The organism is Acinetobacter tandoii (assembly GCF_008867985.1).
Taxonomy (GTDB): Bacteria; Pseudomonadota; Gammaproteobacteria; order Pseudomonadales; family Moraxellaceae; genus Acinetobacter; species Acinetobacter tandoii.
The window spans coordinates 115343-312393 of the sequence record NZ_VXLD01000004.1 but is presented as its reverse complement, the minus strand read 5'-3'; the positions used below and the strand labels follow the sequence as shown (position 1 = coordinate 312393).

The 197051-nt window shown below is 41.9% G+C and carries 185 protein-coding genes, 7 tRNA genes and 1 pseudogene; 105 read left to right on the top strand and 88 right to left on the bottom strand.

The window, feature by feature from the left end:
• The first annotated feature begins 276 nt into the window (after positions 1–276).
• The 3 genes from F4W09_RS09050 (at position 277) to htpG (ending at position 3428) form a co-directional block, all read left to right on the top strand.
• Entirely contained in the window at positions 277–882 is a 606-nt protein-coding gene (locus F4W09_RS09050) for an OmpW/AlkL family protein (protein WP_016168436.1), read from the top strand.
• Between the two features lie 170 nt (positions 883–1052).
• Entirely contained in the window at positions 1053–1397 is a 345-nt protein-coding gene (locus F4W09_RS09045) for a lysozyme inhibitor LprI family protein (RefSeq protein WP_016168435.1), read from the top strand.
• 111 nt (positions 1398–1508) lie between these two features.
• Entirely contained in the window at positions 1509–3428 is a 1920-nt protein-coding gene (gene htpG, locus F4W09_RS09040; RefSeq protein ID WP_016168434.1) for a molecular chaperone HtpG, read from the top strand.
• Positions 3429–3518: 90 nt separating this feature from the next.
• Here htpG and F4W09_RS09035 read toward each other — a convergent pair whose 3' ends face one another.
• The 6 genes from F4W09_RS09035 to F4W09_RS09010 form a co-directional block, all read right to left on the bottom strand.
• Positions 3519–4658, bottom strand: a complete 1140-nt coding sequence (locus tag F4W09_RS09035; RefSeq protein WP_016168433.1) for a hypothetical protein — start codon at positions 4656–4658, stop codon at positions 3519–3521.
• An 87-nt stretch (positions 4659–4745) separates the two neighbouring features.
• Positions 4746–6227 carry a hypothetical protein gene (locus F4W09_RS09030; RefSeq protein ID WP_151504574.1) on the bottom strand — a complete coding sequence of 494 codons (1482 nt, stop codon included), beginning with the start codon at positions 6225–6227 and terminating at the stop codon, positions 4746–4748.
• Positions 6228–6236: 9 nt separating this feature from the next.
• Positions 6237–6416, bottom strand: coding sequence for a hypothetical protein (locus F4W09_RS09025; protein ID WP_026440885.1), 180 nt, complete (start codon positions 6414–6416; stop codon positions 6237–6239).
• A 305-nt stretch (positions 6417–6721) separates the two neighbouring features.
• Positions 6722–6904 (bottom strand): hypothetical protein, encoded by a 183-nt coding sequence (locus F4W09_RS09020; protein ID WP_016168430.1) that lies wholly within the window; start codon positions 6902–6904, stop codon positions 6722–6724.
• 228 nt (positions 6905–7132) lie between these two features.
• Positions 7133–7366 carry a hypothetical protein gene (locus F4W09_RS09015; protein WP_016168429.1) on the bottom strand — a complete coding sequence of 78 codons (234 nt, stop codon included), beginning with the start codon at positions 7364–7366 and terminating at the stop codon, positions 7133–7135.
• A 269-nt stretch (positions 7367–7635) separates the two neighbouring features.
• Complete coding sequence (locus F4W09_RS09010) at positions 7636–8337, bottom strand: DsbA family oxidoreductase (protein WP_016168428.1); 702 nt, start codon at positions 8335–8337, stop codon at positions 7636–7638.
• 235 nt (positions 8338–8572) lie between these two features.
• On the opposite strand from F4W09_RS09010, the gene F4W09_RS09005 reads away from it, so the two are divergent.
• From F4W09_RS09005 to F4W09_RS08995, 3 genes are all read left to right on the top strand, one after another.
• A complete protein-coding gene (locus F4W09_RS09005) occupies positions 8573–9088 on the top strand; it encodes a hypothetical protein (protein ID WP_016168427.1) in 516 nt (171 codons plus the stop codon).
• 145 nt (positions 9089–9233) lie between these two features.
• Positions 9234–9986 carry a hypothetical protein gene (locus tag F4W09_RS09000; RefSeq protein ID WP_016168426.1) on the top strand — a complete coding sequence of 251 codons (753 nt, stop codon included), beginning with the start codon at positions 9234–9236 and terminating at the stop codon, positions 9984–9986.
• 92 nt (positions 9987–10078) lie between these two features.
• Entirely contained in the window at positions 10079–10351 is a 273-nt protein-coding gene (locus F4W09_RS08995) for a hypothetical protein (protein WP_016168425.1), read from the top strand.
• 60 nt (positions 10352–10411) lie between these two features.
• On the opposite strand, the gene F4W09_RS08990 is transcribed toward F4W09_RS08995, so the two are convergent.
• The 3 genes from F4W09_RS08990 to fadB all read right to left on the bottom strand — a co-directional run bounded on the left by F4W09_RS08990 (position 10412) and on the right by fadB (position 14568).
• Positions 10412–11110 (bottom strand): YidX family protein, encoded by a 699-nt coding sequence (locus F4W09_RS08990; RefSeq protein WP_016168424.1) that lies wholly within the window; start codon positions 11108–11110, stop codon positions 10412–10414.
• Between the two features lie 119 nt (positions 11111–11229).
• Positions 11230–12402: an acetyl-CoA C-acyltransferase FadA gene (gene fadA, locus F4W09_RS08985; RefSeq protein ID WP_016168423.1), complete on the bottom strand. Its 1173-nt coding sequence runs from the start codon at positions 12400–12402 to the stop codon at positions 11230–11232.
• A 12-nt stretch (positions 12403–12414) separates the two neighbouring features.
• Positions 12415–14568 (bottom strand): fatty acid oxidation complex subunit alpha FadB, encoded by a 2154-nt coding sequence (gene fadB / locus F4W09_RS08980; protein WP_016168422.1) that lies wholly within the window; start codon positions 14566–14568, stop codon positions 12415–12417.
• A gap of 450 nt (positions 14569–15018) precedes the next feature.
• Between fadB and F4W09_RS08975 the strand changes: the two genes are divergently transcribed.
• From F4W09_RS08975 to F4W09_RS08965, 3 genes are all read left to right on the top strand, one after another.
• The gene (locus F4W09_RS08975; protein WP_016168421.1) at positions 15019–15996 is read left to right on the top strand and encodes a hypothetical protein; all 978 of its coding nucleotides are present in this window, start codon (positions 15019–15021) and stop codon (positions 15994–15996) included.
• A gap of 147 nt (positions 15997–16143) precedes the next feature.
• Positions 16144–17058: a lipid A hydroxylase LpxO gene (gene lpxO, locus F4W09_RS08970; protein ID WP_016168420.1), complete on the top strand. Its 915-nt coding sequence runs from the start codon at positions 16144–16146 to the stop codon at positions 17056–17058.
• Between the two features lie 113 nt (positions 17059–17171).
• On the top strand, positions 17172–17594 hold the full coding sequence (locus F4W09_RS08965) for a PH domain-containing protein (RefSeq protein ID WP_016168419.1): 423 nt from the start codon (positions 17172–17174) through the stop codon (positions 17592–17594).
• A 65-nt stretch (positions 17595–17659) separates the two neighbouring features.
• Here the strand turns inward: F4W09_RS08965 and F4W09_RS08960 are convergent, their stop codons facing one another.
• Positions 17660–18661, bottom strand: coding sequence for a zinc-binding alcohol dehydrogenase family protein (locus F4W09_RS08960; protein ID WP_151504573.1), 1002 nt, complete (start codon positions 18659–18661; stop codon positions 17660–17662).
• Positions 18662–18765: 104 nt separating this feature from the next.
• Here F4W09_RS08960 and F4W09_RS08955 point away from each other — a divergent pair, with 104 nt between their 5' ends.
• The 5 genes from F4W09_RS08955 to F4W09_RS08935 all read left to right on the top strand — a co-directional run bounded on the left by F4W09_RS08955 (position 18766) and on the right by F4W09_RS08935 (position 22858).
• The gene (locus F4W09_RS08955; protein WP_016168417.1) at positions 18766–19146 is read left to right on the top strand and encodes a winged helix-turn-helix transcriptional regulator; all 381 of its coding nucleotides are present in this window, start codon (positions 18766–18768) and stop codon (positions 19144–19146) included.
• Positions 19147–19284: 138 nt separating this feature from the next.
• Complete coding sequence (gene uvrC / locus F4W09_RS08950) at positions 19285–21084, top strand: excinuclease ABC subunit UvrC (RefSeq protein WP_016168416.1); 1800 nt, start codon at positions 19285–19287, stop codon at positions 21082–21084.
• Positions 21085–21191: 107 nt separating this feature from the next.
• Positions 21192–21986, top strand: a complete 795-nt coding sequence (locus tag F4W09_RS08945; RefSeq protein ID WP_016168415.1) for a thioesterase family protein — start codon at positions 21192–21194, stop codon at positions 21984–21986.
• Positions 21987–22094: 108 nt separating this feature from the next.
• Positions 22095–22682 carry a CDP-diacylglycerol--glycerol-3-phosphate 3-phosphatidyltransferase gene (gene pgsA / locus F4W09_RS08940; RefSeq protein ID WP_016168414.1) on the top strand — a complete coding sequence of 196 codons (588 nt, stop codon included), beginning with the start codon at positions 22095–22097 and terminating at the stop codon, positions 22680–22682.
• A complete protein-coding gene (locus tag F4W09_RS08935) occupies positions 22658–22858 on the top strand; it encodes a hypothetical protein (protein WP_026440888.1) in 201 nt (66 codons plus the stop codon). The genes pgsA and F4W09_RS08935 overlap by 25 nt, the downstream gene beginning before the upstream one ends.
• Positions 22859–22937: 79 nt before the next feature.
• Here F4W09_RS08935 and F4W09_RS08930 read toward each other — a convergent pair whose 3' ends face one another.
• Entirely contained in the window at positions 22938–23717 is a 780-nt protein-coding gene (locus F4W09_RS08930; RefSeq protein WP_016168412.1) for an IclR family transcriptional regulator, read from the bottom strand.
• A gap of 436 nt (positions 23718–24153) precedes the next feature.
• Here F4W09_RS08930 and F4W09_RS08925 point away from each other — a divergent pair, with 436 nt between their 5' ends.
• The 3 genes from F4W09_RS08925 to F4W09_RS08915 are packed head-to-tail and all read left to right on the top strand — an operon-like array spanning position 24154 to position 27495.
• Entirely contained in the window at positions 24154–26241 is a 2088-nt protein-coding gene (locus F4W09_RS08925; RefSeq protein ID WP_016168411.1) for an FUSC family protein, read from the top strand.
• A 1-nt stretch (position 26242) separates the two neighbouring features.
• Positions 26243–26452: a DUF1656 domain-containing protein gene (locus F4W09_RS08920; RefSeq protein WP_016168410.1), complete on the top strand. Its 210-nt coding sequence runs from the start codon at positions 26243–26245 to the stop codon at positions 26450–26452.
• A gap of 38 nt (positions 26453–26490) precedes the next feature.
• Complete coding sequence (locus tag F4W09_RS08915) at positions 26491–27495, top strand: HlyD family secretion protein (protein ID WP_016168409.1); 1005 nt, start codon at positions 26491–26493, stop codon at positions 27493–27495.
• Between the two features lie 44 nt (positions 27496–27539).
• On the opposite strand, the gene ruvX is transcribed toward F4W09_RS08915, so the two are convergent.
• From ruvX to recN, 3 genes are all read right to left on the bottom strand, one after another.
• The gene (ruvX, locus tag F4W09_RS08910) at positions 27540–27983 is read right to left on the bottom strand and encodes a Holliday junction resolvase RuvX (RefSeq protein WP_016168408.1); all 444 of its coding nucleotides are present in this window, start codon (positions 27981–27983) and stop codon (positions 27540–27542) included.
• Complete coding sequence (locus tag F4W09_RS08905; protein WP_016168407.1) at positions 27976–28530, bottom strand: YqgE/AlgH family protein; 555 nt, start codon at positions 28528–28530, stop codon at positions 27976–27978. Before F4W09_RS08905 ends, ruvX begins: the two co-directional genes overlap by 8 nt.
• A 112-nt stretch (positions 28531–28642) precedes the next feature.
• Complete coding sequence (recN, locus tag F4W09_RS08900; RefSeq protein ID WP_016168406.1) at positions 28643–30304, bottom strand: DNA repair protein RecN; 1662 nt, start codon at positions 30302–30304, stop codon at positions 28643–28645.
• Positions 30305–30632: 328 nt separating this feature from the next.
• Here recN and ppnP point away from each other — a divergent pair, with 328 nt between their 5' ends.
• The 3 genes from ppnP (at position 30633) to F4W09_RS08885 (ending at position 32797) form a co-directional block, all read left to right on the top strand.
• Complete coding sequence (ppnP, locus tag F4W09_RS08895) at positions 30633–30956, top strand: pyrimidine/purine nucleoside phosphorylase (protein WP_016168405.1); 324 nt, start codon at positions 30633–30635, stop codon at positions 30954–30956.
• A 136-nt stretch (positions 30957–31092) separates the two neighbouring features.
• Positions 31093–31845 carry a 23S rRNA (guanosine(2251)-2'-O)-methyltransferase RlmB gene (rlmB, locus tag F4W09_RS08890; RefSeq protein ID WP_016168404.1) on the top strand — a complete coding sequence of 251 codons (753 nt, stop codon included), beginning with the start codon at positions 31093–31095 and terminating at the stop codon, positions 31843–31845.
• A gap of 34 nt (positions 31846–31879) precedes the next feature.
• Positions 31880–32797, top strand: a complete 918-nt coding sequence (locus F4W09_RS08885; protein WP_026440889.1) for a DMT family transporter — start codon at positions 31880–31882, stop codon at positions 32795–32797.
• On the opposite strand, the gene coaE is transcribed toward F4W09_RS08885, so the two are convergent.
• Genes coaE through pilB form a run of 4 tightly spaced genes read right to left on the bottom strand, consistent with a single transcriptional unit; the run spans position 32794 to position 37235 of the window.
• Positions 32794–33411 (bottom strand): dephospho-CoA kinase, encoded by a 618-nt coding sequence (gene coaE, locus F4W09_RS08880; protein ID WP_016168402.1) that lies wholly within the window; start codon positions 33409–33411, stop codon positions 32794–32796. The genes F4W09_RS08885 and coaE overlap by 4 nt on opposite strands.
• Positions 33412–33413: 2 nt before the next feature.
• The gene (locus F4W09_RS17405; RefSeq protein ID WP_016168401.1) at positions 33414–34274 is read right to left on the bottom strand and encodes a prepilin peptidase; all 861 of its coding nucleotides are present in this window, start codon (positions 34272–34274) and stop codon (positions 33414–33416) included.
• Positions 34274–35500 carry a type II secretion system F family protein gene (locus F4W09_RS08870; protein ID WP_016168400.1) on the bottom strand — a complete coding sequence of 409 codons (1227 nt, stop codon included), beginning with the start codon at positions 35498–35500 and terminating at the stop codon, positions 34274–34276. Before F4W09_RS08870 ends, F4W09_RS17405 begins: the two co-directional genes overlap by 1 nt.
• Positions 35501–35528: 28 nt before the next feature.
• Positions 35529–37235 carry a type IV-A pilus assembly ATPase PilB gene (gene pilB, locus F4W09_RS08865; RefSeq protein WP_016168399.1) on the bottom strand — a complete coding sequence of 569 codons (1707 nt, stop codon included), beginning with the start codon at positions 37233–37235 and terminating at the stop codon, positions 35529–35531.
• Positions 37236–37515: 280 nt separating this feature from the next.
• On the opposite strand from pilB, the gene tpiA reads away from it, so the two are divergent.
• The 10 genes from tpiA (at position 37516) to F4W09_RS08815 (ending at position 44584) form a co-directional block, all read left to right on the top strand.
• Complete coding sequence (gene tpiA, locus F4W09_RS08860) at positions 37516–38307, top strand: triose-phosphate isomerase (RefSeq protein WP_016168398.1); 792 nt, start codon at positions 37516–37518, stop codon at positions 38305–38307.
• Positions 38308–38320: 13 nt separating this feature from the next.
• The gene (gene secG, locus F4W09_RS08855; RefSeq protein ID WP_016168397.1) at positions 38321–38650 is read left to right on the top strand and encodes a preprotein translocase subunit SecG; all 330 of its coding nucleotides are present in this window, start codon (positions 38321–38323) and stop codon (positions 38648–38650) included.
• Between the two features lie 53 nt (positions 38651–38703).
• Positions 38704–38788, top strand: a tRNA-Leu gene (locus tag F4W09_RS08850).
• 48 nt (positions 38789–38836) lie between these two features.
• Positions 38837–38913 (top strand) — tRNA-Met (locus tag F4W09_RS08845).
• A 71-nt stretch (positions 38914–38984) separates the two neighbouring features.
• Positions 38985–39061: transfer RNA gene (locus tag F4W09_RS08840), tRNA-Met, on the top strand.
• 89 nt (positions 39062–39150) lie between these two features.
• Positions 39151–39227 (top strand) — tRNA-Met (locus F4W09_RS08835).
• A 204-nt stretch (positions 39228–39431) separates the two neighbouring features.
• A complete protein-coding gene (gene rimP / locus F4W09_RS08830) occupies positions 39432–39956 on the top strand; it encodes a ribosome maturation factor RimP (protein WP_016168396.1) in 525 nt (174 codons plus the stop codon).
• A gap of 35 nt (positions 39957–39991) precedes the next feature.
• On the top strand, positions 39992–41476 hold the full coding sequence (nusA, locus tag F4W09_RS08825) for a transcription termination factor NusA (RefSeq protein WP_016168395.1): 1485 nt from the start codon (positions 39992–39994) through the stop codon (positions 41474–41476).
• A gap of 10 nt (positions 41477–41486) precedes the next feature.
• On the top strand, positions 41487–44180 hold the full coding sequence (gene infB / locus F4W09_RS08820; protein ID WP_016168394.1) for a translation initiation factor IF-2: 2694 nt from the start codon (positions 41487–41489) through the stop codon (positions 44178–44180).
• Positions 44180–44584, top strand: a complete 405-nt coding sequence (locus tag F4W09_RS08815; protein WP_016168393.1) for a ribosome-binding factor A — start codon at positions 44180–44182, stop codon at positions 44582–44584. The genes infB and F4W09_RS08815 overlap by 1 nt, the downstream gene beginning before the upstream one ends.
• A gap of 64 nt (positions 44585–44648) precedes the next feature.
• Here the strand turns inward: F4W09_RS08815 and F4W09_RS08810 are convergent, their stop codons facing one another.
• The 14 genes from F4W09_RS08810 to F4W09_RS08745 all read right to left on the bottom strand — a co-directional run bounded on the left by F4W09_RS08810 (position 44649) and on the right by F4W09_RS08745 (position 60418).
• Positions 44649–45011, bottom strand: a complete 363-nt coding sequence (locus tag F4W09_RS08810; protein WP_016168392.1) for a Na+/H+ antiporter subunit G — start codon at positions 45009–45011, stop codon at positions 44649–44651.
• 12 nt (positions 45012–45023) lie between these two features.
• Positions 45024–45299 (bottom strand): monovalent cation/H+ antiporter subunit F, encoded by a 276-nt coding sequence (locus F4W09_RS08805; RefSeq protein WP_016168391.1) that lies wholly within the window; start codon positions 45297–45299, stop codon positions 45024–45026.
• Positions 45296–45817 carry a Na+/H+ antiporter subunit E gene (locus F4W09_RS08800; protein ID WP_026440891.1) on the bottom strand — a complete coding sequence of 174 codons (522 nt, stop codon included), beginning with the start codon at positions 45815–45817 and terminating at the stop codon, positions 45296–45298. Before F4W09_RS08800 ends, F4W09_RS08805 begins: the two co-directional genes overlap by 4 nt.
• A gap of 2 nt (positions 45818–45819) precedes the next feature.
• Complete coding sequence (locus tag F4W09_RS08795) at positions 45820–47631, bottom strand: monovalent cation/H+ antiporter subunit D (protein WP_016168389.1); 1812 nt, start codon at positions 47629–47631, stop codon at positions 45820–45822.
• Complete coding sequence (locus tag F4W09_RS08790) at positions 47631–47996, bottom strand: Na+/H+ antiporter subunit C (protein ID WP_016168388.1); 366 nt, start codon at positions 47994–47996, stop codon at positions 47631–47633. The genes F4W09_RS08795 and F4W09_RS08790 overlap by 1 nt, the downstream gene beginning before the upstream one ends.
• A gap of 1 nt (position 47997) precedes the next feature.
• Positions 47998–50838: a monovalent cation/H+ antiporter subunit A gene (locus tag F4W09_RS08785; RefSeq protein WP_016168387.1), complete on the bottom strand. Its 2841-nt coding sequence runs from the start codon at positions 50836–50838 to the stop codon at positions 47998–48000.
• 296 nt (positions 50839–51134) lie between these two features.
• On the bottom strand, positions 51135–52514 hold the full coding sequence (locus F4W09_RS08780; protein ID WP_016168386.1) for an AAA family ATPase: 1380 nt from the start codon (positions 52512–52514) through the stop codon (positions 51135–51137).
• A 24-nt stretch (positions 52515–52538) separates the two neighbouring features.
• The gene (locus F4W09_RS08775; protein ID WP_016168385.1) at positions 52539–54044 is read right to left on the bottom strand and encodes a UvrD-helicase domain-containing protein; all 1506 of its coding nucleotides are present in this window, start codon (positions 54042–54044) and stop codon (positions 52539–52541) included.
• A 14-nt stretch (positions 54045–54058) separates the two neighbouring features.
• A complete protein-coding gene (gene hisIE / locus F4W09_RS08770; RefSeq protein WP_016168384.1) occupies positions 54059–54844 on the bottom strand; it encodes a bifunctional phosphoribosyl-AMP cyclohydrolase/phosphoribosyl-ATP diphosphatase HisIE in 786 nt (261 codons plus the stop codon).
• Positions 54845–55019: 175 nt separating this feature from the next.
• The gene (locus tag F4W09_RS08765) at positions 55020–56102 is read right to left on the bottom strand and encodes a patatin-like phospholipase family protein (protein ID WP_016168383.1); all 1083 of its coding nucleotides are present in this window, start codon (positions 56100–56102) and stop codon (positions 55020–55022) included.
• Positions 56103–56272: 170 nt separating this feature from the next.
• Positions 56273–57892 (bottom strand): ABC1 kinase family protein, encoded by a 1620-nt coding sequence (locus F4W09_RS08760; protein ID WP_016168382.1) that lies wholly within the window; start codon positions 57890–57892, stop codon positions 56273–56275.
• An 18-nt stretch (positions 57893–57910) separates the two neighbouring features.
• Positions 57911–58579, bottom strand: a complete 669-nt coding sequence (locus tag F4W09_RS08755; RefSeq protein ID WP_016168381.1) for a ubiquinone biosynthesis accessory factor UbiJ — start codon at positions 58577–58579, stop codon at positions 57911–57913.
• Positions 58580–58601: 22 nt separating this feature from the next.
• On the bottom strand, positions 58602–59546 hold the full coding sequence (ubiE, locus tag F4W09_RS08750; protein WP_016168380.1) for a bifunctional demethylmenaquinone methyltransferase/2-methoxy-6-polyprenyl-1,4-benzoquinol methylase UbiE: 945 nt from the start codon (positions 59544–59546) through the stop codon (positions 58602–58604).
• A 167-nt stretch (positions 59547–59713) separates the two neighbouring features.
• Positions 59714–60418 (bottom strand): DUF8198 family protein, encoded by a 705-nt coding sequence (locus F4W09_RS08745; RefSeq protein ID WP_016168379.1) that lies wholly within the window; start codon positions 60416–60418, stop codon positions 59714–59716.
• Between the two features lie 213 nt (positions 60419–60631).
• Here F4W09_RS08745 and pap point away from each other — a divergent pair, with 213 nt between their 5' ends.
• The gene (gene pap / locus F4W09_RS08740) at positions 60632–62050 is read left to right on the top strand and encodes a polyphosphate:AMP phosphotransferase (RefSeq protein ID WP_016168378.1); all 1419 of its coding nucleotides are present in this window, start codon (positions 60632–60634) and stop codon (positions 62048–62050) included.
• A gap of 39 nt (positions 62051–62089) precedes the next feature.
• Here pap and F4W09_RS08735 read toward each other — a convergent pair whose 3' ends face one another.
• On the bottom strand, positions 62090–62596 hold the full coding sequence (locus F4W09_RS08735; protein WP_016168377.1) for a hypothetical protein: 507 nt from the start codon (positions 62594–62596) through the stop codon (positions 62090–62092).
• Between the two features lie 178 nt (positions 62597–62774).
• Here F4W09_RS08735 and F4W09_RS08730 point away from each other — a divergent pair, with 178 nt between their 5' ends.
• The 6 genes from F4W09_RS08730 (at position 62775) to F4W09_RS08705 (ending at position 77102) form a co-directional block, all read left to right on the top strand.
• Positions 62775–66452, top strand: a complete 3678-nt coding sequence (locus tag F4W09_RS08730; protein ID WP_016168376.1) for an exodeoxyribonuclease V subunit gamma — start codon at positions 62775–62777, stop codon at positions 66450–66452.
• A complete protein-coding gene (locus tag F4W09_RS08725) occupies positions 66452–70189 on the top strand; it encodes a UvrD-helicase domain-containing protein (protein ID WP_151504572.1) in 3738 nt (1245 codons plus the stop codon). The genes F4W09_RS08730 and F4W09_RS08725 overlap by 1 nt, the downstream gene beginning before the upstream one ends.
• 39 nt (positions 70190–70228) lie before the next feature.
• The gene (recD, locus tag F4W09_RS08720) at positions 70229–71977 is read left to right on the top strand and encodes an exodeoxyribonuclease V subunit alpha (RefSeq protein ID WP_016168374.1); all 1749 of its coding nucleotides are present in this window, start codon (positions 70229–70231) and stop codon (positions 71975–71977) included.
• Between the two features lie 1080 nt (positions 71978–73057).
• Positions 73058–73327 (top strand): 30S ribosomal protein S15, encoded by a 270-nt coding sequence (rpsO, locus tag F4W09_RS08715; RefSeq protein ID WP_004637724.1) that lies wholly within the window; start codon positions 73058–73060, stop codon positions 73325–73327.
• A gap of 255 nt (positions 73328–73582) precedes the next feature.
• Positions 73583–75670 (top strand): polyribonucleotide nucleotidyltransferase, encoded by a 2088-nt coding sequence (gene pnp / locus F4W09_RS08710; protein ID WP_171069608.1) that lies wholly within the window; start codon positions 73583–73585, stop codon positions 75668–75670.
• Between the two features lie 196 nt (positions 75671–75866).
• Complete coding sequence (locus F4W09_RS08705; protein WP_016168372.1) at positions 75867–77102, top strand: magnesium transporter CorA family protein; 1236 nt, start codon at positions 75867–75869, stop codon at positions 77100–77102.
• Positions 77103–77242: 140 nt separating this feature from the next.
• On the opposite strand, the gene F4W09_RS08700 is transcribed toward F4W09_RS08705, so the two are convergent.
• From F4W09_RS08700 to F4W09_RS08670, 7 genes are all read right to left on the bottom strand, one after another.
• A complete protein-coding gene (locus F4W09_RS08700; RefSeq protein ID WP_016168371.1) occupies positions 77243–77503 on the bottom strand; it encodes an HP1242/YdcH family protein in 261 nt (86 codons plus the stop codon).
• 89 nt (positions 77504–77592) lie between these two features.
• The gene (locus F4W09_RS08695; protein WP_016168370.1) at positions 77593–77931 is read right to left on the bottom strand and encodes a chaperone modulator CbpM; all 339 of its coding nucleotides are present in this window, start codon (positions 77929–77931) and stop codon (positions 77593–77595) included.
• A 10-nt stretch (positions 77932–77941) separates the two neighbouring features.
• Positions 77942–78898 carry a DnaJ C-terminal domain-containing protein gene (locus F4W09_RS08690; RefSeq protein WP_016168369.1) on the bottom strand — a complete coding sequence of 319 codons (957 nt, stop codon included), beginning with the start codon at positions 78896–78898 and terminating at the stop codon, positions 77942–77944.
• Between the two features lie 151 nt (positions 78899–79049).
• Complete coding sequence (locus F4W09_RS08685) at positions 79050–79514, bottom strand: DUF2147 domain-containing protein (RefSeq protein ID WP_016168368.1); 465 nt, start codon at positions 79512–79514, stop codon at positions 79050–79052.
• Between the two features lie 299 nt (positions 79515–79813).
• Positions 79814–80689 (bottom strand): Hsp33 family molecular chaperone HslO, encoded by an 876-nt coding sequence (hslO, locus tag F4W09_RS08680; RefSeq protein ID WP_016168367.1) that lies wholly within the window; start codon positions 80687–80689, stop codon positions 79814–79816.
• 50 nt (positions 80690–80739) lie between these two features.
• Entirely contained in the window at positions 80740–82581 is a 1842-nt protein-coding gene (locus F4W09_RS08675) for a monovalent cation:proton antiporter-2 (CPA2) family protein (RefSeq protein WP_016168366.1), read from the bottom strand.
• Positions 82582–82636: 55 nt separating this feature from the next.
• Complete coding sequence (locus F4W09_RS08670; protein WP_044740575.1) at positions 82637–84859, bottom strand: primosomal protein N'; 2223 nt, start codon at positions 84857–84859, stop codon at positions 82637–82639.
• Between the two features lie 152 nt (positions 84860–85011).
• Between F4W09_RS08670 and gspF the strand changes: the two genes are divergently transcribed.
• The 3 genes from gspF (at position 85012) to F4W09_RS08655 (ending at position 87307) form a co-directional block, all read left to right on the top strand.
• A complete protein-coding gene (gene gspF, locus F4W09_RS08665) occupies positions 85012–86217 on the top strand; it encodes a type II secretion system inner membrane protein GspF (protein ID WP_016168364.1) in 1206 nt (401 codons plus the stop codon).
• A 31-nt stretch (positions 86218–86248) separates the two neighbouring features.
• Positions 86249–86686: a type II secretion system major pseudopilin GspG gene (gene gspG / locus F4W09_RS08660; RefSeq protein ID WP_016168363.1), complete on the top strand. Its 438-nt coding sequence runs from the start codon at positions 86249–86251 to the stop codon at positions 86684–86686.
• Between the two features lie 276 nt (positions 86687–86962).
• Positions 86963–87307 carry a hypothetical protein gene (locus F4W09_RS08655; RefSeq protein WP_016168362.1) on the top strand — a complete coding sequence of 115 codons (345 nt, stop codon included), beginning with the start codon at positions 86963–86965 and terminating at the stop codon, positions 87305–87307.
• Positions 87308–87379: 72 nt separating this feature from the next.
• Here F4W09_RS08655 and lnt read toward each other — a convergent pair whose 3' ends face one another.
• The gene (gene lnt, locus F4W09_RS08650) at positions 87380–88939 is read right to left on the bottom strand and encodes an apolipoprotein N-acyltransferase (protein WP_016168361.1); all 1560 of its coding nucleotides are present in this window, start codon (positions 88937–88939) and stop codon (positions 87380–87382) included.
• On the bottom strand, positions 88936–89775 hold the full coding sequence (locus F4W09_RS08645) for a CorC family transporter (protein ID WP_016168360.1): 840 nt from the start codon (positions 89773–89775) through the stop codon (positions 88936–88938). Before F4W09_RS08645 ends, lnt begins: the two co-directional genes overlap by 4 nt.
• 239 nt (positions 89776–90014) lie before the next feature.
• Here F4W09_RS08645 and tusA point away from each other — a divergent pair, with 239 nt between their 5' ends.
• Positions 90015–90272 (top strand): sulfurtransferase TusA, encoded by a 258-nt coding sequence (gene tusA, locus F4W09_RS08640; RefSeq protein WP_016168359.1) that lies wholly within the window; start codon positions 90015–90017, stop codon positions 90270–90272.
• A gap of 83 nt (positions 90273–90355) precedes the next feature.
• The gene (locus F4W09_RS08635) at positions 90356–90883 is read left to right on the top strand and encodes a hypothetical protein (protein WP_016168358.1); all 528 of its coding nucleotides are present in this window, start codon (positions 90356–90358) and stop codon (positions 90881–90883) included.
• 94 nt (positions 90884–90977) lie between these two features.
• Here F4W09_RS08635 and F4W09_RS08630 read toward each other — a convergent pair whose 3' ends face one another.
• Positions 90978–92690, bottom strand: a complete 1713-nt coding sequence (locus F4W09_RS08630; protein WP_016168357.1) for an electron transfer flavoprotein-ubiquinone oxidoreductase — start codon at positions 92688–92690, stop codon at positions 90978–90980.
• A gap of 187 nt (positions 92691–92877) precedes the next feature.
• Here F4W09_RS08630 and F4W09_RS08625 point away from each other — a divergent pair, with 187 nt between their 5' ends.
• The 5 genes from F4W09_RS08625 to F4W09_RS08605 all read left to right on the top strand — a co-directional run bounded on the left by F4W09_RS08625 (position 92878) and on the right by F4W09_RS08605 (position 97289).
• Positions 92878–93489 carry a DUF1285 domain-containing protein gene (locus tag F4W09_RS08625; RefSeq protein WP_016168356.1) on the top strand — a complete coding sequence of 204 codons (612 nt, stop codon included), beginning with the start codon at positions 92878–92880 and terminating at the stop codon, positions 93487–93489.
• A 46-nt stretch (positions 93490–93535) separates the two neighbouring features.
• On the top strand, positions 93536–94411 hold the full coding sequence (gene murI, locus F4W09_RS08620; protein ID WP_016168355.1) for a glutamate racemase: 876 nt from the start codon (positions 93536–93538) through the stop codon (positions 94409–94411).
• A gap of 109 nt (positions 94412–94520) precedes the next feature.
• Positions 94521–95534, top strand: coding sequence for a DUF4062 domain-containing protein (locus F4W09_RS08615; RefSeq protein ID WP_016168354.1), 1014 nt, complete (start codon positions 94521–94523; stop codon positions 95532–95534).
• An 81-nt stretch (positions 95535–95615) separates the two neighbouring features.
• Positions 95616–96629, top strand: a complete 1014-nt coding sequence (hemH, locus tag F4W09_RS08610; protein ID WP_016168353.1) for a ferrochelatase — start codon at positions 95616–95618, stop codon at positions 96627–96629.
• A 15-nt stretch (positions 96630–96644) separates the two neighbouring features.
• Positions 96645–97289: an MBL fold metallo-hydrolase gene (locus F4W09_RS08605; protein WP_016168352.1), complete on the top strand. Its 645-nt coding sequence runs from the start codon at positions 96645–96647 to the stop codon at positions 97287–97289.
• Between the two features lie 147 nt (positions 97290–97436).
• On the opposite strand, the gene F4W09_RS08600 is transcribed toward F4W09_RS08605, so the two are convergent.
• From F4W09_RS08600 to F4W09_RS08590, 3 genes are all read right to left on the bottom strand, one after another.
• On the bottom strand, positions 97437–97619 hold the full coding sequence (locus tag F4W09_RS08600; RefSeq protein WP_016168351.1) for a hypothetical protein: 183 nt from the start codon (positions 97617–97619) through the stop codon (positions 97437–97439).
• Positions 97620–97956: 337 nt separating this feature from the next.
• On the bottom strand, positions 97957–98139 hold the full coding sequence (locus F4W09_RS08595; RefSeq protein ID WP_016168350.1) for a hypothetical protein: 183 nt from the start codon (positions 98137–98139) through the stop codon (positions 97957–97959).
• 160 nt (positions 98140–98299) lie between these two features.
• On the bottom strand, positions 98300–98473 hold the full coding sequence (locus tag F4W09_RS08590; protein ID WP_016168349.1) for a DNA gyrase inhibitor YacG: 174 nt from the start codon (positions 98471–98473) through the stop codon (positions 98300–98302).
• 81 nt (positions 98474–98554) lie between these two features.
• Here F4W09_RS08590 and F4W09_RS08585 point away from each other — a divergent pair, with 81 nt between their 5' ends.
• The 3 genes from F4W09_RS08585 to F4W09_RS08575 all read left to right on the top strand — a co-directional run bounded on the left by F4W09_RS08585 (position 98555) and on the right by F4W09_RS08575 (position 100881).
• The gene (locus F4W09_RS08585) at positions 98555–99217 is read left to right on the top strand and encodes a class I SAM-dependent methyltransferase (protein ID WP_171069606.1); all 663 of its coding nucleotides are present in this window, start codon (positions 98555–98557) and stop codon (positions 99215–99217) included.
• Positions 99218–99220: 3 nt separating this feature from the next.
• The gene (locus tag F4W09_RS08580) at positions 99221–100408 is read left to right on the top strand and encodes a TIGR03862 family flavoprotein (RefSeq protein ID WP_151504571.1); all 1188 of its coding nucleotides are present in this window, start codon (positions 99221–99223) and stop codon (positions 100406–100408) included.
• A 65-nt stretch (positions 100409–100473) separates the two neighbouring features.
• On the top strand, positions 100474–100881 hold the full coding sequence (locus F4W09_RS08575; protein ID WP_016168346.1) for a GFA family protein: 408 nt from the start codon (positions 100474–100476) through the stop codon (positions 100879–100881).
• 93 nt (positions 100882–100974) lie between these two features.
• Here F4W09_RS08575 and F4W09_RS08570 read toward each other — a convergent pair whose 3' ends face one another.
• Both F4W09_RS08570 and F4W09_RS08565 read right to left on the bottom strand, forming a co-directional pair.
• Positions 100975–101526: a hypothetical protein gene (locus F4W09_RS08570; RefSeq protein ID WP_016168345.1), complete on the bottom strand. Its 552-nt coding sequence runs from the start codon at positions 101524–101526 to the stop codon at positions 100975–100977.
• A 21-nt stretch (positions 101527–101547) separates the two neighbouring features.
• A complete protein-coding gene (locus F4W09_RS08565) occupies positions 101548–102324 on the bottom strand; it encodes a class I SAM-dependent methyltransferase (RefSeq protein WP_026440897.1) in 777 nt (258 codons plus the stop codon).
• A 277-nt stretch (positions 102325–102601) separates the two neighbouring features.
• Between F4W09_RS08565 and F4W09_RS08560 the strand changes: the two genes are divergently transcribed.
• The 3 genes from F4W09_RS08560 to F4W09_RS08550 all read left to right on the top strand — a co-directional run bounded on the left by F4W09_RS08560 (position 102602) and on the right by F4W09_RS08550 (position 105258).
• A complete protein-coding gene (locus F4W09_RS08560) occupies positions 102602–103885 on the top strand; it encodes a hypothetical protein (RefSeq protein WP_016168343.1) in 1284 nt (427 codons plus the stop codon).
• Between the two features lie 124 nt (positions 103886–104009).
• Positions 104010–104207 carry a hypothetical protein gene (locus F4W09_RS08555; protein WP_016168342.1) on the top strand — a complete coding sequence of 66 codons (198 nt, stop codon included), beginning with the start codon at positions 104010–104012 and terminating at the stop codon, positions 104205–104207.
• Positions 104208–104304: 97 nt separating this feature from the next.
• Positions 104305–105258 (top strand): 2-hydroxyacid dehydrogenase, encoded by a 954-nt coding sequence (locus F4W09_RS08550; protein WP_016168341.1) that lies wholly within the window; start codon positions 104305–104307, stop codon positions 105256–105258.
• A gap of 61 nt (positions 105259–105319) precedes the next feature.
• Here F4W09_RS08550 and F4W09_RS08545 read toward each other — a convergent pair whose 3' ends face one another.
• The 3 genes from F4W09_RS08545 to F4W09_RS08535 form a co-directional block, all read right to left on the bottom strand.
• On the bottom strand, positions 105320–105748 hold the full coding sequence (locus F4W09_RS08545) for a hypothetical protein (RefSeq protein WP_016168340.1): 429 nt from the start codon (positions 105746–105748) through the stop codon (positions 105320–105322).
• Positions 105749–105936: 188 nt separating this feature from the next.
• Positions 105937–106512: a hypothetical protein gene (locus F4W09_RS08540; protein ID WP_016168339.1), complete on the bottom strand. Its 576-nt coding sequence runs from the start codon at positions 106510–106512 to the stop codon at positions 105937–105939.
• A 309-nt stretch (positions 106513–106821) separates the two neighbouring features.
• Complete coding sequence (locus tag F4W09_RS08535) at positions 106822–107211, bottom strand: hypothetical protein (protein ID WP_016168338.1); 390 nt, start codon at positions 107209–107211, stop codon at positions 106822–106824.
• 210 nt (positions 107212–107421) lie between these two features.
• Between F4W09_RS08535 and F4W09_RS08530 the strand changes: the two genes are divergently transcribed.
• Positions 107422–108417, top strand: coding sequence for an ATP-binding protein (locus F4W09_RS08530; RefSeq protein ID WP_016168337.1), 996 nt, complete (start codon positions 107422–107424; stop codon positions 108415–108417).
• 47 nt (positions 108418–108464) lie between these two features.
• Here the strand turns inward: F4W09_RS08530 and F4W09_RS17455 are convergent.
• The 4 genes and pseudogenes from F4W09_RS17455 to glyQ form a co-directional block, all read right to left on the bottom strand.
• Positions 108465–108563, bottom strand: a pseudogene (locus F4W09_RS17455) (hypothetical protein); the annotation flags it as partial.
• A 60-nt stretch (positions 108564–108623) separates the two neighbouring features.
• A complete protein-coding gene (locus F4W09_RS08525) occupies positions 108624–109097 on the bottom strand; it encodes a hypothetical protein (RefSeq protein WP_016168336.1) in 474 nt (157 codons plus the stop codon).
• Positions 109098–109182: 85 nt separating this feature from the next.
• Positions 109183–111252 carry a glycine--tRNA ligase subunit beta gene (glyS, locus tag F4W09_RS08520; RefSeq protein ID WP_016168335.1) on the bottom strand — a complete coding sequence of 690 codons (2070 nt, stop codon included), beginning with the start codon at positions 111250–111252 and terminating at the stop codon, positions 109183–109185.
• A complete protein-coding gene (gene glyQ / locus F4W09_RS08515; RefSeq protein ID WP_016168334.1) occupies positions 111252–112241 on the bottom strand; it encodes a glycine--tRNA ligase subunit alpha in 990 nt (329 codons plus the stop codon). The genes glyS and glyQ overlap by 1 nt, the downstream gene beginning before the upstream one ends.
• Before the next feature lie 261 nt (positions 112242–112502).
• On the opposite strand from glyQ, the gene F4W09_RS08510 reads away from it, so the two are divergent.
• Both F4W09_RS08510 and F4W09_RS08505 read left to right on the top strand, forming a co-directional pair.
• Positions 112503–112913: a lysozyme inhibitor LprI family protein gene (locus tag F4W09_RS08510; protein ID WP_016168333.1), complete on the top strand. Its 411-nt coding sequence runs from the start codon at positions 112503–112505 to the stop codon at positions 112911–112913.
• A gap of 122 nt (positions 112914–113035) precedes the next feature.
• Positions 113036–114136: an HPP family protein gene (locus F4W09_RS08505; protein WP_016168332.1), complete on the top strand. Its 1101-nt coding sequence runs from the start codon at positions 113036–113038 to the stop codon at positions 114134–114136.
• 85 nt (positions 114137–114221) lie between these two features.
• On the opposite strand, the gene F4W09_RS08500 is transcribed toward F4W09_RS08505, so the two are convergent.
• Positions 114222–114488 (bottom strand): PspC domain-containing protein, encoded by a 267-nt coding sequence (locus F4W09_RS08500; RefSeq protein WP_016168331.1) that lies wholly within the window; start codon positions 114486–114488, stop codon positions 114222–114224.
• Between the two features lie 292 nt (positions 114489–114780).
• On the opposite strand from F4W09_RS08500, the gene F4W09_RS08495 reads away from it, so the two are divergent.
• Complete coding sequence (locus F4W09_RS08495) at positions 114781–115437, top strand: hypothetical protein (protein ID WP_151504570.1); 657 nt, start codon at positions 114781–114783, stop codon at positions 115435–115437.
• 98 nt (positions 115438–115535) lie between these two features.
• On the opposite strand, the gene F4W09_RS08490 is transcribed toward F4W09_RS08495, so the two are convergent.
• The 5 genes from F4W09_RS08490 to F4W09_RS08470 all read right to left on the bottom strand — a co-directional run bounded on the left by F4W09_RS08490 (position 115536) and on the right by F4W09_RS08470 (position 121325).
• A tRNA-Lys gene (locus F4W09_RS08490) sits at positions 115536–115611 on the bottom strand.
• A 48-nt stretch (positions 115612–115659) separates the two neighbouring features.
• Positions 115660–115735, bottom strand: a tRNA-Lys gene (locus F4W09_RS08485).
• A gap of 18 nt (positions 115736–115753) precedes the next feature.
• A tRNA-Lys gene (locus tag F4W09_RS08480) sits at positions 115754–115829 on the bottom strand.
• A 133-nt stretch (positions 115830–115962) separates the two neighbouring features.
• A complete protein-coding gene (locus tag F4W09_RS08475) occupies positions 115963–117804 on the bottom strand; it encodes a long-chain-acyl-CoA synthetase (RefSeq protein WP_016168329.1) in 1842 nt (613 codons plus the stop codon).
• 188 nt (positions 117805–117992) lie between these two features.
• Complete coding sequence (locus tag F4W09_RS08470; RefSeq protein WP_151504569.1) at positions 117993–121325, bottom strand: Rne/Rng family ribonuclease; 3333 nt, start codon at positions 121323–121325, stop codon at positions 117993–117995.
• Positions 121326–122080: 755 nt separating this feature from the next.
• Here F4W09_RS08470 and F4W09_RS08460 point away from each other — a divergent pair.
• From F4W09_RS08460 to F4W09_RS08420, 9 genes are all read left to right on the top strand, one after another.
• Positions 122081–123019, top strand: a complete 939-nt coding sequence (locus F4W09_RS08460; protein WP_016168327.1) for an RluA family pseudouridine synthase — start codon at positions 122081–122083, stop codon at positions 123017–123019.
• Positions 123020–123298: 279 nt separating this feature from the next.
• A complete protein-coding gene (locus F4W09_RS08455) occupies positions 123299–123967 on the top strand; it encodes an HAD-IA family hydrolase (protein WP_016168326.1) in 669 nt (222 codons plus the stop codon).
• Between the two features lie 74 nt (positions 123968–124041).
• A complete protein-coding gene (locus F4W09_RS08450) occupies positions 124042–124725 on the top strand; it encodes a helix-turn-helix transcriptional regulator (protein ID WP_016168325.1) in 684 nt (227 codons plus the stop codon).
• Positions 124726–124804: 79 nt separating this feature from the next.
• Positions 124805–125410, top strand: coding sequence for a glutathione S-transferase family protein (locus F4W09_RS08445; protein WP_151504568.1), 606 nt, complete (start codon positions 124805–124807; stop codon positions 125408–125410).
• A gap of 417 nt (positions 125411–125827) precedes the next feature.
• Entirely contained in the window at positions 125828–126625 is a 798-nt protein-coding gene (gene mhpD / locus F4W09_RS08440) for a 2-keto-4-pentenoate hydratase (RefSeq protein WP_016168322.1), read from the top strand.
• 25 nt (positions 126626–126650) lie between these two features.
• Positions 126651–127547, top strand: coding sequence for an acetaldehyde dehydrogenase (acetylating) (locus F4W09_RS08435; RefSeq protein ID WP_016168321.1), 897 nt, complete (start codon positions 126651–126653; stop codon positions 127545–127547).
• 10 nt (positions 127548–127557) lie between these two features.
• On the top strand, positions 127558–128577 hold the full coding sequence (dmpG, locus tag F4W09_RS08430) for a 4-hydroxy-2-oxovalerate aldolase (protein WP_016168320.1): 1020 nt from the start codon (positions 127558–127560) through the stop codon (positions 128575–128577).
• 751 nt (positions 128578–129328) lie between these two features.
• On the top strand, positions 129329–130567 hold the full coding sequence (locus F4W09_RS08425; protein ID WP_151504567.1) for an OprD family outer membrane porin: 1239 nt from the start codon (positions 129329–129331) through the stop codon (positions 130565–130567).
• A gap of 283 nt (positions 130568–130850) precedes the next feature.
• Positions 130851–131711, top strand: a complete 861-nt coding sequence (locus F4W09_RS08420) for an alpha/beta fold hydrolase (RefSeq protein ID WP_016168318.1) — start codon at positions 130851–130853, stop codon at positions 131709–131711.
• A gap of 73 nt (positions 131712–131784) precedes the next feature.
• Here the strand turns inward: F4W09_RS08420 and F4W09_RS08415 are convergent, their stop codons facing one another.
• Together F4W09_RS08415 and hcaR are read right to left on the bottom strand one after the other, a co-directional pair.
• A complete protein-coding gene (locus F4W09_RS08415) occupies positions 131785–132462 on the bottom strand; it encodes a DUF1345 domain-containing protein (protein WP_151504566.1) in 678 nt (225 codons plus the stop codon).
• Between the two features lie 304 nt (positions 132463–132766).
• Positions 132767–133666: a DNA-binding transcriptional regulator HcaR gene (gene hcaR / locus F4W09_RS08410; RefSeq protein ID WP_044740121.1), complete on the bottom strand. Its 900-nt coding sequence runs from the start codon at positions 133664–133666 to the stop codon at positions 132767–132769.
• A 282-nt stretch (positions 133667–133948) separates the two neighbouring features.
• On the opposite strand from hcaR, the gene hcaE reads away from it, so the two are divergent.
• From hcaE to F4W09_RS08375, 7 genes are all read left to right on the top strand, one after another.
• A complete protein-coding gene (hcaE, locus tag F4W09_RS08405; RefSeq protein WP_044740120.1) occupies positions 133949–135316 on the top strand; it encodes a 3-phenylpropionate/cinnamic acid dioxygenase subunit alpha in 1368 nt (455 codons plus the stop codon).
• Complete coding sequence (gene hcaF, locus F4W09_RS08400) at positions 135313–135831, top strand: 3-phenylpropionate/cinnamic acid dioxygenase subunit beta (RefSeq protein ID WP_044740119.1); 519 nt, start codon at positions 135313–135315, stop codon at positions 135829–135831. The genes hcaE and hcaF overlap by 4 nt, the downstream gene beginning before the upstream one ends.
• Positions 135831–136157 (top strand): 3-phenylpropionate/cinnamic acid dioxygenase ferredoxin subunit, encoded by a 327-nt coding sequence (gene hcaC / locus F4W09_RS08395; protein ID WP_131264023.1) that lies wholly within the window; start codon positions 135831–135833, stop codon positions 136155–136157. The genes hcaF and hcaC overlap by 1 nt, the downstream gene beginning before the upstream one ends.
• Before the next feature lie 2 nt (positions 136158–136159).
• Complete coding sequence (gene hcaB / locus F4W09_RS08390) at positions 136160–136975, top strand: 3-phenylpropionate-dihydrodiol/cinnamic acid-dihydrodiol dehydrogenase (RefSeq protein ID WP_044740118.1); 816 nt, start codon at positions 136160–136162, stop codon at positions 136973–136975.
• A gap of 324 nt (positions 136976–137299) precedes the next feature.
• Positions 137300–138265, top strand: a complete 966-nt coding sequence (locus tag F4W09_RS08385) for a 3-carboxyethylcatechol 2,3-dioxygenase (RefSeq protein WP_151504565.1) — start codon at positions 137300–137302, stop codon at positions 138263–138265.
• A gap of 5 nt (positions 138266–138270) precedes the next feature.
• Positions 138271–139497 (top strand): 3-phenylpropionate/cinnamic acid dioxygenase ferredoxin--NAD(+) reductase subunit, encoded by a 1227-nt coding sequence (gene hcaD / locus F4W09_RS08380; RefSeq protein WP_151504564.1) that lies wholly within the window; start codon positions 138271–138273, stop codon positions 139495–139497.
• A gap of 237 nt (positions 139498–139734) precedes the next feature.
• A complete protein-coding gene (locus tag F4W09_RS08375; protein ID WP_151504563.1) occupies positions 139735–140784 on the top strand; it encodes an MBL fold metallo-hydrolase in 1050 nt (349 codons plus the stop codon).
• Positions 140785–140808: 24 nt separating this feature from the next.
• On the opposite strand, the gene F4W09_RS08370 is transcribed toward F4W09_RS08375, so the two are convergent.
• Together F4W09_RS08370 and F4W09_RS08365 are read right to left on the bottom strand one after the other, a co-directional pair.
• Positions 140809–141201 (bottom strand): DoxX-like family protein, encoded by a 393-nt coding sequence (locus F4W09_RS08370; protein WP_335878887.1) that lies wholly within the window; start codon positions 141199–141201, stop codon positions 140809–140811.
• Positions 141194–141634 (bottom strand): thiol-disulfide oxidoreductase DCC family protein, encoded by a 441-nt coding sequence (locus tag F4W09_RS08365; protein WP_151504562.1) that lies wholly within the window; start codon positions 141632–141634, stop codon positions 141194–141196. Before F4W09_RS08365 ends, F4W09_RS08370 begins: the two co-directional genes overlap by 8 nt.
• A gap of 313 nt (positions 141635–141947) precedes the next feature.
• On the opposite strand from F4W09_RS08365, the gene katG reads away from it, so the two are divergent.
• Positions 141948–144137: a catalase/peroxidase HPI gene (gene katG / locus F4W09_RS08360; RefSeq protein ID WP_151504561.1), complete on the top strand. Its 2190-nt coding sequence runs from the start codon at positions 141948–141950 to the stop codon at positions 144135–144137.
• Between the two features lie 189 nt (positions 144138–144326).
• The gene (locus F4W09_RS08355) at positions 144327–145250 is read left to right on the top strand and encodes a LysR family transcriptional regulator (protein WP_151504560.1); all 924 of its coding nucleotides are present in this window, start codon (positions 144327–144329) and stop codon (positions 145248–145250) included.
• On the opposite strand, the gene F4W09_RS08350 is transcribed toward F4W09_RS08355, so the two are convergent.
• Positions 145200–145808, bottom strand: coding sequence for a LysE family translocator (locus tag F4W09_RS08350; RefSeq protein WP_151504559.1), 609 nt, complete (start codon positions 145806–145808; stop codon positions 145200–145202). The genes F4W09_RS08355 and F4W09_RS08350 overlap by 51 nt on opposite strands.
• A gap of 301 nt (positions 145809–146109) precedes the next feature.
• The gene (locus F4W09_RS08345) at positions 146110–146712 is read right to left on the bottom strand and encodes a TetR/AcrR family transcriptional regulator (protein ID WP_151504558.1); all 603 of its coding nucleotides are present in this window, start codon (positions 146710–146712) and stop codon (positions 146110–146112) included.
• A 79-nt stretch (positions 146713–146791) separates the two neighbouring features.
• Between F4W09_RS08345 and F4W09_RS08340 the strand changes: the two genes are divergently transcribed.
• Positions 146792–148444, top strand: coding sequence for an acyl-CoA dehydrogenase family protein (locus F4W09_RS08340; protein WP_151504557.1), 1653 nt, complete (start codon positions 146792–146794; stop codon positions 148442–148444).
• 327 nt (positions 148445–148771) lie between these two features.
• Here F4W09_RS08340 and F4W09_RS08335 read toward each other — a convergent pair whose 3' ends face one another.
• Positions 148772–149737, bottom strand: coding sequence for an MDR family NADP-dependent oxidoreductase (locus tag F4W09_RS08335; protein WP_272482705.1), 966 nt, complete (start codon positions 149735–149737; stop codon positions 148772–148774).
• Positions 149738–150132: 395 nt separating this feature from the next.
• The gene (locus F4W09_RS08330; protein ID WP_151504555.1) at positions 150133–150573 is read right to left on the bottom strand and encodes a MarR family winged helix-turn-helix transcriptional regulator; all 441 of its coding nucleotides are present in this window, start codon (positions 150571–150573) and stop codon (positions 150133–150135) included.
• A 252-nt stretch (positions 150574–150825) separates the two neighbouring features.
• Between F4W09_RS08330 and F4W09_RS08325 the strand changes: the two genes are divergently transcribed.
• Positions 150826–151026 carry a DUF7230 family protein gene (locus F4W09_RS08325; RefSeq protein WP_151504554.1) on the top strand — a complete coding sequence of 67 codons (201 nt, stop codon included), beginning with the start codon at positions 150826–150828 and terminating at the stop codon, positions 151024–151026.
• Here F4W09_RS08325 and ptsP read toward each other — a convergent pair.
• Together ptsP and F4W09_RS08315 are read right to left on the bottom strand one after the other, a co-directional pair.
• Positions 151023–153320, bottom strand: a complete 2298-nt coding sequence (ptsP, locus tag F4W09_RS08320) for a phosphoenolpyruvate--protein phosphotransferase (protein ID WP_151504553.1) — start codon at positions 153318–153320, stop codon at positions 151023–151025. The two genes, F4W09_RS08325 and ptsP, sit on opposite strands and share 4 nt — an antisense overlap.
• Positions 153321–153403: 83 nt before the next feature.
• The gene (locus F4W09_RS08315) at positions 153404–153886 is read right to left on the bottom strand and encodes an RNA pyrophosphohydrolase (protein ID WP_016168296.1); all 483 of its coding nucleotides are present in this window, start codon (positions 153884–153886) and stop codon (positions 153404–153406) included.
• A gap of 182 nt (positions 153887–154068) precedes the next feature.
• Between F4W09_RS08315 and F4W09_RS08310 the strand changes: the two genes are divergently transcribed.
• From F4W09_RS08310 to F4W09_RS08300, 3 genes are all read left to right on the top strand, one after another.
• A complete protein-coding gene (locus tag F4W09_RS08310) occupies positions 154069–154722 on the top strand; it encodes an HAD family hydrolase (RefSeq protein WP_044740105.1) in 654 nt (217 codons plus the stop codon).
• A gap of 151 nt (positions 154723–154873) precedes the next feature.
• Complete coding sequence (locus F4W09_RS08305) at positions 154874–155128, top strand: DUF2789 domain-containing protein (protein ID WP_016168294.1); 255 nt, start codon at positions 154874–154876, stop codon at positions 155126–155128.
• Between the two features lie 63 nt (positions 155129–155191).
• Complete coding sequence (locus F4W09_RS08300; RefSeq protein WP_151504552.1) at positions 155192–155698, top strand: DUF2628 domain-containing protein; 507 nt, start codon at positions 155192–155194, stop codon at positions 155696–155698.
• Between the two features lie 56 nt (positions 155699–155754).
• Here the strand turns inward: F4W09_RS08300 and F4W09_RS08295 are convergent, their stop codons facing one another.
• Both F4W09_RS08295 and F4W09_RS08290 read right to left on the bottom strand, forming a co-directional pair.
• On the bottom strand, positions 155755–156612 hold the full coding sequence (locus F4W09_RS08295; protein WP_151504551.1) for a LysR family transcriptional regulator: 858 nt from the start codon (positions 156610–156612) through the stop codon (positions 155755–155757).
• Positions 156613–156735: 123 nt separating this feature from the next.
• Positions 156736–156978: a DUF2061 domain-containing protein gene (locus F4W09_RS08290; RefSeq protein ID WP_016168291.1), complete on the bottom strand. Its 243-nt coding sequence runs from the start codon at positions 156976–156978 to the stop codon at positions 156736–156738.
• Positions 156979–157205: 227 nt separating this feature from the next.
• On the opposite strand from F4W09_RS08290, the gene leuC reads away from it, so the two are divergent.
• The 4 genes from leuC to leuB all read left to right on the top strand — a co-directional run bounded on the left by leuC (position 157206) and on the right by leuB (position 161083).
• Positions 157206–158624 (top strand): 3-isopropylmalate dehydratase large subunit, encoded by a 1419-nt coding sequence (gene leuC, locus F4W09_RS08285; protein WP_044740102.1) that lies wholly within the window; start codon positions 157206–157208, stop codon positions 158622–158624.
• 21 nt (positions 158625–158645) lie between these two features.
• Positions 158646–159296, top strand: coding sequence for a 3-isopropylmalate dehydratase small subunit (gene leuD, locus F4W09_RS08280; protein WP_016168289.1), 651 nt, complete (start codon positions 158646–158648; stop codon positions 159294–159296).
• A 101-nt stretch (positions 159297–159397) separates the two neighbouring features.
• On the top strand, positions 159398–159961 hold the full coding sequence (locus tag F4W09_RS08275) for a hypothetical protein (RefSeq protein WP_044740101.1): 564 nt from the start codon (positions 159398–159400) through the stop codon (positions 159959–159961).
• 42 nt (positions 159962–160003) lie between these two features.
• Positions 160004–161083, top strand: coding sequence for a 3-isopropylmalate dehydrogenase (gene leuB / locus F4W09_RS08270; RefSeq protein ID WP_151504550.1), 1080 nt, complete (start codon positions 160004–160006; stop codon positions 161081–161083).
• 64 nt (positions 161084–161147) lie between these two features.
• Here the strand turns inward: leuB and F4W09_RS08265 are convergent, their stop codons facing one another.
• Together F4W09_RS08265 and infA are read right to left on the bottom strand one after the other, a co-directional pair.
• On the bottom strand, positions 161148–161540 hold the full coding sequence (locus tag F4W09_RS08265) for a hypothetical protein (RefSeq protein ID WP_151504549.1): 393 nt from the start codon (positions 161538–161540) through the stop codon (positions 161148–161150).
• Between the two features lie 141 nt (positions 161541–161681).
• Complete coding sequence (infA, locus tag F4W09_RS08260) at positions 161682–161903, bottom strand: translation initiation factor IF-1 (RefSeq protein WP_001284370.1); 222 nt, start codon at positions 161901–161903, stop codon at positions 161682–161684.
• 229 nt (positions 161904–162132) lie between these two features.
• Between infA and F4W09_RS08255 the strand changes: the two genes are divergently transcribed.
• Positions 162133–163140, top strand: coding sequence for an AraC family transcriptional regulator (locus F4W09_RS08255; protein ID WP_044740099.1), 1008 nt, complete (start codon positions 162133–162135; stop codon positions 163138–163140).
• 53 nt (positions 163141–163193) lie between these two features.
• On the opposite strand, the gene truA is transcribed toward F4W09_RS08255, so the two are convergent.
• The 5 genes from truA to asd form a co-directional block, all read right to left on the bottom strand.
• A complete protein-coding gene (truA, locus tag F4W09_RS08250) occupies positions 163194–163991 on the bottom strand; it encodes a tRNA pseudouridine(38-40) synthase TruA (protein ID WP_104441136.1) in 798 nt (265 codons plus the stop codon).
• A gap of 18 nt (positions 163992–164009) precedes the next feature.
• Positions 164010–164981 carry an asparaginase domain-containing protein gene (locus tag F4W09_RS08245; RefSeq protein WP_151504548.1) on the bottom strand — a complete coding sequence of 324 codons (972 nt, stop codon included), beginning with the start codon at positions 164979–164981 and terminating at the stop codon, positions 164010–164012.
• A gap of 46 nt (positions 164982–165027) precedes the next feature.
• A complete protein-coding gene (locus F4W09_RS08240; RefSeq protein ID WP_151504547.1) occupies positions 165028–166341 on the bottom strand; it encodes a T4P machinery localization factor FimV in 1314 nt (437 codons plus the stop codon).
• Between the two features lie 67 nt (positions 166342–166408).
• Positions 166409–167854, bottom strand: a complete 1446-nt coding sequence (locus tag F4W09_RS08235; RefSeq protein ID WP_151504546.1) for a FimV/HubP-related protein — start codon at positions 167852–167854, stop codon at positions 166409–166411.
• A gap of 141 nt (positions 167855–167995) precedes the next feature.
• Entirely contained in the window at positions 167996–169114 is a 1119-nt protein-coding gene (gene asd / locus F4W09_RS08230; protein WP_151504545.1) for an aspartate-semialdehyde dehydrogenase, read from the bottom strand.
• Between the two features lie 188 nt (positions 169115–169302).
• Between asd and F4W09_RS08225 the strand changes: the two genes are divergently transcribed.
• A complete protein-coding gene (locus F4W09_RS08225) occupies positions 169303–170421 on the top strand; it encodes an endonuclease/exonuclease/phosphatase family protein (RefSeq protein WP_151504544.1) in 1119 nt (372 codons plus the stop codon).
• A 298-nt stretch (positions 170422–170719) separates the two neighbouring features.
• On the opposite strand, the gene F4W09_RS08215 is transcribed toward F4W09_RS08225, so the two are convergent.
• The 3 genes from F4W09_RS08215 to F4W09_RS08205 all read right to left on the bottom strand — a co-directional run bounded on the left by F4W09_RS08215 (position 170720) and on the right by F4W09_RS08205 (position 173620).
• Entirely contained in the window at positions 170720–171826 is a 1107-nt protein-coding gene (locus tag F4W09_RS08215) for a glycosyltransferase family 4 protein (RefSeq protein ID WP_151504543.1), read from the bottom strand.
• Between the two features lie 95 nt (positions 171827–171921).
• On the bottom strand, positions 171922–172857 hold the full coding sequence (gene lpxL / locus F4W09_RS08210) for an LpxL/LpxP family Kdo(2)-lipid IV(A) lauroyl/palmitoleoyl acyltransferase (protein WP_151504542.1): 936 nt from the start codon (positions 172855–172857) through the stop codon (positions 171922–171924).
• Positions 172858–172987: 130 nt separating this feature from the next.
• Positions 172988–173620 (bottom strand): LysE family translocator, encoded by a 633-nt coding sequence (locus F4W09_RS08205; RefSeq protein WP_151504541.1) that lies wholly within the window; start codon positions 173618–173620, stop codon positions 172988–172990.
• Between the two features lie 354 nt (positions 173621–173974).
• On the opposite strand from F4W09_RS08205, the gene F4W09_RS08200 reads away from it, so the two are divergent.
• Positions 173975–174946: an acyltransferase family protein gene (locus F4W09_RS08200; protein ID WP_151504540.1), complete on the top strand. Its 972-nt coding sequence runs from the start codon at positions 173975–173977 to the stop codon at positions 174944–174946.
• 113 nt (positions 174947–175059) lie between these two features.
• Here F4W09_RS08200 and F4W09_RS08195 read toward each other — a convergent pair whose 3' ends face one another.
• Positions 175060–176970, bottom strand: coding sequence for an ATP-binding cassette domain-containing protein (locus F4W09_RS08195; RefSeq protein WP_151504539.1), 1911 nt, complete (start codon positions 176968–176970; stop codon positions 175060–175062).
• A gap of 33 nt (positions 176971–177003) precedes the next feature.
• Here F4W09_RS08195 and F4W09_RS08190 point away from each other — a divergent pair, with 33 nt between their 5' ends.
• The 13 genes from F4W09_RS08190 to F4W09_RS08130 all read left to right on the top strand — a co-directional run bounded on the left by F4W09_RS08190 (position 177004) and on the right by F4W09_RS08130 (position 189290).
• The gene (locus F4W09_RS08190; protein ID WP_016168273.1) at positions 177004–177249 is read left to right on the top strand and encodes a SlyX family protein; all 246 of its coding nucleotides are present in this window, start codon (positions 177004–177006) and stop codon (positions 177247–177249) included.
• 132 nt (positions 177250–177381) lie between these two features.
• A complete protein-coding gene (locus tag F4W09_RS08185; protein WP_151504538.1) occupies positions 177382–178374 on the top strand; it encodes a hypothetical protein in 993 nt (330 codons plus the stop codon).
• Positions 178375–178444: 70 nt separating this feature from the next.
• A complete protein-coding gene (locus F4W09_RS08180; protein ID WP_044740087.1) occupies positions 178445–178894 on the top strand; it encodes an ammonium transporter in 450 nt (149 codons plus the stop codon).
• Positions 178895–178930: 36 nt separating this feature from the next.
• Positions 178931–181576 (top strand): type I DNA topoisomerase, encoded by a 2646-nt coding sequence (gene topA, locus F4W09_RS08175; protein WP_044740086.1) that lies wholly within the window; start codon positions 178931–178933, stop codon positions 181574–181576.
• A gap of 96 nt (positions 181577–181672) precedes the next feature.
• Positions 181673–182476 (top strand): NYN domain-containing protein, encoded by an 804-nt coding sequence (locus F4W09_RS08170; RefSeq protein ID WP_104441126.1) that lies wholly within the window; start codon positions 181673–181675, stop codon positions 182474–182476.
• A 5-nt stretch (positions 182477–182481) separates the two neighbouring features.
• Complete coding sequence (locus F4W09_RS08165; protein WP_104441125.1) at positions 182482–183240, top strand: hypothetical protein; 759 nt, start codon at positions 182482–182484, stop codon at positions 183238–183240.
• A gap of 134 nt (positions 183241–183374) precedes the next feature.
• Positions 183375–183947: an HdeD family acid-resistance protein gene (locus tag F4W09_RS08160; protein WP_151504537.1), complete on the top strand. Its 573-nt coding sequence runs from the start codon at positions 183375–183377 to the stop codon at positions 183945–183947.
• A 94-nt stretch (positions 183948–184041) separates the two neighbouring features.
• Positions 184042–185184, top strand: a complete 1143-nt coding sequence (locus F4W09_RS08155; RefSeq protein ID WP_151504536.1) for a glycerate kinase family protein — start codon at positions 184042–184044, stop codon at positions 185182–185184.
• A 396-nt stretch (positions 185185–185580) separates the two neighbouring features.
• Complete coding sequence (locus tag F4W09_RS08150) at positions 185581–187569, top strand: ATP-dependent helicase (protein ID WP_044740081.1); 1989 nt, start codon at positions 185581–185583, stop codon at positions 187567–187569.
• Positions 187570–187667: 98 nt separating this feature from the next.
• Positions 187668–187919 carry an RNA recognition motif domain-containing protein gene (locus tag F4W09_RS08145; protein WP_151504535.1) on the top strand — a complete coding sequence of 84 codons (252 nt, stop codon included), beginning with the start codon at positions 187668–187670 and terminating at the stop codon, positions 187917–187919.
• A gap of 41 nt (positions 187920–187960) precedes the next feature.
• Positions 187961–188323 carry an ASCH domain-containing protein gene (locus F4W09_RS08140; RefSeq protein ID WP_044740079.1) on the top strand — a complete coding sequence of 121 codons (363 nt, stop codon included), beginning with the start codon at positions 187961–187963 and terminating at the stop codon, positions 188321–188323.
• 75 nt (positions 188324–188398) lie between these two features.
• Positions 188399–188902, top strand: a complete 504-nt coding sequence (locus F4W09_RS08135) for a DUF6586 family protein (RefSeq protein ID WP_016168263.1) — start codon at positions 188399–188401, stop codon at positions 188900–188902.
• Between the two features lie 109 nt (positions 188903–189011).
• Positions 189012–189290 carry a hypothetical protein gene (locus tag F4W09_RS08130; protein ID WP_016168262.1) on the top strand — a complete coding sequence of 93 codons (279 nt, stop codon included), beginning with the start codon at positions 189012–189014 and terminating at the stop codon, positions 189288–189290.
• A gap of 63 nt (positions 189291–189353) precedes the next feature.
• On the opposite strand, the gene F4W09_RS08125 is transcribed toward F4W09_RS08130, so the two are convergent.
• From F4W09_RS08125 to F4W09_RS08110, 4 genes are all read right to left on the bottom strand, one after another.
• Positions 189354–191072 carry a cation:proton antiporter gene (locus F4W09_RS08125; RefSeq protein ID WP_151504534.1) on the bottom strand — a complete coding sequence of 573 codons (1719 nt, stop codon included), beginning with the start codon at positions 191070–191072 and terminating at the stop codon, positions 189354–189356.
• Between the two features lie 145 nt (positions 191073–191217).
• Entirely contained in the window at positions 191218–191373 is a 156-nt protein-coding gene (rpmG, locus tag F4W09_RS08120; protein ID WP_003654787.1) for a 50S ribosomal protein L33, read from the bottom strand.
• Between the two features lie 16 nt (positions 191374–191389).
• Positions 191390–191626: a 50S ribosomal protein L28 gene (gene rpmB / locus F4W09_RS08115; RefSeq protein WP_000048256.1), complete on the bottom strand. Its 237-nt coding sequence runs from the start codon at positions 191624–191626 to the stop codon at positions 191390–191392.
• 165 nt (positions 191627–191791) lie between these two features.
• Entirely contained in the window at positions 191792–193240 is a 1449-nt protein-coding gene (locus F4W09_RS08110) for a coniferyl aldehyde dehydrogenase (RefSeq protein ID WP_016168260.1), read from the bottom strand.
• Positions 193241–193356: 116 nt separating this feature from the next.
• Between F4W09_RS08110 and F4W09_RS08105 the strand changes: the two genes are divergently transcribed.
• From F4W09_RS08105 to F4W09_RS08085, 5 genes are all read left to right on the top strand, one after another.
• On the top strand, positions 193357–194049 hold the full coding sequence (locus F4W09_RS08105) for a TetR/AcrR family transcriptional regulator (RefSeq protein WP_016168259.1): 693 nt from the start codon (positions 193357–193359) through the stop codon (positions 194047–194049).
• A gap of 81 nt (positions 194050–194130) precedes the next feature.
• A complete protein-coding gene (gene purU / locus F4W09_RS08100) occupies positions 194131–194997 on the top strand; it encodes a formyltetrahydrofolate deformylase (RefSeq protein WP_026440903.1) in 867 nt (288 codons plus the stop codon).
• A 216-nt stretch (positions 194998–195213) separates the two neighbouring features.
• A complete protein-coding gene (locus tag F4W09_RS08095; RefSeq protein WP_151504533.1) occupies positions 195214–195987 on the top strand; it encodes an energy transducer TonB family protein in 774 nt (257 codons plus the stop codon).
• A gap of 19 nt (positions 195988–196006) precedes the next feature.
• Positions 196007–196630 (top strand): MotA/TolQ/ExbB proton channel family protein, encoded by a 624-nt coding sequence (locus tag F4W09_RS08090; RefSeq protein ID WP_131263976.1) that lies wholly within the window; start codon positions 196007–196009, stop codon positions 196628–196630.
• Positions 196630–197034, top strand: a complete 405-nt coding sequence (locus F4W09_RS08085; RefSeq protein ID WP_016168255.1) for an ExbD/TolR family protein — start codon at positions 196630–196632, stop codon at positions 197032–197034. Before F4W09_RS08090 ends, F4W09_RS08085 begins: the two co-directional genes overlap by 1 nt.
• Positions 197035–197051 lie beyond the last annotated feature (17 nt).

The following is a 197051-nucleotide window of genomic DNA, read 5'->3' as shown; positions in this document are numbered from 1 at the left end:
ATATATTTTATATTTCAATTTTATAATATAAAATATATTTAAAATATACTTTATATTAAACCTGAGTAATATACTCTGAATATAATAATAAATATCTGATTAATATGGTTGGTTTTAAATACCAACCGTATTGGTCAAATTAAAATAAATAACTATATTAATCATGTATTTAAAAATAAATTAAATTTATATTAATTAATGGGTATTGCATATTAATAATGGTCTTGTTTAATATTAATTAAGTGTTAAGTTTCTTATTATAAAAGGTTGTTTAATATGTTGAAACAAGCTGCTCTTATTGCATTATTAGGGGTTTCTGCATCTGCGATGGCAGGTGGCTGGCAGGTCAAAGTCGGTGGATCTACAATTGCTCCAACTCAAGACACAACAGTTGCTGGTGTTGGTGTTGTAAAAGCAGAAAGTGAATTGGCATTTACCCCTTCTGTAGAGTATTTCTTTGGTGATTCTCCTATTTCTGCTGAATTATTATTAGCTGCTCCAGTCAACCATGATGTGTCAATCAATGGTGAGAATGCAGTTAAAATTAAGCATTTGCCACCAACATTAACTGTTAAATATAATTTTAAAAATTCAACCCGTTTTACACCATACATTGGGGTAGGTGGAACAGCATTTATTGCTTGGGATGAGGAAACTAAAGGTGCTCTTTCTGGTGCATCGGTTAAAGTTAAAGAAGATTATGGTTTTGCGGGTCAAGTTGGTTTTAATTTCCAACCAGCAGATGCGAAAAACTGGGGTGTATTTGTAGATGCACGTTATGCACAACTTAGCCCAGAAGTGCGTGTAGAGAATACACCAATTAAATTTGATCTAGATATTGACCCAATGGTTTATACCATCGGCTATAGCTATAAATTCTAAGTAATAAAAATAACAATAATAATAACAGCGCTAAAACCTCATCCTTGGATGGGGTTTTTTTATGTTCTTTGTTTGAGTATCTGCAACAATCTTTCACTATGCAGACGCAAAAGATTACACTTTATCCTACTGATTTTGTTTAAATTGAACAAAAAATAGAGTGTTTAAACATGAGAATTTTAAAAATAACTTTATTAATAGTGTCTTCATTCACTGCAATGGGAAGCTATGCTGCCAGTTTTGATTGTGCGCGTGCAGTAACTGTCACTGAACATAAGATCTGTAACCAGCTTGGCTTGAATGATGCCGATGTGAAAATGGCAACAAGTTATAATATTTTAAAACGGTTGGTGCCTATGGGAACGCGTTCAGTGATTCAGGATGAGCAAGTGAAATGGCTGCGTTTACGTGATCAATGTCGGGATAATCTACGTTGTTTAAACGATGTATATGCCATGCGGCAGCAACGAATAGATTTATATTTACAGCAAATTTATCAACGTGGACCGTATTAAAAAACATAAATGATTAAAAAAAGAACAATTGCTATTGAAAAATCATCGAGTCACTCCAATTCATTAAGCATCTGATAAAAACACTGTGTGAATGAATTCGAGGAAGGTTGTATGAGCGAACACAATACACAAAAACATAGCTTTCAGGCTGAAGTGGCACAATTACTCCATTTGGTGACTCACTCACTTTATTCAAACCCAGAGATCTTTTTGCGTGAGTTAATTTCGAATGCTTCTGATGCCTGCGATAAACTGCGTTTTGAAGGTATTAATCATCCTGAATTTTATGAGAATGACCCGAATTTACATGTACGGATTATTTTAGATAAAGAACAAAAAACACTGACTATTTCTGATAATGGTATTGGTCTGACGCAACAAGAAGCAATTGATAACCTTGGAACGATTGCCAAGTCGGGTACCAAGGACTTTATGTCGAAATTGACAGGTGATCAAAAAGCCGATGCACAGTTGATTGGTCAGTTTGGTGTAGGTTTTTATTCGGGCTTTATTGTCGCGGATAAGATTACAGTAGAATCACGTCATGCAGGTGTGCCTGAGCAGGAAGCGGTACGCTGGATTAGTGGTGGTACAGGGGACTTTGAAGTTGAGCAAATTGAAAAAGTAACCCGTGGTACAGACATTATTCTGCACTTACGTGAAGATGCTTTAGATTATTTAGAAAGCTATAAAGTTAAGCAAATTGTCAATAAATATTCTGACCATATTAGCTTGCCAATTGAAATGCAAAAAGAGGTTTGGCAGGAAGAAGAAGTAGCCGAAGGTGAAACACCGAAAGGCGGTCAGATGGTCAAAACGGATGAATGGGAAGCAATTAACTCTGCCAGTGCTTTATGGACACGCAGTAAAAATGAAGTCACTGAAGAGCAATACATCGAGTTTTATAAGAACTTGAGTCATGATTTTGACGCTCCATTGGCATGGGCACATAACCGTGTCGAAGGTAGTACCGAATATACGCAATTACTGTACATCCCAAGCAAGGCACCGCACGATATTTTCACGCGTGAGGCTAAAGCAGGGATCAAGCTGTATGTGAAGCGCGTGTTTATTATGGATGATGCGGATAATTTAATTCCGAACTATCTACGCTTTGTGCAAGGTGTAGTGGATAGTGCAGATTTACCGCTGAATGTTAGCCGTGAACTGTTACAAGAAAGCCGTGATGTCCGTACCATTCGTGAAGGTAATGCACGCCGTATTTTGACCGTGTTGGATAGTTTGGCGAAATCGGAAGATGAAAAAGACCAAGAGAAATTCAAAACTTTCTATGCTGAATTTGGTTCGGTCTTGAAAGAAGGCTTGGGTGAAGACTTTGGTAATCGTGAGCGCATCTTAAAGTTACTACGTTTTGCGACATCTACTCACGATGAGATCAGTACTTCTTTAGCAGACTACAAAGCACGCATGAAAGAAGGGCAGAAAGCCATTTATTATGTGACTGCGGAAAGTTTGAATGCTGCGAAGAACTCGCCACAATTAGAGTTGTTCAAGAAAAAAGGCATTGAAGTGTTATTAATGGCTGACCGAGTAGATGAGTGGGCAATGAATTTTGTTCAGGACTTCGATGGTACGCCAATGCAAAACGTGTCTAAAGGTGCAGTGGATTTAGGCGACTTGCAAGATGCGGAAGAGAAGAAAGCCCTTGAAGCTGCTGCCGAACAATTTAAACCTGTCGTGGATAAATTGTCGGATGCCTTAAAAGCAAAAACCAAAGAAGTCCGTGTGACTACGCGTTTAGTAGACTCACCAGCGTGCTTGGTAACTAGTGAAGGTGAACTTTCACCTCAACTCGTCCGCATGTTGAAACAAGCAGGTCAGGCAGTGCCTGAAAGCAAGCCAATTCTGGAAATCAACCCTGAGCATCCATTGGTGAAAAAGTTAGATGGTAGTACCCATTTTGAAGATCTTGCTAATGTGATCTTTGATCAGGCGGTAATTGCAGAAGGTGGTTTACCTGAAAATCCAGCTGAATATGTAAAGCGTATTAATCAGTTGTTACTTAAATAAAACCTGAATTGATGTAAAAAGGCAACCTGTAAAAGGTTGCTTTTTTATTGAGCATTTTTGTGGATAACGCAAAAGTTATCCACAGAAAACTTAGAACAAGGCTTCTAAGCGTAATAAAGTACTTAGATAATGACTACGGTCTGCACGATGATCATTGTAATAATTGAGATCGGTTTGCACATAAAACCATTCACGCCATAAAGGCTGCCGCCATGAAATGAATGGTCCCCAACTATTTAGACGTAAATCTGAATTATCCAAATAGCCACCTGTGTAGATTCCGTAGTTAAACCGATTGCCTTGAAAGAATTGATGTTGACGGAAAGCGTAGTTGTCCCAATTTAAATCATCTTTTTGTGCATCGGCATAGGTTAAGCTGAATTGGTCACTCAAAAAAGCTTCGTTAGGACGTGCATGAGTCAACTCTAAGTTGGTCCGCAAGTAATTTTCACTGTCGACCCCGTAACGGTAAATTTGTTCCGCGTGAAAGAAAAAGTCATTTTCTAGCGCCCAATCTTTTTTCGCTTTTAAACGTAGATAGATATCATCGCCTGAACGAACCCCGATATCAAAGTCGGTTTCAAATGGTAAGCGCTTGGAAATATCTGACCAACGCAAAGCCAATGAACTGTTGGCATCTCGGTTTTGACGCCGATCGTAGGCTTTGTCATTGTCTGGGCTCGGTGGGTTCTCATTGGTGATGGCGACGTTATTGGCTAATTCGTTATCTAGAGAGTCATCACCAAAGACCAGACTGAGTTTTTTTTCTAAGTTGGGCAAACTGATCTTACCGCGGATACGCGGCTTAATGTCGTATTCATCGTGTTTATTCCAGCGGTTATCAATTAATACCCTTAAGGTTGCGGAAGCTGGGGTTTCGGTATTTTTTGCACCAAACCAACCATCAATGGTTTGAGAGGTATCATCAGCCCAGTTACGAATGAGCTTTTGTTGACGATCCACCCAAGTTTGATTTTCAGTGACCACTGTTGAAGGTACAATTTGCTCATCGGATTGTTCAGGCAGAACCGTTGGGGCTGAATCGATCCAACGTGGAATAGTATAGAACAAGCTATCCTCTGGTGTGGGTGCTTGCTCAATCGTATAAGGGGGTGAAGCAGGGGAGGCTTCTTGAGGTTCACTCGTATTTGCCCAGCTTGAGGTGTGGACCATCCCCAAGGCAACCATCAACACAAGTGGCTGGGTAAAAGTTTTTCTCATTGTAGGCATTATCATGATCTTTTATTCTAAATTTACATCTCAAGTTTGGTAAATTTTAGGGATGAAAATCAAGCTTTTGCTACAAAATAAAATAAATTAACTGCCAATGTATATTTGAATGGCATCATACAATTTTGATGCTGAAATGGGTTGAGGGAGAGTTTGAATAATCTTTTGAATCAACTGCCACGATACCCCTTGATGGCGGTCTAAGAGAATATAAGGATAAGCTGTTTCTTCGCGTAATAACTGTAGTCGAGATTGACCATGAATGACACGAATTTTCTGCCGTTCTTTGAGTAAGATAATTGGGGTTCTGTAGTTGGCTGAAGTTTCTTCAAATGCAATTAATTTATGCTTTTGAATGCAGTTTGCGGGAATAAATGGTTGATAACTTTCAGTGTTCCAGACTAATTCGGCTTGTTCACTATACAGTTCGAAAAATTGCTGTGCGTTTTTACATTGCTTAAGTAATTGCTCATTTGGTAGTAATTTGAGTGCCACGAGTTCGTAAGCATAATGTTGGCTGACAATATTACCAAGCCGTATGGCATGTAACTGATCTTCTGCACCTAAAATCACGATATATTTGACAAAGCGTCCTTGAGCATTAATTTGTTCAGCTAAATACACAGGCTGATTGTTATATTGTTGTAGTTGACTTGCTGAAACAATGATTTCCAATAAAGGCATTAACTCGGAAACATTGTCCAACGTTAAGTGGCAAAGCTCTAATTCTTGTGCTTGTGGAAATTGTAATGCGGCTAAACGACATTTCCACTCGCCCAGTTCAACAATTTGTGGAAGTAAAGAATTGGGTTCAAGTGCTGCAGTTGCTGTTTTGAGAAGTAATCCACTTGTTGTTTGGGGTTCAGCGGAAGCTAACGAGGGTTTTGTATCCTCTTGTTTAGGGCTTAGCGAAAGACTTTCCATTGAAAAAGCTGCTGCATCCCAATCTGTATTTTGCGTTGATGTGCCTTGTGGTATCAGCGATTCAAAAGAAAATGGACGATTTATGCTATGAGATTCTGGAATCGATTGACTTGAATTCTGCAAAGGAACCACACTGTTTCGGCTCATTTTAAAAGTTTTGCCTGTTTCTAAGGTTTCTTGGTTTAGTTCGGTATCGGTTTTTAATGCTGCATAAATTTCTTGTTGTTCTAACATCCATGCATAATTTTTTTCCAGTCCATCCCAGTCACTCAACAGTGCGGTACGATTCGGGGCTGGAATATACCAGATTTGAAAGCCTAAATTAGCACGATGTAGAATTGCCCAACCCATTTCAGGGTGTTGCTCAAGCGCCTGCTCCAAGGCTAAATCTTGCTTAAATACGCCTCGAAAAGTTTGTACATATAATGAATGTTGAGCAAATTCCTGCGCGGCAAGTTCAGGCTGCATATGCGATTTAAAATTTAAAATTTGTTTTTTAAAAATCGGTTCATCACAATGAATAAAAATTTCTTTCAGACGGCATTTGGATTTGGCAATTTCATAAAATGACAAAGACCGTTGGTCTAAGCTATGAATAAGACCTTGTAATTCCTTGGCTAAATGGGCTTTTTCTAAAACATTCATAGGCTGTCTTTAAAGATGCTGTTGTGCCTTTTCCAAATAACTGGCCAAAACAATATTGGCGGCTATTTCTAATAATTTATATTCAGTTGAAGTGTGTTGCGGATAGCGTTCAGCCATCACAATCAATTCATCCAGATTGATGGTTTGAGGTGCAACTTTTCCTTGAATGAGCGCTTGAATATCTTGCATCTGCATGAAATTTAACTCTTGATTCAATGATCTAGATGATTTGATTATATGGATTTATAAGAAAAAAACATGAAATTTTTTGTCATATTTGACGCATTTTTATATGAATATGACATTTATTTAATATTTTTCATTAAAAATATTCGTAACAATTCATTTTTTAGTGAAACTTAACGACAACCGTTATGGAAAATAGCAGATTGCTGCCACGTTGTGATTGTTGGTTTTCGTGTTGTAGCAATAACTTAATCATAAAAAAACAGCCCGATTGAGGGCTGTTTTTTTATTGCGCAAAATATTTTGTCTTAAGCAGCATCTTTTGCAGGCGCTGACACATCTTGAGCAATATGTTCAGTTGGTGTCGCAGTTGAAGTTTGTGCTTTCACCTCTTTTTCTACTGGGAAATTAGGTACAAATACTACCTGAGCAGAAACTTGAGCAGAAATCGCAAACGCAGCAATAGCCAAAATAGATTTCATGATTGACATAAAAATCACCTTGATAACAGAGAGAACATCCAAATTGGATAGGGATAAAAAATAAGCGAATTAATAATATCAAAAAATGATCAAAATGGGGCGAATTTCAGCCAAAAAAAGAATGAATGCTTGGTCAAATTATTGTTGTAAATCAATATAATAGAGTTATTGCTCTAAGATTGTCTTAACAATTAAGACAATCTTGTAGGGGTGGAAAAACATTGAAAAATAAAACATTTAACGGTGTTTAGGCTGATGCTTTTGATACATTTTTGTACTCATAATTCCGATGACTGCACCTGAAAAAGGACTAAGTTTAGGAAGGAAACGCCCTGCAATTGCACCCATCACAGCACCTGCAAAAGCAGGTGAAACACGAGATTTCTTTTTGGTTTGGGTTGATCTAGCACGGGAAAAATCTTGCGTGGTTGGCGCGTCAGTAGTTTGATCGAGAATAGTTTGATATTTCATATGGACCTCATGTCAAAGTTAGCTGAGTAACTGTACTGTTCTAGCCTATCGCAAGGTTGTGTAACGATTGTCAGGTTCCTGTGTAGCCTAGGCTGACTTTATACAAGTGAATTGTTGTGATTATTGGTTAAAATGTGGTCGCTGTATGAATTCGGTGATATCGCTTTGCAGGGTAATGTCGAAATTGTGTTGACAGAAAAAAACCTCCAAAGTTAGTACTCAGGAGGTTTAAAAATGATAGCAATTAAATCATGAGAGGCTTATTTGGATTACTCTGTAGTTGAGTCACATTGTCCATCGGCATCGCATTGATTTACGTCAGGCGCTGTATCTGTATCGTGTGCTGTTTCCATCGCTTTTTCTAAGACTTGTAAGAAGACTTCGCGAGGCTGTGCACCAGCTAAAGCAACGCGCTGATCAAACACAAAGAAAGGTACGCCAGTGACTTTGAGCTGATCGCGTGCGACTTCCTGATCAAATTTAACAAAGTCTGCGTATTCATCTGAATTCAACACATCATCGACTTCAACAGGGTTTAGTCCAATACGTGCAGCAACGTCTTCAATGGTTTCACGCTCACCAATTGGCAAACCTTGGGTCATATAGCTGTAGAAAAAGGCTTCTTTCGCTTCAGAACCCAAGCCTTTACTTTGTGCTAAGTGGATAATACGGTGTGCATTAAATGTATTGCCAGAATTGGCATTTTCCCAATTAAACTCAATACCTTCTGCTGCGGCCATTGCTGCAATATTACGTTGCATGTCTTCAACTTCTGCAAGTGTACGACCATATTTTTGTGCTAAACGTTCAGAGTTTGAAATCTCTTGGCGTAGCGGTGCTTCAGGGTCAAGCTCAAAGCTGTGCCAATGCACTTCTAGTTCTACACCCGCTTGCTCTGCCGCAGCTTCTAAACGTTTTTTTCCGATATAGCAAAATGGACAAACGACATCGGACCAGATATCAACACGCATGTGATTTCTCAAAAAGTAAAAATAGCAATAGAACGAAAGATGGGGATGATTTATAGAATTTAAAGCGAATATGATGAAAAAAGCCTGTTGTTGGATGCTGTTGACATCGTGTTAGTTGATCCATATTTGACCGCTTATCTGACAAATAAACTGGATGTAGCTGAAAAAATATACAATAAAGTTTGAGCTATATAATACATAATCTTGTTGATATCTCTACTTTTGGGATGGTTTTATGAATTTGATGAAATATTTTCTAGCACTTTCTTTTATTGGGGTTTTGATATCAACCGATGTTCAAGCCAACGGTGAAATCGTGAGTTTGCCGACATTTAAAGTCATGGCTGAGTCAGAACTTCGCGCAGAATCAGGAATCATTCCTTATCAGCAGGACGAAAATATTCGTAAGGCCTTACAGCATCGGATGATGCAATTACAGGATGATACCCAGTCTTTTGTCGTAGACCCGACTCTTGTTCACAATTTAGATGTTTTAGCGCCTGCTGCGACACCCGATCTAGGTTCATTACCTCCATTATTGCGTGAACATATATTAAATATTGCCGCGGGTTTACAGTCATCTGACCCGACTGAAGGCTTGTATATCATGTTGCAACCTTTTGGTATTGATCGGAATGCAAAAAATGTCCAGATTGTCCGTGAGCAAATTTCTATTGGACAAGTCGATTATAATTTTATCCAGGGTAACCAACCCAATACACAAGTGCCTCGCGTACCAAATACAAAATAAAACGTTTAGTATTTTAATTATAACTCATTGTTAATTTTAATAAATTTATAGTGGAGCATATTTTTTTAAATGTGAAAAATTGCTGAAATATTCAGCATATTCTGATGTTTGCTATGATAGAAACAAAGGGGACTCGGAGCGGATTATGCCACGTATCTTTCTGATTTTAGGATTAGCGACCACTGTCGTGTTTGGTGGATTATTTTATCAATACTACGAGCAACAAAAAGAAGCAACTCAACTCGAACAATATCAAAAGGTGCTCTACGAAAAAACCGATTTAATTTATGCCCAAGCCAAAGATTGGGATAACCCTATAAATGTCGATGTGACCGATGCACGCTTACAGGGTGATTATAAAGTGATGGCCAGTTTTGTTTTGAGCCAGATGATTCAAAGTGCCGAAGCACGTAATGCTTATTTGCGTGAGTTAAAAGCGATTCATTGGGATGAATTTTTAAATATTGAGCGTTTGAACAAGGATAAAAAACAGAATTATCAAGAAACGGATTTAATGTTGCAGCAAGCACATGCCTTGGCAACAGAGTATCAGGTCAAGATTGAACAAGCACAACAGAATGCCCTAGAGCAAGCGAAACAACTACCGATTCAATCGCGTTATCGCCATCAATTGGCAGAAAATTTGCGGGAAAGTGAAAAGCAAAATGAGGCTTTGGCCTTATTTGAAATAGAAAAACAAGTGCTTGAAAAAGCCGATCAGATTTTTTTGGTGTTAAAGAATAACCGTTGGCAGAGTAAAAATAATACCTTCATGTTTTATGATGATGCGGCCCTAAAACAATTTAATACGCTGTATCAGGACGTATTAAAACTGAATGCACAGATGCAACAGATTCAGCAGAAAAATCAACAAGCACTTGAACAAAAGCATGAGTAAACGCTGGATCAGTGTCATATAACTTTAAAATGACTGTGTTAAGTTAGAACTGTTGAACACCTTTACGCATCAGATTTAAAGCAGGTACAGCAATGAAAACCATTCAGGTCTTTGATGATATTCAACAGGTATATGTAGAATTTTTACAAAATAAAGCCTATCCCAAACTGGAGAGTTTGAGTAATTGGGGTAAAAACCGTTTCTTCTTTAGTCAATATTTCCGTTTAATTGAAGACTGGCACCATACTGAACAAATTGTGATTGAGTTTAATCAGCAGTATTACAGTTTGGATACAGGTAATGCCCCTGATTTTATGGATCAAGAAAAATACATGGCATGGTTGATGGCAGAGTTATTGGCTTAACAGTTTGCACGAGTTCTAGAAGTCCATCCATTCAGTTTGGACTTCTAGTTATTCATAATATTAATCAAAGATTTTTTCGGCTGCTTGGAACGGCAGGCTGACCACATCAATCGCTACAGCAAAAGGCAGTAACACCAGTTTTTCAAAAGGATTGAGTCCTGATTTTGATTTGTAGCTTTCCTCTTGATAGGTATAAATGCTGACCTGATACGGCTTACTCAAGGCTTTTAATGACGCCAAATTATTTGCAGCAGGGTAGACCACACCAGCCAAAGCAATGTCGAAACAGAAGCGTTGAGCTTTCATGCGTTCATCACTATAAGTTGAGCACTCTTTTGCGCCATTTTCGATAAAGAATTCGAGGTCTTTTTTACTGATGTCTTCTTTGAGTTTGACGTAAGATAGTGGCAGTGTACCTGTGAAATGACCATCATTTTTCTCTGAATAAAAACTGAGTTCTTTGGTCATTTGAATATTTTTCGGGTCTAGTTTGGTGATCAGCGAGACAAACTGAGTCCCGCCTTGGGTCAATATATAGCTATTTTTCTGCCCTGCAATCACTAGACTATTGGCAGGCAGGGTGTTGAGCGTTTGAGCGGGTTTACCGAATGCCACCACTTGGTCTTCGACTAAAGTGACTTTGTTGGAACGGGTATAAGTTTTATTGTCTTTGGTCATCAGGGTTTTGGTGGCACAGCCTGTGAAAAGTGTCGCTATGATGCCTGCACTGATGATGGTTTTTACTGGTGATGAAAACATCAAGTTCTCCTGCTCATTTTATTGTTAAGCTTTAATAAAGTAATATTTACAAAATCTTGAGAGAACCATAATAAAAAATCCCCGCCAAAGCGAGGATTTTTATTCATCAAATTAGTGGATTAAACACGTTCGATAATTGTCGCGATACCTTGACCCAAACCGATACACATGGTCGCAAGACCAATTTGCGTATCTTGCTGTTCCATCACGTTTAACAATGTTGTTGTAATACGCGCACCAGAACAACCCAATGGGTGACCTAACGCAATCGCACCACCATTTAAGTTAATGATGTCTTGCTTGTCATACACACCTAAGCCTTTCATGACTGATAAGCCTTGAGCCGCAAATGCTTCGTTTAACTCGATCGTTTGGATATCCGCCATCGTTAAACCAGCACGTTTAAGTGCTTTTTGCGTTGCAGGAACAGGACCGTAACCCATAATCGCAGCATCACAACCTGCAACTGCCATAGAGCGAATTACAGCACGTGGCTTAAGACCTAAAGCAAGGGCACGTTCAGCAGACATCAATAACATTGCAGATGCACCGTCAGACAAAGCTGAAGATGTTGCTGCTGTTACTGAACCACCTTTAGGATCGAAAACTGGTTTCAATGCTTTGAATGCTTCAAGGTTAGCATCTGGACGGATTACTTCGTCGATGTCGCACAGGATTTTAAAGCCATTGGCATCGTGACCTTCAACACCCACGATTTCGTTTTTGAAACGACCTTCTTGCGTTGCAGCCCAAGCGCGGCGATGAGATTCAACACCGAACGCGTCTTGTTCTTCACGCGAAATACCGTTCATACGACCTAACATTTCAGCGGTTAAGCCCATCATGTTAGATGCTTTTGCATAGTGTTTAGATGCTTCTGGGTTGAGGTCGATGCCGTGCATCATACCTACGTGACCCATGTGCTCTACACCGCCAATAATGAAGATATCACCTTGGTTGGTTGCAATCTGTGCAGCAGCAGTATGAAGTGCTTGCATAGATGAACCACAAAGACGGTTAACCGTTTGACCTGCTACAGTTTTTGGAAGGTCAGCCAATAAGCCGATGTTACGACCAATGTTCATCCCTTGTTCTAGAGTCTGGTTTACACAGCCCCAGATCAGGTCTTCAACTTCATTGGTGTCAAACTGGTTACGAGCAACGAGTGCACGAACCAATTCAGCCGATAAGCTGTCGGCACGTACATTGCGGAACATACCGTTTTTGGTTTTACCCATTGCTGAACGTACGCCATCAACGATGACAACGTCACGTGGATTTAAAGTAGCCATTCACGTTGCTCCTTAACCGTAGAATTTTTTGTTGTTAGCAGCCATGTCACGCAACATTTGTGGCGCTTCATAAGCCTTACCTAAGTGTGCATATTTGTCGCAAAGTGCAACGTATTCAGCAACACCTGTTTGGTCGATGTAACGGCATGGACCACCACGGAATGGAGGGAAACCTACACCCATAATCATCGCCATATCTGCTTCAGACGCAGTCGCTACGATGTTGTCTTCTAGGCAACGAACAGTTTCGTTACAGAATGCAAGCATCATACGGTCAATGATTTCTTGAGCATCAAATTCATGTTTTTCCGCAGTCGCAACAGAAGCAACCAGCTCGTATGCAGTTGGATCAACCACTTTGGCTTTTTTGCCTTTCTTGTCGAGTTCGTATTTATAGAAACCAACATCGTTCTTTTGACCAAGACGTTTGTTTTCGTACATGGTTAAAGTCGCGCCTTTGAAATCTGGCTTCATACGGTCTGGGAAACCTTCTGCCATGACTTCTGCACCGTGAACGCCCGTGTCGATACCGACCACGTCGATGAGGTAAGCAGGACCCATAGGCCAGCCGAATTTTTCCATCACTTTGTCGACTTGTTGGAAGTCCGCACCGTCTTTTAATAGAAGGTCAAATGCGCCGAAGTAAGGGAACAATACGCGGTTTACAAGGAAACCTGGACAGTCATTTACCACGATTGGTGTTTTACCCATTTTTTGAGCAAGTACGACAGTCGTTGCAATCGCTTCAGCAGAAGTCTTCTCACCACGAATCACTTCGACCAATGGCATCATGTGTACAGGGTTAAAGAAGTGCATCCCGACAAAGTTTTCAGGACGTTGCAGGTTTTCAGCCAAACGTGTGATTGAAATCGTAGATGTATTTGATGCGATGATCGTATTTTCACGAACATTTTTCTCGGTTTCAGCCAGTACGATACCCTTCACTTTAGGGTTTTCAGTTACCGCTTCAATCACGATATCGACTTCTTTAAACTCATCATAGCTTAAAGTAGGACGGATGCGTGCAAGAGTTTCACCCATTTGTGCAGGTTTCATCTTCTTACGTTCAACTTGTTTGGTCAGTAAGCCATTGGCTTCTTTCATACCCAAAGCAAGTTGCGGATTACCAATGTCCTTCATGATGATAGGTGTGCCTTTGCTTGCCGCTTGGTAAGCAATACCACCACCCATGATACCCGCGCCCAATACAGCCGCTTGGTTTACAGGATGTGCACCTTTTTCATATTTTTTCGAAGTTTTCTTCACCACTTGGTCATTGATGAATAGACCAATTAAAGCATTAGCTTGTGGTGTGATTGCTGCTTTGGCAAAGCCTTCAGCTTCCGCTTTCAATGCATCATTACGTGGAAGGCTTGCACCTGCTTGTAATGAGTCAAGAAGAAGTTTTGGCGCTGGGTATTGTGCTGGGTTTGCTTTTGCAAGAACCGCACCTTTCGCCGTGTTGAACGCCATCATTTGTTCAAGTTGGTTCAACTTGACTGGGTCAAGTTTTTCTTGACGTTTTGCTTTCCAGTCTAGACGGCCAGCAAGGGCTTGTTTTACCAAGTCAATTGCAGCTTCTTGAAGTTTGTCCGCAGCCACAACCGCATCTACAGCACCATCTTTTAGTGCAGCAGCAGGTTTCTTCGGCGCAGCCATCGCCATCCATTCAACCGCATTGTCGATACCAATCACGCGGCTTAAACGAACTGTACCACCGAAACCAGGGAAGATCCCAAGTTTGATTTCTGGTAAGCCAACTTGTGCTTGTTCAGACATGACACGGTAGTCACAGACTAAACACATTTCAAAACCACCGCCCAATGCCATACCATTGATTGCAGCAACTTTAGGAATATCTAAATCTTCAAAGCTGTTGAAGATGTCATGAACAGGCAGTGCCCAGTCGATAATCGCTTGTTCACCTTGCGCGAAGTTTTCACCAAATTCTGTGATGTCTGCACCAACGATGAATGTAGATTTACCCGAAGTAACGACCAAGCCTTTTACTGAGCTGTCTGCTTTTACAGCAGCAATGGCAGCTTTAAAATCTTCAATCGTTGCACGGTTAAATTTGTTGACCGACTCATCTTGTAAGTCAAAGCGGAATTCTGCAATTCCGTCCGAAAGCATTTGGACGGTAATGGCATTGCCAGCGTGGATCATGCCTGATCTCCTTTATTTTGGAGGACTTCTAAGTTGATGTTTTGAAGCGTGTTCGCTTGTTCTGCGCACGAAAATGCTTCGCTAATCTTACGATAACTATATCCAAAAAGAACATAACAAGTTGTATCAAGCCGTGACGCAATGGTCATCAATTTTAATTTCATTTACAGCAAAAATTATTGAAGTAAAAACCGTACTAAAAATTGTTCAATAAGATCCATCTGTTTTTTATAAAAAAAATGTACTGCTTATGCTTTTGTTGTACTTGATGGAGAATGAAAAATCACCATTCATCACTATGCAATTTGTGTCAAAAAAGTCAATTGAATTTTGGAAGTTTCCACTAATAATAAAGAAGACAACTTTATTTTATAGGACTTGATTATCTGTTAAGAAAAGTTAAAATTTGTGCGGGTTTTATTTTAACAACCATTCAAAAAAGAAAATATCATGACTTTAAAAAATAAACATTTGTTGCTGTTACCTTTAATCTCATTGTTGCTCAGTGCTTGTGGAGGGGGGAGCGATGGTGCTAGCAACTTCAAACCTGCACCAGAAGATACTGCTAATGGCACCAAATATTATCGCATCCAGTATTATTTTGATGATAAAGGTGATGCGTTCACTGTTTCCCATTTTGAATTGCAAAATAGAAAAATTGTCACCGCTGACAGTCGTCAGCCATTGAATCAATATATTGTGACTCAACAAGCAGTGTATGAGCCATCTCAGCGCTATCAAGCGGACATTGATGTGCATTCAATGTCACACTGGACTTTAAATTTAATAGCCGATTTGAAAACAGACTGGAAATTCGAAAAGGTCGCGTTAAGTGGAAAAAACATCTTTGATACAGTCATGCCAGGCTATCGCGACTTACGTTTTGACACTCAAAGTCCTTATGCCAATGCAAGAATCTTTTTAGCTTCACATGGTGCAGAAAAATTCCCACAAGGCAGTACCTGTTACCGTTTGATCTCCACGAAGAATAATCAAGCTTATTTTAGCTTTCAAACTGATCGTGCAGAAACACAAACTTTTGCTCAGGCGCTGGCACTAAATCAGTTGACCGCCAATTTGGCACAAAAAAATTGGCCTAAGCTGGGAATAGAACATGTTACGGGGCAATGGGCAACTCGCTTAAATTGGAGCGTTGTTATTAGCAGTGTGACGGGACAGGAAATTTCAGGTTTAAGCAAAGTGCAATTCAATGATCAGGTTTATGCTGCCAATTTGAATAGTGCCAGTGAATGGATAGCAAAGAATCAAATTCAGTTTGAACAAGACAGCATTGCCTATGGTGTTTATCAAGATAATCCTGAACAACTCAGAAGTTCTAAACTCACGATTGCCAATTTGGAACGAGGCTGTTTCATCTATAACCAAGTTGCAGCAGACAAATTGTCGACTTTAAACTTTATTCGATAATATGTTTTGCAGATTGCTTAGAGGGCAATCATCGGATATGGACATGAATTTTTGAATTAAATTTGATAGAATTTCGCCAAAATTAATGTCTAGCCCCATGGTCACGTTATAGGACGTGACCCTCAGAAGCAATGAAAAGAGTGCTGTATGATTAAGTGGATTATCTTGGCGATTTTTGTGATTTCTGCGTTATATATCCAAAATCGCGGTAAAGTGCGTCATTCTTTTTACCGTCAATTTTTTGACCATTCGACCTTATTGGCGCCCATCAACTTTTTAATGTACCTCTTTTCCAAGGTGCCTAATCAACCGTATATTGACACGCAATATTTTCATGATTTGAAAGTCTTGGATGAAAATTGGGAAATGATTCGAGATGAAGCCCAAGCATTATATGCACGTGGTGGCATTAAAGCCTCCAGCAGTTATGATGACCTTGGTTTTAACTCATTTTTCAAAACAGGTTGGAAGCGTTTTTATCTGAAATGGTATGACTCAGCGCATCCGTCCGCTGCCGAGCTATGCCCCAAAACCACTGAATTGTTAAAGACTTTACCCAGCATTAAAGCCGCAATGTTTACCGAGTTGGCACCTGACAGCCGTTTGGTAAGACACCGTGACCCTTATGCAGGTTCACTGCGTTATCATTTGGGCTTAATTACCCCGAATGATGACCGCTGTTTTATTGATGTTGATGGGCAACGTTATTCATGGCGTGACGGTGAAAGCGTTGTGTTCGATGAAACGTATATTCATTATGCCGAGAATAAAACGGAACAAAACCGCATTATTTTCTTTGCCGATGTTGAACGTCCCTTAAAGACGCGGTTGATGCAAAAGTTTAATCGCTGGTTTGGTAAAAATGTCATGACAGCTGCCAGTTCACCCAATGAAACAGGCGATCAAACAGGTGGTTTGAATAAGGTTTTTGGAACAGTTTATCAAGGGCGGTTAAAGGCCAAAGCCTTAAAGAAAACCAATCGCAAATTGTACTATTTCTTAAAATGGTTCCTAATGTTAGGTATTTTTTTCCTAATCTTTGTGCGTCCTTACGTATTCTAAGCCTTGCTAAACTAGAACGTCCTGCGGGACGTTTTTTTAGGTCTGAAAGTCGTGCGCACTTGCTCTTACAGTTTGCTATTTTTTGTGTAAGATAAGAGCAAATGGGGGAGAATATGCAAAAATTTCGTTCAAAAAAAGATTGGTGGATTCTCGGTTTCATTATTGCCATGACGGGCTTATTGCTTCAATTGTTATTGACCATGTATGCCAAAGGAAACATGGTGCAATATCCAGTGCATACTTTCATTTATGTGCTGACCATAGTGGTGTTGTGGTGGCCTGTATGGAGCACACAATATCGGATTGAAGCAGAGCAATTGGTCATTACCAGTATGTTTTTGACTTGGAAAATTCCCTTGTCTGCTATCCAGAAAATTAGTCCTAGCAGTAATTCAGTTTCTTCACCTGCACTTTCTTTGGATCGTTTGCGAATTGATTATCAAAAACAGGGTAAAGCCAAATTCATTCTAATTTCACCTAAAGATAAGCAGGCTTTTACGCTAGCTTTACAACAGGCACAGCAGTCGATCAGTTAATCGGTCTCTGATTGAATCGTATAAAAGCCCGCTCTCATCAGTTAGACAGCGGGCTTTTTTAGCATTTAAAAACCTTCAAGCACCAATTTACCTTGAGTCTGCTCTGATTCAATTGCATGGTGGGCTTGACGGATATTCTCCGCATTGATACTGCCCACGACCTGATTGAGGGTGGTTTTAATTTTCCCTGTTTCAATCAGTTGTGCGACCTGTTGCAGAAGATGGGATTGTGCTGTCATGTCAGGCGTTTGGAACATCGAGCGGGTAAACATAAACTCCCAATGTACTGAAATTGATTTACGTTTAAACAGATTAATATCTAACTGTTCAGGATCATCAATTAGACCAAACTGACCTTGTGGCGCAATCAGTTCAGCAATCTGGCCAAGATAACTGCCTGTGTGCGTGGTGGAAAATACGTAACGTGGTGCCGTTATATTTTGTACCTGTAGTTGCTCAACCAAGGATTGACGATGGTCAAGTACAATGTCCGCACCCAACTGTTTCACCCATGCCTGTGTTTCTGCGCGAGATGCCGTGGCAATCACTTGCAATTGGGTTTTGGCTTTGAGCAGTTGAATGGCCATGGAGCCGACACCTCCTGCACCACCAATAATCAAAATGGATTCATGAGGGTGATCATGCTGTTGCACTTGTAGACGGTCGAACAACATTTCCCAAGCAGTAATCGCTGTGAGTGGTAATGCCGCCGCTTCAGCAAAAGATAGATTTTGCGGTTTTAAACTGATAATCCGTTCGTCGACCACATGAAATTCCGCATTGGTGCCCGCTTTGGTTAAGTCGCCTGCATACCAGACCTGATCGCCCACTTTAAAGTGTTCTACATCTGGACCAACGTCGATCACTTCACCTACGGCATCCCAACCCAAAATTTTATATTGTCCCTGTTCGGGTGAAACGCGGGTGCGGATTTTACAATCGACGGGATTCACCGAAACAGCTTTGACTGCCACCAAGACTTCGCGGTTTTTTGGGATTGGGGTTGGAAGTTCAATATCTTGTAATTGTTCGGCCGTACCAGCTTGTAAATATCCAACAGCTTTCATATTTTTAATCTCAAATTGGGTTTATGATTAAAATCTTAGCGTAGTTTTAAATTAAGTATATACGGTTAAATTCTACATATAGTGTAGAAAAGGATACTATTGAAATGAGTAAAGCAAAGCACTCTCGCTTTAATTGCAGTCCAGGCTGTGCGGTTGAGGCTGCAATCGGTATTTTAGATGGCAAGTGGAAAAGTATCATTCTATGGCATTTGTTGACCGAGCATACCTTGCGTTTTGGTGAAATTCGTAAACGGATTCCTAATGTCACCCAACGCATGCTGACCAATCAACTGCGTGAGCTAGAAGAGGATGGAATTATTCATCGTGAGGTTTATCCGCAAGTTCCACCAAAGGTGGAATATAGTTTGACACCTTTGGGTATGAGCTTACGTGAGATTTTATTGGCGCTAAAAGCTTGGGGAGATGAGCACATGGATTTGTATGGACAAGTGATGCCACAATCTCAAGCTATAGAGCCAACTTGAGATTTTTACTTTAAGCCCACTGTATCGCTCTAAAATCATCAGAATAAGATTGTCGATCAAACGATTTGATTGACTGGCTTGAAAAAGCCCCTTTGCACATCCACATCATTGAATAACTTTCCAAGGTTTTAACGCACTGTGAACGAAAACGCCCGCGAACATATCGAAAAGATTCTGGCCAATATGACCACCTTGCCCGGTGTTTATCGGATGTTGGGTAAAGAGGGCGAGTTACTGTATGTGGGCAAAGCCAAAAATCTGAAAAATCGGGTGTCGAGTTATTTTGTGAAAACCATTGAGCATCCTAAAACTCAGGCGCTGGTGGCACGGATTTATGATATTGAAACTTTGGTGGTTCGTTCTGAAACCGAAGCATTACTGCTTGAGCAAAACCTGATTAAACTGCATCGTCCGCCGTACAATATTATGCTGCGCGATGATAAATCGTATGTCTATATCTTCATTTCGGCAGACAAACCTTATCCGCGCATTGCCAGTGGACGCGGGAAAGGGAAACATCAAATCGGCAAGTTTTTTGGACCTTATCCCAGTGCATATAATGCACGTGATACGCTGTTGGTGCTTCAGAAACTGTTCAATGTTCGGCAGTGTGAAAATAGCTATTTTTCGCAGCGTAAGCGTCCATGTTTGCAATATCAGATTAAGCGCTGTTCTGCCCCTTGTGTCGGCTTGATCAGTCCTGAGGATTATCAGGAAGATGTCAATAATTCTATCCGCTTTTTAAAGGGCGATACCAAAGAATTGAATCAGGAATTGATTCAGAAAATGGAAGCTGCGGCTGAAGCTTTGGAGTTTGAGAAAGCAGTATTCTATCGTGATCGTATGGCCTTATTACGTGACGTACAGGCGCAGCAAGCCATTTATAAAATTAAGGGCGAAGCCGATATTTTGGCAATTGCCTATCAGGCGGGCGTGACCTGCGTGCAAATTATGCATGTCCGTAATGGCAAAATGCTAGGCGGAAAAGCTTATTTCCCCGATATGTTAGGCGATGATCTGGGTGAAATGCTGTCAGACTTTATGGCCAACTTCTATTTTCAGGTGGCGGATGAAGTGCCGAATGAATTGATTGTGAATGTCGAAATTCCCAATCGAAAAGAATTGGAACAGGCTTTACAGCAGCATTTTGAACAAAAAATCCAGATTAAACATAATGTACGTGAAACGCGTGCAGAATGGTTAGAGTTGGCACAGATGAATGTGCAACACGCCATTAAAGGCAAATTGGCCAATCATTTAGAACTCAATGAGCGTTTTCATCAACTCGAGCAGGTGGTCGGGCGTCCTGTTGATCGGATTGAATGTTTTGATATTTCCCATACCATGGGTGAAGCTACGGTTGCTTCTTGCGTCGTGTTTGATGCAGGAGGCGCGCGAAAACGCGATTATCGTCAGTTCTCGATTCAGGATATTACCGAAGGCGATGATTATGCAGCGATGCGCCAAGCACTAACTCGCCGTTATAAAAAAGCCATGCTACCTGATTTATTACTCATTGATGGGGGGAAAGGGCAACTTCACATGGCGATGGATGTCATGCAAGAGCTTGGACTGGATGCTTTTATGGTGGGGGTATCGAAAGGTGAGGGGCGTAAACCTGGGCTAGAAACCTTGCATTTTACCGATGGCACTAAAATCCAATTGCCTGAAGATCACAAGGCTTTACATTTGATTCAGCAAGTACGTGATGAAGCACACCGTTTCGCTATTACCAAGCATCGTGCCAAACGTGATAAAAAACGAGGCTCTTCGATTTTAGAAGTGATTCCAGGGCTAGGACCAAAACGCCGTCGTGATTTACTCACGCATTTTGGGGGGATTCAAGGGGTACTGAAAGCTTCGGAAAATGAGCTCATGCTTGTGCCCGGTTTGGGTGAAGTCATGGCGCGCACCATTTATAAAATTCTACATGAATAACGATCCGTAAATAGCCAAAATGCTCAGTGACGCGTGAGTCATATGACATTCACAAATGCAGATACATGGTGAACAATATTTTTCAAAGGATAAAATAAGAGACAGGCATGACACTGTTAGCTGTGTATCAAGCACTTGAGCAGAATGAATGGATTGAAATACCGACAGGCTGGTTACAGGGGCGAACTATTTACGGTGGTATGGTTGCAGGTCTGATGATGCAAAAGGCGTTGCTCAGTATTGCCGATCGTTCCAAGCGATTATTGAGTACCAGTGTCACTTTTGTTGGACCAGTTCAACAGGGCTCGGCACGACTGACCGCCGAGATTTTACGTCAGGGTAAGTCTGTGACCACTATTGAGGTACGTTTATGGCAAGATGATGCCGTACAAAGTATTTTAATTGCCAGCTTTGGTGCTGCTCGATCTTCTGAAATTCAAGTGCGCCAAGAACGCACCGCACCAAATTATATCGCTCCTCAACAATTACAAAGCATGCAATTCAATACTCAATTTCCGCAATGTTATCAGCAGTTTGATGTGCGTTGGGCTGAAGGTGAAACACCATGTACTGGCAGTGCACAAAGTGACTTTGGTGGCTGGTGTCGGTTTCATCCCGAAAAGCATAGCGATCGGCCTTTTGAGGTTGCCGATTTAATGACGCTTTTTGATATTTGGCCACCGGGGGTTTTACCGCTCTTTAAGACATTTGCACCCGCCAGCTCTTTAACCTGGCATGTGACTTATGTAAATCCATTACAGCAAAATTTGCATGATTGGTTTAAATATAAAGTATTTACGGACTACGCTGCGGAAGGCTATGCCACAGAATATGCACATTTATGGGATGCAGAAAATCGCTTAATTGCGATTTCCAGACAGACAGTTACCGTGTTTGCCTAGTGACACTCTATCTCAATTCGTATAAAGTGGCGCTAAATACGATGAGTTAGATGTGGTCGTTTGAACCATAGCATCATCGCTCACAAAGGGGAAAAGTTGGCGGTGTCTATGACAGCAGGTCGAATCCTGAACATTCCAAATATCTTGACCTTGGCGCGTATCGCCTTGATTCCTGTATTTTTATTAATTGCCTATTGGCCACCTGCCATTGGCGTTGCAGGACATGATGGTGGCTTTACGCGGCATCTTATTTTGACTGCTATTTTTGTCCTTGCCGCAGTGACAGATTGGTTTGATGGCTATTTAGCGCGAACTTTAAATCAGACGTCTGCCTTTGGTCGTTTCCTTGATCCTGTTGCAGATAAATTGATGGTTGCAGCAGCATTAATTGTTTTGGTGCAATGGCAACCGTCCATTTCAATGGCTTTTGCAGCTATTGTGATTATTTCGCGTGAGATTACGGTGTCCGCATTAAGAGAGTGGATGGCGGAGCTTGGAGCGCGGACCAATGTGGCTGTTTCTACCGTGGGGAAATACAAAACCGCTTTTCAAATGATTGCAATTTCAGTATTTTTACTCAACTGGCAACCCTTAGAAACTTTGGCTTATTTGCTACTATATACAGCAGTCGTGCTGACTTTATGGTCGATGTTCATTTATTTAAAAGCAGCATGGCCGTATTTAAAGCAGCCTTAATAGGCCCTGTTCAAAAAACTCCAAATATGGAGTTTTTTTATGTCTGTAAATTGAAAACTGCAAGCCAAAATGCTCCATATATTAAAAAGCCCAAGACATTGCTTGAGCTTTTTAATACTGAGGAGAATAGCGCATGCAATACATCATGGAAATATAAAGCTGCTGAAGAACTATAATCATATTATGAGAATATATTGGCTTTATCAACCAGAAAAGCTAAATTGCTTTGTTCAATTCTTGTATACGTGACACAACTTACAATTCAGACGTGGTCTGAGTCGATAAAGCCATAAATTGTTGTTCAATCAAGGCTGCATTGCTATGTAAGACTTCAATCAGTTTGTCCAAGTTCACAAATTCAAAACGTTTTCTAGAGCCGAGTACAGTCAACGCCAATGGCGGTTCTTTACTGGAAAATTTAATCGGAACCGACAGTCCAGAGACATTGGGATCGACTTCGCCATTTGAAAAATAATAGCCTTGTTTTTTGATTTTTTTCATTTTATTCAGAAATTCTTGGTCATTCTGAGCAAATCCAACTTCCGCCAGTTGGGTCGAAAAACGTCGGTAATAATCTAAAATACCTTGCTTGGGTAAGTGTGAAATAATCGTTTTTGGAGAGGATCCGACATAGACTGGACGAGGGCAGCCTCGACCATAAGATAATAAGGTTACCCCTTTGGTGACTTCATGATGCAAGTCGATACAAGAATCATGATTTAAATGCGTTAAGAGGCAGCAAAATTCTGTCCGCTCAGCAATTTCTTTCATGAACGGAATACTGATTTGAATCAATGGATTAGATTTGTGCGAGATATAATCTAACACGGCAATTTTTGAGCCAAGCGTATAGTCGCCAGATGTACCACTTAGGCGCTGTAACAGTTCAGCAGAAACCAATTCTTTTAAATAGCGATAGCTGGTTGGTTTAGAAAGGCCAAGTTCTTCACTAATGATATCGACATTAATGATTGGGCGAGACACTGAAAACAGGTCTAAAACGGTGAGAATTTTACCAAAACTAGAAAGTGTCATAAGAAGCCACAACGTCAAAAAGAAAAAGACATTTAAAATGATGTTATAACAAATTGTTGTTGGTCATGCAGAGCTTTTGTAATAAAACAATAGCAGATTCTAAATTAAGAAACCGTCGATAATTTGATTAAATTTAACACCAATAATTTTATAAATATAAATCAAATTATCACAATAAGATATTTTGTTTGACTTTTATCGTAATTATTATGAAAATAACTCGATTGAACTTCTCACTGTAAATTTTGTTGTGCGAAATTTACGCTTGAATTGCAGCAGTGACGTTTTCCTAACGTCAAAACCTGCCCTCTTATTGCATGAATATCTTCTGTTACCGTAATTCAGCGGATAGGACAGCGTTTGCATATTAATATTGTCGACATTGGTGTGGCTTTGAAAAAGATGATCCTGTTCATTTCGTCTAAAGGATGGGGCGATGTTATTAATTAAGCCGATTTTGGCCTTTCGTCCAAGTCGCATGGATATGGTTTTTGCCGTTAAAACCTTTATTGCAATGCTATTGGCCCTTTTTATTGCATTCTCACTCGACCTGACCTATCCCATGTGGGCGGCAGGTACGGTGATTATTGTGGCTCATCCCTTTGCGGGTATGGTGTCGTCTAAGGCAGTTTACCGTATTTTGGGTACGCTGATTGGCGGGATTGTTGCGATTGTATTGACTCCCCAATTTATTGATCTTCCTATCTTTTTTACACTGGTTTTAGCAGGATGGGTGGGGCTGTGTCTGTATATCTCCTTATTGGATCGTACGCCACGTAGTTATGTCTTTATGTTGGCAGGTTATACCACGGTCATGGTGGTGTGCAGTTCAATTAATAGTATTAGTACCCATAGCGTGTTTGATATGGCTTTGGGGCGAATTTTAGAAATTTCGGTTGCTGTGTTATGTAGTGCAGTGGTGTCCAGCACTCTATTTCCCGCACATTTAGGGGCTTTGGTGCAAAAGCGGGTGCAAAAAACGTTGGATGATACCCGCCAAGTTTTCCGCAGCATTTTAACCGATCCAGAACACAGCCATCGCTATACTCAATTGTTGGCAGCCATTACCCGTGATACCTCAGATATTCATGGTTTGGCGGTACATTTAAGTTATGAACGTGGTGCCCTACAAGGGATGACCAAGTCACTACAAGAATTATTGCACCAAGTCAGCATGACTGTGGCTAATTTGGTGGCTATGTCTGAACGGGTTGCTCAGCTAGATCAAATCGATACTAATTATCGACAAGTTTTACCAGTGCTGCATGAGCATGTATTACAGTTTTTACGCACACAGCAACATGTGCAAGTTGATCAACTCAAACAACTACCAGAGAGCTTTGAGCAAGATTTTACTGCGTTATCAGAATTGGCCGTGGCTGAGCAACAGATTATTCTGCATGCTTTGAAAATGGACGTTCGCCATTTTGTAGAAAATGTAGTGACCATTAAATGTTTATGGGATTTGATTCAGCAAGGCGATAAGCGCATTCCAGAGCAGATTGTCACTTTAACTACTTCGTACCCAAGTTTGCATCGAGACCATGGTATGGCTGTTCGCAGTGCTGTCGCCGCTGTGATTGCGACGACGATTGCATTTTTGCTCTGGATTTATAGTGGTTGGCATGCGGGCTATATGATGGCGCAGTTGACCGCAGTTACGGTATGTATTTTGTCAGGCTTAGACAACCCTGTACCTGCGTTGCGCTTGTTTATTCGTGGTTCAGTCTATGCGGCAATCATTACCATGTTCTATGCCTTTGTGATTATGCCCGAAGTACATGAATTCTGGCAGTTGGCATTTGTACTGGCGCCGTTATCGTTGTACTTGCTGAGTATGTTGCCGAATCCGCCTTTAATGGGTTTGGCATTGCCAATGTTGATTAACTTCATCATGAGTTTAAATTTGCAAAATCGTTATAGCACCGATGCCGTTTTACTCATTGATACCGCTTTAGCAGGGGTCATGGGGCCAATTATCTCAATTTTTGCTATTTATTTTATTCGAGCCATGTCGCCAGAAACCAGTGCTAGTCGAATTTTGACTTTGCATTACCGAGCCATGCGTGAGGCTTTGTTTATTCCTTATGGGGTTCAGTTCCGGATCCATTTACGCAGTATGCTTGATCGTATTGGGGTGTTGAATACCAAATTGGTTCAATCTGAGCAGCTTAAGCAGGCTATGAATTTAGCATTGATTGAAACCAGTGCAGTCATCAATCTGAGTCGGTTGGCTGAATTTATCCAGAACCCGAACGTCAGTGTGAGCTTACAGCAGGCTTTTATTGCCTTACAACACAGTTTAGAACAAGCCTTTTTGGTGCAAGAAAAGCAACAGATTTTACCTGAAGGCTTAAAGCAGCAGGTTTTTGCCGAGTTGCAGCATGTAGAGCAGTGCTTAGCAGCCGAACCGAATGCGGATTTTTGTATGCGGGTAAAAATGAATATCAATAATATCCGCAGCAGTATTTTCCATGAGCCACCCTCAGCGGAAATGATACATGCGACAGAGACAGGAGCTTGAAATGGGCGAGTTAAATGCGTATGGAATTTATATTCCTGTTTTCTTGATTCAAGCAATTGTTGCATTTTTAGTCTTTAAAATGGTTTCAATCTTGACCAATCCATGGGCGGATAAAGGTTGGGTTGCATTACCGGGTATCTTCAATATCTGCCTCTATATCATTTTATTAATGGGCGTACATGAAGTGTTTTTACTGTTTTGGGGTATTTAGGCCATACAGATGAATGAATTAGAGAAGAGGAAACAGAAATGAATACCTTAGATATACGTAAAGTCATACGTCCTATTATCACTACTGTGATGTTATTGGCCGCAATCTACGTAGTGGTACATTTATGGAATTATTATAATTCAGCGCCTTGGACACGTGATGGTCGTGTTCGAGGGGATGTCATGCAAGTATCTTCGGATGTTTCTGGTTTAGTCATTCAGGTTTTGGTTCAAGATAACCAAACTGTTAAAAAAGGACAGGTACTGTTTAAAATCGATGTCGCACGTCAGGCACTGGATGTAGAGCAGGCAAAATCAGATTTAGCAAAAGCCCATGCAGGTTTGGCAGAAGCAGAAGCTGCATTAGCCCAAGCGAAAGCCAACGTGATTAAGTCTCAAGCCAATGCCAATTTGGCAGATAAAAATGCCAGTCGTTATGGCAATTTAATGGAGGGGGCAATTTCTAAACAAGAACAGGATCAAATGTTTGCAGCACGTGATCAATCACATGCCGAGCATGAACAAATGTTGGCAGCTATTGAACAGGCCAAAGCCAATATTGTGCAACAAAAAGCGTTAATTGAAGTTGCAAACAGCAATTTACATTTAGCACAACTCAATTTGACCCGTTCCGAGGTAGTTGCTCCCGCGGATGGAAGTTTATCTAACTTTAGTTTACAGGTGGGTAATTATGTTAAAACTGGCGATGCCGTTGCTGCCTTAGTCAATCGTCAGCAATTGTATGTGGTGGGCTATTTTGAAGAAACCAAATTGAACCATATTCAAATTGGAGATCCTGCAACGGTGCAGTTGATGGGTGATGATCAGAAAATTAAAGGTCATGTGCAGGGGATTGCTTCGGGAATTGAAGATCGTGAACGTTCGAGTAGCTCTACTTTGTTGGCAAATGTGAATCCAACCTTTACTTGGGTGCGTTTGGCCCAGCGCGTACCTGTGAAAATTGTGTTAGATGAAATGCCGAAAAACCAATTGGCATTTGTTGCGGGACGAACAGCCACTATTCATATCCAGACCAAGCAGTAATAAATATGGAAAAGGATTATAAAGTTCCTTTTCCAGATCAAGCTTTAAGGCTGTACACCTTCGGGGTGACGATACCAACTTTCAATCAGTAATGCGGCGGCAAGACTATCGGCAGAAAGTTTTTTTCCACGACCTTGTGCTTGATAATGATCGAGTTCATCGCGTGCTTCGCGGGTGGTTAGGCGCTCATCGACCATCAAGGTTTCGATATTAGTTTGATGGCGCAAACGACGAGCAAATTTGCGTGCACGGGTTGAAAGCTCCGATTCGCTATCATCCATATTCAAGGGTAAACCGACTAAAAATAAGTTCGGTTGATGCTGTTTGACCACTTTAAGTAAATTGTCCCAGTTGGGAATGCCATCTTTCATGGGGAACAAAGGCAATGGGTTGGCACTGGAAATGATAGATTGTCCTACTGCCATGCCCATCTTTTGTGTGCCAAAGTCAAATGCCATGATTAACTGCGACGGGGATAAATCAGGCATGACCAATCTCTGAAGATAACCAATTACGGTCGACGCCCATTTTTTTGTATGCTGCGTCCCAACGATCGCCATAAGGTAAGTTGAAGATTAGGTCCATATCGGCATCGCAAATCAGCCAATCGCCACGAGTAATTTCATCTTCCAGTTGATGTTTAGCCCAGCTGGCATAACCTAGAGCAATTTGATAACGTCCTACACCTTCGTTATGGGCAATCGCATCTAAAATATCTTTAGATGTAGTAATGCAGATATTTTCCCCGACGGCAATCGATGAATGCCAAGTCGGCTGTCCTGTATGCAACACAAAGCCTGCTTCTGGGCGTAACGGCCCCCCTTGTAAAACATCATGCGGATGTACATTATCTGCATCAATTTCTAGATCATTAAGTAATTCTTTTACAGAAATGCCAGAAGGTCGATTGATAATAATGCCTTGCGCACCTTCGTCATCATGTCGAGCCAAATAAATGACGGTATGAGCAAAAAACTCATCTTTCATTTCTGGCGGGGCAATCAGGCAACGATGCGTGAGATATTGTTTGGTCACCTAAGCATTTCTCCTTAAAAAGTCATTTATGTGAAGACAACAATCCATATGCTTTCAACTTACAAGACTTTGTGCTATTCACCAATCTTTTTTTACAGCTTTGACATTAAATTTATACGGGTTGAAATTTTAATTGTCTGAGTTGTTTTGCGTGCTGTAGCGTAGTTTCACTAATTTCTACACCACCTGTCATACGTGCCAATTCCAAAATTCGCTGCTGTTCTTCAAGTGAAATAATGGTACTGCTTGCAGGGTCGGTTTGCTGTTTTTTCACCAGTAAATGCTGATCTGACTGAGCTGCCACTTGCGCCTGATGGGTAATGCAGAGAATTTGTACATGTTGTGCTAAATCAGCCAGTAGACGACCCACAATTTCGGCAGTACCACCACTGATGCCTACGTCAATTTCGTCAAAGACCAAGACCTCGGCTTCGGTTTTTTCGGCATTCATCACTTGCATCACGAGGGCAATACGAGACAACTCACCACCCGAAGCCACACGCGCCAGAGGTTGTGCCGGAATGCCTTTATTGGCCGTAAATAAAAGCTGGATAAAGCTCAAACCATCGGCAGAAGCTTGTTCCAGCGGTTCAAACTTAAACTCAAAATGGGCTTCTGGCAGCGCCAGTTGCTTCACCTGTTCGGTCAATTGTTTGGCCAATGGCGTTGCGGCTGCACGTCGTATTTCATCTAAGTGTTGTGCTTTATTTAAAAAGTCCTGATGCGCCAGTTCGACTTGTTCGGCTAAAGTTTCAGGATCTTCTAGGGCATGCAACTGTGCTAACTCTACTTGCCAGCCTTGGTATTCCTGATTTAAAGCTTCTGGTTGGGTGCGATATTTACGGGCAAAACGATGAAAAACTTCAAGTTGAGCATTTAATTCTTCCATGCGTTCAGGGTCATAGCTCTGACGGTCAATAAACTGACGTAAATTTGCCGTTGCATCTTCCAATTCGCTTTGCGCATTCAGAATTGAGTTATGTATTTCTGCCAATTGTTCGCTGCGTCCCGCATGGGACTCTAAGCGACGAATGAGCACAGACAATTCCTGATTAATGTTTTGCTCAGCTTCATCTAAAGTATTTAAGGCATAACTACAATCTTGCATGATGTGTTCATGATGACTGAGACGATCGAACTCCTGTTCAATCTCTTTATATTGCAGTTGCACTACTTCTTCTAATTCTTCAAGCTGTAACTCAAGCGTTTCAATACGTTGCTTGCGGCTAGCTTGTGCATCGAGTGCAGCCTGATGCTGACGGATGGTTTGCTGCCAATTTGAATAGGCTTCTTTGACCTGTTGTGCAGGTTGCGCAAAATTACTGTAACGATCAAGCCAGTGCTTCGGATAAGGTGGCTCTAAAAGTTGTTGCTGACTATGCTGACTGTAGAGTTGAACTAAAAGTCGTCCTAATTCTTTAAGTTCGGACAAGCTACTTGGGCGGCCATTAATCCAAGCTTTGCTACGACCCGTTGCAAAAATGACACGTCTTAAATGAATTTCGCCTGTATCATCATCTAACTCATGTTGCTGTAACCAAGAGGCTTCAGGGCTATGCGGTTCATAGCTAAATACGGCGGTAATATCTGCTTTATCTGCACCATAGCGGACGTAATTGGTGTCTGTACGCTCGCCTAAGCTCGCCGAGAGCGCATCCAGTAATAAAGATTTTCCTGCGCCAGTTTCACCTGTAAGAACATTAAAACCTTGATCAATATCAATGGCTAAGTGATCAGCTAAGGCAAAATTGATGAGAGTTAAATGTGTCAGCATAAACGCGTCCAAGCTGCGAAAAGTTTGGTTTCTGTAAGATAGTCAAGTTTTTTAATTATCACAAGTTACAGACAATGCTGAAACTGTATTGGATGCTATATTAGCGTAAATTTTTCAATTGCATAGTAAAGATTTAAGACTAAAGCAATTTGAGTCTAAGACATCAATCAGATACACTTTTTCAGTTAAAATGGGGCTGTAAAAGTGTGACGCTAGGTTTTCTAGGAAAAATGCTGTTTACAGATAAACACCGATTGATTAGTTGCTATTGCCTATTTAAACTACATCAATCATTAAGATATTTATGCGCATCATCTGGAGAATACGCATGTCAGCTCAGTTTGATCATGTATCAGTTATCAAAAAATCGAACGTTTACTTTGGTGGGTTATGCATTAGCCATACCGTTCAATTTGAAGATGGAACAAAAAAAACCCTAGGCGTTATTCTTCCAACTGAACAAGCCTTAACGTTTGAAACACATGTGCCTGAGCGTATGGAAATTATTTCTGGTGAGTGCCGTGTAAAAATTGCGGATAGCGAAGAAAGTGAATTGTTCCGTGCAGGACAATCTTTTTATGTGCCAGGCAATAGCCGTTTTAAAATCGAAACAGATGAAGTCTTGGATTATGTTTGCCATTTAGAAGGCTAAGTCTAGGACGGATAAGCAAAGCTATTTTAACCAAAATCAGTTAAACTATGGCTTAAGTCAAAATCCTGTAAAGGCAACTTTGCAGGATTTTCTTTTTGTATTTTCTCCCTGTCTTTCTGCTTACTTGAGGTTGTTCATGGCAAAACCTGAATATTATTATGGGGTTCATTCAGTAGAGTCGCTCTTAGAATTGGAGCCTGAACGTGTTCTAACTTTGTTCACCTTAAAAGGTCGTGACGATCAGCGCCTACAGAAGATTCTGCAATTGGCTGAACCTTTTGGTATTAGCGTACAGAAAGCCAGCCGAGACAGTCTGGAAAAATTGGCAGGTCTGCCTTTCCATCAGGGAGTTGTGGCTGCCGTACGTCCGCATCCAACTTTAAATGAAAAAGATCTCGAAGCCTTACTTAAACAATCGCCAAATTGTTTATTGCTTGGTTTAGACCAAGTGACGGATCCACATAATCTGGGTGCATGTATCCGTACTGCAGCAGCAATGGGGGTGGAAGCCGTGATTGTGCCACGTGATCGTTCTGCAAGTCTGACCCCGACAGCGCGTAAAGTGGCTGCGGGTGGTGCAGAGAAGGTTAAATTTATCCAAGTGACCAATTTGGCACGAACTTTAGCGCAAATTAAAGATGAGTTTAATGTGCGTGTGGTGGGGACTATGCTTGATGAGAAAGCACTTCCATTACAACAGTTCGATTTTACTGGAACCGCGGTATGTGTGGTGATGGGTGCTGAAGATACAGGTCTACGCCCAATTACCCAGTCGCAATGTGATCAAACCGTGTATATTCCGATGGCGGGTAACTTGCAAAGTTTAAATGTGAGTGTCGCTACAGGTATGGCACTGTATGAAGCTTGTCGCCAACGTCAAAGCATTTAATTTATTTTTTATTGCTTCACATATTGTTATAAAGATGATGTCAAACCGCTCCCAAGGCTATTTGTTTGTTGCTATTACTATGTGCATTTGGGGCGGGTTTACTTTAACCTCGCGCCTAAGTGCACAATGGCATATCAGTGCGTGGGATATCACCACACTACGTTTTGCACTGGCGTTTTGCATTTTAATGCCGATTTTAATTTATAAAAAAGACACGGCATTTTTGTGGCATAAGCAACCTGTTATTTTAGCGCTCATTGGTGGTGTGGCATATTGCTTAACGTCATATAGCGCATTTCATTATGTCCCAGCGGCACATGCCGCGATTTTCTTGAATGGCTGTTTACCACTATGCACGGCGATTGCAGCCTATGTACTGTTTAAACATCCTTTTGATCGCCATACATGGTTGAGTTTAGCTATTATGCTGACCGCAATTGGCTCAATGTCTTATCTGATGTATCAGGAAACTGGGGTTGCTTTTGGTTTTGGTGACTTATTGTTTCTGTTGAGTGCGATGTGGTGGGGGATTTTTACGGTTCTATTGCGGCAATGGAAACTTTCCGCTTGGCATTCCATGGCGAGTGTCGCGATTTGGTCTGCTATCATCTATTTACCGATTTATTTATTATTTTTACCGAAACATCTGGATCAGCCTGAGCCTATGCATTTGGTATTGCAAACATTATTTCATGGCATTTTTGTGGTGATTGTTGCAACGCTGACTTATGTGGAGGCAATTAAACGCTTAGGTGCGTTCAAAGCAGGCAGTATCGTGACTTTAGCACCATTTATTGCGGCGATTTTGGCAGTTCCTTTGTTACATGAACCCTTAAGTTTGGCAATTATCTGTGGTTTGTTGGGTATGGGATTTGGAGCTTTGCAGCCGTGGCGCTGGTTGCGTAAAGACACCTTACAAGCGCAACTCGATCAACAAAAGAAGTCATCTTAAAGCGACTTCTTTTGCTCTGCTATACTTAAATATTTTTGATGTAAAGGTTCAAGATGTGCATAAAGATGGCTGAGATGACCATCATTGAGCACAATATCATGCGCTAACTGTTGTTTTTGCTTTCGAGGCATTTGTGCTTGAATAATCTGTCGGATCTGCTGAATACTTTGGCGATCTCTTTGGCTGGCGCGTTCAATCTGTAAGTCTTCTGATGCATCAATCAACAAGACACGATCAGTCAATTCATGCTGATTTGTCTCTAGCAGTAACGGAGAGACAAGAATCACATAAGGACTTGTGGCATCTTGCAGTTGCTGAATAATTGATTGTCGAATAGCTGGGTGGGTGATGCCTTCTAAAACTTTACGTGCATTGGCATGTTGAAAGATATGTTCACGTAAGGCTTTACGATTGAGTGCACCTGTTTTATCGAGTACCCAGTCACCAAAAGCGGCTTGAATGGCATGTAAGGCAGGCTGATCGGGTTCGACCACTTCACGCGCGACAATATCAGCATCGACCACTTGAATGCCTTGTGTTTCAAACCAATGGCTGGCAGCAGATTTCCCGCTACCAATTCCACCTGTAAGACCGAGAATGAATGGAGCTTGCATGCTCATTGTCCTAGATAAACTTTCATAATCTGTTCACCCCATAAAAAGGCAACCCAACCCGCAATGGCAATATAAGGGCCAAAAGCAAAAGGTTGATTCTCTTTACGGATTTTGAGAAGAATGATTCCAATGATTGCTCCAGCCAATGAAGACAGCAATATGATCAATGGCAGCATTAAAGGACCCATCCAAGCTCCTAAAGCAGCCAGTAATTTAAAGTCACCATAGCCCATGCCTTCTTTACCTGTAATAATTTTAAACAGGTAATACACAATCCAAAGACAAAGAAAACCAATGATATAGCCCCAGATGGCAACGCTTGGTGAGGTATAAATAGAATAGCTGTTAATTCCCAGTCCTAATGCTGCCAATGGCAAGGTATAACGATCAGGTAGAAGCTGTGTATCGAAATCGATAAAAGTCAGTGCAATCAGAGTATAAGTGAGAATTAAACCAAATAGCATCTGAAGGGTTGGACCATAGACTACGACGACTGTCAAAGCGCAGATGGCAGTCAGCAATTCAACCAAAGGGTAGCGGATACTGATCGGGTTACTACAGGTTCCGCATTTACCACGTAATACTAACCAGCTAATGACAGGGATATTCTGATACCAACGAATAGGTTTCTTACATTGCGGACAGGTTGAAGCTGGCTGGCTGAGACTGAGTTTTTTCTCATCCAAAATGGCTTGTTCAGGGTGAAGGAGTAATTGACAGTCTTGACGCCACTCTTGTTCCATCATTTTGGGAGTACGATAGATGACAACGTTTAAAAAACTACCAATGCATAAACTAAAAATCCCAACTGCTATATAAAGTGCAGTTGGGTTTTGAATAAAATAATCAAGTAAATCTTGCATTAAACCACAGAACCCATTTGGAAGATTGGAAGGTACATGGCAATGACCAGACCACCTACAAGGACACCAAGAATCGCCATGATTAAGGGTTCCATCATTGAGGTTAAGCCATCGACGGCGTTATCGACTTCATTTTCATAGTGTGTGGCGACTTTATCCAACATAGCATCCAATGCACCAGATTCTTCACCAATAGCAACCATTTGTACTGCCATTGCAGGGAATTTATCAGTGACCCGCATAGCAAACTGCAATTGTTGACCAGTTGCAACATCATCTCGGATTTTAAGTACTGCTTGTTCATAGACAACATTATTGGTTGCCCCAGCAGTCGATTCTAAAGCATCAATCAGTGGAACGCCGGCAGCAAAAGTCGTGGCTAAAGTACGGCTGTAACGGGCAATAATGGCTTTGTAAACCAAATCACCAAAAATAGGTGCTTTTAATGCTGCTCTATCCAAAAAGTCGCGGAATTTTTTACTCCGTTTTTTTGCTTCGAGAAAAAGTGAAATTACGATACCAACAGCAATAATGAAGATAAACCAGTATTTTTGCATCCATTCCGACATATTGACCACCATTTTAGTAAATGCTGGTAGGTCGGCACCAAATGAACTAAAGAGATCTTGGAAAACTGGGACTACCTTGACCATTAGAATTATGGTCACAATAACTGCAACGACAATAACGGCAATAGGATATTTCATTGCTTTCTTAATTTTTTGCTTTAATAATTCACTTTTTTCCTTATAAATCGCGACGCGATCTAGCATGGTTTCAAGCGCACCTGATTGTTCACCAGATTCAACCAGCGAGCAAAATAAATTGTCAAAGTACTGTGGGTATTTTTTTAGCGCGCCAGCAAAGGTGTTACCACCTTCAACTTCACCTTTTATACCTAAAACAACTTCTCGCATAGTTGGGTTTTCTAAACCCTCAGCCACAATTTCAAAGCTTTGTACCAAAGGTACACCCGCTTTCATCATGGTGGCCAATTGGCGTGTGAAAATAGTGATGTCCAGTGTGCTGACTTTCTTTTTTAGCAAACCTTCAAGAATATTCTTGCGTTTTTCTCGAATGGTTTTAATCACAACTCCTTGCTTACGTAAGGTGACTTTAGCTAAAGCCATATTCCGTGCAGGGAGTTCCCCTTTAATTTTTGCCCCTTTGCGGTCAACTCCTTCATAACTGAAGGTTGGCATCATCTGTGCTTTTTTGACAGCCATGCATTTATCCTTATTTTAAATACGTACTTTATTCGCTGGTCACGCGATTGACTTCTTGTAGTGAAGTTACCCCTTGCATGACCTTCTTTAAACCTGAAAGACGTAGATTATTAAACCCCAATTTTGCTGATGCTTCTGCAATTTGAATTGCATTGCCATCTTCCATAATAATCTTGGATATTTCAGGTGTAACTTTCATTACTTCATAAATCCCCACACGCCCTTTATAGCCGTCTCGACATTCTGAACAACCAACAGGCTGAAAAATTTTAAAGTCTGGTTGTTGTATCTCTTGCTCAGTGAAGCCCATTTCTAACAAGCTATTTTTTGGTATTTCAGCAGGTACTTTACATTGTGAACAGAGTCGACGAGCTAGTCGTTGCGCAATGACTAAGTTTACAGAGGTTGCAATGTTAAAGGAAGGGACGCCCATATTTCTTAAACGAGTCAATGTTTCTGGTGCGCTGTTGGTATGTAGGGTAGACATCACCATATGACCTGTTTGCGCGGCTTTAATCGCAATTTCAGCCGTTTCTAAATCTCGAATCTCACCGACCATAACAATGTCTGGATCTTGACGTAAGAAAGACTTTAATGCAGCAGAGAACGTCAAGCCAACTTTATTGTTAACGTTAACCTGATTAATCCCTTCTAAGTTAATTTCGACAGGATCTTCTGCGGTTGAAATATTGGTATCTTCTTTGTTCAGGATATTTAAGCCTGTATAGAGAGAAACCGTTTTACCAGAACCAGTCGGGCCTGTGATAAGTAGCATCCCTTGTGGCTTTTCCAGTGCTTCCATAAATAAGGCTTTTTGTTCAGGTTCATAACCTAGTGCATCAATCCCTAGCATTGCACTCGAAGGGTCTAAAATACGCAGTACAATTTTTTCCCCAAATAGGGTTGGTAGTGAGTTGACACGAAAATCAATCGCTTTGGATTTTGAAATTTTTAGCTTAATACGACCATCTTGTGGCACACGTTTTTCAGCGATGTCCATTTGTGACATGACTTTTAAGCGTGAAGCTAGACGGTTGGCTAACTGTAGAGGAGGAGTTGCAATCTGGCGTAAAACCCCATCGACACGATAGCGCACACGATAGACTTTTTCATAGGGTTCAAAATGTAAGTCGGATGCGCCCATACGAATCGCATCAATCAATAATTTATTGATATATTTGACAATTGGAGCTTCATCTTCTTGAGGTTGCTCATCATTGTCTTCTTGATCCGTAGGCTCTTCATGGACGTGCAATTCAAAGTCATCATCAAACTCGAAAGTGCTTTCTTCTGCATAATTTTGTTCAATAATTTTTTCTAATTTGTCATGTTCAACAATAATCGCTTCAATACTGAGTTTGCTGTTGAAGCGCATAGCATCCATGGCATCTATATGCGTTGGATTGCTGGTGGCTACAAAGAGTTGATGTCCACGTCGGAAAATCGGCAACACGCGGAATTTAGTAATCAATTTGTCTTCAACGACATCTCTTAAAATATGGGCAGAGTCATAAGTCGAAAGATCAAATAAGGGTTCACCAAATTCTTCTGAAATTTTTTCGGCAATGACAATCGGTTTGAGTTTTAGGTTTTCAATTAGATAAGGGACAATATCTTGGTTTGTTTTTCTTGCGCTGTTAACTGCAGCCTGCATGTTTTCAGTAGAAACAATCCCATCTTCGACCAAGCGGCGAATAAAACCTGTAAATCGTGGAGAACCTTGTAGTGCTGTCATTCGCTTAATGCCTACTTCAATTAAATTGTTTATAATTGGTATCGTAAAATTATACTTTTGTTGTATAAAAATACCATATCTGAAAGTGTCGTGTTTCGCCAACTATTCATGAAAAGCATGAACTAGTCTAATGAAACTGATTTTTTTTGCCATTTTAATGACTGAAAAAAATATAAAAAAGTGAAGTTAATACTAAACTGTCAAGAAAATTATCTTCTCAATCAGGAATTCCGTGTAGAATGTCGCCGTTTAAATCAATTGTTTTGTGAATGGGTTAAGTATGTCGGATTCGACGATCACGCCTTGGGTTGTGGGTAATTGGAAAATGAATCCAATGCAGGTGAATGCCAAACAACTTATAAATGAATTTAAAGAATTATTGAACAAGAATGAAATTTCTCAAGCGCAATGCCATTTAGCGGTTGCACCGATTTCAATCGCACTCCATTTAGTAAAAGACGAATTAAAACAAGCGAATCGTACTGTTCATGTGGTTGCACAAGATGTCTCTCGTATGGCAGGGACTGGTGCATATACAGGTGAGGTGAGTGCGGCTTTATTAAAAGATAGCGCGATTGAACATGTGTTGATTGGTCACTCTGAGCGACGTGAATTTTTTGGTGATCAGCCACACATCATTCGTGAAAAAGTAAAACATGCTTTGGCAGAAGGTCTAACGGTCATTTATTGTGTCGGTGAAAGCCTTGAGCAGCGCGAGAATGGTCAAGCTGATCAAGTGGTATTACAACAGATTTGTGATATTGCAAGTTGTGTAACAGCAGAGCAGTGGCACCAGATCGTGATTGCTTATGAACCAATTTGGGCGATTGGAACAGGTAAAACTGCATCACCAGAAGATGCACAAAGCATGCATGCTAAAATTCGTGAAGGTTTAAAACAGCTCACAACACTGGGCAGCACAATGCCAATTTTATATGGCGGTAGTGTTAAGCCAGAAAATGCAGTAGAGTTAGCGGCCTGTCCAGATATTAATGGCGCCTTAGTGGGTGGAGCATCTTTGAATGCTGCATCTTTTTATCAAATTGCTCAGGCCTTTGCGCATACAAAATAACGAGGAGTTCATCATGCATACTTTTGTGCTAGTGGTGCATATTATTCTTGCCGTATTAATGATTGGCTTGATTCTTGTACAGCATGGTAAGGGCGCAGATGCAGGTGCCTCTTTTGGTGGCGGTGGCGCTGCAACCGTTTTTGGTGCATCAGGTTCAGGTAACTTCTTAACCCGCTTAACCGCAATTTTGACAGCCTTATTCTTTATTACCAGTTTAACGCTAGCAGTATTTGCAAAACAGCAAACAACAGAAGCATATAGCTTAAAATCTGTACAGACAACAGCACCAGCAACAACTAATTCGGGTGAAACTTCGCCAGCTGCACCTAAAACGAGCGAATAATTAGAATTAATCCTTTCTTTTTTGTGGCGATGCTACTAGAATGCGTCACAGCTGCGGTGGTGGTGGAATTGGTAGACACGCTACCTTGAGGTGGTAGTGCTTTCGGGCGTGGGGGTTCAAGTCCCCCCTTCCGCACCAACTTATGAATCCAGAAAATTAAGTTGGTGTATGCGGCAAATCTGTTGATGCGGGATGGAGCAGTCTGGTAGCTCGTCGGGCTCATAACCCGAAGGTCGTTGGTTCAAATCCAGCTCCCGCTACCAATCAACCTTGTTTTAGAAGCAAACTAAAATAAGTAATTTAAATTGTTAAATTAAGAAATTTTGCGTTTTGTTGCGGGATGGAGCAGTCTGGTAGCTCGTCGGGCTCATAACCCGAAGGTCGTTGGTTCAAATCCAGCTCCCGCTACCAATTTGATTTAGGTGCAACTAAATCAGTGCGAATACGAAGTATTTAGATTGAAAAATATTTCATATTTGTATATAATTTTTGCACGTTGATGCGGGATGGAGCAGTCTGGTAGCTCGTCGGGCTCATAACCCGAAGGTCGTTGGTTCAAATCCAGCTCCCGCTACCAAGTTTCTAAAAGAGGCTCACAACAAGGTGGGCCTTTTTGCACAGTGGACATTAGTTTTCTGTGTAATAATTGGGGCGATTACGCCCTTTTTTATTGGCTATCGTGTAGTGTCGACATCAATTGGTCAAATAGTCATGCTTCACTATAGTAGGTCTGTTTCATCGGTCAACACGACTATTGAATCGCACAAAATGACGAGAGTAAATGAAGTTATCAAATAAAACCCAAGCACTCCAAGACTTAATCACTCCTGCAGTGCAAGCTTGTAATGTAGATTTGTGGGGGATTGAATTTATCCCTCAAGGCAAACGTTCATTATTACGTATCTATATTGACAAAGCTGTTGATGAAAATGTAGAACCAACGATCAATGAAGACGGCGAGCCTGAGCTGGGCCGTGGTGTTGGCGTACAAGATTGTGTGCGTGTCACTCAACAAGTGGGTGCTATGCTTGATGTTCATGATCCAATTTCTGGTGAGTATGCACTTGAAGTGTCTTCTCCAGGTTGGGATCGTCCATTTTTCCAATTGGAGCAGATGCCGGCATATATTGGTCAACAAGTTGCTTTACGCCTGATCAGTGCTGTTGAAAATCGTCGCAAATTTCAAGCTAAATTGGTTGCAGTAGATCTGGAAAATGAAGTGATTCAGGTTGAGGTAGAAAAGCAACAAGTGCTTGAAATTGATAGCAACAATATCGACAAAGCAAATCTGGTTTATCAAGATTAATTTAATTTATAAGAATCTGAACGAATAGGTGGCTTATGGCACGTGAAATTCTTACCGTCGTTGAAACGGTTAGTAATGAAAAAGGTGTACCTCGTGAAGCGATTTTCGAAGCCTTAGAACAAGCGCTTGTTGCTGCGACGAAAAAGAAATTTTACGAAGGAACCAACTCTGAAGAAGCGCGTCTCCGTGTAGAGATTGATCGTAAAACTGGTGATTATCGTACTTTCCGCCAATGGGAAGTGGTTGCAGATGAAGATCATGAAATGCCTGCATGTCAAGATGCTATTTCTGACGTAGATCCAGCGAAATGGTCGATTGGTGACATTCGTGAGTTGGAAGTGGAATCTATTGATTTCGGTCGTATTGCAGCGCAAATTGCCAAGCAAGTGATCGTACAGAAGATTCGTGAAGCTGAACGTGCTTTAGTTGCTGATGCATATGAATCTAAAGTTGGTGAGCTTATTTACGGTGAAGTGAAAAAGCAAACCAAAGATGGTTTCATTATTGACCTTGGTGATAATGCTGAAGCGTATCTTGCGCGTGAAGAAATGATCGCGAAAGAAATTTTACGTCCAAAACAACGCATGAATGCGATTTTGTTTAACGTAAATCGTGAAGGTCGTGGCGCACAATTATTATTGTCACGTTCACGCCCTGAAATGCTCATGGCTCTGATGAAAAAAGAAATTCCTGAAATTTCTGAAGAAATCATTGAGATTAAAGCTGCAGCGCGTCAACCAGGTGTGCGTGCTAAAATTGCAGTGAAAACCAATGACCACCGTATTGATCCTGTAGGTGCTTGTATTGGTATGCGTGGTACGCGTATTCAAGCAGTTCAACAGGAATTGAATGGTGAGCGTATTGATGTAGTGGTATGGTCTGATGATCCAGCACAATACATTGCCAGCGCTTTAGAGCCTGCTGATGTATCTGGTATTGTGATTGATGAAGAAGAGCGTACTGCGGACATTATTTTCGCAACTAGCGATCAACTTGCACGTGCGATTGGTTCTCAAGGCCAAAACGTGCGTTTAGCTTCTGAATTGACTGGCTATAAATTAAACATGATGCTTGAAGAAGAGTATCATGCACGTCAGCAAAATGAAGCACAACAATATCTAGACTTATTTGTATCACGTTTAGACATTGAAGAAGATTTAGCAATGGCGTTGGTGGAGATGGGCTTTACTTCTCTCGAAGAAATTGCTTATGTTCCAGCTGAAACATTTGATGAAATCGAGTTGGATGCTGAAACTGTTGAGTTGTTGCAAAGTCGTGCCAAAGAAGTGGCATTGGCAGATGCATTACAACAACAAGAAAATATCCAAGATCCAAGTGCTGAACTTCTTGCAATGGAAGGAATGACACAGGAAATCGCGTATGCATTGGCTGCACGCGGAGTAGTGACTGTTGATGACTTGGCAGACCAAGCGACTGACGATATCTCGGATATTGAAGGTTTAGGGGCTGAGCAAGCGGGTCAATTGATTATGAAAGCGCGTGAATCATGGTTTAACTAGGAGGTAATATATGACGGACAAGTCGATTCAAGAGTTAGCACTCAGCGTAGGACGTCCTGTAGACAAGCTCCTAGAGCAGGTTCGCGATGCAGGTTTACCGCAACGTAAAGCTGACGACATAATTTCTACTGAACAACAAGATACCCTCGTTAACCATTTGAAGAAAGTTCATGGTCAAGACGTAGGGCAAGCAGGACAAATCACGTTGAAACGTAAAACTACAGGTACTGCTAAAGTGGCAAGTACCTCAGGTAAGGCAAAAACCATTAATGTAGAAGTTCGTAAGAAGCATACATTTACTAAGCCTGATCCTGAACAAATCAAAGCAGAAGCTTTAGCGAAAGCACAAGCTGAACAACAGACTCGTGCGGCTGTTGAACCTAAAGCAACAGCTGAAAGTCCAGTGGCAAATAAAGCAGCTGCAAACTTAGAAGCAATGCGTGCAGCAGCAAAGCAAGAAACCACTAAGCAAGAAACAGCAAAAGCGGCTGTTGTGGTGAAGCGTAAATCGACCAATAAGCCAGTAGTTAAAGCACAAGTTAAAGTGATTGAAACTCCTGAGCAGAAGAGAGCGCGTGAAGCACAAGCGGCACAATTAAAAGCGACTGAAGAAGCAGCACGTCGTAAAGCAGCTGAAGAAGCGCAGCAACGTACTCTTGAACAAATGCGTAAAATGGCGTCGAAATATTCTTCTGAAGATTCGACCACCACGATTCGCGTGATTGATGATTCTCCGTTAGCGGCTGGTCTAGTTGGTCAGGCTTATGAAGATTCATTTGCGAAAGAAGACCGTGATATCAAACGTGGAACCAATACGCCTGGTGCACGTGCACCGAAGAAAGGTGGTCGTCGTGGTGAAGAGCAATCTTTCCGTGACAACACACATAAACGCGGTTTGAAAACCAGTACAGCAAATAAACATGGTTTTGAAAAACCTGTTAAAAAGCAAGTTTATGATGTTGAAATTGGTTCAACGATTGTAGTTGCTGACTTAGCCGCAAAAATGGCGGTTAAGGTGCGTGAAGTGATTAAATCGCTCATGAAAATGGGTGAATTGGTTACGCAAAACCAAGCGATTGATCAAGAAATTGCAGCACTTGTAGTTGAAGAAATGGGGCATAACCCGGTTCTGGTATCAGATACACAAGCTGAAGATAACTTGCTTGAAGCAGCTGAAGAGGCACGTGGTGCTCAAACAACACGTCCACCAGTTGTTACAATTATGGGTCACGTTGACCATGGTAAAACATCATTGCTTGACCGCATTCGTCGCTCGAAAGTGGCGGCAGGTGAAGCTGGTGGTATTACTCAGCATATCGGTGCTTACCATGTGACAACGGACAAAGGTATTATTACTTTCTTAGACACTCCTGGACATGCTGCATTTACTGCAATGCGTTCACGTGGTGCGAAAGCGACTGATATCGTAGTCTTGGTTGTGGCGGCGGATGATGGTGTAATGCCACAAACTGCTGAAGCAATTGACCATGCGCGTGCAGCAGGTACACCTATCATTGTTGCAATCAACAAGATGGATAAAGAATCAGCTGATCCAGATCGCGTCTTGAATGAATTGACCACCAAAGAAATCGTGCCTGAGCAATGGGGCGGTGATGTTCCAGTAGCAATGGTGTCAGCACATTCTGGTCAAGGTATTGATGAGCTTCTGGACTTGATTTCAATTCAAGCTGAAATGTTAGAGTTGAAAGCATCTGAAGAAGGTGCAGCACAAGGTGTAGTAATTGAAGCGCGTGTAGACAAAGGCCGTGGTGCAGTAACTTCTATCTTGGTACAAAACGGTACCCTTAAAGTGGGTGATCTTGTACTTGCAGGTTCATCTTATGGTCGCGTTCGTGCGATGGCTGATGAAAACGGTCAACGTATCAAATCGGCAGGTCCTTCGATTCCAGTTGAAATCTTGGGTCTTCCTGAAGCGCCAATGGCGGGTGATGAAGTTCTTGTTGTGAATGACGAGAAGAAAGCACGCGAAGTGGCCGATGCCCGTATGGATCGTGAACGTCAAAAACGTCTTGAGCGTCAAAGTGCAATGCGTTTAGAAAACATTATGGCATCAATGGGCAAGAAAGATGTGCCGATTGTGAATGTAGTGTTGAAAACTGACGTACGTGGTACTTTGGAAGCATTACATGTTGCGCTTGCTGAACTTGCAACAGATGAAGTGAAAGTTCGTATTATTGGTTCAGGCGTAGGTGCAATCACTGAGTCTGACGTAACATTGGCTGAATCTTCTGAAGCTGTATTGCTCGGCTTTAACGTCCGTGCAGACAACACCGCGCGTCAAAAAGCGGATGCAGATGGTATCGACATTCGTTACTACAGCGTGATCTATCAATTGATTGATGATGTGAAAGATGCCATGAGTGGTAAGCTTGCACCAGAACATCGTGAAACGATTCTGGGTGTGGCTGAAGTACGTGAAGTCTTCCATTCAAGCAAATTTGGTGCAGCAGCAGGCTGTATGGTTCTTGAAGGCATGTTACACCGTAATAAACCGATTCGCGTATTACGTGATGACGTGGTGGTATTCCAAGGTGAGCTTGAATCTCTTCGTCGCTATAAAGATGTGGTTGAAGAAGTTCGTGCTGGTATGGAATGTGGTCTTGCAGTGAAAGGTTATAAAGACATCAAAGTCCAAGATAAGATCGAAGTCTATGATGTTCAACTGATTAAACGGAGTCTTTAATGGCGGGTAGTCAGCGTCTGAAGCGAATGGCAGATACAGTTCAACGTGAGTTGTCTGAGTTAATCCGCCAAGAGCTGAAAGATCCACGCTTAGGTGGTCTTGTGACCATCTCGGCAGTGAAGGTCAGCCCAGATTTAGGCTATGCAGAAGTCTATGTCACCGTGATGGGACGTGAGCTTGGCGATGAGCAAAGTGCAGTGGCAAATAAAGAAACTTTGGATGTGCTGAATAAGGCATCAGGTTTCTTACGTCATGAACTCAGTCGTCGTATTAAGACACGTATTACGCCACGTTTACGTTTCCATTATGACAAGACCAATGCGTATGGTAACTATATGTTTGGTCTGATTGCAGAAGCAGTGAAGGATTTACCTGCTGCTGAAGCAAAACAAGATGACGAATAAGCTCAAGATTAAAATTGAGTGATATAAAAAGCCACCTTCGGGTGGCTTTTTTAATGCTTATGAGTTATTGGCGGCGACGCTGGCGTTGCCATGGTAATGGCCGATTTAATGCTTCGGGTACATCACCACTCCTCGAGCGTAAGCGCAGATGAAGTGCTGCTTGTGCCATGAGATTGGCTGATACAGGGGCTGTGATGAAGGCTAAGAGCGTGAGCAGAACTTCAGCAAAACCAATACGTCCTTGAAAAGCCGAGAAGATCATGGCAGCAATTAAAAAGCTTCCTAAACCTAAGGTGCTCGATTTGGTAGGTGCATGCAGACGCATAAATAAGTCGGGTAGACGTACCATGCCAATGCCTCCAACCAACATGAAGAATGCACCAATCAGCAAGAAAATAGAAACCAGTATTTCCATGAGTAATTGCATGTGATGGACTCCTTAATCGATAACATGACCAGAGGTGAAGTAGCGTGCCAAAGCGACAGTGGATACAAATCCAAGCATTGCCACCAGTAGTGCTCCTTCAAACAGTGATGTGGTGCTCCAGTAGATGCCTAATACCACAATGAGACAAGTCGCATTCAAGAATAAGGTATCTAAGGCCAACAACCGATCTACAATAGAGGGTCCAACAATCAGGCGACCCAAGCACATCATCATTGAAAGTGTGATTGCAACCATACAGATACCCAAAGCATAAGGTAAAATGGTCATGTGGCATCTCCTGAGTTGACGTGGAAGATCTCCATTAGTGGTTTTTCATAACGATTTTTGATGTCTTGAATATCAACTTCCGTATCATCACTACTTAAGGCATGAACCAAAATATCACCACGGTCTTGATCAATCCCAGCAGAAACCGTACCAGGAGTGGTGGTAATGATCATCGCCAGTAAGCTATTTACTTCATCGTGTTGGGTGTCTAAAGGTACGCGATACCATTTAGGATGTAATTGATCTATTGGACCTAAAACTAGCTTAGCAATCCGAATATTGGAAATGACAATATCCCAAAGTACAACAAAAAATAGCTTAATCGCTGCCTTCCAATGAATATTCGGTGTCTGCTGAATAAAGGGTTGTACTAAGCGTGGAATAATCAAGGCAAGTAAACTTGCCATGACCAATGTTGCTGCATCTAAACTATGTGCCAGCATTATCCACGTGACTGCAACCAAAACCGAAACAAAAGGATGAGGTAGCCATCGATTAAGGAAAGATTTTTTTTGCATCATTATGGCTCCACTGGTTTAAGTTGAGCATCATCAGGAATTAACATTTCATGGGTCTGTTGTTCTTGAATCTGACGTAACTTGTATGGTGAAATGTGCTCGCCAGACAAAGTATCTTCACTGATGGTATACGGAATAAGATGTGCATTAGGATCGAGTTCTTCACCACCGTATTTGGTTTCGGGTAAGTTTTCAGGATCAAAAGGCTGCACACTAATGACTTGATTTAGCTCATCCTTCTTCAATAGAGTCGCTTCATACAAGGCATTATTTTGAATTTGTAATGCAGTATTCTGAGTATATTGCTGTATAGGTCCTGCCGCGACCATATAACAAATCAGACTAGCCAATAAGACATAGATGGCTATGTCGTTGCGTGGAGGAGCTTTTTCTGGAGTTGCTTGGTAAGCTGTATATTCTGCATCAATATGTGCAATTTCTTCAGGTTTGCTGGCACGCCAGAACAGAATAAAACCCACACGAGTAAATGCGAGAATACTGAGCAAACTCACAACCAGAATCACTGTAATCACAATGCCTTGATAAGGTTCATTTGCAGTGGCTTGAAGAATGAATACTTTGCCAAGAAAGCCACTGAAAGGGGGCAATCCCGCCATCATTAATGCAATGAGAAAATAGCAAATCGAAAGCACATGATGTTGTTTCATCTGTGGTGCGATTTTTAAATGATCCTTGTAGACACCACGTTGCGAGGTAATCCAGCCACAAAGCAGATAAAAAGCGGCTGCAATCAGCGTACTATGTACCAGATAATACAGCGTTGCCGACCATGCTTGGGTGTTAAACAAGGCAATAGCAGTGAGTAAGGTTCCAATGGAAGACAACACCATAAAACCGACAAAACGGCGTAAACGTTCCGCACCAATGGCACCAATCACACCATAGAGTGAGGTGATTAAACCGATAGGCAATAAGCAGTTTTGTAGAATGGATTGACTTAAAGCATCATCAAATACGGTACCGTTAACCCGTAAAATGGCATAAATGCCGACTTTGGTCATGATGGTGAAAATGGCGGCAACAGGGGTGGTGGCTACGGCATAGGTTTTGGGTAACCAGAAGCCGACAGGTAACATTGCGGCTTTAATTCCAAATACCACAAATAATAATAGTCCACCTGCTACAGCTAATTTGTGCTCATCAGGTTGTAAGCTCGGTAGTAAGCGTGCGACATCTGCCATATTCAAACTGCCGACGCTACCATAAATCATGCCCAGACCAATCAGGAACAATGCAGAGGCCAAGAGGTTGATGGTGACGTAATGAATACCGAGCTGAAAGCGTGCTTTGCCTTGTCCATGCAAGAGCAACACATAAGATGCCATCAATAGAATTTCGAAGAACACAAACAGGTTAAACAAGTCGCCTGTGAGGAATGCTCCGCATAATCCCATTAATAAGAAATGGAACATGGTATGAAAATAACGACCACGGGTATCCCACTCACGGCTTGCAAACCACAAAACAGGCACTGCAAGTGCATAGGTTAAGACTAGCATTAAGGCAGAGAGTTGGTCTAAAACCAAAACGATCCCGAAAGGTGCCGTCCATTCACTCAGGTTATAGCTGCTGATTTGTCCATGACTGGCCACCATTAAATAGCAAATTGCAGTAGCGAGCCCTAAGAGTGCAGAAATCAGACTGATGCCACGACGCCAAGGTTGACGCCAGTCGTAGGCAAGTGAACCTGAACCTGGATTGCCCAGTAAAACCAGAATAAAGCCAGTAAATGCAGGAATGATGATGCTGAAAATTGGTGTATGCTCGGCCCAAAATTGGATGAAGTTATGCATTAAGGCTCATCCTCGCGTGGGTCAACAAGACTAATTTCTTCTTTTGAGTCAACGTGGTCGGTCCCTGATTCATAGCGGCTGCGTAAAGCCAGTTGTACAATAAAGGCTGTGGTGGCGAAACCAATCACAATGGCTGTAAGGACGAGCGCTTGTGGCAATGGGTCCGTGGACTTGGACGCTTCAGTCAATACTGCAGGCGAGTTGATTTGGACCCGCCCCATCGCAAACAGAAACACGTTTACCGCATAACCAATCATGGCTAAGCCAAGTACCACTGGAAAGGTACGCGCGCGCAGAATCAGATAGATGCCTGTTGAAACTAACAGTCCAATCGCAGAGGCAATAAGAAATTCTAGACTAATCATATTATTTCCCCTTTGGTAATGGACCAGACATGCTTGAGTGGCGCGAGTCACCCAGAACAGAAATCATGAGCATGGTTGCACCGACCACTGTGACATAGACCCCAACATCAAATGCAGCCGCAGAAGCCAAGTGCATTTCACCTAAAATTGGGGGTGAAACGTAGATGTGTGCACTGGTCAGAAACGGGCGTCCCCAGAACCATGCTGCAATAGCTGTTAGTCCTGCAATGCTTAGACCTGCACCAATCCAGATTTCGTATAGGCGTCCAGATTTGGCGCGAAGCAATTGTTCGGCTTGGTCTTGGCCTAATGCAATATATTGAATGATCAATGCCAAAGAGGTAATTAAGCCTGCAATAAAACCACCACCAGGTTCATTGTGTCCACGTAGGAAAATATACAAGCTGATGACCAAAGCCAGCGGTAAAATCCAAGAGGATGCGATACGGAGCATTAAAGGGGAGGGGTTAAAGCGATAAGTTAAACCTTGTGTGATGGTTGTACCATGTGTACGCATACCATCCATTAAACAGAGTGTGCCGATACCTGCAATACCCAATACCGTGATCTCACCGAAGGTATCGAAACCACGGAAATCGACCAGAATCACGTTAACAACGTTTGAACCACCACCCAGAGGTATCGACTGTTGTAAGAAGAACCAAGAAATTGAATTATGGTCACGCGTCAGAATCAGCCAAGTGATCCAACCAATGCCAAGTCCACCGACAATAGAAAGAATGGCATCGCGCCAACGACGTGCTTGACTGGATTCATAAGGTGTAAGCTGAGGTAAGAGTGATAAGCTCATGAGCAGCAACACCGTGGTCACAACATCCACAGTAATTTGCGTTAGGGCCAAATCTGGTGCTGACAAAGTGACAAACACCATGGTCACAACTAAACCAATGGCACCACTAATCAGGACAGCTTTAATGCGTTCATGATGGAACCAGAGCATCATCCAGCAGGCAGAGAATAACAATAGCCATAGCACAATTGCGAGCATAGGAGCATGAGTCAGTTCACGTGTACCTGTGGTCAGCCCTTGACCCATCAGAGGAACAGCGACCAAGACAATACTAAACGCTACGATCCAGAGCAGGTAAGTTTGCAAGGAGCCTGTTTCTGTTGTACGTTTAATTTTTCGTGATTTAAGGAGTAAGTGCTTGAGCAGAGACTCAAAGATAAGTTTACCTTGAAAAGGTCCCAAGGCTGGGTCTAGGTCAATACTACGAATTTTACGGTTCTTTGCTAGAACGAAGTAAAAGCTTAAACCGCCAACTAGAGCAATTAAACTCATCACTAAAGGTAAATTAAAACCATGCCAGATGGCCAAATGTGTTCCCGAGAAGTCATGTAACTGCGTACTGGCGCGCGCCGTACTATTGACAATTTGCTCAACAGTGAGCGCAGGGAAAATGCCCACCACAATACATAGAATTGCCAAGAGAATTGCAGGCGCACGCATGCCAATAGGCGGTTCATGTCCATCTTTATTAGGAACTTGCTCACCAAGTGGACCATCAAAAAACACGCCATGCACTAAACGTACAGAATAAGCAACTGCAAAAATACCTGCCAAAGTCGCAATAGTTGCGGACAGCACCAGTACTGGGCCATTTAAGTTTGCCAATAACTCGGTAAAGAACATTTCTTTAGACAAGAAACCATTGGTCAGTGGAACACCTGCCATAGCCGCTGCGGTGACCATAGTCAGGGTGGCTGAGAACGGTAATAATTGCCATACGCCACTTAATTTACGTAAGTCACGCGTTCCTGTTTCGTGATCAACAATACCTGCAATCATAAACAGCGCCGCCTTAAAGGTGGCATGGTTGATGATGTGGAAAATGGCAGCAGCGACAGCCAATGGTGAACCAATCCCCAATAGGCAGACGATTAAACCCAGATGACTGATGGTCGAGTAGGCCAGAAGCCCTTTCAGATCTTCTTTGAAAATGGCAAAGAATGCCGCCATGCATAGGGTGAATAAGCCAACAAAAGTCACAATATTGTGATAAAGCGCAGCACCCGCAAAGATTGGGAGTAAGCGTGCCAGCAAGAAAATTCCCGCCTTCACCATGGTGGCCGAATGCAGATAAGCGGACACAGGTGTTGGTGCAGCCATGGCATTCGGGAGCCAGAAGTGGAAGGGGAACTGCGCACTTTTGGTAAAGGCACCGAGTAGAATCAGCAATAAGGTTGGGGTAAATAAGGCATGATTTTGAATATGTTCTGACATGGTCAGAATCTGGTCAATTTGATAGGTGCCTGTAATTTGCCCCAGTAAAATAAAGCCCCCCAGCATGGCCAAGCCACCCATTCCTGTAATGGTGAGTGCCATACGCGAGCCACGTTGTGCAACATCATAGTTGCTCCAGTAGCCGACCAAGAGGAAAGAAGAAATACTGGTCAGTTCCCAAAAAATTAACAGCAGAATTAAATTATTGGAAAGAGAGATACCCAACATTGCTGCCATAAACAACATGAGCAATAGATAGAGTTTGCTCAATGAGTTTTTTGGGCTGAGGTAATAATAGGCATAAATAAAAATGAGCGTGCCGATACCTGTGATCAGCAAAGAGAAAAGTAGACCTAAGGCGTCCAGACGGAAACTGAGATCAATGCCCAGTTGTGGTAACCAAGACCAACTTTGAGTAATGACTTCGCCATGAAAGACCTGCTTTGCTTGAGTCAGTAACAGAATTAAACTACTTAGACTGACTCCGATAGCCCCGAAAGCCGTTACCCCGCGCGAAAAATTTTTCAGCCACGAGACAAGGGTTGTGCCCAGTACTAACGGTAACAAGATAATAATTGGTAGCACACTTGTATCCATTGTCGTGATAGGTCGAAACCTATGGGTGAATCTTATCTTTCAAGGATTACAGGACAGCAAAGAGATATCCAAAAAATTCAATCTTGAAAGCCGTAAAGAAAATAAAAAAAGCGAAAAGCAAGCTGTGTTGCGCAACTTGAAAACTATAGCAAAACAAAATTTTACTATAAAAAAGCTGAATAAATCTGATCTTATTACATGAATAAAACAACATCAAACCTTTTCGTGCACACCGATCGAATTCTCTGTTTTGAGGCCAAAATTGAACTTAAAGTAACTGTTCTCTTGCAAAAAAACTAGGACGACGGGTTCTGAAAAGAAGAATCGTGCTCTTGTTGCCACAGTTGCTGAAACTCAGCTTGTGCTTCTGGTGAGAGTTGTTGAATTTGTGCATACAATTGCTGAACCACCGAAGTGGAGGGGGTATCAGATAACTGCTCGAGTTCAGTCGTGTCAGATAATGAAATTTGACTGAGTTCTGCATAAATTTGATCAAATTGTTGTTGTAGTGGTTGCAGTACGATGTCTTGTACTCCCTGCGCAGAAAGTTGCAGGCACTGATAGGTGGCCGCATTTTCAAGGAGTTCTGTTCGGTTACCCGTTGCGATAATTTGTAACTGTGGAAAGGCTTGATGTAACTGTTGCAAAATCTGGCTGCAATGTTGTTGATCTAGTTGTTCATCAATCGCATCGATGAGTAAGATGCCATCACCTTCTAAGCAAGGATAGAGACTGAAAGGGTTGAGCAAGCACATGCGTCGAACAATATCACCAATCAATGCTATCCAATTTTTTTGACTGCTGGAAAGCTGTTGAAATTGCATCGTTTTGCCTTGATAGCTCACCATTAATTGCAGTTTGGGTTGATATTGCACAAAAATATCATTTAGTTCAGGCAAGACGATGCGCAGACTATCTTTTAGGGCTTTTAAGCATGGCGCATGGAGTTGTGCATGGGCTTGAAATAAGGTGTTCGGAATATTTTCGGGTTGTAAGTGCTGACCTAAATGTAATTGATCACGCATCAACTGTTGGAACAGTTGAGCGGTCTGAGCATTTTCCAGATCACTAATTTCACGAAACCATTCAAAGAAACGGCTAAAGGTAGTAAAAGGAATGGCTGCTACGTCATAGGCATATGCAGCTTGAAATACAATCGGATTGTTCTTGCTCAGTAAATTGATTTCATTGACAAAACGTTCAGCGGGGTAATAAGCAATCAGCGGTAAGCCCTGCATCGGGTCTTGTTGTAGGGCCCGATGATAAAGTTGAACCAGTTGTTCAAGCTGATCGGTTTCAGCTTTACTCAGCCCAATGCCTTGCTGATTGAGGGTTTTATAGAGTTGCCAACTGCAATGATTCAACACTTCAGGTTGTGCCGTTTCAGACTCTGCGAGGGTGCCAATATCGGTAGGAATTTCGACACAAATCTGAACTTTGGACTGTAGGCGGCTATGCAGAATATCTTGATCTAACATAACCACACCCGCACTACGCAGGTCTTTATAACGGGCAGCAAACCAAGTTAAGGCTTGATAGGCATGCTTGAGAATGCTGGTTTTGCCTGTAGCTTGATCGCCTAAAATCAGGGTGATGGGTTGATCATGATAATGAAATTGAAGCTGTAAATTGGCAAACAGATTGGTGTGTTTGAGCTGTAACGATTCGATTTTCATATAAGCCCCGCATTCGTGCAATGGCTAGCCTGCCGCTTGGCGTAATGAGACAGGCATCCTATTTTTCAGTTGTTGCATCAAGTCGTAAATATGATGAATATTTAGACTTACTTTAGCACGAGTACAGGCGACGTACAGCAATCTTAACTCTTCGTCACTAATTTTATGATCTTGTTCCGTCAGCTTAAACTGATAGTCATCTTCGATGTGCACACGGTCCCATTCTAGTCCTTTGGCTTTGTGTGCCGTGGAAATAATATAATCGGCTTGTTCAATCGGAGTAATTTTGGCTAAAGCACGTTTAAGCGGATCGGTACCATGATCATCTACCAATTTCACCAAAGGTTTAATGTCGCTGCCTTCATTGGTTTCGCAATATTCATGTACATCATGCCAAGAATTAAACCACGCCAGTTCAGGCACATCAGTGACACGTTTGCCCTGCTTCAACATGCTCGCGGCATCGACAAAACGATTCAGTTTGACATGGTCGGCTTGTAGACTCACTTTATCGCCATGTACCAACCCTGAAAGCAACAGTTCCATGGCGCGAGCATTGGTCCGACATAAAATCGCATCTCGCATTTTGGTGTGTGGTTTATTCACCACTTTGGAATTCAACAGTGGATTGCCCAACAGAGGCACTTTTTCATTCAGCGCGCCCAAGATGGCATTGGCATTGTGTGCAATACTTTCACCAAAGCGAAATGAGGTTGTGAGGCGAGATTCGGGTAAAGGAAGTTGCTGCATGGCATTGATGGCACCACGCCAAGCATAAATCTGTTGATGTGCATCACCGACATAAATTACTTGAGTATTTTTCTGACGCAATAAGATGCCTAACATTAAAGGATCGGCGTCTTGTGCTTCATCAAATAGCACGTAGTCGGCAGGAATATTCGGTTCAGATAGTGCCCAAAGTTTCAGATAAATATCATGCCCAATTCCTGCCTGATGATTGGGATCAATCGATTCTAGCCAACGACGTTCTACCGCAGGATAAAGATGCTTTTGTAAGGTGTCGATATCATCAGGATGAAGCCAGTTGGGCGCTTGCAGATGTCGCGGTGCAGGGTATTGCGAACTGGTTGAGCAAAAATAGCTCACCGCATTGGCGACCAGACTGGCAAGTCGACTCGGCATCAGCACATATTTTTCATAGCGTCCGCCCATCATGCGTCTTAAGGTAATCGGTTCTAACCGATACTCTTTGGCAATGAAGCTGGGGCTGAGTCGGGGTAATCGCAGTTTGTCGGTAATTCCACGTGGAACACTACGAAAGGCCAGTGAGTGAAAGGTGCGGCAATCCACATTGGAGTGAAACTTTTGCTGCGCTTCACTGGCGATGGCTTTGTTAAAGGCCAGATACATGCCACGTCGTTGTGGCATAGCATCACTGATCATTTGTAGAGTGGTGGTTTTACCTGTGCCAGCATAGGCAATCACTTTAAAGGATTGTCCTAGACGCGCGTTATCAATGGCAGTCGCCTGCTCATAGGTTGCGCTCGGTTTCTGATGTTGATTTGACACAGGCAAATAGAACTTTAGTGGCTACGGTTGGCTTTTTCGACCAAACCTGAGAGTCCTTGGCGTCGTGCCAATTCATTCAAAACCAGTTGTGGATCTAAGTCAAAATGACCCAACATCACAATGGTATGGAACCATAAATCTGCCACTTCATAAATCAAATCATTTTTATTGTCTTCATTGGCGACCAATTGCAATTCTTTTGCGGCAAGAATCGTTTCAATGCTTTCTTCACCAATTTTTTCTAAAATTTTGTTCAAACCCTTGTGGTATAGCTTTGCCACATAAGAAGAGTCAGGATCTGCACCTTTACGTTCAGTCATCATTTGACCGAGGTAAGACAGCACTTCGACTTGCTCTGATTGTGCATTAGACGCATTCATGGCAATAGTATGTGGATTGCTGGATTTTTCAGCCGCGTAAATCTGGCTCGGATCTTTCAGTTGTGCATCGACAATTTCCCAGCCTTGCGGGGTGAGTTTACGATAGAAACATGATTCACGACCCGTATGGCAGGCAATACCGCCGTGTTGTTCAATTTGTAGAACAATGACATCTGCATCGCAATCCAGACGAATTTCATGCACGGTTTGAAAGTGTCCAGACTCTTCCCCTTTGTGCCACAACTTGTTACGTGAACGGGAAAAATAAACGGCCTGATTTTTTTCAGCAGTGAGTGCCAAGGCTTCGCGGTTCATCCACGCCACCATAAGCACGCGTCCTGTTTGATGATGCTGTGCAATGGCAGGGACTAAACCTTGTTCGTTAAATTTTACTTCATCGAGCCAGCGCACGTTGTTCATAGGGACTTCACCAAAATCAGTTAATCGAAAAGAATATTCAGGTTGATGCGAAAAACATCAGGCTATAGTGTAGGGGATCGGGCTGGATTTGTGTTAATTATCTTTCAGCAATTTAGTCAACGGATATGCAGCAACATGAACTTGGAAGCTGAGTTCATGTTGCATCGTAAACTGATTAAAGCTCTTGCATCACCTCAGCAAAGCGTTGCTTTTCGACCAGTTCCAAGAACTCATCGCCCAAACGTTGGCTTTCGGCCACACATTGTTTCCAGAGTTGGATGCGACGTTGTGGCTCCATGCCTTTGAGGGTGAAATCTTTACGATCGGGTAAACGTCCTAATGGTAAACGTGCCAGATATTCCTGTGAAGGAGAAATCAGCAGGGTACGTGCTTGATTGCTTGGGTTAGATTTTCTCGATTTAAACATCTTGTCGAACCAACCCGGAGTAATGCTGTCGCTAAAATGCGGATAGAGCACAATGCCTTGGCTTTCAAAGGGTAAATCGATGTGATAGTCAATCAAGCCCCCATCGCGATAAGCCCCTTGCGGGGCATCACTGATATTTTTGACCGCAGGCGTAACACCAGGAATTGAACCTGATGCCATGAGCCAGTCGGCAACATTGTCTGAATTGAAGTTCAGATAATGGGTTTTAAAACTATCGTCTTTAATTTTAAATTGTGGGAAATTTTTCGGTTGGCAGATGACCCGTTGCATAAACAGATTTAAATGCTGCCGTGCAATTGCGTTACTGCCCACAATACCGAGCAATGAGCCATACAAGGCAAGACGCTGATCACTTTGGAATAAATGTTGGGCTTTTGCGGCAATAATGGTGAGGTGATAATCGGGATGATCAACCAATTTTTGGGTTTGCTGATTTAAAATGCCTGCCAACATGTCACGTGAAATTTTTTCAATCTCGGCAATTTTCATCTTTTTATGAAAAGGCAGATGGATATACAGCTCCGCCAATTGCTCAGGACCCAGCTTTTCACCTTGCGCCAAAATCCCTGCAAAACGCCATGCACCAACTGAAGAACCGACTAAAAATCGGCGCTGTTTGGCTTGCGGCAGAAAACTGCCAAAGATGGCTTGATCAAGCCCAGTCAAACCAATGCCTTTGGGACCACCTGCTGCACCGGGTAAAATATCGACCTGTTTGGCATGGAAGCCTTCTTGTTGGATCAGTTGCCGAGCAAGATGACCAGCACGAATATTCAAGGCGGGAGAGCGCTTTTCAAGAATTTGAATCATGGTGCAATTATAAATATACAAATGTGCACTTAGTTTAAAAGTTCTGCCTACGGGCTCAATGGCGGGGAAAAACTTTAGGTGACTTGATAGTCACTTTAGAAGTGTGAGTTAAAAATACACAAAACTGTGGATAACTTTGGGGCTATCCACAGTATGTTTTATCGACAAAATTATTTAAACAGACGCCAAATTGACAATAGGCTGGCACAGGCAATTAAGATAATCGAGATGTACCATGGGGCAATAATGGCAATTGACAGGAAAATTGCCATTAAACTACCGAAAATCCAACTGCGTTTTTGTTGATGCTCCATCTGTAGACGCAGGCTTTGCAGTTCATTTAGCTGTTTCGCATTCCAAGCTGACTGATTTTTTAAGCCATTTAAGCTATCGACCAACAGAGTTGGAAAATCTTGCGCGCCTAGTAGTAAATCAGGAATTTTCTGCCCGAGTTCTTTGAGATTTTTCTGCGGATTCATTTGGGCTTTGATCCAATCAGTGAGGATTGGTTTTGCCAAGCTCCAAATGTCTAATTCTGGATACAGGTCAGTGCCTAAGCCTTCCACGTGGACCAATGTTTTCAGCAGTAACATCAATTGCGGTGGAATTTCCAAATGGAAACGACGAGCAATATCCATAACCTGAATCAGAATACCAGCAAAGTCTAATTCATGCATTGGTTTCGAGACCATAGGTCCGACTGTTCGGCGCATTTCACGCGCCAAGGCATCTTGGTCGGTACCTGGTGGAATCCAGCCTGCTTGATGCACAATTTGAATCAGTTGCATGAAGTCACTGTTCATGACTGCCAGTAACATGCGCGCAACGGTCATTTGATCGTGTTTAGACAGTTCGCCCATAATCGCACAGTCCAGTGCAATAAAGCGTGGATTGCTTGGGTTGATGGTCTCGACAAACACGTTGCCTGGATGCATATCCGCATGGAAAAAGTTGTCGCGGAACACTTGGGTAAAGAAGATGGTCAACCCTTTCTCTGACAAATCTTTACGATCCATACCCAGACGGTCAAAAGTCGTCGTGTCGGAAATCGGCACGCCTGTAATGCGTTCCGCCACCATCACTTCTTTACTGTCCATATAGACTTCAGGCACATACATCATGCTTGAACCGGTGAAGTAATGACGCATACGACGGGTATTGTCTGCTTCTAGAGTTAAATCCAGTTCATTCAGAATAATTTGACGATAATCCTGAATAATTTCAGATAAATGTAGTGCGCGTGCAGCTTCTAGGCGTTTTTCTAAAGTCGCACCGAGCCATTCCAGAATTTCAAAATCTTGCAGAATTTGACTACGGATATCGGGGCGGGTGACTTTTACTACGACCTCGCGACCATCATGCAGGGCAGCGGTATGGACTTGCGCAATCGAAGCAGCAGCAAGCGGTTGTTCATCAAAACGGCTGAACAAAGTGGCAACATCGGCTTTCAGCGATTGCTGAATGCGTGTTTTCGCGACATCGGTGCTGAACGGTTTCACTCGATCTTGTAATAACACCAGTTGCGCCAAGACTTCAGGTGGAATCAAGTCACGACGCGTCGAGAGTAACTGTCCCAGCTTAATCGCCAGCGGGCCCATGTCTTCAAGGGCTTGCTTGAGTTTAAGCGGATTTTTACGTTCTTTACTCGACCATGCCGCAGGGTGCATACGAATGAATGCGAGAGCATGACGTGCCTTCTCAGGTAATTCTTCCGCAGGAAACAACGTGTCGAGTCTATAGTGCGCAGCAATGCGCCAAAGTTCGAGTAAACGTGAAACGTGCGGAATCATAAAGTGTATTACCTAAATTTAAATAGAGTCTGGAAGTACGTCAATTTGACGTTGCAGTTGTTGGATTTTGGCTTCTGCACGGTCAAGGTTTTGATTCAAAAGACGGGTGTCTTGTTGCAGGTCATCCATTTGCCAGCGTGCAGCAAACAAACCTGAATCTTCTTTGAGGGCATCTTCAGCAAAGAATAGATGGCTCTGTAAAGAGCGCTTGAGATGCTTGGGTGCAAGTTGAATTTTACCCAGTTCATGTGCCAAGGCAGGGCCAATCCAAGGACTGAGATGCGTAGCTAAATCAGGTTCAGCCTGCTGCATAATTCTTTGAATATCTTGCAGTAAATGGTAGTCACCTTGTACAGGAATGGTGCCTACATCTTCCGCCAAAAATAACTTCAGCAGTTCCACCACATTTTTAACCTGCAAGGTTGCTGTTGCTGCTGTCGTAGTTTGTTGCGGATCAAACGGGCGTTGTTCAAAAATGGACGGACGCTCCGCCTGACCTGTGACAGTCGGTTCAAGGCGAACTTTGTCTTGATCAAAGAATACATCGACCGAGAGTTGCGGAGAATCGAGTACCACACGCAACATTTTACCTTGCAGTTGATTGAGCTGAATGCGCGTGATGGCATCCAGATCAATCACATGGTGAATCAAGCGTTCAACTGCACCAAGTGCCAGAATTGACCACATAGCTTAACCTTCACCAGTCCGTTTAGAGTTTAAAACCACGGTGTACAGCCACGATACCGCCTGTCAGGTTATGGTAATCACAGTTCTGGAAGCCAGCCTGTTCCATCATACCTTTCAGGGTACGTTGGTCAGGATGCATACGGATCGATTCAGCTAAATATTTATAGCTTTCAGAGTCATTGGCAATAATTTTGCCCATGATTGGCAATGCAGTGAAAGAATACAAATCGTAGAGTTTTGAGAATGGCTCAAACACAGGTTTAGAGAATTCCAACACCAATAGGCGACCACCTGGCTTAAGTACACGGTACATGGCCGCCAGTGCAGCATCTTTATCAGTTACGTTTCGTAAACCAAAGCTGATGGTGAGCAGGTCAAAACTGTTATCGGCAAAAGGTTCAAGTGTTTCTGCATTTGCCAAAACAAAATCGACATTGGTACAGCCAGCATCAATCAGACGATCACGACCGACGTTTAACATCGATTCATTAATATCTGAAAGTACCACATGCCCAGTAGGGCCAACTTCACGGCTAAATACTTTAGCCAAGTCACCTGTACCACCTGCGATGTCTAATACGCGTTGACCACGACGCACACCCGACATGTTAATGGCAAAGCGTTTCCATAGACGATGAATACCAAAGGACATCAGGTCATTCATGATGTCGTATTTGCTCGCCACTGAATGGAATACTTCCGCAACTTTTTGTGCTTTATCTTCACTGTTAACGGTTTGGTAACCGAAGTGTGTAGTCGCACCGACATTGCCTGTATTGGCACCGCGAGGCAGGTTGTATTTTGGTACTGTGCCGTTTACAGGTGTATCGGTTAATTGTTGTTGTAATGACTGTTGTTGCCCTTGAGGAATACCCTCAGGAAGTGGGCTGTTTAGGAATGGGCTGACTTTGTCTGTTTGTTGAGCCGACTCAGGGGTAGGGGTAGGCGTTTGATTTTCATTAGACATTCAAGTCACTCCTAACATAAAAATAGGGTTAATGTTGCAGTGCAAGCATGATGACAGATTCTCAGCCGATGTACAGTAACCATCATGCAATTGTTATGAATAATATACAGAAAAAAATACGCGTGCTGTATCTACGCGCAAGATTTTATCTTGCTGTAGATGACCTTTTATTGGAAAGGATGCAGATCGCCGGCATGGACTTTGGCAATGATTTGACGTTCGATGGCAGTAAAGTCTTTGACAAACTGTTCAGCCGATTTTAAAGGTTTCATTGCTAAAAAACCATCCTGCATAAATTCATACATCACGTCAAAATGGTGTTTGTAAGCGACGCCTTTACACATTTTAAATGCCGTATAGACCATAAATGAACGCATATATTTGTCGAGACTGGCACCCAACTGATCAAGCAGTTCCAGTTGATGTAAACGTGATTGGCCTTGATCCAGTTTTAAATAACTCAGGCGCATCATTTCGTCTGTGAGGGGGGTATTCGGAGCATAGTCTTCGAGTAATTGCAGTGCAACGCGTTCATCTAACTGTACAGCGAGAATCGCTAACTCAACGCCTGCGGTGCCAGTTTTAATGGCATTTTCAGGAATGAGTTTCTCAGCTTTATGCACATATTTCATCAGGCGCGCAATTTGTTTGGCCAAAGCATCAAAATCGGGACCACCGTATAAACGGTTCAAAAAGTATTGTGCCATCAATTGATTATTTTTCACGGAAAAGTGCTGGTGATGCGTGCGCTGCATCCGCTGTTTTTGCCACATTTGTACATCTTGCAGACGTTGAAATAGCTCAGCATTATGATGGTATTGCAATTGATAATACTGTTCTAGTAGGTCATCTAGGACTGCAAGTTTAGACATGAGCGATCTCGATTTGAAACTTGTGCAAATCTTAGAACTTGTTGCAAGTTCCCGCTATGACAAAATGATCGAATTCGGCATAAAAAGCTGTCAATTTGTCATGAAATTATACAAAGATCTGCGAAAATGAGCTTTCAGCTTGTTTTATACTGAAGTAAAACAACGGCTTTAAAAAGATTAACTTTATTTTATTTAACTGATGGCGAGACAAAAATGGCGAAACAACAACTAGAACCAGCCTTGGTCGATGAAAGTCAATTGTCCCTTGATTTAATTGATGCGCAATACGCCCTAAAAGACACTCAAGGTCAACCCAATGCCAAAAGTGTTTTGGTCTTGGTCAGTGGTATTGAATTGGCAGGTAAAGGTGAGGCGGTTAAACAGTTGCGTGAGTGGATGGATCCACGTTATTTGCGCGTCAAGGCTGATGCCCCTGTGATGTTTAATAATGTCCAAACCTTTTGGCAACCTTATGCGCGTTTTATTCCCGCAGAAGGGCAAATTGTGGTGATGTTTGGGAACTGGTATGGAGATCTGCTCAGTACTGCTTTACATGTTTCTCAGCCTTTAGATGAAACCTTATATGATGAATATTTGGACAATATGCGGGCTTATGAACAAGACCTGAAAAATAACCATGTCGATGTCATTAAAATCTGGTTTGATTTGTCGTGGAAATCGCTGCAAAAGCGGCTGGATGAGATGGATGCCAGTGAAATGCATTGGCATAAATTACATGGTCTAAATTGGCGCAATAAAAAGCAATATGAACGATTGCAGAAATTGCGCCAGCGTTTTACCGAAGACTGGATCATTATTGATTGTGAAGATGAACAATTGCGTGATCAGCAGTTTGCACAACATGTATTAAGAGCGATGCAGCATTGTCCTGAGCATGTGAAATCGGCACAGCATAAATGGAAACAAGCTGATATTCCCGCTGTACTAGAGCAGCCACCGACGGAAAAAATTGATAAGAATGAATATAAGCTGGAACTGGATAAGCTCACCCGTAGAGTGGCAGATGCATTACGTTTTGGAGAACGCAATGTGATTATTGCCTTAGAAGGGATGGATGCAGCAGGTAAAGGTGGCGCGATTAAACGGATTGTAAAAAGTTTAGACCCACGTGAATATGAAATTTATAGCATTGCTGCGCCTGAAAAATATGAATTGCGTCATCCATATTTGTGGCGTTTCTGGAACAAAATACAACCCAATGAACGAATTAGCATTTTTGATCGGACGTGGTATGGGCGAGTTTTGGTAGAGCGGGTTGAAGGTTTTGCCAGTGATGTAGAGTGGCAACGGGCTTATGAAGAAATCAATCGCTTTGAAAAAGATTTGACGGATAGCCATACCGTAGTGGTAAAAATCTGGCTATCGATTAGTAAAGACGAGCAATATGCACGCTTTAAGGAACGTGAAGAAACGCCACACAAGCGCTTTAAAATCACGCCTGATGATTGGCGTAATCGTGAAAAATGGGATGAGTACTTACATGCTGCTGCGGATATGTTTGAACGAACCAACACGGACTATGCACCGTGGTACATCATTGCCAATGATGATAAATACAGTGCACGTTTGGAAATTTTACGCAGTATTTTGAAGCAACTCAAAGCAGATTAGCCTGTGTTGAGTTGCTAGGTCGTTCAGGGGTATTAAGTTTTAAGCCGTGGCTTGCAGGTTTTGTTTTTGCTGGATGGATTTGGCGAGTTTGTAGCAATCCTCTACATGAGCCTCAGCCACTTTTTTCATGACGAAATAGCCGAGGCTTGCCGCCACCAATTGACCGCCTAAGGGAATGTATTTGCTGACTTGTTTGGTAATCATTTTGGAGGCGAAATTGTGTATTGAGTTTTTCACAGCAGTTCGTGCCACGACTAAACCTGAAAACTCAAAGCCACGTTTCCGCAATTCTTGCCAGTGAATCTGTTTGGTTTCCAAATCAAACACGCTGATTTGATCGGGTGCAAGCCCAAAGCGGGCATTAATTTCAGGAATCAGTTGTGACAAAATGCCGACATCAACCACCACATCCAAAAAAGGCACAGGGATGACGGCTACACCCGCAGAAACATAGGCACGCTTTTGAACCAATTCGAGACATTCTGCGCGGATTTGTTCTAGATTTAATGAGGCATCAATTGAATCGGGAATATTGTCTATTTTCATTGTCTAGTTTAAACCTTGTATCCATTTTTATATTGAAGCATCTTTAAGCATCGATTTTCAAAGTCATTTTTAAATCGATATTGTGCTATACCGTGACATAGACAGTACACCAAGTATAGTCAATAATCTTTATGCTTTTGTAGATTGTTGTTCATTTATCGTTGGAGAAAAACTATTCATGGCCATTCACGTGATTCAGAGTCAACGGATTGATGTTTTGCTACAGGCCATGTTGAAAACGGTGAAATCACAAAGTCACAATGCTTTGCAGGTGTTAAAACCCCAACATTTTATTGTGCCATCACCTGCGGTTGAAGCGTGGCTGACGCAGCAACTGGCAGAACAAAAAGGCATTAGTGCCAATACCCAGTTTCATCATCGCATTCGTGGTTTTCAATGGTCTGCCTATCAATGGGTATTGGATCAAGACAAAGAGCAGGTGCGTAAAGCCAATATTCCACGCATTATTATTAAATGGCGGGTCTATCAAGCCTTACTGGCTTATATTCAGCCAGAACAATCTGCCTTGGATGCAGCACATCCGTTAACGCCGATTGTGCAACGCATTTATGCCAGTGCCGATCAACTTGAACAAGGCATCGAAAAACAACAGAAAAAGCAGCGCATGCTGTATTGGGTGGCAGAACAGGTTTCTAAATTATTCAGCCATTACATGGAATATCGTGGACATTGTCAGAAAAACTGCCCCACCTACCAATGCACTTGTCCAACCAATTGGTTGCAACGTTGGGGAAGTAATCAGGCATTACCAATTGAGCAGATGTTCTTCCAGACCAATACTGAAATTTCGGCTTTTACTCTGAATCAGGCACATGAATTGGAAGCATGGCAGCGTTGGTTGTGGCAGGTGGTGTTTCATCAGGATTTTATGGAAATGCAGCAGATTGATGCGGCATTTTGGGAGATGCTGGGCAGTGCAGAGGCACCCAATGCGGTAGCATTAAAAAAACTGCCACAGCCCTTGGTGGTGTTTACCTTGTTGGATTTACCACCGAGTCAGTTACAGTTTTTACAGCGCTTAGGGCAATATATTGATATTTATCTGTTGCACTATAACCCGTCTCAGGAGTATTGGGCAGACAGTGTCGATCCGAACTGGAAAGCACGCTATGACTTGCGAGTGAAAGAGCGTTTTATTGCCAAAAATCCGCAAGCCACAGATGAGCAAATTGAACAATTCTTTCAGGATTTCACTCTACATTTTAATGCCGAAATTCGTGAATCACGTCATCCCTTATTAACCCGTTTTGGCAAGCAAGCACGAGATCACTTTTCATTATTATCTGGGCTTTCTTCAGGGGAAGATGGGGTCTGGGCAGATGTGTTTGTGGATGAATATCAGCCGACCTTATTGGGTAAAGTCCAGTCGGATATTCTGTATTTGGTGGAGCCTGAACAACATCAATTTGCGCTGAATGTACAGGATGATTCCATTCAAATACATGTCTGCCACTCCAGTTTGCGTCAACTGGAAGTACTGAAAGAGCAATTGATTGTATGGTTGGCACAAGGTTCTAAAGAGCAGCCGCGCCGTCCGAGTGATATTCTGGTGCTCAGTCCCAATTTAAAAGACATTGAGCCATATATTCGTAGCGTTTTCGCCCCGCCTGTTCGCGAACGTGAAGATGAGCGCACCATCTCGGGACGAATTAGCCAAGACAGTATTTATCTGCCCGTGAAAATTGCAGGCGTGACGCAACTGGATGCTGCCAATGCGTGGCGTGCGGTGTTGGGCCGTATCCAACTGACACAAGGGCGTTTTCGTCTTGATGATTTTGCCGACTGGCTGAGTTTGGCGGCCACGCAACAATGTTATGGCTTAGACATGAATATGGTCGAACGCATGCTGGAACTGCTGGAACAAGCAGGCTTTAAGCGCGGCTTAGATGCGCAACATTTGGCATTGAGTCTATCTGAAGGTGATCAAGACTATCGCTTTAGCTTTAAATTTGCCTTAGACCGTTTAGCAATGGGTATCGCCATTCCTGAACATACCTTGTTTGATCAGATACTCAGTTTCGCTGAAGTCATGCCGAGTGATTTTGAACTGATTGCTAAACTCATTCAGATTTATCAAGATTTGGATGCACGCCGAGACTGGCTACTGGCACATGAACAGCAGCCTAAACAAGTCGAGCAATGGCTGAAAATCCTGATGCAGGAAGTGGCAGAATTTGAGCAAGCAGGCGTAGAGGTCTTGGCTACAGTTGCACAAATTATTAAAAAGCAAGAACGGATGCTGACGCTATCTAACTTCTATGAAGGGCAGGATCAATATGGCTTGGATCAGTTAAGTTTGCCTTTGGCATATTTACTAGATGAAATTCAAACCACCTTGGATGCACAGCTGGATCAGGCGGAACCGACAGGACAGATTACTTTTAGCCAGTTGGGGCAGATTCGTCCGATTCCGTATCGCCTGATTGTGATATTAAATTTGGACAGTGGCAAGTTCCCGAGTCGTAATCAGCATTTGCCTTTTGATTTGATGGATATCCTGAAACCGCAATTGGGTGATCGCTCTCGTTTAGAAGATGACCAAGGGGCGTTCTTGGATGCATTACTGTTGGCACAGCAGAATCTATGGCTGTTTTATAACGGTTTTGATGTCAATGATGGGGAAGTACGTGAGCCATCCACCGCCTTGCAAGAATTGATTCAGCATTTGGCTTTTATTACTCAGAAATCAGAGCGTACTGAAGAAGTTAGCCAGCAGTTACATGGTTTAGATGTGCCTGCACAATTACATGGGTTGTATCAGCTTCATCCCTTACAGCCTTTTGATGTTTCTGGCTTTACCCAGCCTAAACCAACGCGTTTTCAAGATCATTGGTATCGGGTTGCACAGCAGATTGCAGCCCCAACGGGGCAACGTCAGGCATGGCAAGATACGGTTTATATGGCCGCATCTAATGATTTTATCAGTCTTCAAAGTCGACAATGGATTCAGGATGTTTGTTTCCCTGCACGTCTATATCTAAAAACGCTTGGCGTGGAAAACTTAAAACCTGAAAATTTGCCTGATGAAGTTGAACCCTTGGTTTTAGATGGCTTAGGGCGTTATGCAGTGCGGCATTTCTTACAGCAACAAGGGCAAATGACCCAGCCTGAATTGTTATTGGATCAATTGCCTGTAGGCAAAATGCAGCAAGCCGCATGGCAAATCAGTGTAATTGAACAGCAACAATTACAAGCACGCTTGCAACGTTATGCCACAGAGGTCACGCCTGTGACACAGCAGCTCTGGAATATGAACGCAAATATCCAGTTCCAAATCACTGTTCCCTCTCAATCGACTCAGCAATGGGTGAGCTTAGAGGCATCCAGTGCGCGTGCCAAACGACGAGTGCAACTCTGGTTGGAATATTTGTTCTGGCTAACACATGAAAATCGGGGCGATGCAGGACAGGACTTGGCGCGGTTAGTGGTGTTTAGTGATCAAACAGTGCTGTGTAGTGGGGTATCTTCCAATCAGGCACGAGAGTATTTGGCGGCGTGGTTTGAACTATGGCAACACGGGCAGACGCAGCCTGTCGTTTTACCCGCAGCTTTATTATTCAAAGTGGCAGAGAAAGGCAAACAACTGGAATGGCAACCTGACGAGCAGGGTCAACTACAGATCAAAGACTGGGACGCTCTCGTCAAGGACTGGCAGGATGATGGACGTTTTGCAGGGTTTTCTGCCTTGGACAATGAAGCCAGTCAGCAGCACCGTGATTGGCAGTTTATCCTGCAACAACAAGATAGTACGGCTTTATTGGCTCAAGCCTGTCAACGGTATGCCTATGCGTTGTATGCGCCGATTTTTCAATATCAACAGTTGATTCAGGAATAATGCAGATGACGAATTTAACTCCCCCTGCTGCAATTTCTTATCAGCCGATTGTCGATATGCAGTTTAAAGGGCTGCATTGGATTGAAGCATCCGCAGGTACTGGCAAAACTTACACGTTATCGAGCTTAATGGTGCGGATCTTTTTGAGTGATTATCTACCGAATCAGGTCATTGCGACCACCTTTACTCGCGCCGCAGCGGCGGAGCTGAAAGGGCGGATTCGTAGTCGTTTGGTCGATACTTTACGTTATTTTGAGACTTGCCAAACCTTACCCCAATCTGAGCTGCAACAGAAAATTTCGGCAGAATCAGACCCCTTATATCAAAAGGTTTTGCAAGATTTTGCACCACGCGTGGATTATGCCCGTGAACGGCTCAAATTGGTGATTGATCAACTGGATGAGCTTTTTGTCGGGACGCTGGATAGCTTTAGTCAAAAGTTGCTGCGTGAATTTGCCTTTGAAAGTGGCAAAATTGAGCGTGCAGAAATTACCGATGATGCCAAACAATATACTCAGCAATTGATTCATGATGTACTGCGCGAATGGATTCAGCAGCAACCACAAAATATTTTGGACTATCTGCTGCTGAACAAGAAATTAAAGTCGCAGCAGGCGTATGTAGCCGTAGTGGAAAACAGTCTGAATTTTGCTTCTGCACATTTTCAGGCGGTGGCTGCTCCCGAAGTGGATGTAGAGGGCTTTAGCCAGCAAGTTGAACATTTATTGGGGCTGGATTGGAGCCGTATCACTGAATTGGCAGATTATTATGCTGCCGATGGTGCACATTTTAAATTGCTGGCCAAGAAATGGCGCGACGACAACAAATTACAGCAACTCTTGACGGTTAAGTTGCCTGAACTGTTGGAGGTGTTAAAGCAGCAAGGCCCTTATGCCTTATTTGCACCTTTATACGTGGAAACGCTGAAACATCTGAGTGATGCTACTCACAAAGTTTTGAATAAATGCCCAGATGAAGTCTTGCAGGGATTTCAACAGCATGTGCTGATTGGTGAGTTGACGGCATTTATGCAAAGTCTGGACAAGCTCAGCTTTGATTTAGACACGTTGGATAGTTATTTGCAGTTTTATCTGGCATCGGAAGTGAAAAAACGTTTGCCACAAGTCTTGCAGCAAAAGAGTGAAACCACCTTTGCGCAGCAAATTCGTACCTTAGCCGATGCCTTGCAAGATGCGCAAGGCGCACGCTTTGCTCGTTTTGTTCAAGCCCGTTATCCCTTAATTTTGGTGGATGAATTTCAAGACACCAATCAGGATCAGGACAATATGTTGGCTCGCATCTGGCGTGATGCAGGACATTATGCCAAAGGCTGCATGATTATGGTGGGTGATCCGAAACAGGCGATTTATGGTTTCCGTGGTGGAGACATGCTGACCTATAACAAAGCCCGTCTCGATGTGCTCAGCAAACAAGGACGCTTATATAGCCTCAAATACAATCATCGTTCTGTGGCTGAACTGGTCACGGTGGTCGATGCTTTATTTCAGCGACAAATCCAATTTGGAGAAGAAGTTGAATATACCGCTGTTGAGGCAGGACCACGACCACATCCAGTTTTAGCCGATGCGCAAGGCAACAATCATCAGCCTTTACGGTGGTTGATGCTAGAAGACAAAAAAGATGAATTTATTCAAGTGGCTTGGAAAATCCGTGATTTGCTGAATCAAGGCATTCAGCAACGGTTGTATTTGGCAGAAGTCACAGGCAACCGTGGCATAGATGAAAATGATATTGCGATTTTATCCAAAAACCATGATGGCTTAGATAAGGTGCAATATGAATTAGAACGTTTAGGGATTCGCGTCAATCGACCTTCCAAGCGGAGTGTATTTGATAGTCCAATTGCACAAGACGTGGCAGCCATTTTGACCGCAATCATGCATCCTTACGATGAGGCCAAGGTCAAGCGCGCCTTGCTGACACGCCTATTGAATTTTCAGCTCAGCCAGTTGATGCAACTGGAGCAACGCCCTGAGGGATTAAGCCAGTTTATTGAAGATTTTGATTACATTCGGGAAATGTGGTTTAACACAGGCTTTTTAAGCGCGTGGCAATATGCTTTAAACTTATTTAAGGCATGGTCAAATCTGGTGGCAAGCCAAAGCCGTGACAACGAACGCTGTGTGGTGAACTTACGTCATTTAACTGAATTGCTGAGTCAGCATAGTGAGCATTTTCAGGGGCCGCAGGCGTTATATCACTGGTATCTCAGACAAATACAAACGCCGAGTGAGCGTGAATGGGAACTGGAACGTAAGCTGTCGAATGAAGCTGGCGTACAGTTGATGACCATTCATCAATCCAAAGGTTTAGAGTTTAAAATTGTCTTTCTGTTGGGTGCAGATAAAAAGTTCACTGAAAATAACAAAACCCTGAATTTCTCTACGCAACAGTTACCTGATCCCGTTACAGGGCAGCTTGAAATGCAACGCGTGATTGCGGTGAATGATAAGCACCTTTTAGATGAAGTTGCCGTTCAACAGCACAATGCACGGGCAGAAGCAGAACAGCATCGGCTCTGGTATGTAGCACTAACCCGCGCCAGTCATCGGGTTTATGCCATATTGCAAGATCAGGCAGGAAAATCGACTACGGGCTTGGCATTTTGGCGTGGACATGCTGAACAAGTTTTTCAGCATCCACATAGCGCTGATGAAGCGGTATTAACCGAATGCCCTATTGCACTGAAGCGTACACAAGATCAGCAGCTTCCTGAGTTGTATGCGATAGAGTTTCCCACACAACGTTTTTATCCGCGTGCGAAAACCAGTTTTAGTGCATTAGCACAGCATTTGAGTCGGCAGCAAGCACAGGATGCACTTGCGGTAAAGCGTGAACAGCTACAAAGTGCAGCGGATGAAATCAACCTAGAGGTGGTGGAGCAGCCCGAAGAGCTTGCACAACCGATCAGTTGGATTCAGCGTCAATTTCCAATGGGGACATTGGCGGGTAATTTTCTACATGAAATTTTTGAACACATTGATTTTCAACAGCAACAGGACTGGAAAATCGAAGTGCGCCGTCGCTTTAAAAATGATTATCCAAGTTTATGGCAGGCATTGTGCGACAAATATCAGCAAGATTTTCAGCAGGTGGATGAAGAACAACTGTTGGCATGGATGACCGAATGGCTGACACAGGTGCTCTCGACGCCGTTACATCAACAGTTTTGTTTAAATCAGTTGAGTGCAGAATCTCATCTGGCAGAATTCCCCTTCTATTTGGCCTTGTCCAATCATGTCTTGGCGATTAAACGCATACAGGACTTATATGCCGAATATGGTATTTTCATGCCTGAACTGAATGCTGCCAATTCTGCACGCTATTTAACGGGCTCTATCGACTTGGTTTATTTCGATGGACAGCGTTACCAGATTGCCGATTATAAGAGTAACTTCTTGGGTGCGGATATCGCAGATTACACCCCATTAAAATTACAGGAAAGCATGTCACAGGCCAGTTACTGGTTGCAGGCGGGGCTGTATTTGGTGGCGTTACATCGTTATTTACAAGTGCAGTTGGAAGATTACGACATTCAAAAACATTTAGGCGGTGCAAGTTATCTGTATTTGCGTGGTATGCATGGCGATGCACAATATGGGGTCAACTATTGGTGCCCTGATGCAGAATTTATACTGCGCCTGGATGCATTATTGGGCTATTTTGCTGAAGAGCATGTTCATAAGAGTGCATCAACACCTTTAGCTGTTATGTAAAACAATAATTAGACTGTGGATAACTTTGAGGATAACTGTGTGGAAAACAAGCAGGAACTACAATTGAATGCTGAATGGATCAAGTCGTGGAGTCAATATCTTCAGCAGCCTCCTTTTTGTGCAACGCCAAACCCACAAACAGATGCAGTTATACAGTCCGTATTGGAAGCAATGTTACAGGGCAACAGTTGTGTACTGTTAGAACCTAATGCAGTAGGTAATTTAGGACATTTGGCCATCAGTGAAAATGAGGTGGCAAATCGTGTTGCGCCTTTTATTTATGACCCGCAGTATTTATATCTATATCGTTATTGGAAACAGGAAAATACTTTGGCACAGCACGTGGCGAGGTTAAAACAACAAATCGTTCCCGTCGTTGATCATCAGGGCTACTCCGGTTTGCTGAGTGATCCACATCAGCAGCAAGCATTAAGCATGGTGTGCCAGCAAGCCTTGAATATTATTACAGGTGGACCAGGGACAGGTAAAACTTATACTTTGGCACGTATTATTGCAGTATTAAACCAGTCTTTACCAAATTTACGCATTGCGATGGCAGCGCCAACAGGTAAGGCCGCGCAACGTATGAAAGAAGCCCTACAAAATGCATTAAATGATGAAATATTGCAGCCTCTGGTTACCCCCGCTTTAAAACAATTAAACCCCGTCACACTGCATCGCTTGTTGGGTTTAGGGCATTCCGCACGACCACGCTATGATGCCGAACAGCCATTACCCTATGATGTGATTGTGGTGGATGAAGCCTCGATGTTGGACTTAAATCTGGCGAGTATGTTGTTTGCTGCTGTACCCAATCAGGCTCGACTGATTTTATTGGGAGATGCCAATCAATTGGCTTCGGTAGATGTAGGGGCGGTATTGGCCGATTTACAGCAAGTGAATGCTTTGCAAGAGAATCGGGTACATTTGAAGACCAGTCGACGCTTTGATGGAGAAGCTTTAATTGGACAAATGGCTGCATTTATTCAGCAGCCACCAACAAGCATTTCACCTCAAGCATTACTAGAACAATTTCACCAACAGGTGGTTGCACCGACTGAAATTAAAGCTGTACCACTTTTAGCCAAGATGCCGAATGTATTGCAACTGGAATACTTTGCTCAAGCACATCCAACATCAGAGCAATATTATGATCAATTGATGCTGGGCTATCAGCATTATATTGAGATATTAAAAACACATTTGAGTTCGGAAGAGCCAGAGACTTCTATTCAGCATGTTATCCAGATTTTTGATGATTACCGTATTCTCACAGCCATTCGACATGGTGCGTTTGGTCTGAAACAGCTTAATCAACAAATTGAGCAACGCTTCTTGAGCAAACTCAGTCGCTATACCACAAAACAAGGTGACTGGTATGTCGGGCGTCCTGTAATGATGACTTACAATGACTATCAATTAGGGTTGTCTAATGGAGATATTGGCATTTGCTTTAAAAGGCAACGCCAAGGACAGTCTCAGTTTGAAGTGTATTTCCCAAGTTTAGAAAAATGGGTTCTGGCAACCCGTTTGCCTAAAAATATAGAAACGGCATTTGCACTGACCATTCATAAATCACAAGGTTCAGAGTTCACGCATACGGCTGTAGTTTTGGATGCGCAAGCACAAAACTTACTGAGTCAGGAATTGCTTTATACCGCAATTACCCGTGCTAAAACGGTGGTGAGTGTATTGGCAGATCCTCAGGCATTGGCACAAGCTTTGTCTAAAAAGACGACTCGGATGAGTGGGGTTTTAGAAAAAATAAAAGGTATCTTGGATTATTAATTTGTACTACATAATAAGCAGCTTTGTACGAAAAAGCTTACATTGATTCAAGATATTTGCGCATAGAGCTTTCTCATGGTTTCTGAGAAGATGAGTTCACATAAAGAGCACAACACGGAACGTTGAGCCATAATCGCAAAAGGATAATAACAAAGTCGGAATATGACAGCGAACTTACAGTGAAGTAGGTGAAAGAGGAAACTTACAGCCGCTAAGCCTTGTAGTTTTGGGAGAGACTACAGGGCTTTTTTATTGCCTAGAGTTTTGTCCTCAACCCCACATTTTTCTCTAGTACTTCATTGTTAATGATGTACACCAGTGTGCGTAAAAACGTACAGCAGGTTGGGAAAAATACCTCTAGTCTTTAAATTTTGTTGTGGCAAAATATTACACATAAGGACATAAAGTGGAAACAAGGACTGTTTGTCACAATAAGCGCATTATGCGCAATAACTAAAACAATTATAACAATAAATATAAGAACTACAGCGCAATGAAAAAAGCCTAAGCTCTGCTTGGGCTTTTTTCTTTCGAGTTGACTATTTTTTATGATTTGCAAAAAGTATCAAAATAATGAGTGTTAAAAATATGATGGAACTTCTATTAAACTGTATTTAACGAGAAGCAATGCGCATTATTTTGTGTATCTAAGCGTCATACGATACTTATTCTCTGTGGTACGGCTAAGAGTTCATTGGCATTTTATGATTTGCATAGATTTTAGCTGATGAAATGAATATTGAGCTGTGTATTTTGGCTTAAAAAATATCTTGCTGAGATTACACATTTTCCTTTGCTGATAAATGGCTATTTAATAGTCGAATTTCATTAAAAATGTGATTTAATATTCATTTTTTAACCTTTAATCTGTTAGATAATGATTTTTCATAATCAGAGAGAAGATTTAAAGACTGACATTTGGTTCTTTTTTGTTTAGTAAATTTTAATAGTGCGCATATTTTGCAATCATGACCATTTTCCCTTAAAATATCCGACTTGCTGTAGTGATGCACGGCAGTCAGTTGAGCAATCAATTGATTCGTATCAAATGTAACTTATTAAGCATCTCGGAGAAATCGAATGGCTTTAACAAACGCAGATCGCGCAGAAATCATCGCTAAATTTGCTCGTGCTGAAAACGACACTGGTTCACCAGAAGTTCAAGTAGCACTTTTAACTGCTCAAATCAATGACTTACAAGGTCACTTCAAAGAGCATAAACACGACCATCATAGCCGTCGCGGTCTTATCCGTATGGTTAACCAACGTCGTAAGTTACTTGACTACCTAAATGGTAAAGATCATGGCCGTTATGTTGCTTTGATCGGTGCTTTAGGTTTACGTCGTTAATTCGATTGAAACTTTTATTTTCGGATTATTGCATGTCAAATGCTGTATTACTGAAAACTAAAGTATATCTAGCTATGTCTAGATAATGGGGAAGGGGCGAATGTTTCGCTCCTTCTTTGTGTTTGAAAATAGTGTGTCTAGTGAGGTCGGCTTCTAAGCTTTGTCATTTGCGCAAGCTTTTGGTTGCGAATGCCAAACCTTAGGGGTCTCCACTAGAATAGCTGTTCACAAGAACTAGGAAAAAAATACATGTCTATGTTTAATATTATTCGTAAAGAATTCCAATACGGTCAGTACAATGTAGTACTTGAAACAGGTCGTGTTGCACGTCAAGCAAACACGGTTGTGATCACGATGGGCGGCGTAACTGTACTGGTTGCAGTTGTGGCTCAACCAACGGCTAAAGCGGGTCAAGATTTTTTCCCTTTAACTGTTAACTACCAAGAAAAACAATATGCTGCGGGTCGTATTCCAGGTGGTTATGGCAAACGTGAAGGTCGTGCTTCTGAAGCTGAAACTTTAATTTCACGCTTAATTGACCGTCCAATTCGTCCATTGTTCCCAGAAGGTTACTACAACGAAATCCAAGTGACGGCAACAGTTGTGTCTTCTGACAAATCAATGGAAGCTGACATCGCTGCAATGCTAGGTACTTCTGCCGCGCTTGCAATTGCAGGTACACCGTTCCGTGGTCCAATTGGTGCTGCGCGTGTTGGTTTAATCAACGGTGAATATGTTCTTAACCCGAACTTTGAACAAATGGCGCAATCTGACCTTGACCTTGTGGTTGCTGGTACAGAATCTGCAGTATTGATGGTTGAATCAGAAGCGAAAGAACTTTCTGAAGATCAAATGTTAGGTGCAGTGCTTTTCGGTCATGACGAAATGCAAATTGCTGTACAAGCAATTAAAGAATTTGCTGCTGCTGCGGGTGCAACAGAGTCTACTTGGACTGCACCAGCGAAAAATGAAGACCTTCGTACTAAATTGAAAGAAGCGTTTGAAGCGAAAATTTCTGAAGCATATACCATTGCGGTTAAGCAAGACCGTTATGCAGCATTAGACGCGATTCAAGCAGAAGCAGTAGCGCAATTCGTTCCTGAAAATGATGAAGCGGGTATTGCTGATGACTTGAACGAATTGTTCGAAGATTTGAAATACCGTACTGTACGTGACAACATCCTTTCTGGTAAGCCACGTATCGATGGTCGTGACACGAAAACTGTTCGTGCATTAGACGTACAAGTTGGCGTATTAGACCGTGCACACGGTTCTGCATTGTTCACACGTGGTGAAACGCAAGCATTAGTGACAACGACACTTGGTAACACACGTGATGCGTTAATGGTGGATACTTTAGCGGGTACTAAAACTGACAACTTCATGTTGCACTATAACTTCCCTGCATACTCTGTAGGCGAAACTGGTCGTGAATCTGGTCCTAAACGTCGTGAGATTGGTCATGGTCGTTTAGCACGTCGTGGTGTGCAAGCTGTTCTTCCAGCGGCTGATCGCTTCCCGTATGTGATTCGTATCGTATCTGACATTACTGAATCGAACGGTTCTTCTTCAATGGCTTCTGTTTGTGGTGCTTCATTATCACTTATGGATGCAGGTGTTCCATTGAAAGCACCAGTTGCAGGTATCGCAATGGGCTTAGTGAAAGAAGGTGAGCGTTTTGCTGTTCTTTCTGATATCTTGGGTGACGAAGACCACCTTGGTGACATGGACTTTAAAGTAGCAGGTTCTGCCAACGGTATTACTGCACTTCAAATGGACATCAAGATCGAAGGGATTACTGAAGAGATTATGGAAGTTGCGTTAAACCAAGCATATGCAGGTCGTATGCATATCTTGAATGCAATGAACCAAGTGATTTCACGTGCACGCCCTGAAATTTCAATGCATGCACCAACATTCCAAGTCATCAACATCAACCCAGACAAGATTCGTGATGTCATTGGTAAAGGTGGTGCAACCATCCGTGCGATTACTGAAGAAACTAAAGCAGCAATTGATATCGAAGATAACGGTACAGTTCGCGTATTTGGTGAAACTAAAGCGGCTGCACAAGCTGCAATTGCGAAAATCCAAGCACTGACTGCTGAAGTTGAACCAGGTACGATTTACACAGGTAAAGTCATTCGTATTGTTGAATTCGGTGCATTCGTAAATATCCTTCCAGGTACTGACGGTTTGCTTCATATTTCACAAATTTCAAATGAGCGTATTGCCAACGTTGCAGACGTATTATCTGAAGGTCAAGAAGTGAAAGTACAAGTTGCAGATGTCGACAACCGTGGTCGTATCAAGTTAACGATGAAAGATGTTGAACAAGCTTAATGCATTGATCATCTTTTAATAAAAAGCCTGCTCTGCTGAGTGGGCTTTTTTATGCCTCAGTATTTTATTGAATAACTGCATAAAGCGATAAAGTTTGTGGTGAAATTGCGATAAAAATGAATATGCTAAGCAGAATGCATTACACTCAACTTCACGAAATAAACAACAAGATTGACGGAATAGAGTGACTGGATAGATGCAAAGCTACTATTTTTATCAACATCCGACGGATGCTTATATTTACGTACAACAGCAGGCGTTGGACCACGTTGAGCCTGAATTCATCTGGATTGATAGTACCCGTGAAGATCTGGTCAATCATGCCGAACATTGGCAGCAGCAAATGTTTGAAATGACAGGGGTGAGCTTAAATGAATTTCATGTCAAAGATATTTTGAATTTGGAGCATCCATGTGCTTTTGATGCAATGGAAGATTACGACTTGCTCATTTTCCGTAAATTGATAACTCCAGATGACAAGATCCAGACAGGGGAGCAAGCATTAGAGCAACATGAGCGCTTCTTTGGACTCTCCACGACACCTATTAGTTTTGTTCTGACATCACAAGTCTTGATTACGGTGCGGGAGCAAGGAAATCAAATTATCGAGCAGTATATTGAACGGATAGATTCAATTGCAGCACGTACTATGGATGAGCAAAACAAGCCTCGTAAACTGTCACATAGCCCTTTAGATTTAGCATTGCGTTTATTGAATGCCATGGTCGATGGTTACTTGGATTTGCGAGTGCCACTCACCCGACGTGTGGAATATTGGCAACAAGAGTTATTACAAGGACACCGCCGTTTTGCCAAATGGAATCAGTTACTACAGGAAAACATGGCATTTCAGCAAATTGAAAATCTGTGCGAAGAACAAATCGAGGTCTTACAAGAATTACGTGATGAAATCGTAGAAAACTATTCCCATTTAAAACCGAAAAAGCGCTCTGAAAAACGCGATATAGTGTTGGTGCGTACTGATGATTTGGTCAGTCATGTCGAGCGTATTCAAAAACATACGACGCGTTTACGGAGTGCTGTACAGGCAGCAATCGAATTACATTTTTCAGCGATTGCGAACCAAACCAATGAAAACATGCGAATTTTGGCGATTATTACCGCAATTTTTGCACCGTTAACCTTATTGACAGGGATATATGGAATGAACTTTGAGTTTATTCCAGGGCTGAAATCTCCAATTGGGTTCTGGTTAATGTTGATGGTGATGTTGATCACGACGGTCTGGTTGATTCTGTATTTCTATCGTCGCCACTTGGTGGGACGTGGTGAAAAAAGCGTGATTGATATGCTGGCGCAACAACATCAAGATCAGCATGTGGGTTTACTCTGGTTCCTAGATTACGAACCCATTAAGCAAGGGGTCAAAGTCACCTTGAAAGAAGTGGAAAAACTGACAAAATTAAAATAATCACGATCAAATACAAGAAGATGTCATGAAACTGACATCTTCATTTTCTATGCTCTATATAGGCAAAATAGCATGATCTGATTTTATGCTAATGCACGTATAAATAGATGAATAAAGCGCAGTACATGTTCCGAACTCACTTAGATTTGTGAATTGGTATGATCTTGTAGTAGGCGATAAATTTCATCCTTGAGACGAAGTTTTTTACGCTTTAAAGCTTCAATGTCATCATTGATACGAGAGACAGGATTAAGTTCGCGTCGACAGATTTCCTGATCTAGTTCGGCATGTTCTTCGAAAATTTTCGCAAAGTGCGGATTATCCTGACGTAGTTGAGGAATAACTTCGCGGTGTTCAGGGAACATGAGTTTCACTTTCTTGTTACATTCTTTTGTTTTCATGATAACCGTATTTCTCTCAAGTGAATGATAAAAGAACAATAACCCGCTCAATGATGAATTAAGTTCAAGGAACGGGCTGTATATCGGATTTATGAGTCTTGTATATGCGCATGCCGAACTTGGCGACGAAGTTGTTGTACTTCATCAATCAGATCCAACATCATGGCAACTGCTGAAAAACTGGCATCAAAATCACGTTGTAAACGATAGGCTTTACGCGCACGTGTGACATCTTCACCAAAGAATTGATGAATTCGTTCTTCTGGGCGTGTCGGTAAAATATCGTATTCCAACAGTTGTAAAACCCATTCTGGGCTTTGACCACAGGCTTCGGCAAAGTGTTTTAAATCGAAACTACGATGTTCATCGACGATCTCTGCGGTGCTATAACCGTCGCAAATAATTTCTCGATAATGAATGGTTGTCATAGCGTTCTCCTTAAAGTTGTCGAGGCTTAAACTGCTTAAAGGCTTCAGCAAAAGCTCGGTAAGCTTGTTCTTGCTCAGCGTTTTGTGCAGGTGGATTCACAATGTTTAGAATTAAGAATAAATGCCCTGCTGTTTTATTGGGAATTCCTTGATTTTTTAAACGTAATTGTTGTCCTGTTTTTGCATTTTTGGGTAGGTTTACTTGAACTTTCGTGCCAGCAGGTGTAAGTAACTCAATTTGTTGTCCTAATGCGGCTTCCCATGGGGTCACAGGCAACGTGTAGTAAATGTCTGTACCTTCAACACGGTATTGATCTGTATCTTTGTAATAAATCTCGATATATAAATCGCCATTTTCACCACCACGGATACCAGTTTGTCCTTGACCTGCTAAGCGAATTTGTTGTCCTTCTTTCATCCCTTTTGGAATTTTGACTTCTAGGGTTTTGCGTTGTACTTCGGGTTCGCCATAGGCATTAATGCTTGGAATTTGCAGGGTAATTTGTTGAGAAGTGCCATGAAAGGCAACGTCTAAATCAATTTCCAGCTTGGCATGTTGGTCTTCACCTCTAAAAGATTGCTGTCTTTGTTTATATTGATAATTCCCTCCGCCAAAACCTGTTCCAAAGCGACCAAATAGGTCTTCAAAGCCTGAAAAATCGGATGTACTGCCTTGATTAAATCCTTGTCGATAAAATTGAGCATCATCAAATCCAGACGCGCCTGCTTGTCCCCCAAACCCTGAAAAACCTTCAGGATGATCTAAGATGAAGTCATATTCTTTTTTCTTCTCTTCATTGCTAAGTGTGTCATACGCAACGTTGACTTCTTGCATACGAGCTTCAGCATCACTTTCTTTACTGATATCGGGATGGTACTTTCGTGCCAGCTTTCGATAGGCTTTTTTTATTTGGTCAGGAGGAGCATCGCGTGGAACTCCCAGAATTTCATAATAGTTTTTAGACATACGTATTTAATAAAATTGATGGTATTTTAATCAATATTATGATGTCTTTGGGAAAGAGGGAAGTAGTGTAGAACTGTTCGTATTTGTTTCAAATTATAACAATAAGAAAAAGCCCACGGAGGGCTTTTTCTTAGTACGGTAGGGTTTTAATTTACTGGACTTTAATCCATGTCATCAGGCGGACATTCGAGGAGCCTGCCTCTTGAGCACGAACTTGCAGATATCTGGCTTCCTGAACTAAATGTGCTTCCGAAACATAGTACTGTCCTGAAAGTGGATCAAGAAATTTACCTTCAATATATTCGTTGTGTTTTTCAGGATTTTTCTTTAACCCTGATAAAATAGTTAAGCCGATCATCGGTTGATTTTTTAAATGGCCTGTACATTTTTGACAAGTAGTCAATTTCTCTTTGCCAGATAATGGGCGTATTTCGATCACTTGTGCGCTATAGACATTGTGCTGGTTTTTACTGATGATGACATCTGCCAGTGAGTGACCTGTACGATCATCCACGGTTTTCCATTTGCCAATCAGGGGGTCAGTGTTTGCTAAGCTGTAAGTACTGCACAGCAAAGTTGTAATGAAAACCGTACGGGAAAGAAAACGAATTCCCATGAAAAATTACCTCAGTGTATATCAGTTAAGTTTGAATGAATCACATATTAAAATGATGGATTTCTTATCATGAAGAGACGCAGTTCAACAAAAAAATTGTTATCTTCGTCACGCAATTTTAGCGTATCTTTTTATACGTTGAATATATCATATTGCTCCAAATGCACTGAAATCGGCGCTTTGGCATAGCAAGTGGACATGGAATGTTCTTAGAGCTTATCTATATTAAGTCGTAGAAAACTGCCTGTTGCATATCAATGGGCTGCATAACAACAGGCAGAGGCAAAGTTAATGAATGTTTAACTTAAATGTTCGCCGAATAAACCCAGAGCTTCTTCGGCTGTGAACTGATATTGGGTATTACAGAATTGGCAATCCATGGTAATTGGATTTTGATGTTCTAATGTTTCACGCACTGCTTCTACGCCAATTTGTTGTAAGGCATTAGCACAGCGATCTTTAGAACAGGTACAGCCAAATTTGAGTTGTTCAATTTCAGGTAGTCGCACATCTTCTTCATTGTATAGACGATACAGAATTTCATTGGCTGCTAATTCAGTGAGTTCATCAGCTTTTAAAGTTTCTGTGAGCATGGTCAGACGTGGCCATAAATCTTCATCAATCCGTTGCTGTTCTTCTTCACTAATGCGTGGTAGCAACTGAATGAGTAAACCACCTGAGCGTTGTGCTGTACTGGCCAAAACAATGCGGGTAGGAATTTGTGCAGAAAGATCATAATACTGCATCAAGCAGCCCGCTAGGGTCGTTTGATCAAGCGGTACAATCCCTTGATAACGCTCACCAAATTCAGGTTCAATGTTAATAAACAGAATAGGATTAGTCAGTGATTTTAGTACGGTGCTGCTGTCAGTTGCTGCTTGGAAACGAGGATCTTCTTCGTAGTCGGCTAAGGCACGAACTTCACCCAAATGGTTGCATTCCGCCATGGCCCATTTAAATGTTCCAGAGGCTTGAATTTGTAAGCTGATACGCCCTTTAATTTTTAGTGTACTGGCAAGCAAGGCCGTGGCACTGAGCATTTCACCCAGTAAAATTTGTACAGCTTGTGCGTAGTCACGTTGGGCAAGAATCGTTTGTAAGGTTGCTTCCAGATGAACGACTTCACCACGAACAGGGCAATCTTCAATATAAAAGCGTTGACGTATATCAGACATAATTTTCTCCAAAACCCTGCTTTAATGGTGGCGATATTGTAAAACACAAGTCATTTTGCTTCATCTCGTGTTACATCTATTCGGGTAGAATCTAAACCACGTTGTAAATTCACGCCTGTTTCGACTGCACGAATTTCTGTATCACGTTCAAACAAATGTTCCAGTTCAGCAAGGGCGTTTCGGTGCGACTCATATACCTTTTGTTCATCGGTATAGACGCATTGTTGCTGTTCCAAGAGCTGTTCATCATAATCGCGAAATAACTCAATACTTTTTTGGGCATCAGTATCACTAATACCTAAGTCACGTAAGGCCCGATACGCCATGCCGAGTGAAGATAAATAGGTTTCTCGCCAAATATGCTGCACACCCAAGTCACGTAATAAGTGTACATGATGTCGGTCTCGTGCTCTGACTAATAACTGTAACTCGGGGTAATTCAGGCGGATATGCCGTGCCACATTCATCGAGTCTTCAATATCATCAATGGCTAAAATAAACACCTTGGCCTGTTCAATACCTGCGGCTCTTAAAATATCAGGGTGGGTGGCATCGCCATAATACAAATGACCCCCATAGTTACGTACAAAATCGACTTTTTCTAAATTACTGTCGATGGCGGTAAATTTTTGATGTTGTAAATGCGCGACACGGGCAATGATTTGTCCAAACCGACCAAAGCCCGCAATAATCATGGCGGAGTGTTGTTCAGGAATATCATCATATTCAGGGACGGTAACAGGCGTAAGACGCGGCACCACACCTTGACGAATCACCCAATACAAAATCGGGGTCAACATCATGGAGATAATTACGATGAGGGTGATAGGGGCAATGCTGGCAGCAGAAATGAGTTGTTCATCTTGCGCTACGCTGAACACCACAAAGGCAAATTCTCCACCCTGTGCCAAACAACTGGCAAGCAGCAAGCTGTTGGGCCAAGAGACCTGATAATAGCGAGCAATCCCCGTAAGTGTCGTAAATTTAACCAGTAAGAGGAGTACTGCACCCGCCAGAATAAACACAGGTTGTTGCCATAAAATATGAATGGGAGTCAGCATACCTACCGTCATAAAAAATAGACCCAGTAGCAGTCCTTTAAACGGTGCAATACTGGCTTCCAGTTCATGTCGGAACTCGGAATCTGCCAATAATACTCCCGTTAAGAATGCACCTAGTGTGGTGCTGATATTGAGTAGATCCATCAACATCACCACGGCTAAAACAATAAATAAGCCCACTGCGGTGATCAGTTCATGTGCACCTGTTTTCGCTACAAAGCGGAAAAAAGGACGAATCAGATAGCGACTGAATAAAAACAGCCCGGTAAATGCTGCGATAATCGCAGCAAAATAGGCGATGCCATAATGCGTTGATTCCACACCTGCCAAAAGAGGAATCACGGCAATCAGAGGAATCGCTGCGATGTCTTGAAACAGTAAAATCGAGAAAGATTGCTGCCCATAACTGGTATTGAGTTGCTGCTTTTCTGTGAGTAGTTGTAATACGAAGGCGGTAGATGACAGCGCCAGTGCACTACCAATCACCAAACTGGCAGCAATGCCTTGTTGCAACACGAAAAACAGAATAGTGCCAATCACCACCGCAGTGATACCCACTTGCGCACTGCCCATCACAAAAATGGATTGACGCATCGTCCAAAGCCGTTGTGGTCGTAGCTCCAACCCAATTAAAAACATCAAAAGAATGACGCCAAATTCAGCAAGTTGTTGAATCGCTTCGGGATCATTGGCAATGTTCAGCACATGAGGTCCCAAAAGAATCCCTGTGATTAAATAACCCAAGACTGTAGCAATGCCGAATCGTTTCAGTAGTGGCACCACCATCAGCGCTGCACCTAAAAAAAGCGTGATTTGCAACAATAACGACATGCATCTGTCCTGAAATTAAAAAGTTGTGATGAATTGCTGAAGTACTGGTTTAGACTCAACTCAATTCCTGTGGGTCTATATCCAGACTGAGTTTCATGCTGGCAGGTTTGTGCTGCAACATGTTTTGCCACCATGCCCTCAAATAATAGTGCAAACGTGCTCGATCTTGGGAAAATAACACCATATGTGCTTGATAACGACCTGCTTTACGTTCCATCGGGGCGGGAATTGGTCCCCAGATATCGATGTTGAGTTCGGAAATCTGACGAAGTTGTTGTGCATGTTCAGTCAGATATTGCTGATTTTGTTCCTGACTTTTCGACTCACAGCGAATTAGCGCCGCATAACGATAGGGTGGGAACAATGCTTGTTGTCGTTCTTTCAACGTTTGACGGGCAAATTGTCGATAATCGCCATCCACTAAGGTGTGTAATAAAGGGTGTTCTGGGCGCAGGGTCTGTAAATAGACATCGCCTTTTTTCTCGCCACGTCCTGCACGTCCCGCCACTTGAACAATGAGTTGGGCAGTTCGTTCTGGTGCACGAAAATCGACACTAAGTAAGCCTGAATCAATATCTAAAATTGCCACCAAAGATACATAGGGAAAATGATGCCCTTTGGCGAGCATTTGTGTACCAAGTAAAATAATCGGTTCACTTTTTTGAATGCGATCATAAATTTTTTGCCAGCTACCGACACGACTGGTGGAGTCTCGATCGACCCGAATGACCTCAAATTCTGGAAAGAGTTCCTTTAAACTTTCTTCAACTTTGGCAGTCCCCATACCAATCGGTTTAAGTTCAGTATGATGACATTGCGGGCAATGATCTGGCATGCGATGAATGGTGCCACAATGATGACAATGCAAATGCTGATAAGGTTGAGTATGCAAGGTGAAATTGGCATCACAATGCGGACATTTCGCTTGCCAAGCACAACTTTCACAAATCAGTACAGGGGCATAGCCTCGTCGATTGAGAAAAATCAGTACCTGTTCTTTGCGCGCCAGACGCTTGTGCATTTCGTCCAGTAAAAACTGACTAAAACCATGCTGTTTGCGCCCGACTTTTAAATCCAAAATGTGCAACTTAGGCAACAGTGCCGTGCCTGCACGTTCATTTAATTCTAGTCGGGTCAGTTTACCTTGATCGGCCAGTGCATAACTTTCCATGCTCGGTGTTGCTGAGCCCAAAATAATGGGACAGTTTTCCAAATGCGCGCGATAGAGCGCGACATCACGCGCATGATAACGAAAACCTTCTTGCTGCTTAAAAGAGAGATCATGCTCTTCATCTAAAATGATTAAGCCTAGATTATGCAATGGGGTATAAATGGCAGAACGTGTGCCTAAAATAATCGAGGCTTTGCCCATTTGCGCACTTTGCCATGCTTGTAAACGTTTAGCATCTGTCAGCCCTGAATGCAGCAGGGCAATATGACAGTGAAAACGCGATTGAAAGCGACTAATGGTTTGGGGGGTCAAACCAATTTCAGGTACCAACACCAACACTTGTTTGCCTTGCTTCAAGACCTCGTACATGATTTGCAAGTACACTTCAGTTTTACCACTACCTGTTAAACCATCCAGTAAATAGGCATGATAAGACGAGAGTGATTTCAGTACCTGCTGAATGGCATGCTTTTGATCGGGGTTGGCGGTCAGTGGCATTTGCGCCAAACTCAGGGCTTGTGGGCTAAAATCTTTTTGTTCTAAATAAGCCTCACAGATGCCTTTCTTTTCCAAAGCTTTTAACGTAGCGGTTTCAATGCCCGCTAAATTCAAAATATTTTCTGAGGTACCCGCAGGGTGTAATTTTAAAATTTTATAGGCAAGTTGTTGTTTTTCAGAACGCTTGATTTTGTCCTCAGCATGTTGGTCTAGCAGACGCCACATATGGGCCAACAGATCATACGGTTTGCCTTGCCGTAATAAGGTCGGCAGAGCACTCTGCATCACTTCACCAATCGGGAATTGGTAATATTGTGCTGCCCATGTCAACAAAGTTAAAACTTTATTATCTAGAATGGCATCGTCATCTAGCAAAGCTTGAATGGGTTTTAGCTTAAACTTGGGATTCTCAGGAGTGTCAGGTGTGAGTTTTTGCATAACCACACCAATTAAATTTCGAGATCCGAAGGGCACAGCAACACGCGCTCCGACTTTCGCTTGCTCATAATCCTCTGCGGAAATCTGATAGTCGAAGCAGTCGTAAACATGGGCTGGAACGGCTACGCGAATCCGATAAGGCACGAAAGGGGGCGATACTGTGTTTGGCATAAAAGGGTCAAAGGTTCCAGCTGAATGTTCGTCGTGTGAAGTCTTGAGTTATGTTAGAGTGTGCAAATAAAATTTATATTGAAGAATATGAATGATTTTAGGGGTCAGACGCAACAGCGCTGAAGGAAATTTCGGAAAATTAGAGCATTACAATGCCTGCATATCAATTTACCGCCATTGATGCTTTAGGGAAGCAGCAAAAAGGCGTGCTAGAAGGTGATTCGGCACGACAAATACGTCAGCAACTACGTGAGAAATCACTCATCCCGATTAGTGTCGATCCTGTAGAACACAAAACCAAACAGCAGGGATCACGCTGGTTTCAAAAAAAGATTACCGCCTATGATTTAGCGCTGTTTACCCGTCAATTGTCGGTGTTGGTCGCTGCGGCGATTCCTCTAGAGGAAGCTTTGCGAGCGGTTGCCAAACAAAGTGAAAAAGCCCATGTGCAACAATTAATTGTGTCGGTTCGTTCCAAAGTTTTGGAAGGGCACTCTTTAGCCAATGCCTTGCAGCAATCAGGGCGTTTTCCCGAACTTTACCGCGCAACAATTGCGGCAGGTGAGCGTTCTGGACATCTGGATTTGATTTTGGAGCAATTGGCAGATTACACCGAGAATCGCTTTGCCATGCAAAAGAAAATTCAAGGTGCCATGATCTACCCAATTATTTTAATGTTGATGTCTTTTGCGATTGTGATGGGGCTAATGACCTATGTGGTTCCTGATATTGTCAAAACCTTCGATCAAAATAAAGATGCTTTGCCTTGGATTACAGTTGCTTTGATGAAAGCCAGTGCCTTTATTCGCGTGGCTTGGCCTTTTTTAGTGATTGCAACGGTAGTGGCAATCGTATTTCTGTTACGGTTTTTAAAGAGTACCGCAGGACATTATGCTTTTGATCGTTTAACACTCAAATTGCCATTATTTGGTAAGTTATCGCGTGGTATTAATTCTGCACGTCTTGCGAGTACTTTATCTATTTTGACCAAGTCAGGTGTACCGCTGGTAGATGCATTGCGTATTGGTGCTGCGGTCAGCAGTAACTGGGTGATTCGTGATTCGGTGGATTTGGCGGCTGAAAAAGTCACGGAAGGAGGCAACTTGGCCACTCAACTGGAGCGCAGTGGTTATTTCCCTCCGATGATGGTACAAATGATCAAAAGTGGTGAAGCCTCAGGTGAGTTAGATCGCATGTTGGAGCGCGCATCTACAATGCAAGATCGAGAAGTCACAACCCTAATTTCGACTTTATTGGCGTTACTTGAGCCGTTAATGTTAGTGCTCATGGCCAGTATCGTCTTGGTGATTGTGATTGCAGTGATGCTGCCGATCGTTAATATGAACAATATGATTTAAAGAATATAAAGATTGAAAAGTGAGTGGTTGAATGCAAGTGAATAAATATCAAACCAAACAATCCGGTTTTACTTTAATTGAAGTGATGGTAGTGATTGTGATTTTAGGGGTGCTGGCTGCGCTGATTGTACCGAATGTCATGGGACGTGGTGAGAAAGCCAAAGTGGACACTACGGTGATTACCTTAAAAGGGGTTGCGGGTGCACTGGATCAATATAAATTAGACAACGGTAAATACCCATCAATGCAAGATGGCGGTTTAGATGCATTAGTGAACCAACCCGCATCGGCAAAGAACTGGATGCAAGGGGGCTATGTTAAAGGCGGCTATCCAAAAGACAGTTGGGAAAATGATATTCAGTATATTATTCCTGGTGCTGAAGGTCGCGCTTTTGATTTATATTCATTTGGTGCCGATGGTAAAGAAGGTGGTGAAGGGACTGACGCTGATATTTATTATCAACCTTAATCAATATCACCTGAATTAATCGATGTAAATTATCACTTTATTTTATTGAATGACTCAATTAAAAATAAAGTGATAATCTTTCTTATTCATTTGTTTTAATATAAATATTTGAATTTTAATAATTAAATATAATAAATGGTTTTTGAGAGTTATAATAAGAATTATTCTTAACCGTAATGTTTACAAAAATTGTCAAGTATATTGATAAATAAACTTTTTATTTAAAAAAAACCTAGGATAATGATTTTAAGAACAAAAATGTGATGGGGGAATAGAATGAAAGCATTCGTTTTATCAGATGAAATCACCCAATTTCATTGGGCGATGCTGAAATCTATTCTATTGATTTTAACAGTATTGCCGATGATGCATGGGGCAGTGACTTTATGGCAAGGTGCCGAAGGCAGTAGCCAGATTATGATTGGCTTTTTTACCTTGAGTGTTATGAGTGCTTGGTTAGTGGTATGTTTTATGACTGCACTAAAAGCAACTGTCTGGCAGTCTCAAAGTCTCCATTCTGTCGTTGAGCAGAAAATCTTTCAGGCCTATCGTTATGTGCCGATGCTGTTTTTATCTAGCTTGATCGCTTATTTCGCGACTCAGTTTGCTTCAATCTTTTAATTAATTCTAGATTCCTGCGGTTTGATTCAACATCAGAATAAAAAAGGGAGATTTCAAAATCTCCCTTTTTTATTAGCGTCTGCTTTTAAATGAAACATCAACTTTTCGTGGGCGGAAGAACCAACCCATAATTAAAAGTAGTGCTGAAAATCCGAGGATTGGCCAGTCACTCAGACGAGTGTACAGTGTTTGACCCTGCATTGCAGGTAAATCACCCCGCAGTACTGCTTTTTGATCAATCGGCGCTTGGCGCACAATATGTCCTTGATGATCAATAAAGGCAGTAACACCAGTATTGGTGGCACGTATAAACCAACGACCATTCTCTTTGGCACGCATTTGTACCATTTGTAAATGTTGCCAAGGGCCTGCCGTACCTGTAAACCACGCATCATTCGAAACGGTCACAAGGAAGTCACTGTTGCTGGCATTCCGTCGCGTCAGATTCGGATAAGCCACTTCATAGCAAATTGCTGCTGCTAAATTATGCTGTTTGATATGTAGGGGTTGCTGATCGGATGCACCACGTGAAAAACCACTCATTGCAGGGTCATTTTGTAATGCAGGCAATACCCAACTCAGCATACCTGATAAGGGAATATATTCGCCAAACGGTACTAGACGTTGTTTTTTATACAATCCTTCGGATTGGCTGCCTAAAGCTATGATGCTGTTATAGAACATCGGGCTACCTTGCTGTTGAGATGCTTTTAAATCCCAATAGGGAATTCCTGTGACCCATCCCGTTCCCGTTTTTTGAGCTTGGACTTTCATGGCATCTAAAAATGGCTGAATGTCGGTTTGGAACATTGGAATGGAAGATTCAGGCCAAACGATTAAATCACGTCCCCATTCACTACGACTGAGTTCAGCATAAATCATTAAGGTTTGGGTTTGATATTCGGTCAGCCATTTCAAGTCTTGCGGAATATTGCCCTGAATCAGAGAAACCGAAAGTGGTTTTTCATTTTTAGGTTGAACAAACTGAAGTTGTGCAGCCCCCCAAGCTCCGAGCAGTAAAATCAGGGAAGGAACCAACCAGAATAGACGTTTGTTGAGGATTTCTACAATCGCGCAGGCCAAAAGGATGACGACGAAAGACACCCCGAATACACCAAATAGTGGAGCATAGCCGTCGAGGAAACGTTCGGTAAATGCGTAGCCGACAAACAACCAAGGGAAACCAGTAAATACCCATGTTTTCGCCCATTCAAAAAACACCCAAAGCGGGGCAAAAGTTAGAGGTGTTTCTGGGAAAAAACGACGGTAAATCCAAGTTTGTAGTGCAGTAAACAGCCCCATGACCAGTGCCATAATAGCAATCATGAGTACACTGAGCACGGCACTGGTATCGCCGTAGACGTGAATCGAGGTATAGAGCCAAAAAGCACCGACAAACCACAGTCCGAAGCCGTACCCCCAGCCAATCAAGAATGCTTGTTTGGCTGAACGCTGGCGTAAGCAGGCGTAGAGTAAGGCAGGGGAAAGTAGAGCAATCCACCAATAATAGTAAGGTGCCAAGGAAAAACTCAACATGGCACCCGAGCAAAGGGAAATAATAAAAGGTAAAATCATGGGTAGCTGTTTTTGTTGTTGTGAAGACTTCAACAGCGCATGAAAGTATGTTCTCATTTAAGGACAGCTCGAATCAGATGAATAGTACGTGCATCTGCTTCTACAATGGTAAATTCCCAATCTCCAATTTCAATCACTTGACCTTGTAAATCGCTCACTAAACCAATTTCTTGAAGCAACAAACCGCCCATAGTTTCTACTTCATCATCAGGAAAATCAGCATCTAAAAGATTGTTAAAGTGTTCAATTGGTGTAAGTGCTTGAACTAACCAAGTATTGGCCGTTTTTGGGTCATCATCAGGCACAATATAGGAAGCTTCTTCATCCACTTTGTCGTGTTCATCCTCAATTTCACCGACAATCTCTTCCAGAATATCTTCGAGGGTAACTAGACCAGATGTCGTGCCATATTCGTCAATCACCACAGCAATATGGGTCTGGGTGTTTTTCAACATACGTAATACTTGGTCAGAGCGAGCACTTTCTGGCACAAACAAAGGCTGACGCATGAGCATGCGAATATCGACTTTGCTGGCTTTTTCGGTCAAGAAAGGCAATAAATCTTTCGCCAATAAAATACCAACTACGTTATCGGGGTGATCTGATGAAAAAACAGGAAAGCGCGAGTGTGCTGATTCAATCAAGACATGCAAAATATCGAGTAATTCATCATCTTCTTGCAGGCTAATCATGGCTGTGCGCGGTGTCATGACTTCGCGGATTTTTGTCGCTGGAAGATCGAATACGCCTTCAAGCATCGCAACCGTATCTGGCTCTAAAAAACGACGTGAATCTTGTACGAGTTTGAGCAATTCGTCGCGAGTTTCTGGTGCAATTCCTAACCATTTTCTTAAGCCACGCATACCCCACGACGGGCTTGATTCATCGTGCATGATCTTTCCTAAAGATGCTAAATATCAAAAAATTATTTTCATCATACCTTAGAAAATGCAGATGTCTATGCAAAAAGTACAGCAAAATATGAATGTTATCGTCATCTTTTACTGAATTAAATAGACCTAAACTTTAAACGTCACACGTTTGCTTGCTCAACAGATAAGCAGGGTAAGTGCTGCTGTGTCATTTCGAGTTTATGTTAGAATAACGCTGAAAATGTATGAAGAGTTCCTTGATGTCTGAATCCTCTGTAACCCCGACCCTGCAATTAAATACCCGTGGATTACGTTGCCCTGAACCAGTAATGATGTTGCATCAAGCTATCCGTAAATCTAAATCTGGAGATGTGGTTGAGGTCTTCGCAACAGACAATTCAACTTCGTGGGATATTCCTAAATTTTGTATGCATTTAGGCCATGAGTTGTTGTTGCAAGAAGAACGCTTAGATGAAAATGGTAATAAAGAATTTCATTACTTGGTGAAAAAGGGCTAAAGCAAATGTCTTAAGCTTTAGTACATGGGTTTGAGTCGAATAACAACTAAAACAATTAATACAGCTCATTTTAGGACATAAAGATGAAAAGTATTCCTCTATGCTTAGGGTTTGCTATTTTTGCCTTATTCGGTTCAACTGCATGGGCAAAACCCTGTGAAATTCCAGTACAAACCATGAATGTTGCGGGTTTAAAGGTCGGGCAGAGTATCCGAGAGTTTCAAAAGCTTCACCCTACAGCGAAATCTGTGGTTTTAGGGGGAGATAATTACCAGTTAGAGTTTACTGATGGGACTGACGCTCAGATTAAAAAAACAGGTGTGAGTTCAGTTCAACATATTCGTTATGATCCAGATACTAAAGTCATCACTTCATTCAGTTTAAGTTTTCTGGATGGTCCTATGGCAAGTTATGAGACGGATTTGGATCTTTTTAAAAGCAGAATTCTTAAAAAATTTAAAGTTGCCCAGAAAGGTTGGGTGCAAGAGAAGAATAAATACACCTATCAATGTGATGATTATCGAATAGAGATTCATCAGGACTACGGTGCCGAGCATACAGCGATTGGACCAACAGTCATGGTGTTTGGTCAAAAATCGACGATGTTTTAATAAAAAACTCCCCTCAAATTGAAGGGAGTTTTGATGAAGAAATTATTTTGATTGAACAGCAGTGTCGAGACGAGCTCGACACTTTTTACTGATCTTACATATTAGGGTAGTTTGGACCACCGCCACCTTCTGGTGTTACCCATGTAATGTTCTGTGATGGATCTTTAATGTCACAGGTCTTACAGTGAACACAGTTCGCTGCGTTAATCTGGAAGCGTTTTGAACCATCATCATTTTCCATGATTTCATAAACACCCGCAGGGCAGTAGCGCTGTGCAGGCTCATCCCATTTTGGTAAGTTCACGTTCACTGGAATTGAAGCATCAGTGAGTTTCAAATGTGCAGGTTGGTTTTCTTCATGCACGGTGTTCGAAACAAAAACAGAAGACAAACGGTCAAAGGTCAATTTACCATCTGGTTTTGGATAGTTTGGTTTAAATGTTGCTGCATCTACTGTTTTTAATGCACTAAAGTCAGGCACAAGGTCATGTAGTGTAAACGGCACTTTAAACACGTTCTGGTCGATGAAATTGAATGCACCACCCATCCATTGACCGAATTTGTGCATCGCAGGGCCAAAGTTGCGGGCGTTATATAACTCTTCTTTTAACCAACTGTTGTTGAATTTTTCAGTATAAGCCGTGAGTTCTTTCGCGAAGAAGTCTTCACCTTCGGTTACACGGGCAATCGCCAGATCACCACCTTTTTCAACACCAGCTTGAATCGCTTCAAATACAGCTTCACCACACAACATGCCAGATTTCATGGCGGTGTGAGAGCCTTTGATTTTCGCGAAGTTCAGGAAGCCTGCATCATCACCAATTAAAGAACCACCAGGGAAAGTGAATTTAGGCAGTGAGTTGAAACCACCTTTAACCACGGCACGCGCACCATAAGAAATGCGCTTGCCACCTTCCAAATACTGTTTCACCAGCGGGTGAGTTTTCCAGCGTTGCATTTCTGCAAATGGGTACATGTGTGGGTTTTCATAAGATAAATCCACGATCATACCCAAAGTCACTTGGTTGTTTTCAGCATGGTATAACCACCAACCGCCAGAAGAACCTGTTTCGCTTAAAGGCCAACCAGCACCGTGCATCACCAAACCTGGTTTGTGTTTTGCAGGATCGATTTCCCAAAGTTCTTTAATCCCGATACCATAGTGCTGTGGGTCTGCATCTTTGTCCAAATTGAATTTGGCAATCAGACGCTTACCTAAATGACCACGACAACCTTCTGCAAAAATGGTGTATTTGGCATGCAATTCATAACCTGGGGTGAAGTTATGCGTAGGTTCGCCATCTTTACCAATCCCCATGTCACCTGTTTGAATCCCTTTTACAGTACCATCTTCATGGTAAAGTACTTCGGCTGCAGCAAAGCCTGGGAAAATCGAAACTTCAAGCTCTTCCGCTTTTTGACCTAACCAACGTACCACGTTACCTAACGAAATCACGTAGTTGCCATCATTGTGCATGGTTTTAGGCACCATCCAATGCGGTGCTTCCTGTGCTTTTTCAGGCGACATCAAGAAATAGGTTTTATCTTCCGTTACAGGAACATTTAAAGGCGCACCTTCTTCTTTCCAGTTTGGGAATAATTCGTTAATCGCACGTGGTTCTAGTACAGCGCCAGAAAGAATATGTGCACCGACTTCGGAGCCCTTTTCTACCACACAAACGGATAAATCAGATAAATTGTTTTCAATCGCAAGTTGACGAATTTTGATCGCAGCAGAAAGACCTGCAGGGCCTGCGCCTACGATAACGACGTCAAACTCCATCGATTCACGTTCGATGTGTTCCATGTAGGACTCCTCATATTACTTAAAGGTGGCAACTGTATGACTCTTTACAGTGCTGCCATGAGTGTTCTTAAATAGTCGGCACAAATGGATTATCATGCCTTTTATATTGTGGGCTAGTATAGTTTTAAACCGTGGTCTAGCCAATTGGCTGAATCATAATATTTTTACGTCATGTAGGCATTAATTCATGGTAAATCAAACTAATTCCAACAATGCGACGAATAATACAGCGAAAAATGATGATAAAAACATAATGAGTATTGCACAATACTTAAAAAGTGCACAGAGCGGTCACAAAAGGTCAATTCCCCCTATGGCGCAATGGCAGCCAAAGCATTGTGGCAAAATGGATTTGAAGGTTTTGGCTAACGGAGAATGGTGGCACGAAGGTCAATTGATTAAGCGCCAGTCCTTATTAGACCTGTTTTCAAGTGTGCTTTGGAAAGAAGAAGGACGGTTTTATTTAAGGACACCTGTAGAGCAAATTGAAATCGAGGTTGAAGATGAACCTCTGTTCGTCAATCAAGTTGACTCTACGGTCATTGCAGACAAAAAATATATTCAATTCACCACAACCAATGCTGATCTAATTATTGTGGATGCTGAACATTCAATTTTTATGCGTGAATTTGCTGGAGAGTTACGTCCTTATGTGCATGTGCGCTTTGGAATAAATGCCTTAATTCAGCGTTCCGCTTTTTTTCATCTCATTGAAATGGGCGAGTTGGTTGAAAATAAGCAAGGCGATACCATTTTAAGCCTACAAAGTGGTGATTTTCACTTGCAATTGGGCACCTGAGGTTTAAGCTTTATTCATTCTGATCTTTCATCGTCAATAGTGTGTTATGACAGCCATTCATCCGATTTACCCCTTAGTTGATCCCATGCCTAAAGCGCAATCGGATGCACCCATTGGAATTTTTGATTCAGGTATTGGCGGGTTATCAGTGGCGCAGGAAATTGCACATTATTTGCCGAATGAACGCATCGTTTATTTTGCAGATACAGCGAATGTGCCTTATGGTCCACGTGAGGATCAGGAAATTCGTGAACTGACGGCACGAGCGATAGAGTGGTTATACCGACAAGGCTGTAAAGTCGCTGTGGTTGCATGTAATACAGCCTCAGCTTTTAGTCTGGATTATTTACGTGAACATTACGGAGAAAATTTCCCGATTATTGGCTTAGTGCCTGCGTTAAAGCCAGCCGTACTGCAAAGTCAAAGCAAAACGGTTGCAGTATTAGCAACACCTGCGACATTTCGTGGCAAGTTGATTAATGAAGTGGTACAGCGTTTTGCTATTCCTTCTCAGGTGAATGTTTTAGCAGTGACGTGTTTGGACTTGGTGCCTTTTGTCGAAAGTGGTCAGCAAATGAGTACAGCCTGCCTAGATACCTTAAAACGCATTTTACAACCCGTAGTCGATCAGGGTGCGGACTATTTGGTGCTAGGATGTACGCATTATCCGTTCTTAAAACCTGCAATTGAATCAATTTTTGGGCAAAAAATGACATTAATTGACTCTGGATATGCCGTTGCTCGTCAAACTTCCCGTATTTTGTTAAAAAATGAGTTATTATTTGAACAGAGACGGAAGGATGGTTTACCACGGATAGCATGTTATGTCAGTGGAAATAATGCCAAGCATTTAGAATCGATTGTGCAACATCTCATTCCACCTGATTTGAGTTGGAGTATTGCGAATATTGTCATGAAATAAATGCAGAACAATAATCCGTCTTAAAACTTGAGTATCAATATTAAAAATTGGGGTTGTCATACTGTAAGACTTTGATTGCGGTATGCAAAAGAAAAGGTGAGGATAACCAATGATCGATAAGCGTTATCAGATATTTATTTCGACCTCTGGAGCAGATATGCAGCCAGAGCGCATGATTTTGTCTCAAACCTTAGTGGGCATGGGATTTTTTTCGTGGGGACTGGAACAAAGAACACCATTAAGCACCGCTTTTGCACGCCGCCAAATTGATGATTGTGACTATGTGATTATACTTTTGGGTAGCCAATATGGCGAACAGTCGGTTTCTGGTGTGGGTTATATGCATCTGGAATATATTTATGCTGTGACCAAGCAAAAACCCATTATCGTATTTATGCATGAAGATCCTGCCTCACGTGATCCTGCCTTACATGACCAGAAACCAGAGCTGAAAGAAAAATTTAGCGAGTTTCGGAAACTGTTACAGCAAGAAGTTGATCAGGTTTTTACCTACCGAACCTTGCGTGATTTAGAAATGGCTGTGCGTTTAAATATGACGCAAATGTTGGAGCGTTATCCAACTACAGGTTGGGTGCGACCTCAAAATGCACAAAAGTTACATGATGAAATTGACCGTTTGAAGGCTAAAATTAATCAGCTAGAACAAGATTTAGGCACACGTGAAATCGACCCATTTTTAACCTTACCGAAAGTGGCAATGAATGAAGCCTTTGGTTTTGAATATCGTGTACATGCTTATCAGGATGGTAATTTTAAAGAACTGAAGATTCAGAAGACTTTAACTTGGTCGCAGCTCTTGGCGGTATTGGGCAGTACTTTTTTAAATCCAACACCCGAAGAATATTTTTCTAAACGCATGAATGAATATTTAAATGAAATTGGATTGGCCGATGCGCGCATCGAAATGCCTCGGGCACATGCGGTTGCTCGTGCACAAATCAATATTCGCGCCTTACACAATATTAAAATGCAGATGCGTCAAAATGAATGGATTAGTCCTGCTGGGCGGGATGACCGTCAACGCATGTTATGGAAATTAACCCAGAAAGGGCATAATTTACTCGAAAGTCATTTGCTTTCGGATAATCGTGTTTCTCTATAGAGCGAATTGTATTTATTCATATTTCATTTCATTAAAAACTTGTTAAAGTGAGTGGGTTAAATTGGAAATAAAGGTCAACTCATGCCTGCGGAAAAAGCAAAAATCACCGTTATTTTAGCCAATTTAGGCACGCCCGATGCACCCACTGCACCTGCGGTCAGAAAGTTTTTAAAACAGTTTCTTTCTGATCAACGTGTCATTGAAATTCCAAAGCCATTATGGCAAATCATTTTACGTTTATTTATTTTACCGTTTCGTCCGAAACGTGTTGCGCATGCTTATGCCAGTGTATGGTCAGTAGATTCTCCCATGCGTGAAATTTTATTGGCGCAGGTGGAGCAAGTTCGAGCAGCTTTAACAAAAGCGTATCCAGAGTTTGAGTTAAACGTGGTTCCTGCCATGACCTATGGTCAACCTGGAATGAGTACAGTTCTTGAGCAAATGACTCAAAATCCGCAAGATCATATTCTTTTACTGCCACTTTTTCCGCAGTATTCAGCGACTTCGACAGCCCCTTTATATGATCTATTGGCACAGTGGATGCAAAAGCAGCGTAATTTGCCTGGACTTTCGATTGTCCGTGATTATTATCAGCATCCTTTGTATATTCAGTCTTTGGCCCAGAGTGTAAAAGAGTATTGGGCGGAACATGGTCGCGCGGAAAAGCTTTTGATGTCATTTCATGGCATTCCACAGCCTTATGCTGATAAGGGAGATCCTTATGCAGACCGTTGTCGTAAAACAGCTCAATTGTTGGCTCAAGCTCTGGATTTAAATGATGAAGAATGGGCCATTAGCTTCCAGTCACGTTTTGGTAAGCAGGAATGGGTCAAGCCTTATACGGACCAATTATTGCAAGATTGGGCAGTACAAGGGATTAAGTCGGTTCAAATCATGAGTCCTGCATTTTCTGCTGATTGTTTAGAAACTTTAGAAGAACTTGCTATTCAGAATGCCGAATTATTTTTATCATCGGGCGGTGAGCAATATGTGTATATTCCTGCCTTGAATGCACGTGAAGACCATCTGCAATTGCTCTTGTGCTTATTGCAAGCTAATCTTGATGGTTTGAAACAAACATTAGCATCTGCCTAAGAGAGACCAGCGACTATGCTTCAAGTGAAAATTGTACCTGTAACTGCATTTCAGCAGAACTGTTCTATTGTTTGGGATTCTGAAAGTAAAGAAGCAGTACTGATTGATGCAGGGGGTGAGCCTGAGAAATTACAGGCTGAAGTTGAAGCATTGGGGTTAACGGTAAAAGCACTGTGGTTAACGCATGGGCATTTAGACCATGCAGGTGCAGTAGGTACTTTAAGTCGCATTTGGAATATCCCCGTCATTGGCCCACATAAGGAAGATCAATTTTGGCTGGATATGCTGCAAGAGGTATCCGAGCGTTATGGCTTTCCAATCCCAGAAAAAGTTCAAGTGACGCAGTGGCTTGAAGGTGGTGAAACATTACACTTAGGTGAACAAAGCTTTGAAGTCCGTTTTGCACCTGGTCATACACCAGGGCATGTCATGTTCTATAACGCAGACTATGGTTTGTTATGGACTGGAGATGTGCTGTTCAAAGGTTCAATTGGGCGTACCGATTTTCCTCGCGGGAATCATCAACAATTGATCGACTCAATTCAGCGTGAATGTTTTAGCTTACCTGATGAAACGCAATTTATTTCTGGACATGGACCACTCAGCACAATCGGTTTCGAAAAACAGCACAATCCTTTTGTGGCCAGTAAAGCGGGTTAGTTCTGTGTCAGAGGACGAGTCGCAAAGTAAACAGAAAACAAGCGTAAAATGAAATGTTGTTGAATGGTCTATAAATCAAATTTTTTTTTGATAAAGAATGGGAGCGTTGGACTCCCATTTTTTATGTGTCAATCCAATTGCTGAATATTAGTTTCTGAAAGGATCTGCTCTGTGTTGTTTTTTCTCAAGCCCAAGTAAAAGTGTAGCCACCGCCAATAGAATACCTACACCCATGATCATCATGTCGTGAGTGAATAGACTCAGAGTAACAGCGCATAAGGTTAAAACAATCAGCAGATAGAAAGAGAACTTTAGAACTAATTCTTTCATAGGAGATTCCATGTATTGGCATAAAGGTACGCATTTAACAATTTGTTACTTGATGCGTAAGATTTTATGCATTATATGGAGGTTTTTATTAAAATCTACATAAATGTTGAAAAAATGATAACTGGTTTAGGTTTTTATGGAGAAGTGCTATGGAGATATAGTATTTGTCGAAAACATTTGTTGGTTAATTTCTTCAGTAAAGTCAATTTTTTCTGTTCCTACTGAGTCCTTAAAATAAAGGTCGATCAAAAAATTGAAAAACAACGGTCTAACATTTATGAGATGTAGGCAGTGACTTATGTTTAGTTTTGAATCGTCCGACCTTTACAAATGTGGATTATTTTCGGAATGGGTTTGCCAAAAATTGCTTACTTTCTAAACCTAATAATACCGCTGCAATTGCTAATAAAACTCCAATTCCGGCGAACATCAGATCCTGAGCATAAACGGCCAAAATAAAACTACAGAAAGTGAGGGCAATAGAAAGGTAGAAGAATATTTTTAAGATTAATTCTTTCATGGGAAATTCTCAAAATAGAACACAGCACAATAAAATCAAAGAATAGAATGATTCTCATTAGATATATTATGGTGCCCAAAAGTCATCTGTGCAAATAATAATCATGTATAAAATAATTAATGATTTGTATGTCGATATGATGAATTGTAAAAGTAAAGCGCTATTCTTCTGAATTTTCTGCTTGAGGCGCATCTTGCGTAGGAAGTTTGTATTCATCATTTGCCCAAGCACCTAAATCGATCAATTTACAACGCTCAGAGCAAAATGGTCGATATGGATTGCCTTCCCAAGTTGAAGGTTTGCCACAACGTGGGCAAGCAAAGGTCTTCGGCATAAGAGGCTCCTGATAGCGGGGAAGATATTTGGTCAAAGCTTGGTGCAGTGTTAGACTTGCGCAGATTTTATTTAGTTTGATCTGATTATGCCGATTCGTCAATTTCAAGCACAGCACATGCATGCTCCTCGTGATTTTATTATGATCGATTCAGCCCCGATTTGTGTGGAAATTGGTGCGGGTAAAGGCAAGCATGCTTTGTTGTTTACTCGTGAGCATCCAGAAAGCAAGTTAATTGCCATAGAACGAACCCGCGAGAAGTTTGTGGCGATGCAAAAACAGCATCAATTAGAAGGGCAAACAAATTTACAAACTGTGCATGCTGATGCTTTGCCGTGGATTGTCCATGCTTTGGCACCTCAACAAGTTCAGCAGTTTTTCATTTTATATCCGAATCCAGAGCCACATAATCCTGCGCAGCGCTGGTTGAACATGCCATTCTTCGAGTTTTTATTGTCTAGATTGCAAGTCGGTGGTCAGATTACGCTAGCCAGTAATATTCCAGAATACATCGCCGAAGCAGAACAACAACTACAAGAGATTTGGAAGCTACCTTATGTAAAAGAGGTAATTGCTTCTGATTCAGCACGTACTCATTTTGAGATTAAATATTTGGAGCGTGGAGAATTATGTCAGCAATTACTGATTCAAAAACCTGAGAATTACACCACGCGCTTTGATGATTTTCAGGCATTGGCAGGGGTAAATATACCTAAATCGGATTCTGCACAAAGCGATGCATAAGCCATGAAAAAAAGAATTGCGATTATCGGTGCAGGTCCTGCGGGTTTAATGGCTGCCGAGGTGTTAAGCCAGTGGGATTATGATGTACATGTATATGAACAGAAACCGTCTGCTGCGCGCAAGTTTTTAATGGCAGGGAAGACGGGGCTAAATATTTCACATGCTGAACCATTTGAGCAATTTATTCAGCGTTATGATCGGGCCGATTGGCTGGCAGACTGGATCCGCCGTTGGGATGCGACATGGATTCAAAATTGGATGCGGGGCTTGGGTATTGAATCTTATGTGGGATCGTCAGGGCGTATTTTCCCCGTCGAGATGAAAGCCGCACCATTACTCCGCGCGTGGCTCAAACGTTTAACTGAGCAGGGCATACAATTTCATTATCGACATGCATGCTTAGGGATTCAGGCCAATACTGTAAAAATTCAAGATTTAGTTCAGCAACGCGAATTTAGTGAAGACTTTGATGCCATTGTACTGGCGTGTGGTGCAGTTTCTTGGCCACAATTGGGCAGTGATGGTCAGTGGCAACAATGGTTAGACGCAGACCAATTAAATCCATTTCAAGCCAGTAACGCTGGGATTGAACGGGAATGGTCTACCTTTATGCAAGCAGTATTTGGGCAACCGCTAAAGCGAGTTGTGGCTTGGGTTGATGTAAAGGAAAAGAGTCAGGGCGATATTGTGATCACTCATTATGGCTTGGAAAGTGGTTTGATTTATAAATTGGGGCGAGCTTTAAGACAACAGTCAGAAATGCAGCTAATGCTCGATTTGTTGCCTGAGCTGAGCCATGCGCAATTGGTACAAAAATTACAACCGAGCAAGAAACAGTCTTTGAATAATTTATGGCGTAAAGCGGGTCTAGATGCAGCAAAAGCCAGTTTGGTTCGTGAGTTGATACCGAAAGCAGATTGGCATGACCCTGAAAAATTGGCACAGCAAATTAAACAATTGCGAATTGAATTAAAAGGTTTTCGCCCAATCGAAGAAGCGATTAGTTGTGCTGGTGGCGTGAAACGAGAGGTCTTAACGGCTCATTTGCAGTTGCAGCAACAGCCACAGATTTTTTGTTGTGGTGAGATGCTAGATTGGGATGCACCCACAGGGGGCTATCTTTTAACCGCATGTTTTGCGACGGGGCGTGCTGCGGGTGAAGGGGTGCATGAATATTTGATTTCACGCTAAAAAGCGGTGTAAAGCCAAAGTTAGACATGCTAGTTTAAAACTCTTTCATTCAGAGGGCTGAACTGATGTCACAACAATACTATGCGGGAAGCTGTTTATGTGGTGCACTTCGTTATGAAGTGCGGGGTGAAATTGGTGATGTTGTGCAGTGTCACTGCCAGCGTTGTCGTAAAGCCAATGGTACGGCTTTTGCCACCAATGCCCCGATTAAGAAAACAGATTTTCATATCGTGCAAGGTGAGCAATTCCTGAAAGCTTACCAGTCCACTGAGACCACGCAGCGTTGTTTTTGTAGTGAATGCGGTTCGCCGATTATGAGTATTAAAACGGATACACCAGAGTATTATCGGTTACGCCTTGGCACTTTAGATACCACGTTAACGCAAAAACCGACCATGCATATTTTTGTTGACTCTAAAGCAGAATGGGACAGCATACAGGATGGGTTGCCACAATACAGTGAACGTCCTTAAGTTCATTTGTAAGGCTATAAAAAACCAGATGGCAATAGGATTGCATCTGGTTTTTTAGTTTAAAGCCTTCACTTTCTGGGTGATGAGTTTGTATTAAGACTTACTTTTCTCAGCAGGTTCATATTGTGCCTCCCAATGATCCAGTTGTTCTTGCGCATGTAAGAATTCACCCAAGCCTTTAATATTGTCGGGTGTTGAGTTAGGAATATCTTGCGAAGCTTTACTGTTTTGATTTAATAACTTGGCTTGGTTTTCCCAATATTGCGCCATTAATCCCTGAATATAGCGACCTTGTTCGGTTTTTAAATCTAGTGCTTTCAACATGGTTAGAGCGGATTGGATATTGTCTTGTTTACGACTACGGGCAAATTCATCGGTGAGGCTGCCATTGTCGCGCATTTTAATCAGTTCATCTTCCATTTCATCACTCATCTCGCTAAAACGACGGTCATAGTCGACCAAAAGCGTAATGTCGTGTTGATCATTGGCAGTTTTTGGAAATTCTTTGACTGGTGAAGACTCCAGTTCCTGCATCATCCGATCTTGAGAGGGATCAGGAGCATCGACTTCGTTGTTTTTACTACAGCCAGTAAACAGCAGCGAGCTGCAGAGTAGCGGCAGTAAATAAGCTTTAAAGTTATGCATCGTGGTTATCCTAAAGAATATTTATGTTGTTTTCTTAAAATTATACGCGTAGGTCACATAAGGGAAAGCAATTTCGTCATGTGCTGCTTTACCTGTGTAATCGGCAACAATCTGTTCAAACTGCATTTTTAACTGCTGTTGTTGCTTTGCTGGCATTGCGGCAACAAAACTGGTGGAGAGTAAGCGCTTGGACACCACTTCATCGACACGCCCTATTTGCACATGTGTGAAGGTCTTGATCTGATCCAGTTCAAATAAAAATTGCTGTTCAAACACCTGTTGCCATTGTCCGCTATGAAATCGTGGGGTATCACCTTCGAGGGGTTCGAGCACATCTGCCAATGCTTTGACCCAATCCACCTGAATATCACGTTGATTCCAGACCAAACCCAGTTGCCCATGAGGTTTTAAGATTTGATGGATTTCGTTCAGGCTTTCAATATTGGCAAACCAGTGGAAAGATTGGGCACAAATCACGGCATCAATACTTTCCGAGGCTAGCGATAACCGATCACTACTGGCTTGTAGGGTAGAAATTTGTGGATAGGCTTGCTGTAATTGTGTCAGCATTTCTGTAATCGGCTCAACGGCAATGATATGAGATGTTACCTGTTGCAGATAAGGAAGAAATTTCCCTGTGCCCGAGCCTAAATCGACCACTGTCGATTGCGCATCTAAATTTAATTGTTGTTGTAACCACGTCACGATCTGCTGTGGATAATTTGGACGAACCTGTTGATAAAGTTCAGCGGCAGAACTGAAGCCTTGTTGTGCGGCAGGATGAAGTGATTGTGTCATATTTTGCGCTTTTTTATCTGCTGAGCATCTATAAAATAACATAGTCCTTGTTACGTGAAATAAGCAAGCTTCGACAGGACATGTTTTTCTTATACATACATCGGTTCAAGCTTACGTTAAAATGCTGCCACGGCGATGTAATGCTGTAGTTTTAAATTGTTGTTGATTGTGATTGAGATGACATCGACACATTCTCCTACATAGACAGCGTGATAGGCTGCTGATCTATGAATTTTATTGATACAAAAAATTAGGGCCGATTTGTTTCGGTGTGGACATGGATAAACACATTATTTTTGAAGACGAACAAATTCGCGCTATTTTTTTAAAAGGTTCGTCTGACGAGTTAGTTTTTTCTTTTGGTGACTTAATTACTCGCGCTAAAGGACTTGCAATCAACGCAGAAAAATCATTAGCCAAATTTGAGTTTAATGTGATTGGCATTATGCCCAAAGAAAAATCATGGTTTCCTGCGGAGTCCATGCACAACTTGTTCAAAGCCATTGAAGACTTGATTGCACCCTTTCAAAAACGCATTGGTTATGGCGGTTCAATGGGTGGTTATGCCGCGATTAAATACTCAAAGTTATTGGGTTTAAGCCGTGTGGTATCTTTAGTTCCGCAGTTTTCAATTGACCCAGAAGTGGTGGAAGACAGTCGATATAACATGTTTTACCATGCTGAACTCAATGCGAATATGCAGGTACAAACGCAGGATATTGCGGCGAACTGTGAATACATCGTGGTCTATGACCCTTATTGTGCTGAAGACCGCGCGCATTTTGTTAAATTGGAACAGGTTATCCCAGACATTAAAGTGTTGAACTTGCCCTTTACAGGACATGATGCGATTGCGGTATTGGCAAGCTCGGAGCTGCTTAAAGATTTTTTAACCCGCGAATTTGACAGTGTTTATTTCTATCAAAAAATTCGCCAAGTGAAAAAAGGCAGTAAGTTTTATTACCGTAAGGTAATTGAAACCCTATTGCCGCATCATCGTCGTTCACTAGGGAAAATTCTCAGAAACAATGACATGCAGTTGGATAGTCAGTTTTTTGATGCCAAATTGAAACAAAGCATTATCCGTCAGTTACTCAGTAATCGTCAGGTCAGTGAACAAGACTTGTTGAAATTGGGCATTCAGGTGAATTTGCCACAGGAAAGTAACAGTCAGTTGCTCGACAGTTTTGGGCATGGTCTGGTGTTTAACGTGATTACCCAAAAAATTGAAAGTTATGCGCAAAATGCGATTAACCTCAACCATAAATTCCTGATTCCGATTTTTGCCAAAGGCACGGGACTTGTACAGATTAGCCTGAACGATGAACGCTATGTGATTGCCATGAATGACCGTCATGTGATGAAACTGTTCAAAGAACAGGATGAATTGTCTGCGGGAATGCACCCGTTGGTGTTAAAAAAATATAGTGACTATTACTTGCTCAGCTATAAGCAGTTTAACCTGAGCAGTGATGAATACGGCGGCAATGACTTTATCGAAGATACGCCTGAAACCGCCAAGTTTATGACGCAACCAGAAGAATCTGAGGAAGCAGAATAAGCTTAAGAATTAAGTGAATCTTATTCGATGTGTATCGCTTGATTTTTAACTAAATTGGTTTAAGATCGAAAGAGTGGATAAAAAATATCCACTCTTTTAAATATCTCACTTAAGGTCAGGTTGTATGAATAGGATATTTATACCTGCTGTACTTTTGTCTATCACACTGATTCTCAGTTTGATTTATCTCATCAATCAAGGTCTTGATTTGGCAGCCATCATTTTTGCTAGTGGTGTACTGGTGGTGCTAATGTTGGCGAGTTATGTCTATCAACAAATTCGGCTTTCTGTACGTGAGTGTATAAAAGAATCCACAAAATAGTGGATTTTTCTTTTTCTATACATGTATTGAACCGAAACCCGCTTTGGCTTTTAATGAACTGCATACAGATGATGAAAAAAATCAGCAGGAGCACCGAATGAAAGCGGTATTTTTAGATGTGGAATCTTTAGATCAACATGATCTGGATTTGAGCCCCTTAACTACTGCTTTTGATGCACTGAGCTTATATTCAGCTACGAGTAGCGATCAGGTACTGCAACGCGTGCAAGATGCTGATGTCATTATCACCAATAAAGTACAAATTTCCGCGCAAGTGATGCAGCAATGCCCGCAGTTAAAGCTGATTTTAATTTCAGCCACAGGCACGAATAATGTCGACTTGGTGCAAGCTAAAGCACAAGGCATTGTGGTGAGTAATTGTCAAGGTTATGGCACTTCGGCGGTGGCACAACACACCTTGGCTTTGATGTTGGCATTGGCAACCTCATTATTAAAATACGACTATGCGGTGAAGCAGGGCGTATGGAATAACGCCAAACAGTTCTGCTTGTTGGATTTCCCTATTGTTGAGTTGGCGGGTAAAACATTGGGTATCATCGGCTATGGTGAGTTGGGGCAGGCCGTGGCCAAACTGGCACAAGCCTTTGACATGCGTGTCTTGATTGCAACGTTGCCAGACCGTCCACAGCGTGAAGGTCGTTTGCCCTTGGCAGAATTATTGCCACAGGTTGATTTTCTCACGTTACATTGTCCACTAACCGATTCTACCCGTAACTTAATCAGTACGGATGAGTTTGAACTGATGAAAGCCAGCGTCTTTCTGATTAACTGCGCACGTGGTGGGATTGTTGATGAAGCTGCTTTGGCACAGGCTTTGCGTGAAGGGTGTATTGCAGGTGCTGCGACCGATGTATTAACAGTAGAGCCACCGAAAGATGGCAATGTATTACTGGCAGCAGATATTCCAAATTTAATTATCACGCCACATAGTGCGTGGGGCAGTGTCGATGCACGACAGCGTATAGTGCAGCAGATGGTAGAAAATGTGACTGCCTTTCAGCAAGGACAGCCGATTCGCCAAGTCGCCTAACTAAAGACGAAAAAAGCGCAGTCTTTAGGCTGTGCTTTTATGGTTTTAAAAATAGTGTGATTTAGTTGAGCTGTTCATTCTGAGCAGGAGTAGTGCTAGATTGGCTCAATGGGTGCGATTCAATAGGTGCAGGTGGACTATTAGGATCACCTAAAACACTTGCTTTGGCTTGCTTCCATTTTCTATTGACCGTAGCTGCGGCTTTCTGAGAATTTTCTTTGGCAATTTCTGTCTGTTCTTCGCTATAAGTTTTGGTTTCATGCCAAGTTTCAGCCACTTTCGGTTTGACTTTGGCAATGCCTTTTTGCGTGCCACGATCTACTGCATTGGCAGCATCTTGAGCAGTATCTAAGGTTTTTTGTCCTAAAACTTCAAAAATGTTCGGGTTATCTCGGTAGCCTTTTTTCTTGCTGCTTTCTGCGGCATGGGCAGATAGAGCCATAGCCATGAACATCGTACTGGAAATTAAAACTGCTTTCATCAACTGCATGCACATCGTCCTCTATTGCTGTTCACTATTTTGTAGAAAGCACGCTGTAGGCTGACATGCTTTCTATAGTGTCACTCTCGATGGGATACTTCATCTTCTGCTGTATCCCATCGGACGTCAAGAATTTTCATTGAATGCCCAAGTACTGCTTGGTTTAAAAATGTGTCTACACCAATCGATTGGTAGCATTATTGTGCTGTGTTTACTGCTGTTTGTGATGAAACCCCAAGCTGAGTTTTGGCAACAGGGGTATGTACACCCACCTGTGCGTTCACATCTGCCTGTGCAGTTGTATGGAGTGCAGTTTTGGTTTTGTTCCAAGTTTGTTGAGTCGTTGCTTTGCCTTGACTCATTTTTTGCTCCAAATAGGCTTGGGTTCTCTCGGCTTTTTCCGCACTGGAGTCTTTAGCTTTAGTTGCAGTTTGATTTACATTTTGCGTTTGTTCTGCACTGAACTGTTTAGTGTTATTCCATACTGCTTTACTGGTAGATTTAGTTTTTTGAGCACCATTTTCAACGCCTTGACCGACACGTTCAGATGCTGTGCTGAGTCCATGTCCAACATTTTCTGTTGCTGTGTTTAAACCATTGCCGACTTTCTTGGCAGAAGTTGTTACACCTTCATGAATGCTGTGTAATACACTGTGAGTATTGCTTTGAGTTTCAACAGAGGCATTGACCTGCCCATTCACTGCGACATTCGCAAAGACTGAAGCAGAAGCAAAAAAAGCAGTACTCATGAATGCTGTTTTTATCATGTTCATGTTGGATTTTCCTCTATCATTGCACCCGTTATTGGGATGGGGATGTGTGAGGCATCATAAACAGATTCAATATGTATTTTGGCGTTTGAGATGAAACTTACACAGTTCAATACAGCAGCTTAACACTCGCTACAAGATTGTAGAGATACACGCTTGCTATAGGATGTTGATGTATCTGAATACTACCATTTGTTGATATCAGCAAAGTTATGTAAGTGCGGGGGAGTTGTAGAAAATGAATTTATGGTTTTGAATTTTAAGGATGATTAAAAAGCTTTGCGTCATATGGACGCAAAGCCGCTATGTTGCTTAATTACATTGTGCAACGGCATCTTTAGCGAAGTTTTTACGTAATTTAATAAAGTTTTGTTGTACTTGGGCATTGTTCAGGTCGAAATTGCTGGCTTGACTGGTGCCATCTTTCGCGAAGGTTGCTGTACCACCTGTAATGAGGGTATTGCCTCTAAAAGACCATTGCTCGACGACTTTGTTGCCGTCTAAATTCCCTGTAAATTCGATGATGCATTTGTCTACAAATTTGGTCAGTTTGGCTTTATTGTTTGTTGTATCTGGATATACATCTAAGTTTTGAACTTCTTGCAGTACACCTGTTTCCAGTTGTGGAATTTTAGGAGATGAAGTACATGCTGTGAGTGCTGCGCAAGTGAAGCCCGTAAGTAAAAGTGTTTTTAATTTCATATTAACGTTCTTTCTTGTTGAGTGTTGTTAGCTTGAGTATAGGGAATTGATGTTATGTTGCAAATACTCATCTCGAAGTATCGTGAAATTAATGCTACATAAGTAATAATTTGAAGAATGAGTTTTTCAGTGTTTTAACTTTTAGCAGATAGAGTTTAAGATGGATTGTAGTTTGAGTGAAAATAATACTTAATTTTATATAGGTTAATAATGAAGACAATTTACCTAGAAACGAATTACTTAACACTTTCTAAGTTAAATGAATTTAATAATATTCTTAATACAAATTTGTATGAAGAAAAAATATGTATTGATTTAAATGGTATCGGTTTTTGTGATCCACAGACAATCTTGTGCTTAGCTGTAATGCTGCGTGATTTTGATATGAAAAGAGGCCAGTTACACACAGATATTTCGATTCGACAAAATAATAATGTTATTGGCTATTTGGCGCATATCGGGTTCTTTGATTTTATTGGTGCAAATTTTGGAAATAAAATTGGAGAAGTCTCTGTGGGTGAGAGCTATATTCCGATCAGAGCAATTAATAAAATTGAATTATTACGTGAAAGTAATGAAACAGGAAAATCTTTACAAGATTTAGTTCAAGAGGAAGCTTCTTATTTAGCAAGAATTCTTGTTGGAAGCAACTGGAATGAGCAGATATATCTTACGATTGCATATTCTGTCCGAGAAGCAATTAGAAATGCTTTAGAGCATTCAGAAAAGGATATTTGCTTTGTATGTGGCCAGAGGTGGACGAACAATCGTGCTCAAATAGCTGTGATTGATGAAGGAATTGGCATTTATCAATCATTGGTAAATGCTGAAATAAACGTATCAGATGAAAATTTTTTACAAATTGCCCTTCAAGCTGGATTATCCAGAACTCTTAATATAGAAGAAAGCTTAAATATTCATGGCAATTCAGGCTTTGGATTATATGTTCTATATCATTTAGCTAAAAACTATGGAAGGATGACTATTTCGAGTTCGGGAAAAACACTAATTGCAAAAAGAGCAAAAAATGGTATTGAAGAAAGAGATTCAAGCTTCATTGGGACTTGTATTTCTATAGAGTTTTCAATGTATCCTCATGATGTGGCGGATGTAATTAGTATGATTGCCGATTCTGGAGAAGAAGAAGCAAAAGAAGCTGGTAGGCAAGTTAAAGCATCAAGTCGGAGTCGCTCAGTAAAAATATAAAAAACCGCTCTAAAGCGGGTATTTTATTTCAGCTATTAAGTTTAGTACTACAACACCGAAATATCCGCAACACTTGTAAATAAGCCACGTAACTGAGCCAATAAATGTAAACGGTTTGCTTTTAGGTCAGCATCATCCGCTATCAAAGAAGGTATTGTTAAGTACACAAAACATTACAAGCTCAGCATCTTTACTTAAACCATTTTCTAAAGCTCTGGCAAAAAGAATAACAGCACAATAGCTCCAAAAATTCCGCTTAAGATCAGCCAGTCTTTTTTACGCATATCTGCAAGGCGAATCACCGAAAGATAAATACTGCTGAAAAAAACCAAAACAAAAATTAGCAAAACGAGCGGATTATTGAAGAAGAATTTGCTGATGCCAAATAGCACGAAAATAACGGTACTAGAAACCCAATACAGCAGAGCCAAAATAAATTTGTTCACTGATAAATTACGAACAGAACGGTCTAAACGAGGCAGAGTTATAGCTAGCATAATCAGCCCTGCAAAACCGCCTAGAATAGAGATAATCATAAAGAACAGGCCGCTCATATCTGGTTTGGTCTTTATATGAGGATATAGTTTCCATAGACCATAACCGATTACCAGTAAAAGGGTGTGGCAGAGAACAAGATAAGCATCTATACGGTAAAATTTTTTAATTGAAGTGGTATTCATTATGATGACTTCTGATTTATTCTTAATATTAAAAAACCCCACTAATTTATAGAGGGGTTCTCATTAATTTACAACCAATTAAGGCTTAGCCTTGCAACACACTCACATCAGCCACAGCAGTAAACAAGTTACGCAACTGAGCCAATAAACGTAAACGGTTTGCTTTTAGGTCAGCATCATCTGCCATAACCATTACACCATCAAAGAATGCATCAATCGGCGCGCGAAGTGCTGCAAGCTTAGAGAGTGCAGCAGTGTAGTCTTTTGCTGCAAGTAATGGTTCAACCACAGGTGTCACTGCTTGAAGCTCAGCAAATAATGCTTTTTCAGCGTCTTCAACTAAGTTCGCTTCAACTACAGAACCTTCAGGTGTTTCTTCTTTTGCAAGAATGTTAGCAACACGTTTGTTTGCCGCTGCAAGTGCAGCCGCTTCAGCCAAGTTACGGAAGTGATTTACCGCATTTACACGCTTGTCAAAATCAAGTGGAGATTTTGGAGACAAAGCTTGAACCGCTTGAATCACATCAACCGCAACGCCTTGGTCTTCGTATTTCGCACGGTAACGACCTTCTAAGAATGCAACAGCATCTGCCAAAGTCTTGTCGTGATCTTTCAATACATCGCCATAAGCCGCTAAAGCCAACTTGATGAGTGCTTCAATTGAAACATCAAGGTTGTTTTCAGTCACTAAACGCAAAATACCAATCGCAGAACGACGTAAAGCAAACGGGTCTTTAGAACCAGTCGGTGCTTGACCAATACCGAAAATACCTGTGAGCGTGTCTAAACGATCTGCAAGGGCAATGGTTGTACCTGTTTTGGTTTTTGGTAAAACATCACCAGCGAATTTCGGAAGATACTGCTCACCTAAAGCTTCAGCTACTTCGTCATTTTCGCCTTCAAGACGTGCGTAGTAAGTACCTGCAATACCTTGAAGTTCTGGGAATTCACCTACAAGCTCAGAAGTTAAGTCACATTTTGCCAGAAGTGCTGCTTTTTCAGCATCAGCAACGGTTGCACCTGTAATTGGCGCAAGGGCTACCGCCAATTTGGCAATACGTTCAGATTTGTTCCAAAGCGTACCCAATTGTGCTTGGAATACCATATTTGCCAGTTTTTCTTTACGAGATGCAAGCGGTTGCTTTTGGTCTTGTAAGAAGAAGAACTCAGCATCCGACAAACGTGGACGAACCACTTTCTCATTACCTTCAATAATTTGCGTTGGGTCTTTAGACTCAATATTGGAAACAGTAATGAAGTAAGGCTGTAACTTATTGTCGCTATTTACCAAGCAGAAGTATTTTTGGTTGTCCTGCATAGTCGTGATCAATGCTTCTTGAGGCACAGCAAGGAAACGCTCTTCAAAACTTGCACGAAGCGCAACTGGCCATTCCACCAATGCGGTCACTTCGTCACGAAGATCCGCAGGCACAATCGCAATCGCATTGACTTCATCCGCCAAAGCTTTCACTTGCTGGTCGATGATTGCTTGGCGCTCTTCAAAATTCGCCACAACTTTCGCTGCACGAAGTGCATCTAAGTAAGCATCTGCATTGGCTAAAGTAATCGCTTCAGGCGCATGGAAACGGTGACCATAAGTCACGTTGCCTGCTTTGTGATCCTGAATCGTCGCTTCAACAACATTATTGTCTTTAAGCAACACAACCCATTTTACAGGACGTACAAATTCAGTACGGCTGGCCGCTGAACGCATACGTTTTGCAATTGGAAGGTTATCCAAAGCAGTCTGTAAAATTTGTGGCAAGAGTGCTTCAAGGCTTTGACCTTTCACATCTTTCAAGAAGCAGACTTTTTCAACTTTACCTGCTTGGAATGTCGAAACTTGATCTGCTGTAATGCCTTGACCACGCATAAAGCCTTCTAAAGCTTTGGTTGGTTTGCCTTCTGCATCGTAAGCTGCTTGAACCGCAGGACCATCAAAACGCTTTTGTGTATCCGCTTGTGCAGCATCTACATTGACAATTTTAAGGGCTAAACGACGTGGTGCTGCATAGGCTTCAATCGCGTCAAATGCCAAGCCCGCATCTTTTAAGCCTTTTTCAGTTTCAGCTTTTAAAGCATCACGTAAAGTTTTCAAGCTTTTTGGTGGAAGTTCTTCACAGCCAAGTTCAAATAAAACAGTATGTTTAGACATTATTTGTTCTCCGCTGCTTTTTCAGCTTGAGCAGCTTCTGCTTCAACCTGAGCTTTTAATTGCGCTAAAACTTCATCACGTAAGTGAGGCTCTGCCATTGGGAAGCCCAATTCCGCACGCGCTTGTACATAGCTTTGTGCAATTGCACGTGCCAAAGTACGCACACGTAAAATGTAACGTTGACGTTCAGTTACCGAAATCGCACCACGTGCATCAAGCAAGTTAAAGGTATGTGATGCTTTAACCACTTGCTCATAAGCAGGAAGAGATAACTTCGCTTCGATTAAATGGTTCGCTTCACCTTCGTAGAAATCGAACAATTCAAACAATTTGTCGACAGGGGCATATTCGAAGTTATAGGTCGATTGTTCGACTTCATTTTGATGGAACACATCGCCATAGGTTACAGTACCAAACTGACCTTTGGTCCAAACCAAGTCGTAAACTGAGTCTACACCTTGTAGATACATGGATAAACGCTCTAAACCATAAGTGATTTCACCTGTGACAGGGTAGCATTCAACTCCACCGACTTGTTGGAAGTAAGTGAACTGAGTCACTTCCATACCGTTAAGCCAAACTTCCCAACCTAAGCCCCAAGCACCGAGTGTTGGAGATTCCCAGTTGTCTTCTACAAAACGGATGTCATGAACCAGTGGGTCAATACCAATCGCTTTTAATGAGTCAAGATAAAGCTGTTGGATGTTATCTGGGTTAGGCTTCAACACCACTTGGAATTGGTAATAGTGCTGTAAACGGTTCGGGTTTTCGCCATAACGACCATCTTTTGGACGACGTGAAGGTTGTACATAAGCCGCGTTCCATGTTTCTGGCCCTAATGCACGAAGGAATGTAGCAGTGTGGAAAGTCCCTGCTCCCATTTCCATATCGTAAGGTTGTAAAACCACACAACCTTGTTCAGCCCAGTAGTTTTGTAAGGCAAGAATTAAGCCTTGAAATGTATCAATATGCGATATGGCGCGACTCATGGTGCATCCATTAAAAATTAGAGAAAAATTGCCCCTAAGTATAAGGATTTTGCAGGGGAGTGGCAAAGGGTTCAGCTTGAATCATCAATTTAAAATTTATACATGTATTTGCAGCAGCTTGAACACTATTGGATGAACTGAATTGCTGAATTTAGATGCTTTAAATCTGAGTTTTAAGCTTGATGATCAATTGTGTGGATTGGGGGATCGTTAAGTATTTTGTTATAGTGACGGCAATTTATAACAACAAAAGTTCAAGCTATGCTGAAATTTATTCTATCTACCAGTGTATTGGTTTTTGGTGCTATTGGATTGGCGTGTGCCCAACAACCGACAACTGAGTCGGATCCGTATAGTGAATGTGTTGAGCAAACCATTCAAGAACAGCAATTGCCAGGGATTAACAATAGCGTGGTACAAATTTGTGCGGATCAGACTAAACAATGTTACGAAAAGCAAATTGTGGCATTACTCGATCAAATTCGCGCACAAAGTGCAGAATGGAAGCAGCCCGAACGTTACCAAGCCATTTTAAAGTCACAGCGTTTGTGGAAGGCGTATGTTGATCAAGAGTGTGATAATGCTGGACAGTATATTGGTTCGCCGATGTATGCGTATTGCCCAATGCAGCATTATGCTGAGCGGGTTGCACAGTTACAGCAATATATTTAACAGGTTATTCAACAGAATTACTCATAAAAGTAAGATATAAAATAAATGCATCTTATAGGTAAGACCACGTATAATTTTGCACCAGTTAAGTGCGAAAAAGTAGAAGGGCAGCTGTGTTTCATATGCAACTTGAATGGTTAAATACCTTAAAACCAAATTTTAAAGTGTTGCCGCTAAAGGAAAGAATACTCTGTGGTTTAGGCGCATTATTGGGCTTGGCTCTTTCCTCGCTCATCAGTTGGTGGGTGTTGGGGGATATTAATGCATGGTACATTGCCCCAATGGGAGCCTCTTCGGTGCTGCTGTTTGCTGTACCCGCCAGTCCTCTGGCGCAGCCATGGAACATGATTATTGGGAATACTTTGGCTGGTTTTATCGGCGTCACATGCGCGTTATATATGCCGAATTTAACCGAAGCCTTCAGTGTTGCGGTGGCGTTTTCGATCTTTTTGATGATGAGCACCGATTCTTTACATCCACCCAGTGGTGCAGTTGCGATTACTGCGGTATTGGGTGGTAAAAGCGTACATGAGCTGGGTTATGCTTTTATAGCCTATCCTGTGTTGTTGAATTCATTATTGCTACTGGTTATTGCCATTATTTTTAACCGATTGTTGGGGCGCCAATATCCGCAAACGGCACAGCTAAACTCACGTTCCACCGATCCAACACCGACTCAAAGAGTCACCATTCAGCCGCAAGATATTCATAATGTGTTGGAGCATCAGCCACAGTTGCTCGACATCAGTGAATATGATTTACAAAAGATTATTCTCAAGGCGCAGGAAATTGCCAACGCACGTGCAGTGAACGAACTCACCTGCCAAGACCTGATGTCTAAAGATGTACTGATGCTGAATGAGCAAGATGATATTCATCTTGCCTTAGATAAATTTAAACAGATTAATTTAATGAGCTTGCCTGTGGTCAATAACGCACGGCAGTTGGTGGGAACTCTAGCACTGTATGAAGTCGTGGAATGGTTTAAACGTGCTGCCGACCCGAAAGCCAGTTGGGAGCATCAGGTGAAACAGATTATGAATCGACAAGTGGTGACGGTACAGCCGAGCCAGCCGATTCAAGATTTGGTGCCGTATTTTGTTGAGCGTTCGTTTAACTACATTCCTGTGGTTGAGCAGCAACAGTTGGTGGGAATGATCAGTCGTGCAGATATGATTGCGGCATTAAACCAGCAATTAATTCAATTGAAAAATCAAAAATAAGTGAGCTAAATAAAAAAAGCTACGACTCTTTGGGGAAAAAGCCGTAGCGACCAAAATGGTAGGTCAAAAGATGTTGTTTTAAAATCTATAATGGCGTCTTGTTGTTATTCACAGTACGTATAGGGCGGTGGTAATTTGATGCATCTGAATCCATCGCTTCTACCCGTTTTGGAATGACGAGCCATAAAATCAAATAAACTAAAATGCCTGGAAATGCGGCACTCATGACTGAAACCAAAAAGAAAATAATTCTTAATAAGTTTGCATTCCAACCAAAACGTTCAGCAATACCGCCTATAACACCTGCAATTATATTTTGGCGATTCGAACGATATAAACCAACATTGGCCATTCAGGTCTCCTTGAAAATAGAATGAGAGATATTTTGTAATCTCATAATTAAGAAATGGTGATGCAATTCAATTTTTAAAGCAAAGCCAGCACGAAAATAGTTAAGTTATGTAAATACATATAGGCGTTCAGCCGAGCTCTACATAAAATGTGATCAAATTTACAGATACCTTTGTTTTTGATAAGTAAATACAGGTACTTGCAATGCTATTGCTGAATTTAAGGATAAATGACGCAATAACATTTTTTACCCTTTGGGTGCTCGGTTAAATAAATGTGGGTTGTGTATTAACGTGATGAAATGGAAAAGTGTACGACTTCATCAGAAGTTCGGAGAGACGTTATTGGGGTGTTTATGCATCAGTCTAATTTTGACAGCATGTAGTCGTTCAACTCCTCCAGATGCTGATCAGACGGTATCTGCTTCTGAAGCACAGCCTACATCTACTGCCCATTCACAGCAGTCGGGCAAGAAACTCACAGAACTGGCAGGGCAGGCGAGTATGCCTAACGAGTCGGTATCAAAAGTGCAACAAGATTTAGTCGATGAACAAGCTCCCTATGTTGGGCGTTATCATGTCAAGATTTCCTGTAAAGATGATTTTGTTCAATGTTCCGAAGGTTCAGCAGAATATATTCTGACTTTGGCTGCCGATGGTTCTGCCTATCGGAGTATTGTTTATACGGGTAAGCTGTTTAGTGAAAAAATGGCTGAAGACAGCAATATTCGAACCTATCGACGTGATACGTGGTCAGTGAATCCAGAAGATTCTGAATTGGTGGTGCATTTGGAAGAGGGTGCGGAATTTTATTATCGAGTGGATAAACAACATAATCTTATTTTAGATTTGGATCGAACTTTAGATCTGGACAATCAAATTAATCAGCATTTATTTGCAGCGGGTTATCCGATGCCAACACAAGCCTATCGTTTAATTAAAGATCAATAATTTGCAATGAAATTAGAAGCGATAAAGATGCTATGAAAATGCAGTAACTATGCGGAGAGCGGTGCTAAAAGAGATATTTTAAGATGTTTTGCAATAAATGGTGGGTCGTCCGCGACTCGAACGCGGGACCAACGGATTAAAAGTCCGCTGCTCTACCAACTGAGCTAACGACCCATTTAGAATGTTTTCACATTATGACAGCTTTTAGATAAAGCTTAAAGATGGTGGGTCGTCCGCGACTCGAACGCGGGACCAACGGATTAAAAGTCCGCTGCTCTACCAACTGAGCTAACGACCCATCAGGAATCAAAATAAGTGGTGGGTCGTCCGCGACTCGAACGCGGGACCAACGGATTAAAAGTCCGCTGCTCTACCAACTGAGCTAACGACCCATCTCGTTTTGATGGAGCGTATTGTAGCAAGATATCGAACGAGCGCAAGAGAAAAATCGCAAAGTTGTTGATGTTTGATTATAAATACAACAACTTTGCCTGATTTTATGCAAAAAATTGCCAAAATTTCAATTTAGAAGCGATATTGATACTGCTGAATATTGCTGTAAATTTCAGTACTCATATGGCAATAGGCACTGCTATTTGGCAATAAGACTAATATTTGCTCATCGGTTTTTTCTGGATTGAAAGCTTGTTCTTTTAGCTTGTTCTTCTGATATTTAAAGGTGCCTGTGGTTTCTACTTGTTTCTGAACACGTAAAAATACAGGAATCGCATAGGCAGGTAGACTCTTTTTGAAGCAACTGAGCATGGCTTGCAGGTCTTGTTCATTCAGTTGGGCTTGCTCTGCTAAGGTGATGGCTGCCATGCCTGCGCGTCCATTGGTGTGTGGAATTTCTACACCATACACCACAGCTTCGACAATCTTTGGATATTCACACAACATATTCTCGACTTCGGTGGTGGAAACATTTTCCCCTTTCCAGCGGAAGGTGTCGCCGAGACGATCTACAAACTGTGCATGACGGAAACCAATATCACGGACTAAATCACCCGTATTAAAGTAGGCATCCCCGTTCTTAAACACGTTGGACATAATCACGGATTTGTTTTTTTCAGGGTCGGTATAACCATCAAAAGGGGAGCGACGTGTAATTTTACCGATCAACAAGCCGACTTCGCCTTTACTTACTTTTTGGCACCAACCATGTGCGTCTCGAATAGGTTCATTTTTCTCTTTGTCGAATTGAACAATGGCATACGGTGTTGGGGAGAATCCGACAGTATTGTCGAAATTAAATACATTGCTAAAGCCAACGTTACCTTCACTAGATGCGTAGAGTTCAAGCACTTCTTCTACACCAAAACGTTGTTTAAATTTATCCCAGATATTCGGGCGCATGCCATTGCCAATCATTTTTTTGACACGATGGGCATGGTCTAACTCCGATGCAGGTGCATCCATTAAGTAACGGCATAGCTCTCCTACATAGCCAATCGCAGATGCGTTAAATTTTTGCACATCTTTCCAAAATGCAGAGGTCGAATATTTGCGTCGTAATGCCAAAGTCGCACTACTTGCAATCACGCCACACCAGCACACCACAATGCCTGTCGCATGGTAGAGTGGTAAGGTAACGTACATAACATCATCACTGTTTAAATCCAACACGTGCCCATAAGTGCCATAGGCAAGTGTCCAGCGGCTATGGGTGAAGATGACCGCTTTCGGTAAGCCCGTGGTGCCCGAAGTATAGATGTAAAATAGTCCATCTTTGCCTTTAACACTATGTGTGGTTGGCGTGTTAAAGGTCGGGAAGGTGGTGATTTCATCGGCTAAATTTAGATAATGTGCGGGTGCTGTACCTGCATATTGACGTGTTTCTTGATCGGCAAACCAATAAAAGCGCTGCTCAGGCAAATTAAGCTCTTGACGAATTTCATCTACGGCAGCGCGGCATTCTTCACCGACAATCAGTGCAATTGGGTTGACCAAATTAATACTATGTGCCAAGACTTTGCCAACTTGTGAAGTATTCACTAAAGCAGCAGTTACCCCGATTTTTGCCAAGGCTAAGACACTGGCAACCAGTTCTGGGCGGTTTTCAACCATCACTGCAATGACATCACCTTTTTGTGCGCCAATCGACAGATAATAATGTCCGATTTGGTTTGCCCAATCATTGAGTTGCTGGTAAGTATATTTCTGTTCTTCAAATAATAATGCATAGCCATGTGGGTTGCGTTTTACGGCTTTTTCAAACGCAATACCTAAGCCCGCGGGTGAGTTCGGGGTACGTAAATATGCTTGTTTCAACCCTGTAACCAGATGCGGAAGTTTTCCAATAAATTGTGGGATTTTGGCAGCGACGTCTGTAATTCCAATAAGATCGCTCTGTGTGGTTTGGCTCATAAGAATCCTATTTATTTTTCGTGTCCAATACGATGTCTTTGTCTACAGGTTGAACGAAGTAATCTGTACAGTTGTCCTTTTAATCGTTTCTTTCTAGTGCAATCAACCTAATCTGTTCAAAATAACAAAAAAAACCTAGCCATCGAAATGACTAGGTTTTAATTATTTTACAACAATTGGGTAAATACTTACTCTGCTGTAGGTGTGGTTTTTTTCGGTGGGCGACCACGAGGACGACGCGGACGAGCTTTTTCTTTCTCTTCCTTTTCAGCCGCAGTTTCTTCTGTCGCTGTATCTTCGATAACATCTACAGCCAACTCAGTCTGTACAGGTTCTGCTTTCGCTTTGGCTTTCGCAGGCGCCTTTGTTTCAACCGTTACATCTTCTGCTACTACTGGTTCAGCAACAGCTTCGGTTACAGTAACTTCAGTAGCTGCTTCGACAGGTTCAACCACCTCAGCAACGTTTTCAACTACTGCCACAGCAGTTGGTTTAGCTGCAACTGGTGCTTCTTCCGCTTGTGCTTGCTTTGCTTGTGCTAGAGCTTGCTCAGCGGCTTGTTTTGCTAAACGACGACGTTCACGCGGGTCATTGGCAACACGCTTTTCTGACTCAGGCTTTGGTGGTGTTAAGTCCAACACTGGCGCAGGTTCAGCTTCAGGAGTAGCTTTCGCAACTTCGACATCACGCGTGACAGGTTTTTTCTCAACTTCAATGTTTACAGTGCTGGTATTGAGGCTCGCTGCATATTCAGCAGTGAACTTTTCTAATGCACGGTTGAAGGTTGGAATCAAACCAAATTGCTCAATCAGTACGGCACAGTCTTCACCATATACTTGACGAATTAAGCTACCTACCGTGTATTGTGATAAAGTCGGCACTTGTGATGGATTAAGCTTAGGCGCTTGCACTTGTTTAGCTTGAGCATCACGTTGTTGACGACGACGCATACGCGGGTCATTGCTCGCACGTTTGCCATCAGAGCGAGGTTTTTGCTCCTCTGTTTTAACTTCAGCAGTTGGTGTTTGAGTTTGAACTTCAACTTCAACTTTTGCTTCAGGTTCAACCGCTACAGGAGTTGCCTTAACCACTTCTGATGTTTCTGTGGTAGTAGGTTTTTCTGCTTCAACGGCCTTTGCAGTTGAGGTTGTGTTGATGGCAATGATTTCGCTTTGAGCTTGATCAACATTCACCACAAGTGCTGTCGGCAGGATGTCTTGACGCGGAGCATCAATCACTTCTACCTTGACCTGTTGCTCATCGACCACGACTGGAGCAGGTGTAGCTACAGCAGCTTGCTGTTCATTGAATACACTTTGGTCGCGGTGGCGATTTGGGCGATTTGGACGCTGTTGGTTGTTACGGTCACGACGTGGTACAGCTTGCTCAGCATGAATTTCGTTCTGTTGATCTTGCTGTTGAGGGTGACGTTGTTGCTGACGTTGGCGCTTTTGTTCACGCTGTTCTTGACGTTGCTCTTGGCGCGTCATTTGCACAACTTCTTCAACCACTTGATTTTGTTCTTGTGGTTGCTCACGTTGTTCGCGTTGCTTGTTGTTGTTACGCTTTTTGTTGTGACGTTGCGATTTTTCTTCTTTCTCAGAATTTTTTTCTACAAAGTCACGTTGCTCCGCTTTTTGTGGAGCAGATGTTGCTGATAAGTACACGTTGTTGCTGGCTACAGGCGTAGGCGCAACAGCAACAGGTGTAGTCACTTGACCAAACTGGCCGCGACTGACAGCACCACCATTCACCATTTGCTCAATTGCAGCTGCTGCATTATTTGCTGTACGTGCTTGATCTACAGTTGCAGCTTGCTTTTGAACAAACAAGTTTTCTAACCATGCACATGGGCTGCTTGATGCAGTTGGTGCAGCAGCAGGAGTTTGCTGTTGTTGAGCAGCTTGCTGTGGCTTTTTCTTGCCATGTTTGTCAGCAACTGGTGCAACACTTGGTTGTTGATCGGCATCTTCTAAGTGCCAATCTGAAGCTTCATAACCCAATTCTTTTTCGCTAGAACGAGTTGCTTCAGTACGTTCATAGCTGGTTGGCGCGAAGCCTTCAGGGTTATAAGAAATCTCGTAATGAGGCGTTTCTAAGTGTGGGTGCGGCAATACCGTTACACGCACATTTGACGTTTGTTCTAAGTAAACCAAGCTGTGACGCTTTTCATTCAATAAGAATGCTGCAATTTCTACAGGCACTTCAACTTGCACTTCACCATGACGTTCACGTAGGGCTATTTCTTCCACTTTACGCATAATTGAAAGTGAAAGTGAGCGCAAGTCACGCACCATACCTGTACCGTGGCAACGTGGGCAAACATAACCAGTGGCTTCTTCTAAAGATGGGCGTAAGCGTTGACGGCTCATTTCCATTAAACCGAAGCGAGACAATTGACCAAACTGAATACGCGCGCGGTCGCTTTGGGTGGCTTCACGTAATTTCGCTTCAACCATACGTTGGTTACGGTCTTTGGTCATGTCGATGAAGTCGATCACTACCAAACCGCCAATATCACGTAAGCGCAATTGACGTGCAATTTCTTCAGCAGCTTCAAGGTTGGTATTGAGTGCGGTTTCTTCTACATCGTGTCCACGAGTCGATTTTGCCGAGTTAATGTCGATAGAAACCAAAGCTTCTGTTTGGTCAATCACGATTGAACCACCAGAAGGCAATTTCACTTCACGCTCGTAAGCGGTTTGAATTTGGCTTTCGATACCAAAATGAGCAAATAAAGGCTCATTTAAAGTATAAGTTTTTAACTTGTCGATTTGACGAGGCATCACCGCTTTTACGAAGTTATAAGCTTCGTTATAGGCTTGCTCAGAGTCAATTAAAATTTCAGCGACATCATCACGTAAGTAATCACGGATGGCACGTGTCACTACACCTGCTTCTTGGTGCACCAACATTGGTGATGGACCAGAACTCGCTGTATTTTGAATTTGTGCCCAAAGGTCGAGAAGGTGCTGTAGATCGAGTTGTAATTCTTCTTGAGAACGACCAATACCCGCAGTACGTACAATCACGCTCATGCCACGAGGCACATTGAGTGATGCAAGCATTTCTTTCAATTCTTCACGAACCGAACCCGAAATTTGACGGCTGATACCACCACCTTTTGGATTGTTAGGCATGAGGACTAAATAGCGACCTGCCAAAGAAATGAAGGTAGAAAGTGCAGCGCCTTTGTTGCCACGCTCTTCTTTTTCAACTTGGACTAAAAGTTCAGTGCCTTCAGTAATCAGTTCACGGATATTTGAAGTCTGGCGCGGGTCAGCTTTATAGTATGAATTTGCGATTTCACGCATCGACAAGAAACCTTGACGCCCCGCACCGTATTCAACGAATACAGCTTCTAAAGAAGGCTCAACGCGAGTCACGTGACCTTTATAGATATTCGATTTTTTTTGTTCACGGGTACGATTTTCTAAATCAAAATCGTAAAGACGCTGACCTGTAACCAGTGCAACGCGGATTTCCTCGGCATGTGTTGCATTAATCAACATACGTTTCATGGGTGTAACACCTTATAGTGATACACAGCAAAAAATCGCTATACACGTAGCGAACATCAAACATCACGGATCAAACTCAGATCTCAAATAAACCAATTGTGGTCTGAGGGTTTTCACTGGCCTTTTTAAAGATGGGCTCCAGTTTTGATTCACGTATTGATGATGGCAATACGGCTTCAATCTTTAAACGATTAAAGTCACCTGCACACTTCACTGGCGGACAAGCGGTGCATTGGATGTGAGTAACTTTCACTGTCACATTGCTCGAAGAGCATCCCTACATAAGAGTGTCTTGATACGGAATTATCGTCGTATCTTTACAAATTGTGCAGATCCAATGCATCAGACGCTGTAGCCTGAATGTGGTTTCAGGGTGCGACTAATCTGATGTGTATCAGTTTACGTTTAAAAACCAACTTGAGGTTGGCGACATATTTTTTCAGGCAAACTGATTTATGTACCTGAGGTACAATTAAACGCAACAGTTTGCAGTTTTGCCGATATAATAAGCCTTCGGCGTCGGCATAATTCTTTTGGGACCTTTCCGAGTTTATAATCAAAATTTCAGCCATATTTCAATATGAATATAATTGAAATGTGTTGATGATGATTCACTTACGGTGGTTTCCGTGCGCTGACTATAGCAAACCTTGCATCATCTGCCTATGGGCTAAGCTTACGTTTCTAGTGAAAAGTATAGCCTAAATGATCAGTTTTTAATCAATTTTAGTATTTTTTTAGGTCACAGTATCTGTATGAATTCTACGCAAGAATGGCAAAGTGTCACTTGGTTTGAAGTGGATGAGCATCAAGCGGGTCAACGCATCGATAATTTTTTATTTAGCCGACTCAAGGGTGTACCGAAAAGTCGCATTTATCGTTTGATTCGTGAAGGGCAGGTGCGCGTGAACAAAAAGCGCATTAAAGCCGAAACTAAATTGGCGATTGGTGACCAGATTCGTGTTGCACCGATTCGTTATGAACAAAAAGATGAAACGGCAGCACCTGTGTCTGACAAAGTGGCGCAAAGCTTACTGAGTCGTGTGGTGTATGAAGATGAAGGCTTGATGGTGGTGAATAAGCCTTCGGGCATCGCGGTACATGGCGGCAGTGGCGTGGCTTATGGTCTGATTGAAGGCTTACGGGCTGCGACGGGTAAAAAATATTTGGAACTGATTCACCGTATTGACCGTGATACATCTGGCTTGGTGATGATTTCTAAAAAACGTAGTGTGTTAAAAACTTTGCAAGATATGCTGCGTGAACACAAAATTAAAAAGACTTATGCTGCTGTGGTCAAAGGTGTTGTGAGCCTTGATAAACAGTTGATTGATGCGCCTTTACATCGTTATGAACTCTCGAACGGTGAACGTCGTGTGCGCGTATCTAAAGAAGGGAAAGATTCGAAAACTCAGTGGAATGTCGCTGAGCGTTTTATGCATGCGACTTTGGTGTATGCTTCACCGCTTTCAGGTCGTACCCATCAAATTCGTGTACATGGTTTAAGTATTGGTCATCCCTTGGTTGGTGATGATAAATATGGTCATGAAACTGAGTACAATGGCCCTAAACCGCGTCGGTTATGTTTACACGCTATGCGTTTGGATATTCCTGGTTATCCACCAATTGAAGCGCCTTTACCTGAGGATATGCAGAGTATTGTGGCGCAGTTAAGAGCACAGAAAAAGGACTAAACCTTTTCCCTCTCCTTTGGAGAGGGTTAGAGAGAGGTAATAAAATAGGACCTCTTTTGTCGTGATTAACTGGAAATGATGCTGTATTGGTCATTTTTACTTTTCAAAGATGAAAAGTAACAAAAATCTTTTGTTGAGCTGATGGAACGTCCTGAACGCGCTTTAAGCACTGCTTTAAAGCGAAGTGCAAGTCAGCTCAACGGCGACATCCTTGTCGCCATCATGTAGCAAATGCATCGTGTAAATTTTCTTCATAAAAGCAAATATTGGAACCCCAGCATGCAAAAACCTGTAGAACTGATTATCTTTGATTGGGATGGCACATTATTTGATTCAGTGGGGCAAATTGTAGATAGTCTTTTGTTTGCAGCGCAGCAATTTGAACAACCCCTAACTCCTGAAGCGGCAAAAAGTATTATTGGTTTGGGTTTGCCTGAAGTCGCTCAAGTTTTATTTCCGACAGTGCCTGAATTACATACTGATCTTTTGAAATGTTATGGCGATCATTACGTTGCACATTCAAAGGATGATGCCTGGTTTGCGGGTATTGCGGAAATGTTGTACGGACTCAAAAATCAGGGTGCACGACTTGCGGTGGCGACAGGTAAAAGCCGTAGAGGTTTGGATCGTGTGCTGGCTCAAACCAATAGTCATGATTTGTTTGAGATTACGCGTGCAGCAAGTGAAACTAAGTCTAAACCTGATCCGTTGATGTTGCGGGAAATCTTACAGTTCACAGGCTTACGTCCAGAACAGGCAATTATGGTCGGGGATACTTCTTATGATTTGGAAATGGCACAAAATATTGCCATGCCAAGAGTCGGCGTCGCCTATGGTGTACATACTAAAAATATTTTGCAGCAGTTTAATCCGTTGACCATTGCCGATGATGTCGCAAGTTTAGATCAGTTTTTAAATCTGCAAGTCAATGCTTCTGATGTCGCTTAAGCAAAGTTGATTATTTTTCAAGGCGTGTAAGGATATACGCCTAAAATTACTTTTGAATAACAAGAAAATCCGCTATGAGCCGTTCTATTCGATTACTTCATTTATTACAGCATCTTCGTGAACAGCGTTATCCTGTTACTGCGCAGCGTTTGGCTGAACATTTACAAATCAGTGTGCGAAGTGTTTATCGAGATATTGAAAGTTTACGTGATCAAGGGGTCAATATTGAGGGAAGTGTTGGTGTAGGCTTTCAATTAAAAGAAAACTTTCTTCTTCCACCTATGAGTTTGGATGAATCAGAAATTGAAGCCATGTATCTGGCATTACAATGGGCCAAATCTATTCCTGATCAAGCATTACAACAGGCTTCACATTCAGTGTTGAGCAAATTAAGAGCTGTATTACCGCAAAGAAAACAAGAATTTTTAAACGATACCTATCTCAAATCTATTCATTCATGGATTGATGTTGACCAAACGGTTGTGGAACAAGTTCGTATCGCCATTCGTTTACAAACTAAAATCCAGATTGATTATATTGATGAACAAAAACAGATTTCACACAGGCAATTATGGCCGTTTGCATTGGGATATTTTAATGACAAAATGTTATTGGCTGCGTGGTGTGAATTACGGGAAGATTTTAGAAATTTCCGTTTAGATCGAATACAAACGCTCATATTAACTGAACAAGTCTATCCTCAATTTAAGCGTCATTTATTTCAGCAATGGTGTCAAAAGGAATTTTCAAATTCATAAAAATGCCCCAACACTACTGACAAAAACTGACACAGCCTCGTTCTATTCTAAAAAAACAATAAACACAGAGGATAGAACAATGGCTTTAACTTTATATACAAATAAACAATCTCGCGGCGTTGTGGTGGATTGGCTCATTCTTGATTTGGGGATTGAGGTTGAACGTATAGAAGTCGCTTATGGCGAGGAAATGAAATCAGCCGAATTTTTAAAACTCAACCCTTTTGGTAAAGTGCCAGTTTTGGTTGACGGTGATATAGTGATTTATGAGTTGGATGCCATTTGTGCATATTTGGCAGATAAATTCTTTGAAAAAGGTTTAGCGCCTGCACTCGATGATCCGAAAAGAGGCCTATATTATCGTTGGTTATTCTTTGGTGCAGGCCCGTTTGCAGCAGCTTCGGACAATGAGCATTTAAAAGTTCAGGTTGCACCAGAGCAAAAAATGTTTATGGGCTATGGTGATTATCAGGATACCTATCAAGCCTTGGTTCAAGGTTTGGAACAGGCAAGCCCGTATTTATGCGGTTCACAGTTTACGGCAGCCGATATTAGTTTAGGGGCAATGATCATGTGGCAATTAAAAATGAATTTATTAAAACCACATCCTGCAATTGACCGCTATGTATCGGCCATACAGCAACGTGAAAGTTTAAAGAAAAATCCTGCTTTGTTTGCAGCATAAGGTCATTTGACTCAAAAAAGCCTCTGATGAAAGAGGCTTTTTTGAGTTGTAGATTTATCCCCAGAGACTGCTCGCGTATTATTTTTTAGTCGTAGGTGAAAAAATTTAATCCACTATATAAAGCCTAATTCTGAATGGTTTGCGCATTTTTCTCTTTGATTTTTCTACACTGTTTATTTTGATGGATAAAACAAAAAAGATTTATAAGTTCTAACTATTGTAAAAAATAAAATAAGTATTGGCGTAAAGCCGTCATTTTTCCGATGCTTGAACTGTTTATACACATACGCGTTTTATAGATGATCAGACAGCGCTTGTCTGTCGCAATTGTTCTAATCGATCTGAGTTTTAAATCTGACTCAATCATTTTTCATCTAAAACAGTATCCGTCCATTTTTGCAGTTTAAGGAAATCTAGATGTCGAATTCTGCTGTTTTTGAATCCGTTGCGCAGGCTTTACGTAACGCTGAGCTTACACAGACTGCGATAGCACCCATTCGCCCACAACTGGGTGCGGAACAAGCAGACGTCGATAGTGCCTATGCGGTTCAGGAAGTAAATACTCAACGTGCCTTAAAAGAAGGGCGTCGCTTAGTAGGGCGTAAAATTGGCCTGACGTCTAAAGTAGTACAAGCGCAACTTGGGGTCGACCAACCTGACTTTGGAATGTTATTCGCAGACATGGCTTATGGGGATGGCGAAGTCATTCCAGCAGGATTATTGATTCAGCCGAAAGTCGAAGCTGAAATTGCGTTGGTGATTAACAAAGATTTAACCCAAAAAAAACATAGTTATGCGGACATTATCAGTGCAACTGAGTATGCCTTGCCTGCGATAGAAGTCGTGGATAGCCGTATTGAAAACTGGAAAATTTCATTGATTGATACTGTAGCGGACAATGCGTCTTCTGCAGCGTTTGTGTTGGGTTCACGTCCAGTCAAATTAGATCAACTTGACTTGGTCAATTGCAAAATGACCATGACTCGTGGGGATGAAGTGGTTTCGCAAGGCATCGGTAAAGCCTGCTTAGCGAACCCTTTAAATGCCGCAGTTTGGCTTGCCGATGAAATGGTACGCCGTGGTCGTCCATTGCTTGCTGGCGACATCATCTTAACGGGTGCTTTAGGCCCAATGGTGATTGTACAACCGGGTGATGAATTTAAAGTTGAAATTGAAGGATTTGGTTCAGTAGTCGCTGCGTTTGCTGCGGAATAAATTGGATTTTTGAGAGAGTAGATGCATGAAAAAGATTAAATGTGCATTAATCGGTCCGGGAAATATCGGAACAGATTTATTGTATAAGTTGCAGCGTAGCGAATTCCTTGAGCCTGTATGGATGGTCGGGATTGATCCAAGTTCAGAAGGTCTGACCCGTGCTGCGAGTATGGGGCTAAAAACCACAGCAGAAGGTGTGGATGGACTACTGCCACATGTGCTTGCGGATGAAATTCAAATTGCCTTTGATGCGACCTCAGCTTATGTTCATGCGGAAAATAGCCGTAAGTTGAACGAATTAGGTGTGCAGATGATTGATCTGACGCCTGCTGCGATTGGTCCATTTTGCGTACCGCCTGTCAACCTTCAAGAACTCTTGGATGCTGGTGAGTTGCCGAATGTGAATATGGTGACCTGTGGAGGTCAAGCGACCATTCCAATGGTTGCAGCGATTTCCCGCGTACAACCTGTCAGTTATGGTGAAATTATTGCAACCGTTTCAACCAAGTCGGTCGGTCCTGGGACACGTAAAAACATTGATGAATTTACGCGTACTACTGCGGGTGCAATTGAAAAAGTGGGTGGTGCAAAACAAGGTAAAGCCATCATCATTATTAATCCAGCCGAGCCACCATTGATGATGCGTGATACGGTGCATTGCTTGGTTGAAGGTGAACCAGATCAAGCTGCAATTACAGCATCTGTGCAAGCCATGATTACCGAAGTACAAAAATATGTACCTGGCTACAAATTAGTGAATGGTCCAGTATTTGATGGTAACCGCGTATCAATGTTCCTTGAAGTGGAAGGCTTAGGCGACTTTTTGCCGAAGTACGCAGGGAATTTGGACATTATGACTGCGGCAGCTGCGCGCACTGCGGAAATGTTTGCGGAACGTTTATTGGCTACGGCTGAAGTATAAGGAGCAACCCATGTCTAAGATTATTGTGCATGATATGACTTTGCGTGATGGGATGCATCCTCAGCGTCATCAAACTACTGTTGAGCAAATGATTGCAATTTCAACCGCTTTGGACGATGCAGGTGTGCCACTGATCGAAGTGACGCATGGTGATGGTTTAGGTGGTTCATCGGTGAACTACGGTTTTGCCGCAGCAACGGATGAAGAGTATTTGTCTGCTGTTGTTCCACGTATGAAAAATGCCAAAGTTTCAGCATTGCTGTTACCTGGTATTGGTACAGTCGATCATTTGAAAATGGCCCATGAAATTGGGGTGTCGACCATTCGTGTGGCAACGCATTGTACCGAAGCCGATTGTTCAGAACAGCATATCACTGCTGCGCGTCAGCTTGGAATGGACACCGTGGGTTTCTTGATGTTGGCACACATGGCATCACCTGAACGTCTTTTAGAAGAAGCGAAAAAGATGGTGTCTTATGGCGCGAACTGTATTTATGTGACTGACTCTGCGGGTTATATGCTGCCGCAAGATGTGACGGACCGTGTTGGTTTGCTGCGTCAAGAACTGGACAGCAGTATTGAACTGGGTTTCCACGGGCATCATAACTTGGGTATGGGCGTGGCAAATACAGTAGCTGCAGTTGATGCAGGTGCAATTCGTGTCGACTTGGCATCTGCGGGCTTGGGTGCTGGCGCGGGCAATACACCATTAGAATTGTTCATTGCAGTCGCCAACCGTATGGGCTTAGAGACAGGCGTGGATCTGTTTAAAGTACAGGATGTGGCAGAGGATTTGGTGATTCCAATGATGCTGAACCCAATTCGTGCTGACCGTGATGCAGCCACTTTAGGTTATGCAGGTGTCTATTCATCGTTCCTATTATTCGCAAAACGTGCAGAAGCCAAATATGGTGTGTCAGCACGTGAGATTTTATTGGAATTAGGTCGTCGTGGTACGGTCGGTGGTCAGGAAGACATGATTGAAGATTTGGCTTTGACTATGTCGAAAGCGAAGGCTGCTTTGGTTTAAGCTGATCAATATGTATTTAAAAAGCGTCCTTGGGGACGCTTTTTTGTTTTTTGCAATTTAGAAATTATTTGAAGTGTGAAATGTCATCAGCAACCTGCGTGAAATTTGAAATTGCCTGTTTTTGCAATAGCAGTATTTTAATGTATCTGTTGAACAGGTTTTGCTGATGACAAATGCTTTTGGTTCTTTTGGCGTAACAAAAGAACGAAATGAGCTCCGAAAAATGGATTTAAAGCGGTAAGACTCCGTAGTGAATAGCTTAAAAAGAAGAAGGTGGTACTTAAAATATAGTTATTATTGCAAAGTGATTTTTTATTTTAGATTGCATTTAAAAAATCAAACTTTTCCCTTTTTTGCTTGCACAGTTTTCCCGCTTTAATGCTCTTCAACATCATGATGTACATATAGAAAAAATCTGTGATATGAGCGCTTTTTCTTATAATTCTGCAACTAACTTAGAAAATATGATCTTAAAATTTAAACAAAAAAACACTTAAGCATTGCAGTAATTCAGAGAATAAATCAGATTTGGCGAATAAAAACGTTATAGATTCAATCTTTCATCACATCTTGCGAAATCTGCTAAAGAGTGAGTTATTGTAATTTTATCTTAATCAAAAAAATACGAGGTCTACTCAGTGGGTTAAATCGGGTTGAAGTGCATTTTCTTAAGACTGTGGTCGGATTTTTTCTCTTCGATGAGTTCCGCATGATGGTGTCATAGTTTAATGTGATCATTGGAATGAATATCATGCGTCGTCAAACTTTATGGACAGCCATCTGTGTTGCAATTGCAGCATTAGGTACAACTGCAACGAATGCAGAATTTATCGACGATAGCCAAGTCCAGTTAAAATTCAGAAATTTCTACTTAGACCGCCAGTATGAAACTGTACCACAAAACAACTGGGGCAGTTGGTCGCAGGCTATCACCTTAGATGCCAAATCAGGATATGCCGAATTAGGTGGCTTGCAATTGGGCGCCGATCTTTTGGTGCAACATGCATTTCGTCTAAATGGCCGTGACAAAAATGCCGATTGGGTACTTCCGCATAATGGGCGGGAACAAGCCAGCAATTTTGGCAAAGTGGGCGCGACTTTAAAAGCCAAAGTGTCACAAACAGAATTGAAAGTGGGTGAGTTATTGCCTGTTTCTCCAGTTTTAGTATTTGATCCATCGCGTCAGTTATTGACCACGTATAGCGGGGCATGGTTGGAGTCTAAAGAGCTGAAAGATACCAAACTGAGTTTGGCGTATATTGATGGGATTAATGCACGTTATGACAATCAGTTTCAGGACTTAAGTTTATTTCCGAACAATAACCCAAATACTGCTAAAGCCGCGGACGGGATGTATATCGCAGGGATTGATCATCAGTTTAATCCTGCGTTTGGAGCAAGCTATTGGTATGCCGATGTCAAAGACATTTATCAGCAGCATTATGCAGGTATCAATTACAACACCACGTTGGGTTCGAAGACTAAGCTGACCAGCCATGTTCGTTATTTTGATAATTCTGAGTCAGGCGATAAATTGTATGGTGAGATTGATAACCAAGCTTTGTCGATTGGGGCGAAATTCAATCATGGTGCACATACCTTTGGTCTAGGCTATCAACAAATGTTTGGGGAAAATAATTTCCCAACATTGGCAGGTTGGGTACCACAGCCTTATTTGGTGAATTGGTCTGTTGCAACCTTTACCAATGCCAAAGAGAAATCTTGGAATATCTCCTATGGGTATGACTTTGCCGAATTGGGGCTAAAAGGCTTAAATGCCAATGCTATTTACTTTGCAGGCTTTGATGCCAAAGCTGGCGGAAAAACGAATCAGAACGAACAAGAGCTGAACTTGATTGTGAATTACACGGTACCTGAAGGCAAATTCAAAGGTTTGGGTGTTCAGGCGATGTATATCGATACCGATTATGACTGGAAAAGCGACCTGAAAGAGTACCGAATCGCGACCACCTATAGCTATAAATTCTAAGTTTAAAACTGCCATCGAGCGATTTGGTCACACATCGCTCTTTATTATTTTAGTGTGGCGTAAACCGTTTACTGTGAGCTGATGATTCGTTTTTAAGTGAAAAAATATTGTTTTAAAACATAGTTTTAAATAATCGTTTTTTTATAGTATGTGATCGAAAACAAGTATCAGTAAGAGGCTTTTGAGCAGGTAAGATGGAGCAGTAAAACCTGTCGAAATGAATGAATTGACCTGTCCTGAACACAGAACATCAGACAGGTCTTAGGCTGTACGAGGAGTATGTATGAGCACGGTCCAAATCCCGAATTACACCACCGACCCATTTTTTGGCTTGGAAGATAAATGGATTGAAACGGCTGAAGGTGAGTTAACCCATTACCATGAAGTGGGGCAAGGAACGCCGATTTTATTTTTACACGGCTCTGGAACAGGTGTTTCTGCAGCAGCAAACTGGTGGCTGAATTTACCGCAAATTGGTGAGCAAGCTCGCTGTATCGCCATAGATTCGATTGGCTATGGTCAAACAGTGGTGGCAGATGGTACGGCTTATGGAATTCGCGCATGGGTAGATCATGCAGTGCGTACATTGGATGCTTTGGGTATTGAAAAAACTTGGTTAGTGGGTAACTCCTTAGGGGGCTGGTTAGCCTTCCAAATGGTGCTGGATTACCCTGAACGTGTGTTGGGCATTGTATCGATGGGTACAGGCGGTGCGAAGCAAACTGCTGCACTAAAAGCCCATGCCAACCCAGTGTTAACCGAAGAAGGCATTAAAAACACCTTGTCGATGTTTGTGGTGGATAAGAGCTTAATTACCGATGAATTGGTTAAAGTTCGTTATGAAGCAGCGAAAAATGATTATGCTTCAGACCGTTTAATGGATGTCGTGGGTGCACGTGACCGTGACCGTTTTGAGTTCCCGCTCGATTTCGAAAAAATGAAAGACATCCAAGTGCCTGTACTATTGATTCATGGTGTTCAGGATGTAGTGATTCCTGTATCTCGCACATGGGATATTTTGAATACCGTTCCTTTTGCCGATGCACATATTTTTAGTCAGTGTGGACATTGGTCACAAGTGGAAAAAGCTGAAGAATTTAATACAGTGATTAAAGATTATTTGACCGCACGTGGTGTCAAATAATCGATTGAGCAAGATAAGGGATGGTTAAGCCATCCCTTTTTTATGTCAGAAATTTCATCGTAGTAAAATAAATTTATAGTGTGATAAAACCTGCGGCAACATTAATGCTGATGGCTAAAATGGAAGTGTTAAAACCATACGCCAGAATAATATGCACAATATTTAAAATCCGCATGGAGCGGGAAGTAATGGAAACATCCGCAGTTTGCGCAGAGGTACCAATCACATAACTAAAGTATAAGAAGTCGGGATAGGTCGGATATTGGGTCTTAGGAAAATCGAGTCCCGCATCTTGAGCATCATCTACAGCAAGGTAATAGTCATGCGCATAATGAATCGCGAAAATGGTATGCATAAAAAACCATGCGCTGATAATGGTCAGCAGTGAGAGTAATAGATGCCCAAATGTCAGTGCAGTATTATGCGGTAGATGCGTAAGTTCAATGACGATTGCGATCAGACACATTACGAGGGTCAGAATTACCAGCAATAAAATAATCCATTTACTGGCATCCTGTTGTTGAGCATGTTGCAGAATATGCTGATGATCTATAGGCCAAAGGGTGGTCATGGTTTTAATGAGATAACTGGAAACGGCAATATTCCAACTGATGAGTAAACTGGTTGACCATGTCCAGTTGGTAAATAGCGTGAGTAAGCCGAACAATAGGGCGGTCAGCAAAAAAGTAATAAAAAAGTAAGGGCGAAATTGCATCCCAGTTTTTAAGCGATGTAAGGTGGGCATAGGCATGATTTTCTCCTTTTTAGTTTTACTTTTTTGTGCAGCTTAGGCACTCGTATTTATTTGAATATAAGTTTAAGTTTAGACTTAAGTTGTAGGTAAAACCTGACAAAAAAATTGGCTTGTGATCAGTATGCTTCTGCTTGAAAAGCAAGCAAAGTAAAAACGTGGAATATGATGCGCATTACTTAACACAAAAGGGCGAAAATACGCTGGCGATATAGGGTATTTTGCCACGAAAAAGGCACACTGTTATTTATTCAGGAAATAATGGTGTGCCAAATTGAGTGATTCATCTGGACCGTATGTGGATTTATTCGCGATTAATATCTAAATAAAAAACTCGGGTCAGCAATTCTAAAAATTTATTTACTGCCAGTGAAGAGTTGTTTTTACGATAGCTCACATACAAATCTAAATAGGGTAGCTCAACCTCAAGTGGACGAATTACCGTGTTGCTCATGGTTAGCGGGGCAATGTAACCGGGTAAAATAGTACAGCCAAGCCCCATGCCAATAGAGTTGATATTGAACAAAATGTTGTCAGCCTTTTGCACGATGTTAAATTCGATATTCTGCGCCTTGGCAAATTCTAAAATGGTATGGTGCAAGGTCTGTGATTGCTCAACTGCGGGAATAATAAAATCAATACCATTTAAAGCCTTAACAGGGATGCGTTCGTACTTTGCTAGAGGATGATCTTTCGGAAGTAGGAAGATGAGCGGCTCACGTAGTACAAACTGACTTTCGATTTCATCACTATGAAAATTATGTCGAGTAAAGGTAATGTCCAGTTCACCTTTCTTGAGCAAGCGCATTTGCTCGGTATTGTTCATACTGAGCAATTCAATTTTTAAGTCTGGGTTTTGTACCCGTAAATTCGGCAGTACATAAGGGAAAATTTTCATTTCTGCGACGGGGACAAAACCAATGCGCAGCATTTGCTGCTTGGCTTGTGACACCTGACGTGCCATAGCGATCGCTTTGTCTGCTTGTGCTAAGGTTAGGCGAGCCTGTTCTAGAAAAACCGCCCCTTCTTCTGTGAGTTCCACTTTTCGCTTGGTTCGATACAGTAACTGTACCCCAACATCTTCTTCTAGGTCTTTGATTTGCTGACTTAAAGAGGGTTGGGCAGTATACAGTTTGAGTGCGGCCTTACTGAAGTTCAGTTCTTCAGCAACGGTAATGAAATAGCGAAGGTGTCTAAGTTCCATATAAATAACCCACAGAGTAATCCAAAAAATGTCTTACCACGACTACGGCAAAGTATAATCTATAAACAACTATGCCGTGAAGATGATTCAAGTATTTAGAAAATAAATGGTCTTGAACCGAGTGCGGAGATTTTAATATAAGAAATAGCTTTTCCAATAATTGCTAAAACGTATTAATTGAAACAAAAAAAATATTTCCCTAAAACCGTCTAAAAAATCATGATGCCTCAAAAGTTGAGTCTATTTACGTTGTGCCGTGTATTGGTCGCAGGAGAGCTTTTCATGAGTGGAAAAATTGATGTGCGTGAAATCGACGCTTTGGTCGATGCACAAAATGGACGTATCTCGCCATCCATCTATACAGACCCAGATTTATACGAATTAGAACTGGAACGCGTGTTTGGGCGTACATGGTTATTTCTATGTCATGAAAGCCAAATTCCAAAGGCAGGCGACTTTTTCAATACTTATATGGGTGAAGACCCGATTATTGTCGTACGTCAAAAAGATGGCTCAATCAAAGCACTTTTAAACCAGTGCCGTCACCGTTCTATGCGTGTCAGCTTTGCTGATTGTGGCAACACCCGTGCCTTTACCTGCCCATATCATGGCTGGTCTTATGGAGTTGATGGTTCACTCAAGGATATTCCCTTAGAAGATCGTGCTTTTCCACAGGGCGCATGTAAAGAAAAATGGGGTTTGATTGAAGTTAACCGTGTCGAAAGCTACAAAGGTTTAATTTTCGGTTGTTGGGATGAATCTACGCCTGACCTCGTTGAATACATGGGTGACATTGCTTGGTATTTAGATGGTGTGCTTGACCGTCGTCCTGGCGGAACGGAAATTATTGGTGGGGTACACAAATGGGAAATCGAGTGTAACTGGAAATTTGCTGCGGAACAGTTTGCATCGGACCAGTACCATGCATTGTTTTCACATGCTTCTGCCATTCAAGTTTTGGGTGCAAAACCCGACGATGACTCATCTAAAAAACTCGGTGCAGCACAAACCGCACGTCCAGTTTGGGAAACCGCTAAAGATGCCATTCAATACGGTTCACGTGGTCATGGTTCAGGCTTCTTCTTTACAGAAAAGCCCGATGCAAACGTTTGGGTGGATGGTGAAGTAGCGAACTACTTCCGTGAAACCTTTGAGGAAGTTAAAGAGCGTTTGGGTGAAGTACGTGCACTACGTCTTGCGGGGCATAACACCATGTTCCCGACCATGTCGTGGTTAAATGGAACGGCAACGCTTCGAGTATGGCATCCGCGTGGTCCAAACAAAACTGAAGTCTGGGCATTCTGTATCGCTGACGCCGAAGCTTCTCAAGAAGTGAAAGAAGCCTTTGAACGTTCTGCAACGCGTGCTTTTGGACCTGCGGGTTTCCTTGAGCAAGATGACTCGGAAAACTGGATTGAAATCCAAAAAGTACTTCGTGGCTATAAAGCGCGAAACAATCCGTTGATCATGGAAATGGGCTTGGGTAATGAAAAAGTCCGTGAAGATGGCATTCCGGGCATCACCAACTACATTTTCTCTGAAACAGCAGCACGTGCAATGTACCGTCGTTGGGCAGATTTGTTGATTCATGAAACATGGGAAGAAGTCGAAAAAGCCGCGGAAGACTATGAAAAGGAGTTGATGAAATGAGTCAGATCAGCTTAGAACTTCAACATCAGATCAGTCAGTTCCTTTACCGTGAAGCAAAATTGCTCGACGACTGGAAATTCCGTGAGTGGTTGGATGTCTTGGCAGATGATATTGCCTATACCCTACGCACCACACCGAATGCGCAAACTCGTGACCGTCGTCGTTCTGTTGAGCCACCGACGACGTGGGTATTTAACGATACTAAAGACTTGTTAGAACGTCGTGTTGCACGTTTGGAAACAGGCATGGCATGGGCTGAAGAACCTCCATCACGCACCACGCATATGGTTTCTAACATCATGGTTGAAGCGACTGAAGTCGAAGGTGAGTATGATGTTTACGTGACGTATTTACTCTACCGTACCCAGAAAGAAAAAGATGTCACCATCTACTGCGGTAAGCGTCATGACAAGATTCGCAAAGTGGATACCGAGCAGGGTTTCCAGATTTTTAACCGTAAAATCACTTTAGACCAAGTGACTTATAACTCCCATAACCTGAGTGTGTTCTTCTAATGAATAAGATTTTTGTTTGCCAAATCGATGAATTAGATGAAGGCGAAGCATTGAAAGTGGACTGCGGTGTGAACGGTATCGAAGCACTGGCTGTATTCAACAATGGTGGTGAGTTCTTTGCCATGAATGACCGTTGTTCACATGGCAATGCCTCCATGTCAGAAGGCTATTTGGAAGAGGACGGCACGGTGGAATGCCCATTACATTCTGCGCGTTTCTGTCTAAAAACAGGTCAGGCTTTATGCCTACCTGCGACCGATCCTATTCAGACCTTTCCTGTGATTGTGGAAGATGGACAATTGTTTGTCGAAATGGCGGGAGCATAAGCATGGGCTGGCTACAAGGTGAAGTTGCTCTGATTACGGGAGGTGGTTCTGGTCTGGGTTGGGCTTTGGTTGAGCGCTTTTTAGCAGAAGGTGCTCAAGTGGCTGTGCTACAGCGTTCACAAGCCAAAGTCGAGGCATTACAGGCACATTTTGGTGATCGTATTCTTGCCATTGCGGGTGATGTGGCTTGCTATGAAGACAATGTCCGTGCCGTGAATGCCACGCTTGAGCGTTTTGGTAAACTGGACTGTTTTGTCGGTAATGCTGGTATTTGGGATCATTATGCCGATATCGTCAATACTTCGGGTGAGCAGTTAGATAAAGCCTTTGATGAAATTATGGGTATTAACACCAAGTCGCTCATCTTGGGGGCAAAGGCTGCACTGGATGCATTGATAGCTTCTGAAGGTTCTATCATATTTACTTTGTCTAATTCAGCCTTGTACTCAGCAGGCGGAGGTCCCGTATATACAGCCTCTAAGCATGCAGGGGTAGGTGTGATGAAAGAATTGGCCTATGAACTTGCGCCTAAAGTACGAGTGAATGCGGTGGCGCCGTCAGGTATGAATGTCAATATCAAAGGGGCGGCATCTTTAGGTCAAGAAAATTTGGGGCTACTCGATGCGCGTGACCCTGAAAAGATTGCTCGTGGAATGCCACTGAATTTCTTGCCTGAACCTGAAGATATGACAGGTTCATACGTTTTATTGGCATCGCGTCAAAACAACCGTCCACTGACTGGTGTTCTGATCAATGCTGAATGTGGTTTAGGCATCCGTGGTTTACGCCAACCTCGCGCAGGGTTCTTTGATGAGTGATTTGGGTGTGCTGCTTTGTTTTTGATTAGCCTAGATTTAAATTAAATGAAGCACAGCCTCAAATAAATATGAAAGTTTAGATAGTTTTTCGGAGGCATTTCCTTACTTTTGACGGATCAAAAGTAACAAAAATCCATTGTTGGGTGAGAGGTTCATCCCTGAAACCTCCACCCAACGGCGACATCCATGTCGCCAACCGTGATAGTGAATAGCATCGTGAATTCTATATTTCATTTGAAACCACTCACAATGATTTAAGCCATTTGCTAAAGACTTTACTGGGCAGCTGTCTTTTTAGTAGATATTTTTATTTTGGAGTCACACATGGCCGTTAAACTCATTTGTGCATCGCACAGTCCCTTAATGGAATTTGCTTCACCGCAAGAACAGCGTAAAGAGCAGATTGTACGTGATACTTTTGCCCAACTTTCAGCAGAAGTCAAAGCGTATGACCCAACCCTCATCATTACCTTTGGTCCAGACCATTTTAATGGTTTTTTCTATGATTTGATGCCAAGTTTCTGTGTGGGTATTCGTGCAACTGCGGCAGGTGATTGGGACTACGGCAAAGACAACGACAAAATTAATGTCCCTGAAGACACTGCGATTGCTTTGGTGCGTCGTGTACTTGATGAAGGTGTCGATGTTGCCTATTCCTACCGAATGCAAGCCGACCATGGCGTGACGCAACCACTACATTTCCTGTGTGATCGTCAGCTAGATCGTTATCCAACCATTCCGATTTTTATTAATGGCGCAGCGGCACCGATGCCTACCACCAAGCGAACGATTGCTTTGGGACGTGCGGTTGGACAGTTTATTCAGTCCTTAAATCTTGAAAATGAACGGGTGTTAATTTTAGGGACAGGTGGGCTTTCGCATGATCCTCCGACACCACAAATGGGTGCTGTACCGCCAGAGGTGGAAGAGTTCTTAATTTGTGGACGTAATCCAAGTGAAGAATCACGTAATAATCGTCAAGCCAAAATTATTGCGGTTGGGCAGAAATTGGCTGCGGGGGATCAATCTGTTGCTGTGCCACTCAATCCAGAATGGGATCGTGCATTGCTTAAAACATTTGCCAAAGCAGACTTCGCCACAATTGAAGCGATGACTGAAGCCGACATTCGCCGTGATGGTGGGCGTGGTGGTCAGGAAGTCCGTTCTTGGATGGCGGCATTTGCTGCATTACATGAACTCGGTGAATACGAGATGACCACGCATTGTTATGAAGACATCAGTGAGTGGATTGCGGGCTTTGGTATTGTATCGGCAGAGTTAAAAGGGTGAATCAAATGAGCAATATTGAAACGGTTGTCATCGTCGGTGCGGGACAGGCGGGTGCGAGTGCGATTTTAGAACTTCGCGGTAACAAGTATGAGGGCAACATTATCCTGATAGGGGATGAAGTGCATTTGCCTTATGAGCGTCCGCCGTTGTCTAAAGATATGATTTTAAAGCCAGAAGAAACTAAGGTTGAGATTTTATCTGAAGAGAAATTGGTGACCTTGGGCGTAGCTCATATTCGTGGCAATGGCGTAGTCAAAATTAACCCAGAGGCAAAAACCGTTGAATTGCAAAAGGGTGATGTTGTTGCTTATGACAAACTGTTGCTTGCGACTGGCGGTGCAGCACGTCGCCTGCCGAATTTCGATGCTTTAGGTCAACACGTTTATACCCTACGTAATCTGGAAGACTCTCAAGCACTGGTGCCTGTGTTACAAGCAGGACAGCGAATTGTCTTGATTGGTGGAGGGGTCATTGGATTAGAACTGGCTTCCTCTGCGCGTTTTAAAGATTGCCAAGTGACCGTGATTGAAATGGGATTAATGGTAATGGGGCGGTCATCCCCGCAGATTTTGAGTGAGTTTTTATTGGCACAGCAACGTCTTGCGGGTGTCGATGTGCGTTTGAATAGTGCCATTAATCACTGTCATTTAGATGGTGAAACGGTGGTAATTACCCTTGCAACAGGGGAAGAGTTACGTGCAGATGCAGTGATTTATGGCATTGGCATTGTCCCGAATGCACAGCTCGCGCTAGATGCTGGCTTAGTGGTGGAGGGCGCAATTCAGGTCAATGAAAACTGCCAAACTTCACATCCCGATATTTATGCCGCAGGTGATGTCGCGACTCAATTACGTGATGATGGGCATTACCGTCGTGTGGAAACATGGGAAAATGCCAATTTACAGGCTGGAATTTTTGCACGTCACGTGATGGGTGTGGAGCATCCAAAACCAAATCCTGCATGGTTCTGGACGGATCAGCTCGATATTAACTACCAGTTTGTGGGTGATATGCAGGCAGTAGAATGGCATGTCCGCGGTGAAATGGATGCCACTTTAGGCTCAGCTTGTTCTTGTGTGCTGTTTGGTGTAACCAATGGCATTATTGTGGGCGGTATTACAGTAAATGCAGCCAAAGAGATGCGTCACTTGAAAAAGTTAATTGCTAAAAATGCAGCATTTGAAGCAGAACAGCATTTAGATCAAGGTTTAGATTTACGCAAAATTGCTTAAATTTCTGGGTTTACAACCTCGGCAGACTGGGCTGAATTCCAGTCTGCCGCTTTTTTTTATCAAATTTTGGTATGACCACGCGCGTTACTATCTCACCTGACGCCATCGAAGCCTAAGGCGTATATTTTACAGTTTGGCTTGAATTACCAAACAGAGTATCTACAATAAGAAACACGCCAATCTCGACATTCATGTTATTGCAGTGAATGTGATATTTCTTATAGATAATGACAGTACATGAAGCAGAACTTAGAACAACCACATTTTCAGATTAAAACCCAAGAGTGTTGGTCACATACTTGGCGTAAACCCGCTTTTCAGTATCTTGAATCTGCCCACTTTAACGGCACGCGTTTTTCCAATCCTCTGCATGCACCAGAGGGGCGTAGCCATTTTGATTTGTTCAAGTGGTTGTTAAAACGTAAGTCATCGACTTGGGACAAAGAAACCCCATTAGAGGCTGCTTCTGCAACCCCACGAGTATTGCCACAAAGTCGTCCCAATGCAGCACTGAATGATTGGCAAGTCTGGTTTGTAGGACATGCCACCGTGTTATTACAGATTGGCCCTTATAATTTTCTCACGGATCCTGTTTGGGCAGAATTTGTCAGTCCGAAACAGGGACGTGGGCCGAAGCGATTTTGTCCCGCAGGGATTGCGCTAGAAGAATTACCGCCCATTCATGCCGTGTTGCTCAGCCATAATCATTATGATCATATGGATTTGGCAAGCCTGAACTGGTTACATAATAAGTTTGCTATGCCGATTTACACAGGCTTGGGTAATGGCTGGTATTTACCGAAAAGTATGCATGTGATTGAACTGGACTGGTGGCAATCTGCACAGTTTCATGAACTGGAATTGATTTATACTCCCGCACAACATGGATCTGGTCGTGGAATACGTGATCAGAACATGGCGCTTTGGGGTGGTTTTGCAGTTAGGCAGGGGCGTGAATATAGTTTCTTTGCAGGCGATACAGGCTATTCACCGCATTTTAAGGAAATTCATACCCGTTTGGGGCCTCCACGCATTGCCTTATTGCCGATAGGTGCTTATGAGCCACGTGAGTTGATGCGTTATATGCATATGAACCCTGAAGATGCTTTTCAGGCACATAAAGATTTACATGCCAGATGTTCATTGGCCATTCATTACCGTAGTTATCAATTGACCGATGAAGCACGCGAGCAGCCTGAACATGATTTACATGTAGCGATGCGCGGCTCGTCAAAATTAATGAATCCGTTTTACTGCATTCGGGAAGGTAAGCGTTTAATTGTTTAAAGCATCACCCGTGTTTTAAAGTGTTTATTCTGGATCTTTTATGAGGCGAATAGCGGTTAAGGACAAAGCCAGCATCGCAATATTCATCACAAAGGGATTAAAGGCTTGGGTGAAATAGTGTGGGTCGACAATCAAAATTAAAAAGCTTAATCCGAGCATACCGACAATATTGAGATAATGGAGCGCTAAGGTTTTATAACCCGTTAAAAATAATGCTCCGAAGATGATTTCGATTGCGCCAGAATATTGCATCAGGCTAATTGCAGCCTGTTCATTGAATCCCTGTAACATCCAAATACGGCGTTCATCATCGGCTTGAAATAGAATTTTGGGAATCAGACCTTGATAAATCCACAGTATTGCTAGGCTCATATGAATGGTTTGAAGCGTCTTTTTATTGAGTCGTTGACTATTCACGGATGACCTGTTCTAGAAAATGATGTTTATTTTCTTGGGATGGAATGAGGCAATTATCAGTTTTACCAAAAAGGGTATAGCGATTGAGTGCAACCCGACGATACAAAAAATCCCGAAATGGTCGTGGAATAAGATAACCCGTTTTCATCAGAGAGAAAGGTAGACCGAGTCGAGCCAGTACTTTTAATAAGGCGGTAGATTCTGTAAATAATTGCCCATCGATAATCACAATCATGGTGGTGTAATGTGTGGTCGACATCCCATAATGTTTAAGAATTTTTTCTCCCAAAGGGGATTGGGCTGAAGCGAGTTTGAATTGAGCCTGCGGATCATGTTGGATGAGAAAACGTGCCCAACCATTACAGATAACACAAATCGCATCAAATAAGATGATGTCATATTGTTGAATGATGTGATCGAGATCATTCTGCATTTTTTATATTCTAAAGTTTTAATCTATTCAAAATAACAGAATTTATTGGTCATATGTAGCCTATATTTTATTCAAAATCATGCTGTTTGAAATGCTAAATGTTACGAGTGTTACGCAACCCGAAGATATCAAATGTGTGTCTATAGCCACTTAAAAATCTTTTTTTCTTCAATGCTTATATAGAAGAATTCGATTGTTTTGATTAGTAAATACTGCTTTAGCTTGTCTAGAAAAAAGGCTATGTTGATAGTCGAACACTACTTTTACACGGTTCAATAATAAACATTGAAAGACTTGAGTTTGGAGACATAACATGGACAATAATTCGCAAGCCTCGTCAGGTAAGTGCCCATTTTCACATGGTGCCAATACCTCCGCTGCCAGCTCAAATACCGATTGGTGGCCAAATTCACTTAATTTAGACATCCTTTCACAACACGACACCAAAACCAATCCGCTCGATCCTGACTTTAATTATGCTGAAGCCTTCAAATCTCTCGATTTAGAAGCCGTTAAACAAGATATTCGCGACCTGATAAACAGTAGCCAAGATTGGTGGCCATCAGATTATGGCAGCTACATCGGGATGTTTGTACGTACGGCATGGCATTTGGCGGGTTCGTACCGTAAGCAAGATGGCCGTGGTGGTGCCAACACGGGTAATCAGCGTTTTGCCCCACTGAATAGCTGGCCAGATAACGTTAATACGGATAAAGGCCGCCGTTTACTTTGGCCAATTAAGAAAAAATATGGCAACAAACTGTCTTGGGGCGATTTAATTGTTCTTGCAGGGACAGTAGCGTATGACGTTGCGGGATTAAAGACCTTTGGTTTCGGTGGTGGTCGTGTTGATATCTGGCATCCTGAAAAAGACATTTACTGGGGAGAAGAGCATGAATGGTTGGCACCAACCGCGAATCGCTATGGCAGTGACCAAGACCGTAAATCATTAGAAAATCCTTTGGCTGCGGTACAAATGGGCTTGATCTATGTAAACCCTGAAGGGGTGGATGGTGTGCAAGATCCATTGCGTACCGCACAAGACATGCGCGTGACCTTTGACCGTATGGGAATGGACGACGAAGAAACCGTTGCGCTCACAGTCGGTGGTCATACTGTTGGTAAAGCACATGGTAATGGTAAAGCTGAATTACTCGGTAAAGATGTGGAAGGGGCTGATGTTGAATTCCAAGGCTTAGGTTGGCATAACCCAGAAGGCACAGGTAACGGCCCTAATACCATGGTGAGCGGTTTAGAAGGAGCATGGACCACGCATCCAACCAAATGGGATAATGAATTCCTTTATCTACTATTCACTTATGAGTGGCAAAAAACCACCAGCCCTGCTGGGGCAAAACAATGGGAACCGATCAACATTAAGGAAGAAGACAAGCCTGTTGATGCGCATAACCCGAATGTACGCCGTAACCCAATGATGACCGATGCGGATATGGCTCTCAAAATGGACCCTGAATACCGCAAAATTGCAGAAGGTTTTTATAAAGACCCTGCACGTTTGGCAGAAGTCTTTGCCCGTGCTTGGTACAAGTTGACCCATCGTGACATGGGGCCAAAATCTCGCTACTTGGGTGCAGATGTGCCCGAAGAAGATTTAATTTGGCAAGACCCAATCCCGACTGTAGATTACACGTTGTCTGAAGCAGAAATTGATGAGCTGAAAGTAAAATTGCTGAATAGTGGTTTATCTAGTAGTGATCTCATTACCACCGCTTGGGATAGCGCAAGAACTTATCGTGGTTCAGACTTCCGTGGTGGTGCCAATGGTGCTCGTATCCGTTTATCTCCTCAAAAAGACTGGATAGGCAACGAGCCTGAGCGTTTGCAACGAGTGCTCGCAAAGCTCGAAGAAATTCAGGCAGTGTTAGCGAAGAAAGTGAGTATTGCTGATCTGATTGTATTGGGAGGTACGGCTGCGGTAGAAAAAGCAGCGCAAGCCGCAGGTGTGAATGTGAAAGTGCCATTTACGCCTGGGCGTGGTGATGCTTTACAGGAACAAACCGACGAATATTCTTTTGCCGATTTGGAACCAACCCATGACGGTTACCGTAACTGGCAAAAACAAGATTATGCGGTGCAGCCTGAAGAAATGCTGTTAGATCGTACCCAATTAATGGGTTTAACCGCACCTGAAATGACTGTATTAATTGGTGGTATGCGTGTGCTCGATACCAACTACGGCGGTGCAAAAGAAGGCGTGTTTACTGACCGTGTCGGCGTACTCAGCAATGATTTCTTTGTCAATTTAACTGACATGAACAATACGTGGAAACCGGTGGGTAAAAACCGTTATGAAATTCGAGACCGTGCGACTGGTGCAGTGAAATGGACGGCAACTCGTGTGGATTTGGTGTTTGGTTCAAACTCGATTTTACGTTCTTACGCTGAGGTGTATGCGCAGGATGATAACAAAGAGAAATTTGTACATGACTTTATTGCTGCTTGGAATAAAGTGATGAATGCTGACCGTTTTGATGTGAAGTAAGCTTTGCATAATAAAAAACCGCTCGAAAGAGCGGTTTTTTATGGAATGATGCTTTTTCATTTAAACTTAAATGAGTTGTACAAATAATGCTTTTTACACCTTAAGATATTTGAATATCTACGTTGTGAATTACCTTTCTTAGACGGTGTATTATGTTAATTTTAGATTTTATTTAATATATGGTATGAAATGATTGAAGATATTAGATATTTAATAGTTTTTGCAAAAATTGCTGAAATAGGCTCTATTAGCAAAGGAGCTAAAGCGATAGGCTTATCTAGTGCAACCGCTAGTCAACACCTTACAAAATTAGAAAAAAATTTGGGGTGTGCTTTATTCTATAGAAATACTAGAAAAATAACTCTCACTCATGATGGAGAAAAGCTTTTAGAAACCGCTAAATCCATATTAGAAACTTATGAGCAAGGTATTAACGATTTAAGAAAAAGCTCAATCATCGGAAATAAAAAATTAAACATCTCAATTCCTGCTATTTTTATTCATGGGGAATTTATGAATCATATTACTGATTTTATAAAGGATTTTCCTGATTTAATTTTAAATATTACTTGTGATGATGAAAAAAATGACATTGTTTTTGAAAATATAGATGTAGCTTTTAGAATAGGAGAGCCTTTGGATAGCTCTCTAAAAGCTAAGTATTTATTTGATTTACCAAGAAGTATTGTTGCAACTAAAAACTTTCTTAAGACCTACGGTGAACCGAAAATACCATATGACTTAGAAGCAATGAAATGGATTGGTCTAAGTATGCGCCCACATTCAAGAATATTGAAAAACAACGAGAATGGTGAAGAAATAAAAATTTCATATAATCCAAATATTTGTGTAAATAATGTAGAAGCATCTTATCAGCTAGCAAAACTTGATGCTGGTTTGGCTGCTCCTCCTGATTATTTAATTCAAAATGACATTGTTAAGGGGGATATTGTAAAAGTTTTACCTCAATGGGAACTACAACCTTTAAACGTATATGCAATTTGGCCAGCCAATTTACCCATCAATAGTATTGCCTATTCATTAATTAATAAAATTTATAGCTCATTTAACAGTGAAAATATTAAATATCATATATATAGAAATGAAGATTAAAGAAAAGCCCATCAATCTGTTGAACAATAAAATACGCTTACTATTACTCAATGCAATAGATAGTTTTTCACCTAAAGCTCCCCATATAGCTAAAGATAAATAACAAATTAGAAAGTAAATACAGATAAATACTATAAGCGGAGTGTTGGTATTCTGTGCTGAAAATAAAGCAGTACCTGAAGCACATGCAATCCATGCTTTAGGATTTAACCACTGCAATAAGAATCCATCGATGAAATTGGGTATAGAGCTATTATGATTGACTTCAATTTCTGGTTTAGATGATAGTATTTTATAGCCTATATAAATAATAAAAAAAGCGCCTAAAAACTCTAATAAACTAAAGATGATAGGATAAGTATTTATAATTTTAGAAAATCCGAATCCTACGAATATTAAAAGCAATACGAATCCAATAGTTGCTCCTGATATAAAAGGAAATGTTTTAATAAAACCATGATTTAAACTCGTTGACAGTATTGTTATATTCACAGGACCAGGCGAAATAGACATACTTAGAGAGAACACGAACATGCTTAAAATTATTGCTAATGACATTTTTACGATCAATTTATAAATATCTATGTAGCTCAAGGTTACTATCATAAAACATATAGAATTAGCCTGTTTTTATCAAAAACAGTTTTAGAAATTTCCACTATTTAATATCATAGATATGATGTAAAGTTAAATTTATTTTTATTTAAATATCAAATATTTAGTTTTTAATTTATTGTTAAATAATACACAGAAATCTGAATTTGAAACAAGTCGAATTTTTTGAAAGTAGTACAGTTTTATTTTGCCAATCGAAGATGGTTACTTCGCGTATAAAATTTTTTTATTAAAAATTGAGCTTCTACAAACTTTGGTGAATATCCTTTTCGAGTTGATCCCACTCCACAAACTCTGGCTCGACCAACAAGCTCTGCGACACAAAGCCATAACACACCCGTTGCACATTTAAACTGATGACCTTGAGTTGAACTTCATCCTCAATATAAGGCTGAAGGATGCTGTACCACATCTGCACCATCATGGCATAACTTTTACGGTAACTTTCAATGTTCGAAACCTGCCGTTCAAGCAAAAAAGCCTGTGCCCAAAGAAACTGCCGAGCCTGAATCTGTTTAAGCTGAAAGTGGATAATCTGCTGTAAATAGTCTGTAAAACTTAATTTTGTGGATAACTCCATCAGACTTTGTGCATAACTTTTTAGCTGTTCTGCATTACCTTTCACATGTTGATGAATGGTCAATGCAATCAAATCTTCTTTCTTGGAAAAGTACTCATAAAAGGTGCCTAAACCAACACCAGCCATATCCGTAATTTCACGAATGGTGATTTCATGCGCATGACGCTCATGTAAAAGCCGAACAAAGCTTTCTTGTAGGGCCTCTTGCGTGAGCTTGGCTCTGGATTGGCGTGGTCTACGGCGCACTTGGACTTCAGGATTTTTCATGGCACAAAGCTGAACATATCAAGATGAATTTTTCTCTATACTGAAATGAAAAGCGAACTAGAACAAGAGCAAAGTAGAAATGATCAATACATGGACGACCCATCAAATTAGTAACCAATTTGATGAAAAACAGGACTATGACCTATTTAGCACCGATCAAGTTTTACAAGAAATATTGACTCGGTATGGCAGTCAGGATCAAGCCGCTTTGGCAGAGTTGGGACAAGTCGCTGGCTCGGCAGAATATTATCAATATGCCGATCAAGCTAATCAGCATCCCCCCATTTTACATGCCTTTGACGCACGTGGACGTCGTAAAGACTTTATTGAATTTCATCCCGCGTGGCATCGGTGGATGGCATTAAATCGCAACTATGCACTACATGCTCATCCATTTTTAGTCCAGCAACCTAAAGCGGCATGGGTGGATTGGGCGGCACGTTTTTATCTGAGTGGACAAGTCGAATGTGGCAGTTTGTGTCCCACCGCGATGACGCTCGGCAGTATTCCATTGCTGCAACGTGAGCCTGAACTGTGGGAAAAAATCGGCACTCTGTTGTTAGCAACCGAATACGATGAGCGTGATGTGCCAATCAGTCAGAAAAAATCAATTTGGTTGGGTATGGGCATGACCGAAAAGCAGGGTGGCTCAGATGTACGAGCCAATGAAACCATTGCGATTCCAGTTACAGAGTCGGGGCGTGGTCAAGCCTATTTGCTCACAGGGCATAAGTGGTTTTTCTCTGCCCCCATGTGTGATGCACATTTGGTGGTGGCACAAACCGAGCAGGATGGTTTGGCCTGTTTTTTTGTACCGCGTTGGCTAGAAGATGGCAGTAAAAATGCCATACAGGTACAGCGTTTAAAAGACAAAGTTGGGAACCGTAGTAATTCTAGTTCTGAGGTTGAATTTAAAGAGGCGTGGGGCATTATGGTTGGTGAGGTGGGGCGTGGTATTCCCACCATTATTGAAATGGCAAATTACACTCGACTCACTTGTTCGGTAGGCAGTAGTGCTATGTTGCGGCAAGCTTTGGTGCAATGTCTTGCTTATACCCGACAGCGTAAGGCTTTTGGAAAACATTTGTCTGAACAACCGTTGATGCAAGCCGTTTTAGTCGATGTAGCTTTGGAAACTGAAGCTGCAGTACAACTCGGCTTTCATTTGGCACATTGTTATGAACAAGAAGATGCTTTATCAGTGGCATGGAAAAGAATAATGACACCTGCTGCCAAGTTCTGGATTTGCAAACGTGCGGTGGAACTCTCTGGTGAAATGATGGAGGTTTTTGGTGGCAATGGTTACGTCGATGCAGGAATTATGGCGCGAATTTTTAAAGAAGCACCTGTAAATACCATTTGGGAAGGTTCAGGCAATGTGATGTGCTTAGATGTATTGCGGGCGATTCAACGTGAGCCAGAATCCATGCAGGTGTTGTTGCAGTCTTTCGCGGATGCAAGCCATCAGCAGCCATTATTAAAAACAGAACTACGACAATTGCTACAGTTATTCCAGCAAACGCCTGAGCAACTGCAATTTATGGCTCGTAGTTTGGTAAGTCGATTGGTCATCTTGGCACAAGCCAGTTTATTGCAACAATATGCTCCAACGTTTATTGCAGATGCATTTATTCAATCTCGTTATCAGGCATTTCATGGACGTGTTGTGGGCATGCTTGAAATACAACCGAGCGATGTTGATAAAATTTTGGAGCGCGTGTTGGCGATTTAAAGAGTTGTTATTAGCCTTAATTAGTGCAAAAAGTTTGTTTTTTAATCAAAAATGTAAGCTATAGCGTACAAACAATGAAGGATTTTGCGTATAGGCAACCTTTTTGAAATCACCTATCATGCATTTCATTCAGGAACAGGATGTTCCAGAACATTCACGGATTGAAATGTTCTAAAGCAAGGATCGTTTTGGTGCAACAGGAAGTTATACCGAGCAACGAATATGGAAAAAGCCCGACAGGATGTTGGGCTTTTTTTATTTGCTATATCACCATCTTTTTAAGCAACTAAGCCCTTTAAATCTGAAGTAAATTAAATTCATGTGGAGCTAAAACTTCACAATCAAGGTACTCATCGCCTCTTCATTGAAGTATTGAATTAATGCTTCGGGTAAATGGCTAAAGCCTTCAATCAGATGCACCTGATACGTAATTTTCCCTTGCGTTAAATATTCTGCCATCACTCGATTTGATTCATTCATAAACTCTAAATAAGGACTTAGCATGGTGCCGTGTATGCTTAGGTAGCGATGCTGAATTTGCTTGCAAGAGAGTGCAGGGTGAGAAATTTGATGATGTGTTAATTGCTTATCTAATACAATGACTCGTCCGAAAGGATTCATCTGCGGATAAACCAGTTTTTGCAACGGCTCATCTTTATTATCAAAGAAGATATCGATACCGTCTGGGGTTGCATTGCTTAATTGCGTTGCAGAATGTGAGTTATTCACATGAATGGCTGCATCAAAACCTAATTCATTCACCAAGCGTTGGCATTTTTTATTGGAGTCTGAACAGCCAATAACCCTCAGCCCTTTGGCTTTTGCGAGTTGACCGAGTAATGAACCTAATGTACTTGCCGCATTGGCAATCAGGAGCGTTTCTCCTTCTTTAGGTTGAGCAAGCTTGATTAACCCAATATAGGCTGTAAGCCCAGTAAAATAGAAAAGAGCAAGGATGGCTTCAGCAGGCAGGCTAGAATCGACAATATACATTTCAGAATGGCCCAAAACATATTCATGCCAACCTGTAATTCCCACTACCTGAGCCCCTACAGGAAATTGAGGATTTAAGGACTCAATGACCTCACCTACGCCATAAGATTGAAGACTTTCGCTATATTGCGTAGCGGTAAATGAATTGTAATGTCTTTGGTGTAACCAATAAGGCATGACAGGGTCTAAGCAGATATGCGTCTGCCTAACCAAAAACTCACCCACAATTAAATTTGGTAAAGACAAGGGAACCATATCAAATATATCCATACTCAATTTTCCTTGTGGATATTTAAACAAGCTAAATGCTTGATTCCTTTTTTTATTATTATCCTTTTACAGTTGCTTTCTTCGGATTGATATTGCACGGATTAAGCCAAAGCATTGGATAAAAAAGATTGTTAATCTATTGTTCTTGTTGATACCTGCTTAAAGGATTAAATAGCTTTAACGCTCATTCTTTTTATTGATTGGATGAGGCCTTTATCCTGTCTGTTTTTTCCTTAGAACGTTGGGTGATTAAGGTGGTATCCAAGCTGAATGACCCAACGACAGGGTTGATGAATAGATTGACGAATTTTCAGTATTTTTAAAGCCGAAAAGTTTGTCAGAGGGTGTAGATAAATTCATGTGCTAGATTGATTTTAAAATGTACAGCGATTGTATTTCAATCTGAATTTGATCCATTTTCTGTATTATTGTTCTTTCAATTGAGCACGTAAGTGGTTGAGTTCATCACGTAACTGACTCACTTGGTCGGGTGCACATTGAATGGCTGCCAGAATCTGTTCAGGAATAGGCATGACGGCTTGTTTTAAAGCACGTCCTTCAGTTGTTAGATAAATCAGGACACGTCGTTCATCTTCAACCGAGCGTTTACGTTCAATAAAACCCAAACTTTCTAGCCGTTTTAATAAAGGGGTAAGGGTAGAAGATTCTAAAAAAATCCGCTGTCCAATTTCTGAAACAGTCAGTTGATCTTGCTCCCATAAAATCAGCATCACCAAATATTGTGGGTAGGTGATGCCATGAGGTTGTAATAATTTTCGATAGTACTGATTCAGCGCAAGATGAGTTGAATATAAAGCAAAACAAAGTTGATTATCGAGCTTTAATAACTCCTCTTGATTTGACATTTGGCGATACCAATCTATGAAATGATTTCTATTATAACTTTAAGCCAGCATGGCCGACATAGCTATCTGCACATTCAGATGCTTAGGCGAAATTTTAATGAGATTATTTCTATTGAGGTTATGGGTGTGGAACGCTAAGAAAGGCGTCTATTTTCACCTAAATTTGCTTGTAAAATAGTCAGAAAAGCGTATGATCATTTTCCTGCTATAAATGCAGAAAAATTGAAAAGTCTGTATCCAAAAGGTGAAAAAATGGCCAAACAGAAACGACAAGCAGAACTTGTCATACATAACTTTGTGGCAAAACACATGCATGAAGTCAACAAAAGCCAAGTTTTTGTAGATCGAAAGAAAAATGCAAAACGAGGTTATAGCAAACATAAGCAAGGGCGATATTCTGAAGATTATCGCTCTTTTTTATTGCCACTCTTTACGGCAGGATTAGTGTATTAGGCACCTACAATACGGGTACTCGATTTCACCATATCGGCTAAACCGTGAGTTTTGAAATAATATTCCATCCAGCTTTTCACCATCAGTGGATTACTCATTTTTAAAACACGATCGAGTTGTTCTTGAGCATCCGACATCGGAACATGACAAATCGCTTTACGGACACGTAAGATGTTACTTGAACTCATCGACAGCGTATTAAAGCCCATTGCCATGAGCAGAACGGCAGACAGCGGATCGCCAGCCATTTCACCACAAATACTGATAGGCTTATTGTATTTATGGCACTCTTGGACTAAACGCGTCAAAGCTCTTAAAATCGAAGGATGAAAGTGCGAGTAGACATTGGCAACACGAGGATTATTACGGTCAACTGCCAATAAATATTGGGTTAAGTCATTCGAGCCAACCGAAAAGAAATCCACTAATTCCGCAAATTCTTCAATTTGTAGTAGTACACTCGGTACTTCAACCATAATACCAATTTTCGGTTTATTGATTTTAACCTGTTCTTCTTCTTGTACGGCTTGCCAGTCACGATCGAGTAAGTATAGGGCTTCCTCGACTTCACTGACACTGGTCACCATTGGCAATAAAATATGCAGATTATTTAGCCCAATGCTGGCTTTGAGCATGGCACGAATTTGTGAAGAAAAAATTTCAGGATGATCTAAGGTAAAACGGATACCTCGCCAGCCTAAAGCAGAGTTTTCTTCTTCAATCGAGAAGTAAGGTAAATCTTTATCCGCACCAATATCGAGGGTACGCATCACCACAGGCTTGTTGGCAAAGTGGCTGAGCTGCTGGCGGTAGATGGCACGTTGTTCCTCTTCTCCAGGGAAGCGATCACGGAGCATAAAGGGAATTTCAGAGCGATATAAACCTACGCCTTTGGCACCACGTTGTACACCACGCACTACATCAATCATCAGACCTGTATTCACATAAAGAGGTACAGCAACACCATCAGGCGTCATCGCATCTTTGGTCTCATATTGTTTGAGATCTTTGGCAATTTGCTCTTCTTCTTTTTGAATTTCTTTATAGCGGGTACGTAAACGACGTGGCGGATTAATAAATACACGACCCTGATGTGCATCGACTATCATTTCAGCATCATCAAGGGTATTAATTGGTAGTTCAGTTACCCCAACTACGGTTGGAATTCCCAGTGCACGTGCCACAATAACCATGTGTGAATTCATGGCCCCTTCACTGGTTACGATAGCCGCAATTTTGTCGACAGGTAGTTCAACCAGTGCAGCGGTCGAGATTTCCTCACCAATTAAGATGCTTTCATCTGTCAGTTCACGGTGGCTAGAATCGGCTTCTTGTAAAAATGCCAAAATACGTCGGCCTAAATCTTTCAGATCCGCCACACGTTCACGTAAATAGTCATCTTCCATTTGTGCAAATAGCGCAATATGGTTTTCAATGACAATACGGACGGCACCTTGTGCCCAATTACCATCACGAATTTCCGATTTAATTTCAGCAGGAAGGGCATTTTCGTCCAACATGCGCAAGAATACGCTAAACAATGCACGTTCTTCTGCCATTAAAGCGTCTTGCATTTTATCATCTAGCGATTGAATTTCTTCTCGAACAGATTTGAGTGCGCTATCCAGTAAAGCCAATTCTTCGCTGATGTCATCTGCTTCACGGTCAGGTACTGCCGATAAATCGGCAGGAGGATATAAAATGACAGCACGACCTAAGGCAATTCCGCCCGAACCTGACACCCCTTGGAAGGTTTTGTAAGCAGGCAGGTTGCTTGGTTTACGAAAGACATCAATATTGCCAACAGCATGTGCGTGTGCGATTACGCCTGAAAGCTGCGCACAGAGTGTGACAAGAAAGGATTCAGCCGCTTCACTAAAATCTTGCTTATCTTTATTTTGGACCACCAAGACACCCATCACTTTGCGGCGGTACATGACAGGTACACCAAGGAAAGAATTATAGATTTCTTCCCCAGTTTCTGGCAGGTACATAAAGCGTTCATGCTTGGGTGCATCATCTAAGTTGACGATTTCTTCACGTTGTCCCACCAGACCCACCAAACCTTCACCTGTATGTAAGGAGACATGTCCAACAGATTCTGGGTTTAGACCTTTAGAGGCCATGAGTAGGTAACGTTGGTTACGTTCATCTAAAAGGTAGATTGAGCAGACATCTACATGCATTGCTTCAGCGACCTGATTGACCATAATGTCGAGTGATTCATGCATACTGGTGGACGCATTGATTTCTTGAACAATACGTCTAAGGGTATCCAGTTGCATGTTCGACATAGAGTCTGCTCCCAAAAAAAGTGTAAATTAGTTTTATTTATAGCAATAGTGTCTTAAAAAATCTGCATATTTATACAATTTTTTTAAGGTTTTTTAATGGGTAATTGATTGCACAATTCCACCATAGCTTTACGATAAACATCTCGCTTGAAATTCACCACCTGTCCTAAAGGATACCAATAGCTAACCCATTGCCATTGGTCGAACTCAGGTGGATCGGACAAATTCAATTGAATATGCTGTACCGAAGCGGTTAACTTGAGTAAAAACCACTTTTGTTTTTGACCTATACACACGGGGTCTGAATCCGCACGTATATACCGATGTGGCAAACGATAGCGCAACCACCCTTTAGTTTGCGCTATGATTTCGACGTGTTCGGGCAGTAAGCCAACTTCTTCTCTCAGCTCACGATAAAGTGCCTGTTCAGGGGTTTCTCCATATTGGATACCTCCTTGTGGAAATTGCCAAGCATTGTGTCCAATGCGTTTTGCCCATAAAACCTGTCCAAAGTCGTTTGCCAAAATGATCCCGACATTGGGTCGGAAACCTTCAGAGTCGATCATTTGGCTACCTAAATTTTGTGTAATATTGTGGCTTCGCGTTCGGGGAGTGTTATTTCTTTATCCAACTCGAACTAAAACAAAGCTAAAATGTTAAAATTGCTATGATCTTAACGAATTTCTATCGACTAGCGGAGATAGATTTACAATTTTTTTCTTAAATTTCAGTTTTTACGAGTATTTTCATGAAATTGGCGCTATTTGATCTCGATCACACCTTACTGAATACCGATTCAGATCATTCTTGGGGAGAGTTTTTAGTCAATGAAGGACTGGTCGACCCCATCCGCCATCGTCAAATGAACGACAAATTTTATGAAGACTATAAGGCAGGGCAATTAGACCCGATAGCTTACAATGAATTTGTATTTGAATTTTTGACCCAGCATGACAACCAGTATTTAACCGAATTACATGAATTGTTCATGCAGAAAGTGATTCGTCCTCAAATGCGCCCTGAGGGTTTCACTGCTATTGAAAAGCATCGTGAAGCAGGCCATGCCTTGGTCGGAATTACTGCCACTTCAGATTTTATTACTGCACCGATTTTTCGTGAATTTGGTATTACTGAAATTATTGCCACCAATGCAGAAGTAGTTGATGGGAAGTACACAGGTAAAGTGATTAATATTCCTTGCTACCAAAAAGGCAAATTGGCGCGTCTAGATTTATGGTTGGCAGGTCGTGAGGTGAGTGAGTCTTGGGCTTATTCAGACTCCATCAATGACCGTTTTTTATTGGAATATGCAGACCACGCCATTGCCGTCAATCCAGATGATCGCTTAGAAGTCTTGGCGAAAGAACAGGGTTGGGATATTCAAGACTGGTCGATTGTCTAAATCATTATCATCAGACATTGATGCTAAACAGCAGCGGTTGACTGAAATCTGCCTCTGCTTTTTTTGTATTCATGTTAAAGATATTTAACAGTTTTAAGCTGTTTAAGTTGTTATGCTGGTCTAGAAAATAAGAAAATTTAAGGACATGAACATGAATCAAGTTCGACCAAGAATGACACATTTATTTGAACAACTCGGTTTAGATGCGAGTGAAGACGCAATAGCGTTATTTATAGTGACCCATCAACTAAATGCACAGACACATATTGTACAGGCAGATTATTGGAGCGAAGCGCAACGTCAATTTTTAGAAGAAAAAATTCAGTCTGATGGCGAATGGGCGATTGTCGTGGATCAGTTGAATGAATCCTTGCATGAAGAGTCGGTGATAAAAAATAAGATATAATTAAGTTGTGGCGATGAAAATTCTTTACGCCACACAATAAATGAATAAATTAAGAAGAAACATATGTCTTTAGATCAACAATTTGTTTTACCCTCGGCATCCTTAGATAATTCGAATTCAATCTATCAACTCGAGCAAGATCGAGCCATGTTTGTTGGTGCGAAATATCAATCTTATTATCAAAAACAATTTGAAAAAATCACCCCAAAGAAACAGTATGCAGGTTTTAATATTGCGGCCTTTTTCTTGGGAGTGATTTGGTTATTTTACCGAAAAATGTATAGCTATGGCTTTATGGCAATCGCTTTGATTCTTGTGATTGGGGTGATCGAAACACTCTTGGGGATTGAAGGTTCTGGTTCAACGATTGGCTTAAGTGTGGCATTCGGTATGTTTGGAAATACTTTGTATAAGTATTATGTGGATAAGCAGATTGCCAAGATACGACAGTCGGGTAATGCTGACATCAGCACCGAATTAGAAAACCGTGGTGGAACCAATTTGATTGCTGGTTTAATTCTGTTTTTGATTGTACTGGGACTGATTGCGCTTCAAATCTTTGCATCTTAAGACAGGGTTAAGATAAAAAGCCATCCTTAAAGATGGCTTTTTATCATTTTAGAATTTTATTTCATCATTTCAATCAGTTCTAACACTGCTTTTGACTGTGTCCGCCCAGGGTGCCAAACCATACCCAATTGACGATTCATTTCAAAACGAATGTCGAGTTGCTGCAAATCTTGATTGAGCAAGGTTTGTGGTAAGACTGACCAGCCTAGACCAATTGAAACCAACATTCGAATAGATTCTAGCGGGTTATTACTCATGGTAATTTGGGGCTTTAACCCCTGTTTTTCAAATTCAGCCAAGGTTATTTGGCTAGTATAAGTTTGGGCAGAGGGCAAAAGACTCGGATAAGCAATCAAATCTTCCAATTTCAGATTTTTCTTTTGAGCCAAAGGATGAAAGGGGGCAGCAACAAACACCAGAGGATCATTCCAAATGGTGACATAATTGAGTCGATCATCACCTTGTGGAGGCAGTGTCAGAAAAGCCAGTTCTAAATCACCTGCAAGGACTTGTTCATGTGCTTGTTCAGAATCGACAAAATGTACGTCTAAGGTGACTTGTGGAAATTGTTGTACATAATTGCGTAAATGATGAGGGAGATGATGCAGACCAATATGGTGACTGGTGCCAATCTTGAGTTTACCTTGTACCTGTCCTTGTTCATGGCTCAGGGTATGGTGAATATCGCCGAGTTCATTTAGCCAGTTTTTAACTTTCGGTAATAAAGAATGTGCGGCATGGGTCGCTTGAACGCCACGTCCTGCCGATTCAAATAATTTCACCCCAAAATAATCTTCTAAACTATGAATACGTTTGGTGACCGCAGGTTGGGTAATGAACAGTTGGTCTGCTGCCAAAGAAATTGAACCTGTTTCCATGACTTTTACAAATGCTTCAAAGGCAGCCAGATTCATAGAAATAATCCATAAAGTTTTTTTATATGTAATCTATTATTTAGAAACTTTTAGAATTTATCAAATAAAAAAAGCACCCGTAGTCCGAGTGCAAAGAGGGAAGCATGCTCAAGTTCATATAAATTAGACTGAATTTTTTGGAACTAGTGTGCTTTGATCGTCACTTTTATCCCAGACTTTTTCGTGGAAGAAAAAGGCAAATGCTTGAACCGTTGGTTCGAGTAAACTTAAAGTGATGGCCATTATCAGGCTACCAGTCACAAAGTATCCGACCAACATCGCGACACTTATATGCATAATGTAGTAACTAAGAGTTTTCTTTAAAGTGCGTTGATTGTGTTGAATAAAATGATAAAGATGTGCCATAAGTCGTGCCTTGAGCTGCGAGGTTTGTTTGAATGATAATGATATTTATTAAATCAGTAAAAACGAATATATTTTTTAAATTAATCGAATAATCAGATGATGAGTCGACATTTAAATTATTCCAAAAAGTTTTTAAATTTATAAAAATGATAAATTAGATTTATATTATTTCAGCGTTATAATCACCTAAAGTAAAGCAATTACCCAGTTCTATGGAGCGCGTCGACATGGCAGGCAAAACCTTATATGACAAATTGTGGGATGACCACTTAGTAAAACAACGTGATGATGGTTCGTGCTTACTTTATATCGACCGTCATTTATTGCATGAAGTGACTTCACCGCAAGCCTTTGAAGGTTTACAACTTGCTGGGCGTCAACCTTGGCGTTTAAGTGCGAATGTCGCGACTCCTGATCATAATGTACCGACCTCAAAGAAAGAGCGTGAGCAAGGTATTGCAGGGATTGAAGATGACACTTCACGTATTCAAGTGCAAACTTTGGATGACAACTGTGAAGCCTTCAATATTGTTGAATTTAAAATTAATGATATCCGTCAAGGGATTGCACATGTCGTTGGACCCGAACAAGGTTTAACTTTGCCGGGCATGACCGTGGTATGTGGAGATTCACATACGGCAACACATGGTGCTTTTGGCTGTTTGGCGCATGGGATTGGCACTTCAGAAGTTGAACATGTATTGGCAACCCAATGCTTGGTTCAAAAGAAAATGAAGAACATGTTGGTTCGCGTGGATGGTACTTTAGGCCAAGGTGTTACACCAAAAGATGTGGTGTTAGCGATCATTGGTAAAATTGGCACAGCGGGTGGTACAGGTCATGCGATTGAATTTGGTGGTCAGGTATTCCGTGACATGTCGATTGAAGGCCGTATGACCGTGTGTAACATGGCGATTGAGGCGGGTGCACGTGTGGGTATGGTTGCTGTTGATGACAAAACCATTGCCTATGTGAAAGACCGTCCTTATGCACCAAAAGCGGAACAGTGGGATGCTGCGGTTGAGTATTGGAATACTTTACATTCTGATCCCGATGCTGAATTTGATACCGTCGTGGTATTGCAAGGCGAAGAGATTGAGCCACAAGTGTCTTGGGGAACTTCTCCAGAAATGGTGATTCCAGTATCACAAGCGGTACCAACTTTGGCACAAGCGAAAGATGACGTGCAGCGCAATGACTGGACACGTGCTTATAACTACATGGGCTTAGAAGCGGGTCAAGCATTGTCTGATATTCAATTGGATCGTGTATTTATTGGTTCATGCACCAATTCACGAATTGAAGACATTCGTGCAGCGGCAGAAGTGGTAAAAGGTCGTAAAGTTGCTGCTAGCATTAAACAAGCGATGGTGGTTCCGGGTTCTGGTTTAGTCAAAAAACAAGCTGAAGAAGAAGGTTTAGATCAGGTTTTTCTTGAGGCAGGTTTTGAATGGCGTGAACCAGGTTGCTCAATGTGTTTGGCGATGAATGCAGATAAATTACAGCCAGGTGAACATTGTGCTTCGACTTCAAACCGAAACTTTGAAGGTCGTCAGGGCAATGGTGGGCGCACGCATTTGGTGAGTCCAGCAATGGCAGCCGCTGCGGCAATTGCAGGTCATTTTGTTGATGTTCGTACATTCTAATTGGACTAAGGGGAGCAAAACATGAAAGCTTATACCGTTGAACAAGGTATTGTTGCACCATTAGACCGTGCCAATGTCGATACAGATTTAATTATTCCAAAGCAGTTTTTAAAATCAATTAAACGCACAGGTTTTGGTGATAATTTATTTGATGAATTACGCTATTTAGATGAAGGTTATCCAGGACAAGACAATTCAAAACGTCCGAAAAACCCAGATTTCATCTTAAATCAACCACGTTATCAAGGTGCATCGGTTCTTATTTCACGTGCCAATTTTGGTTGTGGCTCAAGCCGTGAGCATGCACCTTGGGCATTGGAAGAATATGGTTTCCGTACCGTGATCGCACCAAGTTATGCTGACATTTTCTTTAATAACAGCTTTAAAAATGGCATGTTACCTGTGATTCTCTCTGAAGAGATTGTGGATCAGTTATTTAAAGAATGTTTTGCGACCGAAGGCTACCAGCTCACGATTGATTTAGATGCACAAGAAGTTCGTACACCTTCAGGTGAAGCGTTCAAATTTGAAGTTGATCCTTTCCGTAAGCATTGCTTATTGAATGGTTTGGATGACATTGGTTTAACTTTACAAGCACAAGAGGACATCCGTGCTTATGAAGCGAAAACTAAACAATCACGACCTTGGGTTTTTCAAGAAATTCAAGGCTAAAGGTTGCATATTTAGTCATGACAACACCGCCCAACTCTTGCTAACATCAGGGGCATCATCAACATGATAAATGCTTTATTACGCAAGGTTGGGCTAGCAAAATGACGAAAGTTTTCGGTCAATGTGTCGTTGCGGGATTGTTGTGCAGCGCACTGAGTGCATGTCAGTGGGTAGATAGTGCACGTATTAAGCAAGTGGAATATACCGAAAGCCCATCATCAAATGCTTTGATTTATTGTTCTGGAACACACAATTGTGAATTCGAGCGTTTAGGCAATATTTTTATTGTCGATGAGCGAACCCATCGGGTCAATCCTGAGGCAATTAATAAAGGTCTAGTGCGTTTGCAGGCAAAAACCTTGAATAAGCCGAATGCTTTATATTTATCTGCACCTGCGAAACAACAAGAGTTGGTGATTCGATTTTATCCGATTTCACCCGATCGGGCAGAAACTTTACATGTGATTCATGCCTTTAAAGCCAAACAAACTTATACCTTTAAAATGTATCGCGATCGGACTCGGCAACATGTCAGTTTATTAAATGCTTCTGCTCCAGATCCGCTGTGTGTCGATTTGCAGCAAGAACAAAAAACAATTCGTCGCTTTTGCAGACCCTATGACCCGCAAACAGGGTTAGGTGAGTTTGTAGAGCAAAAAATTTAATCTCTAAACAGTCCTAGTACTGATGAAATAATGGAAGTTCTCATGTCTAAACAAATTTTGATTTTGGCGGGTGATGGTATCGGTCCTGAAATTGTCAAGGCCGCGGAGCATGTACTCGATCGGGTCAATGAAAAATTTAATTTAGGTCTCACATGGGAACATGGCCTATTGGGTGGTGCAGCAATTGATGCACATGGTGAACCGTACCCAGCGGTAACTGCGGAGCAAGCAAAAAAAGCCGATGCAATTTTGTTAGGTGCTGTGGGTGGTCCAAAATGGGATGCGATTGAGCGCTCAATTCGTCCAGAACGTGGTTTATTAAAAATCCGTAGTGAATTGAATTTATTTGCAAATTTACGTCCTGCGATTCTTTACCCACAATTGGCAGATGCATCGAGCTTAAAACCTGAAATTGTGGCAGGTTTAGATATCTTAATCGTGCGTGAATTAACGGGTGGTATCTATTTTGGTCAGCCACGTGGTATTCGTGAACTCGAAAATGGTGAGAAGCAAGGTTTTAACACTGATGTATATTCAGAGTCAGAAATTAAGCGTATTGCTAAAGTTGCTTTTGAATTGGCAGGTTTACGCGGTGGTAAAGTTTGTTCAGTGGATAAAGCCAACGTACTTGAAGTGACTGAACTTTGGAAGCAAACCGTTACTGCATTAAAAGAAGAGCAATACCCTGAGATTAATTTGTCACACATGTATGTCGACAATGCAGCCATGCAGTTGGTACGTGCGCCTAAGCAGTTTGATGTGATTGTAACGGGCAACTTGTTCGGTGATATCCTTTCTGATGAAGCCGCAATGTTAACTGGTTCAATCGGTATGTTGCCATCTGCTTCCTTAGATGAAAATGGTAAGGGTATGTATGAGCCATGTCATGGTTCGGCACCAGATATCGCTGGTCAGAACGTCGCGAACCCATTGGCAACTATTTTGTCGGTTGCTATGATGTTGCGCTATACCTTCCGTGAAGAAGTGGCTGCACAAGCCATTGAAGACGCAGTAGGGCAAGTTTTGGATCAGGGTTTACGTACTGCTGACATTATGTCAGACGGGATGAATAAGGTAGGTACAGTTGAAATGGGACAAGCGGTAGTTGCTGCACTCGCATAATCTCCCTATCATGTAAAAAAACGCAGCCATCGCTGCGTTTTTTTATGGGGTAATCGGAATTCATCTAACACGTACCTTGGCTAACTTGTACAGAAGTTGCTCTGTCCTCTTTCAGTTGAAAGCGGATTATGCAGGAAAGCTCGGTGGAATATTGCTGTGAACTGTTACTAGGAACGTAAATCGGCGCTTGCCCTGAGTTATTCGGAGCTTGAGGGATTGGAAGAGGAATGCTCATTTTGCGAGGAATACGATAGATCAGGACATTTTGATCGTGTTTGATTAGTTGAGCTGGGGTGTAACCTAAAGCGCTCAGATCAAGTGTTTGTTGAATGCTTTGGCTAGATTGCCCGATGTAGTGCTGTAAATACTGTTCAAGTTGTACGTTTGAGGGTAGGGATGTTGTGCAGGCTGCTAGAAAGAAGCAGAGACTCATTAGAGTGTGTCGCATCAGCTTCATAGGTCTATCCTATGCGGTTGATCATCTTTTTATTATAAGCATACATGGTTGATGAAATTGCAGAACTCGATAAATGGCATCTTACCTGCATTTAGACAACAAAAAAGCCACATCATGTGTGGCTTCATTTGCATTCACTAATTAGCGTGCACGGTACGTGATACGACCTTTAGTGAGGTCATAAGGGGTCATTTCTACCTTCACACTGTCACCAGTCAAAATGCGGATATAGTGTTTACGCATTTTACCAGAAATGTGGGCAATTACTTCGTGACCGTTTTCTAAACGTACACGGAACATCGTATTAGGAAGCGTTTCGGTGACAACGCCTTCGAACTCAATGAGTTCCTCTTTATTGGCCATAGCCTACCTGATGATCAAATTGGAAAGGGGCAAATTATAGTCAATTTTTTATAAAAAATCAAGAATCAAACCCCTGCGAGTGAGTTAGCTGGCAGTAAATTAAGCGAACTGGTGGTTTCAAAAAATTCCTGAAAAATTTGACTATAGATGTTGTCAGTTTGGTCAATCGCAGTTAATCTAAATTTATTGTTTTAGGTATAAATGAATCACATACAAGGAAGGTCATTGCGTGGGTCAGCTAACGGATGCATCGGTTGTACTACGATTGGGCTATCAGGCGATTCGTCGTTCAGGATTACCAACCGAAGAAATTTTAACAAAAGCGGGGGTGGCCTTAAATCAAGTTCAGGCCAATGATCGTACCCCATTAAATGCACAGTTTGCTTTTTGGACAGCAGCCGAAGATGTCAGTAAGGACCCTGATATCGGTTTGCATTTGGGTGAGCATTTGCCTTTATATCGTGGGCAGGTGATTGAACACTTATTTATTAGCAGTGAAAATTTTGGTGAAGGACTTAAGCGTGCTCTGGCCTATCAGCGTTTAATTAGCGATGCCTTTCATGCCCGTTTGATTGTTGAAGACGATCGTTGTTATTTGACCAATGGTGAACAACCGTGGGCAGAAAATTTAATTAATCGTCATTTCTCTGAATGTGCCATGTCAGGGATCCTGCGCTTCTTTAAGTTTATTACAGAAGGGCGTTTTCAGCCGTTGTATATCGACTTTAACTTTTCTCAAGGTGCGCCAGATGACGAATATTTCCGTGTCTTTGAATGCCCTGTGAGCTTGGGGCAAAAAGAAACGCGGCTGTATTTTGATCCAGCGATTTTGGATTATCCGTTGTGGCAAGCTGAGCCTGAGTTATTGCAATTGCATGAGCAACTGGCAATTGAAAAACTACAAGAGCTAGCACGCTATGACTTGGTTGGTGAAGTGCGCCGTGCGATTGGTTCAACGTTAGAAAGCGGTGAAACGACTTTAGAAACGGTTGCAGCACATTTAAATATTACGCCACGTCGTTTACGTACTCAACTGAGCGAAGCGAATACCAGTTTTCAGCAGATTCTTTCTGATTATCGATGTCGCTTGGCTAAGAAATTGTTAGCAAATACCAGTGAAAGTGTAGAGCGAATTGTCTATTTAACAGGTTTTTCAGAGCCGAGCACGTTTTATCGTGCATTTAAGCGTTGGACCAATGAAACGCCTGTTGAATATCGCAAGCGTAAACAACGTTAATCTAAAAGTTAAAAAACCTCCCATGTGGAGGTTTTTTTATTATGCGTGTCACATTAATCTGGCATGTTTAACCAATGCGGACCTAAAGGCACTTTGGGTAAATCGAACTGCGCTGGATAGTCGGCATGAATAAAATATAAACCATCGGGTGGGGCTGTTACGCCTGCCGCTTTACGATCTTGTGCCGCAAAAATTTGGTCAATATGGTCAATATGGTACATACCTTGTCCAATTTCCAGCAAACAGCCCATAATATTACGCACCATATGGTGTAAGAAGCCATCGGCTTGAATATCAAGCACTAAATAAGCACCATGTCGAACTAAGCGACAATGACTCACATGGCGCACAGGTTGATTGGACTGACAAGCCGCAGCACGAAAACTCTCAAAATTATGCGTACCTTCAAACTTTTTTGCAGCCGCAATCATCTTGTCTACATCGAGTGTGTAGTGAGCATGAGTCACTTGTTTATGCAGTAAAGCTGGGCGTTGTGGATGGTTATAGACCACATAGCGATAACGACGCGCTTGAGCCTTGAAACGGGCATGAAACTCATGATCCATCTCCTTAATCCACTGGATGGCAATATCTTTAGGCAGTTGACTATTGGCACCCATGAGCCAGCCGCGTAAGGGTCTAATGGCATGCGTATCGAAATGCGCCACCATATTGGTTGCATGTACACCTGCATCGGTACGGCCTGCACCATGTAGCAAAATCGGTTCGGCTGCGATTTTACTCAAGACAGTTTCAAGCGTTTCTTGCACACTAATTACACCCGCTTGTTGGGTTTGCCAACCTCGATAACGTGCGCCTGAAAATTCGATGCCAATGGCAAAGCGTTGCATAGATCTATTTACCTTTGATTAAACCGAGTCATGCCAGTGGCTAAAGCATTGATCAATGGAATCATGCTTCAGATACATCAACAGTGCTTTGGCATATAAATCAGCATGGCTGATACAATCACTCACCATCACGCCTGCTTCCTGAATCCAACTGCTAATCGCATAGCGTTGGTCGGTTTTGCCAAAGCTGACCTGAGTGGTAAGTAACACCATACATCCTTGCTGGCGAAGCTGTTGAAAGAGTTCTATACATGCGGCATTGACTGCCAGATTGCCCGTACCAAACCCTTGCAAAATAAGAAACTGAGGAGGATGCTGCGCGATAGTTTGTAGATTCAGTAATTGCTGATCTAGAGCAATTGGCTGCATCATTAAATTTAGACAATTGAACTGATCTGCTTTGATTAGATCTTCTGCTTTTACTAAATACGCCGGGCTGGGGTGAGAAAGTTCCTGTTGGCTATTTAAACCAGCAAAGGCATCTAATTCCGTGGTGTGTTGCTTTAATACACTGCGTCCATGTAACAGCTGTTGATGGAAGGCAAGATACACGCCAACAGGTTGGGTGTGAACCGCATGCAGTGCGAAATTCAGGTTGTCGATAGCATCAGTAAATTCACGTGTGTCGCTGCCCTCAACATTGAGTAAAGGGTATTGACTACCTGTGAGTACGACATGTGCAGATTGACCTAAAAATCTGGAGAGAATTGCACTGGCGTAGCTGAGAGTGTCCGTACCATGAATAATGACAAAATGCTGGAATTGTTGTAATTGCAGTTGTTGTATAAATTGAACCAATTGCAACCAATCAGCAGGTGTACAGGCACTACTGTCTTTAATGACAGGTGCAACCATGCATTCAATAGTTAGATCTAGCGGTAAAACCTTCTCTAGCTGTGGCAGAAACGCTGCTGCAGGCATTGGGCTAAGGGGTTCACCTACACAGCCAAAGGTACCACCCATATAAATCAAAGCAATTTTTTTCATCATAAAAAAAGCAGTCAAGTATGACTGCTTTATAGTAGAGGGAAATGCTTTAAGATGCTATTTGATTCAGTAACTGTTCCGCGCGATGTTGTTGTTCCGTCGAAAATTTATCCGAATTTGCAGCCAAGAGTTGGCGGGCAGCCTCATAAGAACCAAATTGGATATATCGCTCAGCTAAATCGAGATCTAGCGTGGTTTCACTGATTTGACCGAGTTCAGGGAAAGACTGAACCAGTGGGTCTTGTAGATGAACATCTGCTTGTAAAGCAGGAGTCGTAAACTCAGTTGTTTCTGTAATGTCTTGAGGAATTGAATGTGCTGTTGCAAGATCAGTCTTTGGTGATTCTAAATCAAAGGAAATTGCTGGCGCTTCAGATTGAACCTCGATCTGTGATGTTGATTTATCGGCATTCGATTGTTCAAGATCAAAAGAAAATTTGAATTCTGGTTGATCTTCAGATTTCTCTGCTATTGGTGCCGTAACAGTTTCAACAACTGCTTCGGTTACTGGGGCTGGATCGAGATTAAAAGAAAACTCTAAATCTTTAAGCTCAGTAACGGGTAGTTCATTTTTATCTTGAACTTGAGCAGGTTCTTCAACTTGGGGTTTCAGCTCAACTAAATCATCAAATTTCAGAGAAGGAGCATCTGATTCTGGCGTCGCTTCTACGGTAGGTTCAATGATTTCAGGGCTTACATTGAAAGACTTAAACTCTAACGGCTTTTCTTCAACAGGAGAGGCGCTAGGTGTTTCTGCCTGCAACAAATCAAAAGAATTTGATGTTGTGACTTTATTTTCAATGAGTGCATCAAAATCTGATGCGTTTTGTGTTGCAGTGCTTGGTTCAGCATAGTTTGAAAGCGTTTGTGGCTGAAAGTCGATTGTATCTACCGATGAAAGATGCTCTTTTTCGTATTCAGCTTTTTTCTGTTCTGCTTGTGCTAGCGTTTCTTCAAGTTCAAGTGAACGAAGATGGTTGAAGAGTTGGCTAATCGCAAATTCATCTTTTTGTTCAAGATGAATATCCAATAACAATAAATAAAGTTCGTGTTGTGAATTATCTTTATTCAGTGCCTGATTAATTTGAGCTTCTGCTGCAAAGAAATTACGATCACGAATTTGCCCTTGAATTTGGCTACGTAATTCTTCACTGAGTGGAGTTTCCTGTTTCTTTTCAATAACAGGGTCTTCTACCACTTGAGCTTTTTGAGGGGCTTTCCGTTTATTTACAGGAGTTTTGGCTTTATTGCGAGCCGTTGCCGTCTTTTTTGGTGCCGTATCGGCTTCTTTACTAGCTTCGCGTTTTTTTAAAACAATTGCCACGACTAACAAAAGTATAAACGGAATCACATAAATCAGCATGTTTTACCCCTTATGAATCAAATGTATGTTTAATTCATTGATTCTAATATCAAAATTATATAACAATTTAGCTGTTTGGCTTTTTCTGTGCTTGTTGTGCTTTCAACTGTTGTTGCAATTGTGCAAGACGAGCATTTAATAATTGAAGTCTTTTGTCCTTTTGACGTAGAGCCAATTCCAGCTGAGTTACGTTTCTCTGTAATTTAACGGTTTTTTCCCGAGATGTCATAACTTTTAATGACAATTCATTTGATATTTGCTCATTCTCAGCTTTCTGCTTCGCCGTTCCATTGGTTGTATCAGGATGCTTTTCTGCCACCAAACTCATTTCTGCTTGATTCAGACGATATTTTGCTTTTCCAGATTGTTTTGTCATTGTGTTGGGTGGAGCCACAATTTTTTGTTGGGATTTATTGCTAGTATTGGTTTGTAAATTTAAAGTGACTCCACGACGTAATCGATTGATATCACCTTGAATAAAGGCGTGTGAATTTTGAGTTTTAATTTGCTGCATTACTTCGCCAATTGGTCGATTTTGCTCAGAAGCAACCCGTTGTGCAATTGCCCAAAGTGATTCATTATTTTGTACGATATGTTGATTTGGTTGAGCTCTTTTCACCTCAGCTATTGTTGCCGCGGGAGTAGGTTTGATGGCTTGTGATTTAGGCTCATCTGGTAACTTTGGTGTTGAGGGAGTTGCTGCTTTAGCCGTTGTAACAGCACTTTTATCTTCTTTTACACGGTTCTGATACTGCTGAACTTGAGGGTCAGATGACTGTTTTTCTGTTGCATTTACGGCATTTTTTACAATGGTTTTAGCTGGAGCCGTCGATTCAGTTTTAGTTTGCTCAATTCCCTTGGCTTTTTGTACTGGTGCACTTGCTGTATTGACACTAGAAACGACAATAGGGGCTTCATTTGACTCCGTTACCGCTGCCAATTTTGGCGGTTGTATCGTTTTAAGTTTAAGCGAATCAGCCGAATCGGACACTGGATTTAGTTGAGCTGCTTCAGCTGGCTTAAATTGAGTGCTGGTAGGCAAGTTGAGTGCAATATCCTTTTCACTCACGATCATGATCGGGCTGAGCACTTTTTCATTGGCTTTGGCACTAAACATTGGTTTTGGCGCAGCTGTACGCTGAATGGGCGTGCGAATATGACGTAAATGTACTGCACTGCCTTCTTGAATACGTACCACGATATTCAGCTCAGATTCGGTCAATGGACGCGATGAAGTAATTGTAATAACGCCTTCACCTGAACTGTTTTGTCGAGAAAAGAAACTAAGATGTCCTGGAGGTTGATGAACAACACCTAAGGTATTGATATCTTCTGGTGTAGCTAGACTAACTTGAACAGGCTCATCGGTTTTTGCATGATGAAACGGAATTTCTGCGTACAGCAATTCTCCAGGTGCAGATTGGATTTGCAATGGATCAATACTAATTGCATGAAGGTTTTGCGATGCAATAATGGCAAGAATAGCAATTTTTAATTTGTTATATACAGTCATCTTAGTTTTGACTCTGGTCATATATTGCAACGAGAGAATTATACATTACCGAGATGTTGAGGAATTGTAAATGGATAACATTCGAGTTACATAAAAAGCCGATCATAATTGATCGGCTTTTGTTTGAAAATTTAAAAATGCTTATGCATTTTTAAAATCAATCAGAATACGGAGCATGCGACGTAGTGGCTCTGCAGCACCCCAAAGCAATTGATCACCAACAGTGAATGCACCGAGGTACTCTTTACCCATATTCAGTTTACGTAAACGGCCTACAGGAACGCTAAGTGTGCCTGTTACTGCAACAGGAGTCAGATCAGTCATTGATGCTTCACGCGTATTTGGAACGACTTTCGCCCATTGGTTCGCGCTACGTAATATATCTTCAATCTCATCCAGCGGTACGTCTTTTTTCAATTTCAACGTAAGTGCCTGTGAGTGACAACGCATTGCACCAATGCGGACGCAGTGACCATCAATCGGAACAATCTGCTGATTGCCTAAGATTTTGTTGGTTTCAACTTGGCCTTTCCATTCTTCTTTCGATTGACCGCTTTCAAGCTGTTTATCGATATACGGAATGAGAGAACCCGCTAACGGTACGCCAAAGTTTGCAGATGGGAAACCTTCACCACGTTGTAATTCAGCAATTTTAGAGTCGATGTCTAAAATTGGAGAGCGTGGGTCATCTAATAAATCTTTGGTATTGTTATACAAGTAGCCCATACCTGTGATGAGTTCACGCATATTTTGCGCGCCAGCACCAGAAGCAGCTTGATAAGTCATCGAGGTTGCCCATTCCACAAGGTTATTTTGGAATAAGCCGCCTAAGCCCATGAGCATGAGCGAAACAGTACAGTTACCGCCGACAAATGTTTTTGTGCCATTCACTAAACCATCTTTAATCACGTTCATGTTGACAGGATCAAGCACGATGATGGCTTCATCTTCCATACGCAAGGTCGATGCAGCATCAATCCAATAGCCTTTCCAACCTTCAGCTTTTAATTTTGGAAAGACTTCAGAGGTATAGTCACCACCTTGACAGGTAATAATGACATCCATTTGCTTCAGACTATTAATGTCTGATGCATCCATAAGTGCTGGGGCAGTCTTACCACCAAATGCAGGGGCTTCACCACCTGCATTACTGGTAGAAAAATAGAATGGCTCAAAGTGAGCAAAGTCATTCTCTTCAACCATACGTTGCATAAGGACGGAACCAACCATCCCGCGCCAACCGACCAGACCTACTTTCATGTCATTTTGCCTCGGTGCGTTAAAAATTTAAAAGGGGTTTGAGTGTATCAAAAGCGACCACAACTGCAAGCACTACATAAGTAAAACATCACTATAATTGAACGAAATAACTTGTTTATGATACATACAAAATTGATAAAGTTTGTCCAGACTTAGTTTACCAAACGGAAAAGATTGAGAAAAATAACATGATTTGGGTGGAAATCTTGGCAATCACGGTGGTGATGCTGACGTTTTGGTCATTGATTCCGCGTGATGAATGGTGGATTCGCGGAGCAGATTTTCCACGACTACAAATTTTGGTACTGGGGCTTTTAGCCTTTATTTTACTGATTTTTTGGCCTAATCCTTGGGATTTACAGCGTGAGCTGATTTTGGTTGCGTTAATCGCAGCTTTGGCATATCAGTTAAAAATGGTATTGCCTTATACTTTTGTGTGGAAAAAACAGGTTCAGACTGTTTCTCACGAGCAATTGCAGCCAGAACGACAAATTTCATTATTGGTTTCGAATGTACTCACACCCAATACTCAACATCATTTACTCATTGAACAAATTAGCAAATTTAAGCCCGATCTGATTTTGACTTTGGAAACAGATCAGCATTGGCAACGGGCGCTACAGGTGCTTGAAGAGAGTTACCCTTATTGTGTCCCGATTCCGTTGGATAATTTGTATGGGATGCATTTGTATAGTCGCTTGAAACTCATCGATACAGAGGTTAAATTTATTTTAAGTGATGAAATTCCTTCAATTCATACCACGGTACTGTTGCCTTCTGGACAGCCAGTACAGTTGTATTGTCTACATCCGAAACCGCCTAGTCCGACAGAAGCCAAAGATTCAACGTTAAGAGATGCTGAATTGTTGATTGTGGGTGATCAAATTAAAGAGCTCGATCAAAGCTGTATTGTCATGGGTGATTTGAACGATGTGGCTTGGTCACGAACGACACGTCTATTTCAACGAATCAGTGGCTTACTCGATCCGCGAGTTGGGCGGCATTATGTGAATACTTTTCATGCCGATTATCCTTTTTTACGCTGGTCACTCGATCATGTATTTCACAGTACAGACTTTGCACTTATTGAAATGCAGCGTTTACCGCATATAGGTTCAGATCACTTTCCAATCTATGTCAAATTACAAACGGGGCGTGTATTTGAGCAACAGCAAGAGGAATTGGAGCAAACGGATGCAGATGAACAAGAAGCTCAGGCTGCAATACAAGAAGGAATTGAAAAAGCGGAGCGTGAAGAAAAAATAGTGACAGATGAAATTGCACAGGATTATAAAAATGAGAAATAGTAGGCAAACTAAATAAAAAATTGTGTACGAAATTGCTTACAAAGGTTTCGGTCTCTGACGAATGGTAGAACTTTCAGAATTCTTTTATTCTTACTCCATCAGCACAAGGAACAGGGAACGGAACATCCCGCTAAGGAAGACGACGCTGAAGGAAAATCATCACGGAAATGATGGCTGGTTAGGATGACCAAACACTAAAACAAAAATTATGATTGAAAGCACAACCTCATATACCCGAGTTTTGCAGGAAGCAGAACTCGGGTTATGTGTTTTAATATACTCGAAATTTATTTAAAAATTATGACGAACTTACTATACGTTGATAGAGTGCTAAAGTCTGATCACACATGTCTTGTAAGCTAAATTGCGTGACAGGAGCCACATGTTGAGGCTGTTCAATATGATGTTGGACGACACGAATAAGTTCAGCTTGGTCATCTACAGGAATAAGACCTTGCGGATAAACCGAAGATAAAATTTCAGCAACTCCACCTCTTTTCCAGCCAATCACGGGTGTCCCTACTGACAAAGCTTCTAAAGCCGTACGTCCAAAGGTTTCTGCCTGATTAGACAAAGACAAGACTACATCGCTGTAAGCAAGCCATTCACGAATATCGGAGCGATGACCGACAAAGGTAATCTGATGTTCTAAGCCCCGACTTTGTATATTGCGTTGCAATTCATCTAAATAAGCTGCTTTTTTAGGGTCAGCTCCGCCAACCACAATTGCATGGAGATAGGGAAACTGAGTATGTAATTGTTGTATCAATTCAATTAATGTTTCATGTCCTTTCAGCCGCGTAATACGACCAGGTAAACATAAGAGAAACTTATGCTCGAGCTGAGGAAAGTCTTTTAAAGTTTGTTGAATCCACTGTACTGATGGTTGATACCCATGCGGGAATGCTTTGGAGTCGATACCACGGTAAATACGCACAATATCTTGTGGGGGACAATTTTTATAATGTTCGGTGATGTATTGCACCACACTGTCCGAAACTGCAATGACTTTCTCTGCTTGCGTCATAATTGCACTATAACGATTAATCGAATAGAAACCGTGTACGGTACTAATTAGGTGTGGACGTTCATTTGCAGGAATCCCTTTTAAAGCAAAATGCGTCAACCATGCAGGAACTCTTGAGCGTACGTGCACAATGTCGGGGCGGTGCTGCCGAATGAGTTGGCGTAATGGGCGAATTTGCCACAGACTTGATAGTGATTTTTTGTGAATCGGCAGGGTTAAATGGGTAGAACCCTCCGCTTCAAGCTGTGCCACCATTCGCCCACCATTGGAAACGACTAATGATTCATGCCCTTGCTGAATGAGCGCTTTAGCAATTTCGAGTGTGCCACGTTCAACACCACCACTATTCAGTTCAGGAAGAAGCTGCATCACTTTCATTGAGTTTTTATCCTTATGTGTTCTGTTGTGCCGTTCGAGTCACGTATAAAATAAAATTTAGAGCAGGAAATAACATTTCTAGCCAAGATCAACCATCAATAAATTTTTTCATAGCCTTCTGGGCGGGTTTTAAAACGACGGTGAAACCACATGTATTGGGTCGGTGCAATTCGAAGCTGACGCTCAATAATTTGATTAACGCGTGTTGCATCATCCACTTCATCTTCACTTGGCAAGTTGTCCACCATAGGTTCAATTAACAGATGATATTTGGGATTGGCCACATCACCATGACGGTAGAAATATAGGGGTACAGCAACGGCTTTAGAGATTTTTAATAAACGTCGATGTGCTGTAACAGTTGCGGCGGGCACCCCAAAAAAGGGAGCCATCACCCCTTGTTTTAAACCAAAATCTTGGTCTGGACTATACCAAATAGCATGTCCATTTTTTAAGTTGCGAATCAGACCGCGCATATCATCATGGTCAATTTGATTGGCATAAATCGTGGCACGACAACGATAAATCAGCATGTCTAACAAGGGGTTATTTTGTGGACGATACACCACATCGGGTTCAAAATATTGTGCACATAAATAACCACCTGCATCTAATAAGGTGGAATGAGTGCCGAGCAGTAAGACGCCTTTACCCGCTGCTTGTGCGGTTTGGATATGCTCTAAACCTTCAATAGTAACTCGATTTTTGAACCATTGTGGGCAGTACCAAGCATTTAGTGTTTCAAAAACCCCAAGCATTTGATCAACGAAGACCTGACGGGCGTGGGCTTGAACTTGTTCCGGACTCCATTCTGGAAAACAGACTTCTAAATTGCGCAGCGTAGTTTTACGGCGGGATTTCAGTTTAGTAAATGCTAGATTTCCAAGAAAAGTGGCTAAGCGATATTGAATTGCCCACGGCAAAATTGCCAGTATCATTAAGAAAACGATGCCAAGCCAAATTCCCCAATATTTAGGATGGAGGAATGACCATTGAAATTCACCCGGTGTATAGGTCTGTGCTTGGCTCATAACGATATAATTAGTTTGAAAAAGTGAAGACTGTGCAAAGTGTAGCATGAACTGATTTGGTCAAGGTTATCCACGCTAAAAATCAGGATCAACCTTGTCCGTCACCATCTGCTGGTTTGGGTATGGCAGTCTAGCGACGACTTTCCAGAAGAATGCGTACTGCAAGCCCAGCGAGAACTGTGCCCATGAGCCAACGCTGAACATTTGCCCAAAGTGGTTTTCGCTGTAGAAAAAGTGCAATGCTGCCAGCAGAAAAAACAATAACGGCATTTACTGAAACACTGACAAAAATTTGGATCGTACCGAGTTGAATAGACTGCGCTAAAATACTGCCTTGCTGTGGGTGAATAAACTGTGGCAATAAAGACAAATACATAATTGCAATTTTAGGATTCAGCAAACTGGTGAAAAAGCCCATTAAAAATAATTTTAACGGTGAATCGAAAGATAAATCTTTGAGACTAAAAACAGGAGCTGCATTAGGGCGTAAAGCTTTCCATGCCAACCAGAGTAAATAGATAGCCCCTACAATACGAATCGTGTCATAAGCATATGGAACTGCGACAATGAGCGCTGTGATCCCAAAAGAAGCACAGAGCATGTATAAGACAAAGCCCAATGCTACGCCGCCTAAAGAAATGAAACCTGCTGTTTTTCCTTGAGAAATTGAACGTGAAATGAGGTAAATCATATTCGGGCCAGGAGTGAGGACCATTGCTAGGCTCACCAAAGCAAATGCGAAAATTTGTGACAAATCCAACATGATCAAAGGCTCAGTTATTCTTATGTTGATAGGTATAGCATATTGCTGTTGATAAATCTGATTTGAGCAGCGAAAGGTTTGCTTTAACAGCTTCAGTTTCCATGAAGACCGTAAAAGATTATAAATTTAATATTTTCTAGTTTCAGATTTTCGATTTTTAATGAATGAAGTGAATCAAATGGGGAACCTGTACTTTTTGCTGAGCTATTCTCTTAAAATTTGGCTTGGTCTTAATGGGTTGTGCGATGGGGAAAAGGGAATTCACTTTATTCCCAATGATTAAAGCTTATGGGTGAAGCAACTTAAAACGGTGGTGTTAGACTAGGGTATATTTCTGATTGATGGCATTTATAGATGAGAAGCCATGCGATTGATACTGCCAAAGCAGGTCTAATTTTTCTGGTGGTGTTGGGGCACTTTCTAGAGCGGATGATTGGTTGGCCACAAGCAACTAGCCAGTTATTGCTTGAAACCATTTATGCCATACATATGCCTGCTTTTATTTTTATTTCAGGTATGTTGTATAAAGATAAAAATTGGTTGAAAAACATCCTCTTTTTTATTGCACTCTATGTCCCTTTCCAACTGTTGTATTTGGCATCGGATGCTTTGATGTCTGGACAATGGCACTTTAGCCTGTTTGAACGACCCTATTGGCTGATGTGGTATCTGGTGGGGATGATGGTTTGGACGCTATTTATGCATGTGTTCCATGCAAACCATTTTGCGCTTGTACTTGCGGTACTGATCGCTTTAGTCGTTGGTTTTTCGCCGTGGAATAACTATGCCTACTCAATTGGACGAATCTGTGTCTTTTTGCCTTTTTTCGTTTTGGGTTACCGATATGGTCAGCCCATAATGCAAAAGTTACAACAGCAAAGTCATGCGCTGTTGTGGGCAAGTCTGAGCCTCGGTCTGATGATGTGTATCTTGTATTGGACCCATTTAAGTCAATTCTGGTGGTACGGCAGTTTAAGTTATACTCAACTCAAAGTTGAGCTATGGCAGGGAAGTGTAATTCGTCTGATGTGCTTTATGTTATCCAGTTGGGGGGTGTTGACGCTATTGGCATTATTTCAGGGTTTGGGAGCACGTTTTATGCGCTTGGGACAAAACACTTTGCCTGTGTATTTGTTACATGGTTTTGTGGTGATTTGGCTGGCACGAATGATTCAGCTCAATTTGCCTGTGGCAGTGGAAATATTGATTTGTGTGGTGTTGTCAATTTTGACCTGTTGGTTACTACAACAACGGATTTTTGATCAGACGATCCGCCAATTATCACAGTGGTTGCTGCGACCCACACATAAATTGTGGCAGAAATAACCGAGTTATCGACTATTGCTTGATTCAATTTTAAGTGTTGTTGGTACAAACAGAGAATATAAAAAAGCCCGATTGGCTGAATGGCTCAGCCAATCGGGCAGTTGAAAGTTAAATTAGTTCCCTTTGCTGAGGTTTTCTAATTCATCCCAACGTTCCAGTTTTTCAAGTAACTGTTCTTCAATTTCAGCCAGACGCTGTGACGCTTGAGTTGCGGCATTGGCATCTGAAACAAACCAAGAACCGTCTGCTAACTTGTCTGAAAGTTGGGTTTGTTCCATTTCGAGTTTTTCAATCTCAGCGGGGAGTTGTTCTAACTCTCGCTGGTCTTTATAGCTCAACTTCACCTTTTTCGGTGCAGACGTTGCTGCTGCGGCAGCCGCTTCAGCTTTGGCCTGTGCTTTTTTTACATCGCTTTTTTGATCAACTACTTTTTGATCAGGGCGCTGTTCCAAGTAATCTTGATAGCCACCAATGTATTCATCAATGTTACCTTTGCCGTCAAACACCCAAGTTGAAGTCACAACGTTATCCATAAAGGCACGGTCATGTGAGATCAACAGTAAAGTGCCTTTATATTCAGACAACATTTCTTCTAACAGTTCTAGAGTCACCATATCCAAATCATTGGTTGGCTCATCCATCACGATTAAATTGGATGGTTTGAGTAACAATTTGGCTAATAGAATGCGGTTTCTTTCACCACCTGAAAGTGCTTTAACTGGCGTACGGGCACGTTCAGGTGAGAATAAAAAGTCTTGTAAATAACTGTAGATATGACGACGGTTACCATTCACATCGACAAAATCAGAACCTTCTGACACGTTTGCCATGACGGTTTTTTCAAGGTCAAGTGCATTACGTAATTGGTCAAAATAGGCAATCTCAAGCTGGGTTCCTGTTTTGACAGAACCCCCATGTTCAATTTCACCTAAAATGGCTTTGATCAAGGTGGTTTTTCCGACCCCGTTATCACCAACTAAACCGATACGATCCCCACGCATGACCAGTGCCGAGAAATCCTTGATCAGCGGTTTGGCATCGTAAGAAACACTGAGGTGTTCAATATCAAAGACCAGTTTTCCAGAACGATTGGCATCTTGGGTGGCCATGCTGACTTTGCCTTGCTGGAAGCGACGCGCTTTAGATTCTTCACGCAGCGCTTTTAAGGCACGAACACGACCTTCATTACGCGTACGACGCGCCTTAATGCCTTGGCGAATCCATGCTTCTTCTTCTGCTAAGCGTTTATCAAATAAAGCATTTTGCTTTTCTTCGGCTTCCATTTGTTGTGCTTTAAGATCGAGGTAGCGTGAGTAGTTACCTTCGTAGCTGCGTAATGTGCCACGATCTAGTTCGACAATACGGGTGGCAATACTGTCTACAAATGAGCGGTCATGCGAAATAAACAATAAAGTTAAATTGTTTTGATCGAGTAAGAATTTCTCTAACCATTCAATGCTTTCAACATCTAGATGGTTGGTCGGTTCGTCTAGGAGCAGGACATCGGGCTGAGTCAGTAAGGCACGTGCTAATAGGACACGACGCTTACGTCCACCCGATAAATCAGCCAAATCGGCATTTGGGTCAAGTCCCATTTTGCTTAGAATGGAATTAACTTTATTTTCTAAAGCCCAACCATCAAGTTGATCTAACTTGTGTTGCAAATTGCCCATGTGATCACAAGCGTTCATATCACCTAAGATGCAGGCATCACTCGCTTCATGGTATGCTTTAAGCACAGTCGCAGCTTCACCTGCACCCTCTGCTACGATGTCTGCAACTTTGCCAGAGTCCATAGGAACGTCTTGTGCCAACATGGACACGGTCAAACCATTCTGAATGGAGACTTCGCCAGAATCGGGAAGTAAACTGCCTTCAATCAGTTTAAGTAGCGTCGACTTACCTTCACCATTACGGCCAATCAAACACACTCGTTCGCCACGTTCTAGGTTAAAATTCGCGCCGTCGAGTAGGGCAGGTCCACCAAATGCAAGTTGGACATCCCTTAACGTAATATAGGCCATAATGTTTCCTGAAATCTCAAATGAGGACTTTAAATGACTAAACAACAAAATCTAGATAATCACGCGTCATTTTCCGCACCCATTGAAGATTTGCAAGTCCGAATTGCATTTTTAGATGATTTAGTTGAACAGTTAAATGAACAAGTGATTCGCCAAAATGCCGAAATCGCTGATTTAAAAAAACAAATGCAGCTTCTTTATCAACGGGTAGAATCTGCTGATTTATCTGAAGGGATCGAAGCTTTTGACCCTTTAAGCAATAGACCACCGCACTATTGATCTAGTTGGGACGCTTGATTGGCATGGTTTATTCTTGTATCTCCAACAAGAGAGAGATGGGCTAGGCTTGACCTTTTGCCCGCTTCCCGTTCTAATGCACGCTCTTTGCTTATCTCTCATGATTTTGTATTTATGTCTGCTAAAGCGGTTTTGTTCGATCTAGAAAATAATATGCCAACGGCAAAAATGCTACGCGATTTGGTGCAGCATTATCCGACGTTGTATTTGTTTAATTGCAAAGGGCAGTTTGCGTATACGCTGGAAGATCTGACTGAATTTGCGATGTGGGTCAATACAGGGCAAGTGGTGATTTTAGACACCGCTCAAGCTAAAGAGAAAGAGTTTGAATATGCGGTAGTCGTTGGGCAGTTAATGGCTTTACTCGAACCCGACACCCATGTAGAAGTCATTTCGGCAGCAAAAACCAGTGCTATTTTAATTGAATTAATGCGCGGGTCGGCACTGACTTGTAGCTTGACTCTAATTCAAGATGCAGCTGAAATTAGCAAACCCAAATATAAAATTCCAAGCTTAGATGTCATTCAACGTAAACCATACTTAAAAATGGTGAAGCAGTATTGTGATGCTTTGGCAAACATGTCAGGCAAACCCAATACCATTGATTCATTAAAAAATTCTGTCATGAACATTCTACAGTTGGTGCCAGAGAAAGCGCAGCACGTGGTTGGTATGTTGATTAATCTGAAAATCGTCAAACGTTATGATGAGCAGATTAACTTTCGTAAGAAAGTATTAAAGCAGTGGGCGCAGCTACATCTTGAACAAGACCAAGCAGAGTTGGTGCCCTCAACCAACCTAGCGCAAGCAGTAGAGCAGTTACAGATTTCGGCCGAATTACCCTCTGCGGAACCAGATCTGCAAAAGGCACAAGATGCTTTATTTAAAGATTTTGGAAAAATTGACCCTGTCCAGCTTGAAGTGGCGAAAAAACTACGCGAATTGAAAAATGATAAGCCAAAAGACATTTATGCTTTACGTGATTTATTAGAGCAAATGTTTCCCAAAGCGGATGTGCGTTTGTTACTCAAAGAGTTGATCGAGAAAGGTTATATTTATTGGAACGGACATGAAGTCTTATATAGTCATGAAATGTTCCTAAATTAATTTCATCGTTCCAACTTGCGTTTTATATTGTGCTTATGCAACTCTAATAAAAGACAAAAAAGGTTTTGCTATGGAAAATACAGGAATTTGGGTTGCTGTTGTCATTATTGTATTTGTGCTCGGGTCAATTTTAGGACTCCGTGTTAGCCCTCGAGAAAAAGCATTGGGCATAATGCGCGAAAAAGCACGAAAAATGGGGTTACACCCACGCCTAGTGGCAGCACCAGATTGGACTAAAATTCCGTTGGCATCTTCAAATCGTGCCAGTATGGTCGCGTATTATAGTGTTCTGATTCCAGATGCACGTTTGCCGCTGATGCGTGCCCGTGTTGAAGATCAACAGCTCAAGTTAGTGCATGGTGATGAAAAATTTAATAATTTTCCAATTGCATTAAAGGGCATTTATGCTATTGATATGCAGGCAAACTGTGTAGGACTCTATTGGGATGAAGAAGCTGATTTAAAAGCAACCCAATTAGAAGATATCAAAGCATACTTACATGCTTTGGCTGAAGTTTAATTTTAAGATTTACTGAAATAGGAAAAACGGTTAACTATGGCGAATGCTCCTCGATCCACATCCAAAAGCACAACAGCAAAAGCTTCTGATGCTGGGAATAAACGTGCCTTAGTGATTGTGGAGTCGCCTGCAAAAGCGAAAACAATCAACAAATATTTAGGTTCAAATTACATTGTAAAATCCTCTGTAGGTCATGTACGTGACTTGCCGACGGGTGGTTCAGGTAAAACTGCGGATAAAAAAACCACAGCAACTCGAACCAAATTGACCGAAGCGCAAAAAGCGGAAAAAGCACAACAAGCTTTGGTTAACCGTATGGGGGTCGATCCTGAACACGACTGGAAGGCACATTATGAAGTGCTACCAGGCAAAGAAAATGTGGTCGCTGAATTAAAAAAACTGGCATCGCAAGTCGATGAAGTCTATCTCGCAACGGACTTGGACCGTGAAGGGGAAGCGATTGCTTGGCATTTGAAAGAAGTAATTGGCGGTGATGATTCGCGTTATCAGCGTGTGGTATTTAACGAGATTACCAAAAATGCCATTCAAGAAGCCTTTAAGCATCCTGCACGCTTAGATACCAATAAAGTGAATGCACAACAGGCACGTCGTTTCCTTGACCGTGTGGTTGGCTTTATGATTTCTCCTTTATTGTGGGAGAAAATTGCCCGTGGTTTATCTGCAGGACGCGTTCAGTCTGTAGCCGTCAAACTGGTGGTAGAACGTGAGCGTGAAATTCGTGCCTTTGTTCCTGAAGAATATTGGCAGGTGTTTGCAGACACCAAATCTTCAAGCGATGAAATTCGTTTAGAAGCGGTGAAGCAAGCAGGTAAGACGCTCAAATTACGCAATAAAGCAGAAACTGATGCTTTATTGAAAATTTTGAAAGATGCCGATTATAAAGTTTCAGCACGTGAAGATAAACCGACCAAGGTCAATCCAAGTGCGCCCTATATCACCTCGACTTTACAGCAAGCAGCCAGCACGCGTTTAGGTTTTTCAGTCAAGAAAACCATGATGTTGGCGCAGCGTTTGTATGAAGCAGGTTTTATTACCTATATGCGTACGGACTCTACTTTTTTAAGTGACGATGCGGTGAATATGGTGCGTCACCATATTGAAACTGAGTTTGGCGGAAAATACCTTCCTGCGAAACCAAATCGTTATGGCAATAAAGCGGGTGCACAAGAAGCGCATGAAGCGATTCGTCCATCCAATGTCGGTTTAAAAGGCGATAGTTTGGCGGGTGTAGAGCGTGATGCACAGCGTTTGTATGATCTGATCTGGCGTCAGTTTGTGGCATGTCAGATGACACCTGCTGAATATTTATCTTCCACAATTTTGGTCGATGCCAATGGTGTTGAACTGAAAGCCAAAGGTCGTACCTTGGTGTTTGATGGCTTTACCAAAGTTCGTGGTCAAAATAAATCTGATGATGATGTGCTCTTGCCTGCGGTGAAAGTGGGTGAGGTATTGAATCTAGAAAAACTCGATCCTTCACAGCATTTTACTAAGCCACCTGCGCGTTTTACTGAAGCGTCGTTGGTGAAAGAGCTTGAGAAAAAGGGTATTGGGCGACCATCAACTTATGCTGCAATTATTTCGACTATTCAAGACCGTGGTTATGTGAAACTGGAAAACCGTCGTCTATATGCAGAAAAAATGGGTGAGATTGTTACTGATCGCTTGGATGAAAGTTTCAATAACCTCATGAACTATGACTTTACTGCGGACTTGGAAGGTCAGCTGGATAAAGTAGCTGATGGTGAACGTAATTGGAAAGAGTTACTTGACAGCTTCTATGGCGATTTCAAAACGCGTCTGACCAATGCACAAGGTGAAAGTGGTATGCGCCGCAATCAACCTGTAGAAGTGGATGCAGTACATTGTCCAGAATGTTCTCGACCAATGCAGATTCGTACAGGCACGACAGGTGTCTTCTTGGGCTGTTCAGGCTATAACTTGCCACCGAAAGAACGCTGTAAAGGTACACTGAACTTAACGCCTGTGGAATCTTTGGCTGCACTTTCTGATGATGATTCTGCAGAAACAGCAGATTTGATGTCGAAAAAACGCTGCCCGATTTGTGGCACTGCAATGGACAGTTACGTGATTGATGGTGGTCGTAAACTGCATATTTGCGGTAATAACCCTGATTGTACTGGTTTTGAACTAGAAGAAGGTGAGTTCAAAATCAAAGGTTATGATGGTCCAACCATTCCATGTGACAAATGTGATGGCGAAATGCAACTCAAGACAGGTCGTTTTGGACCGTACTTTGCTTGCATGAGTTGTGACAATACCCGAAAGGTATTGAAAAGCGGTCAGCCTGCGCCACCGCGTGTCGATCCAATCAAAATGGAACACTTGCGTTCCGCCAAGCACGATGATTTCTTTGTATTACGTGATGGGGCAGCAGGTCTATTTTTAGCAGCGAGCAAATTCCCGAAAATCCGTGAAACGCGTGCGCCAAAAGTGTCCGAGTTACGTTCTGTTGCTGATCAACTTGATCCAAAATACCAATTTATTTTGCAAGCGCCCGATGTTGACCCAGAAGGCAATCCAACCTTGGTAAAATTTAGCCGTAAGAACCAAGCACAATATATTGGTTCGGAAACGCCTGAAGGAAAACAGACCAAATGGTCGTTGGTTTTCCAAGATGGGAAGTGGGTTGAAGCTTAATCACATCAATACTTGAATAGAAATGCTCACTTTGGTGGGCATTTTTTATGTCACAATGATTTATATAAGAAAGTAATATTATTTTTTGGGGGAGTTGTGGACATTCAAACGAAAAAGTTTGCCGTATTAATTGATGCAGATAATTCATCTATTAGTGCCATTTCATCTGTTTTGGAAGAAGTCGCTAAATATGGGATTGCGAGTGTTAAGCGAGTCTATGGGGATTGGAGTAATGAAACGCTGAAGAAATGGAGAGATGTTTTATTACCTCATGCAATTACTCCCGTTCAGCAATTTGCTTATACAAAAGGTAAAGATGCGACGGATATGATTTTAATTATTGATGCAATGGACTTACTGTATGCAGGTGCATTAGATGGTTTTTGCATTGTATCTAGTGACAGTGACTTTACACCTTTAGCATCGCGTATTCGTGAAAATGGTTTAAGCGTTTATGGCTTTGGTAAAAAATCTACACCAGAAGCCTTTAGAAAGGCTTGTGATAAATTTATTTTTATTGAAAATTTGATTTCGGAAAATGAACTTAAAAATTCAGAAGATGAAGAAGTAACGAACGCACAGGTCAGAAAAATATTCGATTCTAGTAAAACATCTGATTCAAAACTTGCGAATCAATTGAAAGATAATATCGTGATAGATGTTATGGATCGTGGCACTTTGAACCTGATTTATAAAGCAGTAAAAGACAATGCCGATGAGAATGGGTGGGCAAATTTAGGTATGGTTGGGCTATATATTAGTGCGGTGAAACCAGATTTTGATTCTCGCAATTATGGTAGAGCAAAACTCTCAGGTTTAATTAAAACATTAAATCTTTTTGAAACAAAAGTAGAAATGAGTCAAATGTATTTAAGAAAAATGAAGAAGCAGAGTGCTTAAAAGAAATGTGGAAAAAAATTAGAATCTTGTGCTTATTGCTGATTTTGCTAATTGTGGCGGTAAACGCTTGGCGTGATCAAAATCAGAACTGGGATAAACCGATTATTGTATTGCTGCATCCTATTAATGCCGATGATCAAGCCAGTACACAACAGTATATTCAACAATTATCTTTAAGTGATCTTGCGGCTGTGCAGCCTTATCTCCAGCAAATGTCAGCACATTATCGTGGTCAACCTATACACGTTTATTTAAATTTAGGACGTGAATTAACCCAAAAACCACCAAAGGTACCAGAGCAGGCGAACATGCTCGATATCATATTGTGGAGTCTAAAATTCCGCTTTTATGATTGGCAACAGCACGAGCGCAGTGATGGTAGTTCTGCAGTCACGCTGTATTTAAATTATTACGATCCTGAACGTACGCGTGAATTAAAACACTCTACTGCTTTGGAAAAAGGCCGTATTGGTGCAGTGAATTTGTATGCCAGTAAAAAACAAAATGAGCAGAATCAAATTGTTTTGGTACATGAGCTATTACATGCCTTTGGTGCAACCGATAAATATGACGCTGCGACAGGACAACCGCTCTATCCTCAAGGCTATGCTTATCCGAAACAACAGCCTTTATTTCCACAAGCCAAAGCAGAGTTAATGGCGGGGCATATTCCTGTTTCTGCCGATAAAAGTAAAATGCCAGATCGTTTACAAGATACATTACTCAACGAAATTACAGCGCTGGAAATTGGTTGGATCAAATAAAGCTGTGTATAAGTGCTTTTTTATCCACAGAAGGGAAGACTAATGTGGATAAAAAAGATGCAGATTGATAACAGACAGTTACGGAAAAAAAGACCACAATAATTTCATTCCATTGTAAGTACTTGAGAAAAATTATGAAAACAGTTGGAAATGATCTTGTCCGTCATCAATTACATGAAAATCGGAAATGGTATTTAGCTTTAGGTGTACTCCTGACTTTATTTGGTCTGGTCTTATTGGCATCTTTACCATTTGCCACCTTATCTGCAGTTTATTTGTTTGGTATTTTGATGATGATTGGTGGGGTACTCCACTTTATTGCAGCTTTTAAAATCTTTGAAGGTGGTTATCGCTGGCTTTGGGCTGCTTTTGCTATTTTCTATCTGATCGCGGGTTATTATGCTTTTACCACACCAGTGAAAACTGCAATTGTATTGACCAGTTTCTTGGCTATTTTTTTGGTGATCGCTGGGATTGTACGAAGTATTAATGCTTTTATCTTCAGGCCCTTGGCTGGTTGGGGCTGGACGCTGTTCTCAGGAGTTCTTACCTTTATTACAGGGGTAATTATCTTAATGTCACCAACAGCGCCGTTTTGGGTGTTGGGTATGTTTTTGGCGATAGATATTCTATTCCAAGGCATTAACTATTTAACTTTGGCCTCTTATATTAAGCATGAGGTGCCAAAAAGTTCTGCTGATGTGTAATTATTACAGCTGATTAAGTGGATCAAGAGTGCTATATGCACTCTTTTTTATTGCGTATGATTGAGGATAGTCCATCTTAAAAAGCACAATTGCGATGCCTAAAACCTTTGTACTTGCTCCAGACTCTTTTAAAGAAAGTATGACTGCACAACAGGCTTGCCAAGCCATGCAACGTGGCTTACAACATATTTTTCCAGATGCTCAATATCTCCATGTCCCGATGGCAGATGGCGGTGAGGGAACAGTGGATGCTTTGATTGCGGCTGCGCACGGTGAGATGGTGAGCTGTAGTGTGTCAGGGCCTTTCATAGAACAGAAAGTCGAGACATATTTTGGCTTGATTGATGAAGGGCAAACGGCTGTGATTGAAATGGCGAAAGCCAATGGCATTCATTTACTGGAGCCTTCGGAGCGAAACCCTGCCTTAACATCGACCTTTGGAACAGGGGAAATGATTCAACTGGCTCTTGATCATGGAGTTAAAAAAATCATTATTGGACTTGGTGGCAGTGTCACCAATGATGCAGGCATGGGTATGGCTCAAGCACTTGGTGTCCGATTTTTAGATGTTGCTGGAAAAGAGGTGGTTCAGGGTGGCGGGCAATTACATCAGATTAGCCAGATTGATTTATCGAATTTAGATACTCGATTGGCACACGTTGAGATGCTGATTGCCAGTGATGTGAATAATCCGCTCTATGGTGAACACGGTGCGGCTTACGTATTTGCTCCACAAAAAGGGGCAAATCCAACCATGGTGGAGCAATTGGATCAGAACCTAAAGTATTTTGCTGGTTTGGTTAAATCGCAACTCCAAGTGGATTATGCTCATATTGCTGGCGCGGGTGCCGCAGGTGGTTTGGGTTTTGGCTTAATGGCATTTGCAGGAGCAACCCTTTGTTCTGGCGTGGAAATTGTGATTGAAGAGACACGATTGGCTGAAAAAATCGAACAGGCCGATTTTGTTTTTACTGGAGAGGGTGGGATAGATTTCCAGACCAAATTTGGTAAAACACCGTATGGTGTCGCACAAGTTGCCAAAAGATTGAATACGCCTGTGATTGCTTGTGCGGGTTATGTGGGTGAGGGCATAGAGGAGCTCTATGCAGAAGGTTTTACTGCAATTTTCGGCATTGTAGATAGGGCATGTGATTTGCAAGCAGCTTTAGAAAATGCTGAGAAGAATTTGGAACGAACCTGTCAGAATGTTGCTAGGATCTTAGCCCTAAGGCCGTAATATTCACATTATTCACAAAAAAATTAAATATTTTTTGTGTAGGGAATACCTTACTTTTCAAGGATGAAAAGTAACAAAAATCCTTTGTTGGATTGAGGATATATCCCTATACCCCAATCCAACGAACGGCATCCATGCCGTTTTGTCTCGTATCAAATTTTTTTTGAAATTAAAAATTGGCGTATCAGTCGGGACAGATTTTATAAATTAAATCCAGATATTTTTGTTGATTTAAAAAATGCTTATTCCATTGTCATGGTTATTATTGATCTGTAATGATTTATTTTGATCGGCTCATTTGTGGTAGATCAAACGATGCCGTGATCATCAGGCTAAAATTCATAATTCATCTATAGCTCTGTTAAACTAACCACCTCCCCAGTACGATGAGACATTATGAGTTTAGCCAGCCTAATTGATGAATTAAACCCACAACAAAAACAAGCTGCTACGACTGCGTCGCAACACAGTCTGGTGCTCGCAGGGGCTGGCTGTGGCAAAACGAAAACCATTGTGGCACGTGCTGCGTACCTGATTGATCAAGGCATCCCCGCCAACCAAATTCAGATTTTAACTTTTACTCGTCGTTCAGCCAGTGAAATCGTAGCCCGAGTAGAGTTGGCTTTGGGGGAGCAAGCCAAAGGACTCCGCGCATCGACTTTTCATACTTTTTGTATGTACCTGCTGCGCCGTGTACCAAAAGCCTTTGGTTTAGAGCAATTCTCGATTATTGATCGGGATGATCAACTGATGATGTTCCGTCTGATTCGCGGTAAAGATGACAAGAAGAATCCAAATCAACTTCCAAAGCCACAAGAGCTATGTGATTTGTATTCTTTTGCACGTAATACCCGCCAAAAATTGAGTGATGCTTTAGAAAAGCAACATCCTGAATATTTGGCATTTAAAGATCAAATCGCCAAGATCATGCAAGAGTATGAGACACGCAAGCGTGCACGTAGCTTTCTGGACTATGATGATATTTTAGCGATTGTGGCCTCAGCACTCGATCAATCTGAAGGCTTGGTTGATTATGTCGCATCGATTTGTAAGCACATGTTGGTGGATGAGATGCAAGACACCAATCCCTTACAGTGGGCATTGCTTGAACCACTCAAAGATCAAGTCAGCCTGTTCTGTGTTGGCGATGATGCGCAATCCATCTACGGCTTCCGTGGGGCGGATTTTGAAAATATTCATCATTTTAAAGAGCGTGTGCCGAATGCCCAAGTGTTTAAACTTGAGCAAAACTATCGTTCCACTCAAGAAATTTTAGACCTCTCCAATTGGTTGCTCGATCAATCTGAGATTCAATATGACAAGCGTCTTGATGCCTATCGAGGTGAGGGAATTAAGCCGCGCATGCATATTTTCCCGAATGAGTTTGATGAAGCCAAATGGATCGCAATTGATATTAAAGAGCGTCATTATTTGCAGGGGCATAACTGGTCGGATCATATGGTCTTGGTCCGTTCTAGCTTTGCTGCGCGGCATATTGAAGCGGCATGTATTGCAGCCAATGTCCCGTATCGCTTTATTGGGGGGATGAAACTGCTTGAAACAGCACATGTAAAAGATTTACTCAGTTTATTGCGTGTGATTGCCAATCCTTTGGATGATATTGCATGGATGCGCTTTCTTACCCTATGGAATGGGGTGGGTGATGTGGGGGCAAGTCGTCTGGCACAACAGTTGTTACTTCAACCTGAATTCGAACTGATTTTTAATCAATTAGAACAATTTGGACGTATTCCTGTTGAAACCTTATTGATGATGAAACAGATGATGGTGCTGAAGCAGGAAGTACAAGCGTGTGTTAGTTTGGGTATTCAAGCAATTGAAGCACAATTGGCCGAGAACTATAAAAAAGACTGGAACCGTCGCCAAGGTGACTTTGAGTTGGTTAAACAATTGGCATCCAAACATGGACAATTAAGCGAATTTCTTGAGGAATATGTACTTGACCCTGTTTCCATTTCTGAAATTGAACGTCAGTCGGATACAGATGTAGTCACATTAATTACCATTCACTCTGCCAAAGGTACGGAGCAGAAAGTGTGTTACGTTGCAAATGTGACGGCTGGTCAGTACCCACATGCGCGTGCTCAGGGGGACTTTGACGCGGTCGAGGAAGAACGTCGGGTGCTCTATGTTGCGCTGACTCGTGCACAGAATGAACTTATTCTTACCAAGCAAAATCTGAATCTGTGGGCGCGAGATGTAGTGGATGAACAAGGGCGTAAAGTTGAAAGTTATTTCTTAAATGATCTCACCCGCAATTTATGCACCTTGGAAACGCATCATAAACCCCGCCAGCAAACGGTAAAAAGCGCCTTAATTGAACGACAGTCGATTAATTTAGATTTTGGGATTAATCTCGATTAAACTAAGCGAATTACATTGTGGTGGTTGATGTGCAATGTTCAGAAAGTAGCGTAGGCGATTGCTTTTTGATGATTTTGCCTATTTTTGAAGGTTGTTAAATGAAAATTTTAGTTCGTAATTTAGAACGTACTGTCACAGAAGCTGAGTTACTGAAACTGTTTCAACAATATGGCACAGTAGAAACCTGCCAATTGGTTTTAGATGCCGAAACAGGTAAATCTAAAGGCTTTGCTTTTGTGGAGATGCCACATGGTCGTGAAGCGGTGAAAGCCATTAAAGGTTTAAATACTTTGCGTTTATATGGGACAGGAATTCGTGTAAAGCAGGCTGAAGATAAGCCACAGGCTTAAAGGAGAGGAGCAGAGTATGCTCCTTTTTTTATGGGAAAATCATGAGAAGAATTTATCCTGCTATATCGATTGTTGCGCCATCGGGAAGCTATATTGCTGAAGGGATAAAAACCTTGGAAATACGTTCATGGCGCCCCAATGAGCTTCCTCTTAAAGATTTAGTTATTGTTGAAAATGCACATTATCTGAATCAGGATGGAGATGAGGAATTAGGTCGAGCGGTTGCATGGGTGGATATTTCATCTGTTCATGCTTGGCAGAAAAGTGAGATTGAGCAGGCTAAAGCAAACTATTGGGAAGATGGCTATTGGGCTTGGGTCATTGAAAATGTTAGGCCTATTCATCCTCCTGTGGATATACCAGCTCGAAGAAAAATTTATTGGGTAGAATTGGATGCGGTGTAATTTTTTATTGTGCATTGAATTCAATTAAGTTTAATCTTAGGCCTGTAACACATGCCAAGAAATTAGGAAAATTGTATGTCTCGTGTAGCTCGCTTTCATGCCGACCGAACCAACCAGAAATTATATTTTGCACGTTTGTCGTGTCAGCAAGCAGAGCAAATCGATCATATTCAACAAGCCCAAGCTTACCGTGAAGCTGCGGTTTTTCATTTGCATGGGGCAGTGCTTGCGTTCTTGCAGGAGTTGGTGCGTTATTACCGTTTAAATGACTTACAGCCGACGTTAAAGTCAATTGAAGAACAAATGGCTGCCAAGGGGCAGGTTTCTCCTGAGGTGGTGGTTATGCAGCAGCTCTCTAAAGATGGCTTTATTGCAGAGCTGAAACGCGCCTATCGCATGTGCCAGTACGCACCAGAACCCAGTGCACCAGAACCAGAAGATGAAACATCGTCTAATTTGATTATTAAGGTTACCCAGACCCCTCAGGCATGGTTGCCAGATACCAAAATTCTACGTGAGTGGCATCGTGATTTAACCCAATTGATTGATGGCTTTCGTAATGAAATGGTCGAATTTTAAGGAAAAAATAGCGTGCGCTTGAAGTTTAGATTTTTGACCCGATATTAATTAGTCTAAGCAATGCAAAGTGCAACAGGTCTTTGCCACCATGTTGAACATGGAGGAACATATGTCTATAGAGCAATTGAAAGAGTTATTTGGGAATCAGGAAGCGGTTCTAGAGTTGGTTCAACTTGAAGGTGGTGAGTTGGCGTTGCGAAATGCAGGCTCAGAAAAAGAACCTTTGGTCAAAATTCAGTTTAACGATGAAGTTAAAGCGTTATTGGGTGACCAAACAGCCGTGATTGCACAGCACATGATTCAGGCAGCTTTATTTGGCTTGCTTGAAAAACAAGTGAATGAATGGCAAGCCGAGGTTGTGGACGAAAAACCACAGTTTATGAGCTAATCCATATTGGCTAAAAAGCGCACATGAGGTGCGCTTTTTTTATGTTTAGAATGAAGTGGTAGCTTAATGGCTGGGTGCTTGATGATGAGCAATTTCAATTTGATTAAGAATATGATTGCTCATATTTTTCGCCATTTCTTCTTTGGCAAAATAGACGTCGCCGATGTTTTCCTTACGAATCACTTCGGCTTCTTGTTTGCTTTCTGCACAAATTAAGACCTGAATTTGTGGATTTAGGGTTTTGGCAATATCAACAATTTTATGGATATCAATAATATCCATAGGAGATAACACCAATAATCGCGCATGTTGAATATGGGCTTGAATCAGTACGCCAGGTTCGGTCGCCACACCAGAGACAGCAGCGATGCCTTTTTCACGTAGGTTTTCTACGATTTCGCGGTTTTCTTCCGCAATCACCACTTTAATGTCTTCTGCCATCAGGGTTTTGGTGATGCGACGTCCGACTTCGCCATGTCCGACAATCACGACTTGATCACGCAGATAATCTTGTGAAACTTCATCAGGTAACATCGCAAGCGGATCGCCACTACGTTCTAGCAAACGTGCCAGTGAAGAGCGCTCGCGAATCCAGTTTTGCAGTGGTTCTATTGCAGCGAAAATAAAGGAGTTTAAGGTAATGGAGATGAGTGCTCCTGCCAGAATCAAGTTTTGTCCTTCAAGAGAGAGCAGTTTTAAGGATAATCCCAAAGTGGCAAGAATGAAGGAGAATTCCCCAATTTGTGCCAAACTCGCACCAACGGTCAGGGCTGTATTGATCGGATAGCGGAAAAACAGTACCAGTGCCATCGCTGCAATGGTTTTACCAATCATGATAATTGCAACGACCGCCAAGACATGTTCAGGCTGTTCCCATAAAATACGCGGATCAAACAGCATACCAACCGAAACGAAAAATAGAATCGAGAAGATTTCACGTAAAGGTAGAGTTTCCTCTTCGGCACGGTGGCTAAAGTCGGATTCTTTAACGACCATACCTGCAAAGAATGCACCAAGTGCCATAGAAACGCCAAAGACTTTATAGGCACCAAAAGCAATCGAAACAGCCGCAGCAACCACGGTGAGGGTAAACAACTCACGTGAGCCTAAACGGGCAACAAACTGCATAATCAACGGGACAAGACGTTTACCCACAATCAGCATAAAGGCGATGAAGCCTGCAACTTTTAATAACGTTAGTCCTAATGTGAGCCAAATGTTATCGTTGCCACCATGAGTAGTCATGGATTCACCACCCAGCAATACTGCTGTTGCAGGCAGTAACACCAACACTAAGACCATGACCAGATCTTCAACCAAGAGCCAGCCTACTGCAATTTTACCATTGACCGAATTGAGTAGACCTCGATCACCTAAGGCTTTGAGTAATACGACTGTACTGGCACAAGATAAACTCAGACCAAACACTAGTGCGGAACCAAAGCTCCATCCCCAAAGCATGGAAACCCCAATGCCTAACAGTGTTGCGACTGCAATTTGTAAAATGGCACCAGGCAGTGCGATGCGTCGGACTTGTAGGAGATCATTTAGTGAAAAGTGCATGCCGACCCCAAACATCAGGAACATGACACCCAGTTCAGCAAGTTGGTTGGCAAGTTGAATGTCCGCAACAATTCCTGGGGTGTTCGGACTAATAATAATACCTGCAATTAAATACCCAATCAGCGGAGGGAGGCGTAAACGAGCCGCAAGGTAACCAAAAACAAGTGCGAGTCCAAATCCAAAAGCCAGTAATATGATGAGGTCTACATTATGTGGCACTAAAAACTCCTTAAACAGAAAGTTAAGGGTGAAAAGAAATAAGCACAAAGAATGCCAAAAATTTATTTAAGTTTATCAAGATGCATAAAAAAAATGCAAAAAAAAACGACCTAAGATTAGGTCGTTTTCTTTTAAGAAACCAAAATTATTTGATTTTAGCTTCTTTAAAAATTACGTGTTGACGGATTTTTGGATCAAATTTTTTGATTTCCATTTTTTCCGGCATAGTACGTTTGTTTTTAGTAGTGGTATAGAAATAACCTGTACCAGCTGTAGAAACTAAGCGAATCTTATCACGCATTGTCCTGACTCCTTACTTAGATCTTTTGACCTTGAGCACGAAGGTCAGCAACAACCTTTTCAATGCCCAATTTGTCGATAATACGCATACCTTTAGTGGTTAAACGAAGACGTACGAAACGTTTTTCGCTTTCTAACCAGAAACGGTGGTGATGCAGGTTCGGCTCGAACCGGCGCTTAGTTTTGTTGTTGGCGTGTGAGACGTTGTTACCAACGACTGGACGCTTGCCGGTAACTTGGCAAACCTTAGACATGGTGTAACTCCATTGATTTAGCCAACAGCAAATCTGTATGGCCAGTCAAAAATAAACGGATTGAATTCATTCAAGGGGCGTTTTATATCAAAAATGCGCTTAAAAGACAAGCGATTTTTGATAAAACGGGACATGACCCAATGCGATAGATCATGCCTTGATCACTTAGCGAAGAAGAGTTTTCAAAATCAATTTGTGAATCGGCTTATTAAACGGTGGGAGAATGTATTTAAAGCTGTACAGCTTTGGATTCGACATCATAGACCGTTCATGCGACAAACTGAAGAAACCTTCTGGACCATGATATTTTCCCATTCCTGATGCACCAACGCCACCAAATGGTAAATCGTCTTGTGCAACATGGGTTAATACCGTGTTTTGTCCAAAATGCCCTGAATGGGTACGCTGTGCGACATAATCCGCACGCGCCTGATCAAAGTCGAAGTAGTATAAAGCAAGTGGGCGAGGACGGCTATTAATAAAGTCGATTACATCATCAATTTGATCATATTCCATGATTGGTAATAGAGGACCAAAGATCTCATTCTGCATAATCTGCATGTCTGGCGTCACGCCTGCGACAATGGTTGGTGCAATTTTACGTACTTCGTGCAAATCTTCATGCAATGGGTTAATCGCAATAATTCGTGCGCCATGCGCTTGAGCATTTTCTAAATAGCCTTGAATACGTCGGTATTGCTTATCATTAATAATAGAAGTGTAATCCTGATTATCTTTGAAATGCGGGTACATCTCTAAAACGCAAGCTTGAAACTTTTCAATAAACTCTTGGGTTTTGCCTTTTGGTAGAAACATAAAGTCAGGTGCAACACAAGTTTGACCTGCATTCCACAGTTTGCCGACAGCAACGCGCTGAGCGACATCTTCTAAGTCAATAGACGGGTGTACCAATACAGGTGATTTACCGCCCAGTTCAAGAATCACGGGAACTAAATTTTCTGAAGCGGCTGCCATCACAGTTTTGCCAACATTGGTGGAGCCTGTAAATACAATTTTATCAAAAGCCAGATGACTAAAGGCATCTGAAATGGCACCACCGCCATTTATGACAGCCACCAACTCTTGTGGGAAGATTTCAGATAAAGCCAGTTCAAGTACACGTCCAAAGTTAGAGGATGAGCTTGAGACTTTAATCATGGCATGGTTGCCCGCAGCTAAAGCACAAATGAGAGGACCAACCGAGAGCAATAAAGGATAGTTCCAAGGCGCAATAATACCAATGATACCTAAAGGTTGATATTGCACCCAAGCTTTAGCAGGTTGATGGATGATTCCGACGTGTCGCTTGGAGGGCTTCATCCATTTTGCTAAATGCTTGCTATAATATTTAATCTGTTCAAGACAGGTGAGTAATTCACCGATTTTGGTTTCGGCAATAGAACGGTTACCATAATCGAGGTCGATTGCTTCTGCGAATTGATCTTGGTACTTAACCAAGATACGCTTAAGCCGTGCTAAACGATCTATACGTTCCTTTGCTGTTGGTAAAGGATAACGTTGGTAAGCATGCTTTTGTTGTTCAAGTACGTCGTGTAAGTATTGAAGATCAAAAGCATGCGGTGTCATTGCTGTTGTTTTTGTTTGACTGTTCATGACGCACTACCAGTTACATTAAAGCGGATAATTAATTTTTTAGAGCAAATACTCTAAATAGTCAAGTCTCTTACTGTGTTAGTTTTCTAACCCATTGAATATATGGTTACTTTAGGATGTCTCACTCCAAAACGGTGAAAACCAAAGAACGCATTTTGCAATTGAGTTTGCAGTTGTTTAATGAACGTGGTGAACGCTCGGTCACAACCAATCATATTGCTGCTGAATTGGGCATGAGTCCAGGCAATTTGTATTACCACTTTCGCAATAAAAATGAAATTATTAAAGAGTTGATGGAGCAGTACCAGAAAGAAACGCTGGAAATGCTCGCGCTACCCGATGACCGTGCTTTGGATGTGAATGACAAAATTAGTTATTTTCAAGTCTTAAGCAACCAGTTGTGGGCTTATCGCTTTTTGCACCGTGATGTTTATCATTTGGTTGAAAATAATGAAGATTTTCGAAAAATGTATCCACGTTTTGCGGGACAAGTCATGCAACAAGGTCAGAAAATTTATCAGGCCTTTGTGGATGCAGGTTTAATGCAAATGACGTCTTCAGAAATTGAAGCCTTGGTCATTAACTTGTGGATTGTACTGACCAACTGGACCAACTTCTTATATATGTCTGGGCACATCAGTGATTCTAACCATCTGGAAGAAAAGTGGGTGTGGCAAGCTTTACGTCAAATGGTGTTCCTTGAAGGGGCCTATTTACGTGGTGAAAGCCGTGAAACCTATGAGCGATTACTGGAAAGTTTTGGCCCTTCTGAGCTATTTGCCAGTCTCTCACATGTGAAAAACAATTGAAGCTGAAACCAGCTATTTAGTCAGCGTGTAAAACGCGCTAGAATACTCGGCTTATTTAAATTAGGTGTAACAAGAACCAACATGAACATGACAACTGCCAACACAGCACGCTTACTGATTACTTGTGAAGATAAGCCAGGGATCGTGCAGGCTGTATCGAGCTTTTTGTATCATCAGGGAGCAAATATTACCGCACTTGATCAGTACGCAACGGAAGCTTCGGGCGGGCGTTATTTCATGCGTGTTGAGTTTGAATTAGACCATTTGCAAACACGTAAAGAAAGTTTGATCCAGACTTTTGCGGTAAATGTTGCAGAACGCTACGCTATGCAATGGCGCTTGACCTTGGTTAGCGATGTGAAAAAAGTAGGTATTTTGGTCTCTAAAGTTGACCATGCTTTGCTTGAACTGTTATGGCGTCATGCGCGTGGTGGTTTACCATGTGAAATCACGAAGGTAGTTTCCAATCATCCTGATTTACGTGAAGCAGTAGAGAACTTCGGTATCCCGTTTGAAGTGGTTCCTGTGACCAAAGAAAACAAACGTGAGGCCTATGCAAAAATTGATGAATTGATGCAAGGCAACGATTTACTTGTTTTAGCGCGTTATATGCAAATTCTGGATGAAGAGTTTGTGAAGCATTGGGAAATGAAAATCATCAATATTCACCATTCTTTCCTACCTGCTTTTGTCGGGGCAAATCCATACAAACAAGCACATGAGAAAGGTGTGAAACTGATTGGTGCTACGGCTCACTATGTCACTGCTGATTTAGACCAAGGTCCAATTATTGAGCAGGATGTTGAGCGTGTGAATCACGACTTTACTGTTGAGCAATTGCGTGAATTGGGTCAAGACGTTGAACGTAATGTTTTGGCGCGTGCAGTAAAATGGCATTTAGAAGACCGTATTATTGTCGATGGAAATAAAACTGTTGTTTTCCAATAACTATTTTTAGCCTATGCGAAAAAGGACCAGTTTTTTAACGGTCCTTTTTTTATTTTGATTCAAAAAACTCATTAAAACAGTGAAATTAATAGTTGCAAATGAAAACACTTCTCATTTATTATTGCGATACTTTAATTGTACTAACCGATGAGCTTGATTGTTAAATCCACGATTAAACTGTCGTGAGCAGTCGCTTCTTTTAGGTCATAGATTCTAATGAGTCAACTTTCTACCCCTTCTATGCAAGCTCCTAATCCGATGAAAAAGAAAATCATCTCAGCCTTAATTGCAGTTGCCATAGGGCATGTTGGGGTATTGTGGGCGATCAGCCAAATGAAAGCGCCTGAACTTCCGAAAGTGGAAAAAGAGCCATTAAAAGTACGATTTGTCAAAATTCAAGAACAACCGAAACCTTTACCGCCAAAGCCAAAAGCTGAACCGAAAAAAGAACAGCCGAAGCCAAAGGAAGTAAAAGAGGTCAAAGTGGTAGAAAAACCTCAGCCACAACCTCCGAAGAAGGTGGAAAAAGTTCAACAAGTTAAAAAAGCAGAAACCGTTAAACCTGTTACACAGCCTACAGTACAACCGCAGAGACCAGCCGTGGTGAGTACTCCAGCGGTTGAAACCAGAGTGGTGAGTAGACCTGCACCTGTAGCTCAACCAGTGGTGGAAAGACCTGCGCCAACACCAACAACAAGAAATGTTTCAATTGGTGGTTCAGGGGTGCAATGGAGTCGTTCGCCAAAGCCAAGTTACAGCAACAGTGACTTAAAGGGTGAGACACGTAGCATCATCATCCTCATTGAAGCCGATGAAAAGGGTAAAATTACTAATGCACGTGTGACCAAGTCGACAGGTGTTTCCGCTTTAGATGAAAAGATTTTACGCTCTGTGCGTAATGCAAAATTCAAACCGTACAAGGAAAATGGCGTTGCTTACCCTATTCGAGCAGAGCAACCCTTTGAATTGACATTGAATCCTAACGGCTAACTATTTCAGGAGTTCGAGTATGAACTTTTCAGTTTATTGGCAACATGCGGATGCGGTGAGTAAAACCCTGTATTTCGTATTATTGGCAATGTCTATCGCAACATGGACGATTTTTATTTTACGTCTGATGGGCACACGCCAACTTAAACAACAAGCACATGCTCAACTTGCAGCAGCACTCACTAAGCTGAAAGCAAAATTGGCACCTTTAAGTTTTGAACAGCGTAAAGCGGTAGCAGAACAAGCATTATTGCGTCAAATTTCGGTTGAAAAAGCCAATGCTGAAAAAGGAATTTCTGTTTTAGGTACCATTGCTTCGATCGGTCCTTTTGTCGGTTTATTTGGTACAGTTTGGGGTATCTTCCATGCTCTAGTTGCTGTAGGTAAAAGCGGTCAAGCAGGTTTAGCTCAAGTGGCAACCCCTGTAGGTGAAGCACTGATCATGACAGGTTTAGGTTTGGCGGTTGCGATTCCTGCGGTATTGGCGTACAACATTTGTGTGCGTGCCAACCGTACTTTGTCAAATGAACTGCAAGATCAAGCACACAGCTTATTGATTGACACTATGTTGCAGCAAGAAACAACAACGCAAAAAGTTGAAGTAAAAGCGACACAACAAGGTTTAGTTGGAGGTCAAGCTTAATGGCTTTTCAATTGGGTGAAGACAACGATTCGGGCATGAATGAGATGAATCTCATTCCGCTCATCGATATTATGTTGGTATTGATGATCATCTTCTTGGTGACTGCGACCGTTGCCAACCCATCAATTCCATTAACCTTGCCAAAAACCACTGCGGATATTGTTGATCCACCACCTGAAGCAATTACAGTCAGTATTAATGCCAATGGTGAAGTGGCGTGGAATGACCAAATTATTAGTTTAGATGAGTTACAGACTCGTTTTAATGATGCAGGTCAAGCCGCACAGAAGCCAACGGTACAATTACGTGCAGATAAAGAATCACGCTATGATACTGTTGCACAAGTGATGTCACGTGCGAGTGAAGCCGGACTCAGTGATATTGCTTTTGTCAGTGAAAATTAAGCATTGATGATGCGAGA

Excerpts from the sequence above, each read along its gene's own strand:
- F4W09_RS09035 (WP_016168433.1), bottom strand. The coding sequence starts at position 4,658 with ATGCCTACAATGAGAAAAACTTTTACCCAGCCACTTGTGTTGATGGTT.
- F4W09_RS08540 (WP_016168339.1), bottom strand. The coding sequence starts at position 106,512 with ATGAACATGATAAAAACAGCATTCATGAGTACTGCTTTTTTTGCTTCT.
- F4W09_RS08330 (WP_151504555.1), bottom strand. The coding sequence starts at position 150,573 with ATGTCAAATCAAGAGGAGTTATTAAAGCTCGATAATCAACTTTGTTTT.
- hslO (WP_016168367.1), bottom strand. The coding sequence starts at position 80,689 with ATGTCTGATATACGTCAACGCTTTTATATTGAAGATTGCCCTGTTCGT.
- F4W09_RS08245 (WP_151504548.1), bottom strand. The coding sequence starts at position 164,981 with ATGATGAAAAAAATTGCTTTGATTTATATGGGTGGTACCTTTGGCTGT.
- F4W09_RS08345 (WP_151504558.1), bottom strand. The coding sequence starts at position 146,712 with ATGAAAAATCCTGAAGTCCAAGTGCGCCGTAGACCACGCCAATCCAGA.
- hcaF (WP_044740119.1), top strand. The coding sequence starts at position 135,313 with ATGAGTCAGATCAGCTTAGAACTTCAACATCAGATCAGTCAGTTCCTT.
- F4W09_RS08130 (WP_016168262.1), top strand. The coding sequence starts at position 189,012 with ATGTCTATAGAGCAATTGAAAGAGTTATTTGGGAATCAGGAAGCGGTT.
- F4W09_RS08315 (WP_016168296.1), bottom strand. The coding sequence starts at position 153,886 with ATGATCGACTCTGAAGGTTTCCGACCCAATGTCGGGATCATTTTGGCA.
- F4W09_RS08275 (WP_044740101.1), top strand. The coding sequence starts at position 159,398 with ATGACGAAAGTTTTCGGTCAATGTGTCGTTGCGGGATTGTTGTGCAGC.
- asd (WP_151504545.1), bottom strand. The coding sequence starts at position 169,114 with ATGAAAGTAGGTCTGGTCGGTTGGCGCGGGATGGTTGGTTCCGTCCTT.
- F4W09_RS08455 (WP_016168326.1), top strand. The coding sequence starts at position 123,299 with ATGCAAAAACCTGTAGAACTGATTATCTTTGATTGGGATGGCACATTA.
- F4W09_RS08925 (WP_016168411.1), top strand. The coding sequence starts at position 24,154 with ATGTTATTAATTAAGCCGATTTTGGCCTTTCGTCCAAGTCGCATGGAT.
- rlmB (WP_016168404.1), top strand. The coding sequence starts at position 31,093 with ATGGCAAAACCTGAATATTATTATGGGGTTCATTCAGTAGAGTCGCTC.
- F4W09_RS08635 (WP_016168358.1), top strand. The coding sequence starts at position 90,356 with ATGAAAAGTATTCCTCTATGCTTAGGGTTTGCTATTTTTGCCTTATTC.
- F4W09_RS08530 (WP_016168337.1), top strand. The coding sequence starts at position 107,422 with ATGAAGACAATTTACCTAGAAACGAATTACTTAACACTTTCTAAGTTA.
- F4W09_RS08470 (WP_151504569.1), bottom strand. The coding sequence starts at position 121,325 with ATGAAACGTATGTTGATTAATGCAACACATGCCGAGGAAATCCGCGTT.
- F4W09_RS08290 (WP_016168291.1), bottom strand. The coding sequence starts at position 156,978 with ATGGCACATCTTTATCATTTTATTCAACACAATCAACGCACTTTAAAG.
- F4W09_RS08160 (WP_151504537.1), top strand. The coding sequence starts at position 183,375 with ATGAAAACAGTTGGAAATGATCTTGTCCGTCATCAATTACATGAAAAT.
- F4W09_RS08445 (WP_151504568.1), top strand. The coding sequence starts at position 124,805 with ATGGCTTTAACTTTATATACAAATAAACAATCTCGCGGCGTTGTGGTG.
- F4W09_RS08355 (WP_151504560.1), top strand. The coding sequence starts at position 144,327 with ATGATTGAAGATATTAGATATTTAATAGTTTTTGCAAAAATTGCTGAA.
- F4W09_RS08200 (WP_151504540.1), top strand. The coding sequence starts at position 173,975 with ATGAGAAGCCATGCGATTGATACTGCCAAAGCAGGTCTAATTTTTCTG.
- infB (WP_016168394.1), top strand. The coding sequence starts at position 41,487 with ATGACGGACAAGTCGATTCAAGAGTTAGCACTCAGCGTAGGACGTCCT.
- purU (WP_026440903.1), top strand. The coding sequence starts at position 194,131 with ATGAACATGACAACTGCCAACACAGCACGCTTACTGATTACTTGTGAA.
- pnp (WP_171069608.1), top strand. The coding sequence starts at position 73,583 with ATGTTTAATATTATTCGTAAAGAATTCCAATACGGTCAGTACAATGTA.
- coaE (WP_016168402.1), bottom strand. The coding sequence starts at position 33,411 with ATGCAAGCTCCATTCATTCTCGGTCTTACAGGTGGAATTGGTAGCGGG.
- F4W09_RS08205 (WP_151504541.1), bottom strand. The coding sequence starts at position 173,620 with ATGTTGGATTTGTCACAAATTTTCGCATTTGCTTTGGTGAGCCTAGCA.
- F4W09_RS08915 (WP_016168409.1), top strand. The coding sequence starts at position 26,491 with ATGAATACCTTAGATATACGTAAAGTCATACGTCCTATTATCACTACT.
- fadB (WP_016168422.1), bottom strand. The coding sequence starts at position 14,568 with ATGATCCACGCTGGCAATGCCATTACCGTCCAAATGCTTTCGGACGGA.
- F4W09_RS09030 (WP_151504574.1), bottom strand. The coding sequence starts at position 6,227 with ATGAATGTTTTAGAAAAAGCCCATTTAGCCAAGGAATTACAAGGTCTT.
- F4W09_RS08500 (WP_016168331.1), bottom strand. The coding sequence starts at position 114,488 with ATGGCCAATGTTGGTTTATATCGTTCGAATCGCCAAAATATAATTGCA.
- ruvX (WP_016168408.1), bottom strand. The coding sequence starts at position 27,983 with ATGCCTGATTTATCCCCGTCGCAGTTAATCATGGCATTTGACTTTGGC.
- F4W09_RS08810 (WP_016168392.1), bottom strand. The coding sequence starts at position 45,011 with ATGCAATTACTCATGGAAATACTGGTTTCTATTTTCTTGCTGATTGGT.
- F4W09_RS08615 (WP_016168354.1), top strand. The coding sequence starts at position 94,521 with ATGATCGATAAGCGTTATCAGATATTTATTTCGACCTCTGGAGCAGAT.
- pap (WP_016168378.1), top strand. The coding sequence starts at position 60,632 with ATGGCGAAACAACAACTAGAACCAGCCTTGGTCGATGAAAGTCAATTG.
- F4W09_RS09005 (WP_016168427.1), top strand. The coding sequence starts at position 8,573 with ATGAATTTGATGAAATATTTTCTAGCACTTTCTTTTATTGGGGTTTTG.
- F4W09_RS08870 (WP_016168400.1), bottom strand. The coding sequence starts at position 35,500 with ATGGCTGTCAAAAAAGCACAGATGATGCCAACCTTCAGTTATGAAGGA.
- F4W09_RS09050 (WP_016168436.1), top strand. The coding sequence starts at position 277 with ATGTTGAAACAAGCTGCTCTTATTGCATTATTAGGGGTTTCTGCATCT.
- glyS (WP_016168335.1), bottom strand. The coding sequence starts at position 111,252 with ATGTCTAAACATACTGTTTTATTTGAACTTGGCTGTGAAGAACTTCCA.
- lpxL (WP_151504542.1), bottom strand. The coding sequence starts at position 172,857 with ATGAGCCAAGCACAGACCTATACACCGGGTGAATTTCAATGGTCATTC.
- F4W09_RS08600 (WP_016168351.1), bottom strand. The coding sequence starts at position 97,619 with ATGAAAGAATTAGTTCTAAAGTTCTCTTTCTATCTGCTGATTGTTTTA.
- F4W09_RS08920 (WP_016168410.1), top strand. The coding sequence starts at position 26,243 with ATGGGCGAGTTAAATGCGTATGGAATTTATATTCCTGTTTTCTTGATT.
- F4W09_RS08415 (WP_151504566.1), bottom strand. The coding sequence starts at position 132,462 with ATGCCTATGCCCACCTTACATCGCTTAAAAACTGGGATGCAATTTCGC.
- leuD (WP_016168289.1), top strand. The coding sequence starts at position 158,646 with ATGAAAGCTTATACCGTTGAACAAGGTATTGTTGCACCATTAGACCGT.
- F4W09_RS08630 (WP_016168357.1), bottom strand. The coding sequence starts at position 92,690 with ATGGAACACATCGAACGTGAATCGATGGAGTTTGACGTCGTTATCGTA.
- F4W09_RS08725 (WP_151504572.1), top strand. The coding sequence starts at position 66,452 with ATGCAGATGACGAATTTAACTCCCCCTGCTGCAATTTCTTATCAGCCG.
- F4W09_RS09025 (WP_026440885.1), bottom strand. The coding sequence starts at position 6,416 with ATGCAAGATATTCAAGCGCTCATTCAAGGAAAAGTTGCACCTCAAACC.
- rimP (WP_016168396.1), top strand. The coding sequence starts at position 39,432 with ATGAAGTTATCAAATAAAACCCAAGCACTCCAAGACTTAATCACTCCT.
- F4W09_RS08625 (WP_016168356.1), top strand. The coding sequence starts at position 92,878 with ATGGTAAATCAAACTAATTCCAACAATGCGACGAATAATACAGCGAAA.
- F4W09_RS08800 (WP_026440891.1), bottom strand. The coding sequence starts at position 45,817 with ATGCAAAAAAAATCTTTCCTTAATCGATGGCTACCTCATCCTTTTGTT.
- F4W09_RS09020 (WP_016168430.1), bottom strand. The coding sequence starts at position 6,904 with ATGTCAATCATGAAATCTATTTTGGCTATTGCTGCGTTTGCGATTTCT.
- F4W09_RS08805 (WP_016168391.1), bottom strand. The coding sequence starts at position 45,299 with ATGACCATTTTACCTTATGCTTTGGGTATCTGTATGGTTGCAATCACA.
- fadA (WP_016168423.1), bottom strand. The coding sequence starts at position 12,402 with ATGGCTACTTTAAATCCACGTGACGTTGTCATCGTTGATGGCGTACGT.
- F4W09_RS08745 (WP_016168379.1), bottom strand. The coding sequence starts at position 60,418 with ATGTCTAAACTTGCAGTCCTAGATGACCTACTAGAACAGTATTATCAA.
- F4W09_RS08705 (WP_016168372.1), top strand. The coding sequence starts at position 75,867 with ATGCAAAGCTACTATTTTTATCAACATCCGACGGATGCTTATATTTAC.
- F4W09_RS08155 (WP_151504536.1), top strand. The coding sequence starts at position 184,042 with ATGCCTAAAACCTTTGTACTTGCTCCAGACTCTTTTAAAGAAAGTATG.
- leuB (WP_151504550.1), top strand. The coding sequence starts at position 160,004 with ATGTCTAAACAAATTTTGATTTTGGCGGGTGATGGTATCGGTCCTGAA.
- F4W09_RS08535 (WP_016168338.1), bottom strand. The coding sequence starts at position 107,211 with ATGAAATTAAAAACACTTTTACTTACGGGCTTCACTTGCGCAGCACTC.
- F4W09_RS08755 (WP_016168381.1), bottom strand. The coding sequence starts at position 58,579 with ATGTGGTCAATTCTGGCACTTGGTGCAGTTGAACGCTTGATTCACCAT.
- F4W09_RS08095 (WP_151504533.1), top strand. The coding sequence starts at position 195,214 with ATGAGTCAACTTTCTACCCCTTCTATGCAAGCTCCTAATCCGATGAAA.
- F4W09_RS08375 (WP_151504563.1), top strand. The coding sequence starts at position 139,735 with ATGAAGCAGAACTTAGAACAACCACATTTTCAGATTAAAACCCAAGAG.
- F4W09_RS08605 (WP_016168352.1), top strand. The coding sequence starts at position 96,645 with ATGCTTCAAGTGAAAATTGTACCTGTAACTGCATTTCAGCAGAACTGT.
- htpG (WP_016168434.1), top strand. The coding sequence starts at position 1,509 with ATGAGCGAACACAATACACAAAAACATAGCTTTCAGGCTGAAGTGGCA.
- F4W09_RS08595 (WP_016168350.1), bottom strand. The coding sequence starts at position 98,139 with ATGAAAGAATTAATCTTAAAAATATTCTTCTACCTTTCTATTGCCCTC.
- F4W09_RS08350 (WP_151504559.1), bottom strand. The coding sequence starts at position 145,808 with ATGTCATTAGCAATAATTTTAAGCATGTTCGTGTTCTCTCTAAGTATG.
- F4W09_RS08340 (WP_151504557.1), top strand. The coding sequence starts at position 146,792 with ATGATCAATACATGGACGACCCATCAAATTAGTAACCAATTTGATGAA.
- F4W09_RS08425 (WP_151504567.1), top strand. The coding sequence starts at position 129,329 with ATGCGTCGTCAAACTTTATGGACAGCCATCTGTGTTGCAATTGCAGCA.
- F4W09_RS08955 (WP_016168417.1), top strand. The coding sequence starts at position 18,766 with ATGAGTAAAGCAAAGCACTCTCGCTTTAATTGCAGTCCAGGCTGTGCG.
- F4W09_RS09000 (WP_016168426.1), top strand. The coding sequence starts at position 9,234 with ATGCCACGTATCTTTCTGATTTTAGGATTAGCGACCACTGTCGTGTTT.
- F4W09_RS08695 (WP_016168370.1), bottom strand. The coding sequence starts at position 77,931 with ATGACAACCATTCATTATCGAGAAATTATTTGCGACGGTTATAGCACC.
- F4W09_RS08580 (WP_151504571.1), top strand. The coding sequence starts at position 99,221 with ATGAAAAAAAGAATTGCGATTATCGGTGCAGGTCCTGCGGGTTTAATG.
- hcaD (WP_151504564.1), top strand. The coding sequence starts at position 138,271 with ATGAGCAATATTGAAACGGTTGTCATCGTCGGTGCGGGACAGGCGGGT.
- hcaR (WP_044740121.1), bottom strand. The coding sequence starts at position 133,666 with ATGGAACTTAGACACCTTCGCTATTTCATTACCGTTGCTGAAGAACTG.
- F4W09_RS08815 (WP_016168393.1), top strand. The coding sequence starts at position 44,180 with ATGGCGGGTAGTCAGCGTCTGAAGCGAATGGCAGATACAGTTCAACGT.
- leuC (WP_044740102.1), top strand. The coding sequence starts at position 157,206 with ATGGCAGGCAAAACCTTATATGACAAATTGTGGGATGACCACTTAGTA.
- F4W09_RS08785 (WP_016168387.1), bottom strand. The coding sequence starts at position 50,838 with ATGGATACAAGTGTGCTACCAATTATTATCTTGTTACCGTTAGTACTG.
- ptsP (WP_151504553.1), bottom strand. The coding sequence starts at position 153,320 with ATGTCGAACATGCAACTGGATACCCTTAGACGTATTGTTCAAGAAATC.
- F4W09_RS08590 (WP_016168349.1), bottom strand. The coding sequence starts at position 98,473 with ATGCCGAAGACCTTTGCTTGCCCACGTTGTGGCAAACCTTCAACTTGG.
- F4W09_RS08265 (WP_151504549.1), bottom strand. The coding sequence starts at position 161,540 with ATGAAGCTGATGCGACACACTCTAATGAGTCTCTGCTTCTTTCTAGCA.
- ppnP (WP_016168405.1), top strand. The coding sequence starts at position 30,633 with ATGTCAGCTCAGTTTGATCATGTATCAGTTATCAAAAAATCGAACGTT.
- topA (WP_044740086.1), top strand. The coding sequence starts at position 178,931 with ATGGCGAATGCTCCTCGATCCACATCCAAAAGCACAACAGCAAAAGCT.
- mhpD (WP_016168322.1), top strand. The coding sequence starts at position 125,828 with ATGTCGAATTCTGCTGTTTTTGAATCCGTTGCGCAGGCTTTACGTAAC.
- F4W09_RS08105 (WP_016168259.1), top strand. The coding sequence starts at position 193,357 with ATGTCTCACTCCAAAACGGTGAAAACCAAAGAACGCATTTTGCAATTG.
- F4W09_RS09015 (WP_016168429.1), bottom strand. The coding sequence starts at position 7,366 with ATGAAATATCAAACTATTCTCGATCAAACTACTGACGCGCCAACCACG.
- F4W09_RS08885 (WP_026440889.1), top strand. The coding sequence starts at position 31,880 with ATGATGTCAAACCGCTCCCAAGGCTATTTGTTTGTTGCTATTACTATG.
- gspG (WP_016168363.1), top strand. The coding sequence starts at position 86,249 with ATGCAAGTGAATAAATATCAAACCAAACAATCCGGTTTTACTTTAATT.
- F4W09_RS08325 (WP_151504554.1), top strand. The coding sequence starts at position 150,826 with ATGGCCAAACAGAAACGACAAGCAGAACTTGTCATACATAACTTTGTG.
- F4W09_RS08555 (WP_016168342.1), top strand. The coding sequence starts at position 104,010 with ATGAATAGGATATTTATACCTGCTGTACTTTTGTCTATCACACTGATT.
- F4W09_RS08790 (WP_016168388.1), bottom strand. The coding sequence starts at position 47,996 with ATGATTAGTCTAGAATTTCTTATTGCCTCTGCGATTGGACTGTTAGTT.
- F4W09_RS08135 (WP_016168263.1), top strand. The coding sequence starts at position 188,399 with ATGTCTCGTGTAGCTCGCTTTCATGCCGACCGAACCAACCAGAAATTA.
- hcaB (WP_044740118.1), top strand. The coding sequence starts at position 136,160 with ATGGGCTGGCTACAAGGTGAAGTTGCTCTGATTACGGGAGGTGGTTCT.
- F4W09_RS08150 (WP_044740081.1), top strand. The coding sequence starts at position 185,581 with ATGAGTTTAGCCAGCCTAATTGATGAATTAAACCCACAACAAAAACAA.
- pgsA (WP_016168414.1), top strand. The coding sequence starts at position 22,095 with ATGACAGCAGGTCGAATCCTGAACATTCCAAATATCTTGACCTTGGCG.
- F4W09_RS08995 (WP_016168425.1), top strand. The coding sequence starts at position 10,079 with ATGAAAACCATTCAGGTCTTTGATGATATTCAACAGGTATATGTAGAA.
- F4W09_RS08300 (WP_151504552.1), top strand. The coding sequence starts at position 155,192 with ATGTCTTTAGATCAACAATTTGTTTTACCCTCGGCATCCTTAGATAAT.
- F4W09_RS08765 (WP_016168383.1), bottom strand. The coding sequence starts at position 56,102 with ATGATTCAAATTCTTGAAAAGCGCTCTCCCGCCTTGAATATTCGTGCT.
- recN (WP_016168406.1), bottom strand. The coding sequence starts at position 30,304 with ATGCTGACACATTTAACTCTCATCAATTTTGCCTTAGCTGATCACTTA.
- hisIE (WP_016168384.1), bottom strand. The coding sequence starts at position 54,844 with ATGAACAACGTGCGCTGGCTCGATGAAGTAAAATTTAACGAACAAGGT.
- F4W09_RS08675 (WP_016168366.1), bottom strand. The coding sequence starts at position 82,581 with ATGTCGTTATTGTTGCAAATCACGCTTTTTTTAGGTGCAGCGCTGATG.
- truA (WP_104441136.1), bottom strand. The coding sequence starts at position 163,991 with ATGCAACGCTTTGCCATTGGCATCGAATTTTCAGGCGCACGTTATCGA.
- F4W09_RS08525 (WP_016168336.1), bottom strand. The coding sequence starts at position 109,097 with ATGAATACCACTTCAATTAAAAAATTTTACCGTATAGATGCTTATCTT.
- F4W09_RS08385 (WP_151504565.1), top strand. The coding sequence starts at position 137,300 with ATGGCCGTTAAACTCATTTGTGCATCGCACAGTCCCTTAATGGAATTT.
- hcaC (WP_131264023.1), top strand. The coding sequence starts at position 135,831 with ATGAATAAGATTTTTGTTTGCCAAATCGATGAATTAGATGAAGGCGAA.
- F4W09_RS08735 (WP_016168377.1), bottom strand. The coding sequence starts at position 62,596 with ATGAAAATAGACAATATTCCCGATTCAATTGATGCCTCATTAAATCTA.
- F4W09_RS08575 (WP_016168346.1), top strand. The coding sequence starts at position 100,474 with ATGTCACAACAATACTATGCGGGAAGCTGTTTATGTGGTGCACTTCGT.
- F4W09_RS08305 (WP_016168294.1), top strand. The coding sequence starts at position 154,874 with ATGAATCAAGTTCGACCAAGAATGACACATTTATTTGAACAACTCGGT.
- F4W09_RS08945 (WP_016168415.1), top strand. The coding sequence starts at position 21,192 with ATGACACTGTTAGCTGTGTATCAAGCACTTGAGCAGAATGAATGGATT.
- F4W09_RS08085 (WP_016168255.1), top strand. The coding sequence starts at position 196,630 with ATGGCTTTTCAATTGGGTGAAGACAACGATTCGGGCATGAATGAGATG.
- dmpG (WP_016168320.1), top strand. The coding sequence starts at position 127,558 with ATGTCTAAGATTATTGTGCATGATATGACTTTGCGTGATGGGATGCAT.
- F4W09_RS08365 (WP_151504562.1), bottom strand. The coding sequence starts at position 141,634 with ATGCAGAATGATCTCGATCACATCATTCAACAATATGACATCATCTTA.
- F4W09_RS08190 (WP_016168273.1), top strand. The coding sequence starts at position 177,004 with ATGACTAAACAACAAAATCTAGATAATCACGCGTCATTTTCCGCACCC.
- murI (WP_016168355.1), top strand. The coding sequence starts at position 93,536 with ATGACAGCCATTCATCCGATTTACCCCTTAGTTGATCCCATGCCTAAA.
- tusA (WP_016168359.1), top strand. The coding sequence starts at position 90,015 with ATGTCTGAATCCTCTGTAACCCCGACCCTGCAATTAAATACCCGTGGA.
- hcaE (WP_044740120.1), top strand. The coding sequence starts at position 133,949 with ATGAGTGGAAAAATTGATGTGCGTGAAATCGACGCTTTGGTCGATGCA.
- rpmB (WP_000048256.1), bottom strand. The coding sequence starts at position 191,626 with ATGTCTAAGGTTTGCCAAGTTACCGGCAAGCGTCCAGTCGTTGGTAAC.
- F4W09_RS17405 (WP_016168401.1), bottom strand. The coding sequence starts at position 34,274 with ATGCAAGATTTACTTGATTATTTTATTCAAAACCCAACTGCACTTTAT.
- F4W09_RS08550 (WP_016168341.1), top strand. The coding sequence starts at position 104,305 with ATGAAAGCGGTATTTTTAGATGTGGAATCTTTAGATCAACATGATCTG.
- F4W09_RS09045 (WP_016168435.1), top strand. The coding sequence starts at position 1,053 with ATGAGAATTTTAAAAATAACTTTATTAATAGTGTCTTCATTCACTGCA.
- F4W09_RS08795 (WP_016168389.1), bottom strand. The coding sequence starts at position 47,631 with ATGCATAACTTCATCCAATTTTGGGCCGAGCATACACCAATTTTCAGC.
- F4W09_RS08140 (WP_044740079.1), top strand. The coding sequence starts at position 187,961 with ATGAGAAGAATTTATCCTGCTATATCGATTGTTGCGCCATCGGGAAGC.
- rpmG (WP_003654787.1), bottom strand. The coding sequence starts at position 191,373 with ATGCGTGATAAGATTCGCTTAGTTTCTACAGCTGGTACAGGTTATTTC.
- F4W09_RS08235 (WP_151504546.1), bottom strand. The coding sequence starts at position 167,854 with ATGACTGTATATAACAAATTAAAAATTGCTATTCTTGCCATTATTGCA.
- F4W09_RS08215 (WP_151504543.1), bottom strand. The coding sequence starts at position 171,826 with ATGAAAGTGATGCAGCTTCTTCCTGAACTGAATAGTGGTGGTGTTGAA.
- F4W09_RS08670 (WP_044740575.1), bottom strand. The coding sequence starts at position 84,859 with ATGCCAAACACAGTATCGCCCCCTTTCGTGCCTTATCGGATTCGCGTA.
- F4W09_RS08185 (WP_151504538.1), top strand. The coding sequence starts at position 177,382 with ATGTCTGCTAAAGCGGTTTTGTTCGATCTAGAAAATAATATGCCAACG.
- F4W09_RS08565 (WP_026440897.1), bottom strand. The coding sequence starts at position 102,324 with ATGACACAATCACTTCATCCTGCCGCACAACAAGGCTTCAGTTCTGCC.
- F4W09_RS08685 (WP_016168368.1), bottom strand. The coding sequence starts at position 79,514 with ATGGGAATTCGTTTTCTTTCCCGTACGGTTTTCATTACAACTTTGCTG.
- nusA (WP_016168395.1), top strand. The coding sequence starts at position 39,992 with ATGGCACGTGAAATTCTTACCGTCGTTGAAACGGTTAGTAATGAAAAA.
- lpxO (WP_016168420.1), top strand. The coding sequence starts at position 16,144 with ATGATTAAGTGGATTATCTTGGCGATTTTTGTGATTTCTGCGTTATAT.
- gspF (WP_016168364.1), top strand. The coding sequence starts at position 85,012 with ATGCCTGCATATCAATTTACCGCCATTGATGCTTTAGGGAAGCAGCAA.
- F4W09_RS08450 (WP_016168325.1), top strand. The coding sequence starts at position 124,042 with ATGAGCCGTTCTATTCGATTACTTCATTTATTACAGCATCTTCGTGAA.
- F4W09_RS08570 (WP_016168345.1), bottom strand. The coding sequence starts at position 101,526 with ATGCATAACTTTAAAGCTTATTTACTGCCGCTACTCTGCAGCTCGCTG.
- F4W09_RS08990 (WP_016168424.1), bottom strand. The coding sequence starts at position 11,110 with ATGTTTTCATCACCAGTAAAAACCATCATCAGTGCAGGCATCATAGCG.
- F4W09_RS08930 (WP_016168412.1), bottom strand. The coding sequence starts at position 23,717 with ATGACACTTTCTAGTTTTGGTAAAATTCTCACCGTTTTAGACCTGTTT.
- F4W09_RS08545 (WP_016168340.1), bottom strand. The coding sequence starts at position 105,748 with ATGCAGTTGATGAAAGCAGTTTTAATTTCCAGTACGATGTTCATGGCT.
- F4W09_RS08560 (WP_016168343.1), top strand. The coding sequence starts at position 102,602 with ATGGATAAACACATTATTTTTGAAGACGAACAAATTCGCGCTATTTTT.
- F4W09_RS08180 (WP_044740087.1), top strand. The coding sequence starts at position 178,445 with ATGGAAAATACAGGAATTTGGGTTGCTGTTGTCATTATTGTATTTGTG.
- secG (WP_016168397.1), top strand. The coding sequence starts at position 38,321 with ATGCATACTTTTGTGCTAGTGGTGCATATTATTCTTGCCGTATTAATG.
- F4W09_RS08935 (WP_026440888.1), top strand. The coding sequence starts at position 22,658 with ATGGCCGTATTTAAAGCAGCCTTAATAGGCCCTGTTCAAAAAACTCCA.
- F4W09_RS08225 (WP_151504544.1), top strand. The coding sequence starts at position 169,303 with ATGATTTGGGTGGAAATCTTGGCAATCACGGTGGTGATGCTGACGTTT.
- F4W09_RS08510 (WP_016168333.1), top strand. The coding sequence starts at position 112,503 with ATGCTGAAATTTATTCTATCTACCAGTGTATTGGTTTTTGGTGCTATT.
- F4W09_RS08475 (WP_016168329.1), bottom strand. The coding sequence starts at position 117,804 with ATGAGCCAAACCACACAGAGCGATCTTATTGGAATTACAGACGTCGCT.
- F4W09_RS08730 (WP_016168376.1), top strand. The coding sequence starts at position 62,775 with ATGGCCATTCACGTGATTCAGAGTCAACGGATTGATGTTTTGCTACAG.
- F4W09_RS08145 (WP_151504535.1), top strand. The coding sequence starts at position 187,668 with ATGAAAATTTTAGTTCGTAATTTAGAACGTACTGTCACAGAAGCTGAG.
- F4W09_RS08780 (WP_016168386.1), bottom strand. The coding sequence starts at position 52,514 with ATGAAAATCGAATCGTTACAGCTCAAACACACCAATCTGTTTGCCAAT.
- infA (WP_001284370.1), bottom strand. The coding sequence starts at position 161,903 with ATGGCCAATAAAGAGGAACTCATTGAGTTCGAAGGCGTTGTCACCGAA.
- F4W09_RS08165 (WP_104441125.1), top strand. The coding sequence starts at position 182,482 with ATGTGGAAAAAAATTAGAATCTTGTGCTTATTGCTGATTTTGCTAATT.
- F4W09_RS08240 (WP_151504547.1), bottom strand. The coding sequence starts at position 166,341 with ATGCTGATTTATGTGATTCCGTTTATACTTTTGTTAGTCGTGGCAATT.
- glyQ (WP_016168334.1), bottom strand. The coding sequence starts at position 112,241 with ATGAGTCGCGCCATATCGCATATTGATACATTTCAAGGCTTAATTCTT.
- F4W09_RS08195 (WP_151504539.1), bottom strand. The coding sequence starts at position 176,970 with ATGGCCTATATTACGTTAAGGGATGTCCAACTTGCATTTGGTGGACCT.
- hemH (WP_016168353.1), top strand. The coding sequence starts at position 95,616 with ATGCCTGCGGAAAAAGCAAAAATCACCGTTATTTTAGCCAATTTAGGC.
- F4W09_RS08310 (WP_044740105.1), top strand. The coding sequence starts at position 154,069 with ATGAAATTGGCGCTATTTGATCTCGATCACACCTTACTGAATACCGAT.
- F4W09_RS08090 (WP_131263976.1), top strand. The coding sequence starts at position 196,007 with ATGAACTTTTCAGTTTATTGGCAACATGCGGATGCGGTGAGTAAAACC.
- F4W09_RS08505 (WP_016168332.1), top strand. The coding sequence starts at position 113,036 with ATGCAACTTGAATGGTTAAATACCTTAAAACCAAATTTTAAAGTGTTG.
- F4W09_RS08420 (WP_016168318.1), top strand. The coding sequence starts at position 130,851 with ATGAGCACGGTCCAAATCCCGAATTACACCACCGACCCATTTTTTGGC.
- rpsO (WP_004637724.1), top strand. The coding sequence starts at position 73,058 with ATGGCTTTAACAAACGCAGATCGCGCAGAAATCATCGCTAAATTTGCT.
- pilB (WP_016168399.1), bottom strand. The coding sequence starts at position 37,235 with ATGACAGCACTACAAGGTTCTCCACGATTTACAGGTTTTATTCGCCGC.
- F4W09_RS08295 (WP_151504551.1), bottom strand. The coding sequence starts at position 156,612 with ATGAATCTGGCTGCCTTTGAAGCATTTGTAAAAGTCATGGAAACAGGT.
- katG (WP_151504561.1), top strand. The coding sequence starts at position 141,948 with ATGGACAATAATTCGCAAGCCTCGTCAGGTAAGTGCCCATTTTCACAT.
- F4W09_RS08760 (WP_016168382.1), bottom strand. The coding sequence starts at position 57,892 with ATGATTCCGCACGTTTCACGTTTACTCGAACTTTGGCGCATTGCTGCG.
- F4W09_RS08110 (WP_016168260.1), bottom strand. The coding sequence starts at position 193,240 with ATGAACAGTCAAACAAAAACAACAGCAATGACACCGCATGCTTTTGAT.
- F4W09_RS09010 (WP_016168428.1), bottom strand. The coding sequence starts at position 8,337 with ATGCGTGTTGATATCTGGTCCGATGTCGTTTGTCCATTTTGCTATATC.
- ubiE (WP_016168380.1), bottom strand. The coding sequence starts at position 59,546 with ATGTCTAATGAAAATCAAACGCCTACCCCTACCCCTGAGTCGGCTCAA.
- F4W09_RS08975 (WP_016168421.1), top strand. The coding sequence starts at position 15,019 with ATGACTTTAAAAAATAAACATTTGTTGCTGTTACCTTTAATCTCATTG.
- F4W09_RS08460 (WP_016168327.1), top strand. The coding sequence starts at position 122,081 with ATGAATTCTACGCAAGAATGGCAAAGTGTCACTTGGTTTGAAGTGGAT.
- F4W09_RS08965 (WP_016168419.1), top strand. The coding sequence starts at position 17,172 with ATGCAAAAATTTCGTTCAAAAAAAGATTGGTGGATTCTCGGTTTCATT.
- F4W09_RS08700 (WP_016168371.1), bottom strand. The coding sequence starts at position 77,503 with ATGAAAACAAAAGAATGTAACAAGAAAGTGAAACTCATGTTCCCTGAA.
- F4W09_RS08435 (WP_016168321.1), top strand. The coding sequence starts at position 126,651 with ATGAAAAAGATTAAATGTGCATTAATCGGTCCGGGAAATATCGGAACA.
- F4W09_RS08655 (WP_016168362.1), top strand. The coding sequence starts at position 86,963 with ATGAAAGCATTCGTTTTATCAGATGAAATCACCCAATTTCATTGGGCG.
- F4W09_RS08960 (WP_151504573.1), bottom strand. The coding sequence starts at position 18,661 with ATGAAAGCTGTTGGATATTTACAAGCTGGTACGGCCGAACAATTACAA.
- F4W09_RS08645 (WP_016168360.1), bottom strand. The coding sequence starts at position 89,775 with ATGCACGATGAATCAAGCCCGTCGTGGGGTATGCGTGGCTTAAGAAAA.
- lnt (WP_016168361.1), bottom strand. The coding sequence starts at position 88,939 with ATGAGAACATACTTTCATGCGCTGTTGAAGTCTTCACAACAACAAAAA.
- F4W09_RS08690 (WP_016168369.1), bottom strand. The coding sequence starts at position 78,898 with ATGTCTAAAAACTATTATGAAATTCTGGGAGTTCCACGCGATGCTCCT.
- tpiA (WP_016168398.1), top strand. The coding sequence starts at position 37,516 with ATGTCGGATTCGACGATCACGCCTTGGGTTGTGGGTAATTGGAAAATG.